This is a genomic window from Clostridium fessum (genome assembly GCF_027698965.1).
Taxonomy (GTDB): Bacteria; Bacillota; Clostridia; order Lachnospirales; family Lachnospiraceae; genus Otoolea; species Otoolea fessa.
This window is the reverse complement of record NZ_JAQEQF010000004.1, coordinates 1-230,686: the sequence shown is the minus strand read 5'-3', so window position 1 is coordinate 230,686 and position 230,686 is coordinate 1. Positions and strand designations below refer to the sequence as shown.

Genomic DNA, 230,686 nt, shown 5'->3' with positions numbered 1-230,686 from the left:
ATCTCTGCGCCGCCTCCGGATATTTTACCCGATCTACCTCTTCCATAAACATAGAAAGCGGTCTAACCCAGACGCCATATTCTCCATAGAGCGCCTGATAGACAACCATCTTTTCCCCCGTTTCCGAGTGGGTTGCCACCGCCAGAATCTGATATTCTTTATTTTTAAAATGCCGGTACCGCTCGCCCGGCTTTGGAATTTCCCGCATGAATGCTGATACCTCCTTAAAACATCTCGCTAAGTATTCACATTATATCATAAGAACGTATTCTCACCCGTCCACTCACGAACCCGCGCTATCGCGCTCCACCGCCCTGCTTCGCATGGCTGTTCGTTCGTTAATGGCGCAAGAAAAGAATATGTCTGCTTCGCAGCCGCATTCTTTTCTTCTGCGCTCATTATATCACATTTTGTATGCCCTTTTCTGTTTTTTATCAATTTACATCCAGATTTTCTTTCCTCCATCCCCATCGCCTGTACACAAAAATTTTCGCCAGAAAATATTACATTTTCGAAAACCAAATCCGTCATTTTTCCGATTTTAAATTTTTTTTATTTTCCCTCTACTCAAATAGACTTTTTTGTAGGATAATAGAATTAATTGTGATTCTTTGCGGTCTGCTGTGCTGCGTTCATTTCACACAAAGAGCATCGACATAAACAACTGCGAATGGCAGTCTGTGCCGGACATGGACTGTGACCTGGCGGCGCAATCATCCATACAAACATATGATTTTCATCCCACCAGATGGAAACCGGCATCTGCCCCCACCGCGATACCGGTATTCTGTGCGGGACGAAACTAAGAACGGAGGATTAGATGAAAATCGGTTTTGACAACAACAAATACCTGAAAATGCAGTCGGAACATATCCGTGAGCGTATCAACCAGTTCGGTGATAAGCTCTACCTCGAATTTGGCGGAAAACTGTTCGATGACTACCACGCATCCCGGGTTCTTCCGGGCTTTGCACCTGACAGCAAGCTGCGGATGCTTCTGCAGTTAGCGGATCAGGCGGAGATCGTCATCGTCATCAGTGCTGCGGATATCGAGAAAAACAAAGTACGTTCCGACCTCGGCATTACTTACGACGTAGACGTACTCCGTCTGATTCAGTCCTTTACCGACAAGGGACTCTATGTTGGAAGCGTTGTAATCACCCACTATTCCGGGCAGAACACTGCGGATGTCTTCAAACACAAGCTCGAATCCATGGGCATCAAGGTTTACCGCCACTACACCATCGACGGTTATCCGGGCAATGTTCCGCTGATCGTCAGCGATGAAGGTTATGGTAAAAATGATTACATTGAAACCAAACGTCCACTCGTTGTTGTCACCGCGCCGGGACCGGGAAGCGGAAAAATGGCAACCTGCCTTTCCCAGCTCTACCACGAGAACAAACGCGGCGTCAAGGCTGGATATGCCAAATTTGAGACCTTCCCGATCTGGAATATCCCGTTAAAGCACCCGGTCAACCTGGCATACGAGGCAGCAACCGCTGACTTAAACGATGTCAACATGATCGATCCGTTCCATCTGGAGGCTTATGGTGTGACAACGGTCAACTACAACCGTGATATTGAGATCTTCCCGGTTCTGAGCGCTATTTTTGAGGGAATCTACGGCGAGAATCCGTACAAATCCCCGACTGATATGGGCGTCAACATGGCAGGAAACTGCATCATTGACGACGAAGCCTGCTGCGAGGCATCCCGTCAGGAAATCCTGCGCCGCTACTATCAGGCATTAAACCGCGTTGTCAAAGAGGATGCCGGCAAAGAGGAAGTTTATAAGATCGAACTTCTGATGAAGCAGGCAAAACTGACCACCGATATGCGTAAGGTTGTTCCGGCTGCCCTGAAACGCGCCGAAGAAACCGGTGCTCCGGCTGCTGCCATCGAACTTCCGGACGGAATCATCGCCACTGGAAAGACAACCAACCTGCTCGGTGCTTCCGCTGCCCTGCTTCTGAATGCTGTCAAGGTACTCGGCAATATTCCGCACGATGAGCACCTGATCTCCCCGATCGCGATCGAGCCGATCCAGAAGCTGAAAGTCGAGTATCTCGGAAGCCGCAACCCGCGTCTCCACACCGATGAAGTTCTGATCGCGCTGTCCATGTGCGCCGCTACCAACAAACACGCACAGATCGCCCTGGAACAGCTTGAAAAGCTGCGTGGCTGCCAGGTTCACACTTCCGTCATGCTGTCGGAGGTTGATATCAAGACCTTCAAACGTCTCGGCATTGAACTGACCTCCGAGCCGGTATATGAGCATAACCGCCTGTACCAATAATTGAATAATCCTATATAAAAAGAATGTGCCGCGGAGCGCTTTTTTGTCATAAAACGAAGTTTCCTACGGCAAAATAAATAACGGCTGTATCTCAGCAAAACAGAACTCATAGATTTTTCGTAACTGTTCAGTGCCTTCACAGTCACGCGCAGACCTACTGAACAGTTACGATTTTTCAATATATGAATTCACATTGCTGAAATACAGCCGTTCTATTTACTGTATAAATATTTCTTTTATGCTATACATCACTTTTATTTCCGGTCGAACGAGCTTCCACCGCGCATCTCATCCTCATTTGGACTCTCTGCTGCTACAGCTTCTGCCGATTTCGGTGCTTCATCCGCCAGTTTTGCTTCCAGATTCTGCTGGTTCTGTGGGTCTTCCGCGTTCGTTTCTTCCGCAGTCTTTATCGGCTGAACCTCATCGCCTGTCTTCGCAGCCTCCGGCATCTCAATCCGGCTCTCGCCTTCCTGTTTCTTTTCCTCCAGCTCCGGGATTCCCTTTACCTCATGGAAAATCTTCATGAATTCTTTACCGGTGATCGTCTCTTTCTCAATCAGGAACGCCGCAATCTTATCAAGCGCCTCGCGGTTTTCACTCAGCAGGCGTTTCGCCTCCTCATAAGAAACCTTCAAAATATGCATGACTTCCTTGTCAATCTCTGCCGCCGTCATATCACTGCAATTCAGGACAGTTCTCCCGTTCAGATACTGATTTTCCTGGCTTTCCAGACCCATCAGACCGAACTTCTTGGACATACCGTACTGGGTTACCATCGCACGCGCGATCCGGGTTGCTTTTTCAATATCATTTGACGCACCTGTCGTTACCGTATCAAAAACGATCTCCTCAGCCGCACGTCCGCCTAAAAATCCGACCAGCATCGCGCGGATTTCCTTCTCGGTATTTAAGTACTTCTCTTCCTCAGGCACCTGCATGACATAGCCAAGCGCACCCATGGTACGCGGCACAATCGTGATCTTCTGTACCGGCTCCGAGTCCTTCTGCAGGGCGCTGACCAGCGCATGACCCACCTCATGATACGAAACAATCTGGCGCTCTTCCTGGCTCAGGATGCGGTCTTTCTTCTCTTTGCCAACCAGAACCAGCTCAACTGCCTCAAATAAATCCTTCTGGGAAACGGCTTTCCTGCCATTCTTAACGGCTGTGATCGCCGCCTCGTTCATCATATTGGCAAGATCCGCACCTACAGCGCCAGATGTCGCCAGCGCGATCTCCTCGAAATCAACCGTCTCATCCAGTTTTACATCCTTGGAATGTACCTTTAAAATCTGCACACGCCCCTTTAAATCCGGCTTATCCACGATAATCCGGCGGTCAAAACGTCCCGGGCGAAGCAGCGCCGGATCCAGAATCTCCGGACGGTTCGTCGCCGCCATGACTAAAAGACCCTTGGAGGAATCAAATCCATCCATCTCCGAAAGGAGCTGGTTTAACGTCTGCTCACGTTCATCGTTGCCGCCCAGACGGGAATCACGGCTTTTACCGATCGCATCCACCTCATCGATGAAAATGATACACGGAGCCGACTGCTGCGCCTGCTTGAACAGGTCACGCACACGGGATGCGCCGACGCCGACAAACATTTCCACAAAATCTGAACCGGACAGAGAGAAAAACGGAACCTTCGCCTCTCCAGCTACTGCCTTGGCAAGAAGTGTTTTACCGGTTCCTGGCGGTCCGACTAACAACGCACCCTTCGGCAGTTTCGCACCAATCTTCGTATATTTTCCCGGGTTATGCAGGAAATCAACAATCTCCGTCAGAGACTCCTTCGCCTCATCCTCGCCTGCCACATCCTTGAATGTAACACCGGTCTCTTTCTGTACATATACTTTGGCATTGCTCTTGCCGACACCCATTATGCCGCCTCCGCCGCCCATGCGCTTCATCATCATATTGAAAATGACGAACATCGCTGCAATCGGAAGCACCCACTCAAGCAGAAGCATGATAATACTGCCTGTCGCGTCCACTTCTGCCTGTTCATAGGTCGTAACACCAGCTTCATCCAGCTTCTTCTCCAAATCTGGATCGTTAATCGGAATCGTGTAGTACTCCATTCCTACCAGATTTCCGTATTTGCCCTGGCTGCCGCCATATTTCTTCGAATCTTCCTTCGGCGTGATCTGAATCTTTCCATTGCCAATCACAACCGATTCTACCTCGTGATCCTTAAGCATCTGATTAAACTCGCTGTACGGCATCTTGTGCGTGCGGCTGCCCTGCCAGAGGTTGTGCATCATCGCCACGCAGAGAAGCGTAAACAGCATCGTCATGATCAGCACTGCATAATTCTGACCGCGGGGATTTTTTCCATTTTTATTCTGGTTTCCCTTATTATCCATACACTTTCTCCATTCTGTGTCACTGTACATCAGGAATCTGTCACATCAGGTTACTCAAAAGCCCTATAAATCTGCCGCATCTGCTTCTCATCCGGCTTCATGCCCGCTTTTCTTCCCCGTCAGCGCGCAAATTTCTGCGTACTCTTATCCATTATAGTGGCAGATTGCCTATAAATCAAGAAGTGAAAATATTAAAAACTTGTGAACTCCTTATAAAATATAGGTGTTTTCTCTGCATATATGAAATGCCATCAAAACTATCCGCTGTGTATCTCTTCCCGATACAGTTACCTCGTCACAGTTATTCGAAAAATTGCTTTTTCAAAAGTCCCTATTTACATTTGTGTGTCTGATGTATCAACAGTATAATGATACGTTTCACGAATTGCGTATGCAATTAGAAAATCAAGTAGTCCAAATTCCATAAAATGAAATTTTAGGGCAAATTACAGACATTGGCTTGGCTGTAGTATTTTTAAACAACGTGTGTTAGACTACTGTTATACAAATCGGAATTTGTGGAGAGATTTCCTGAACTTTCCTTATTTTACAGGCTTTTCAGCCCATTAAATAGTGAAATGATATGTATTTTCCCTTATTTTTGCCCTTATGCGGAATCCGCAAGGGAAATAAGGGAAATTTTTAGTTAAGCATTGCTCGCTACTTTATCAAGAAGTCTTGCGGAATCCCGTTTTGCTTTTCTTGTTGAGTGAGCGTAAATATTCATTGTGGTACTGACATCAGAGTGTCCTAACAGTTCCTGTACATCTTTCGGTGCAGCTCCATTGGAAAGCAGATTGCTGGTATAAGTGTGACGCAACTGGTGAAAATGGAAATCTTCAAATCCTTCCAGCTTCTTTGCCACTGATCTGCATACAATGCTGAGTGTACTCGGCAGTTCCAAAGAGCCATCTGGTCGCAGGCAGACAAAGGAGATTTCTTTGTAATCTGTCGGGACTTCCTGTGTTCCGTCAAGATGATAGTATTCATAATATACCCTGTTTTTCACATGCACTTCTTTGTAGTAATTGCGGTGATATAATTCGCCATACTGCATCCGGTTTTTGAGCTGTTCTTTTCTGGCAGCTTTCAGTATTTCAGTCAGCGTATCTCCAAAATCAACAATCCTTACTTTTTTCCGTTTCGTTGGTCCGATAATATTTTTGTGTTTCATGCCGTCGTAGCGGATACTGCGTTTTATGGTCAGGCATTGTTCCTCAAGGTTGATGTCCTGCCATGTAAGACCACAGGTTTCACCGATGCGAAGTCCTGCATAATATGCAATCTGAATCGGCAGGATCGCAGGTGGATTTTTCTTTTCCAGATACTTGATAAGTCGCTCATAATCCTCATGTGAAATCGGCTGTGTGCCATCTTCGACTTCATCATCGGAAAAGAGGTCAACTTCCTCTGCCTGTTTTTTCAGCTTAATATACTGCATCGGATTGAAACTGATTAACTGTTTTGGAAATACTGCAAAACGGAATGACTGCTGCAACACTGCGGAAAAAGAATGGATATAATCTTTACTGTATCCTTTTCTCACTTTTCCGTCTGGAAATTCGCCACCGAATGTAAGCAGATCAAGAAATGCCTGTAAATGTTCGGCAGTAACTGTTTTCAGTTTACGGTCTGCAATCGGGTGTTTCTTAGTGCAACGGATTGCACTGAGATAATTTTCCACTGTGCCATTACTGAGTGTTCCGGTTTTCAGTTCTTCTTCTGCCCACATGTCCAGAAGTTCACCTACGGTAAGGTTATCTGCTTTTGCAACAAATTTCTTATCTTCGTAATCTTCCAGTGCCTTGCGGAGAAGTTTTTCTGTCTCACTTTTGCTTTCGGTTCCGGCATATTCTTTCTGAACCATTTTGCCGCTTGCGTCCTCTACATAGAAGCGGTAGTACCATTTCTTTCCTTTCTTTCTAACAGATCCTTTTGCCATAATCGTATGTCTCCTTTCGATATCAGACAATCGGAACTGCTGAAATGCTTCTTGCGTGTAAGTATATCATAACTCCGATTATCTTACTATACCGATTCAGAATCCTCGTACATAACTTCGGATAAAAGATTTGCAAGCCGTTGTTCTGCTGTTTCCGGTTTCTTGGAATAGAGCCTTACAATATCTGCCATGTCATTCAATGCGTTGACAGTATGGGTGATCTCCCTGAGAAACATGATCTCGTTATATTCATCATTCGATTCAAACCCCATTACTTTTGCAATGTCCGCTTCTTTGGTATTGCCTTTGTAATTCTTGCAGGCGAACTGGAACGAATCCAAAAACAGTTCATATTGTTTCAACATTAACAGCAGTAGGTCTTTGGAAAAAGCATCTTCTGTTTTCGTAAGGTCAAGAGGTAACTGTTTGAGAATATCCGTCATGGCATCACGAATCTGTAATTCTCTTTTATCTGTAATGTCGGTTTCATATTCGTCCGTTTCCCCTCTGAGCCATTCCACAGATACATGGAGAGCTTCTGAAAGACCTTCCAGCACCATTTTCTTTGTATTGTCAATCGTTCCGGCTTCATATCTCTGAATCGTAGATGCAGTCACACCCATCTTTTCAGCGATATAAGGCTGTGTCAGATTCAATTCTGTACGGCGCTGTTTTGCCCTGCTACCGATCAGCTTGCGTAATTCTTTATCTTTCATGCTGATGTGCCTCCTTTTTCGGTATGTCATTACTATACCACATAACAAACAATATTGCAATATGCAATTAAACAATAAACAATATAATTTCGTAATGCTTGACAAGATGATATAAACACGCTATACTGACAGCACAAAAGAAATTGCATAATGCAATTTATAAGGAGGTGGTCACATGACGCAAAGAAAGATTGCCTTATCTATTGAGGAAGCTGCGGATTATACGGGAATCGGCAGGAACACCCTGAGAAAACTGGTGGAGTGGAAGAAACTTCCGGTATTAAAGGTCGGGAGGAAAGTCCTGATTAAAACGGATATGCTGGAACTTTTCATGGAAGCCAATGAGGGCAGGGACTTAAGGGATAAAGGAAATGTGAAAGCCGTCACAAGAAACGGTTCCACTTAAAAAGGCGGTTCCCGAAGAAACCGCCAAAGGTTTTATCAGACCGAAGCCATGATATACCTACACGCAAGCAGATTATACCATGTACTTCGTCTGACAGACAACAGGAAACTTATGTTTGGTAGAAAAAAGAAAGGACGATGATATTTATGGCAAGATCAACAAAGAGTTATGAGGAGCGTCTGCTCCAGTTGGAAAAAAGAGAACAGGAAAGCCTTGAAAAAGCGAAACAGTACGCAGCACAGAAACGGGAACTGAAGAAACGTCAGAAAGATGCGGAAACAAAAAAACGAACCCACAGGCTCTGTCAGATTGGCGGTGCGGTGGAATCAGTGATTGGTTCTGCGATTGAGGAAGAAGATATTCCGAAGCTGGTCGGCTTCTTAAAAAGGCAGGAAGCAAATGGGAAATTCTTCTCAAAGGCAATGCAAAAAGAGCCAGTTGCGAATACGGAGGAAGTGTAATGCCGGAGGGAGTGGAGTTTCCATTCCCTTCATTGCTTTTTTATGAAGGGCGCACTTATGGACAACCAGAGGTCGTCCGTATAAGTTTGCCACAGGTGGCAACCGGTCTGCGCTTACGCTTGCCGGGCTCGTTCCGTCGGCGGGGCTTTCAGCCAGACCTGCTCATGCCGCAGGAGGCACTCTTCGCCAGAGGGGCACATTCCATGCAGGCTGTTATGCACAGGGCACTCTTACGCAGAGGGTGCTCCGGCAGATACCATTTTCTTTTAGGAAAAACGTTACCTGCCGGAAATCAAAGCCGGATACGGCAGAATGGGGGGAAACGGAGCATGGCGATTTTTCATTATACAGTAAAGATTGTTGGACGCAGCAAAGGAAAATCCATCATATCGGCGTCTGCTTATCTCAATGGCGATGTGATGAAAAATGAAGAAACAGGCAGGATCAGCTACTATACTTCAAAAAAAGAAGTCGTTTATACCAGCCTGCTGATGTGTGAAAATGCACCACAGGAATGGCAGAATGTACCTGCTGAAAATATCAGACGGTTCCAGAAATCTGTCCGATATAAAAGGGCAGATAACCAAAATGCTGCACTGGAAAAATTCAAACTTACTTTTCAGAAGCAGCGTTTATGGAATGAAGTCTTGAGGATAGAAAAAAGTTCAGATGCACAACTCGGCAGGTCATTTGAGTTCTCACTTCCGAAAGAATGGAGCCGACAGGAACAGATTGATTATACAACTGAATATATTCAAAAGACCTTTGTAGATAAGGGAATGTGTGCGGATTGGAGTATCCACGATAAAGGAGATGGTAATCCCCATGTGCATTTACTGGTGACGATGCGACCATTCAATTCAGACCACTCATGGGGTAACAAAGAAATCAAGGATTGGGAGTTTGTCAGAGATGAAAATGGAAATATTGTGGTGGATGAATCCCATCCGGACTGGTGGCAGGATAAAAAGAACCCTGACCGTCATGGAATCCGAATCCCCGTACTTGATGAAAATGGAGTCCAGAAAGTCGGGACAAGGAACCGCAAACAGTGGAAACGTGTATTAACCGATGCTACCGGGTGGAACAATCCGAAAAATTGTGAGCTATGGCGGAGCGAATGGGCAAACGTCTGTAATGCACATTTGAAAACGGAAAATCACATTGACCATCGTTCTTATGCAAGGCAGGGAAAATTAGAGATACCGACGATCCATGAGGGCGCAGATGCCAGAAAAATTGACGAGAAATTTCAAAACGGACAGACATCCTCTACTTCATGGAAAGTAGAGGAAAACCAGATCATAAAAAGACAAAATGCACTGCTGGATAAAATACAGATTTCTTTTGGAAAAGTATCCAGTGCATTAACACAATGGAAGGAGCGATTGCGTGACATTAGAAGAAAGCCGGGAAGTCATTCCCATGATGGAGACAATGATAAACCAGATCGAGGAACAGCAGAATCTTATGGCAGAGATGGTACAGGAATTGCAGGAACGGGACAGGCAGCTCCTGTCTTTTCAGGAGCAGAACCAGAGTTTAAAAAGCTTAAACAGCGAATTATCCAGGCTGCTAAATCTTTTGCCAGATACAGAAGAACTGCTCTCACAGATCGAGCAACAGAAAACCAGAATCGAACAGTTGGAAAACGAGAATCAGCAATGGCAGGAATTAACGCAGAAGCTGAACAACGAGAACAGCTTATTGCAGAAACAGAACAGCGAATTGCTGACCTTAAACAGCAGATAGAGAAAGCGAGGGAGATCGATGAGCGAATGCAGAAACTTAGAGAACGTCGGGCAGGTGGAAGAACTTCTGCTGATGACCGAACAGATGCAGGACGAACTGGATCAGAAAGACCAGACAATCCAGGAACTAAACAGGCAGCTAAGCGAATCGCTGACCTTGAACGAGAAATTGAACAGCGAAAACAGAGCCGAGAATATCGAAGCATTGCGGACAAGATTAAGGCAAACAGAGGAACGATTGACCAGCGAGACAGACAGCAGGAAAAGAGCCGACGCAGAAGCCGTGGCATGGAAATTTAAGTATGAAAAAGCAGAGCAGGAAAAACTTTATGCACAGACACACCAAAAGACGGTAGAGGTAGCTGTTGAGAAAAAAGTGCCTTATGAGAAATGTGAAAAATGTGACCGTACTGCTTACCGGAAAGCAAAAGAAAAATGCGATAGCCGTAAAAGCCAGTTAGAAAAGAAATATAAAAATATGACGATTGGTTATGAAAGTATCTTGTTTCTACTGGCATGGTACAGCATAACAACAACACTGTTTACTGCGATTCTTTCGCCGGTTTTCCTTAACGACTGTATCGTCTTTTTCGGTGCGTTAGGAAAAGGAATGGGAAGTTTATTTCGGGAGTTTGTGACAGGTGCAGACTCTTTCGGACAGTTAAGCAGTGGAATACCTAACAGTATTCTTTCCGGGATTGCGTACTGGCTGATTGCCGGTACTGTCATGGCAATTTTATTCGTAATAACCGGGTGGCTGATAATCGGGATTGGTTATCAGGTAGGAAAAATCTACCGGAAATATTGTTGGGATATCATCAGTATCGTGGTAGCGATAACGAGTACAGCTGTTGTAATTTACTTTGGAGAATGGATTAAAAACGCTAATCCGATAAATCTTATTGTATTGCTATTACTGTCGCATATTATTTATATTGGAATCAGATGTTATGTGAAAGACTGGATGGAAGAACGAGGATATTATTAAAAGAGGACAGGGAAATTTCATAATCTTCCTGTCCTTAGTAAGGGACTATTGATTGTTTATATAAAGAAAAAGTATATAAATAAATCTTGACAATTAGTACAAACTCGGACTATAATACAAAGGTCCGGATTCGTACTAATTTAAGGAGGAAAAAGATGAGAAAAGATAATAATATGATAATACAGTTGCAACGATATTATGCTTTATGGAAAGAATGTACAGCAATGTATGAGGAATGGTCAAAGGATCAGGGACTGTCTTCAAATGGAGTTTTTGCTTTGCATTCATTTTATGAAAGTAATGGAAGATGCACGCAGAAAATGATAAGTGAAAAATGGAATATACCTAAGCAAACGGTAAATACGATACTAAAAGATTTTCAGAAAAAAGGATACATCAATATGGTATCTGATGATTCAGACAAGAGAAATAAGCTGATATGCCTCACAGAATCAGGAATGGAATATACGAAAGATATCATAGAAAAACTGCACTCAAAAGAAATATATGTAATCGAAAAAATGGGATTAGAGAATATAGAAAGTCTTAATGATAATACAGAGCTGTTTATCAGACTTTTCAAGGAAGGAGATTGTAAGAAAAATGAATCATAAATCATTATTTTTTAAATATGTTATTCCATCTATTATAGCATTTGCATTATCAGGAATATATGCGATAGTGGATGGATATTTTGTAGGCAATACCATAGGAGATGCTGGACTTTCGGCTATTAATATTGCATATCCGATTGAGGCTTTGATTCAGGCTCTTGGAACAGGAATTGGTATGGGAGGAGCTGTTTATTACTCAATTAATGCAGCAGAAAAGAAAGGAAAACGGGCAGAAGAATTTATTGCTACAAGCTGGTGGCTTCTTGTAATAGTAAGTGTTATCAGTACCATAATTATTTACTCCTTTTCGTCTAAAATTTTAGGATTGCTTGGAGCAGATGGAATTATATTAACAAATGCGACAGATTATATCAAAATTATAGCACTTGGAGCAATATTGCAGATTCTTGGAACTGGAATGATGCCATTCATTAGAAATTATGGAAACTCTTTCTGGTCAATGTTTGCGATGGTTGGTGGATTCATAACCAATATTGTTCTGGATTTTATCTTTGTATGGATATATGAAATGGGCATGAAAGGTGCAGCCACAGCTACAATAGCCGGACAGGGTGTGACTGCAGCAATTGCAATCATATACGCATTATATAATAAAAAGTTTTATGTGTATGTATCCTTAAAAAATGTAAAAGAAATGTGTGGCGCTATATTCAGAGTAGGTCTTGCACCATTTGGGCTAGCATTGACTCCTAATATTTCATTGGTGTTTATAAACCGATTCTCCGCTTCTTATGGGGGAGAAAAAGCTATTGCAACTTATGCATGTGTATCCTATATTATCTGTATCATATATCTCATATTGCAGGGCGTAGGTGATGGAAGTCAACCTTTAATGAGCCGTTTTTATGGTGAGAAGGATCAAGAAAGCCTGAGAGGAGTTCAGAGAATGGCATACATTTTTGCAATAATTCTTGCTGTTTGTGGTGGAATTATCATGTATGTAAACAGAGCAAATATTGGAGGGGATTTCGGAGCTTCTTATGAAGTAAGTATTGAGATTTCTAAAATTGTACCTATATTTTTAGTGTCATTACCATTTGTTGCGATTACCAGAATAGCGATAGCTGGATTTTATGCTACTGAAAAAAGTGGATTGTCATACATTCTTACATTCATTGAACCAGTATTGATGCTGATATTTATGCTTGTTTTACCACCTTTATTTGGTGGACAGATTATGATATGGTGGAGTACGGTATTGGCACGTGTTTTTTCAGCGATTCTGGCATTCATACTAATAAAATATTGCGAAAAGGGAGATTTGCAATATGGAATACAGAAAATTTAACAATCAGATAGTAGCAAGAATAATCTAGGTTTATCTATTGTATTTTTAAGGACAGCCTCATAGCAATAGGGCTGTCCTTTTAAAATTATGAAGCTAATTTTTAATAAATTCTAGTAGATTTTGATTGGAATAATCATAACTCTAATGAATCTTCAGCATCTACCCACATCTGTAAATTCCCATCAAGATATAACCTTGCATATTCTAATGGCTCATCGATTGCAAGCGATGTCAAAGCACAATCAGATCCAGGTGTGGTTCTTAAATTTTTTTCTGCTTCCCAACAATCAATACGGAGTATATAGCCCGTATTAGTATATACATCAATGCTGTTGCACTGTGGATTGTATTCTGCAAATATTGTTCTCATCGTATCCCATCTCCTTATCATTTAATCAATCAGTAGTAGCAAAAATTAAGAAGCATTTCAATCAGTTCACCATGTCACTTTTATTTTGTGTTATACTGTCTTATAGATTTTTCTTGCCCTTGTATTTGCCCTTATCAGAGTGCATAAACACTGATGGGACGATATAACACAAGGGAAATAATAAGGGAAAGCTCACCTGCGACAAATCCAGTGTTTTCAAGGGGTTGCGAAGAATTTAATAATAAAATATAACAGTTATTAAATTTCTTAAAACAGGTGAAATCTCAATCGGGATTGACCGAACTCTTTGAGAAAAATAGGAGGAAGCAGCTTTTTATGTTGTACTTAAAATCAGCTAATTTGGAAGATATTGAAAAGGAATACGAATTTATTACTAATACCCCTTCCAATGAAAATGGATTTACGAATTTTGCGTCTGGATGTTCAAGAAAGGAATTTGAAATAAAAATATTACCTGGTTATATTAATGCTGAAAAGGGAATTGATCTGGCTGATGGATGGGTTCCAGAAACGGATTTTTTCTTATGGGATGATGAGAAAATAGTAGGATTATTTCGCGTGCGTCATTACCTTACTCCTGCACTTGCAAACGGAGGAGGCCATATAGGATATGGAATAAAGAAAGAATTCAGAGGCAAGGGATACGCCTCGGAAGGGTTGAGATTGACAATCGAAAAAGCCTGGCACATTATTAAAGAAGACGAAATATATATGTCTGTTCATAGGGATAATATGGCATCTTTGCGTGTGCAGATTAAAAATGGGGCCTATATTCATCACCAAGATGAAAAAGAGTTTTATACCAGAATAAAACGATAAATTCCCGTTTATTGGGAAGTCACAGAGAACGAAAAATCGGAATTTGGAGGTGATTTAAATGGAAAACAAAATTGTAGGTGCTATTTTCTGTTTCATGTCAGCAGTTTTAATTTCTGCACGATATATTTCTGCTGCGATATTTATGAGTGGAGTAGCTTCGTGGAATGCCACTTTATTTGCAGCAGGTCTTGAATATGTAGGTCCTTTTTTAGCAATAGCGGCTGGTATTGCGTTTATTATTGGAATCCTGTTTCTGGGATATGGGCTGTATCAGGATATTAAAAAGATAAAGAAGTAGAACAATTCCAGTTTGTCAATTACAGGTGACATTGAAAGAGTCAGCCCATTCAAGGTGCTGGCTCTTTCAAAAATTCCATTCTAATAAATTGCATGATAACTTAGAGTAAAAATGAATACCCATTAGCCGGAAATGAATAGAAAACGAATAAAAGTGTGGTGTTTCGTATAATTATGAGTTAGTATGCATCAGACACACTTTTGTAAAAAGGGAGTTTCAAAAAAACATTCTATCATTTTTGATCTATGATATAATGTGAACACTTGACGAGGTATTTTCGAGTCTAGTGAGAACATATGCCTGACCACTTAATGAGGTGTTTCACGAATTTAGTGGTCATGGTATAATGAGCCCAGAAGAAAAGAATGCGGCTGCGAAGCAGACATATTCTTTTCTTGCGCCATTACCGAACAAACAGCCATGCGAAGCAGGGCGGTAGCGCGCGATAGCGCGGGTTCGTGAGTATCATGTCCATGCACCAAATGAAGCCAGATCAAAGTCGAAAATTGATTTCGTATTTATTATAATTGACAACAATAATCCGCAAAAAGGAGGTTCCACCATGCCATCCCACATCATCCACCCAATCCCGCCTGTTTTTGACGCCGACTCCCGCATCCTGATCCTCGGTTCCTTTCCGTCGGTCAAATCCCGAGAAAGCTGTTTTTTCTACGGGCACCCACAGAATCGTTTCTGGAAGCTCTTAGCGCGCCTGCGAAAGGAAGACGTTCCATCCTCCATCGAGGAAAAGAAGGAATTTCTGCTGCGGAACCACATCGCCGTCTGGGACACCATCCATAGCTGTTCCATCGAAGGATCCAGCGACAGTTCCATCCGCGATGTTGTTCCAAACGACCTCGCCTCTATCCTGGATCACGCTTCCATCCAGGCGATTTACACAAACGGCGGGCTGTCCGGAAAAATGTACGACCGCTTCTGCCGTAAACAGACTGGCATTGAGGCAATCAAACTGCCGTCCACCAGCCCTGCCAACGCTGCCTGGAACCTCGACCGGCTGACAGATGCCTGGAAATGTATCAACCAGATCCTGGGGAAACCCGGATCTGAAACAAAAAACACTGCTTCCGATGGCAACGCACGCGAGGCAAAAACACGCATCATCTAAACAAACACCATCTGCACCAGAATCATATAAAATACAGTCCCTGCCGGCCAATGGCGCTTCTGTCCGATCCACTGTTCCGTAAAAATCATTACAAACAGTGCCGTCAGTGCAAAGTCCAGCCCTTTCGTATTAAATGTAATCACATTTGACACTGCTTATCTTTCTTAGTAGAATAAATACATTATAACGATCGATTTTTCAGATTCAACACAGATTTGAACTATGTAAAAAAGCTTTGAAGGAATTACCTTTACAAAAAATCTTATAAAAAAAGGAAGCAAAACCTATGAACACATATATTCCCCTCCCTAATTCAAGTGCCGGCTCGCCTGTCCAGTTCTCTGAACCAGCCGCCTATTCCTACGAAAGCTGCCATTGCTGTCCGCGAAATTGTCAGATCAACCGCACCAAAAAACAGGGCTGGTGTCACAGCCCTGCCGGTATCCGGGCGGCACGCGCGGCGCTTCATCCGTGGGAGGAACCGTGTATCAGCGGTCTGCACGGAAGCGGTACCATCTTTTTTTCCGGCTGCACGCTGCGCTGCTGTTTCTGCCAGAACTACCAGATCAGCAGCGAAGGCTTTGGAAAAGATATTTCTGAAACGCGCCTGGAGGAAATTTTTCTGGAACTGCAGGCACAGGGCGCGCATAATATCAATCTGGTGACACCGACACAGTACCTTCCGTCGCTACTGCCTGTCTTAAAACGGGTCAAACCGCAGCTTTCCATCCCGATCGTCTACAACTGCGGCGGTTATGAGACGCTGGAAGCGGTTGATGCGCTGGCTCCCTATATCGATATCTGGCTGCCGGATTTAAAATATTACTCTTCCGAACTGTCCGCCCGCTATTCCGCCGCCCCGGACTATTTTCCGGTTGCCTCCGCAGCAGTCAAACGGATGATCGAGCACACCGGTCCGCTGGTATTGGAAGATTTCTCTGAAAATGGTCAGGCCTGCCAGCTCATGAAGCGCGGCGTGATCCTGCGGCATATGGTTCTTCCGAAACACAAAGACGATTCCATCCGCCTGCTCCACTGGATTCACGACAACCTCCCGGAGGGGCATTTTCTGGTAAGCCTTATGAGCCAGTACACCCCCTTCTACCAGAGCAACAAATATCCGGAAATCAACCGTCGCATCACAAGCTACGAATACCAGAAAGTCGTCGATGCCGCGATTGAGCTGGGACTCACACAGGGCTTTATGCAGGAAAAAAGCAGCGCGAAAGAAGAATACACGCCGCCGTTTGAGTTGCAGGGGATTTGATATTTATATAAGAAAAAATCCTTCTTGATACTTTTCCATGAACCAGAAAAAAGGGTATCGATAAATTGACATTTTATCGATACCCTTTAAACTATCTCGTCCATTGGATGATACCTCTTTCTTTGAACTTTTCCTTTATTCAATTTTGATTCCTTTTTCAACAATTTCTGAATCGTTCAATCTTATTTTTTTCTTTTTTCACTTATCTATCTCTCTTTTAAAAAACGCTTCTTTTTAATGATACTTTCTCGTCATATCACTAAACCGAATCCTGTTTCTAAATATGTATGATAGATGATTGACTGATTTTTACTTGTTGATTTTGGTTTTCCTTTGTTCAATTTTTTTATTAAAAAATTGAACCAGTTTTATGTTTTCGGTGGAATCAGCTCCCTTCTTTTTTTGTTTTATTTCTTGTTTCTTTTGATGGTTTTATTCTAATACATATGTCGCATTTTGTCAATACTAATTTTGTATTTTCTTGTTATTTTTCAGTTTTATTTCCACCATGAATGCCAGCTATTAGTTTTCATCTCGCAGCTGCGCCATCTTATCTCTTTATTTACCATCGTTCACACATTATGAGCGTCATGCAAACTGTTACTGGGAACGTATGCGTGAACAGCAACAAATCCGCAGTTACTGTACACGCATACGTGTCCAGTAACGGAATTTGCCGTGGCTTCGCATTTAAATACGGCAAATTCCTGCTGCCACCACGTTTTCTTACGGCACTTTCGGTTCCAAAAGTGCCTACCCGTGTACAGTAACAATCCGCAACCAGAACTTCACTTTTTTCCCTGTTATTTTTCTTGCCAATCTTCCCATTTTCCAGTATAATCATGATATCGGTGCATTTGGCACCTGCTTCTTTATATGCAGGCAATTTTTTCACATCTTACTGGTTCCTGCGATTCTCATGTTCAGTTTTTTCGATGATTTCCATGACTATTTTCATACTTACGCACTCAAAAGGTAAACGCTAAATCTCTGAACTTTTTATTTATTTTTTAATCACTAAGCAATCTTTCTTCACATCTCAAACTTCATGACTGCTTCTTGATTTGATTCCTTAAAACTTATTCACACGGGGAAACTGTTTCTCATTTTGCTGAAATTCTAACCTACATGAGCAAGCGGGCATCCCCTATCTGCAATTTTATTTCAGGAGGTACTCTATGGTCTATGAAACTTTTTTGAAAACAATCCAGTCGATGGTGCAGACGCGCCTCGATAAAAAAGCCAACGTCTCCCTGCGGCGGGTTCTGAAAAATAATGGACTGATGCTCGACGGGCTGAGCTTTACGAAACCCGGCTCACGGTTATCACCGACTGTCTATCTGAACGCCTACTATAATGAAGCGGAGGAAGGGATGCCGCTCTCCATTATTACCGATCAGATCCTGATGGTGTATGAGACAAATCCAGGATTTTCGGAGGATATCTGCGAGGAACTGCGTGATTTTGATGCCGTACGCGGCCGGATTGCCTACAAATTGATCCACGCCGCTAAAAATAAGGTGCTTCTCTCCCACATCCCACATATTCCGTATCTCGATCTGGCGATCGTTTTCTATCTGATCCTCACTGACAATGAGGAGGGACAGATGACGACCCTGGTACACAGCGACCATCTTGCCCTGTGGGATATTTCTCTGGAAGAGATCGGCATACTGGCGGAAGAAAATACACCTCGCATACTGCCGTACCACATCAGCTCCATCGAATCCACCCTCAATCAGCTCGAAATGGAGGACATCGTTGAAACGGAAGCTCTTCCATCGGTCGCTCTCTACGTTCTGACAAATTCGCGCGGCATCAACGGCGCTGCCTGCATGCTCTATCCCCGCGTCTTAAAAGAGTTTGCCGAAAGCCTGGGCGAAGATCTGATTATCCTTCCGTCCAGCATCCATGAAGTGCTTCTCACTCCCAGCAACGTCTCTCTTCCGCCGGAAGAACTCAATGAAATGGTTCAGGCGATCAATCAGTCGGATGTGCCCGCTGAAGACCGCCTGTCAGATCATATTTATTATTTTAGCAGGATTCAGGGCTGTCTCTACCTGCCGCCCAGTTCCACTACGACGCTTTATTCCGGAGCAGACGGAACAGTGAATCCACAATAAAGATGGCAACCGCCATCGCCCCCGCTATCTGGATCGTCTGGATCAGATAAAAATTGTACCATTTTGTCTGTCCCTGTATCAGAAAATAGACGCTCCGGTAGATCGATGCGCCCGGCACCGTCGGCAGGATTCCTGCCACCAGAAAGATCGTGACGGGCGCTTTTAACACGCGTGCAAATACCTGGCTCAGCAGAGCCGCTGCCAGACTGGAAAAAAATGCCGCCGCCACCTGCGAGGTTCCCACCTGCATCGATACCAGGTACGCCAGCCATCCGGCACCTCCGGTAATGCCCGCATAAACCAGATATTTCCGCGGCATATCGACCAGCAGGGAAAAACCAAAAACCGCCAGAAATGCCCCCACGCTCTGGATCATCAATTCTCTTATCATCTCTGTCATACCGATCCTCCCGCCAGCCGGACTGCCACGATCGCCAGACCGACGCCCGACGCAACCGCCAGCGCCACCACGACTGCCTCCGCCATCCGCGCGACTCCCGAACTGTAATCCCCATTCAGCGTATCGCGGATTGCCGCCGTAAATGTGACCCCAGGCACCAGCGGCATGATTGCGCTGATAATCACTACATCCAGGCTCATTCCCAGAAATGCCCCACGGCGCAGCAGATACGCCGCAACCGCCAGTGCAAACGAGCCAAGTGCATTTTGACAGAAATCATTCAGCATAAGGTTGGACGCCGCCCGCAGGACAAACGCAAGAACGACTCCCACGACAGCCGCCACCAGGCATTCGCCCGGACCGCCTCCAAACATCACCGCAAAAAATCCCGTCGTTGCCGCATAGCCAATGCATTTCTTCCAGAATCCGTATAATGTCGTATTAGCAATCCGATCCAGTCGTTCCTGCGCCTCCCCGACGGACAATTTTCCGCTGCAAAATTCCCTTGAAACATTGTTTACCTGATAGATGCGGTTCAAATTCGTTGCCCGGTTTTCCACCCTTTTTACCAAGGTAAGCGGCGGAAGTGATGCATCCGCAATCGTCGCCACGATCCCCGTCGTCACGACAAACACATCTGCCCGTGCAATCCCTGAATGCTTTAAAATACGGTGAATCGTGTCCTCCACACGGTAGACCTCCGCTCCGCTCGCCAGCATGATCTCCCCCGCCCGGACCGCCATCTCCATCAGCGCGCCATATTCCATACCAACCACCCTCTGATTTATGAATTTTCGTAACTGTGAAAGTATTGAACAGTTACGAATTTTCCAAATCCAGCAACATTTTCTTGACCTCTACCATACGGTCACGCAACACGACCGCTTCCTCGAAATTCAGCTCGGCTGCCGCCTGATTCATCTTCTTCGTCAGTTCCTTTACAAGTTTTTCTAATTCCTGGCGATCCATCGATTCCAGATCCTTCGTTACCTTATTCGTAACCGGTTCGGCTGCCTGCGAGATCGTGATCAGATCCCGGACAGCTTTCTTGATCGTCGTCGGCGTAATGTGATGTTCCTCATTGTACGCCTGCTGAATCGCGCGTCTTCGCTCCGTCTCCTCGATCGCCGCCCGCATCGAATCCGTGATCGAATCTGCATACATGATAACATGCCCCTCAGAATTTCGCGCTGCTCGGCCGATCGTCTGAATCAGGGACGTTTCCGAACGCAGGAATCCCTCTTTATCCGCATCCAGAATCGCCACCAGCGCAATCTCCGGGATATCCAGACCCTCACGAAGCAGGTTGATGCCGACCAGCACATCGAAGACATTCAGACGCATATCCCGGATAATCTGGGCGCGTTCCAACGTGTCAATATCCGAATGCAGATATTTGACGCGGATTCCCGCATCGCGCATATAGTCGGTCAGGTCTTCTGCCATCCGCTTTGTCAGCGTCGTAACAAGCACCTTAAACCCTCGATCCACCTCCCGGTTGACCTCCGAAATCAGATCGTCGATCTGTCCCTCGACCGGTCTCACCTCAATCGGCGGATCAAGAAGTCCCGTTGGACGGATCACCTGCTCTGCCCGCAGAAGCTCATGATCTGCCTCATACTCGCCCGGTGTTGCTGAAACGCAGAGAATCTGATCCAGTTTGCTCTCAAATTCTTCAAAATTTAACGGTCGGTTATCCAGCGCCGACGGCAGGCGGAATCCATATTCCACCAGCGTTTTCTTGCGCGACTGGTCGCCCGCGTACATACCGCGCACCTGCGGCAGCGTGATGTGCGACTCGTCCACAATCACCAGAAATTCATCCGGGAAATAATCCATCAGCGTACACGGCGGTTCTCCCGGTTTCGAACCAATCAGATGACGCGAATAATTCTCGATACCGGAACAGAAGCCTGTTTCCCGCATCATTTCCACATCAAAATTCGTCCGCTCCGCGATTCTCTGTGCCTCCAGAAGCTTATCCTCACTCTTAAAGTAAGCGACCTGCTCCTTCATTTCCTCTAAAATATTGTTTGCCGCAATCTCCATCCGCTCTTTCGGGATGACATAATGCGATGCCGGGAAAATCGCGATATGTCCTAACTGCGCCTTGATCTCGCCCGTCAGCGTGTCAATCTCTGTGATCCGGTCTACCTCATCCCCGAAAAACTCAATCCGGTACGCATCGCCGCCCGAATACGCCGGGTATACCTCCAGTACATCGCCGCGCACCCGGAACGAACCTCGCTTGAAATCCATGTCATTCCGGCTGTACTGAATGTCGATCAGCTTGTGAATGACCTCGTCGCGGTCCTTCTCCATGCCCGGGCGTAGGGAAATAACCATGTTTTTATAATCGATCGGGCTTCCCAGACCATAGATACAGGAAACCGATGCCACAATAATCACATCCTGCCGCTCCGACAGCGCCGCCGTTGCTGAATGCCGCAGCTTATCGATCTCGTCATTGATAGAGGAATCCTTCTCGATGTATGTGTCCGTGGACGGGACGTAAGCCTCCGGCTGGTAGTAGTCATAGTAGCTGACAAAGTATTCCACCGCATTATTGGGAAAAAATTCCTTCATTTCCGAATAAAGCTGGGCTGCCAGCGTCTTATTATGTGCAATAATTAACGTCGGCTTATTCAGCTTCTGAATCACATTTGCCATCGTAAACGTCTTGCCAGAGCCCGTTACCCCCAGTAATGTCTGGAACTGATTTCCTTCCTTGAAGCCCTCCACCAGCTTTTCAATCGCCTGCGGCTGGTCGCCGGTCGGGCTGTATTCTGATACCAACTCAAAATGATCCATTGCTTTCTCCTGATTTGATATAATTCACAAATAAAGAATGTGCCTTTTTGTGTAATAGGGGATTCCAAGGAATTTCCTAGTACACAAAAAATCCCATTAAGTATTTCTATTATACCAAATCCACCCATGAATGTATACATAAAAGCAAAACAAATCAGTACAAACGTTCGATTTCAGATAACTGTTCACAGGTAGGAATTTTCTGAATTTTCTAAACTGAAGATTCCGTACGATACAGTTCTGGTTGCAGATTTTGCCGTCATTCCTATTATTGGTTTACTGTATTATTTCTTTCTTCCCGTGACTACTATCAGAACGATTCCTAATACTCCCATCATCCCCGCATACCCCACAAACGGCACGCTCACGCCCTCACTGAATCTTCCCATCCATTTCAGCACAAACGGCGAACACGCCGCTCCCAGATTGCAGCCGACCAGCACGATTGATGTGGCTGTATTGATAGAAGACTGCGGAATCTGCTCGGAAATCTGGTGGAAGGAATAGGTAACCAGAACGGTATAGAAAAATCCAACGATACTAATGCCAATTCCAATCAGCGGCAGATTGCCCGCATATGCGGTCAGAAGCATCCCCGCTCCAAGCATCAGGCATCCAACCCCCGGCAATTTTTCCTTCCACCACATCGTCAGTTTTCCAAAATAAACACCGGCAGCTATTCCCATCAGCATCATGAGCGTGAGAATGATGCTGGCTTCCGACTCCGTTCCAAGTTTCTTCTCCAAAATCAGCATCGGGACACGCAGGGAATTGGAACAGTAGATGCAGATGACAAATCCCGCAAACAGTGCATAAGCAATGGGCAGGACTTCTTTTTTCCAGCATTCTCTTTTTCCATCTGCCTCCGCTTCCAGACTTTCTTTCTCTGCCCCTGCACTCTGTGAGCCCGCACTCTGTCCCATCTCCATATTCCCCGGAACCCATACAAGATACAGAAGTACAATCACAAATCCGAGCGCGTACACCCAAAATGCCAGATTCCACCGGATCAACACCAATTTTCCAGCAACCAGCGTCATAACCGCGCTTCCCAGCACCTCCGCCGATCCGCGGTATCCGAGCAGCGCCGCTTTTTCCCTGCCTTCATAATATTCACTGAAAATGCTGATTGCTTTCGCATTAATGAGCCCAATCCCGATCCCCAGGAAAATCCTGGACGCGAACATCACCGGATATTCCTGTACAAACACCGGTACCATGCCGCTGACCGATAAAAGAAGCAGACCGCCCACAATCATTGGACGGTCTTTCATATAACGCGACAGCCATGCATTCAGCACGATCATGACAGTGATCGCAAACGACGGTGCTGAGATCAACATCTCCACCTGTGCGGTTGTATATTCACTGAAATGCTGCAGCAGCGATGGCAGCACGATCGAAACAGAATACGCCGATGTCAATATCAATGACAGCGATAGCAGCGCTATTTTCTTCATTTGTTCTTTCATATTAATTTCTCCCCGAATGTAAGTTTTATACTAGAATTCTGATTGCTTCTGTCCTATCCATTCACAATCGCAGGCAACACAATCCATGTATCGTTTCTTAAAACAATACTCCATTCCTTTTATCATAAATGAAATTCATTCAGAAAGAAATACTTAAATTTTTTTTATTCTAAGATTTTTATTCTAAGGTAGATGTTTCACTGTTCACACATGTGTTCCCAGTAACGGGATTTTCAGTTCAGAAAATTCCTGCCTGTGAACGGTTACGTTTCTTCGTTACCTATCCCCGCGCAAACCAGTCTTTCATGCACTGAAGCACCTGCACCAGCTCTTCTTCCTTGATAATATACGGAACCATCGCGTACAGATAATTTAAGAACGGACGGCTGAACACGCCGCGTTTGTACGCATATTCCTGATACCCTTTCAGGACTGCCGGATCATATACCTCGACACAGACACATCCGCCCATCATGCGGACCTCCCTGATTCTTGGATCGGCAAATCCTTCCATCTCCCGACGGGTGATAGCTTCGATCTTCTGAATCTTTTCCATATAGTTCTGCGTCTCAAACAGCTCAATCGAGGCAAGCGCCGCGCTGCACGCGAGGGCATTTCCCATAAAGGTCGGTCCGTGCATCAGCGCATGTTCCGGGTTATCATCGAAAAATCCATCAAATACCTTTTTATTTGCTACAGTCGCCGCATGACCAATGTAACCGCCGGTCAATGCCTTTCCGAGGACCAGAATATCCGGAAGCACCCGATCTGCCACAAAGCGGTTTCCGGTTCTGCCAAATCCGGTTGCCACCTCATCAAAAACCAGCAGCACGCCGTACTTATCACAGAGTTCCCTTGCCTTCTCCAAAAATGAAATGTCGTACATCCGCATTCCGCCAGCACCCTGTAAAAGCGGTTCCACCAGCACGCAGTTCAACTTGTCATGATACTGTTCAAATGCTTTCTCCAGCGCCGGGATCTCAGTCGGAATGTGAACCACATACGGGCTTGCACCATAGGCTTTCAGCACAAAATGGTAGTCCTCATCATCGCCTGCCTCCATCGTCTTAAAGGTATCGCCGTGGTACGCGTGTTCCAGCGCCAGAATCATCGTCCGCTTCTCATCGCCGCGGTTCATATAATACTGCAGCGCCATTTTCAGCGCTACCTCAACCGCCACGCTGCCGGAATCTGAAAAAAAGCAGTAGTCCAGATCGCCCGGCAGCCAGGACGCCAGTTTCTCTGAAAGTCTGTGCGCCGGCTCATGCGTCAGCCCGCCCAGCATCACATGAGAAAATTTTTCCACCTGTGAAATAATTGCCTGATTGATCACCGGATGTTTATATCCATGAATCACACTCCACCAGGACGAAACCGAATCAATCAGCTTCTGATCCTTCGTGTAAAGATATACCCCGTTCGCATCCACGATCTCATAAGGTGCTTTCATTGTTTTTAACTGTTCATATGGATACCAGATCATTTTTCTTCTCCTTTTTATCTTCTTTCTTACGCATACAGCCCTTTCAGCGTCTCCACATCCATGGAAAGCTCCATATCTCCATCCGCCACACAGGCAACCACCGGAACGCCCGTGTAATATTCACACATTTTCCGGTTATCCTCATGAAGCAGATTTCCCGCCTCATAATGGTTGAAAATAATTCCCTTCAGGGCAATTCCCTGTTGTTTCAGATAATAGGCAGTAAGCCCCACGCCATTGATCGTCCCAAGCCCCGCATCCGCAATCAGCAGGCATCCAAGCCCGCACGCTTTTACTACTTCTGGAAGACGGATATCCGCCTCGTCTATGCAGAGTGGACAGAGAATTCCGCCGCTTCCTTCCATCGTCACATACTCATATTTTTCACAGACTTTGTGAAAATCTTCCAGCACCCGTTCCATCTGGACCGGGTTGCCCTCGAGGCGGGATGCCAGATGCGGCGATACCGCCGTCTCGTACACATACGGACACATTTCCTCAAGCGGCTGCCCGATTCCCGACATTGTTTTTACCTGCAGGGCATCTCCTGGAATCAGGCTTCCATCCGCACGCCGCTCATTGCCGCTCATTGCCGCTTTATAATACGCCGCATTCACGCCGCTCTCCCGCAGTTTTTTCACAATCAAGCCTGTCACATACGTTTTTCCAATATCCGTTCCCGTACCTGTTATAAAAATCCCCTTGCTCATCTTTTATCCAAGTCTCCCTCCCTGAATCAGCGGAATCATCCGTTTTCCTATGATGGCAGCTACAATACAGAGCACGATATCGCCCGGAACTGCCAGAACAAAGCAATATAAAAACAGCGCTCCTACGCCGATCGGCGAATTCAGATAGAAATTACTGATCACGTAGTAATAAATCATTCCAAATGCATAGACAATAAAAAGTCCCAGAAAATTAGCTCCCAGCAGGCGCCGGTAACTCGGATGCGTCTTGGCATTGGCAATCTTACCATTCACATACGCCGCAACCGCAAATCCGATGATATATCCAAAACTCGGCTGGAAAATATATCCCGGTCCGCCGCCCTGAGTGAAAATCGGAAGTCCAATTAAACCTAATACAATATAAACCACAACCGCCAGCGCCCCGTTGACCGGACCTAAAAGCAGACCTGCCAGCATCGTAAATAAAAACTGCAATGTAAATGGAACCACCGGAACCGGTATCTTGATAAATGCTCCCACTGCAATCAGTGCGACAAACATCGCGCACAAAACTAAATCCTTTGTCTTCATGTGTTTCAAACCTTTTTCCTCCTTGGGTATCTGAATGATTTCAGGCATCCGAAGCCATTCTATTCTCGCACATGTACATAAATTTCTCTCCGCAAACCCTGTTCCAACCATCTAAAACAGCAGCGGCCGTCCCAGATCCCGGGTAGTCGAAACAGATGCAGAACTGATTGCAAGCATAACATAGCCTTTTTCTATTGTCAACCTATTATTTTTATATGGTTAACAATTAGTTTTTTATCTGTTTTTTATCTCTTTCCTTCCCATAATTTTGTTTCTTATATCCCTTGATATACATACGTTTCCCATCCGTCCACACATTCACTGCCCCCGAATCCGCCGTTCTCCAGATCTCCGTTCCCGTCTGTTCCAGACGTTCCACCGCCTCCGGTGCCGGATGCCCGTAAGTATTTCCCTCTCCATAAGAGAGCACCGTGAAAGCTGGGGAAAAGCACTCCAAAAACTCCTCTGAGGAGGAACCGTTCGAACCATGGTGTGCAGCTTTTAACAGTGTCACTTTTTCCCTCTTTTTGTCCTCTTCCACCGCCAGAATCTTCCTTTCGTCCTCCACTCCAATATCTCCTGTCAGAAGCATACGAAACTTTCCATACGTAACATCAAACACCAGTGAATGACTATTTCGCTCCTCGGCTGGCGTTTCCCCCGCCTCCGGGTACAGGCACCGAAGCGCCAGGCTTTTCGCCCGCACAGTTTCTCCCCGATGCAGATAATAGACTTCCGCACCCCGTTTTCTCGCAAGAGTTTCCAGTTTTTTATATGCCTCCTGCCCTTTTCCCGCCGCCGGAAGTGCCAGATTCCGCACCCGGATATCTGCCTCCTCCTTCAAAAGCCACTCGATCCCGTTCGTGTGATCCGCATCCGCATGGCTGACCAGAATCCAGTCCAGCGTGCGGATTCCCTGACTTTTCAAAAATGGTCCCAGCACATTTTTCCCGATTTTCTTATCCTGGCTGCTGCCACAGTCCGAAAGAATTGCCTCATCCCGCGTCCGCAGAAAGACGCCGTCGCCCTGTCCTACATCGAGAAACCAGCTCTGAAAGCCATGAACAGGCTGAACCACTAAAAAGACTACCGCCACAGCAATAAATACACTATTCTTTCCCGGTGCATTCCATTCTTTTGGAAACAGAAAAATCCCTTTTCTCCCTAAATTATCTCTTGCTTCTCCCACACTCCACACATATCGAATCCCCAGTGCCACATAAAACACCCCTATTTTCCACATTTCCGGGCGTCCTGCCACAATGGAATGAAACGGCACACGTTCCACCTGGATACAAAGCCATTCATACAACTGAAAAATATAATGCCCCGGACCCGTACATGCACTTGCCGCTATTCTGAATATTTCTGGTATTTCTGATATTCCTGATGCTGCACCCCCAAAAGCCGAAAGCACTCCCGCAATGCTGCTGCCTCCGCCCATTTCCCCCATTTTTCCTCCCACAAACGCTATACTGTAAATTCCAAGCGCCAGCAGACCGCTTCCGGCTGCATACGTGAGAAGCGGTATCACGATCAGATTCAGAAAAATTCCCCACATTGGAAATGTAAAATAGTGATACAGCTGAATCGGCATCGTATAAAGCTGAATTGCCAAGCTGAGCATGAGTGTTTCATATCCTTTCTTTTTTTCTTTCTCTTGTTCCTCCTCTTTCCGCTCTTTTCTCTTTTTTCCCACTTTCCGTAGCTCCTCCGTCTCCAGCCCAATCGCGGCAACCGCGCCATAGGAAAGCTGCAATCCCGCCGAAAAGAGCAGATACGGCGATTGCCACGCCTGCAAAATCAAAGACAGCGACAGCGCACTCAGCAGATCGTAACTCCGCCCCAGATATGCCGCCAGACAGGACACCTCTACCATAAATACCGCCCGGAATACCGATGCTCCAAATCCGGTTACTAAACCATAAAAGGTAAGAAGCGCTGAAGCTCCCAGCCCCGCCCATCCATACGATATGCCCCAAAAACGCAGTGCGCTGTAAACGCTCATTCCAATCAAAGAGACATGAAGCCCGCTGACTGCCAGAATATGTGCAATCCCATTATCCTGAAACCGTTCGCGCAGCTCTTCCGATAACCCGGATTTATCCCCCAGCAAAATTGCCTGGAAAATCCCTGCATCTTCTGGAACACAGATTTCCTGAAAAACAGCCGTCGCATACGCCCGGAAGCATTCTGCCTGACTTCGGAGAGGGGAACTTTTTCCTTCTGAAATAAAAATCCGATCCGCCGTCACCCGGTTTCTGATTCCTAGTCCCCGATAATACATCCGATACGAAAACTGCCCCGGATTGCGCGCTTCTTCCAGAAACTCAGCAGTTCCCGTCAGATGAATCTGACTTCCGCAGGGTGGCAGAATTTTCTCTTCACACATATCCAGTAAATCGCTTTTACACGATATCAGTACCTTTTTTACACTTTCATCCTCTACCTCCACCCCCGTCAAAATCATCGTACACCACCCATTTTTTTCCGAAACAGAATCCAGTGTTCCAGATACCGCCACCTCTGTCGAACCGCCCTTCTGCGTTACCATCCGTTCCAGCGCATCCGGGCGCATTTCCACCGTCATCCGTCCCCATCCTGCCAAGAAACAGAAAAACAGCAGAAAGACACGGCACATCATCGGATCTTTCCAATTCCAGACGCGTTCTGCGTCTGTCTGAAAGTCCGAATCTCCCCGTCCTTCTGCTGTTTTTATGACTGCAGGTGAAAAAGAATGTGCCTTGTGTTTCATAGGACACAATTTCCTATGAAACACAAAAAGCGCTGCTGCAATTATAAACCACACCGTCATGCCCATCTGGTACGCTGCGACCTCTCCAAGTACGAAAGCCACCATCATCCACATTACCGGTCGTTTGATATTCAATTCCTCTTTTCTTGTATTCTGCAAAACATCAACAAAATCCCATTGCTGCTCTCTTCCAAACACGGAATATACATTCTGTCTGACAGTTACTTCACAATATACTTCTCCTCTCTCTCCAGAGGCTGCACCAGCGAAATCACATTCCGGTACGTCACATCTGCCGAGCCATTGACCGTGATCTGTACTTTATTCACCGTCTGAAGCTCTGTCAGCGAATCGACGATCGCGTAAATCGAAATATACTCCGCCACATCGATATCCCCGGAAATAAAACCGCTATCCAGGTTGACATAGCAGGTATTATCTGTCAGTGATACGTTTAATACCTTTGTATTTTTCGGCATCACTGAAAGCCCGCCATTCTGGGAACCTGCCAGCAGCTGTTCCACTACCAGGCGTTCCAGCGACGTGTTCATACTGTGAAATACTTCCCGTTTTTCTGCCACCAGACCATCTTTTTCTTCATTGGCAAAATACAGGGTCAGCTCTACTTTTTCATACGAATTGACATCCGAAATACTGTCTACAAAATCACTTCCTGCGATCGCGCCCACCGGGTTCCCATGTGTGTCCAGGAGCGGCTGTCCCTCGCAATTAATGCTGATATAATCGACTCCCTTAACCTGTGTAAAGGTCTTTGCCAGCGCCGCCCGGCACAGAATCTCCCGCGACGCTTTCGTATTCATATATTCCTGATTAAAATTCAACGTCAGCACGTTATTGTCCCGGTTAATATCCAGGAATTCAACCTTATCGCTTAAAACTGCCTGATACTCCGGGTTTTCCGGCGCCGCAAGGATCTGCCCCGCCAGCTCCCCGATCAGGATCTCAGCGTCCGCCGTCTCCGTCTGATAGGAAACACTCGCCAGCCCCGTGCGCGTCGAATTGAGATAATAAATCTGATAGACGCCGTCCTCACCCGCCGTCGGATGCACCTCTTCTTTTTTTCGGCATCCGCTCAGAAGAAGCAGACATGCCAGGCAAAGGATCAGCCACGAACTTACGCTTCCTGCCCGTTTTCCAGAGCTTTTTTTTCTTATTTTCTCCATTTATTATTTCCTGTTGTTATTTTGCAATCTATCTCACAATAGACATTTCCCTGACCTCACATTCGAACACTGCAACACTCAAATACCGCAACATTCAAACACTGAAACATCCGAACACGACAGCATTCAAACACCGAAATATTCGAACACTACAGCACCAGCAACCATCTCGAACCTCTAAACCGCCCAGAACCACGCTGTCTACGGAATATAATTCAACGGAATCCGCACCGTAAAGGTTGCTCCCTTGCCTTCTTCACTCTTCAGGCGGATCGCGCCCTGATGAAGAAGAATAATATTCTTCGTGATCGCAAGCCCCAGCCCGGTACCGCCTGTCTCGCGTGAGCGCGCCTTATCTACACGGTAAAAACGCTCAAATACGCGCTCCTGGAATTCTTTCGGGATTCCCACGCCATTATCCTCTACCTTCACATAAAAGAACTTGTGGTCAGCATCCAGCGTCACCCAGACTTTTCCCTCTTCGCGGTTATACTTGATCGCATTTTCCACCAGGTTCGAAAGTGCCAGGCTCAATTTTACCTCGTCCACATCCGCCGATACTTCCCGCTTGCTCTCATACGTGATCTCAATGTTCCGCCGCTTCGCGATCGGGGTCAGACGTTTTAAAATCTGTTCCAGAAGACCATTGATCGAAGTCTGGGCAATATTCAGATCCGGCGATGATTTATCCATTTTGACTAACGTCAGCAGATCATCGATAATCTTGCCCTCGCGGTCAATCTCCGCCGAAATATCCTGCATAAACTCCTGATATAACTCCGCCGGGGCGTTCTCCATCCCCATCAGAGAATCCGCCAGCACCCTTATCGAAGTCAGCGGTGTTTTCAGCTCATGCGACACGTTGGAAACAAACTCCTGACGCGACTGATCCAGGTTTTTTAGTTTCCGGATGGTCTGCATGACTGCCTCCGAAATGTCCCGCGTCTCCCGATATGTTTTTACATCAATATCCTGATCCAGATTTCCCTCTGCCACCATATCGAGCTGCTGCTGCAGGCGGCGGAATGGTTTCAGCAGGCAAGCCGCCGCCAATAAATCTGCGATCAGAATAAAACAGAACATAACGAGCTGCAAAAATCCCGTCTTCTGCACAATTTTCTCCTGCAAAAGCGCCGAATTTTCCGTGGACGCCATCAGAAGAAGGACTCCCTGCACGCCTGCCGTATTTTTCCCATTTCCGGCTGCCACATCCGAATCGATCGGCGCTGCATCCGTGCTTTTTGCCTGAATCGGCTGCGCTACATAGAAATACTTTTTCTTCTGGTTCAGATAGCTGGAAGTTTCCCCGTCAAATGCCTTTAACACATCCGATACAACCAGCGTTTTCCCTCTGGAAAGACCAAATGTGTCTTTCAAAATCTTAAAGCTGTCGTCCACCAGCACGATTCTTCCGTTCATCAGATCCGCCGTTGTACTAAGTTCCGCATCCAGCGCCGGATTTGGATTTCCCGACAGCAGTACATTGATATAATCACTGCTGCGTATCTTGTTTGCTAAAATCAGACACCGGTTCTGCGCTTCCGCCATCCGTTCTTCCACGTGGCTCTGGTAAAAATACCCCGATGTAAAACGAACCTGTACCAGAAGCGGAACCAGCGTCAGGATCAGAAAGGCGAGGAACAGCGGGATTCGCATCCCAATCGTGTGCTCCATCGCTTTCCATATCTTTCTTTTATGTTCTGCTATTCTTCTCATGTTCCTGTCCTGAACGATTACAGTTCACACGCTCTTTGCGTTGCTTAACTTACTGACATTGGCTGTGAACTTTAACCCCGAAATGCTGCTCCGTAACTGCGTTTCTCACAACAACGATCCGATTTCAAGCTTCTTCGTTGCCGCAATCGCCAGCGCTCCCGGTCCGATATGGCAGGCTACACTTAAGGACAGCGGCTCTACACGGACTTCCGTCTCCGGGAAAAGTTCCCGAAGCTCGGCTGCCAGCTCCTGCGCCATCTCATCATTGTCGGTATGCGCTACATCAATATACGTTTTTTCTCCCGTCACATCATCAAACCGATTTTCCAGATCGCGGGTGATCGCCGTGATCATCATGGAACGCGCCTGTTTCATCGTCCGCGCCTTCGCAAATGCGTCCAGCTTCTCGCCCTGTATCGTCAGAACCGGTTTTAAACGGAGAAGTGTTCCGAGCGCTGCTGCCGCTGGTGTGATTCTACCGCCCTTTTTCAGATATTTTAATGTGTCAACCGTGATATAAATAGTTGAATCCAAACCTGTCTCTTCCAGCTTTTTGCAAATCGCCTCCGCGTCCATGCCGGCTGCCGCCATGTCAAGCGCATCCTGCACCGAACGGCGCTGGGTCACGGAAATCCTGTGATTATCCGCCACCTGTACTTTTCCGTCGAAATCCTCTGCCAGCATCTTTGCCGTCTGGCAGGAGCTCGAAAGCCCGCTGGACATCGGGATGTGCACAACTGCATCGTATTCCTCCAAAAGTTTTTCCCAGAGATTTAAGATCGTCTCCGGAGACGGCTGGGATGTGCTCACATCGTGATCCCCGCTCAGATGCTCATAAAATTCCTTCTGTGTCAAATTTATATCTTCCAGATACTCGGTTCCATCAATCATAAACGGCATCGGCAGGACATATACGCCCATCTCTTTCGCCTGTGCCTGTGTAATTCCGCTGTTGCTGTCTGTAACAACCGCTACCTTCATGCTTGTTTCCTCCTGTTTTCCCTGTGAATCTGCTGCCATCCTATTTTCCTTTCCGCATAACACTTTCTTTTCTAAAAATGTCTGCCCTGGAACAGCCTCCGAGCGGTTCACATAGATGATTTTATTTTATCCTATTTTCTTATGAAATGGAAGAGAGAAGTAACGGGATTTTCACGGGATTTTCAGTTCAGATAATTCCTACCTGTGAACAAAAAACTGCCACAAAACAAGCCCCGACCATTTCTCTGTTCATGATCTTTTCTTGCTTTATGGCAGTTTTCCCGATTCTTATTGACGGTTATATTTATACTTTCCTAATATATTCGAAAATTCTCCCTATTTCACCAACAGCGACTCTCCCGTCATCTCCTTCGGCTTCTCAAGTCCCATCAGTTCAATCAGCGTCGGCACAATATCGCAGAGGCGTCCGCCCTCGCGCAGCTTGTACGCCGGGTCAGCGCCGACCAGGACAAACGGCACCTGATTGGTCGTGTGAGCGGTCCACGGCTCGCCGGTTGCCTCATCAACCATCACCTCTGCATTACCGTGATCGGCGCAGATAAAGAGAACGCCTCCGGCTGCCTTGATGGCTTCAACTGCACGTCCTACGCAGGCATCGACGGTCTCAATCGCCTTGATTGCAGCCGACTCCACACCCGTGTGGCCTACCATATCCGGGTTTGCAAAATTGATGATGATAACATCATATTTGCCGGACTCAATCGCCTCCACCAGCTTATCGCACACGATCGGTGCGCTCATCTCCGGTTTCAGGTCGTAGGTCGGAACCTCCTTCGGAGACGGAACCAGAATGCGGTCCTCGCCCTCGTTCGGCTCTTCCACGCCGCCGTTGAAGAAAAATGTTACGTGTGCATATTTCTCGGTCTCGGCGATACGTGCCTGCGTCATATGGTGCGCCGCCAGGAACTCTCCAAACGTGTTCTTAATCTCTTCCTTCTTGAACGCAATCAGCTTGTTCCCGATCGTCTCATCGTAATCGGTAAAGCATACAAACGTCAGGTCAAGCTTCTTCTCTCTCGCAAATCCGGTAAATCCCTCATCGCAGAATGCGCGGGTGATCTCTCTTGCACGGTCCGGACGGAAGTTGAAGAAAATGACGGAATCGCCATCCTGAATCGTGGCAACCGGCTTTCCGTCCTTCTCTACATAGAACGGTACGACGAACTCATCGTTTACCTCTTTATCATAGGATGCCTGAATGCCTGCACACGCACTTTCTGCCTTCTCGCCCTCTGCCTTTGTCAGCACATTGTAAGCCTTCTGGACACGATCCCAGTTTTTATCACGGTCCATCGCATAGTAGCGTCCCATCACGGAAGCCACCTCGCCGACGCCAAGCTGCTGCATCTTCTTCTCTAATTCTGCTACAAACTCCTTGCCGGAGGTCGGCGGTGTATCACGTCCGTCCAGGAAGCAGTGCACATACACTTTTTTTAGTCCCTGACGTTTTGCAAACTCCAGAAGTCCGAATAAATGAGTCAGATGGCTGTGAACGCCGCCGTCTGATACCAGTCCGAACAGATGCAGGGCGGAATCATTTTTCTTGCAGGTGTCTGCGGCTGCCAGAAATTCCGGATTTTCAAAGAAATCGCCATCCTCGATTGATTTCGTGATACGGGTCAGCTCCTGGTATACGATACGTCCGGCGCCCATATTTAAATGACCAACCTCCGAGTTACCCATCTGTCCGTCCGGCAGACCGACCGCCAGACCGCTGGCATTGCCGCGCACAAACGGGCACTGGCTCATCAGCTGATCCATGATCGGTGTCTTTGCCTCACACACGGCATTGTGCTCACAGGTATCTCTCATGCCGTATCCATCGAGAATCATTAATACGGTTGGCTTTTTTTTCATCTCTTTCTTCTTCCTTTCCTTCCATGAAATGAACCGTTTTTTCTGAAACAACCGGATGAACCAACAATTTTGATTGTTTCAGGTCAAAACCTTCACCTTCTTTTTTTACTGGCAAAAAGGGGACTGCCACGCCTCACACGTGCGACAGCCCCCTTTTACCCATCTCTTATTTATAATTTACAATCTTTCCAAAATCTGCCTTTAAGGATGCGCCGCCTACCAGACCGCCATCGATATCCGGCTGTGCAAACAGCTCCGGAGCCGATGCTGCAGATACGGAACCGCCGTACTGAATGCGGATCGCCTCTGCGGTCGCCTCATCGTACACTTCCTTGATGCACGCACGGATCGCGCCGCACACTTCCTCAGCCTGCTCGGTGGTCGCTACCTTGCCGGTACCGATCGCCCAGATTGGCTCGTATGCAATCACAGCTGTCTTTGCCTGCTCTGCGGTCACATTCTGGAATGCGATCTTGATCTGCTGGCGGATCCAGTCAAGCGTGATGCCCTGCTCTCTCTGGGTCAGAGTCTCGCCGCAGCAAATGATCGGGGTCAGACCGTGCTCAAATGCTTTCAGTACCTTCTTATTGACCGTCTCATCGGTCTCTGCAAAATATTCTCTGCGCTCGGAATGTCCGATAATCACGTATTTAACGCCTGCATCGGTCAGCATATTCGGGGAAATCTCACCGGTGTAAGCACCTTTCTCCTCGAAATACATATTTTCAGCGCCAACTGCGATGTTGGTTCCCTCGCACGCTTTTACAACCGGGATAATATCAATCGCCGGTACGCAGAATACAACGTCTACATCTTCCGAAACAACGAGCGGCTTCAGAAGCTCTACCAGAGCTACTGCCTCCGACGGCGTCATGTTCATTTTCCAGTTGCCTGCTACGATCTTTCTTCTAGCCATGACTATTCTATTCCTCTTTTCTATTTATTTATCATTCGCTGCCGCTACGCCCGGAAGCTCCTTTCCCTCTAAGAATTCCAGGGAAGCGCCGCCGCCGGTGGAAATATGGGTCATCTTGTCGCCAAATCCAAGCTGGTTGACCGCTGCTGCAGAATCGCCGCCACCGATGATCGTGGTCGCTTCGGTGTCTGCCAGTGCTTTTGCAACTGCGATTGTACCCTGTGCCAGAGTCGGGTTCTCAAATACACCCATCGGTCCGTTCCATACAACTGTCTTAGCAGATTTTACGGTGTCTGCATACAGCTTTGCAGTTTCCGGTCCTATGTCAAGTCCCATCGTGTCAGCCGGGATAACGTCAACCGATACATTCTGTACCTCGATCGGTGCATCGATCGGATCCGGGAAGGATGCTGCTACAGCTGCATCAACCGGAAGAAGCAGTTTCTTGCCAAGCTTCGCCGCCTTCTCTACCATCTCACGGCAATAATCTAACTTTGTATCATCGACTAAGGATTTACCAATCTCCTTGCCCTGTGCTTTTAAGAAGGTAAATGCCATGCCGCCGCCGATGATCAGCGTGTCGCACTTCTCCAGCAGGTTGGAGATAACGTTTAATTTATCGGCTACCTTCGCGCCGCCTAAAATGGCAACGAACGGGCGGACCGGGTTATCTACTGCATTTCCAAGGAAATCGATCTCTTTCTGCATCAGGTAACCAACTACTGCGGTGTCCACATACTGGGTCACGCCTACGTTTGAGCAGTGTGCGCGGTGTGCAGTACCAAATGCATCGTCCACATAGACATCACACAGGGATGCCAGATCCTTGCTGAACGCCTCACCGTTCTTGGTTTCCTCGGCACGGTAACGGGTGTTCTCAAGCAGAACAACCTCGCCATCCTTCATCGCCTCAACGGCTGCCCTTGCGTTCGCTCCAACCACTTCCGGATCGGCTGCAAATTTCACTTCCTGTCCCAGAAGTTCAGACAGACGAACGGCTACCGGTGCCAGAGACAGCTCCGGCTTCGGCTCTCCCTTCGGTTTGCCAAGGTGGGAGCAGAGAATTACCTTTCCGCCGTCCGCAATCAGTTTTTTGATCGTCGGAAGCGCTGCCACCAGACGGTTTTCATCGGTGATCTTTCCTTCTTTTAACGGTACGTTGAAATCACAGCGTACCAGAACGCGTTTGCCCTTTACATTGATATCATCCACGGATTTTTTATTCAGCATATCCTGTCTCCTTTACATTATAAAAGAATAAAAAACAGGTCCGGTCCCGACCGAGGACCGGACCCATCTTGAATCCTTATGATTTTCTATCGAATCGATAAAATTATGCCAGCTCTGCGAAGTATTTGATTGTACGAACCATCTGGCTTGTGTAGGAGTTCTCGTTGTCATACCAGGAAACAACCTGTACCTGATATAAGTCATCACCGATCGGAGATACCATAGTCTGTGTAGAATCAAACAGGGAACCATAGCGGATACCTACGATATCGGAAGAAACGATCTCATCCTCGTTGTAGCCGAAGGACTCAGTCTGAGCTGCCTTCATAGCCTCGTTGATAGCTTCCTTGGTAACGTCAGCTTTCTTAACAACGGCTGTCAGAATAGTAGTGGAACCAGTCGGAACCGGAACACGCTGTGCGGAACCGATGAGCTTGCCGTTTAATTCCGGAATAACCAGACCAATCGCTTTTGCAGCACCGGTGGAGTTCGGAACGATGTTGACAGCGCCTGCTCTTGCTCTTCTTAAATCGCCTTTTCTGTGCGGTCCGTCCAGAATCATCTGATCGCCTGTGTAAGCGTGGATGGTGGACATGATACCGGACTGAATCGGAGCATAATCGTTTAATGCCTTAGCCATCGGAGCCAGGCAGTTAGTTGTACAGGATGCTGCGGAGATAATCTTATCTTCTGGTTTCAGTGTCTTGTGGTTTACATTGTATACGATAGTCGGAAGGTCATTGCCTGCCGGTGCGGAGATAACGACTTTCTTAGCGCCTGCATCGATATGTGCCTGTGCTTTTGCCTTGGATGTATAGAATCCGGTACACTCCAGAACTACGTCTACACCAATCTCGCCCCACGGAAGTTCAGCAGCGTTTGCCTTTGCGTAGATAGTAATCTTCTTACCATCTACTACAATATAATCTTCGCCAGCTTCTACCGTATGTCCATCGTATCTGCCCTGAGCAGAATCATACTTTAACAGGTGAGCTAACATTTTCGGATTTGTCAGATCGTTGATAGCTACGACTTCGTAACCCTCAGCGCCAAACATCTGTCTGAAAGCCAGACGACCAATACGACCAAAACCATTAATTGCAACTTTTACTGCCATGATCTCATTCCTCCTAGAAATTCATCTTCATGATTGTTAAATATTAATCAACCCTGCTTGTATTGTACCCAACTTTTCCTAAAATAGCAAGTGGTTTTTTGTAAATTTTACAGCAAATATTCAGTATTTTCTCTCTTGCTGCGCACAACTTCGACGGATTGTCATATCTTAAATGGAATTTTGTGCTGACAGCCTTAATTTTGCATAATTTTTTAACCAAATGCTCTAATTCGAACTATTTTCATTTTAATCGATCTCTTCTTGTTTTTCAACCTTTTTCCGTGGCTTCGCATTTGAATACGGCAAATTCCTGCTGCCACCACGTTTTCTTACGGCACTTTCGGTTCCAAAAGTGCCTACCCGTGAACAATAACCCGGCCACTTTGCAATTCGCCATCCAGCGCCTTGTAAACTTTCACACTTTCTTGCAGATCGTTTCTTTTTTTACTATAATAACTTTAATCATCGTTTTGGTTTACACATTTTGCAGACCGGATCAACTCATTTCCTACATCAAATAAATTCCGGAGGTTTTATATATGAAGATAAAGGAAGGAAAATCAGCGCTGGAACAGAATCTGTACCGATCCTTTCTGCTCCTTTCCGCTACCCTGGTGCTCATCTCACTTGGTTTTACTCTGTTTTTTGATATTTCCAGACAGCGAAAGGATATGGACAAGCTGATCAGCGGTACTGCTTCTTATATTGCTGCAATTCCGGATGTCGCCGCCATGCTGGAAAACGGCTATCCTGATTCCACCGTGACCCGCGACCTGGATTCTCTTTCTTTGAATATACCAGATATCAATGTCATCCTCATCAGTGATAAAAACGGACTGCGCTTTTACCACACGAACCGTCTGAAAACCGGCGATTCCTACGTGGCAGGTGACGAGGACGCTATTCTGTCAGGAAGCGATCCATATATCACAACCGGCTACGGCACGCACGGCATGCAGCGGCGCGCCTTTCACGCAGTAAAAAACAGCGGCGGAGAGATCGTCGGTTTTGTGATGGTTTCCCTGTTCACCGCTACCCTGTCCGCCCAGCACCGCAGTCTGCTGTTCTTTTATATAATTATATTCCTGATCATGATGATCGTCAGCATTTCCCTGACGCACACAATGTTCTCCCTGCTGCGCGACTCCCTGTTGGGATATGACCCGGAAGAACTCGTCAATATTTATACCCGCCAGGACGAGGTCATGAATATGATCGACGAGGGACTTGCCGCAACCGATCTGGACGGCAGAATTCTCTTTGCCAACCAGAAAGTTTCCACGATACTCGGTCGTCCTGCAAACGAACCTCCGCTCACCCACTTAACGATTCAGGAATTGTTTCCACAGACCGCTTTCGATCAGGTCATAAAAACCGGCGAAAGTGTAACGCACGAGAGCATCAGCTTCGCCGGACGCCAGCTCATCGTCAAGGAGGTGCCAATCCATGGACGCGGCAAACAGGCGCGCCGGGGTGTCCTGATCGTTTTATTTGACCGCACCGACCTCCTGCGTCTTTCCGACGAGCTTTCCGGCGCCCACAATATGTTGGACACGCTGCGCGCGTTCAATCATGAATTTTTAAATAAGCTGCACATCATTCTCGGCTACCTACAGACCGGGGAGATTCAGCAGGCGATGAATTTTATCACCAACAGCAGCCTTGTCTCCAGCCAGTCCGTCCGTGAGACAGCCAACTGCATCCGCGTTCCGAAAATCTGTGCGCTTGTGATCGGGAAAATGATGCACGCCGCTGAGCTTGGCATCCGCCTGCAGGTCAGCGCCGACAGCACCTGCCGCGACCATGATCTGCTGATCCCGGTGGAAGGATTTGTCACCATTCTCGGCAATCTGATGGAAAATGCCATTGAAGAGCTAAGCCACGATCACACCGCCAGTCCGGATGTCATTAACGCATCTGAAAGCCCGCGCGAAATCCACATCGGCATCTACTGCCGCCCAGACGTCAACATCATCACCTGCGAGGACACCGGGCACGGCATACAGCCGGAGCTGCTCGATCATATTTTCGAAAAAGGAGTTTCCTCCAAGGGCGAGAACCGCGGAACCGGGCTTTTCCTGGTTCATGAGCTGATGGAGGAGTACGGCGGAACCATTGATATCGACACAGAGCCTGGCGAGGGCACCTGCTTCACCCTGACATTTACCCGAAAGGAGACAGAATCTAATGTATAAAGTCATTATTATAGAAGATGATCCGATGGTTGCATCCATCAATAAACAGTATGTCGAGCTGACCTCCTCTTTTCACGTGGAGGCAACTTTCAAAAACGGCATCCTTGCCCTGCAGTATCTGCAGAACTGCACGGTTGACCTGATTATTCTCGACTACTACACGCCTCAGATGAACGGTGACGAATTTATCGACCAGCTCCACGCGGCTGGCATGACCCCTGCGATCATCATGGTAACCTCTGCCAACGACGCAGAGACCGTCCGCCGGCTTATTTCCCGCGGCGTCACCGATTATCTCGTCAAACCATTTGAATATGACCGCTTCAAAGCTGCCCTGGAACGATTTGCGAAACGTCAGGAGGAATTGAAAACATCGGCGTCCGCTTCTGACCTGGGACAGGCGGAGATCGATCGCCTCTTCTCCGTCCCGGATGTCTCCTCCCAGAGCGCTCCGCTGACAAAGGGCCTAAATGAACGCACCCTTGGACTGATCCGTCTCTTTCTCTCCGAACATCCGGAGGAGGTCTGGTCCAGCGAACAGATTTCGGAACAGGTTCATTTGTCCCGTATTACAGTCCGGCGGTACTTAAATTACTTAGTCGAAACCAACGAACTGGTCAGCATGATCGATTACCAGACCGGTGGACGCCCTTCTATTAAATATAGATATTCCGGAAAATAAGAGCCACTTCGTTTTCCAGCAATCTTCAGGTTTTTCCTGCCTTTTCGCGGCTGCAGCTGTACAGATTCATCATAGAACCGTATCTATACTGCAGTCGCTTTCTTATAGTCATTTTTATTTACAATACTTACAAAACTGTATTTAAAATTACATAAATTGACTTCCCTTTTTCAATCTTATAAACTGCTTATAAAAGAAATAAACAAATTCTTAAAAAAGAATGGAGGGAAGTTCTATGTTAGAACACATTATGGGATACTTTGGAACTTACACACCGGCAGCGGACGGTGCCATCGCAACATTCCAGTTCGAGTATCTGACCACACTTGGTTTCGCAGCCATCGTTATCTTCTTAGGACGCGCGATTGTCGCTCACAGCGCCCTGCTCAGAAAATATGCTATACCGGCTCCGGTTATCTCCGGTATCATCTTTTCTGTTGTTGTATCTATCATCAAGGGTTCCGGAATCATCGGTTTTTCCTTTGATGCAAAAATCGTGAAAGACTTATGCCAGAACTTATTCTTCCTGTGCGTAGGTTTCGGCTTCAGCTACAAGATGTTAAAGCATGCAGGCGGAAAGCTTTGTATCGCAATCGCAGTTGCAGCCTGTGTCCTGATTACCTTACAGGATGTCGTTGGTTACCTGGTAGGCAGCGCCATCGGTCTTCATCCGCTTCTGGCTCTGCAGTGTTCTTCATCCGCTATGTCCGGCGGTGTTGGTACTGCTTCTGCATTTGGTCCTATCTTCGAGAACATGGGTGCTCCGGATGCAACCACAGTCGGTGTAGCAGCCGGTACTATGGGCAACATCATGGGTTCCTTAATCGGTGGTCCGGTTGCAGCTTTCCTGATTTCCCGTCACGGTCTGAAATCTGACCCGAACGACAGACCGGAATCTGCAAAAGCAGGTTCAGCAGCTGTTCTTAACAACACCCGTATGATCAAAGCATTTGCCCTGTCTCTGCTTGTAGCAGCACTTGGTATGCCGATCTACTGCCTGTTAGACAACATCCCGATGATCGAGATGCCGAAATTCATCGGCTGTCTGTTCGCAGGTGCTATCGCAAGAAACATCATGGATGCAGCTGGTATCGAATTCCCGGTTCCGGAGATCGACGCTATCGAGCATATGTTCCTGGAACTCTACCTGGCACTGGTTCTGATGACCATCGATATCACAAAGCTGGCTCCGGTAGCTGGTCAGATGGGTATCATCCTCCTTGCACAGGCTATCCTGATGGCACTCTTTGCAATCTTCGTATCCTTCAACGTATTTGGCCGCGATTACGGTGCAGCTGTTATGGCAGCTGGTAACTGTGGATGGGGCTGTGGTTCAGGTCCGAACGCAGTAGCAAACGAGAAAGCCGTTATGGATCAGTATGGATGGCACACCGTTGCTTGGGTTCTGTATCCGTCCTTCGCAGTTATCATCGACGATATTTACAACCCGATTTTCCTTTCCATCTTCTCCAGCCTGATTACAAAATAATCACTGAGACGAGATAGGAACACTTCATATAAGACATCTTTTATATAACAACATACCTAAAGCTCAATTGAAAATGTAACCTGAAAGAAGAGCGTCCGGTTCCCCCACATAAACCGGACGCTCTTTTTTGTTACTGTTCACGCATACGTGCCCAGTAACGGAATTTGCCGTGGCTTCGCATTTAAATACGGCAAATTCCTGCTGCCACTACGTTTTCTTACGGCACTTTCGGTTCCAAAAGTGCCTACCTGTGAACAGTTACATTTATATTTTCCTCTTCCTTGGTCTTGTCTTATCACTGTTTTTTATGTTATACTTTTATAGAGTTTTAATATTCTTTTAATCGCTAAGGCAGCATTCGACAGAACCGCTGCGTTTTTTTATATACTGATAAACTACGAAAAGGTGAGATCTATGAAAATAAAAAAACTAGTAAAATTGGCACCAATGATGCTTCTTACCTTCCTGCTCGGACTTTCCGGCTGTTCCGGCAGCACCGCCGCAGATGCGCGGGTCAACGACCATCCCAGCGAAGAAGATGAAGAGCTGCACGTTCTGACCATCGGAACTGCCGACAGCGGCGGAACCATGTACCCGATTGGCAGTGCCATCGCCTCTGTTTTAAGCGGACATGATGAACAGCTCAAGGTCAATTTAAGCGCCTCCAACGGTTCCTACACGAACGTGGAAAATATCAAAAACGGACAATTTGATATGGGACTGGTCAGCGGCGATGTGGCATTTTCCGCCTATCAGGGAACGGACGAATTTTCCGGTCATCCGGTCGAATCCCTGCGGGCGATCGGGGCCGTCTATTCAAGCCTGTCCACCTGGATGGCGCCGGAGTCCGAGCATATCTCCTACGTTCATGAACTCGCCGGACACCACATTGCCGTCGGACCAGAAGGATCCACCACGGAGCTTTCCGCCCGCACCGCTCTCAAGGCAGCCGGGCTCAATATTGCCAACACTGCCCTTGAAAACTACAGCTTCTCCGCCAGCGTGGACTCTGTCTTAAACGGTAAACTCGACGCCGTCCACAGCTTCGCCGGAATCCCGGTCCACAGCCTGACCGACCTGGCCAGCCAGACGCCCTGCCGCCTGCTGGAGTACACTGACGAAGAACTGCAAAAAATTCTTGCAGCCAGCCCCTTCTATGTCCGCGCCACCGTCCCAGCCGGTACCTATCCGGGACAAACCGAGACACTGAAAACCTTCGGAATCAAATGCCTTCTCTGCGTGGACGCATCCATGGACGAACAGCTGGTCTACACCATCACCAAGATTCTCGACGAATCCCGTGAAGAACTGATCAGCGCCCACCCCTCCTTAAGTAACTTATCTGATCCGGAATATATATGCAGCCAGCTTCCTATTCCGCTGCATCCGGGAGCTGAGAAATATTATACGGAACAGGGGCTGTTGAAAACAGAGTAACATGATAGCAAACAAAAACAGGTAACACCAAAACCTGGCGCATGGACGAATTTTCCTAAGACAAAAAAGCCAGGGCTGCATCATTCCGCAGTCCTGGCTTTTTCGATGCCCGATTACCTGATTATTTTTACTTCCGGATCTCCCGCAGCAAATTCACCATCTCGATTGCTCCCGTCGCGCAGTCAAATCCCTTATTTCCGCTCTTTGTTCCCGCTCTCTCGATCGCCTGCTCGATCGTATCCGTCGTCAGCACACCGAACATAACCGGCACGCTGCTTGCCAGAGAAACCTGTGCGATTCCTTTCGAAACCTCGCTGCACACATAATCATAATGGCTTGTGCTTCCACGGATAACCGCACCCACGCAGATCACCGCATCATACTTTCCGCACTTCGCCATCTCCGACGCAATCAGCGGAATCTCAAAAGCACCTGGAACCCACGCAACATCTACGTCCTCCTCCGAGACATTGTGACGGCGCAGCGCATCCTGCGCGCCTGCAACCAGTTTCGAGGTGATAAACTCATTGAATCGTGCCGCCACAATTCCGATCCTCATATTATTTTCCGCTACTACGTTTCCTTCAAATGTACGCATAAGTACCATCCTTTCCGACGATCTATTTTCGCCTGTCACTTTTTCTATTTAAAATTCAAAATATGTCCCATCCGCGCCTGCTTCGTTTTCAGGTAAAATCCATCATACGGCGTCGCCTCCATCTGAATCGGCACGCGCTCCTTGATTTCCATGCCAAAATCCGAAAGCTGATATACCTTATCCGGGTTATTGGTCAGAAGACGCAGCGTCTTGATTCCCAGATCCTTTAAAATCTGCGCCCCAATGTAGTATTCCCGCAGATCGCCCTTAAATCCCAGCGCCAGGTTCGCATCCAGCGTATCCATGCCGCCATCCTGCAGCTTGTAGGCGCGCAACTTATTTAAAAGCCCGATGCCGCGTCCCTCCTGCCGCATATAAAGGAGAACGCCTCGTCCCTCTTTCTCAATCTGGGTCATCGCCGACGCAAGCTGCTGTCCGCAGTCGCACCGCAGAGAACCAAATGCATCGCCGGTCAGGCACTCCGAATGCACGCGGCAGAGTACATCTTTCCCATCTCCGATATCGCCCTTGACGAGTGCCACATGGTGTTCTCCATTTAAGAGATTCAGGTAGCCATACGCACGGAATTCGCCGTATTTCGTCGGCATCCGCGTCTCTGCCACACACTCGACCAGCTTTTCATGTCTCTTGCGGTACTCCTGCAGCTGTTTAATGGAAATCATCGCCAGACCCCATTGTTCTGCCATCGCAAATAATTCTTCCGACCGCATCATCGTTCCATCCTCGCGCATGATCTCGCAGCACAGACCGCATTCCGGCAGTCCTGCAAGCCGCATCAGGTCTACCGTCGCCTCTGTGTGACCGTTGCGCTCCAGAATGCCGTTTTTCTTCGCCATCAGCGGAAACATATGTCCCGGGCGGCGGAAATCCTCCGGCTTTGTGTCCGGATCCACGCACGCGCGCGCCGTAATACCGCGCTCCTCGGCAGAAATACCGGTGGTCGTCGTTTTATGGTCGATCGATACGGTAAACGCCGTCTCATGGTTATCCGTGTTATCCATCACCATCTGTGGGAATTGCAGCTTCCGGCAGATTTCTGCGCTCATCGGCATACAGATTAAGCCCTTCGCATGCGTCGCCATGAAATTGACATTTTCTGTCGTGGCAAAACTTGCCGCGCAGATAAGATCGCCTTCGTTTTCGCGATCCTCGTCATCCGTAACCAGGATTAAATGTCCCTGTTTCAGCTCGTCCAGAGCCTTTTCAACTGTATCAAACTGCTTCATTGTTCTCCTCCTCTATTAAAATCCATACCGCTGCAGAAATTCTCTTGTCATGCCCTTTCCTGCCTTATCCTCTTCTTCTACTCCCATCAGCTTCGCCACATACTTTCCAATGCAGTCATTTTCCAGATTGACGATATCGCCTGCCCGCTTAAACGCTAGCGCTGTCTCCTGCAGCGTATGCGGGATGATGGAAACGGAAAATGATACGTGATCCACCCGTGCGACCGTCAGGCTGATTCCATCGATCGCGATCGATCCTTTTTCCACAATCAGCCGCAGAATCGGTTCTGGGGCCTGAATCGTATACCAGACGGCATTTCCGTCCCGGCGCACATCCCGGATGGTTCCGGTTCCGTCGATGTGACCGGAGACGATATGTCCGCCAAACCGTCCGCCCGCCAGCATCGCCCGCTCCAGGTTGACCGGGCTTTTGACACCCAGCGCCCCCAGGGACGAACGGTTCAGCGTCTCATGCATTACATCCGCACAGAAATAATCTCTCCCAAATGACGTGACCGTCAGACACACACCGTTGACCGCAATGCTGTCGCCCAGATGAACATCCGAGAGCACCTTAGACGCAGCAACCGTCAGCCGTGCCGAGACTGCCTGGCGCTCAATCGCACGGATCCTTCCCACTTCCTCTATGATTCCTGTGAACATCTTTTCTCCTTTTCAAATCAGCGATTTTTTCCCGTTCTAACACCGCCTCATGCATCTTGACCGGACACCTCATATTCCAGCAGCAGATCCTCTCCCAGCCACACTGCCTCCGGCTTTTTAAGAAGAAATGCCTCCGGCGGCGCATCCACGCCGGTTCCCCTCACCGGGGTCGGGGCGCCTGCACCTCCGAAAATCTTCGGAGCAATGTAGGCCTGCACCCGGTTCACAAGCCCTGCCTTTAAAAACGACCATGCCAGCGTCCCGCCGCTCTCGACCATCACGCTGTCCACTTTCTCCTCGCCCAGCCGCTGCATCATCGCCTGCAAATCCAGTTCTCCCTCTTTTGCCGGGACACTTAAAACACGACAGCCGGCGTCCTCATATGCTTTCTTTCTTCCGGCATCCGATACCGCCGTCACAATCCAGGTCGGTGTCTCCCGCGCGGTCTGTACCACGGTCGATGAAAGCGGCGTCCGAAGCTTCGTATCTGCAATCACCCGGATCGGATTTTTCCCTCCCGGAATCCGGCAGGTCAGCTGCGGATTATCCGCCAGCACCGTCGAAACGCCAGTCAGAATCGCCATATAACGCCCGCGGTCCTCATGCACCCGCTTCCGCGCCGCCTCGCCGGTGATCCACTGGGATTTACCCGACACCGTCGCTGTCTTTCCGTCGAGTGTCATCGCATATTTCAGCACCGTAAACGGAAGTTTCGTCCGCATGAAATGGAAGAACACCTCATTCTGCCGTTCACACTCTCCGCGTAAAACTCCGGCCACCACTTCCAGCCCTTTTTCCCTCAGAAGCCGGATGCCGCGCCCTGCCACCACCGGATTCGGATCCGTGCAGCCGACAATCACGCGCTTCACCCCGGATGCCAGCACCGCTTCCGTACACGGCGGCTGTTTTCCGGTGTGACAGCAGGGTTCCAGCGTCACATACAAATCTGCTCCCGCCGTCTCTTCGCCCCGCTCTGCCGCATTCTTAAATGCCTCCCGTTCTGCATGAAGCTGTCCATATCGTGTATGATATCCCTCGCCGATGATGTGTCCATCCTTTACCAGCACCGCGCCGACCATCGGATTCGGATTGACCCATCCGTGCCCTTTTTCTGCCAGTGCTAACGCCTGCTTCATATATTCCCGATCCTGTAGCTGCTCACCGGGAACCTTTACATGGATTCGTTCCATCTTTTTCCCCACCTTTCTATCAAAAGAATGTGCCAAGGCACATTCTCGCACCGAACGCGGTCGCCTGCGACATATTTCTGCTTCGCGCAAGTGTGCATCCTCACGGAGCGTTTTTTGTTTCATATGATACAATTTTCTATTGAAACAAAAAAGCCCTGAAATGTGAAATACTTTTATTTTCACATCTCAGGGCTTATAATTTCTATTTTATAATATCTTTCATGATATTAATTATCGTAAATATTTTTTTACATCCATTCTCGATGACTTTTCTCTCTCTTTTGCCATAGCGATATATATCCGCCATATCCATCATCCGGGGGAGTGTATCTGGAAGCTTCCCGGCACCGCCGTTTTTATTTACGTTTTCTCTTCTTTCATCCAGACTATACAGTCGGTTTTGGAATTGCACCAAATCATGCGCCATGCGCTCGCGGACTTTACCGCCGGTCGGGAATTACACCCTGCCCTGAAGATATCGTTATTTTGTTGTCATTCATTATCTGTATTGCATTATAGATCCAGAGAATCCGTTTGTCAATCCATTATTTTTTTCATTTATTGATTGATGACAACGTTATCTGACACACATTTTCAGCCATTTTAAGCGCCGCTTCAAGTGTCTGCTTCCACTGCTTTCCCGTTCAATTTCGCGCGCTCTACACAGCGCCCCATAATGCGCCCAATCAAAAGAAGATACACGATCACCGACACCGTCGTTCCGCCGAAATCCGATACCACTTCTGCGTAGAAAACATTTTCAACTCCCGCAAACACCGGAATCAGGAACACGCTGACCAGGTACAGCAGCTTCCGGAACATTGACAGCGAGATCGCCACCGACGGCACACCCATTCCGGTAAATCCATCCACGACCTCATACTGGACTGCCAGTGGAATAATCCCCATCGTGCAGACCCGGATCGCCCAGACAGTCAGTTCCACATAGGACTCATTGCGCGTAAAGAGATACACAAAATACTGCGCCAGCGTCCGGGAAAACAGGAACATGATGCTGCACTGCACCACCGCCAGCAATGTGATATACTTCTGTGCGCTCCGGATCCGATCCGGGCGTCCCGCGCCGAAATTGAAGCCCAGGATCGCCCCCGTTCCCGATGTAATGCCTCCGAGCGGCATCGTCACGATCAGCATAAAACTCTGCACGATTGTCGTACAGGTCAAAAGCATGTCCGCCTCCGCGCCGCCATACATCTGAATTACCGTATTGAGCGAAATGATCAGCACATTGTCAAATGCGATAATCAAAAATGGCGACAGTCCCATCAGCGCAATCTTACAGACTGTCTTCACCTGCGGACATTCAAATTCAAGCCGCAGAAGCACGCGATTTCCTCGCAGGAAACGAAGGACAAAGACCGCCGACGCAAACTGTGACAGAACCGTGGCAAACGCCGCCCCCGCCACGCCCATGTCAAACACAAAAATAAACACTGGATCCAGCACAATATTCGTTACCGCACCGAGCGCCACCGAAATCATTCCGATCCGCGCAAATCCCTGGCAGATAATAAACTGGTTCATTCCGATGGAAAGCAGCGCAAAGACCGTTCCCAGCAGATAGATCGTAAAGTACGATTCCGCATACGGCAGAATCGCTTCACTCGCACCAAACCGCGTCAAAATTTCTCGTTTAAATACAAACAGAACCAACGTCAGAACCGACGACAGCCCGGCAATCATCCAGAAGCTGTTTGCCAGAATCTTTTTCGCTTTCTCATCCTGCCCCTCGCCCATACGGATGCTCATGAGCGGCGAGCCGCCCAGACCGACCAGATAGGCAAACGCGGAGATCAGCGTCACAATCGGTCCGCTGACGCCGACGCCCGCAAGCGCCGTCTCCCCGATCACCGGGATATTTCCAATATAGATTCGATCGACCACGCTGTAGAGCACATTGATAAACTGCGCCAGCATCGAAGGAATCGCCAGACGGATCACCAGCCGCCGGATATCGTCCCGCCCCAAATCATTTTCTATCTTCATATGTATCCCACCTCCGTATGAAACCCGCCCTGCTGTTTTGTTTTCATGTTTTCTTAACTTCTCCTCCCAGAACTGGTTCCATGCGTGTTTCTATCGCCAGAGTCTACTCCCTCTTCTGTCGTTACTGTTCACACACGTGTGCCCAGCAACGGGATTTTGCCGATGTTGCGCATTCCAAATCGGCAAAATCTGCTGCCAGAACTGTATCGTACGGAATTTTCAGTTCAGAAAATTCCTACCTGTGAACAGTTACCCTCTGTCCTTTATACCGTCTGCCCGCCAAAATGTCAATGAGATATTCCTGATAAAAATTACCCCTTTTTTGTACAGTAAAAAGCGCCGGCACTGCAAGCAGGTCCGGCGCTTTTTACCCAATATCGGTTGCTGGTTGTCAACCGATACCGAAAAGATCCCAGCAGAAAATCTTGGACAGTTCGTAACGGAGTGTAATGCATCAAGGAATTTCGAGTAACTTGATTTGTTTTTGTTCGTCTCTGTCCGCGTTCTTCCGCGCGGGAATGATTTTCATCCGTTCAATAAGTTAATGCGCTGCATACGCATTTTATTGCACGTTAATCAAAAAAATTTTAAAAACTTTTTTTGATATAGACTATTTTATTATGAAAACCTGTTTTCGTCAAGTTTTCAGGGGTTAAATTATTACAAGTTGTTACAGGAAAATGTATTTGAGAACGAAGAGTACCGCCAGCACATACATCAGCGGAGTGATCTTCTTTGCTTTTCCTGCTGCCACATTCAAAAGCACATAAGAGATAATTCCCATGGAAATACCCTCGGAAATGCTGTAGAACAACGGCATGGCGATGATTGCCAGATATGCCGGGATTGCCTCGGTGATATTGTCCTCATCGAAACGAATTTCGGTTACAGTTCCCACCATCAGGAAGCCAACCATGATTAATGCCGGAGCCGTCGCAAAGGACGGGATCGCCGTAAAAATCGGTGCAAACAGGGTGGAAAGCAGGAACAGGAGTGCCGATACCAGGGCAGTCAGACCGGTACGTCCTCCGACTGCAACACCCGATGCAGACTCAACGAAGGTAGTCGTTGTGGAAGTACCTAATACCGCACCAAAGGAAGTTGCGATCGCATCTGCCATCAGCGCCGGACGGATACCCGGAAGACGGCCTTCCTCGTCCAGCATGTCTGCCTTGGTTGCTACACCAATTAATGTACCAAGTGTATCAAAAATATCTACAAACAGGAATGAGAAAATAACTACGATAAAATTGATAATTCCAACTGCATCGAAGTCAACGGTAAAGCATTTACCAAATGTCTCTCCCAGTTTGGAGAAATCGGTGATTCCCAGGGTCGGGAACAGGGTGTAGAAACCATTCTCTACGTCCGGTGTGTAAATGCCGGTTACCTGGCACAGCATACCGAGAATCCAGGTTCCCAGAATGCCGTACAGAATCGCGCCCTTCACACGATAGGTGTATAAAACCGCCATGATAAACAGACCGATCAGCGCCAGCAGCGCACAGATACCTGCGGTATGGAAATTTTCCGGGAAGCTGATGATCGTTACCAGTGTGGAAGAGTCTACTGAAAGTCCCGCATTCTGAAGACCGATAAATGCGATGAACAGACCGATACCGACAGACACACCGCGCTTTAAAGTCAACGGAATCGCATTGAAGATCGCCTCGCGCACGTTTGTCAGAGACAGCACGATGAAGATCAGACCCTCTGCAAATACAGCCAGCAGTGCAACATGCCAGCTATAGCCATAGCCCGCGCACACCGTATACGCCATATACGCGTTGAGCCCCATGCCTGCGGACAGAACGAACGGCAGGTTCGCCATAAATGCCATGCAGGCAGTACCGATGAATGATGCCAGAGCCGTAGCCAGAAGCACCGCAGTCGGGTCCATGCCGGTCGATCCGAGGATGCTCGGATTAACTGCCAGAATGTACGCCATCGTCATAAAGGTCGTAATTCCAGCCATAACTTCCGTCTTTACGGTCGTCTGATGCTCGGATAGCTTAAATACTTTTTCAAACATCTTTTCTTCTCCTTGTGTTTTTCATTCTATGATTCAACCGCTACAAAATCTCATGAAGCGGACGGCGCACCTTCTTGCGGGTGATCTCCACCAGCCCAAGCCGCGTCATATCCACCAGAATGGTCTTGACGGGATCTCTGGAAAGTTCCTCTCCCAGAACCCGCATCAGGCTCTCCTGATCTTCTTTTGATTCCATATCGATAAAATCTACAATAATAATTCCCGAAAGATTGCGAAGGGAAAGCTGGCGCGCCACCTCATGCGCCGCCTCCAGGTTGATCTTTAAGATCGTCTCGGCAGGCGTCTTTTTCCCTGTATATTTTCCTGTATTGACATCGATCACCGTCAATGCCTCGGTTGGCTCGATGACCAGATAGCCGCCGGATTTCATCCAGACACGGCGATCCGATGCACTTTTAAGCACCGATTCCAGGCGGTACAGCTTCATTAATGGAAGGTTCTCATCTGTATATAGGGACAAGTTCGGAACCGCCTGTTTTATGCTTTCATTTTTATCTGCCTGGGTCTGATTTTCTTTTTGTTCCTTGTCCTCTTCCTTCTCTTCCGCCAGCCATGCCTCAATCTTCTTCGCATACTCCGGCACATCTGTGATGATCTCCGAAAGGGTTCCTTTCTTCGCATCCCTAAGACTCTGGATATAGGGCGGCGTACCCTGCTCTAAAAGGCTGTAACAGGTGCGGCAGGCTGCCCGGGCAAAAAGTTCTTCCATCTGCTGTTTCAGCTTCTCTGTTTCTGCACAGAGTGTTTCGATGGAAGCCGACGCCCCGTTCGTCCGGACAATCAGTCCAAAACGCTCATCCTTATGTGTCAGAAGTTCCTCCCGCACCTTCTCTTTCCAGGCATTATCCTTGATTTTTGCCGAAAATCCGATCTGCGGTTTTCCAACCGTCAGAACCATATAGGTACCCGGAAAATTCAGACAGCAGGTCACGGACGGATCCTTGGTTTTCAGGGCGTCGCGGGACACCTGGACGAGAAGCTCGTCTCCAGCTTTTAGTTTCCGTGGACTTACTTTCTTCTCAGAATTTCCAGAATATCCGAATGAACATAGCTGGTTCAGCTCGTCTGTATAAAGCAGAACCGGGTTCTCCGCCAGGCTGAAATATCCGGTTTTTCCACCGCCGAGGTCAATAAACGCGGCGTTGATGTTTTTTACCATATTTTTCACCTTGCCGATGTAAATATTCCCCAGCAGGCTTTCATCGCCAGATTCCAGCGTCAGCGACCGGCAGTGCCCGTCCGAGAGGAGCGCCGTCAGGCTTCGATCCTTCCATTTTGTCACTATTAACTGATCCAAACTCTTCGTCTCCTCTCATTTTTTGCTGCCATTCACACTTCGTGCTACCTGCAGCCGGATTTTGCTGGCGCTTCGCATTTCATCTCTTAATGAACATTGAAGCATTTACACAATCTCGCTTCCATACGCCTCAAGCGGCACATACTCCGGTGCACCCTCGGCGCCCTCGTCCGCATACAGCTCCTCGCGCTCGACCTGAATAGCAAACGGGCGGTAGGTCAGCCCCAGGCTCTCATAGAATGCCTGCAATACCTGCTCCGGCTTTCCGTTTGCCGCACTGCCCGATAAGAGGCGCAGGAAGACACAGATTCCTTCTGCCTGTTTTTCCTCCTCAACCGTCTCATTTTCCAGATCCGGATACCAGTCTGCGACCATCGCCGGAACATACTCTTTCCGCTCCGCGATTCGCGCCTCACAGATCAGCGGACGCAGATCCACGGTTCTCTCGCCCTTTTTCGTCTGCTTCACAAACGGAATTGTCTCGCTTTTGCAGAATGTCAGGAATTTCCCGAAAAATTCTTCTACACTGCTGCCGTCCTCCGGTGCAAATCCCTCTTTAAACCAGAATGTGTAATCAGCAGCTGCCACCAGCGACATCGCATTCTTTGCCGTCTCCGGAAGCTCGCGGTAGCTGATCACCTCCAGCCCCTCGGCGCTGACCTCATTTAAGCGGCGCACCATCCCGGTCGAATTTCCGCTGGAATTGACATCAATATCCACATACTCCGCATGGCTGATAAGCCCCACGCTGAGCGGAGACGCAAACGACATGATCTGGTGCGGGCTGAATCCTTCGCTATAACGGATATCCACTTCCGCCCGGCGCATCACCTTCTGGAAGTAACGCATCACGTCCAGATGACCGATAAAACGCACCGTTCCCTGTTTTTGAAATTTAATTCGTATCTTCATGACCGCTCCTTCCTCATGCCCGTTCTTCGAAACAGACTCCGCCGCCGTACTTACGGACACCACATCCCGAACAGCGCATCCGGCAGTTCGGCGTTACCGTTTCCGCCTGTGCGTTCGCCCACTCACGTTTTAAGAAATCCTTCGTCACACCCGCGTCGATGAAATCCCACGGGAACACTTCATCAAGGCTTCGCTCACGCGTCGTATAGAAATCAATGTCCACGCCGCAGGTCTCAAACGCCTTCATCCAGATATCATTGTTGAAATACTCGGACCAGGAATCGTAGATTGCACCTTTGCGGTATGCCTCCTCAATCACAGCTGCCACCTTGCGGTCGCCGCGCGCCAGAACACCTTCCAGCACGGTCACATCCGCCTCATGCCAGTTATAGCGGAGACTCTTCTTATTTAACATCTCTTTCATGCGGTGGTTGACGATGCTCGCGCGCTCCAAGAACTGCTCTTTCGTGCACATCGGCGCCCACTGGAACGGGGTAAACGGCTTCGGCACAAAGAACGAGGTGCTGGCGGTTACCTGCACCTTGCCATGGCGCTGTTCCTTCGGAACCGTGTCATAGTACACTTCCGCCACCTTCTCCGAAAGCTCGGCAATGCCCTGCATATCTTCCACCGTCTCGGTCGGAAGTCCCAGCATGAAGTAGAGCTTTACGCGGTTCCAGCCGCCCTTGAACGCCTCGGCGGAACCATTTAAAATATTTTCCTCGGTCAGACCCTTGTTGATAACGTTACGCAGACGCTGGGATCCCGCCTCCGGTGCAAAGGTCAGGCTGCTCTTCTTCACGTCCTGCACCTTGCTCATGACGTCGAGGGAAAATGCGTCAATACGCAGGGACGGCAGGGACACATTGACGCCCTTTCCGTCAAACTCGTCAATCAGAAAATTGACGATTCCCTCCAGCTTCGTGTAATCACTGGAGCTCAACGAACTCAGCGAAATTTCCTCATGTCCGGTGCTCTTTAACATCGTCCGCGCCAGACGTTTCAGTTCCTCCAGGCTGCGCTCGCGCACCGGGCGGTATACCATGCCCGCCTGGCAGAAACGGCATCCGCGAATACAGCCGCGCATGATCTCAAGAACCACACGATCCTGCGTCGCGCGCAGATACGGAACCACCGGCTTCTCCGGATACCAGGTATCGCTCATATCCATGACAAGCTGCTTGGAAACGGTCTGCGGCGCATGCGGGTTGTTCGGCATCATCGCCTCGATCGTGCCGTCCTCTTTGTATGTCACATCATAAAATCTCGGCACATAGATACCCGGAATCTGTGCCGCCTGCTCCAGAAATTCCTTCCGGCTGCCGCCGCGCGCCTTGATCTCCTTATAGCGATCGATCAGGTCAAAATAAACCACCTCGCCCTCGCCCATATAGAAGAGATCAAAAAACGGCGCGATCGGCTCCGGATTGTAGGTACACGGACCGCCGCCGATAACGATCGGATCCTCCTCGGTACGATCTTCTGCATGAAGCGGAATCTGTGATAATTCCAGCACCTGTAAAATATTGGTGTAGCACATTTCGTACTGGATTGTAATTCCAAGGAAGTCAAATTTTTTGATCGGATCCTGGCTTTCAACAGCAAACAGCGGGATCTTCTGCTCCCGCATGATCGGATCTAAGTCCATCCACGGGGAATAAACGCGCTCACAGTAAACGTCATCCCGGCGGTTGAACATATCATAAAGAATCTGGATGCCCAGATGGGACATACCGATCTCATACACATCCGGAAAGCACATGGCAAACCGGACTGCTACCTTCGACGGATCCTTCTTCACCATATTCACCTCGCCGCCAATATAACGCGCCGGCTGGGAGATCTTGAGAAGGATTTCATCACTTAATGCTAATTTTCTCATAAAATTATTTTTACCTACATTTCTCATTTTTTGCGATGTGTTCATCGCTGTTTTTTAGTTCTTTTTTTGTTCTTCTCCGTAAACGTAAAAATACAAATTCTTGTCAAGTATTTTTTTGCAGACAGTTTACATAACTTTTTTCACTCTTACAGCAAAAAATTGTTTCTGAAATACGCACAATTCTGATTTTTCATTTTTTTACGGACAAATCTGTTGCATATGTGCAGATCAGACCGCATTATTATACGGTATTTCCCGCGTTTCCGCAACAGATTCTTTCCCGAAAGAAATTTTTCGAACTCCTATCATCGAACTTTTTATCAAGTTTTCCGAATATTCATCAAATTCAGGAATCTCAAATAACATCGGCTCGATGAGCTTTGCCGTTCCCATGACCAGTACGCTTTTCAGCGCACCAAAGTCCGGGGGCTTTTCAAAGACAGCAAGACTGACATTTTTATTCCTCTCAAGTCCTATGAACTTCTCGCCGCCTTCTGTAAAAATCCAAAACTGGCCATCGTGATAGCTATATTCCAAGAGAGTACATCGCACATAGTCACCGATTCCGGCAGCTAATGCACATACTACATTGCCGTGAAGGGACCCAGAACCTCCATTTCATTAGTTCGCTTAGCGCGAACTTCTGTATTGTCTGATTCAGAACAAAAAATACCCCGTTGGTTTTGAGGTAAATTGTTATCAGCTTACCACATATATTGTTCTTTTCAAATATTCCGCAAGCATATATAACGGAACATTTGTCAGCCAGTCTTCCTGCTTATAATTTGACATACTGCTACGAATCGCCATGCCCGGCTTATATTTATCGCAAAATGCCCTCAAACTCCTGGCACGGAGATTCTGTTCTGCCTTCACCTCAATCGGAACGCAGTCTAAATCTCCCTGCAACATAAAATCTATCTCTCCAGTTGATCGTGCTGTTGCAAAATAATAAAGCGGATATCCTGCAGCGTGTAACTCCTGTGCAACATACTGTTCCGTAAGTGCCCCCTTGAATTCTTCAAAGATCCGGCTTCCCTCCAATAGAAGTCTTGCTGATAGTCCGGTCTTTGCTGTTAACAATCCCACATCGAACATGAACATTTTAAAACTGTTCATTTCCATGTACGCAATCAGTGGAATATCTGGCTTTGATACTCTATAGCTTTTCAGGATTAACCCTGCATCTTCCAACCACTGAATTGCAAGTTCAAAATCTTTTGCCCGTGCACCCTCTCGTAGTGCTCCATACATAAACTTACGATTTTCCTTAGCCAATTGGGAAGGAATCGAATTCCAGACCATCATGATGCGCGGAACAACTTCCTTTGGCGCATGTTTGCTAAAATCCTCTTCATAGTACTGCAGAAGATTGTTTTGGATCTCACGTACCTCAAATAGATCATCGGAATCAATATATGTCTGGACTACTTCTGGCATTCCGCCCACATAATAATACTTTTTTAACAAATCCGTATATTTCCCGGCATATGCATTGATCAGTTCATAATCTTGGGACCTCAACGCTTCATGCAACCCCTTTTCACCAACTGCCAAAATGAATTCATTGAAGCTCATAGGGCATAATTTTAAAAAATCAACTTTCCCAACAGGAAAGGATGTTCCCTGATGTAATGCAACACCGAGCAGGGAACCAGCTGCAATGATAGAATACTGCGGTGCATTCTCATAGAAATATTTTAAAGATGCCAGCGCCTTTGGTGCTTCCTGGATCTCATCAAAAATAATCAATGTATTTTCAGCCTGAAAACTCTTTCCGTACTCAATTTTGATTGCAGAAAGGATCCGCTTTAAGTCAAAGTCTAGGTCAAACACATCCTTCATTGCTTTATTATTATCAAAATTGATATAGACTGTATTTTCATAGAACCTGGCTCCAAATTCCTTCATAATCCAGGTTTTTCCGACCTGGCGCGCTCCTTGTATGATCAGCGGCTTTCTGTTCTTTTTATTCATCCATCGTTCCAGTTTCGTAAACAGCTCTCTTTCCATTAAGAAACCTCCTGCGCAACATATACATCCAAAAGCATCTGTATTCTATCTTAACACTTTTCAGGGCATATTTCCATTGCTAAACAGCATTTTTGCGGACATTATTTTATTATAAATCACATTTTTTCGGTTAATATTATTATAATTCCAACATTTTTTCGGACATATTCATTCTTCCAGAAGCGCCCATTTGACGGCCTCCAGATAGACCGAAAGCGTTTCTTCTTTTTCGTGTTCCAGAAAATGGGGGAAGGTTCCGCTTGGAATACAGTTGATTTTTATAGCCATATGTAAAGTCTTTTTGTATTGCAAAAGCTATATCATAGATATAAGGATTCCAATCAGTAATGCTTCCCGCACCGTCCAAAGACATCAAAAATGAGGTGTCCTATACAGCCTGATTGGGTAAAAAAATACCCCGTTGGCTTCCCAACGAGGCATCGAAGATTATAATGTTTTAATTTGATTTCTGATTTCAGAATGTAGATGCATTCTTGGATTTTTATTCACTTTACAGTCCAATCATATAAAATTATCCCTGGTATCACTTCAGGAATCACTGAATCAGAAACAGGCAGAATACACAGAAGATGAATTATTCTTCCATACAGAAAATAAAAATGGTCGTATTTTTCTCGAGACGACACCGGAAGAATATCTGATTCTCAGCGATCCGATTCATACAGATGACCATCAGAAAATCATCCAGGCTCTTTGCCGCCACATCGGTTACTGCAATGCCCACGCTCTAAATGCCGGTCATCCTTATGGTGCCATGCTTGATGTGGCAGATTTACGAAAAAATCATCTGGATACCTATGCTTATTTTTTCACAAAAGTTATAACAAAACCGGAAAATCACCCCTATCACTTAAAACCAGCCGGAACCTACGCAGTTGCTTACTTAATGGGAAATTACTATGACTCGAAAGACACCTACGAAAAACTCTTTGATTGGATCGATGAACACAAGTTTAAAACCGGCAAATACTCTTATAAAGAGGCTGTGATCGACGAATTGGCCACAGCCTCTCCCAGTGAATATCCGACGAAAATATCGATACAAGTGTTTTAACCCTGCCGCTTCATCGCGTTTCCTCCGCACTGCCTTTACACTTCTCATAAGCAAATAGCGCCGCTCCCAGCGCACCGCAGAGCTGCGCCTCATCACAGATATAAAGTTTAGCACCAAGCTTCTCTTCCAATGCCTGGATGATACCCTGGTTCTTCGCCACACCGCCGGTCATCATATATTCGCCTGGATGATCCTTTCCAAGGCGGGCTGCCAACGCGCCGACTTTTGAGGCAACTGACACATTTAAACCGTGGATAATATCTGCCACATCCTTATTCTGTGCCACCAGCGACACGACCTCCGACTCTGCAAACACCGTACACATGCTGGAAATCACGATATTATGCTTCCATTCCAGCCCTTTCACACTCATTTCCTCCAGGGAAAGTCCCAGCGTTTTCGCCATCATTTCCAGAAAACGTCCCGTTCCGGCGGCACATTTGTCATTCATCAGGAAATTTTTCACGGCTCCCTGTCCGTCGATGCTGATCGCCTTGATATCCTGCCCGCCAATGTCGATGATAGTGCGGACATTCGGATTCAGATAATTTGCGCCCTTGGCATGGCAGGTAATCTCCGTGATGCTGTCATCCCCGCTGTCAATGTAGGATCGTCCATATCCGGTCGTATCGATCCGCACGATCTCCTCTTTCTTAATTCCCGCTTTCTCAATCGCCAGATCCAGACTCTTCTCGGCGCTCATCATCGCACCGCCGCCGGTCGGAATAATCATCGTCGATTTAATTTTTCCATCCTGATCCAGTATGACCACATCCGTACTTGTCGAACCGCTGTCGATTCCCGCTACATAAAAAATGCCCGACTCCATCTTCTTTCTTGCCTCCTCACTGATACCTTTTCCCGGATCCATATCCTCTGATCCCTCGATCGTCTCCTCAAATGCCTGAATGCGCGTCAAAAGCTGCCCCGCGCTCTGGCTCGTAAAATCAGTCTCAATCTTAAGGAGCGGAACCTTGATATCCCGCTTGATACTCGCATACTCAAATCCATAATAATCACAGAACTTGATCGTGTGATAAATAATTCCCTTTAAATTCGGATCCAGATACAGACGGTTTCTGCGGATCGAACGGTTCATGCGGAAACACGGCATCTGTCCCATCAGGACGTCCGCGTAAGAAAGAAACAGCTCCTCTTCCTCCATATTCCACATTTCATCCTGTACGACCGACAGTTTCCGACCACCCGTACAGGTCAGATTTTCCACATCCATCTGGATATTGTCCCGGATCATATCCTCCAGAATGCCGCTGACCCGCACGCCCAGCACACCAATGTACGGCTCCGTGTTCATTTCCGGCGTAATAAAGGACTTGATAAAAGCGCGTTTATCAAACACTTTCCCGGAATATGCCTCATATGCCTTTTTAAGCCTCCGGATCGTGCCCGCAAATTTCACTTTTTCACATTCATTATCATCATGCGGCAGATCCAGCATATATAAAAACTTACATTTTCCCGTGCTCTCCACGATATCGTAAACGCGTCGCATCGAATCGCAGCAGTTTACCAGCACCAGCTGTTCAACCTTTCCTTCCAGCACTGCCTGAATGACCGATTTTCCAAAGCCGCACAGATTTGCATGTGCAATCTGATCCGACTGTTCGAAATTTTCCGGCATTTCCTCCAAAACAGAACATTCTTCTCCAAACCCCCGGAACAGCTCGATCGGGGTGTACTTACAGACGTAATAAATCATGCGTGTTTCTCCTCCTTGCCCTTTTCCAGCATTTCCACAAACGCCTGAAGCCGCGTCGATACCTGACCGTCGCTGGTATTGGCGGGGTTGCAGCCGTCACCGTCGAGAATCATCGTCGGAAGTCCTGTCTTTTCTAAGGACTGCTTAATCAGGCTGGATGCACCGATCGTTCCCTTACAGCCCCAGTGGGCAAATAAAACAGCACCATCCGCTTCCGTGATTCTGGCAAGCCGTTCCGCTTCCTCAACTCTCTGTTTCACACTGCCATTGTAAATGCAATAGACCATTTTCTCTGCCATCGCCTCATACGGGTCTTCCGCATGCATCTCCTGAAAACCATCTGCGATGAAATCACAAGCGCGGATGTGCATTTTCTTACTATAATTAAAAATATCCTTAACCGGCTCCTGTAAAAATGGCATGATGTGCATCCAGATTACCGAAAGACCATCTCCCCTCGGTGACATCCGCACATCGCGCAGAAGTTTTTCCGTATAGGTAACCGCCGTCTCTGAGCCAGCCATCAGATGGCACATAAAAAGCGCATACAATTCATTCGTCAGAGAGGTCACCGGGTCATGCGCACACCGCAGGGCAAGCTGTTTTTTATAATTCGCTGCCGCTTTCCGGCTGTTATCTACCGCACTCCGCACTGTTTCCTCCGAAATCCGTCTGTCCGTCGTCTCCTCCAGAAACCGTTTCAATTTCCGCAGCTGATCCGCCACATACAGAACCGATTCCCGGTTTTTCTCATACGGAACATCAATATAAAAGCCTGGACATTCAAATTTATCCTTTAAATAAGGAAACGTCATCATATTTCCATCACACGCAAGGTTCGTATAAATCATGCAGTTCGGTTTTGGCAGAATCCCCGTCAGCGCTGCCCCCAGAAACACCCTGTGGTACGAACACATCGTCTCCGGAAATCCTTCCTCCTCCGTTTTCCGAAGAAACGTCTGCTCACACTTCGTTCCCGCCATAAAACAGGACATCGCCTCCACTGAGTACGGCGTCAGCCCTGCCGCCATCACCAGCTCTCCCGGCACAAATATGCTGACCATCGCCGCATTCTCCGGTTCCGACAGCGACTGAATGATATTTTTCATAACCACCCGCGCCACATACTGTCCCGACGACGGCAGCCCCCGATCCGGCAAAAACTGAAGCTTCTTTTCCTGCAGGCGGTATCCCGCAAGAAGCAGCCGACGCGCTTTTTCCGGATCCTTAAGCGCCTGGCTGCTCACCCTATTTCCAAATTTTTCAATTACATCCATTATTCTTTCTTCCATTCTTTTAAGTTCATTTTTCTGTCATATCGCCCTGATGCAGATGGATATGGTTCCGCGCCTTTGCAGGCAAACGGACATTCTTTATTATAGTCAGTTGGATGGGAATTGTAAATATATCGGATATGAAACGCGAAACAGAGGGGAGAAGAGCTTTACACCTGTGACAAAATCATCTATATTCCAAAAAACTGAGCAAACAACCACCGTAAACGATGAATAATCCACCGTATTGCCCACTGCCCCCTTGGTATCCTTCTCCTTAAATAGGCAGTGGTTCATGGTGTTCTGGTGTTTGATTTTCAACATCAATCAATCTGCTGCAGCGTTCCTTTATAAAGTTGCTCCACGGTAACAGCTTTTCTATACCTGCGGGCTCATTTTTGTAGTCCGGCATATAAAGTAGTACTGTGTAGAGATACTGGAACACATTCAGATTGTTGGCTTTTGCGGTTTCTACGATACTGTACATGACAGCACTCAAAGGTGCATTGACTAAAAGAAAAAGATCGTATAGAAAAGCCTTTTACTTCAGCAACATACCTTCTGAAGATCGTAAGTCCGTCTCGGTAGGTTTTCACTGTTTTGGAACTGGCACTGTCCTGAGGAATATATACTATCAGGAAATCATGACATACCCTTGTATACACAAAATAATCAGTGAAAAAAGGTATGATGGGTCAGTTGCTTCTTTAAGAATGTTTATTCAAAAAGAAAGAATTCGTTGCGTGACCGCTCAAAAAGAAGATGCTTGTTCTGATTATCAGCCGAAAGAATACGTACAACGCCGATCACTAACGCAATTAATATATAAAGGGTTGGACGATGTGAAAACAATCAGTCAAGAACAATATGAGCAAGTTTTAAAATCATACCCAGTGATTGCCGACCTTTATGTGACCATAAAGGAATTTTATGAAATTATATATTCAAAGCATGAAGAAAAGCTAGACGCATGGCTTGTTAAACTGGAAAAATTTAATATTCCTGAGTTGCAAACATATGTGAATGGTATAAGACAGGATATTGTTGCTGTGAAAAATGGAATTGCCATGCAATATAATAATGGTTTGGCAGAGGGAAGCTTTAATAAACTCAAAGTAATAAAACGTATTATGTATGGCAGAAATGGTTTTGAATTATTGAAGGCAAAAGTACTGCTTCATGAACAATTTCGCTGTGAAATCAACTAAGTGTGGAAAGAGCCTATGGAGCGTTTACGAGGGACTTGCATTTCCATCCACGCCTCCGCGAGGGAGGCGACTGAAACAGATAAAATTCTTTATTCAGTATTAAATTTCAATCCACGCCTCCGCGAGGGAGGTGACGCAGATCCCGTGTGATATTCCGTGTGATATTCGCACTATTTCAATCCACGCCTCCGCGAGGGAGGCGACGCTCATTCTTCTCTTCTACTACTCTCACATCGTGATTTCAATCCACGCCTCCGCGAGGGAGGCGACGTGTACGCTTCGCGCCCCTTGACAGCCGCCACGCTATTTCAATCCACGCCTCCGCGAGGGAGGCGACACATCAAGGTTTCCCGGAATAAGGATGACGATGTATTTCAATCCACGCCTCCGCGAGGGAGGCGACGTGTAAACAACTGCTTTTCGAGGTCGTCCCAGAATATTTCAATCCACGCCTCCGCGAGGGAGGCGACTATAAGGACGGAGAACGACTTCCTAGAGCATATATATTTCAATCCACGCCTCCGCGAGGGAGGCGACTTCCTGCTGCCGCGCCGGTCTTCCCGTACCAGTCATTTCAATCCACGCCTCCGCGAGGGAGGCGACATTCCATATCACGGAGCAATTCAGCAACCGAATTATTTCAATCCACGCCTCCGCGAGGGAGGCGACATTCCATATCACGGAGCAATTCAGCAACCGAATTATTTCAATCCACGCCTCCGCGAGGGAGGCGACGCCTGGTTGATTGCCTGCCTGGTGAGTACCTGATATTTCAATCCACGCCTCCGCGAGGGAGGCGACGATAATGTAGTGGACAATGCTTGCGAAGAGTTACATATTTCAATCCACGCCTCCGCGAGGGAGGCGACGTGTGAGATTTGGAGATCTGTGCCTGAACATTTAAAATTTCAATCCACGCCTCCGCGAGGGAGGCGACCCAAAACAATGATTCATTCGGGCGGAACAACAGATTTCAATCCACGCCTCCGCGAGGGAGGCGACTGTTTACAAGCAGCACTTGATTGTTTCAGAAGTATTTCAATCCACGCCTCCGCGAGGGAGGCGACCCACTTTTGCCGTGCTCATAGATCTTTATAGGACATTTCAATCCACGCCTCCGCGAGGGAGGCGACCTATTTCCGAGTGACTTTTAAAACAAAATAATATTATTTCAATCCACGCCTCCGCGAGGGAGGCGACGGAGAGTATCTTTCTACAACGTCACCAGTTCACGCATTTCAATCCACGCCTCCGCGAGGGAGGCGACATTCACGGAGATATGGATACGATTAGTCGCGACGATTTCAATCCACGCCTCCGCGAGGGAGGCGACGTCTGCACTGGTGGAATACAGCCAGAAGCATTTTATTTCAATCCACGCCTCCGCGAGGGAGGCGACCAATATTTACATAAATTTATTTTTAATTAAAAGGAATTTCAATCCACGCCTCCGCGAGGGAGGCGACAAATTTAACCCCATACCAGGAAGTCTTTACAGCATTTCAATCCACGCCTCCGCGAGGGAGGCGACTGACGATATCGCGGTAATAACGCATTTCCATTGCAATTTCAATCCACGCCTCCGCGAGGGAGGCGACTCATACCGACTGGAGCTATCCACCGCTTTTTGCCGATTTCAATCCACGCCTCCGCGAGGGAGGCGACTGCATTAATTACCAATTTTTACATCTGATCCAAAGTATTCCTTGTATAGATCATCCATCTGGCACTTCAAATTAATGTATATACCATCTAGCAATTAATCATTTTATTTGTTTTTGTTTACTTTTTCAGGTGCGAACCTATCAGGCTTTTTATGTCTGCTTTAGGTTCGCACAGACTTGTTACAAGATAAGAACATCATCCGCCGCTATTCCTTTGTCCACGCCTACATGCTCAACTTTCGTCTGATACTTATTTCCCAGATAGTAGAACCGAAGACTGTCCACATTAACGTCGATAATGTCTGTAAGAAGTGATCTAAGCATCACACACTGTGCGTTATCTACTATACATTCGAATACCGAATTTTGTACTCTTCTGCCATAATTCATACATTGCTTTGCCACTTTTCTAAGACGAGTACGGCCTGCCGCTGTTTCTGTATTAACATCGTACGTAATTAATACTAACATGTTCCACACCTCATTTCCACAAAAAAACCGGATATGAATCCAGATCACCACGCAGATATCTTGCTAAAAGCATTGACTGCACATATGGAATCATTCCCCACTCAATTTTTTCATTCAAATACGGATGTGTAATGGTTTCTTTTTTCTTTTTCTGCCACTCTGTTAAAAACTTTTTCCGAATCTCATCATCCATCAGAACTGCTCCGTTTTCCTTTTTGGTAAAGTTTTTACCAGTCACAATCTTTTTATTGATCAGTGACAAAACAAAACGATCTGCCAATACAGGGCGCAATTCTTCAATCAAATCTAATGCCAAAGAAGCTCTTCCCGGACGCTCCGTATGCAAATATCCTACGCACGAATCAAGGCCCACACATTCCAATGCCGATACAATATTATTGGTCAGAAGGGTATACGTAAAGGACAACATTGCATTCACATTATCCATTGGAGGTCTTTTACTCCGCCCATGGAAGAAAAATTCCTTTTTTTGCTGCAAAATCAATTCATCAAATACACCAAAATATACACTTGCAGCCTCTCCCTCATAGCCACGAAGCTGTTCTTTTGATTCGCTGCTTTGTATTTGTATCAGTGAATTTTTCAGCTGCTGCGATGCATTTTTCATTTTCTCAACATCAACCTGAAGTGGGTGATCACGTACTGCTCTTTCCAGCACCCATCGCGCATTATAAACCTTTCCAACAATGCAATTTTTAGCGATCTCCAAACTAATTGCATTATCCTGACTGCTTTCATACTGCTGTTTACGCAACAATACATTTCCTCTGACTTTGCCTGTTACGCGCGCTAAAAAACGCCCCTGCGGAGTCACATAGCATAAAGAAATATTTCTGTCTGCACAAGCGCCCATCAACGCGGGACTTGTCCCTCTATATCCAAAAGAAACGATTCCTTCTAAATTATGAAGCGGCAATCTCCCGCGCTCTTCTTGTTCTTCATAAATTACTATATTTTCTCCATCTAATGCCAGATAACTATTTTCCGATGTTACATATAAGGTATTCAACAATTTTTTCATAGTTCATCCTCCGCCAGTTTTTGGGAAATATACTTTTTCACCTCATCTGAACGACTCAATTTAGGAAGACAAATTCCCTTTAAAGAACAAGATTGACATACTTTGCTGTATTTTACCTTAGGAGTATATCCCCTTTGATAATATTGATGCATTTCCTTGAACATATTTTCAACTTCTGTCCGAAGTTCCTGCGTTATCAGAATTCTTTCGCGACGACGTGTTTCACCATAAAAAAGGGCACCTTCATAAATTTGTGTTGAAAACATTTCTTCCAGACACATCGTCTGTGCTGTAAGCTGTAAAATATCTTCTTCTGTATATTTTGGCCTTCCTTTTTTATATTCCACCGGGTAAATTGCATATAATCCCCTATGTCCATGCAGTTTGACACCCTCTTCACTTTTATGGAATTCTACCACATCACATTCCCCACTCACTCCCAGTATCTTAGAGTGCACAGGAAGTGCCCTCACAATCAATATATCTTTGCGTTTCTCTGTCAGATACGGATCGTGAACCTTTTTATGCATCAGTTCACCAATTATGGTATGTTCATTTTCGGCCCACTGCTGTTCAATATGAATTAACGCCCACTGCCTTCGGCAAAACTTAAAGTGCTGAATTCCAGATATCATCAAATAGTCATCTTCTGCATAGATCATTTTATCATTCTCTTCACCTCGACACTATCCGGGATCTGCTCACCATGAATCTGAACCTCATAATCACGATAATTTCTCGGATATACAACATCGGCTTTTCTGGAAACTTCTACTGCATCAAATAATTTATATGCCGGACAATCTCCCAGTTCCTTGCTGTGTTTAAATACAATCAATTCCCGTACAGCCATTTTTCCTCGTGCCGCTGAATGATCATGCTCAAACATGTTAATAATAGCTTCCCATAACAGGTCCAGATCCTCTTCTGTAAATCCTGTTACTTTTCTTGCCAGATTGGCTGACACATAACCTTCTGCGCGATAAAGTCCGTATGGAACAATACTCTTTCTTCCCATCTCTGTCTTTTTATCTTCCGCATCCTTTTCGGTTGTAATAGCCACTCGTGTAATAGTGACTTCCTGGCTTACAATCGGATCAATACTTCTTGCAAATCCAATCTGAACCGGTCCCCTTACCTGACCACAATTTAATGATGCCTTTACAAAAGTCGTCATTACAGCACCAAAAGTACGAATATCAAAGAAATTCTGGCACATATAATCTCTGATTTTCAAATCTGCATCCGGATCATTCTTTTTTAATTTTTTTAATCCTTCCGTTACCTTTTTATCATCTGTTTCTGTAATTCCCAGATTTTCGCATGCTTTCCGATCACTTCTGTTTAAAGGCACATCTTCTCTGATATAAATCTGATAACCGGCTTCTCCCTCTTTTACAGTTTCCACATAATTACGAATTTTTCGTTTCAGGCAAACATCCGTTACCAATCCTAGTCCGCTTTCCGGATCAATACGCGGCATATTTCCAGCATCCGGATCTCCATTTGGATTACCATTTTCTACATCAAATAAAATCACAAACTCATATCTGTTTTTAATCGCTTCTCTCATTTTCTATCCTCCCGTTTAGTATATTTATCCTGCACCTGATGATAATACCCTAAATCAAATTTTCCCTGCTCTTCCAAAGTCAATCTTCTCGGAAACTCATCTAATTTACCCATAATTTCTGTCAGCTGGTTTTCATAACTGATTTTTGCACCTAGATTATCCCGCTCCAATTTTTTGATATGACTATTCATAAGCTTAATCAAAATCGGAAATACGGATGCTGGCGTAGCACAAGCCGAATTAAAATAGCGATCTCGAATCGTTGCCTTGATTCCCGGATTTGTGTCTTTTTGAATAAATTCTAACACTGCAAACAAACGTCCCAATAAATAAGGCTGTTCACTGTTTTCCTTATTTAATCCCATGTAGTTAACTCCTTCTTTCCAATTTGTATTTCTAATCAAATATGCTTTTAAAATTGCCGTGCGCCCCCAACTGAGCTTCCGTTCTCCTTGGTCTGCCCGAATTCGAATCAATGTATCTGTGTATAAGCTTGCCGGATAACGTCCGCCCGATAATACAGCCTGCATCACCATCGCAGCCATATTGGGAATCGGACTCTTATCTCGAGAATTCTGATTAACTGTTTCCATCAGCATATCACGTATACTCATATATTCCCTGGTTTCCCAAGACGGTTGTACAATTTTCATGCGTTCATAATGCTCTGAGATATGTTCCAGTATCTTTCCAAATGAATCTTGGTAAAAGAATCGAACCGAAAGCCTTGCCGCATTAGGTGCCAATCCCAGAATGTAAAAACGCTGTTCCGAATCCATCTCTATATCTTCTACCTTAATCGGCTGATCCTTTTTGATGCAGTCAAATATTTCACGAATCGTCTCCCGATTATCTACTGTAGGAACTAACGCAAACGAAAATACATCCTGATATGCCTTCTGTCCATTTTCAGCCCAATAAACAACCATTGTGTCTCCAAGCTGAAACGTATAATTTCTCTGCGACAACAAATAATTTAGCGCTGTTGTATAAGCAAATTCCGCATATTTTCCAACCGGTGCATTATAACTTTGTTCTTTTCCATAAGATTCAAAAGCCGGAGCATTAAATGATACCAATGCTGCACCGCTGGACTGAGCACCTGGAACGCCTTTGATGGTTCGATGTATACGAGATATCTCTGCTTTCTTACCGGTTACCAGACAAATTCCTGTATTTCCACCTTCTTCCCCGTCACATGAATTCTGTTTTTCATTCCACAGTTCTTTTATTTCTTCATCCTCTTGTGCTTCACATCCATTCATGTAAAATATTAAATTACCGCCATCTGTAAGAGCTTCCCAAATTTCAGATTCCTTTAACTTCTCTTCCTCTTTTTCCGGATTCCACGTTTCAAAGAATGCTTTGATAGATGCTGCCATCTCTCCTTCTGCCTGTTCAAGCAATTCCAGGTGTTTTTCCTTTGCTGCCTGAAAGCACTCTAACACTCTTTTAGAACTTCCGTCTTTATCGAATCCAAGCATATATTTCGAATTATCGCAAAGAAAATTGGATGACACACCGGAGGAACGTGTTACCATCTGCGGAACCATTCTAGTCGTTGAAACCCAAACTTTCTTTTTTCCACGCTCTTCCTCTGTTTTTAAACTGATAAATCCTTTCACTTTTCCATCTGGCATTAATTCAATTGCATAGGAAACCTTCGCTTCACACCATCCTTCTTTTGATACCTTTCCCTCTGCTGCCAGATTTTCATAATGCTTTGCAAGTGCCTGCAATATCACCTTATCACCTCGCAGTCTCCTAAATCGATTGTTCCATGCTTCATAACTGCCCTAAAAAACATAGGCTGTATATGTTCTGGATCTGTATAATCCATATCATACAACATATATCCCAAATCTTTTTCCGGAACAACTTCATAGCAAGAATGAATCTCATCCTCTTCCCACAACATAAACTGTGCTGGGAATTCTCGGCATCCAAAGTATGGCATATGGTAGCACTCCCCTCTTTTGAGCCGGCGTTTTATTATATCTTGGAATTTCCCCGGATTGTCTGTATTATTCGCCTTCTCTGTCATTTCAAAATGGGCTTCCACAATATACTCAACATCACAAAGGAGCAATGATGCACGCTGGACAATATCTTCCTTCGTACTGATATACAACTGCTTATCACCACCGTTATAGACCTGCAGCACATTACTGGCCGAAACTTTGCTCTTTACTTCATTTCTCCTTACACTTGTAAAGCGTATTGGATTAATAACATGAATCTTATCTACCACCCAACGCAGTCCCGGATGCCAGTAGATCGCATCTAAAATTCCTCTTGCTGCAGATGGAGTAATCACATCATAGCTGCAGCGCTCCACCTTCATTTCAGGTCGGGAAAATAGAGCATACGGACCCCAGACTTTAATTTTAACACTCATTAAAACCATCACCCCTTTTGTCAGAAAAACATATTATTTCTCGTGTCATTTTGATATAATATCAACATAAAGCTTTACAATTGTCAGTCCTTTCTTATAAAACCAACTATACCACACTTCATTCCAAAGATCAATATTTACTACAAATACCAATGAAAATTTATTTTAATAGTTGCACCAAAAACATTTTTATCATACACAAATCCGTAATTCTATATTATAATTTATCTGTCAGGTGAACTATACAACAACCTGTGGATTGAAATATTGGCATTTGCAGTAATGCACCACAAGTCCAGCAAGAATTAACTTCCTGCTGGACTTTATTCTTACTACATAAATACCCCCATTCCCATCTCTATGTCCAACCGAAGTCCATACTCTTCTGTATACCCGTCACCCGAACAAAGTTCATATAAATCTTCTATATCCTCTGACACTGGTCTCAACATTCCTGAAGCTGCCAATTTATCATAATTTCCTGTATAAACACTAACGCAATACTGACCTGCCTTTCTCATCAAAGATTTTGTATATCCCTTATATCGTATTTCTTTCAGCAGTTGTTTTGCATCTTCCTCCTGAGGAATAAAAATTGTTACCGTATGTTCCTCAATTAATTTAAAATTCTTCGAAGCTGTTGAAAAATTATAAACTCCTCTTTGGAATTCATCCATTATCTTCTTTTTGTCTAACTCATTCCTTCGAAGATAATACAATTTCTTAAAATAATCTCTCGCCGTCTCCGGTGCTGAAAAATCCACTTGTTCATCCATCAAGCTAGAGGCAACATCCATCTGTTGTCTCTGTCCCGGCATATATTCTTTTTCTGAAAATGTAAAGATATACACCTTACTATCTTCCACCGATCGCTTTCCCTCACGATTACATCGTCCTGCTGCCTGAACGATTGAATCGATTCCGGCAAGCTGACGATATACAGACCGAAAATCCACATCCACTCCAGCCTCTATCAAACTGGTTGCAATCAGAATACACTCATCACTCCCTTTTAATCTCTGCCGAACTTCCTCTAACACTTCTTTTCGATGCTTCGGATACATAGCAGTAGAAAGATGATATACATGTTCTGCTCCTCTTTCTTTTAATCGCTGGTACAAAGACTGAGCTCTTGCTTTTGTATTAACAATACAGAGCGCCTGTGTTTCCTCTATTAAACGATCTTCCAACTCCTCCGTACTAACCTTTCCCATCGAGATAAACTCTGTTCGTTTAAAAAAAGCGAACTGTTCTTCCTTTTGCGGACATAATTCGCGAATGTTCCACTTCTTTTGAAATAATCCTTCCAAGGCAGGTTGAGTCGCAGTGCAAAGAACCAGACTAGAATGATAATTCTGAACCAATTCCTCCATCTGTGCCAGACATGGTAGCATGTAATCTGTTGGAAGCATCTGTACCTCATCAAATATAATTACACTATTTGCGATGCGATGCAATTTACGGCATTTAGATGATCTATTGGAAAATAATGATTCAAAAAACTGTACATTCGTCGTCACAATCACGGGTTTATCCCAATTTTCTGCTGCCAGCTGCATTGGCTTTAATTCTTCCGATGATTCATAATCTACATTATAGTAATTTTCCAGTACATTCCGTTCCCCCAGAATTTCACGAAATACAGATGCATTCTGCTCAATAATACTCGTATATGGAATGACGTAAATAATTCGTTCCATCCCATATCGGACTGCATGTTTCAAGGCAAACGCAAGGGAAGCCAACGTCTTTCCTCCGCCGGTCGGGACGGTTAACTGAAACATTCCCGGTTCTTCTTCCCCTCTTTGAATACAACTTCTCAAGATTTCGCTGCGATGACCGTTGACGGTTGTCAAATCTTTATTTTCAAGCCATCCTTTTATATACTCAGAAAGTCTCTGTTCTAATACCTCTAAAGATTCTCCTGAATCTCTCCCTACCTTTCCATTGAGCATGAACTGCTCGGTATCCAAAAAATCTGCATCTACCAAACAAGAGTACAGCATACGAATAAATACACTCAATGAAAAATCCGGATTTATCACCACATTCGGATCAAAGGGAATCTCCTGTAATGCCGGAATCTCAATTTCATCTAGGTAAGAACTATAATCCTCCACATTTTTCTTCAATCTTCCATACATAGTTGATTTATCAAGTCCCGTTCCTGCTCCTGTATTAGGAAGTCCTGCATGATGACCGGCAATACAATACCCCAGAAGAGAGTAGAAACCACCTTTTTCCATACAAATCTTTGCCCCGGCTGTAGAATGATCTACTTGATTAGTATTATTTCCACGTATCCTCTCTTGAAATGCGTCTGAATATTTTCCTATATCATGCAGCATTCCAGCACAATAACCCCACTGCTCTTTTTTGAAGGACTTTGCAAACTCTGCTGCCAGTACAGCAGTCCCCTCCAGATGTTCTTTTATTGATTGTTCACGTTTACCATCAATATGTGCCAGATATTTCATCTTGTCTTTTTTCATCACTCCCACCCCTCTCACTTATCACGCTCCTATCCATTTTGTCATCTACAGATTATCAATCTTCGCAGTGAAATTTATTCCTGCAAATTCATCTGAATTTCCATAAATCAATCATATCACACATTTCCATATATAGTAACCTCTACCTAATAGGTGTCGTATATACATCCCATCTAAAATCATCCATATATTGACACAATTTTCCTCAAAAGAAAAGCGGCTGATCAATACCATAATCAACCGCCTAAAACAATTCTTGTAATCAACCCACAGTGCTTCTTATTATACTTCCCACTCCAATTTACTAACCATTCAACGCTCACAGCAATTCGTCAATTTTTGCAAAATCGATATTCAAATCATCATAAATCCCTGCCGGAACCTGATCGGAAAATGTATATTCGTTCATATCATTCTTTTCAAAATTATACACAATAATCCTGTTTTTCGTTTTATCCACGATCCAATATTCACGGACACCGGCTGTACGATATTTAAAAAGCTTTATCATATAGTCAATTCGCTGACTTCCCGGTGAAACCACCTCAATAATCCAATCTGGTGCTCCCGCACATCCTTTATCATTTAATTTAGATGGATCGCAGATCACGCTTACATCCGGCTCTACGTAAGTATGATCATCCTCATTTAAAAATACTGCAAACGGAGCGACATAAGGCCTGCATATCCCGCCTTTCTCCTTAATATAGTCCCGAATAGCTGCAAATAATTCGCCTACAATTTCCTGATGAGCCCGGCTTGGAGGTGCCATCATATACATGGTACCATCTATCAATTCTGCACGGGTTCCTTCCGGAAGATCATATATATCTTGTACTGTATACGTTTTGTATTTAGGTAATGGCATAGCTCCTCCTTTCTCGGCTAAAATATACTTTCCTCTATAATAAATAGTTTATCGTATCTCCGTTCTTTTATCAATCGATTCATTGATACGTTTTCAATTTTTAAAGCCAAAATGTTGTCAAAAAAGCGGCTGACCTCCCGATCAACCGCTTTAAATAACTCTTTTACCTATTATCTTCTCACTTCTTCATCCCAGCTGCCGTCTTCTTTCACATACCAGCCGTCCGGTGTCCGGCGTTTTGAATACATAATGCCGGCACTGCCGTCGTGATTCGAATTCAGATAATACCATTTTCCATTGATGAACTGCCATCCTGTAAGCATACCCTGGTTTTCGTCCATATAGAACCATCCCTGGTACAGGGTGTCATAGATCCAGCCGGTACTCAGATATCCCTCAGCGCCAAATGCCCACCATCTGCCGTTGACTTTTTCCCAATGAAATGCACCGGTATTGCCCATAGGCCAGGTGCCGTCACTGTAGCGGAGCCATCAGCCTCTGGCATCCTTTATCCAATGGCTGTAACCGTCATTCACTGCCTGATTCGATGCACCGGTGATAACCCCCTGCTCCTCGCTGCGGTAGCCTTTCTGGCTATCTTTGGTTACTGTGCCGGAACTTACGCTGCTGCTTTTTCCACTGCTGCTTTTTCCACTGCTGCCTTTTCCGCCGCTGCCTTTTCCGCCGCTGTCTTTTCCGCCGCCTGAATGACTGCCTGAGCTTGAAGGCGCTTGCTGAACCGTCACATTGACTGTTTTTACAGCATCATTGAAATTGGCCATCGAAGCTTTCACATATACCTGATAAGTTCCCGCATCTGTAAAGCCTGGGATCTCACTCTGGTAATCCACTCCATTCTTAGAATAAGTAAATACCACTGCATCCGGACTCACATTTGAAAGACCGGTTTCCACAGATGCATGGATCTGCGGCTTCTGCTCGGTACCATTGTAGGTAAGCGGATCTGCCGACACAATCATGGATGCGAAATCACGTGCTATGATACTGCCTTTGATGGATGCGCTACTTTCTGTCAGCTCATAATTCTTTGCATTGTCACCTGCTAACGTAATATTTGCCGCCTCAATATTGTGCTCTCCAACATCCGCACTCTGATATGCCAAATTCACCTGGTCAGCACGAACATCCTGAGAATCAGGAGTACCGGAATCACTGTAAAGCTGAACGGATAAATTCTGCTCCTCCCTAATATCTGTCGTTCCATCATAGACTTTATCGAAAGAGCCTCCGGTTATCCGCGCATTTAATTTACACTTGTCGATTGTAAATATAGCTGTATTCGATTCATTCTTATAATTTCCCTGTCCCAACAGATGGACAGTGTATGTTCCAGCATCTTTTCGCTCTGTAACTTCCCTATTATCAGTTCCTGTCCAATATGTCCAATATTTGATTGTATAATCCGCCTTATTCACTTCATCTCTGGAAGCTCCCTGCCAGTTCTCAACCACTTTGATCTCCGGGTTCCGGGATTGACCATTATAAATGACGTTCTCTGGTTCAAGTGTTACTTTTGTATCTGTAAAACTCCGTTGGGTAATATTTGTTTGGTTGCGAGAGCAAAATATCTTCGACTTGTAATTATCTACTGTCACTCTTACAAATACAAACTGATCAGACTCTGCAACCTTCACAATCCTCGGACACTCCGACTTCCACTGAGCTTCTTGTAAATCACCCGTACTATTTGTACTCTTCAGCTGATATTCATATCCTGCACCATTAGGAATACCACTTACGCTAATGGCAGCTGCCGGATATCCTTGGCCTCCCCTATATTCACCGCTGGCAGCCGTTACGCTCAAGTTCCAGGAATCAGGAAACTTTGCTTTATTAACCGTCAATGTTATATAAACCGGTTTTTTTCCGGCTTCATATAATCCACTTTCCTGTGTATTCACCTTGATTTTAAATACACCAGCCTTGGTCACCGTCAACTGACCCGTTTTCTCGTTAATCGTTCCTTCTCCTTTATCACTTCCTGTATATTCAGCAAGTTCATATTGCAGGTTTCCGGCTCTATCCGGTTGATGAATACCCGCAAGGCTTGGAACATCGATCGACATATTTTCGCTATAATCTCTACTAATTTCCGCTGTATAACCTGTAATTTGATCCGGTTTCTGCTTTAAATCATCGGGCAGACTTCCGTTTCCGCTGATTGTGCCTTTATTGATAAATGTTCCGTCTTTTTCTTTTACAAATGGACCGTTTGAAACAAATTCTCCTTCATTGGTAAGTGTGCCACTATTAATTGTCGTACTTCCGGAGGTTACCTTTCCGCCACTTGCAACAGTGAAGGAACTATCCTTAGTAATATATAATCGATCCGTAATCAGTTCGTTGGCTCTGATCATTGCAGGTTTACCCCTCTGCACAAATCCTGTTCCACCATTATCAGCACTTGTTGAAATTGTTCCACCTGAAAGTTCAAAACTACCCTCATTCTCAATTCCGGGTTTCCCACTTCCAGTTGCCGTTAATGATCCACCCGTCATCCGGAAATTTCCACGGACAAGCACGCCATTCTTGCCTGTTCCCGCAGCAGTAACAGCGCCTCCGTTAATATTTAAAATTCCATCGCTTCCCACAACAATGCCTCCTGAGAATGGATCGCTATTGTTTCCCGCATCGGCAGTTGCTTCTATCGTTCCACTTTTTATCGTCAAGATGCCTGCGACCACTATTCCGCTGGATCCATCCCTACTTGTTCCTGTCGTTGGAGAATTCTTAGCTGTCAAAGAAGCGGGTGCTGTTCCTTCCTTAATCGTCGCGCTTACATTTTCCTTAATTTTGAGGCCAACTCCTCCAACACCTTTTCCTTTTCCCTCTAATACATTGCTTCCATTTAATACTATCTCCCATGTTCCCCGGCTTAACTCAAGGTTCTGTATGGTAGTAGCATTCGTCATTCTTAATTGAAAGCTATTTTCTCCTGAATTAGTAACCTCTATACCGCGAGCGTTCAATAAATTCATTACGTCGTCGTTAAGACTAGAAAACCCACTCTCATCATAGGCAAGACCTTTACAAGTTTTCCCTTCTTCAAAATTTACATTTAACACAACATTATTAGGATTATATACCGTCAATGCCGCCTGGTCTCCCGTCACAGACACTTCCACCACCAGCGCCTCTGCATCTTCCGCCAGTTCATATACCTCCGGCAGCTCTGCTGCAAACTCATAGGTGCCTTCCAGCGGCCAGCGGCCTTCTTCATCCTGCACATACTCGTTACAGCTCCAGCCAGTGATCGGAAGTTTTTCCTCTTTACCAGCTTCGCTTTCCGCTCCGACCTGGGCAATAATAGCCTCTGGTAAGTACTCCGTGACTTCTTCGAAGGATGGCTGGGCTTCCTCGGTAACTCCGCTAAGCTCTAATTTGCCATCCAGCAGATTCTCTTCCGGATCATACCAGGATCAGGAGAAGATCTGGGACTTCACAGCCGGTATCACTGTTCCGCCTGGAACTGTCGTATCTTCCATATCCGATGGTGTACTGACGGAAGGTGCATCCTCCTGTTTCTCGTCATTCTCCGCTTTGTCAGCAGAATCCTTCTGATCGTTGGTTTCTTCATCATCCGGCCCGGTTTCAGAATCGTCCTCGTTCGTACCGGAAGACACGGCTGTATTCCGTATGCATCCGCTTTCTACAGTGCAGACGTGGGTACATTCCGTCGGCTCTTCTCCTATCTGGGACGAGGTCGCTTCCTCATCCGGCTCGCCGTAGCACTCCTCGGAATGCACATGGACACATTTTTTCTTCTCTGTCTTCTGCGGCATATCCGCCCATGCTGTATTTCCAAATAATGTCGATACTGCCAATGTCATTGTCAGACACATCGCTGCCGCCCTTCGTATACTTTTCATTCTCCCATCTCCTCTCTGTTTACCTTTCATCTCTTTTGACGCCCATGAAGTTTAATTCTCATACTGTTATTATTGAACAATTTTCAAAAAATGTCAATAAACCATACACAATATATGCTTGGTACCGTTATTGTTACTGTTCACGGGTAGGCACTTTTGGAACCGAACGACATTTCTCCTTTGTCCTCAACTTTTTTTACCTGATTTCCCGATTTTCATTGTGAATTTCGTTACCTGCTATCTCCATCCCGCCCCAGATACTCCCACACAAACCGCGATACTTCCGCCTTTTTATGGTACCTCTCCCGCACCGCATATACATGCAGCCGGGTCTTTGCACGCGTCATTGCCACATAGAACAGACGTCGTTCTTCCTCCATATCCTCGTCCAGCATCGCGCGGCTGTGCGGTGTGATGCCTTCATTGGCATCGAGAATATAGACAATGGGAAATTCCAGCCCCTTGGCGCTGTGCATCGTCGCCAGCGTGATCGCATCCGTCTCCGTCCGCCGCTGCGCCGCCTGCCGGAGCAGTTCCTCCTTGTACGCCTCGATGTGTGCAAACCACTCGTCAAAGGTCTTGAAACCCGCCGCACTTTCTTTTAACTCATCGGCAGTCTCTAAAAGTTCCTCCGGCCGCATCCGCCGGAATGCCGCATACTCGATCAGATATTCATCGTATCCCATGCCCTGGCGGATATAATTGACGGCTGCCAGAGGTGACATCCGGGCGATGGCCCGCAGATCGCCTTCCAGACTCTCGATCCGCTCGGCAATCCAGTCTTTCTCCGCATAGAATACCTTCATCCTCTCGAACGAAACTGTCTCATCCGGCATCGCGTCCCGGCTGATATAACGCTTCGGACGGTTGATGACCTGCAAAATATCTTCCCGCGCCCGGCTTCCCATGGCGATCCGGATATAGGTCAGGATATTTCGCGAAATCCAGTGTTCATAGAGGTTCGGCACCGTATCCCTTGTCCGGAAGGGAAGGTTGTATTCCATCAGCTTTTCCATCAGAAAACGAGGACCAGCATTGGTCCGGTATAAAACTGCGATATCCCCCGGCCGCACTCCCGACTGCAGATACAGCTGTATCTCCCTGGCAATGGCCAGATTTTCTTCCCCCGGATCCTGCCAGAGCTTCGTGATCACGTTCTTCCCATGCCGTCCCGTTGTATGGATGGCCTTTGAAAAACGTTTCTGGTTTTCTCCGATCAGCCGCAATGCCGGTGCCACGATCTCCTCGGTGCTTCGGTAATTCACATCCAGAAGAATCCGTCCGGCACCCGGATAATCCCGCTCAAACCCCAGCATAATCTCCGGTTTGGCCCCACGAAACCGGTAAATCGACTGATCATCATCGCCCACGATAAAAAGATTATCTTCCGGCTTGGCTAACATCCGCACGATCTCATATTGAAGTCGGTTGATGTCCTGAAACTCATCAATCAGGATGTACCGATACCTCCTCTGCCAGGCAGACAGGATATCTTTTCTTTCCGTAAAAAGTTCCAGACACAGCACCATCATGTCATCGAAATCGATGAGTCCGGCCCGGCGCATTTTCTCTTCATAGCCCGCATAGAGCTGACGGAAAACTGCATCCGGACAGTTTTTGGAATAGTAATGTTCCAGTGCAATCCTCTCTCCCTTGACAGAGCTTATCTCACTTAAAATGGAGGCTGCAAACTCATTTTCATCCTCCGGCTCCAGACCTCCGGCCTGAGCCAGCTCCCGAACAAACTGCATCTGCTGCTCTTCCCGGACAATATTGTCAGCGGTATATCGGTATGCCAGCTTTAAGATCCTGAAAAAGATCGAATGAAACGTGCCGAAGGTGACTCTGGAGCCGCCGCCGGTCAATGCTTCATACCGCTCCCGCATCTCCTCGGCTGCTGCCCGGGTAAAGGTAATCACAAGAATATCCCCCGGATCGATTCCGTACTCCTTCGTCAGATACTGGACCCGATGGGTGATCACCGTTGTTTTCCCTGATCCCGGTCCCGCCAGAACCATCATGGGACCATCTTTATGCATGATTGCCTGTGTCTGTGCTTTACTGAATGCCATTTCCTGTTTCCTTACTCCACAATTCAAGAATATCTCGGCATATTTGCTTCGAAATTCGCATTTTGATGTGCAAGACATCCTTCTGCCGCGCATCTGAAGCAAATCTGTCAAGTACAAATGTAAGAAAAGTGCGCCTTGGAATGTATTTCTCACAAAGCGCACCTTTTCACTGCTTTTCATGCATCTACGATACATGAAAAAGCAGTTGTTTATTTACTACCTACTGATTTAATCTGCGAAGCCAAACTTGCTTCAAGTCGAACATCGACGGTTACGACAGCCTACTGCTGTGCCTCCAGAAGCTCAATTCCCTTCTTGATACGGCTGATCGACTCTTCCTTGCCAAGCACTTCCATAATCTCGGTCGCGCCTGCCGGTGTCATCTGCTTGCCGGATACAGCGGTACGGATCGGCCACATTACGAAGCCGGTCTTAACGCCCTCTTTGGATACATACTCGGACAACGCCGCGTACAGAGCGTCGTTGGAGTAATCCTCCTGTGCTTCCAGAATCGGCAGAACATCTTTTAATACCTTTAAGGATGTCTCCAGATTGGTCTTCATCTTCTTGTGAACATACATCTGCGGATCGTACTCCGGCAGTGTCTCGAAGAAATCGATGTGTCCCTCAATATCCGGGAAAATCTCGATTCTCGTCTTAACCATCGCCGCGATCTTCTTCAGATCCAGATCCTTGGTGATTACTTTCTTGATGTACGGCTCTGCCATCTCATAGAACTTATCAAAATCCATCGCCTTGATGTACTCGCCGTTCATCCATTTCAGTTTTACCATATCGAAAACCGCCGGAGATTTGCTGATATTCTTGTAGTTGAACTCTTTTACCAGCTCGTCTAAGGAGAAAATCTCCTGATTATTTTCCGGTGACCAGCCAAGCAGGGCAACGAAGTTGACAACTGCCTCGGAAACGAAGCCCTGATCGATCAGATCCTGATAGGAAGAATGACCGCTTCGCTTGCTCAGCTTCTTGTGCTCCTCGTTCGTGATGGTCGGGCAGTGCACATAAACCGGAACCTCCCATCCGAATGCGTCGTACAGACGGTTGTACTTCGGTGAAGAAGACAGGTACTCGTTACCGCGGACTACATGGGTGATCTGCTGTAAATGATCGTCCACCACATTTGCGAAGTTGTAGGTCGGGAATCCATCCGATTTGATTAAAACCATATCGTCCAGCTCGGAGTTATCTACGGAAATATCCCCGTAAATCTCATCGTGGAAGGTAGTCTTTCCCTCGGTCGGGTTGTTCTGACGGATGACAAACGGCTTTCCTGCCTTTAAGTTTGCCTCTACCTCTTCCTTGGAAAGGTGCAGGCAGTGCTTATCATAGGTCATGATCTCTTCGCCGTTTACTTCTCTCTTTAAGCTGTTTAAGCGTTCCTGATCGCAGAAACAGTAATAAGCTTCGCCTTTATCAATCAGCTTCTTCGCATATTCCATGTAGATGCCCTGTTTCTGACGGTCGCTCTGTACATACGGGCCAACCGGACCTCCGATGTCCGGACCTTCGTCATGCTTCAGTCCGGTATCGCGCATCGTATTGTAAATGATCTCGGTCGCGCCTTCAACGAAACGCTCCTGATCGGTATCCTCGATTCGCAGGATAAAATCGCCGCCCTCATGTTTTGCAATCAGGTATGCGTATAATGCAGTTCTTAAGTTTCCTACATGCATTTTGCCTGTCGGGCTCGGTGCGTATCTGGTTCTGATCTTTGTCATACTTTTCACACGGCTGTCTGGAAGCTTATGTTCCAAACAGTTTTTCCTTTCCTAGAAATAATTAAAATATTGGAATTATTAAATAAAGTAACTGTTCCGTAAGTCTGCGCATTTACTGCGCTGACCATACGAAAACATGGGCCAGCAGGCAGGTAATTTATATCACGCCTTCATATTCAGCAGATGGCACGCCAGCTGGAAATAAATCATCAGGCTGCACGCATCCACGATCGTCGTGATCATCGGCGACGCCATGATCGCCGGGTCGAGATGGATCGTCTTCGCCGCAATCGGAAGCACACATCCGATCGTCTTCGCGATGATAACCGTGCAGAACAGGCTGATAACTACCGTCAGGCAGATGAGTACCTGCCCCGGATACTGGATCATCAGGCGCACGAAATTGACAAGCGCCAGAGAAAGTCCACAGAGCATTCCCACGCGGATTTCTTTCCACATAACTTTCAGAATATCCGCCGGTTCTACCTCGCCGACCGCCATACCACGGATGATCATCGTGCTCGCCTGGCTGCCGGAGTTTCCGCCCGTATCCATCAGCATCGGAATAAACGTAACCAAAAGCGGAATTACCGAAAAGGCATTCTCATATTTTAACAAAATACCGCCGGTCACCATACTGCTCAACATCAGGATCATCAGCCACGGAATACGGTTTCTCGCAAGCTGGAACACGCCCGTCTTCAGGTACGGCTTCTCACTCGGCAGCATCGCCGCCATCTTCTCGAAGTCCTCCGTCGCCTCCTGCTCCATGACATCCATGACATCATCGACCGTGATGATGCCGACCAGACGGTCTTCGCCGTCCACAACCGGTAAACTCAAGAGGTTGTACTCATTGAACGTCTCCACGACCTTTTCCTGGTCTTCCGTCGTATACGCCTTGATCACATGCGGATCCATGATATCGCCCATGAGCGCCGCATAATCATTCATCAGAAGATCCTTGACCGTCACAACGCCCTCTAAGCGGCGTTTTTCATCCATGACGTAGCAGGTGTAAATCGTCTCCTTGTCCACACCATATTTCCGGATATAATCAAATGCCTGCTCCACCGTCATATTTTTCTTGAGTCCCACGTACTCCGCCGTCATGACGCTTCCGGCGCTGTTTTCCGGGTAATTGAGGAACTGGTTGATCAGTTTTCTCGTATCCGGGCTGGAGTTCTGAAGTACGCGCCGCACGATCGTCGCCGGCAGCTCCTCCAGCATATCGACCGCATCATCGACATACAAATCGTCAATGATGGCACGCAGCTCATTATCCGTAATACTGGTAATGATGTGCTGCTGCTGTTCGACTTCCAGACAGGCAAATACCTCCGATGCCAGCTCTTTCGGCAGCATACGGAATACAACGACCGTCTTTTCTGAATCCAATTCTTCGATAAATGAGGCAATATCCACCTCATTCATCTCGACCAGCTGGCTTTTCAGCTCCCGGTACTTCTTCCCGGTCAGCAGAGCCAGCAGCTCTTCTTTCTTCTCTTCTTCTAACATTCCCGTCTCCTTCCAAAATATTGTCATTTTGGAAATCGGACAGGCTGCTCCCTTCCTGCTCCTGCACACAGGCAGAATGCCGGAAACTTATCCACAGATGCGGCAGTGTACACAAGGAATCCGCTGTTTGCAGCTGTCATTCCTGCAAATGCATGTGTACGCTGCCTTCGGTTCTGGGTAGCTGCCGTCTGATTCCGCCTTATGACTCCGGCTTTCCATTGTGTTCACTCCTCTCCTGATTTTCTCGCATGAAAACATCCGGCAGATTGATGCTCGATACCGGATGTCTCTTTTTATTATAATAATTGAATGAAAAAATAGCAATCTTTTTATCGAAGTTATCCAAAAAAACGTTGTTAAAAAGTAATTATTCACGGGTAGGCACTTTTGGAACCGAAAATGCCGCTCAGATACCACCACGGCGGCAGCAGCTTTCGCATACCCGCGGCTCCCGGCAAAAAGACTGAAGCGTCAAAAAAGATCGGGCAGAGCAGGAGGCTCGCAAGGATAAACACCGGAATCAGCGCCGCCAGAAATCCCGGCTTCCGGCAGACTGCCAGGCATCCAAAGGCATACATGGTCACGAAGAAGAGATAAAAAAGCAGCTTTCCCGCCTCTAAAAGCGGCTCTGCCCCATTTCCCGACGCCAGAAGCGCCGCATAGGCCGAAATGGATGCTAAAAATACAAACGCCGCGATCTCCGCCGTCTGCAGCAACCACCGCTCCCGGCTCCGGACCGCCGCATAAAGCCCGCGCTCTGCATCCTCGCCCGCCATGACAGCTGCCGCCAGCCCCATGATAAAAAGGAATACCGCCGTCAGCCCGCGCACCGGAAAGACCACCTTCATCGCCCCTGTCTGCAGTGCCGTTCCTCCCTGTAAAGTCTGATAATCAAAGGTAAAGGTGCTTCCGTTGCTGCGGTATTTTTCATAGAGTTCCATCAGCACGCCGCACGCCTTTTCCCGCGCCTCCGTCGTCTGGCAGCGCGCCATCACCGTCTGGAATGCCGCTCCATTTTTCCCATAGTCCGCCAGCAGTTCCCGCCCGTACACCTCGAACAGTTCAGAAAATATCTTTTCTGATATAATTTTCTCTGCCACTGTGGACGGCGACACCAGCACGCGGACCGCACGGGTATAATGCCCCTCGTCCAGCCGTTCTTTTAATCTCTCTGGAAACAGGTAGGCGCACTCCGCCCGTCCGGTCATAACCTCCTTCTTTGCCTCTTCCTCCGTCCCGCACGGATAAAAGAAAAATGAACTGCTCTCTTCCGATTCCAGTCTTTCTGCAAGCGCCTGATTCCACGCATCCGTTCCCGGACAGAGCGCCACCGCGATCCGCCCGGAATCCCGTTTTTCCACCTGATGGAGCACGCCCATTCCCAATGGAAAGATCAGAAGAAACAGGAGGAACACCGGGCGGTAAAGAGCCCGCCGCAGCGTCATTCCAAACATACAGAACCACCACGCCAGCTTCCGCATCCGTCAATCCCTCCTTTTTCCGGCGGCAAGCGCCAGTGCAAAGCATGCCAATGCAGCCGCTGCCAGTTTCCACAGCACCGAAACCGCCCCTGTCTCCTCGCCCGAAGCGATAAAGCGGATTCCATCCATCCAGAGAGCCGTCACCGTCATATTTCCGACTTTCTGAACCAGTTCCGGCAGAAAGACGGACGGGATGATGCCGCCCGCCAGAAAGAGAAATACCACATTGACCGCAAACAACGTCAAAATCGCCGCTGCCGAACTTCTGCACACCTCATAAAACAGCAGAATCCACGCCGAAACTGCCGTGCAGGTCAGCCCCCACGCCGCCAGTTCTTCCCGCCCCGCCAGCGCATATCCCTTCTGCACCGCCCAGCCATAGCCGCCCGCCGTGACTGCCATCAGAAGAAGCGTCATGCACAAGCATTTGCAGAAAAGCGGATACCACCGCCGGATCCCGATGCGCCGAAGCCCCTGTTCCAGCGCCTCCGTCTGGGGAGCCAGAAACGGCGCTGCCGGGATTCCGGTAAGAATCATCAGAAATACAATCCCCGAAATTCCATAAAAGACCGCCGTCGATACATTCCCTGCAGCGCTGACCGTTTTCTTCCGGAAAAGTGCCTCCCGGTTCATCGCATATTTTAAAAAGATACGGTTCAAATCCTGTTCAGACACCGAAATCTGTTCCGGCACTCCCTGGATATTTAAACATTCATTTGCCGCGTAGATCGCCGCCTGCGAAGTGCCAAGCATCGAACTGCCCGACTCCGCCAGCTCCCTGAAAACGGTGCCTTCCAGCCCGCTCTCATCCGGAAACCAGATCATGGCGGGCTGGTTCGTACCGTCCAAAATGCCGCGCGCCATGCCGGACGGCACCTCGAAAACCGCCTGAAGCTCCCCGCTTTTCATCTTTTGGAACGCTTCATCGTGTTCCAGATATGAAAAGTCGCAGAGACTTTCCACGCTGTCCAGTGAGGCAATCATTTTGGTTATCTTTTCCGAAAGCGCATCGTCCTCCGGAAGCACCACGCCCACCTCGATTTTCTTTAAAGATGTTTCCCCATATAAAACCTTAGACGCCGAAAATGCCGCCATGCCGACGAGCAGCACCATCACCGCCAGCCCTGCCAGAAAATACGGCAGCTGGCGGAGCAGGCGCTTTCCGGTCAGCAGCAGATACATCATATATGTTCGCATTTTTCGCCGCCTATGACATGACTTTCAGGAGAATTGCGAACAGGTTGCCTGTTATCTCCGTTGTGACCTGGTTATAATCCTCCTCGGAGGAAGCCAGCACATCAAATGGAACGCCGTCCGGCTGCATGATCTCATCCTCCAGCGGGTTGACATAATAGGAACCGGCAAATTCAACATAAGAACTGCTTCCATTTAACAATGTAGTTTCCAGACGCAGGGAATCCATATCGATATGGACGCTCTCGCCCTTTGAAAGGTCGCTGACCGCGCCATTCGTCGTGAGCGACGCCTGAGACGCACCGTTACTCTGCAGATCCAGCTTTACCTCATAGCTGCCGTCCGCGATCTGATAGTCGCCATCCAGAATAAACTGGTATTTTTCTTCGTCGCCTTGCAGGGTCGCAATTACCTGACCACTCCAGCTCTTTCCAGCCTCGTAAGCGCCTGTTTTATCCAGGGAAACCGTGATAATCTGACCGTCCGAATCCTCAATATTTAACGCCCCATTCACATTCGACAGCATGTTGTAACCGCCGCCAAAGGAAACATCGCCGTAAAAACGGACATTTTCTTCCTCAACCGTTGCATTCGTCTCATAGGAAAATCCAGCCATTTTGCCGTCTTTTCTCACATAGACATCCATCGTCACATCCCCGATGGTATTTTCCATTTCCTCTACCAGATTGTCCAGCACCGCTTCCGCCTGGGCCCAGAGTTCCTTCTGCTGTTCCTCCGGATCCACGCTCTCTCCGTCCCCGTCCGCTGCATAGATGCCGCTTGCGCCGCCTGCCAGTTCCAGATAGCGCACCACATCCTGCTTGAGCGTCTCATCGTTCAGGAAAAATTCTCTCGTCGTCTTTGCAAAGCTGATCAGCGCATCCTTCGGCAGAGTCACATGGTAACCGCGGCAGTTCTCGCTCTGTCCGTCGATCGTAAACTCTTTTTTGTCATTCTTAGTGACGGTCATAGCCGCTTTGAGGTCATCAATCGCCTTGCTTCCCTCTTTGTAGCGGTTCCAGAGTGCTTTCAGATCCAGCATCGGCTCCTCGTCCGAAAGCGCTTCCTTGTACTGTCCCAGATAATTTGCCAGCCCCTCAATATCAATCCCCTGCTCTTCGAGCTTCTGCGCCGCATACGGAGAATTAATGAGCTGTCCTTCCAGATCATTGGCATAGTCAAGGGTAAACATACGGCTGGAAAGTACCGGAATCGCCGCCATGATCTGTGTATCATCCATGTAAAGCTGTGCGTCCGCCAATTCTCCTCCGCCATACTGCAAGGAAAGATTTAGCAGCTGCCGTCCGCTGTCCACATCGCGCTTCACATCCAGACCGATGCCCGCACCGCTCATCTGGTTCAGGGATTCATCGGAAATACCTGTCATACTTAACTCCATCCCCGTCTGCGCGGATCCCTTCTGTAAAAGGTCTTCCAGCTCTTTCGTCCCAAAGATCTCCTCAGACGGATTTAACTGCCCTTCCGCCGTGATGCTCTTGAACGCATCGATCACTGTGTCCTTCGGATCTGCCTGATGGCTGAGCATCACACCGCCGCCGATCACGGCCACCGCTGCGGCTGCTCCGGCTGGAATGAGCCATTTCTTCCTGCTGGAACCATTTCCGCCCGTTCTGCCACCTGCAGCATTTCCACCGATTTCAGCGCCAGCTGTTCCGCCTGCACCGGTTCCATCCGCTGTGTTAGATGCGGCCGTAAGCGCCTGCGCCGCTGCCTCTGCCGGGTTTAGTGGGGTTGAATTGTTTGACATGTTTGTATTGTTTGCATTGTTTGTGTTGTTTGTGTTGTTTCCCTCTTTCACCTTGTACCTCCTCCTGTTTTCTCACTCTTAAAACGTTACTGTTCACGCATACGTGCCCAGTAACCTTAAAACCTCTGTATCAGCTCCCGCGCCGAAAGCCCTGCCTCCGTCGGAACCAGCACACCGTCCTTTAATACATAAAGGGTTGTACACGCCCCTATCTCTCCCATCTCATGGGATGTTAAAAGAACTGTCCCCCCTGCTTTCACATAGCTCCTGATATAAGTCAGGATCTGCTCCTTTGCCTCCAGGTCAAGCGCTGCCCCCGGTTCATCGAGAATCAGGATATCCTCGCGCCCGGAGAGTGCTGCCGCGATGCTCAGCCTCTTTTTCTCTCCGCCTGAAAGCCGTCCCGCCTGCGTTTTCAAGAATCGGTCCACGCCCAGCACACGACCGACGCCACATTCCAGATCCCGCTCCATCTCCCGCCGTTTTCCCCGGAACCAGAGACGGTAATTATCAAATGCCGTCAGCTCCGGGATCAATGGGTTTTCCTGAGGCACATAGGCGATTTTTTCTTCTAATAGACGATGTCTTCCAAGCGCCTCCTGCCCGTCAATCCGAATACTCCCCCGATCCGGCTTGCGGATCCCCGCGAGGATCGAGAGCAGCGTTGTCTTGCCGCATCCATTTCCGCCGACAATCCCGATGCATGCCCCTGGATTTGCCCGAAAAGAGACATTTTTTAGGATCGTCCTTCCGCGGTACCGTTTTTCTATCCCTGTTACCTCTAACATATTTTTCCTCTTTGTAAAGTAAAAAGGAACACCGCAAAGCAGAAGCGAACCGCTTCTCTGCCTTGCAGCATTCCTTACTTTATCTGGTCTGCGCCGCAGTGATGCAGGCACATTGATTTTATGATGGATGATTGCAGCACATCGTGTGCATTTGCAATCTATTTATTATTTATTTTCAGCCAGATCGCCTGGTTTCATGCTCAGGTTGATACGCCCCATCTTATCGACCTCGATTACCTTTACAGTAACTTCATCGCCGATGTTGACAACATCCTCTACCTTCGCTACGCGCTTGTCCGAAAGCTTGGAAATATGAACCATACCATCCTTGTTCGGAGCCAGCTCTACGAATGCACCAAAATTCATGATACGGACAACGGTACCTGTCAGAATCTGACCCGGCTCGATGTCGGTCACGATGCCCTTGATGATGGAAACTGCCTTGTCGATCATTGCCTGATCGGTGCCGCATACAGATACGCTGCCATCGTCCTCGATATCGATCTTAACGCCGGTCTGCTCGATGATCTTGTTGATTACCTTGCCCTGTTTGCCGACTACATCGCCGATCTTCTGCGGATCGATGGAGATCTGAACGATCTTCGGAGCATACTGGCTGACGGTCTTTCTCGGCTCGGAGATAACCGGAGCCATAACTTCATCCAGAATGTAGAGTCTTGCCTCTCTCGTCTTAGCGATTGCCTCCTCGATGATCGGGCGGGTCAGACCGTGGATCTTGATATCCATCTGGATGGAAGTAATACCCTTGTGAGTGCCGCCTACCTTGAAGTCCATATCGCCGAAGAAGTCTTCCAGACCCTGGATATCGGTCAGAACGATGTAATCATCATCGGTGTCGCCTGTTACCAGACCGCAGGAAATACCAGCTACCGGAGCTTTGATCGGTACACCTGCTGCCATCAGGGACAGAGTGGATGCACAGATACTTGCCTGGGAGGTAGAACCATTGGATTCCATCGTCTCAGATACGGTACGGATTGCATACGGGAACTCTTCCGCAGTCGGAAGTACCGGCACAAGCGCACGCTCCGCCAACGCACCATGACCGATCTCACGGCGTCCCGGTCCTCTGGACGGTTTGGTTTCGCCTACGGAGTAGGACGGGAAGTTGTAATGGTGCATATATCTCTTGGATGTCTCGTTCTCATCCAGTCCGTCGATCTTCTGTGCCTCGGACAGCGGAGCCAGTGTACAGATATTTAAAATCTGTGTCTGTCCACGGGTGAACATACCGGAACCGTGTACACGCGGCAGAATGTCGATCTCTGCTGCCAGCGGACGGATCTCGGTAATACCGCGGCCATCCGGACGCTTGTGATCTTTGAGGATCATCTTGCGGACAGTCTTCTTCTGGTACTGATATACAGCCTCACCCAGAACAGCCAGCCACTCCTCGTTATCAGCGAATGCCTCTTCCAGGCGCTCGGTGATTGCGCGGATATTCTCTTCTCTCTTCTGTTTCTCGTCTGTAAATACAGCCTCTTCCATCTCTTCCTGCGGAACCAGCTCACGAATCGCTGCAAACAGCTCTTCCGGAACTGCACAGCTCTCGTAGGAATGTTTCGGCTTGCCGCACTCTGCTACGATGGTGTCGATGAATTTGATGATCTCCTGGTTTACTTCGTGTGCCTTGAAGATCGCATCGATCATGATGTTCTCCGGAACTTCCTTTGCGCCAGCCTCGATCATGATAACCTTCTCGCGGGTGGAAGCAACGGTCAGAGCCATATCAGATACTTTCTTCTGTGCGTTAGTCGGGTTTACGATAAACTCGCCGTCGATCATGCCGATCTGGGTGGTCGCACACGGACCATCAAACGGGATATCGGAAATGCAGGTTGCGATTGCAGAACCTAACATCGCGGTATACTCCGGGCTGCAGTCCTGGTCAACGGATAATACGAGGTTATTTAAGGTAACATCGTTGCGGTAATCCTTCGGGAACAGCGGACGCATCGGACGGTCGATAACACGTGCCGTCAGAACTGCGTTCTCAGATGCCTTTCCCTCTCTCTTGTTAAATCCGCCCGGAATCTTTCCGACCGAATACATCTTCTCCTCAAACTCAACGCTTAACGGGAAGAAATCAATACCGTCACGCGGCTTGTCAGAAGCTGTCGCGGTTGATAATACGGTTGTATCTCCATAATGCATAAATGCAGCACCATTTGCCTGAGCTGCTACACGGCCAACATCCACTGTTAAAGTTCTGCCAGCCAGTTCCATCGAAAAACTCTTGTACATCTCATATCTCCTTTCATCTTGTTTTGCAGAAGAACCTTCACATTCTCATACGCCGCTTTCGGTTCCAAAAGTGCCTTTCTGTGAAAAGTAATACCGAAACTACTGCTCTGCCCGCAAATATGTTTTTCTGCTTTACGGGTACAGCAGCGGTCTCGGACTTTTCTTCTACATAAACAACTAGGGTGGATTGCTCCACCCTATACGTTTTAATCTTAATTACTTTCTGATGCCTAACTTCTCGATCAGTGCACGGTATCCTTCCAGATCGGATTTCTTTAAGTAATCCAGAAGACCACGTCTCTGTCCTACCATCTTCAGAAGTCCGCGGCGGGAATGATGATCCTTCTGATTGGATTTTAAATGCTCTGTAAGCTCAGCGATTCTAGCGGTCAGAATTGCGATCTGAACCTCCGGTGAACCTGTATCGCCTGCTTTTCTTCCGTACTGTTCGATAATAGCTGCTTTCTTTTCCTTTGAAATCATTGTGATTTCCTCCTTAAAATAATTATTCTTACCGTATGCTAAGTTTATGTCGGAGTCGTCAAAAAACTGAGCACCGGCGGACTTATACCTAGTTAGTATAACACAATATGTTTTCGGTGTAAATCATTTTATGCAGGTTTTTTCTCGATTTTATTCCCGTTTCTTCCTATGCTCCTGGTCCCACTGCAATATTTCCACCATTATCCCCCGAAGGACCTCCCGGTCCTGCCTGGGTCGGTGCCGCAGTCTCCGGCGCTTTCGTCTCCGCCTGCGTCGGCGCTGTGGTCGGTGCCGGACCCGGTGCCTGTGTTTCTGCCGGTGCTGGCGCCTGCGTCTCTGGCGGAGCTGCTGTTTCTGCTGGCGCCTGCGTCTCTGCCGGCTTCGTCTCCGCCGGTTTTGCCGTACCGCTCGTCGTACTCTTCTCCGTACCAGGCAGATTGTAGCAGATCACCGGAGTTCCTGCCGAAATATTGTCAAAGATCGTCTTTGCAACACTCGGCGGCAGGTTGATACAGCCGTGGGAACCGCCCGTCTTGTAAATCGTACCGCCAAAACTGCTTCTCCACTTCGCATCATGCATACCGATACCATTATTGAACGGCATCCAGTAATTAACCGGCGTCCGGTAATTTTCACCCTTCAGGACCGCATTTTTCTGCTTATATGCCAGCGGATACGAGCCTGCCGGGGTTCCCCAGCCTTTCGCCAGGTTTCCAGATACGAAATCCGACTCTACCACCAGCTTTCCTTCTTTATAGAAGAAAAGGTGCTGTCCGGTCAGGTTGATCTCCACGTAAGTATCGCCGTAGTCATTTGCCCCATGGCTCGCCGCCTTCTGGGAATACTCCGGCTCACGCGTCGTACTCTCGCCGGAGGCAATTATCGCTGCCAGCGCTTCCGTCTCTGCCGCCTGGTTGATCTTCCAGCCATAGGTTCCGCCGCTTACCTGAATCGTGGAACCATACGATGTTTTCAATGTTTTCGCTTTGTTTGAAGTATTGTGTGCTTTCGCCATCTCAGACACGTACTCCGACACCTTGGAGGAATCTACCGAAACACTTCCGTCTGCATTGGCAATCAGCCACGCATGAATCTGATCTCCATTTAAGGTCTCCGTCGAATCGCCAAACTGGTATGTCACGCTCATTTTCGCGTATTTATTCATCTTATCCAGCTGTTCTGCCAGAGATGCATCGTCTTTCAATACCGTCGGCTTCTTATAGACATCTGCTTCCTCCAGCGATAAATGATCCTGCAGATTCTCGATCGCACCCGTTACCGCCTGTGTCAGCTTCTCCGCCTCGACTGCCGTTCCTTCCTGTTCGGGCTCAATCGAATATCCCTGTCCGGACACATACTCAGAAATCTTTGCATTGACCGGTTCTACCGCTTTCTCCGGGTCTAAACACGATAAATTCCGGATCTGGCTTTCCAGCGCCGCATCGTCATACGCCACCATGGTTCCGATCGTATATTCTTCCTGTTTCATATGCCACAGCCATGCGAACGGGTTCTGCGCCGCTACCATCTTTTCCAGGCTGCCGTCAAACTCCGCATGCAGTTTGATATCGGTTCCGGCGATGGTTTCTGTCTGATTATTTCTCTCATCGATCGTCAGTGTATAACCATTCACACCTTCCGCAATCAGTTCCTGCACCTCTGCCGCTGTCTTTCCGGACGCGTCAACACCGTTGATCTGCGTATTCGGAAAGAAACGGGTCTTATATTTCTGGGACATTCCCACATAGACGCCTCCGGCTGCCACGAGCAGAATGCCCGCCGTACAGGCAGCGATCCACGCCGCCTTTTTACCGTTTTTTCTATGCTCAGCTTTCAGAGCTGCCTTTTCCGGGGTGGCTTCCGTCCAGGATGCCGTCTTTCCGGAATCCTGTCCCCGCTGCGGCGCCGCATGGGCTGCCTCCCGCCCTGTACCCGCGCTCTGATTTCCACGGGCGCGGCTGCGCTTTCGACTGGCTGTCTCCTCCGGCTCTTTCTCCGGCAGGCGTTCCGGCTCTTCCCACCGGTTCTGATCCTGACGCTCTGGCTGGTGTATGTTTTCCATGTCCAGCTCTGCTTCCCTTAGGATCCGTTCTTCCATATCCCGGTCGAAATAATCATCATCCAAATAGCCCTCATCCGGCTCATCCAGATAATCTTCATCTTCCAGCATAATCTCCCGGCTGTTCATCGCCGTATTTCGTCTCACCGGCTCCCGCCCATCTTCGCGGCTGCCGGAACGTGAATTTTTATTCAAATTCCCGTTTCTATCTGTCATCTTCCTATTCTCCCTTTAAAAATCCAATACGGGTTCCTATTCCCGGAAGGACCTGCCATTCAAGTAATGGTTTTATCATTTGGCATATTTTTCTGACAAAAATCCATGCTATCTGTGTTGCTGGTCCTCCATCGTCCTATTGTATATAAGTTTTAAACGGAAGTCAACTTACAAAACTCTGTCATTTTCTGGTATATTCTGTTACGTTTCTGTTCACGGGTAGGCACTTTTGGAACCGAAAGTGCCGTAAGAAAACGTGGTGGCAGCAGGAATTTGCCGTATTTAAATGCGAAGCCACGGCAAATTCCGTTACTGGTCACGTATGCGTGAACAGTAACTATATTCTGTTACAGAACGCGTAATGGGACGTAATTTTCTATGAAACAGAAACAAAGAGCTGCCGCGCCGCATTTTTATGTCAGCCCGACAGCTCTTTTCTATTTTTGTCCTGTCCGTATTCTATTTCTCCAGCTTTCCGAACAGTCCTTTCTTCTTATGTTTCTCGCCCTCCGGTGCAATTCCGTTCATGGCATCGTCAAACTTGCGAAGCGCTTCCTTCTGTGCCTCGGTCATGCGCTCCGGAACCTGTACCACCAGCGTCACGAAATGGTCGCCGCGCACGTTGCGGTTACGCAGGGACGGAACACCTTTTCCTTTCAGACGGACTCTCGTATCTGTCTGGGTTCCCGGTTTGACCTCATACTCTACCTCGCCGTCCACCGTCTTGATGCGGATCGGACCACCGAGTGCTGCTTTCACGAAGGAGATCGGCACGGTTGAGTAGATCGTTGTATCCTGACGCTTGAAGATCGGGTGCTGGGATACCACTACTTCTACCAGCAGATCTCCGCGCGGACCGCCGTTGGTACCCGGTTCGCCATTGCCGCGGTCACGCAGCATCTGACCGTTGTCGATACCTGCCGGGATCGTCACTTTGATCTTCTTTCTCTTCGCTACATAGCCGGTTCCGTAGCAATCCGGGCATTTATCCTTGATGATCTTTCCGGTTCCGTTACAATCCGGACAGGTCTGTACATTCTGAATCTGACCAAAGAACGACTGCTGCGTGTACATGATCTTGCCTTTACCGTTACATTTCGGACAGGTCTGCGGCTGGGTTCCCGGTTTTGCACCCGTTCCATGACATTTCTCACAGGTTTCCTTTAAGTTTAACTCCAGCTCTTTTTCACAGCCGAAGATCGCTTCTTCAAAAGTAATCCGCACACTGGTACGCACATCTGCGCCGCGCATCGGTCCGTTGCTTCTGCCGCCGCGGCTGCGTCCGCCGCCAAAAATATCTCCGAAGATATCTCCGAAAATGTCTCCCATATCGCCGCCGTTGAAATCAAAACCACCGAATCCGCCAGCGCCGCCTGCACCGCCGTCAAAAGCCGCATGACCGAACTGATCATACTGACGTCTCTTCTCCGGATCACTCAGTACGCTGTACGCCTCCGATGCTTCCTTAAATTTATCGGCTGCCGCCTGATCGCCCGGATTTGCATCCGGATGATACTTTTTGGCCAGGGTTCTGTATGCTTTTTTGAGTGTCGCATCGTCCGCATCCTTCGGGACGCCTAAGACCTCATAGTAATCTCTCTTACTCTCTGCCATTTCAGCTCTTCCTTCCCAAAATCCGCCGGTACATTTGACCGCATCCGGCAGAGTTTCTATCGTATCTATTTATCTTCCCACAACGTAACTGTTCAGTACCTTCACAGTCACGCGCAAAAATCCATTAAAAATTGCCTACGGCAATGGGATTTTTGCCTGCTGGCCCATGTTTTCGTACGGTCAGCGCAGTAAATGCGCAGACCTACTGAACAGTTACCCCAAAACCTACAAATGGGGGTCTGCCGCAGATTCCTGCGACAGCCCCTCACTGCGTTTTTCTATTGATACCCCGATGCCCCGGATTGCTCCGCACTACCTGCTCCCGCAATCCTCAAAAGCATTCGTAATCCGCTCATTTTTCTTTGAAAAATGGCTGCCTATTATATTATACCTCTTTAAAGTCGCCGTCAACTACATTATCGTCGTGCGGTGCACTTCCTGCATCAGCTGCACCCTGAGCACCGCCCTGTGCTCCTGCTGCGCCAGCTGCCTGTGCCTGCTCGTAAACCTTGCTGAAGAGTGCCTGTGCACTGTTCATCAGTTTCTCCTTGCCAGCCTTGATTTCATCAATCTGTGCATCGGTCATCTGGTCGATCGGAGCTTTGTTGATAGCTTCTTTCAGTGCATTTAAGTCAGCTTCTACGGCTGCTTTATCGTTTGCATCGATCTTATCGCCTACATCCTGCAGAGCCTTCTCGGTCTGGAATACCATGGAGTCAGCTTCATTTCTTGCATCGATGCCCTCTTTTCTCTTCTTATCCTGTGCCTCGTACTCAGCTGCCTCTTTGACTGCCTTGTCGATATCGGAATCGGACATATTGGAACCAGAGGTAATCGTGATGTGCTGCTCTTTACCTGTACCAAGGTCTTTTGCAGATACATTTACGATACCGTTTGCATCAATATCGAAGGTAACCTCAATCTGCGGAACACCTCTTCTTGCCGGAAGAATGCCATCCAGACGGAAGGTTCCCAGTGTCTTGTTGTCCTTTGCGAACTGTCTCTCGCCCTGTACAACGTGGATATCAACAGCGGTCTGGTTATCAGCTGCGGTAGAGAAGATCTGGCTCTTCTTGGTCGGGATTGTGGTATTTCTCTCAATCAGTCTGGTTGCTACACCACCCATAGTCTCGATGGACAGGGACAGCGGAGTTACATCCAGAAGAAGGATATCACCGGCACCGGCATCGCCAGCCAGCTTACCACCCTGGATAGCTGCACCGATTGCTACGCACTCATCCGGGTTTAAGGATTTGCTCGGCTCTTTACCAGTCAGACGTTTTACTTCTTCCTGTGCTGCCAGCATACGTGTGGAACCACCTACCAGAAGTACTTTGCTTAACTCAGAAGCAGTGATACCAGCATCTTTCAGTGCGTTCTGTACCGGAATTGCGGTTCTCTCGATTAAGTCTCTGGTCAGTTCATCAAATTTAGCTCTGGTCAGGTTCATATCCAGATGCTTCGGTCCCTCGCTGGTTGCAGTGATGAACGGAAGGTTGATATTGGTTGTAGTTGCGGAAGAAAGCTCTTTTTTCGCTTTCTCAGCTGCTTCTTTCAGTCTCTGAAGCGCCATCTTATCAGCGGAAAGGTCTACACCCTCTGCTTTCTTGAACTCGTCGATCATCCACTGGGTAATACGGTTATCGAAATCATCGCCGCCCAGATGTGTATCGCCGTTGGTTGCCAGAACCTCGATAACGCCGTCACCGATCTCGATGATGGAAACATCGAATGTACCGCCACCTAAGTCATATACCATGATCTTCTGCTCTTTCTCATTATCAAGGCCATACGCAAGCGCTGCTGCCGTCGGCTCGTTGATAATTCTCTTTACATCCAGACCAGCGATCTTACCTGCATCCTTGGTTGCCTGACGCTGTGCGTCGTTGAAGTAAGCCGGAACAGTAATAACTGCCTCGTTTACCTTCTCGCCCAAGTAGCTCTCTGCATCTGCTTTCAGCTTCTGCAGAATCATCGCGGAAATCTCCTGCGGCGTATATTTCTTGTCATCAATGGTTACTTTGTAGTCGCTGCCCATGTGTCTCTTGATAGAAGAAATGGTCTTCTCAGCGTTGGTAACTGCCTGACGCTTTGCCGGCTCGCCGACCAGTCTCTCGCCTGTCTTTGTAAATGCCACAACGGACGGTGTGGTACGGATACCTTCTGTATTTGCGATAACAACCGGTTTACCACCTTCCATAACGGCTACACAACTGTTTGTTGTACCTAAGTCAATACCGATAATCTTGCTCATAGTTATTTCCTCCTGAAATTATCTTTTTCTGGCAGTTCTCTTTCTCCCCATGGGAGTTAAATTCTGCCGCCTGTCTGTCTATATTATATCAAATCAACCACCAGCACCGAATTCTGGGTGCCAGCTGTTTACGTGTTACCTATTTTAATTTGCCACTTTTACCATGCTGTGGCGAACCACGCTGTCGCGGTATACATAGCCTTTCTGGAACTCCTCGGCTACCACATTCTCACCCAGGTTTTCATCCTCAATATGCATCACTGCATTGTGGAAGTTCGGATCAAATGGCTGACCAACCGCTTCGATTGGCTTTACACCTGCATCACCCAGTGTTTTTACGAGCTGCTTGTAAACCTTATCCATGCCCTCGGCGAAAGCACTTTTTTCTTCGCCCTCCGGGATGGTCGCCAGACCACGCTCGAAATTGTCCACCACCGGGAGAATCTTCTCGATGATGTCCTTTGCGCCAATCTCATACATCGCTGATTTTTCTTTCTCCGTTCGTTTTCGGAAATTGTCAAATTCAGCCATCGTGCGCTTCAGGCGATCCGTCAGCTCCTCGATCTGCTCATCTTTCTTATCCTTCTTTTTGGAGAAAAATCCTTTTTTCTCTTTTTCTCCCTCCGGCGCTTGTGCGTCTTCCGAAGAAGCTTCCTTTTCCTTCACTGCCTCAGCTTCTGCCTGGGTTTCTGTTTCTTTTACCTGCTCCTCATTTGCTGCCTCGGCTGCTTTGGAATCTATCTCTGTCTTTGCCATGTCTCTCACCTCTTTATTTTGCACATCCGTGCTACTCGGTATCTTTATGATTGAATGTCTGATCGAGCTGGCTCTTTAATGAGCGCAGGGTCGATACAACTTTGTCATAATCCATTCGTTTCGGTCCAACGATTCCTATCGTTCCCCGAAGTCCGTCCCCCAATTCATAATTGGCAGTAACGATACTGCAGTCCTTCATCGACTGCACCTGTGTCTCACTTCCGATGTAGACCTGAATCTCATTTTTCTTATCGCTGTCCGCATCGTCCTCGGTAAGAATCTCTCTCCAGAGGTCTTTCTGCTCCAGTGTCCCGATGAGCTGGCTGGCTTTCGCACCATCGCTCAGTTCCGGATATTTGAAAATGTTCGTCGTACCTTCTGTGTAAATCTGTAAATCTTCCTCGCCGGAACGAATCGCCTCGGCCACCTCGCTTAGTACCACATCCACGATGTGGCTGCGCTCACCTGCCTGCCCTTTCATCCGGGTAATGACATCCAGATTAATCTGCTCCATCGTCAATCCGTTGAGACCGCTATTTAAAAGAATATTCAGATTCAGGATGTCCTCATCGGTCAGTTCCGCATCAAGTGTCACAATCGAGTTCTTGATAATGTTGCCTTCTAAAACAGTGACAATCAGGAGTTTCCCGGTTTCCACTCTGGAAAGCTGTATAAACTTGATCTTCGTCTGGTGATACTGCGGTCCGCTGATCAGCGTCGCATAATTCGTATTGCTTGCCAAAAGCTTTGCCATCTGCTTTAACAGAAGCTCCACCCGATCCACTCTCTGGATGACCATATCACGCACCTGCGTGACCTCCGTCTCTTTCTCATGAATCAACTGATCTACATAGAAACGATATCCTTTATCCGAAGGAATCCGGCCTGCCGATGTGTGCGGCTGAATGATATATCCCAGTTCTTCCAGATCCGACATCTCATTTCGAATCGTCGCCGAACTGAGTTTCAAATCGGAATACTTGGAGATCGTTCTGGAACCAACCGGCTCTCCGGTCTCCAGATAGTTCTGGATAATCGCTTTCAAAATCTTTTCTTTTCTCTCATCCAGTTCCATCCAATCTCTCCTTCCGTGCATCCGCTTCCGCCGGTCTCTTAAACCCGCTCTGGAAGTTTTCTGTTAGCACTCAATCTATCAGAGTGCTAATATCTACAGTTCATACTATATTACTTACGCAAGTATTTGTCAATGATTTTTTTCGGTTTTTAAAAAAATTTTTTTCTTCTTTTTTCGAATAAAATTTTTCATTCTGCATACCCTGTTTTTAGGCACGCTGATTTTCACACTTTCTATAGGTAGAAACTCACTCACCCGCTTTCCTGTTTGCGTCCGAACAAGCTTTCGGCTTGTCGAACCTCCGACCGCTCCCAGAGCCCTATTTCCGGCTCTCCGGCTTGACATTTAACATTTTTGTAATATAATAGTAACAAATTATAACATTTGTAAACGCATTGCAATATTTGTGAGATACACAATCGTTGCGGTGAGACAAATGAATCTAAATTGAAATGAGAGGTTTTTATTTGATGAATATGATGAACACCATGCGGCGCGGACTTGCCACAACGGCAATGAGCCTGGTCTGTCTCATGGCAGGCACCATGAATACACTGGCAGCCACAGATGCCGGAACCGAGCTTGTCTCCCAAATAGATGCGGCAGCCGGTGAAGAAACAAACGGCACTTCCACCGAAGCAGCCCAGACACCATCTGGTCCGGCTTCCGATCCGGAGCTGATTAGAAAGCAGACAAACGCTGCTGCGGAAGAAGCAGCTGATACGAACTCTTCCGAGGCAGAAGTCGCTGCATTTTCAAATGAGTCTGCACAAGTGGAGGCAGAGAACGCTGACGAAGCTGCAACGACTGAAAATACTGACACAAATGCTGCTGCCGAGGCACAGGAAGCAGAGGCACCTGCTGAAATCTACGCCGGACGATTTACGACAACTGCTTACTGCAGCTGCCGCAGATGCTGCCGTGGCGGAAAGAACCGCACTAAATCCGGCACCATTCCACAGGCAGGACATACCATTTCCGCCGACTTGCGCGTATTCCCACTCGGAACTAAACTCCGCATCAACGGCGTTGTCTATACCGTTGAGGACAGCGGCAGCGGCATCCGCGGAAACAAACTGGACATCTTCTTCAATTCCCACAGTCAGGCACTGCAGTATGGAAAGAGAAGCGCCGATGTCTATATTGTCCGATAATTACATTAATTTTAAGCAAAAAAGGGTCTTGCAGATAGAAAATCTTTTACCTGCAAGACCCTTTTTTTATAATTCTTATTTGTAACTGTTCAGTACCTTCACAGTCACGCGCAAAAATCCATTAAAAATTGCCTACGGCAATGGGATTTTTGCCTGCTAGCCCATGTTTTCGTACGGTCAGCGCAGTAAATGCACAGACCTACTGAACAGTTACCCTTATTTTACTTAATCCGTCAGCGCCTTATGATATTTCGTTTTCCGGTAAATTTTCCAAATAATGATACCCGGAATGCTTACGGTACATACGACGGTACTCACGCCTCCGATCACTCCATATATTCCAAATAAGATGGCTGCGATGATGTTCATACTTAATTCCTCCTGACTCATTCATTTTTCAATGCAAGCTCACTATGCTTTGTTCCCCATTTTATTCTTTTTATCCAAAATGAAAAGAGTTTCGGCGCATCCTTAGCAAGACTTTAATCATCCTTTCGCTTTCTTACGTTATTCATAATAATTTCGAAATATAAGTTAAAAGCGTGAAAATATTGATTTTAAAGGGTTTTTTCAATTTTTTAAAACTTTTTCAATTTTTTTCAAAAAAACGCTTGCATTTTTTTTGAAGGCGTGATAGTATATAGGAGTCGCTGATGAGCACCGCTTCAAAAGCGAGAAAATCATATCGAGGCGTGGCTCAGTTTGGTAGAGCGCTGCGTTCGGGACGCAGAGGTCGCGTGTTCGAATCACGTCGCCTCGATTGAATAAAATTAAATATGGCCTGTTGGTCAAGCGGTCAAGACGACGCCCTCTCACGGCGTAAACCCGGGTTCGATTCCCGGACAGGTCACTGGAAAGAGATTCGAGATTCGAGTCTCTTTTTTATTTTCTTCATTCTTGACCTTTCACCAAATCATGTAAACTATAACTGAATTTTGCCGATGCTCCGCATTCCAGATCGGCAAAATACACTTTTCTACAGTATCGAACAGGATTTTCAGTCCAGAAAATTCCTGCCTGCAAATAGTAACTCTCCTTTTTTCTTCTTCATATACTGCAATATAGCCAATATGAAAAGAGGTATCTTTTTATGGAAACATACAACTACGATGCAGCAGCAGTGCCTGAGGGGGATGCTGACACGACTCCGGCGGCGGCACCGGAGACGGATGCGGCAGCAGCTGGAACCAGTGATACGGCACAGTCTGGATTTAGTTCTCAGCCTCCTGTTATCTTAACATATCCGGACAGCTCATCCAATGATCTTCAGGTATCTCCGGGCTTCGGACCATACGGGGATGTGATGCCCACCCTGCCGTCCAATAATCATGGCAGCCCGAACACCGGTGGCTGCATAAACTGCGGCGGTTCCAACTGGAAGCCATCTCCAAATGGCGCGCTCTGGACCTGGGGCATTCTCTCGCCGTTCTTTTCCACCTCATCAGAGATCGCGCACCTGCGTTTTTACAATGCCGCCTCCATCCGCGAACCGATCGATATATACCTGAACGGACGTCTGGTCGTATCCGATCTGGATTACATGAATTATACGCGCTACATGCACATCATCCCCGGCATCTACCAGCTGACCGTCTACCGCCGGAGCAATCCGGGCTTCGCCATCGTCAACACGAATATCCGGCTTCGCAGCGGTTACAGCTACACGCTGGCGGTTCTGGGTACTTTTAATGATTTTTCGGTGCAGATGCTCAACGCCTGATCGCTTTTATTTGAGAAAAGTGTAAATGCGCAGACCTACTGAACAGTTACAGAAAAGCTTCTTCGCGCGAGTACACATCCTCGCGGAGCGTTTTTTGTTTCATAGGACGCAATTTCCTAGGACGCAATTTCCTATGAAAAAAGAGACCGCCACGTTCACGCGTGCGGTCTCTCTTCCGTGTCCTCTGCAATTATAAATTTATGATGAGAATATAACTGTCCGAACCTTAAACAGCCATCTATTTTTCCGGCTCATCTGTCCGGTTTGCTTCCTCGATCTTTGCCAGATGCGCGGCTGCAAATTCTTTGATTGCCTCAAAACTCTGCGGGCTGATCACATGTTCAATGCGGCAGGCATCTTCCACTGCCACCTCTCTCGGCACATCCAACGCTACCAAAAGCTTTGTCAGCAATGTATGACGCTCATAAATCATCTCCGCGATCTTCCGCCCCGACGGCTCCAGAGTGATATATCCCTCATGATCCATCGAAATATAACCATTTTCGCGGAGATTCTTCATCGCAACGCTGACACTTGGTTTTGAATACCCCAGCTCATTGACTACATCGATCGAACGGATCATCGGCTTGCGATAGCTTAACATAAGAATCGTTTCCAGATAATCCTCTGCTGACTGCTGTATTTTCAAAGTGATTCCCTCCAAACTTCTAACACATAACCGGTCTGGCTTCGTGCCTCCCCGTCTCCCGCAGAATCATCTGCCCAAGCTTCCGACCAGTTACCATAATATTATATATTAGAATACCATACTTGGAAGAATATTTCAAACCATATTGAACAATATATCGGTTCCAAAAGTGCCTACCCGTGAACAGTTCCCCGGCGGATGCCCCTATACTATACAATCTGTTTTTTCATATTTTTCATCTAATACTTAGCAAGCTGCACAGTGTTCCTGCAAAATTTCTTCCAACGCGGTTTTGCTGCTGGTGTGGCAGCGGACAACTTCTGTCCGGCTTCCCTTTGCACCATCAACCGCCGTCCGAATCATTTTATGGGAAACGGTGCTTGTAAAGAGTACAAGCAGATCCGGCGCTCCGATCTGTTTGCCGAAATCCGCCGTCATCTGTGTAAATACCTTTGCCTTACAGTTAAATGATTTGCAGATTTTCACGTACTGGCTGACCATGCGGTCATGACCACCTACAATTACAACACTCATATTTTATCCTCCGAAAGTTAGCTCTGTCTAACTGCTGATGAAGTTAGTATACACTAACTCATCTTGTTTGTCCAGAGGAAAATTGAAATTCATAGAAAATTCATAGAAATAAACGTACCGTGCAAGACTATTTTTCACCAACCAACCTTATCTTACACGGTACGCATTTTCCCATTATCCATTTTTATCCAATACTAATTTTTATCGTATTTTACGCTTTTAACACCTCCTCTGTTACTCCCGTTTTTCCTATTCCAGCTTTATACACCTCCAATCCCGATATCGCTATATCAAATGTCCAATCCGTTTCGCACAGACATTCCATTTTCTGATACACATCCCAACGACTCATCGACGTATGTTCTTCTAACTGATATTTTCTCCCCAGCTGCCGGTATGCATGAAGCCCCAGTCTATGATATGGCAGAAATTCCAATTCCTGACAATTTTTAAGTTCCTGGCATAACTGCGCCGTTTTCCGAATATTTTCCACATCATCATTGACTCCTTCTACCAGCGGCACACGGACATGAATCGAATGCGGCGCGCAGATCGCATCGGATTTGCGGATATTTTCCAGAATACAGGCATTGTCCTGCCCCGTCCATTTCTTATGCTTTTCCGGATCCATGGTTTTCACATCCACATAAAACATCTGCAGATGCGGCACGATCCGTTTGACATTTTCAAACGAAGTAAACATATCTAACTCTGCCGCCGCATTGATACAGGCATCATCACAGGCCTCCAGCAGTGCTTCCGCAAAATCCGTCTGACAGAACAGATCACCTCCTGAAAGTGTCACGCCACCACCAGAATAGAAGAAAAACATCTCATCCTTCTGGATCTCGCGCATTACCTCTTTTACGGTCATCTCCTTGCCATAGATCTGCTGTGCCCGGTAATTGCAGGCATCCACACACTGAAAGCACTGTTTACAGCGGCTGTAATCCCTCACGATCTCTCCCGTTTTTTCGCTCCGGCGAAGTGCCTGTTCCGGACAGACCTGGATGCAGGCACCGCATCCGGTGCAGCGCTCTTTCATATAGTAGACTTCCCGCTGCCCCGACTGTGACTCCGGTGTCGAACACCAGGCACAGCGCAGGGGACAGCCCTTAAAAAATACAACCGTCCGCATTCCCTTCCCATCGGAGAGGGATAACCGCTCAATCCGAAGAATATTTGCTTTTAATTCCATACGCTGTTCCTCCTGTCAAGTACACCTTGCCTGCTGCCCGCCACCGCGCATGATGCACATCCCCGGTAGCTGATTTGCCGTATTTTTTATGAAACACGGCAGATTTCACTCTTTTTCCTAGCAGATATTGGAATGTGAAGTTCTGGAAATGATATCGTCCTGTACTTCTTTTCCAAGCTCTGTAAAATATGCTGTATAACCAGCTACACGTACCAGCAGTCCGTTGTAATCCTCCGGATGCTTCTGTGCTTCTTTTAAGGTCTCCGTATCGATGACATTGAACTGTGTGTGGAATACGCCCAGGGAGCAGAGACTCCGCAGGTAGTTCATCAGTTCTTTTGTCGAGTTCGGGCTGTCGCGGAATACCGTATCCATCTTTACATTCAGCAGGGTTCCCTGATTGAAACGGCCATGCGGAATGTGGGAAATGGATTTCAATACAGCGCCCATGCCCTCGGTATCGGTTCCCTGGTTCGGAGATACGCCGTCTGCTAACGGTTTCCAAGCCAGACGTCCGGACGGAAGTGCACCGACCTCCAGACCAAACGGAGTATTTCCAGATACCGGAAGAATACCTGGCGTCATCTTGCCGAATTTGCTGTGGAACGACTCAATATAGTCCGCGATAAAACAGAACATATCACCGGTCAGCTCGTTTACTTCGTCGTCATCATTGCCGTACTTCGGAGCTTCATCACACATCTTCTTGACATCCTCATAACCCACAAAGTTTGCATCCAGTGCATCCAGAAGACGCTGCATCGTTACTTTTTTCTCATCAAATACAAGTTTCTTTACTGCAATCAGGCTGTTGATCAGGTCTGCTACGCCGATCGCATCAATACCATTTCCAAGGTTATATTTCGCACCGCCCCATGCGTAATCTTTCGCATTCTCTACGCACTCATAGAAAGAAAGGGAAAGTGCCGGAACGACCCTCTGGAAGCCAATGTCATCGCATACATGGCTGGAAGCCACGGTTCCGCGAAGTTCATAGCGGATCTGCTCTTTGACTGCCTCTTCAAACTCTTCGTAGGTATTAAAGGCAGTCGGATCGCCGGTCGCCTCAGATGCCTGAATGCCATATTTACGGCTCTTGCCGTTTAACAGGGCAAATTCAACCGCAGAACCTAAGTTGAAGTCTGCATATGCGGTGTAGCATCTCTGTTTTCCTTCCAGGTTCGTCTCTACACAGCCGCATGGATTCCAGTTATATGCTTCTTTTAACGGGATTCCCTTGTTCAGGAGCATCTCGATACCAACTTCATCGTTGTGGAATGCCGGGAAACCGGTTCCAAGCTTGATAACCTCTGCAATCTTCTTTAAGAAGCTGCTCGGATTCTTCGCCATATTGTAGCGGACAGACAGGGACGGCTGATATAACTGTACTTCTGCGGTTGCCTGCAGAATCAGGTACGACACGTCATTGACTGCGTCCATGCCGCGCTCATCCACACCGCCGCAGCATACGTTCTGGAACATTGGGTAACCGGCGGAAAACTGTGCAGTTACCTGATCCTGGAACAGGCACTGCTCAGAGAATTTAACCCATAAGCAGTCCAAAAGTTCCTGCGCCTCTTCCTCTGTCAAACGGCCAGCCTCGATATCTGCCTTATAAAATGGGTAAAGATACTGATCCATACGTCCCGGGTTGTAGCTTGCTGCATTCTGCTCCATGAAAATACAGGTCTGGTAAATATACATCGACTGAATCGCCTCGCGGAAGGTACGCGCCGGTTTTTCCGGAACCTGATCGCAGGTCCCTGCAATCTGTAACAGTTCTTTTCTGCGCTTCTCATCCGGCTCTGCCTCTGCCAGCTTTCTCGCCTCTGCCGCATAGCGGTGTCCCAATGCGGAGATACCGTCAGCTGCCAGCTCCATCGCTTTCAGGTATTCAATCTTCTCATAGTCACCCGGACGGGTAATATCAAGTGTATCAAGCACTTTATGGATATGCGCCTTGATTCCCTCCATGCCTTCTTTAATGACTCTGGAATAACCCGCAGTCGTCTCGCCCCAGCCACGAACCGATTTACGGTTGATGTAAAGAGCGCCGCAGTCACGTAAGGTTGCCGCAAAATCTGGGCATTGTACCAGCCACTGCTCATACGTGGAACGTCCCTTCCAGTACGGGCGGATGATCTCCTCAAATGCCTTCCGATCCTCTGGGCGCAGATAGAATGGGTCATATGGACGGGTACTGATGGTATCCAGCTCCTCATCCAGAACCGACCAGCAGGTATCGACACTTAAAATACCGCCGCGCTGCTTGCTTCCGGCATTGCCGACAATCAGCTCATCCCCCCAGATTTTTACAGTTTTCTCCAGGCACTGTTTCTTAAATGCATATGCTTTCCGGATGCACAGCGGCTGTCCCTCTGATTCCTGGAAGCCCTTTGTCAGGATAATTGCATTTTCCAGATCCATCTCTGGCTTGGTCTTTAATACTCTCTGTTTTAATCGGTCAATCCGATCCATGTATGGTTTTCTTTCGATTGCTGCCATCTGATTTCCTCCTATTTTTTACTCACATTCCCATTCTGTGGGATTTATTTTTTTAGCACCTGATATAAATCTCTTTTCGTTTAAAAGTATAGCAATTCTTATGTGGAAATGGTACAATATCAATAACTAAAAATACCAAAATCTTAACATATTGAATTTTTATAGAAAGAAGGGATCCTTTGAAATCTACTTCCCAGTTACAGGAAATCAACCACTATCAAGATCAAGATTTTCCGGTCAATGTCTACTATTCTGATATTCATTCCATGCAGCCGCCGGGACGCTGGCTGCGCGACTTCCACTGGCATGATGAGCTGCAGTTTACCCTCGTACTAAGCGGAACATTGACAATGCAGGCAGATAATCTTTCTCTGCCCGGACAGGCTGGAGATCTGATTTTCGTCAACACCTCCCTGATTCATGCCGTCACACAGATGTCGGAAGACGGCTCCTATGCGAGCCTCAATTTTCCTTACCGCCTTCTTGCCTTTTTTCCTGGAAGCCGCATGGATCAGGACTACGTCCTGCCCTATACCGCCGGCGGGAAATTCTCCGCTTTCTCTATTCACCCGGAATCCGAATGGCAGAAAGAGTTGATCGGACTGCACAAAAAAATAACCGATTTATTTCTTTCCAATCAGGTTAAAGGCAATGAATATTCTATCTGCATTAAGATTGCCTCGATGTGGAATCTGCTGATTTCCAATTTTCACAGCAGTGGGAATTCTACCTCTATTAACCTCCTGCGCCAGCAGCGCCTGCAATCCATTCTCCTGTTCATCTATGCACATTACGCAGATGATTTACAGCTCTCAGACCTGGCTGCATCAGCCAATATCAGCGTCGGAGAATGCTGCCGGATTTTTCAAAATATTCTTCACACAACTCCCTATGGATATTTAACTAATTACCGCATCCAGACCAGTGTTTCCCTCCTTCACCGCGATCTGCCCATCTCACAGATTGCCGGACTGGTCGGATACAACCAGGTCAGCAATTACATCGCCACATTCAAACGGATCATTGGCTGCACACCGGCACAGTACCGGAAACAGCACTTATCAAAACCAGATATCCCAAGCAGTTAATGGAAAACCGGTCGGCTTCTCTTTATCAGAGAAACCGACCGGCTGCTAAGGTGGTATAAAAATATAAAGGGGGGCTTTTTCAGGATGATGCAACGATTATTTTAATTTTCCAATTTCATCAAATCGTTTATAAGCATCGACAACTGCATTGATCACGCTGCTGCGGAATCCACGGTCTTCCAGTGTCTTCACACCGATCATCGCCGGACCAGCCGGAGAACACACATCATCTTTTAAATTCTCAAGATGCTTTTCGCTCTGTAAAAACAGCTGCACGGTTCCAAGGATTCCTTCCAGTGCATATCTTCTCGCCTGATAACGTAGAAGACCATTGTAAACGCCGCCGTCTGCCAGAGAATTAGCAAACATTGCGATAAACGCCGGGGATGTAGATGTTAATACTGTGCCTGCCACAAACTGGGAGGCCGGAAGGCTGTCAAATCCACCGGCTTCACGTAGAATATACCGGAATTCGTCCTCCTGTTCCTTCGTGTAGCTGTCGCCCTGTTCGATCAGGATAAAACCTTTTCCAATCAAGCAGGCTGTATTCGGGAGAATACGGATAACCGGAACATTCTTTCCTTCTAACTCTAATTCTTTCATATAGGTTGAAACCTCAACACCCGCTACAATCGAAACGATAATTTTTTCCTGCCCTTCTTCTGCACATGCCGCAAAGACCGGTTTCACCTCTTCCAGAACACTCTTTAAAAACTGCGGTTTTACACAGAACACAACATAATGAGCTGCCTTGATCGCTTCTCCATTGGTCTCAACAAAGTTGCATCCCAGCTCGTCCGCTAATTTCTGTCCTTTTTCTGTAACCACATCTGTAATCACAACTTCCGATGGATCAATTCCCTTGCAGGCTGCCGTTGCAAGAGCTGTACCCATAGTTCCACTTCCAATAAAAGCAATTTTTTTCATAGCTGGTCTCCTTTCAACTTAAAGTCCGAGTTAGTAATATACTTCAAATATATCTTATGTGGCTTATATTTCCCTTCGCCTTTCAGCGAAGGGAAGTTCCCGCTCTCAGCGGATAAATTTTTCTTTAAATGCCTGAACATGCGCTTTCTGAACCGATATCAATTTATCTACATCTCTCTCCTGAAGACAACGATAAATTTCCTCATGATGTCCAATATCCATATCATCAATCGAAGATAAATTAATCCGGTTTAAAAACAGAAGACGAATACTCAAATCCTGGTAATTATTCATCTCCCGCTCAAGAAACGGATTCCTAGTCATAGAAGAAATAATTCTATGAAATGCTCGATCCAAAAGAACTCTTTCTTCCGCATCTGTCTCCTCTCTCAGGACTTCCAGGCTGTCTTTCAGCCGCTTTAAATCTTCTTCCGTCCGATTCATAGCAGCAAGCTCTGATTCAAGTGGAGACAGAGCAAATCTCATCTGATAAATCGATTCCACTTCATATAAGGAAATCTCATTTACCATAATACATTGTCTCGGGACAATTTTCACAAAGTTTTCCCATGCCAGTCGATTCAGTGCCTCACGGATGGGAGTTCGTCCCATCCCCAGCTCTTCCATCAATTCAGCCTCTACTAATGTCTGTCCGGGGCGAAGTCTGGCTGTAATAATCATCATCTTAATCTTCTCGTATGCCACATCACTAACTCGCATTGTTTCCCTCATCTTTCTTGTAGAACAAATCTGTGATTTGCATCCAACTTCTTTTAGTCTACAGGAATGCTTATTTTTATAATAGCGCAAATAAGGATCAAATTCAATTAGACTTTTGTATATACCCCGTTTCTGATATAGTTACTGTTCACGCATACATGCCCAGTAACCTGATATGCCCTATTTTTTTTATAATTTTTCGACGCATCGCTTGTAATTTTCTTCCGCGTTGCCGCCCTTATGCCAGATATCCGCGATCGCTTCCGCGATTGGAAGCGGATCCGATTCATTGTACATAACATTTCGTCCCAGCAAGATTCCGCGGATATTGCTGCTGATTCCGATCTCTTTCGTGTACTCTTCTACAACCTCAATCGGCTCACTCTTTACCTCGTCTGGAACTACCAGCACCGGACAGGTGGTCGCCGCCGTCGGAACTGCATATTCATGATTCAGCGGAACTTCAATCCATTTGCCGGATGCACGGCAGCCAAGAGCGCCTACCACGCCGACTACCTTACACAGACTCTCTGAATCCGTCTTCATCGTAAACCCCGTTTCCGTTGTTTCTACATACAGCGCCTCGATAAAAATTGGAAGACCAGCTGACTCTGCTGCATTGACAGCTTCTGCACAGTACCGAACCGTATATTTGCTTCGCTCATCCATCGGATTCAGACGGATCATAAACTTTACACCGTCCATTCGAAGTTTCACTAGGCGATCGACTGTATAACAGGACGGCATATCGTCCATCTCCCATACTGTATTTTTCAGACCGCCCCGGTTCACAGTGCCAACCAGCATCTTCCCATCCAGAAACGCCTTTTCTCCACGTTCCCGCTGCAATTTATTGAGGATAAATAAATCTTCAATAATATCCGGTGTCGCCTCGATTCCATCAATCTGATCACTCTGCAGCATCCGCACCAGGCGGGATAAATACTCCCGCCTATTACTTAAACCAATCGGATTTCCTTTGTACTCATTGATCATTCTGGCATTGTGATCCGCTGCCGCAAATACCAGCTTATCATGCGGAAATCCCGGTTTTTTTCGCGCCGCCGCTTCCTGCTCAACAACCTCCGGAGAAAAGGCTTTTATCTTGTTTAATTCTTCAAAAATCTTGTCGTTCAAAAAACTTTGATAATCAAATCCCATATACACCTTTGCCTTTCTCTGTCACTGAACACATTTTATTTTCCAAAATTAACGATTGCGTCAATTTTATCTCTTCCGCCTACTTTATCGCCCCACTGATCATATACGCTCTGTGCTGCCTCGATAAATGGTTCGCGATCCGGCTCTGTGATTTCGATGCCCTCTCCCTTTAACAGTTCCAGGCACTCATCCTCAGATGCTGTATAAAGTTCTCTCTCTTTATCGATCATTTCTTTGGTGCACTCATCGATAATCTGTTTGTGCTCGTCCGAAAGAGAATCATAGAAATTCTTAGCAACTACGCAGATACCTAAGTCGTTGGTCCATCCAACCATTGCCCAGTGCGGCGCTGCCTCATAAAACTTCTTGGAATAATAGTTTGTATTGGCCGCTTCTGCACCGTCAATGATGTTCTGCTGCAGCGCTGTGTATAATTCGCCGTATGCCATCGGCAGCGGGCTTGCGCCGAATGCGGTAAAGGAATCCAGCTGTACCTGATTTTCCATGGTACGGATCTTGAGGTTCTTTAAATCTTCGATGCTGTTGATCGTCTTCTGCGTTGTCATGATATGTCTGGTTCCCAAATCCAGGAAGCCCATCAGATGGAAGCCTTTCTCCTCACAGTCACCGCTATAGGACATTCCAATCTCGTCAGAGTCCAGAACGGAATACATATGTTCCTTATCTCTCCAGAGGAACGGAAGGCAGAATATATTAACAGATGGAACAAAGCTGGAGAACGGCGCTACCGACGTCATCGCCATCTCTACAGTGCCAAGCTGCATACCCTCAATGACATCTCGCTCGTTGCCAAGCTGGTTATCCGGATATACTTCTACTTTAATTTCGCCATTGGAGCGCTCTTCCACAATCTCTTTAAAATACTCCGCTGCTTTTACCGGAGGTTCGGTTGCTGCCTGTGATAAGGAAACCTTTACGGTCACCGCACCACCGGATGAACCGCCTGTATTAGCCGCTGCCTTTGCGGACTCTCCTGTGGAAGCGCTGCCGCCTCCTCCACATCCTGCCAGAGAACCAGCTGCCACCAGCATCGCCATCGTCATGCTTACAAACCGTTTCACATTTTTCTTCATAACAATAAATCCTCCTTTCATTTCATCTTTTTATCCCATTAACTGCGGCAGCCATAAATAGGTCTGCGGGAAATATGTAACAATAATCAGTACAACTAACATTGCAAGAATCGTAGGAATTACAAACGGGAATACCTCTCTTACACTTTTGCCGGTCAATCCACAGGCAACGAATAAAGTTGCTCCATAAGGCGGTGTTACGTATCCAATCGCCAGGTTGATGCAGACAATAACACCAAAGTGAATCGGGTCGATTCCATAAGCGGTTGCTACCGGGAATAAGATCGGCATTAAAACGATAATTGCAGAGAAACTTTCCATAAACATTCCAACTAAGAACAGCGCAATATTTAAGAAAATAAGGAATGCAGTCTTACTTGTGATGAATGTATTCATAACCTGGATTAAGAGCTGCGGCAGCTGTTTTGCTGTGATAAACCATGCAAAGATATAAGCGCAGCCTGTGATAATCATGATGCCAGCCGCTGTCTGCGCGGACTTAACAAAAATACCAGGTAAATCTTTCAATGTAATTTCTTTGTAAATAAACATACCTACCAGGAAGCCATAGACAACCGCCACAGCCGCTGCTTCAGTTGCAGAAAAGATACCGCTGATGATACCACCGATAATGATAATCGGAAGTCCTAAACCAGGAAGTGCAGAAAACATCGTTCTCCGTACTTCTTTCGGATCAAACTTGGTTGTCTGGATATATGCATCTCCGCCCCTGGAAGCGTGAATATAGGAGTAGACCATCAGTGCCACACCAATCATAACTCCAGGAATAGCGCCTCCGAGGAATAACTGACCAACAGATGCACCTGTGGAATATCCAATCAGAACCATTAAGATACTTGGCGGAATAATCGGTCCGATACTTCCTGCTGCTGAGAGCAGAACCGTTACGAAACTCATGTTATAGCCTTTTTCTTTAAATGCAGGCGTCATGATCGAACCGATTGCTGCTGTTCCAGCCGTTGCTGAACCGGAAATTGCCGCGAAAATCATGGATGCCAGTACGGCTACCATCGCCAGACTTCCTTTTACAAAGCCGATCGACGCACTTGCAAAATCTACAATCCGTTTGGACATACCGCCCTGATCCATCAGATTTCCTGCCAGCATGAACATCGGAATCGCCATGATCGGCCAGCTGTCAAGACCCGCAAACATTCTCTGCGGTACCAGAACCAATGGGAAATTTCCCTCAAGCATAATCGAAAGTGTCGTTCCCATTCCGAGTGCAACAAAAATAGGGGCTCCGATTAGAAACAGACACAAAATACAGATAAATAAAAATCCTAACATATCGCAGCCTCCTTTACTAATCTATAAATTCTCTCGGTTCTTCCGGTGCATTCTTGTTTTTTAAGCGTTCGATAAAGGTAAGGAGCTGTTCCATAATCATCAAAACTCCACCGGTTGGGAATGCCGCGTAAATCAAAGCCATCGGAATCTGCATCGCCGGAGACGTCTGAGCCGTCGTAGACTGTACTACTTTGAACCCGAAATATGTCATAATACATAAGAAAACAATCGTTAAAAGATCTACAATCGCGGTCAAAATGCGTTTCGGCTTTTGCGGAAGTGCAGATGTCAGAACATCTACCTGAAGGTGAGAACGATTTCTCATCGCAATCGCCGATGCCATCAATACCAGCCATATCATCAGATATCTCGCTAATTCTTCGGTCCATCTAAGAGGACTCTGTATTACAAAACGAAAAAAAACCTGAATAATAACTGTAATTGTCATCGCAAGGAAAAGAACAACTACTACCGCATCATTTACATTTCGAATTATCTGGAGAAGTGGGTTCCCCTTTTCTTTCATAATGTATCCCCCTTTCCTGGATAGTTTTTACAAAGGCGGCAGCCGGTGAAACTGCCGCCGGTTTTTTATTAGATCTTTCTCTCTAAGCCGCGTTTCTCATAGTAAGAATCCGGGATATCTTTCGGATCTTTGTACATAACCATCACGCACTTACCGTCACTGCCGATAGTCGGCACATCCATAATGAATAATGGCCATCCAAACCATTTGTACCAACCAAACTCCCACATGGTTGTACAGTTCAGGCAGTAGCACTGGAATCCTTCCTTATTATAAGCTCTTGGATCCGGTTTATCTAAAGTCTGTACCTTGTCTTGACATTCGGTTACCAGCCAGCCGCCGCTGTTACAACGCGGAAGTGTAAAGGTAATCTTCTCCTCATCCTCTTCCCAAATCTGATCGCCGTTATCATGAAGAGCAGACCATAATACTGCACGGTTCTCCAGGAAATCTTCCATTGGGAAATCTTTATATGTAGCCTGACCCGCTTTATATTTCTCCATCCAGTCCTGCAGACATGGCGGATAGCACCATAATGCATAGTCTTCCATACATTCAAAGATCGCCTCATCCGGTGCCCATTTCTTGAAATTGCGTAATGTCTGATTTACCCAGCGGACTGCGAAATGGTGAAATCCTGTCTTTTTCTCTACATTTAATTTGTGCAGCTCCAGCGCTTTTTCCATATCACCGGCTTTGATCGCTGCCTCTAATTTATCAATATTGCGAACCGCATAATCATTGCGAACCTTTTCCAACGTCTCTGTATACATCTTCTTTTCCATAATCTATACCTCCTTATTACCAAGCTGTCTTCTTTCCGTATTTTTCATCTTCCTGGATCGGGAAATGCACTTCTTTACCAAGGTCGCTCGACTGATAAATCGCACGGATAAATTCAAGTGTTCTTCTTCCCTCTACGCCGTCTACCATCGGCTCACGATCTTCTTTGATCGCATGGATGAAATCAGTAAGCTGTCTTCTGTGATTTTCGGTTGCCACATAGCCAGCACCCGTTGCTGTATCACCAGAGTCAACTTTTACCTTGGTCAGGTAATCATCCTCGTTCATGCCTTCTACTTTCCATTCTACGATCTCTTCTTCCACAATCTTGATCGTACCTTTTTCACCATGGATTTCGATGTGACGCGGATAACCCGGACGGACTGCACTACTACTTACCAGGCTTCCCAACGCCCCATTCTTAAATTTGAATATTGCGTTGGCTACGTCATCTACTTCAATATCCGGATGCAGGGTTGTCATATAATTACCAGTCAGTCTCTCTACATCGCCGACTAAATAAAGCATTAAGTCAATAAAATGAACGGTCTGGCTAATCAGGGAACCGCCGCCCTCACCTTTCCATGTACCTCTCCATGCACCGGAAGCATAGTATTCATCGCTTCGGAAGCATTTTCCAGAACAATCAACCGAAAGAAGTTTACCAAGCTTGCCTTCATCCAGCGCTTTCTTGATCAGCTGAGCCTGATCCATGAAACGGTACATAAAGATAACACCAAATTTAACGCCCGCTTCTTTACATGCTGCAATCATCCTGTCAGCTGCATTACAATCGACAGAAATTGGTTTCTCACACATTACGTGTTTGCCAGCCTTCGCACAGTCCACAACCATCTGCTCATGCAGGAATGGAGGTGTTACTACACAGACAGCATCGATATCATCTCGTTTCAGCATCTCTTTATAATCCGTGTAATAAGACGGAATATTGTACTCTTTGCTGAATTCCTTTGCCACATCCTCTTTCACGTCACAGAATGCAACAACCTCTGCTTCCGGGATATCCCGAAGTGCTCCTGCATTTAACGGACCTGCCATACCGCCGCCGATAATACCAAATCTGATTTTGTCGCCCATACTCTTTTTCCTTCCTTTCTTTTTTAATCTTTTATTAGTACATGCACTTTGTTTTCTTTAATATATCTCAGATATCTTACTGATATATTAGCACTTTATTTTTTCATTTTCAAGTCATTTTCTGATTTTATTTGACGAACTTTAAATCGTATTGATCTTTTATCATGTTTTATTTCATTGTATTGTACATTTCCAATCCATTTTCCCCCATATTTCCCTTATTGCATAAACAATCGGTCAATTTTATTCTCATTCAAATATTCTTCCGCCATTGATTCCACATAAATCTTGAACAGATTTCATAGAACAATTCTTTTCTACAAAACAAAGAAGAGCCATTTAATGTCTCTGCATCAAATGACTCTTCTCATTTTCAATTCTTTACTGCCCAATCTCCGCCGCCGGACCCACTGCCGGTTCCTGCGCCGGACCGTGTCCTGGTCCGATGTCGCTGCCCGGTCCTGCCGGCACGATCGTCGTGCTAGATTCTGCCGGATCTTCAACTGTCTCGGCAGGTGTTTCCGGCACCACCGCCGGGGCTGAATACCGTTTTCCTGCCGTACCCGTCTTGTGGATCCGCTGCATCCGCTCTTTGATGGATTCGCTCTTGATCTGCTCGATCTTGGCGCTGGCGTCTTCTTTTAACTCCTTGCTGCTGCGGCCGGAATCGCCGCTCTTTGCAGACTCCAGAAGCTTCGCCGCCTCATCCGAGAGCAAATGATCCCTTCTGAAATTCGCCGCGGTATATCCGCTGGTTGTGATTTCAAATGCATCCGGATGACCTGCCAGATAGGTTCCTTCTCCGCGTCCATTGTCCGTCTCCGGGGTATCAAAGGACGCCGCCGGAAGCCCCTCTACCATCTTTTCCATCGCATTTTTCCAGATCTTCGCCGGATACGTGCCGCCGTACAGGCTGGAAAGTGTCTTCTGCTGGTCGTAGCCAACCCAGACCGTCATCGTATAATATGGCGTCATGCCGCAGAACCAGCCGTCACGGCTGCCGTTGGTCGTACCGGTCTTTCCGGCCGCCTCTATATTGCCGCTCCACCCCATCGATGCCGCCGTACCTTTTGTGACAACTCCCTTTAAAATATCGGTCATCATCACGGCGCTGCTCTCCTGGTAAACCTGAACCGATTCATAATCTTCAAAAATATCTTCGCCCTGGTTATTGATCATCTTGATAATACAGGTCGGTTCGCGGTACTGTCCCCGGTCTGACAGCGCTGCATAAGCGCCCGCCATCTCCTCGGTCGTCATACCGGTGGTAAAGCCGCCCAGGGAGGTCGCCGGATAATAGTCCGCCGCCTGCACGCTCGCGAAGCGCATCTGGGTTAAATATGCCATGCCGACATCCGGTGTGATATCATCATAGATATACCATGCCACACCATTTTTACTTCGCTCGACCGCATTTCGAAGCTCCAGCCTCTCGCCGGAAAGGGACTTCACATCCACGCCCTTCTGCTTCGCCGCGTCAATATCGATATTCGGAATCTTTGTTTCCGATGTGTAACCATTTTCCAGTGCCGGTGTATACACGATCAACGGTTTGATAGAACTTCCCGGCTGTCTCGGGCTCTGGAACGCACGGTTTAATGTGTAGGTATCCGTCTCTTGACTACGTCCACCCACAATCGCCACGACGCGGTTCGTCTTGTTGTCAATAACGGTGGACGCGCCTTGCAGCTTGTAAACGCCGTTTTCGGATGTATTGCCATCAAAGGACAAAACTCCATCTAATGCATCCTGCAGGATCGTCTGCTTGTCCGGATCCAACGAGGTATAAAGGTTATAGCCGCCCGTGTAGAGCGCATCGCGCTCCTGGTTGTACACCTCGTTGTAATTGGCATTGTACTCTTTGTAAGCCTCGTCGCTGCGGAATCCATACTGGAATTCAAAGCCGTCACGGCGCATCAGATAGCGAATCGCACAGTCGATCGCATACGTCGTCTCATAGTTGTGCAGCGGCACTCTCTGGCGGTTGACCGTGATCTCCTCCGCCTTTGCCTCTTTGCACGCTTTCTCCGTAATAAATCCCATACTCAGCATATCTTCTAGAATCTTATCGCGGCGTGTCAGCGCATTTTCCGGATGACGGTACGGGTTGTAATACGTCGGCGAGTTCGGAATCGCACACAAATATGCCGTCTGGCTCAAGGACAGTTCATCCGCATCCTTGCCAAAATAACCTCTTGCAGCCGCCTGAAGCCCGTAGTACGTGTTCGCGAAGCTGATATCATTGATATAGAACTCCATAATCTGCTCTTTGGTGTATTTCTTCGTCAGATCTAAGGAAATCAGCATCTCCTTGATCTTCCGCTCCATCGACACCTCGCGGGTCAGAAAACGGTTTCTCGCTAACTGCTGGGTGATCGTACTCGCGCCGTGCTTTTCTGCTCCCTCAGTCAAAAAGTAATTGATTGCGACACGGAAAATACCTTTTATATCAATGCCTGGATTTTCCCAGAACGTCCGATCCTCGATCGCCACAAATGCGTTGACTGCATTCTGCGGTATCTGGTCATACGTCAAATAACTGGAATCCTCGTCTCCCGTCAGCTTCGCCAGCACATTACCGTTGGAATCATAAATATAACTTGCCTCCTGCAAACGGAACGTATCCAGCGTACTGTTTTCCACCACTCCCTCTATCTGGCTTTTATAGTCCTCATAGAGCGGAATCAGCTTATATGCGCCAAATCCGGCACCGCCAATCACCAGCAGTACCAGACACACCAGAAGCGTCTTGAACATGGTTCCAAAGATCCTTGCCATCGCATGGAACACGATCTGCCCACCGCTCCGGCTGTTATTTTTGCCCGCTTTCTTTTGCTTGCCGACATCAATTTTCCCGCTTTTCTTTGCAGTGCCCCGCCTGCCCGAAGATCGTGCGGATGAAGCTGCCGGCTTCTTTCGAACGCCGGAGGCGTCCTCTCTCGTCTGTTTCTCCCTCATCTCTTCCCTCATCTTCCTATGTATCTATGGTTGCTTCCATTCTATTTTCATGCGGCACCTTAGACTTCAAAAATGCCTGTCTGCGGACAGCAACTTTTTATACTTTTCTGACAAAATCAGCTTGGACTCCCTTTTATTATAAGTTTTTTTGTCCAAAAGAACAAGCCTGTTTTCGAAATCTGCTCAATCTCCTGCCGCGTGTTACTGTTCGCGCATACGTGCCCAGTAACGGAATTTGCCGGGGCTTCAAAAATACCTATCTGTAAACTGCATTTTCGCTGTATCAACGCCGTTTCCGAAAAAGAAATGCTAAAAGTTCATGCACTAACAGCGGCGTGGCGGATAACAGGAGAAGCGCCAGCCACTCTGCCGGGTGCAGCCGCACCGTGTGAAGGAGTTTCATCAAAAAAGGAATCTCCGTCACCGCAACCTGCATCAGAATCCCCACAAGGAATGCCGCAAGCATCAGCGGATTTTTCCCAAGACTGCGCGAAAATGCCGAGCCCGTGAGCGAGCGCATGCCGACCGCGTGAAAGAGCTCCGACAGTCCCAGAACGGTAAATGCATACGTCTGCGCCCGCAAAAGCTCCTGTCTGCTGAAAAATGCCCCCAGCGTGACCGCTGCAATCAGACACCCGTAAAATGCCATGCAAAACCATCCGCCTCCGGCAAACAGCGACTCGCCCGTCCGGCGCGGCGGCTGACGCATCAAGTTTTCCCGGTCGTTTCCATCCATGCCGAGTGCCAACGCCGGAAGCGAGTCCGTAATCAGATTGATCCAAAGGATGTGCCCGGCTCCCAGCGGCGCCGGTATTCCGATAGCAACGGCGGCAAACATGGTTAAAATCTCCCCCAGATTGGAGGAAAGCAGAAACAGTATAGATTTTCGTATATTTTCATAGATGCCGCGCCCTTCCTCAATTGCCCTCTCGATCGTCGCAAAATTATCATCCGTCAAAATCATATCCGCCGCCTGCCGCGCCACATCGGTGCCGCCTTTTCCCATCGCGATCCCGATATCGGCTGATTTAAGCGCCGGCGCATCATTTACGCCGTCCCCGGTCATCGCCGTCACGCACCCGGCGCGTTTTAAAGCCCGCACAATCCGGACTTTATGTTCGGGCGACACCCGTGCAAAGACTGATACAGAACCGATTCGTTCCTCCAGAGCTCCCTCATCCAGCGTTTCCAGCTGCGCCCCCGTCATGCATTCTTCCCGCCGTTTGGCAATCCCCAGCTGCCTGGCGATCGCAAGCGCCGTGTCTGCATGATCTCCAGTGATCATGACCGTCCGCACAGATGCCCTGCGAAATGCCTCAACTGCCCCGGCTGCTGCCTCCCTCGGCGGATCCATCATGCCTGCCAGCCCCAGAAATATCAGGTTCTGTTCCAGCTGTCCCATCTGTTTCTCCCACTTTCCATCCGGCATTTTTCCTGTTTGAAGCTCCCTATACGCCCCCGCGAGTACTCGCAGGGCACGCGCGGACATACGCGTGATCTCCGCCTCAATCTCTGTCCGCCTCTCCCTGGTCAGCGGCACAATTTTGTCCTCTTCCATCTCATAACGACACCTTTTAAGAATCACATCCGGCGCCCCTTTTACACAAGAAATCCAGTTTTCTCCCTGCTCATGCACCGTCGTCATTCTCTTCCGATCCGAATCAAAGGGAATCTCCCCTTTCCGCGGATATCTCCGACGCAGATGCTCCGGAGAAACACCACAATTTTCACAAAATCCGTACAGCGCCCGCTCGGTGGCATCCCCCACCGTCTCCCCGGCATCGCTGCACAGCGCAAATACCTCCAGAAGCCGTTTTCCCACTTCTCTTTCCTTAGAGCGCGCCAATTCCTGTTCCGTATACTCCTGTCGATTTACATAACATGTCGTCACCGTCATCTCATTTTTCGTCAGCGTCCCCGTTTTATCTGAGCAGACCACGCTGACTGCCCCCAGTGTTTCCACGGACGGAAGACGGCGCACGATCGTGCCAGCCCGCGCCATTTTCGTCACTCCCAGCGCCAGCACAATCGTCACCGTCGTCGGAAGCCCCTCCGGCACGGCAGCTACCGCCAGGGAAATCGCAGTGAGCAGCATTTCCATCACGTCGCGCTTCTGCCAGACGGCGAGGGCAAATAATAAAACGCACAGCCCGATCGTAAGAATACTCAATAGTTTCCCCAGATCCGACAGCCTTTTTTGCAACGGTGTCTCCTCCTCCGGCGCCTCGCGGATCAGAGAGGCAATCCGCCCTACCTCCGTATTCATGCCGGTGGCGATGACAATTCCCTTTCCCCGCCCTGCCGTCACATAAGAAGTCATAAATGTCTCATTTTTACGCTCTGCCACCGGAAGCGCACCGGCGGCTAAAAAATGGCTGTTTTTCTCAACCGCCCGCGATTCGCCGGTCAGCGCTGATTCTTCTGCCCGCATTTCAGCTGTCTCGGTAAGACGCAGGTCGGCTGGAACCTGCCGCCCGGCATCGAGCACGACCAGATCCCCCGGCACCAGCTCCCGCGCGGCAATCTCCCGCTCTTTTCCTTCCCGGATCACAACCGCCTCCAGCTGCGTCATCCGTTTTAAGGATTCGAGCGCTTTCTCCGCCTTCCCCTCCTGAATCACGCCCACCGTGGCATTTAATACGACAACCGCCAGAATTACCCCCGCATCGCCGTACTCGCCCAAAAGCAGGGAGATCCCGGCTGCCGCAAACAACACAAAAATCAGGGAGTCGCAAAGCTGTGCCCCGATGCGCACAATCAGACTCCGCGGTGGTGCTTCCCGCAGCTCATTTTCCCCATAATGGCGCTGCCGCACCTCCACTTCCGCTGCCGATAAGCCTGTCCGCAAATCGACCGAAAACTCCCTGCACACCTCTTCCACCGTCCGGTTCTCATACATGCGCATTTCCCCCTTTTTCTGTCCCTGTTCTGTACTTTTCACAGACTGCATTTATTCATATGCGGAAAATAGGGGGGATTAGAACTGAATGGTTAGAATAAAGAAATGGAAAGCATAGTCCTGTTTGATGCTCAAATGGCATCGGAACTCTTATTGTTTCGATGCCATTCTATAAATTCTGTGATTTAATTTTATCGTTCTGTTTCTGTCACATACCTTACACCTGTGGTTCCGGCTCCTGCGTCTGCGCGGCCGGTTTGCGCTCCATCGGCATATAACCTTCTTTCTTCCGCTGTATCGGCTGTACAGTCACCGTTGCTGCCGTATCCCGGAACGCCGGGAGGCTGCCTGTCTCCATGTAAGCGCGGAACGGAAGTTCGCCCTGCACTGGGTCTTTCACGGCCTCATTTTTCTCCACTTCTGGCCGTTCTCCTCTGCGCGGTGGACGGCGCTCAAACCGCTCCCGCCTTCCAGAAGCCGGGCGGTCTTCCCGTTTCTCATTTTCCGGCACCGCGCGGTTTCCGCTACGTCTGTCCGCTGCTCTCTCGGCTCCCGAAACACGCGCTGCCCTCTCTCTCTCTGAGCAAGCTCTTTCTCTGCCCTGCGTGCGCTCAGTATTCCCCTCAGCAGCACGATCCGCTGTACGGTTCCGATAGCTTCTCTCCGATCGTTCCGGTCTGTCACTGCCAGACGGACGTTCTTGTGCGCTGCGCTCCTGTTCCGGCTTTTCGGCTTTTTCCGGTGTTTCCAGACGTGTTCCCCTATTCGGACCACTTACGCCTCTTGGCGCCTGTGTCCGCTCCGAAAGAGGTCGAACCTGCATCTTATTTTTCTTTTCCTTCTCCCGGAAGCTTTTAAGTACGATCGCCGCCGAATACTGGTACGCATAGATACAGCTTTTCATCAGTTCCTGCTCTTCCTCCGTCTTGCAGGAACTCAAGAGCATCTCTTCCTCTTCTTTTTCCAGATATGCCTCTCCGTTCGTATCGCGTTCCTTTACCGGCTTGTAGATCCGGTATTTCTTGTAATACGGCGGACATGGAAACTGCTTATTCTTAACCGGTTCCGGTACAATCCGCAGTTTGTAGGTATCGGACATGCGCGCCAGAACATTATGTATTTTCTCACAATTCTCTCTCGTATTTGTCTCCCGCGCCGGGATACAAAGTAAATAATCCATCTATTTTCCCTCACATCTATCAAACGATCCTTTTCAAAATCGTTTTCTTCTCAAATTTTCTACATTTACGCCAATCTTTATTGTATCATGTCAGAGAAAAACGGGCAAGTGAAAAAGAATGTGCCTCACGACAATTTCCTGTTACACAAAAAAGGCTGCCACACGAATGCCAAACGAACGTTTTCCGTCCGGGGCCTTCTGTTTGTGACAGCCTGTTTTCCTTTATCTAACGCAGCCATATTTACCTGCGTGTTACTGTGAACAGTAACACCTGCGTTCCTCAGTCTCTTACACCATCCAGTCTTTCAGCACGCCGTGATCGCGCAGCAGCTTTCCAATCACCGTCTTGTCAATCTTCCGGAGAATCGGCTTTTTGAGTGCTTCAAACGGCATCGGCAGCTTCATTTCCAGCGGCGATCTGCCGTCCATCAGCTTGACCGTGCTGTCCAGAAGCTCGCGGATATCGTAGACACTTCCCCATACCTCCGGTACGCCGCGGTCTACGCCGCACAAGCCATACACCGCTTCCATCGCGGTGCGGACGGAATACTCGGTCGTGAAAATAGTATCACGCGGGGTCTCCGCAAACTGCCCCAGAAATGCCGCATTGACACATCCATCCGGGATAACGTCCGGGCGGTCTCCGGCACGCCGCGGCATAAAGAATGCTGTAATATACGGCATCATCGTCGGCGTACAGTTCGCATGGTTCTCAGCCAGTTCCTCGATCTGATCCTCCGGGATTCCGAGATGGTACAGCCATTCTTCTGTGATCTCCTTGCCCGTGCAGGCGCGCATCGGCTTCTTCACATAATCGCCCGGTACATCCGTAAATAAACTGTATACCCAGACGCAGATCTCGTCCTTATCCTGCGCTTTGAACTGTCCCTGACGGTTGATCGTCCAGCTGAGCAGCCAGCTTGAATCACGGCAGCTCACGATACCGCCTGTTACGACGCGTCCACTTCTCGGATCCCTGCGGCAAATCTTGCGGATCTGGGAAATGATTGTCTCATCCGAAGTCGTGACCGTCGCAGACTCCCAGTTCGTCTTCTGGATATCCGAGCAGAATTTCTCCGGATGTCCAAATGCCGGATCCTGCGCAGCAATCTGACGCCACAGACTCCAGCAGCCGCTGGTACGCACTTCCGCACCTTCTACCGGTGCCTGATTCTGGTCACCGTAGATCGTTCCCTCAGTACAGCTTCCGTTCGTAATAAAGACAAAATCATCCTCAGTCAACGCGATTTCCTTCTTCTCGCCGCCCTTCACGTACTCGATCGCCTTCGCAACCTTTTTCTCACCCTGGATGTCAAACCGCACATTCGTAACCTCGGTGCCAAACTGGATCTGGACGCCTGCCGTCTCCAGATATTTCTGCATCGGCAGAATCAGCGACTCATACTGGTTGTAACGCGTAAATTTAAGTGCCGAGAAATCCGGAAGTCCGCCAATGTGGTGGATAAAACGCTGGAAATACCGTTTCATCTCCAATGCACTGTGCCAATTTTCAAACGCAAACATTGTTCTCCAGTACAGCCAGAAATCCGAATCAAACACCTCATTATCAAACACATCCTCAATGGATTTGTCATACAGATCCTCATCTTTCGTGAAGAACAGCTTCATGATCTCCATGCTGCCTTTCTGGCTCAAGCGGAATTTGCCGTCCGTGTATGCGTCCTCGCCTCGGTTGACCGTCGCACGACAGAGCGAGTAGTTCGGATCGTGTTTATTCAGCCAGTAATATTCATCGAGAACTGATGCCCCCGGCACCTCCAGGGACGGGATGCTACGGAACAGATCCCACAGGCACTCAAAATGATCCTCCATCTCGCGGCCGCCGCGCATCACATATCCACGGGTCGGATCCTGAATACCGTCGCATGCACCGCCTGCTACCTCCATCGCCTCCAGAATATGGATATTTTCTCCCGGCATCTGTGCGTCTCTCACAAGAAAACACGCCGCCGCCAGAGAAGCCAATCCACTTCCGACGATATAAGCCGATTTGCCCTCGATTCCCGCCGGTTTCTCCGGACGTGCAAATGCCTCATAATTTCCCTTTGAATAATAAATTCCCTTGCTGTTTTTCTCCTGGCTGCCGCGTTCCGTATTCCGGTAATCCGAAGCCGACTTAACCACTTTTCCTGCCTTTTTCCGCTTCGACGCCGCTGCCGCCAGCCCCGCTCCAACTGCCAGTGCCGATACCGCACCCGCTTTCCATGCTTTCTTATTCATGTCCTGATCGCCCCTGCCTTTCTTCAACTTTCAAACCATTTCTTTTTTACGTTACCCCGATATCTAGTTTTTGATACTATCTAATAATGATTTGATAGTAAAACTTTTTTGAAGAAAAGTCAAGAGCATCGCTTCTCTCTCATCATCTTCTGTCACTTCCCGTTTGCCTTTGGTCAGGACAAGTGGAAGGTGCTGATCCTGCGTGACCTGCTGCCGGGAACGAAGCGGTTCAGGGAGCTGAAAAAGTCCGTAGGCAATGTGTCTCAGAAGGTTTTGACCGCCCAGCTCCGGGCGATGGAGGAAAACGGGCTTCTCCACCGTGAGGTCTACGCCGAATTAGCAAATATTTTTGCTGGGCGGCAGCTCTACTTTCTGCCAAAAATGGCATCGAATGGCACTGGCATACTGAATTGGAGTTTATTTATATTGAATCCGGAACTGTTACTTTGTGGATTGGAGAAGACCAATTTCATTTAACCGAAGGAAATGGCATATTCATTAATACAAAGGTACTCCATCGCCTTTATTCTCCCTCAAAAGCCCTCATTCCCAATTTTGTATTTATGCCTTCTTTTATTGCCCCTTGCGACAGCCTGATTTATCAGAAATATATTCTGCCGATCATTTCTTACCCATTGCCATTTCTCATATTTCATATTAACCCCAACGGAATACCGGAAACATAAAAGCCGCTGATTGGGACGGCGCTGCATTTCCGGCTGCCATCCGCGGGATTCTGGTCAATGCCTTGCCGAAACTCATGCATCCGACACACAGCTTGGAGATTTGAATATCCTCTGCACCAAAAATGTCGATTTCCATACTTATATTTGAGATTCTGATAAGCATTACAGCGGCTTTTAAAAAATCTGTATTGATTTTTCTGCGTGAGATGTTATAATCGGTATATACCGAAAACAAAAGGAGGAACGCGTCCATGCCAAGACCGCCACGGTGCCGCCGGATTTGTGGCGCACCACAAATTGATACCTTCTGCCCCAATGGGTGCGAGAATACCAAGCCGATCCTGCTGACGCTGGACGAATACGAGGTCATTCGTCTGGTTGACTTGGAGCAGCAAACCCACGAACAGTGTGCCGCGCAAATGGACATTTCACGCTCTACCGTGCAGGAGATTTACGAAGTCGCACGGCGCAAGATCGCAGCGTGTCTTGTCCACGGGAAACCGCTGCACATCACCGGGGGAAACTACCGCATCTGTGGAGGACAGGAGGCAGCCTACTGCGGCCGTTGGTGCCGGATGCAGAGAGCCAACACAGAAAAATCCAACAAAAAATGCAAAGGAGATTCCATTATGAAAATTGCAGTTACCTATGAAAACGGTCAAATTTTTCAGCATTTCGGCCATACCGAACAGTTCAAGCTTTATGAAGCTGCAGACGGCAAAATCACTCATGCGGAAGTTGTTAATACCAACGGCAGCGGTCACGGCGCACTGGCAGGCTTCCTGATGCAGAACGGCGTGGACACTTTGATTTGCGGGGGCATCGGCGGCGGTGCCCAGGCAGCTCTGGCCGAAGCGGGCATCAAGCTCTACGGCGGTGTCAGTGGGGACGCTGACGCAGCAGTGAGCGCATTGCTGAGCGGAAATCTGGGCTACGATCCCAATGTTCACTGTGACCACCATGACCATGAGCACGGCGAGGCTGGTCACACCTGTGGTAATCACGGCTGCGGTAAGCATAGCTGCCATTGATATGGAACGCACACTGACACAGCTTCCGTTCTGGTCATCCTTGACCGAACACGAAATGGAAACGCTTTTCTGATGTGATGTGGGCGATGCAGCAGATTATGTTCAAGGGATTGGATCGGCGGCTGGCAGAATTTCTCCTTACCGAAGCGGAGCGTACCGGCTCCGACACGATACGCATGACCCATGAGCAGATCGCCCAGCACATCAGCTCGGCACGGGAGGCAGTGGCACGGATGCTCAAAAGCTTCTCGGAGGACGGGCTGGTGGAGCTGAAGCGTGGTGCAATCACGCTGCGGGATAAGGACAGACTAAATCGTCTAAAATAAGAAGAAATGTGACTTCGTCACAGCAGAAAGTCATAGATTTGCTACAATAAAAGCAGAAAAACAGGAAGGAGTATCCACCATGAAAGAAACGAAATACGCAGGAACTCAAACCGAAAAAAACCTGATGGCTGCCTTTGCCGGTGAGTCCGAGGCACGCAACAAGTACACCTATTTTGCATCCAAGGCCAAGAAGGAAGGCTTCGAGCAGATCGCGGCGCTGTTCCTCAAAACCGCTGATAATGAGAAGGAACACGCCAAGCTGTGGTTCAAAGAACTGAACGGCATTGGCGATACCTCTGAAAATCTTCTCTCTGCCGCTGAGGGCGAGAACTACGAGTGGACGGATATGTACGACGGCTTTGCCAAAACCGCCGATGAAGAAGGCTTTCATGAACTGGCGCAGCGCTTCCGTCTGGTTGCCGCTATTGAAAAGCACCATGAGGAGCGCTACCGTGCCCTGCTGCACAATGTGGAGATGGCGGAGGTCTTTGCAAAGAGTGAGGTCAAGGTATGGGAGTGCCGCAACTGCGGCCACATTGTGATCGGTGAGAAAGCGCCGGAAGTCTGCCCTGCCTGCAATCATCCCCAGAGCTATTTTGAGATCCACGCGGAAAATTATTAAAGAAAGAAAAGGAGAATCATCATGGAGCAGAAGTTTTACATTTGCAAGCATTGCGGTAACATCATTGCCAAGGTCAAGGACACGGGCGTTCCCGTCATCTGCTGCGGCGAGCCGATGAGCGAGATCGTTCCCGGCACCACCGACGCCGCCGTGGAGAAGCATGTTCCCGTCTGGACGGTAGAAAACGGCATCGTCCATGTCAAGGTCGGCTCCTTGGAGCATCCTATGCTGCCGGAGCACTACATCGAATGGGTATCTCTCCAGACCAAGCAAGGCAATCAGCGCAAGGAACTGCATCCCGGCGAAAAGCCGGAGGTCTGCTTCGCTCTCTGCGAGGGCGATGAAGTCGAAGCGGTCTACGCTTATTGCAACCTCCATAGTCTGTGGAAAGCGTGATTCATCTTTCAAAAATCTGTTGCCATTTCTCAACCCCTATCGCGGCAAGTGTGTATTCGTCCTACTTGTCACGCTGGCGAATGCGGCAGGCGCTTTGCTGATCCCTACCATCACCGCCGACAAGATCAACATTGCCGTGGAGGGCAGACACATGGATTGCGATCCTCGGCGGTGGGATGCTTATGAAAGGCAGCCTGACCCCCGGCACGTTCCAGGCCTTTTTCCAGTACATGAACATGTCCAGCGAACCGATCACAGAGCTTTCCTATATGACAAACTCTCTGCAATCGGCGCTGGCCTCCATGGAGCGGGTATATGAGCTACTGGATGAGCCGGAGATGGAAGCAGAGCCGGAAGCACCGAAGCGAATCGGCCATGCGCTGGGAGCGGTGGAGTTTTCCCACGTTCGCTTTGGCCAATTATTGGTGAATCGACATTTTGTTTCCTTTATCCACTCATTTTTATGATGTTCCAAGCACTTGATTCAAGGCAGAAAGTCATGTCGCATTACTTAATACTACAGCCCCTTCTTTATTTCTTCAATTGTCATCTCATATACTTCTGTTACTTTTTCCATTGCTTCCGATATCCCCGGCTGCTCTCCGGTTCCATCTCTCAAAAGTTCTGTCAACTCATGACTAACCTCATACAGACGGTCAAAAGAAAGATTCTGACACACCCCTTTCAGTGTGTGTGCACCGCGGAAAGCATCTTCATAATTTTTATTTTCCAATGCCTGTTTTAACTGTATATAACTCTGATCTTCAAGGAACTTTAATGCAAATCTCCGAATCAGTGCTTCGCTGTGAAGGCGTCCCAAGACAGCTTCATAGTTTCCTCCAATAGCTTCGTAACACTCTTGCATTGTCATATTTTAGTCCTCCTGTCAATTGTATTCCACTAATTCATGAACCTCTGCGAATCAATTATATACATACCTTAAAATCGTTTTTATAACTTCATCAATCACAATCGGCTTTGACAAATGTGCGTTCATTCCTGCATCCAGTGATGCCTGAACATCTTCTGCAAATGAATTAGCTGTCATTGCTATAATAGGAATGTTTTTTCCATCCGGTCTGTCATTCATTGCCCTGATTGCTTTTGCTGCTTCATAACCATTCATTTCATGCATCATGATATCCATCAGGATTACATCAAATGTGCCTTCCGGATGATTTCTGAAAATCTCAACAGCATTCTTTCCATCCACAGCTCTTTCTACATTCATCCCGAACTCTTCCAACTGCACGGTAGCAATCTCTGCATTCAGTTCATTATCCTCTACAAGAAGGACATTCACACCTGTAAGATTTACCTTTTCAGAAAAACCTGTGTCTGACTTATTACATTCCTTATCTGTAATTTCCAAAGGAATATCCACAGTAAATGTGGTTCCCTCATGCTTTTTACTCTGCACGGAAATAGTTCCACCCATCATATCTACATACTTCTTTACGATAGCCATCCCCAGTCCAACTCCATGGTACTGCGTTCTCACATCGGAATCTTCCTGCGCAAATTCCTCAAAAACTTCTTTTGTAAATTCCTCACTCATGCCAATACCAGTATCCGAAATGCGATAACGCATATTTATATATCCATCCCCGCCCTTTTCCTGACACCGGGCTTCAAATGTAATCGTCCCTCCATCCGGAGTGAATTTTACGGCATTGCTCAGAATATTGACCAGCACATCACGCAGGCGTGCAGGATCCGCAAGCACATTTGGAATCTTTGCTTCTTCACGCCGAATCTTAAAGTTGATATCCCTGTTCGTAAGAAAACCTTTTGTAATATCCAATGCAGAATCTGTAATGTTTTTCACATCCGCCGGTACCGGATTGTAATTCACTTTTCCACTTTCGATGCGGGTCAGATCTAATACATCATTGATCAGCGACAGTAAATGCTCTGAGCTTTCGTCAATCTTTTCCAGACAATTTTTCACTTCGTCTGACGGATTATTTTTCATTGCAATACCGGTAAATCCTATGATTGCATTCATCGGTGTCCTCATATCATGGGACATATGTGACAGAAATGCTGTTTTTGCCTTGTTTGCAGCCTGTGCCTGCTCTGCCAGTTCCGCCATTTCCTCAGCTTTCTCCTGGGCCGCCTTCTGAGCTTTTTTTCTTGCACTGAGACGCACCATTGTCACAGCCATAGCAGTCAGCAGCCATCCAAAAATAAGAAGAACCAAAACAGTAACAACAGGATGCAGACGGATCCAGTCAACAAATGTCAGCTCTGTTGCTTTGTATGTGGTATACTGTGCTGCAAGATCTTCAACAAGATTTTGGGGCATGGCATACATTGCTTTCGTCAGAATACCAGCCAGCGCATGGTTCTCAGTTGATGAAATTACCATGCGGTAGGTGAATGTAGGCTGTTCCAGCAGAGTATATGTCATGGTGCCTGTAGTGTCACTGTTCACAAACGCCTGTGCCATGTAATAGTAGACGAAGGCAGCATCTGCTTTACCCTTACGGACAGCTTCCATCATTTCCTGTCGGGTACTGCACATCAGTTTTTCTGCACCGGGTGCCATTGCATCTTCAATTGAATTTGATACTGTCTGGTCAACAGTAGTAACAACATTAATTTTCCCATCAAAGTCACGCCGTGTCACCCTTGCCAGCTGCATCGTAATGAAAGGTGCAGTAATCCCCCATTTTTTCGTCTCAGCATAGTTATCTGTTTCCAGGCGTGCATCGATGCTCATATCTGTGGTTTCCTTATTTTTCTGATAGGCAATATACTCATCTCTGGTGACAGGTGTAAGAAACTCATAGGAAATCCCGGCATAGTCTGCAATTTTCCGGAAGTAATCCGGGATAATACCCTTCATCTCACCATTTTCATTATAAGAATATGGATAACGGGTCGGATCACACAGAACATGAAGCGGGTTGTCCTTGGAATACTGTGAAATAATACTTTTTTCTTTCTCCGTATATTCCAGATTCTTAGTTTCTATGCTTTCATAATTTTTATTATAAAGTGTCGTTTTCCAGTCACCCTCAACTGCATTCATCTGGTCGATTGCATAATTGATCTCATTCAGCAATTCTGTATTACCTTTTTTAACAATGACATAGAAATCGCTGCTGTCAAATTTATCCACGATACGCTCATTGTTTGTTTTTCTCATAGAAGTGGCAGCAATCGCATCGACATTTCCGCTCAGAAGAGCTTCCTCCATCTCTTCTGTCGTATCAAAATAAAATGGATCATATGTAAATCCTTTATTGCCTGCAAAATCCGCAAGCTCTTTATCTCGTGAGCTTCCGTTCAAAAGTGCCACACGCATACCGTTGTAAGTACTGTAATTGCCATCCACAATCGTACTGTTGTCACTGCGGACGGTCAGAATCCCATTATTGGTTCCGATCGGACGTGAAAAATCAAACTTTTCTTCTCTTTCCGGTGTTTTGCGGGGAGATGTTACCATATCAATCTCGCCATCTTCAAGCATCTGCTGCATATCATCCCAGCTCTTATCATATCCGACATATTCGTAAGCAACGGTGTACAAGGGGTACAAACAAGATTAAAAAGAAAAGATAGATTTGAAAGTAAGTAGAGTGGGATAATCCAGAAGTTAGAGCTTAGATTTTCCACTCTACTTGAACGTGGTCGCTAGTTGCGCTGATTGAAATAATCAGGCCGTCAACGGCTTTCCTTTTGTCGTCAAATTCAATGCTGTCCCAATGGTCGAGGTAATAAGAGAGTTCCTGCTCCTTTTGGGGTGACATTGTTTCAATGGACATTTCCGCAATCTCCTTTGAAATGGTCTGGCGGCGAGTGTCCAGTTCTTCAATTTTTTTGTTAGCATAGGCAAGAAGTGTTGCGTTGGCTCCGGTTAGCGTATCAAGTAGTTTTTCAATCTCGGCTTCAACTTGCGCCAGTTCAATTTGATGGGCGGTCAGTTTGGGATTGACTTTTTCCTCCCGGCTATGGCGGACTTGAAAATTTTTAAATCTCGCCCGCATAGCACTGAAAATAAATTCCTCAAATTCAGATTTACGGATTTTACCACAGCCCGGGCAGCCTTTATTTTCAGTCCGTTTACTACAGCGAAAATAGCCTTCGCTGTTCGGAACGTGTGTTGCCTTTAAGGCATATCCGCAACACCCGCATTTAACTTTTCCGGCAAGCCATGTATTTTTCGGCTTACGTCCTTGTTGAAAACTCTTATTTGTCATTAGCTTCTTCCTGCATTTCAGCCATACATCAGACGGTATGAGCGCTTCATGTGGAGCGATTACAAGTATCTGGTCTTTCAGGCTCCTGTCTTTATCCTCCTTCACGTCCCGGCCCTGATAGAGATAACAGCCATTGGTTCCGGCAAAATCGGAAGCGTCATTGACAATAGCCGCCCCCTGGCTTTTAAAAAATTCGTAGAGTTCTAAATCTGCTTGTGCGTAAACAGGATTTCTTAAAAGCTGTGAAATAAAGGTACGGAATAGCGATTTACCGTAAACTTTGATGTTCTGTTCCTCAAAGTACCGTGTAATGTCACCAAAAGACGTTTCCGGCTCGGAATACATTTCAAACATGAGCTTTACATATTGGGAAGTTTCGGGGTCTGCCACCATCTTTTTTGTGCGGATACCTTCAACCACTGTCGGCTCCAACTGATAACCATAGGGGGCCTGTCCGCTCATGTGAAAACCTTTCAGGCACCGGGAGTAGTAAGCGTCCGTGACGCGTTTCTGGATTGTCTCACGTTCAAGCTGTGCGAATACGATACAAATATTCAGCATGGCCCGCCCCATTGGGGTTGAGGTGTCGAACTTTTCTGTGGACGAAACAAACTCCACGTCATATTCCTGGAACAGCTCCATCATGTTTGCAAAGTCCAGAATGGAACGGCTGATTCTGTCCAGCTTATAAACGATTACCCGCCGCACCCGGCCCTTTCGGATTTCTCCTAACAGCTTTTGAAACTCCGGCCTGTCCGTATTCTTCCCGGAATAGCCTTTATCCTTGAATACTTTACAGCTTCCGCCTTTCAGCTCATACTTACAAAAATCAATCTGGCTTTCAATGCTGATACTGTCCTTACGGTCTACCGACTGTCTCGCGTATATACAATCTTCTCTGATAATGTCCATATTGGGCTCCTTCCGTATGGAATGGAGCTACCAACCTTACAATTATATTATACCATAGGCAGCCCCGGACAACAATGTTGCGGTTGATTAGTAAAATCTGTCCGTGTATTTACTGAACACATCATATAAGTGATTTTCGATTTCTCTTTTTCGCTTGTTCTTTTCATCCGGGGATAGTACCGGAATTAGATTTTCCAATACGATAAGTTTCCCTTGAAAATATACGGATTGTTTTTCGCTTTGGTATGTAACAGATTGAACCATCGAAAACCTCCACTTTTCAGTACGGATGAACAGCGGCCAGCTTCCCTCTTGTCTGCTGGGGAAACCTAAAAAAGCGGCTCCCTGGAAGGAACTGCCCTTTGAGCTTTCCCCAGCCTCGGGCCACGTTGGCCCGAAGCTAATAATCGCCGTTATAATATTTCTGTTCAGCCTCGTTGAGTGTGTATAAGTCAAACACTCCATAAAGCTGATTTACTACACGGCTAATATCTTTATGGGTGAATCCACAGTCCTGCATGGCCATAATCACATAGCCCCGGCAGGCGTCATTACTCCATATATTCAGCGTTAATTCTGGACTAGATATATTTTCCTTCATAAAATTCTCCTGTTCATAGAAAAATATGGGGCCCAGCCAGAACGGTTGCCCTATCATCAGACAGTAATAGAGGAAGGGCCCCACAGGTTAGAAAGTTTTTTCAGATAGACCGGACGGACAGTTGGCTTTTTGTCCCATAGCATTTCAGCTCTCCCCATTCTGATGGCAAGGCGATCTCATTACCTGCGACGGCTCACGGTTCGCAACACCGCTGCACGCTCGGATTGTGACTAATCGCAAGTATCCGGGTTTTGTGTTTTGTCCGGCAGACCTGCCACAGTCTGCCTACGGCATGGGCCTGGTCGCTCTCTCTAGTGTAAAAATAGAGGTCATGGCGGGCCTGTCACTGGACACAAGCACCCTTCGTATCCGTCTATCTTTTATTCAGTTTTCAATCTGCGTGAGGCGTGTCCCGCTTCGGGCCAATGTGGCCCGAGGCTTTGACTGCCTCTCATAAGCCATTTCATTTTTGAGGCGAAATCGGTACACCTTATAAAAATTTTTTTAAAATTTTTTCCAAGTTCCGAAGGCCGCGCTCAATGGCGAGCCGCACGACCTTTTCATCCACACCCTCGGCCCGGGCAATGTCTTGTTTCGTCAAGCCGAGAATGAAATGAGCGTAAATGCGCTTTGCCTGTTTGTCGGGCAGTCGTGAGATGGCGGTATAGAGTTCTTGTATCGTCACTTTACGCTCATACAGTTCATAGGGAGAGAACGCAACGAAAAGCGCCTCATGCTCAATTCCATCATTCCGATCCAGGGAGTAATAGGCTTTGTGCCGGTATGTACGCAGACGGTAAGCGGCTTCCTTCCGGTCAAACTCCTTGAACATTTCAACAACATCTTCTGGTACTTCCATAAAGTAGTCTGACGTATAAAAAGGGTAATAGTCCCGTAAATTTATAATAGCCATATTGAACCTCCGCTTTGTTTTGTGATGGATGGACAACAAAACAGAAGCGGCGGGGAGCGTATATGTAGGCTGAAATTTCTGAAATTTTCAAAAAATAACAGTGAAAAATCTATAAAATAGTAAAGATGGCTACTCGTTCTAAAAAAGCCTCGACAGCTTATCTCAAGACTGGCTCTGTTTCGATAGCAAATCCTGAAATAAGGTGTCGAACATAAAAAAAGCTCAAACAAATAACAGCTTGTTTGAGCCTTAAAAAAGTTTAAATTGGAATAAAACTCCTCCCATCTAGGAGGAGGTAAAGCAAAAGGGGCGTTGCTTCATCTATTTTTTCTCAATAATCTAACTCATGTTATTAGCAACCTCCGCGTAAAAATCTCGTAGTTCTTTTATTATCATATAATGTATTTTTTGCAAAATTTGTCGTAGATAGGAGGCAAAAATAAAAAAATAGAGTAGAGGATATGTTAATGGTTAACGTACCTCTACTCTATCTAATTGTTACTAAAAATTTTCTTTTAAAAAGGTTGTTACAAAACAGACTCAATTTACTATATATAGTATATGTCAATTATTAAATCTACCATATACAGAACATTACTTTTCTCTTTGCAACAACCCTTTTAAATTGTATAATTGCTTTCACTTAATCAGCATTATTTTTTATCTGATTGAATAGCCATCCTATAATTCGAGCTATACAGTATAAAACACCAAGTCCAAGGACGGAGCATACAACTAGAAAAAATATAGACATTGCCGACATATTTACATCAACACCTTTTTGAATAGGACTCTACTTATATTATTCTTAATTTAATACGGTAGAAACTTCTCCATTAAAAACTTCCGTTCTTAAAGCGAAAGAAAGTGTTCCTACTCCGCCGACTACATTTGCTCTCATAGAGCCAGTCACTTCGGCCGCTTTGCTTGAGGTAGATGTTGCACGGCCAATGGCTAAACTTTCATCTTCAACCGTTCCGCCAACACAGTAGGTATTTAAATCACGTGCATTAGAAATTTTCCACTGGCTACCACTCTTTGATAAGTCAAATCTGTAATCCATACCTGCGACACCCCAAAATGCATCCGATTTCCACGTTCCTTCAGTAGCAGGATCACGAGTTAAAGGAGGCGTATAGCTAAGTGTCACTGTTACCGGCTGACCGTCCTTCTCGAAATGTAATGTTTCCGAATAGGGCTGGCTTTCGTCAAAATTATTCAGATCGACACTGAATGTTTGTCTCTGTTCTGGAGAATCAGCAGCAAGAGCACTAAATGCGCTACCAACTACCATGAGACTCAGCGCTACCAACAGACCCAATGCCTTTTTCAAACCTTTCTTCATAAATGACCTCCTTGAGACTTTACCATAGTAACAAACTCAGATTTTTTAGCGCCCACCATTATGTAAGGCACTATTCTCTCAAATTCTCCTCCTCTATAGCCCCAATGGTATCCCTCCCTTTACTAATCGGTTATGAGCTTTTTATAACTAACTGTAGTATACCACAGAATCCCTATATATGCAATATAATCTAAAAATGGTAAATAAAACTTAATAAATTGTTAATTATCAACATATATCGTATATTTTTCTGATATAAAAACCGGGTATTCAAGTTTTGTGTTTTGATGTTTGAGTTAAAACGATAAAAAGAAAGAGAACTTGTTGATATAAAAAAAATATCATTCTTTTTGCATAAACATATAAAAACTCGAAAAGCGATTGATAAATCACCGAAAATTTGTGGCGAATTTTCTTAATATAGATATTTTAAGGAGGTATTGCGTAAAACAATAGATGTTGTATAAACTCAATAATCTTTTTTGCAGTATATTGCTAAATAGCTAAATGGCAAGCAATGCCTCTGTGGCCACAAGTGGCACAAAGGCTGCTTGTTGGGGCTCGCCCCAAACCCATATCTTCGGGCCAACATGGCCCGAAGTGTCAGCGTCGCTTTGCTCCTTATTTTCATAACCTTAACGCTCCTTTTCCTGCTTTCTTCCCGGCTCGGTGTAGCCCATCAGAGTGTCAATGTTCGCCTTGATTGTGACGATCTCCTGCATATCCCGTCGTGCCTTCTGGTATTCTCCATAGAGCTGTTTTTTCTTTGCTGTGAGCTTACGGCCTTCTTCCTTCAGCACATCCATTTTGGGGAGCTTTGCCCCGCCCAGCAGAGAGCGCATTTCCGCTTGTGCAACCCGGTACAGTTCAAGGTCGGCCTCATGCTCCGCAAGGAATTTCCTGCTGTACTTCGTCGCCTTATACTGCTCAAAGACTGGGCGGGTTTTGGCATACTGAACCGTTGCAGCCTTTAGCCCGGCATTGGTTTTCATAGCCTGTTCCGTCTGCTTGACCTGCTCGGAAATAGCATGGAAACGGTCTGCCGCCTCGGTGGCTTTCTGCGCCAACTGCTCATAATCGGTCAGGTTATTGTCCTGTATATAGGCAAGAGCGGCGGCCATCTGCTTAATGTTAAATACCTTCGCCCAGCGTTCATATCCAGGCCCCTTACCGGCAGCCAGCTTTGCTTGAATATCCACCGCCAGACTGATTTTCCGTTCCGAGCGCCCGGGGCGTTTTTCTTTGCCCTCAATGGCAGACAGAACATCTTGCAAGTCGTAGCCGTCTCCCAGCGTGGAAGCCCGCAGACGGGTAAAGCGTTCCTGTCCCTGCCCGGTCAGCCGGAAACTGATACCGCCGCCCCGAACCGTCTTGACCTCATATCCGGCCCGCTTCATCAGATTGAGAAATTCGTCCAGATCAGCGGGGCGTTCCGCCAGCGCAGTATCAATGGCAAGGCGCAGTCTGTCCTGATAGGAAAGCGGCCCTTTTCGTTCTTTCTGCCATTCTCCATAATTCCGATACTTGCCCTTGCTCCGGGGCTTCGGGTTCTCTACAATGGACAGCCCGTTTTCAAGGCACAGCCTGTCAGAGAGCCGCCGGAGGGCGAAGCTGGAGCCCCAAAAGTTTCGGAATTTCCGGGTGCAGTCAAGGGTGGTGGAGTTGTAATAAATGTGACAATGGATGTGCTGCTTATCGGTGTGCGTGGTAACGATAAAAGCGTGCCGCCCCTTTGTCCAGCGCATAGCCAGCTCATAGCCGATACGGTTCGCCTCCTTCGGGGTGATCTCGCCCGGATAGAAGGATTGTCGTATCTGATAGCACAGCACATCATTTTCTTTTTTCTGTTCCCGGCCCGTCATAGCGGCATAGCTGGCTTTTGCCAAAAGGAACTCGTCCGCCACGGTGGCCGGATCACATTCATAAGCGGAGATATACTTTCCTCTTTCTGTTTTCTCCGGGTCCTTGCCATAGTCCAGACAATCCCGGATTGCCTCGGCAATCGTTTCGCCTTCGCCCGCATGGCGCTGCAACAAAGTTGTGGTAGCCAGAAATCATCCCTCCTTTCCATGAGAAAAGGGCGGCCCATCCAGACCGCCCCGACTTCGGGCCAACATGGCCCGAGGCTGTTTAACTTGCCAGAAACCGGTACAGAGCGGATTTGCCTCCGTCCAGCGCCCAAAGAAGGGAGCCCGCCGCCGCTTGCAGTCCATACGGCGAAAGAAGGAAAGCGAGAAACAGAAATACAATCCCGCCTATGGGCGTCGGCGTGAAAAAGAGAGCGACACCCAGCACCACCAGAATCACAGAGGCAATCGTCAGCAGGACGGCACAAATATCAAACAGGAATACCAGCAGAGCCGCCAGAAGGGACAACGCTAAAGCAAAGGGAGCAACCAATATTTTCAGCAGTATCTTCATCTCCAAAACCTCCTTTATCTATCCTTCCTACCTCTATTTTATCATGCCTGCCCGGGGACATAAATGTTGCGAAAGATTAGTGAATCCTGTCCCAAACCTTCGGGCCATGATGGCCCGAAAACAGAAAAAGCAGGACACATTCATGTCCTGCCAAATTTCTGCTATTCTGTTTCCTGCTGCGGGCAATCGGGAACTGTCAGCAGCGAAGTGTCGATAACAATATCCTCTGCTGGTTTCAAGAGCTCTGTCAAATCGTGCTGCCGTCCCACGTTGGTCACATCAATTTTATTCACGCATATTCCAATCCACGGAAACTGTCTGCTTAATTCATCCATCAAGTCGTATATATCAGCAGTTGCCAGCTTATCATCCGATATGTAGCCGGAGCCTTGACGGTGAGAAAAACGATGCCGTTTGAAGAACCGGCGCAAGTCGTCATACGCCTGCCGGTAATTGGCTCCGGGGTAATGCTCTTTTAATTGATGGGTGTCCAGATCAAAATTTAAGGCTTTGAAATATTTTCTCTCCAAAACTCAAGCCCTCATTGCTGTTTTTTCCTGATAGTGGGTCAACAGATCTTCTTCATTGAAATCATCTGGACTGTCAGAATCGTCACTGTCACAAAGACGCCACACAGAAACATTATCCATGAACCATGTCTGCCGCTTCAAGGTATTGACGATCCGGCCGAACAGACTAAAATCCCTCGCTCTGCCGCAGTCACGGAATACCAAAGCGCCGGAACCATCCTCCATACGGGGAAGGCCCACGGTTTGGAATGTATGATTGATTGTGTTGTAAATGCCATCCAGCCGGTACTTATTTTCGGCTGTGATTTTATCATCATTCATGCGAATAACCATTTTCAGCATGGTATCAGCCTCCCTTCTTGAATTATTATATCATTATAGAGCTGGTTCTACAATCTTGAAAATCTGAATTTTTTATGACGGGCTTCGGGTCATGCTGGCCCGAAGTGGTAAAAAAAGAGCAGGGCGGCAAGCCCCACAACGGAAGCCTGCCGCCCTCGTCTTACTTTGCCACCAGCTCGGAAAGCTCCCGCAGCACTTTTGACACCTCGCCCCACAGCTTTTCATAGTCCCGCTTCAATCCGTCGATTTCCTCCGGGTACACGCCATAGGTGTGTGCGTGTACGGCGACCTGATTGAGATTGTTGGAACAGCGCCGTTGCAGAGAGATCAATTCTTTTACGGGCGCAAGGTCGATGTGCAGGATATACCCGTTCAGAGCCATTTTCCGTACATAGGCCCCGGCGTTGGAAATGCCCGCCTCGGCCATCCGTTCATGGATGGCTGCCAGCTCGTCCGGCGTTACCATGACGTGCAGATGGACATTCCGCTTGCGGTTCTCCATCATCGTTCCAGCTCCCGGCCTTTCCGGCGCTTTTTGGGTTCCTTTACCTTATCCAGCGGTTTTGCGTCCAGCTCCGGGGGCGTGGGTTGGATGGGCGTGTTGTTGGGTACGCCGTCAATCATGTTGCAGTTCTGCTCCGTGGAGAGCTCGGCGGTTTTCAGATAGTTGTCTTTTTCGTGCATGGCGATCCTCCTTTATCGTTCCTCATGGTTTTTATGGCTCCGCTTCTGGCCGGGCTCCTTCGGGGGTTCCTGCCCTCTGGTTCCTTCTTTGAGCCGGGCGGTAATGGATGAGCGCACCCGGTCAGGATTGCCCGGTGCTGGTTTCAGTTCATAATCCTCCATTTGCTTTTCGGTCAGCGGCTTTGTGTAGGTCAGTTCGCCCCATGCCATCAGCCTGCCGTCTGCCACAGGACGCCGCCTGTCATCGTCGTAGTTGACAATGGAAAGAGGCTGGTTATCCGGCGGCTTCGGGTAAGTTCCTATGTCCACGGGCCGCTGGGTGGAATAATAGCGGTAAACGCCTTCCGGTCCCAGCTCGGTATGCTTGACCGCCGCATGGTAAAGCTGCTGATAATCGTCCACCCGGCGGTCAAAATCCCGCTGCGCCCATGCCTGGCTGTTTCCATAGCGGCCCCAGTAGTAATCCCGATGGCCGTTTTCCCCCTCGGTAAACTGCCAGGTCACAAAGGGGCTCGGCGCTCCCGGATTATGCCCAAGCGCAAAGCCGTGTCCAGTTTCAAAGGTGGCAGCTTTCAAAATCACATATCCTTGTACTGTCTCCAAGAGATCCCTCCTTTCTGTGCCTCGGGCCAACATGACCCGAAGTGCTGGATGTTACGAAATAAGAGGGCAGACCGGGGAGGAATGTAATAAGATATTCCCACCCCGGAAACACCCTCAAAAAAGCCCGGAATGTCAAGCCTTTGGAGGCGGCAAATCGTAACAGCCGCCCGGCCTTTTCTCCCGCATTTTCCTCATGCGTTCCCGGCTTTTCCGGCGGTTCCCTTCGGCCTTGCAGGCGTCGGAACAGTAGGCTTGACGCCCCTCGGGCAAAAACGCCTTTCCGCAGACCGCACAGGCCCGCAGCTCCGGGGAGATGCCTTCCGTTGTCAGCGACGCTTGAAGCTCCGGGTTAAGAGGCAGGACAGCCTCACGGAAATAACGGCAGTACGCCCCTGTCCAGCACTTGTGCAGCATATAGCAGGCACAGTCAAGAGGAAGGCACAGGCCGCTTTCCCGGTCATAGTTGGCGCACATCCCCGTGACCAGAGTGCGGATTTTCTTCTTCTCGTCACGGGTCAGCTCCCGGGCGTCCATTTATGACTTCGGGCCACGATGGCCCGAAGGGCGGGGCTCCACGATCAGCGCCCGGAACTTCTTCCGGCACTGTTTTTTCTTTCCTTTGCACTCCTTGTAGTAACGGCATCCCTTACAAGGATCGTCATTGTCCCAGCCGGGGTGCGGTACTTCCTTCATCATTCGTTCAAAAGGGCTGCTTGTAAAATTCATTCTCATTCCTCCGTATCTTCCTCCCACGGCGGGGTATCTTCGTCCTCGGGTTCCTCTGCGATCTCCTCCAGCTCCCCGTCCTCATATTCGCAGTAATCATCCTCCAAATCCGGGGCCTCATGCTTCGGCTTGTAAATCTTGAAATAGTAACCAATCCCACCGCCGGCCAGCACCACCGCACCGATCAGGAGCAGAGAGAGAAGGGGGCTGTCCTTTTTCTCCGGCTCGGGTTCCGGTACTTCCTCCACAGGTTCGGTGGGCTTTGGCTCTGGCTCCGGGGTCACTTCTTGGGGCGGTTCCTTACCCTGTTCGGCAAGAGGCAGAAGGTCGTCTGTGGTAACGGTATTGAGGAAATAGACGTTCTCGCTGGTTTTCTGTTTGTCGATCACCAGATAAAACACGCTCTCGTCTGCGGTGGTGATGGTGTAGAACTCTTTACCGTCCTCGTCGGTGGCGTTGTCCACCACGGTTCCCGTCCCGTCCGGGGTAAAGGGGTTCTGGGTTTCCGGCTCCGCTTCGGTTTCCACCGGGGCGGGAGCTGTCTCCGGCTGCGGCTCGCTGCTCTGGGCGTAGGCCGGGACCGTAAAGATCAGGCAACACAAAAGGCTGGCAGCCATCGCCGCCAGCCTGCGGTATTTAGTTTTCTTCATGGGCTGTGTCCTCCTTTTCGGGTGCCTCCGGCTTCGGGTCAGTATGGCCCGAAGCGGTAAGGCTGTTTTTGGGGTCATTCAAAAAAGCCATAAGCTGGGCGGGGGTCAGTTTGAGCGAGCGCACCGCCTGCACGATCTGGCTGTTTTCTTCCTCCTGTTTCTGCTTTTCCAGCTCCCGGATTTTGGCCTGCCACTCGGCTGCCTTCTCCCGGGCTTTTTCCAGTTCCTTATCGAGCTTGTCGATCTTGTTCATGCAAGGACTCCTTTCCTCTGGCTCACAAACGCCCGAAGGCATAGAAATGTGTCTGCCAGTAGCTTGAATTGATGTTTGCGTATTGGATGGGCGAACCACAATGAAGCATCATCCCGTCGCCCACATAAATCCCCACATGGGACACAGGGCCGGGGCTGTCATAGGTTCCCGTGAAAAAGATAATGTCGCCGGGCTTTGCCTCGGAGGGAGAAATGATAGCGCACTGGTTGTAAATGCCCTGCGCCGTGGTACGGGGCAGGTTGTGGACGCCGCTGGCCGTGTACACCCAGCAGACAAAGCCCGAACAGTCAAAGGAGGTGGACGGGCTGGAGCCGCCCCACACATAGGGCCAGCCGATATACTTTGTGGCTTCTTCCATGAGCGCCGCAAAAGCCGGGTCATCCAGCGCCTCGCCGGGTATCTCATAGCTGGGGCCGGTATCTTCGCCGCCGTTGTAAATCCCTTCCCACAGATAGGGCTTGTTGCCTTTGAGCTGCTGCATAACGGTGTAGATTTCCCGCTGCTGTTCGTTAAGCCTCGGCAGGATCACGGCAGGCAGCGTCTTGTTTGTGAGGGTCACATTTAAGATGTAATACTCATAGGGGACTTCCTCGGTGGTGGTTTCCCCTGTCTCCGGGTCGGTGCTGGTTTCGGTGCGGTAGCGTATCTCGACTTCCTCCGTCAAGGTCAGTTCATACTGTGCCTCAAAGATCTCCCGCAGCTCGTCCTGCACCTGTTCCCGGAAATACACATGGTACTTTGCCGAGAGATAGGACGCCAGCTCATAGGGGTTATGGCCGATCTCGTCCACGGAATAGCGGTACTCGTCATAGCCGGGATGGGTGCTTTCGATGTTTGCCACCGTCTGCGCCAGCTCGTTTTCCAGCGCCGTGTAGTCCTCGTCTACGCCCAGCAGGTCCGTATCCTCCGAGGCGTAGGAGGTGCCGGATAACGCATTGGCAAGGCCGCTGCCAAGCGTGGGGAAGATGGAGCTTACCGCCGACACAAGAAAACAGAGCAGCAACAGCAGGAGCAGGACCAGCACCGCCACGGGATGACGGGTCACAAACTGCGCCGCCCGCCGGGTCGCAGTTCCCGAAGCGGCAGCGGTTTTCTTTGCGGCCTTTGCGCCCTGTTTTGCAGCCGCCTTTGCTTCTTTGGAATACCGGCGTTTCAGTTTCCATTTCTGCTGCACACGGGAAAGCGGATTGCTGGCAAGCTCCGGGTGCTCGGAGGCCATCTTCTGAAAATCCATATTGGCCCGGGCTTTTATGTCCTTCCGTTCCCACTTTGCCACCTTCCGGGCCGGGTGTTCCTGCCAGCGGCGTTTGGCATACCGGGTCAGTTTCCGGGCTCCGGCCTCGGCCACAAGTTCCGACTTATGGGCTCCTTCCACACCCACATTTTCATGCTCGACTTCGTGGATCTTGTTGTGGACATAGAACCATGCTTCTGTACGGGCTCCCCGGACTGCCTTTTTTGCAAGCCCCGGCGGTTTCTTCGCTGCCCGTTTTGCCTCGGTCTTGTCCAGTTTCTCCCGAGCCTTTCCCAGCTTTTTCCCGGCGTGTTCCGCTTTTGCCTGTGCTTTCTGGTACTTGTCCTTTTTGCTCCCGGCATTCTCTGCGGAGCCCTCCGGCTCCTGTGCCTTGCTGGTATCCTGCGGCCCGCCCGCTTCATCCTCCTGCCTCATGCGGTCAGAGGGACGGCTTTTGCGGCTGTCCTCTTGAAACTTGCCGCTTTTGGACTTCGGGCCATCGTGGCCCGAAGGGCTGTCCTGCCCGGTATCCTCGTCCTCAAACCGCAGGCGTCGGGATGGTGCAGGGGAAGGCCCTTCCCGTTCCGCCGGTCCGGGGCGATTGCCCCCGGTATCCTCCGTCGGCCCCGGCCTTTGAAAACTCCGTTTGTCCGGTTTCTTTCCGATGATGTATCCCTCCTTTCCAAACCTCGGGCCAGCATGGCCCGAAGTGTGTTATGCCCGGTTCATTTCCTGTTTTTTGTCCTCCGGGCGGGTGGTCATAATGGCGTACAGCTCGGTGTTCTGCGGGAAGCGGTCAACAAACGGGATGGTGGTGTTCCCGAAGAACAGCAGCCCTTCGCCGGAATTGGTATGGGTCACATAGGAAAGCTGGTGGGGGCTGATCCCAAGCTGTTTGGCTAAAATCTGCCGGTCCCCCTGTGCCTGCGAGAGCAGCACAAGGAAGTCCGAGTTTTCAAAGATGTTCTCGATCTCCGGGCTTGCCAGAAAATCCTTTACGTTCTGCGTTAAAGCACTCGGAACGCACCCTTTTTTCCGCAGCATTTTCCAGATCGCTACACAATAGCTTGCCGTCAGACGGTCACGGAGCAGCACATGAAATTCGTCAAAGTAGCACCATGTAGCGATACCGCGGAGGAAATTCATGGACACCTGCGAGTTTACCAAGTCCTGCATAATGAGCATGGCAATCGTCCGAAGCCCGGCTCCCAGCTTTTTTAAGTCAAGGCATACCAGACGGCGGTTTAAGTCCACGTTGGTTTCATGGTTGAACACGTTAAGGGAACCGGACACATAGATTTCAAGAGCCGTCGCCAGCCGCACCGCCTCGCCCTCCGGCTGGGAACAGAGCAGGTCATACAGGGTTTGGAGGGTCGGCATTTTGCTTGTTTCCGGGTCCTGCAAGTGTTCCCGGTACATCTGGCGCACACAGCGGTCAATGACGGTACGCTCCACCGGCTGCAAGCCGTCCTTGCCGCCAACGATCAGCTCCATCAGCGACAGGATAAAGTCGGCTTTCAGCGCCATCGGGTTTTCCTCGTCGAAGCTCAAATCAATGTCCATCGGATTGATGTGGTGGGGGCTGTCCGGGGCGATCTCGATGACCTGTCCGCCCAGCCGCCTGATAAGGGGCGAATATTCGCCCATCGGGTCCACCACGATAATGCGGTCTTTTGTGGCAAGGAACACATTCACAAGCTCCCGCTTTGCGGCAAAGGATTTGCCGGAGCCAGGCACGCCGAGGAACAGGCCGTTGGGGTTTTTGAGCTTTTTCCGGTTCGCCATGATGACGTTATGGGAAAGTGCGTTGAGCCCGTAATAGACGGCTTCGCCATCCATGCGGAGCTCCTGCGTCATAAAGGGAACGAAAATGGCCGTGGAGCTGGTCGTCATGCCGCGCTTGATCTCAATGCCGTTATGGCCCAGCGGAAGGCTGGAAAGAAAACCGTCCTCCTGCTGGAAGTCCAGCCGCTTCAAGGTGCAGTTGTATTTCTGGACGATACCGGACACCGTGAACAGGTCATTGTCCAGCTCCCGGCGGGTCGGAGCCATGTTTACCACAAGGAAGGTCAGCAGGAACATTCTTTCATTCCGGCTCTGTAAATCTTCCAGAAGGGTCTTTGCGTCGTTGCTGTATGTTACGAGGTCGGGCGGAAGTATGTCCATGTCGTACCCTGACCGGGCTGCCTTCTTTTGTTCCTCCACCTTCATCTTGTCAATGTCGGAGACTTTGGCCTTGATGGATTTTACGGCGGCGGCCTGATCAACGGTCTGGATATGGAGGGTGATGGTCATTTCCGCATCCATTTCCAAAAGCTCCGCCAGCAGCTTGTCCGAGAGCTCCGAGGCCAAAATCTGCAAGTAGGAGGCAGCGCCCCAAGTCGTCCCCACCCGGAACAGTCGGCTGAAACGAAAATCGAAACTGTCCGGGGCGATAAAGTCTTTGGTGGAAAGCCCGGTTTTGGGGATCATATCCCATGAAAACCGGAAGGGGGAGCCGCTGCCGGGGTGGAGCTGCCCGTGAAGAAGCTCCAGCCGTTCCAGCCCTGAAAGGGAGCGGCACTTGACGCCCAGCTTTTTGAAGTTCCCGCAAATGTCCGCCTCTACACGTTCCAGCCTTGCCCTGGCGGTGGAAAGGTCGTCCACGTTCACGCCGAAGGTCAGGAGCTTTGTGCGGACAATGCCGTTGTTGCTTTTGGCGATCTGGTTTTCCAGCATTTCCACATACTCACACCGGACGCTGTTGTAATCGTCATCCTGCATGGGGATGTTCACGCTGTACCGGCTGCCCGGGCGGCTTCGGTGGTTGAGGAAGGAAAGCTGGAACGGAAGGCTGCTGTCAAAGTAGTTGAGGCAGGCGCTCCACCCGTCAAAGATGGCCGCCTGATCTTCGGACTGTGCGAGCTGGTAGTTGATGTCCTCGTATTCAATGGTTTTGGTGTAATAGCGGTCCGTTACCCGGCACACCCCATCCCGGTACATTTCCCGGTAAGGGAGGGTCTGCTGGGCGGTGGTGGGAATGTTCTTTCCCTTTGTGAACAGGCCGGTAAGGCCCTGCTTTTCAGGCTTTCTGCCTGCGGGCTTTCCGGCCCTTCTGCTGTTTTGCAATCGGCTGCGCCTCCTTTCTGGCGCTAAGCAGCGCATAGAAGTTTTCGGTTTTGTAAGGCCGCACCCGGGGATAGAGGAACCGGGTGCGGATGATGTTTTTCAGCACTTTTTCCAATGGCAGGCCGTCCCGCTCATACATAGCCAGAAAGAAGAACGGGAGCATGAGGCCGATCATTAGGAACATGGCGGCGCTGTTCCCGATACTGTCACGGGAAAGCAGGTAGGCCGGGAGCCCCACCGCCGCTGCGCCGGAAAAACAAACAAGCTGGCGCTTCGTCAGATTGAAGGCCAGCTTTGTCTTAATTTTGGAAAGGTCTTTTGGTACTGGCACATAGGCCATTTGGGTACACCTCCTTTACTGCTTCGGGCCAGCATGGCCCGAGGTCATCTTGCGGCCTCTTTGGCCGGGGCTGTACTGCGGGCGGCTTCGGCGGCCTTACGTCCGCTCTGCCTTGCCCGCCAGTATTCGGGATTATACTGCCGGATGGACTGGTTGAGGTTTTCTTCAAACTGCCCTTTGTCCTTAATGCGGTCAGGTATGTTCCACAGCTTTTTGTCCAACAGTTCCCGGAGCACCACACTTTCCTGCGCGTCCTCCTCATAGCAGATATAGCCCTTATCCTTGAAGCCGCACTTTTTCGCTGCTGGGGAGAGGACGGCGGCTACCTCGTTTGCCACCATCGTTCCGCCGTGGCTGGCGGTAGATACCAGAAACACCCCTGGACAGAGGGTTTCACAGCTCTGCACATCACCCCACGGGGAACTTTTCGGCGCATGGAACATTCCGCCCGTCCGGCTCCGGTCCGCCTGCATGAGCGCCGCCTTTTCCAATATGGCGCGAAGTTCCGGGGAAAAGTAGGCGTATTCCCGCAGGACACGGGCGGCCTCCCCGCCGCAGGCGTTCATCAACAGGGTATAGGCATCGCTGTCCGCTTTGGTACAGCGGCCCAGCAGTTTTCCGTCGTAATAGCAGGCCGCGTCATAGCCCGTCCGTTTGCGTGGCATGGTTCCCGCCTCCTTTCTGCTTCGGGCCAGCATGGCCCGAGGTCAACGCTCTGCGCTGCGGCTGGGCTTTTCCTTCGGAGGCCGTTCTGCCTTTGCCTGTTCGGCAGCCGCTTTTCCGGCTTTGAGCTGGTCGCTGATGGATGCACGCCCCACAGAGCCACGCTCCGGCCATCTGTTCCAGCTTTGCCTCATAGGCTTGCAGAACAGCGGTGTTGAGCTGTTCCCGGAACTCCTTTGTGACAGGGTAGGCCATATCCCGGTAGCCGCCTTTGCCGTCTGGCTGGCTGGGCATCCCAAGAAAGAGCCCCTTGCTGCCCTGTACGATTTTCAGATTTTCCACCACAAAGCAGTCATTGAATTTCACGCTGGCAAAGCCCATGAGGTTTTTCACAGGTTCGATGACCCGCACGCTTACATCCAGCTTTATAGGGGCAGCTGGTGTTCCGCCCGCATTTTTTTCCTGCATGGATTTCTCCTTTCCGCTTCGGGTCAGCATGACCCGAAGCTGTTACAAGTTTACAGTGCTTTCAACTTCGTTTCCCCACACGTCCCATCCGGGCTTTTTTTCTCTGGCGAACAATTCCACTCGTGGTATATCGCCCATCAGTTCTACAATTTTCCGCCTGGCCTCGTCCGGCTTTTTACTGTGGCGCTCTATCGGGGAAACAATAAGCTGGTGAACACCGGTAGACTTACGCTTCGGATGTCCTTTTACTGCTAAAAGACAAATTTCTGCATTGCCTCTGGTCCAATACCCCAGACCGTAAAACCATGAGTAGGAGCGCCGGTTCCTCTTTATCCATACAAAAGCCACAGAACGATAAGAAAAGCCCCATGCTTTAATGACCTTTAAGGCTTCCGGCAGTTGTGGGAATGTTGCCCACAGAAACAAAACGCTGTCTTTTGCAGCCAAGTCGGCCACTGGAAGGGAACAAATTTCTTCAATACTCATAGTGGGATAATGAAGCTCTGCTGATCCCTGCCTGTTTTTCTGCTCATACCGCCACGGTGGATCTGCATAGATTATCGAAAATTTTTCTTTCGGCATGATCCTCCTTTCCGCTTCGGGTCAGCATGGCCCGAAGTCTCTTAATGGCAGCCGAAGATGGATTTTGCAAGACTGCCTGTTTTGAATAAGGTAAAACACAGCAGCACCGTATATCCCACGCAGCCCCAGATCGCCCCGATGGGGTCGCCGTCGGTGGCGATACTCTGGATCAGCACCGCATAGATTGCGACACAGACTAAGATCAACAGACCTTGAAAGCCCACCGCAAAGAGGGAGCGGAAATAGTTCTGCCCCATGTGTCCGGTTTCCCTGTTGGGGACTGTGGCAAACGGGATAGGCGCTAAACTTGTGAGTAAATAGATTTCAGTCATACGGCCATATACGATGACGAAGATCACGATATTTAAGGCAATCATGGTAAGCTGGATCAGGAAGGATTGTAGCCAGAGTCCGAACAGAGGACCCAACTCCATCGCTTCAAGTTCTGTCCGTAGACTGTCCAGCACATCCGGCGTGATCTCTGTCCCGTTCTGGATAATGCCCGCTGACTGCTGTATCACATGCTGGCTCACATCAAAGACCGCCAGCACGATATTGAAGGTATTCGTCAGGATCATCACAGCCACAAAGGTTTTGAACACCCACTTAAAAAACATCCATGTGTCAACTTCATGGAGGTTGTTGCGTTCTATGAGCATCTGTATCAGCTCATAGGTCATTACAAAAGTGAGGATGACCCCGGCGATTGGCAGGATGGCAGTTTCAGAGATCTGTCGTATCATGGAAAAGACCCCGGCGTTCCAGTCCGCCGGGGTCGTGCCGACCTGTGTGGCGATCTCGCCAACGCTCTGATTGACGTTATCGAAAAGGCCGTCCAGATTTCCCATGATACCATCGACGAGCAGACCTTTCAGCCATTCAACGATTGCGTCGATGATAAAGTCCATACATCAGCTCCTTCTGGAAAAAGGGACAACGGGTGACACTTAGCTGAACAGACCGGACAGCAGAGGGATAAGCTGAAGGCCGATCAGAACGACACCGCCGCCAGCCATGAGCTGCTTAATGCCCTGTGATTTTGCCGCAGGGTTGTCCGACCCGTAACCTTCCAGAAGGTTGATGACACCCCACACCGCCAGACCGGCGCCAAGAGCCATGACCAGAATTTTAAGAATGTCGATTGCCTGATTGAAAAATTCCATATACGTTCCTCCATTTTGTTTGTTTGATGGTTTTGGGTACAAAAAAAGCCGCCCACATCGGCGGCGCTTCGGGTCATCATGGCCCGAAGTTACACGAACTCGTCGCTGTCCAGATCATCGAAGTTCAACAGGTCAGCTTCTTCGTCCGTGTCGGAGCCGTCCACTTCGTACACCGTGTATTCGTCCTCCGGCTTTAGTCTCAATGGCCGGTGGCGGAACAGGCTTTCCAAGCGGAAGGCGTTTTTCTTTTTATCAAATTCGGCTGTGTACTTGTAATTCGGGTGCTTTTTCAAGTCATACTTCGGGGACAGGAAGGGCGGGAGCCCCCGAAGCTGCAAGATACATTTATCCCCGGGCATGGTGGTGATCTCGCTGGTAGTCATCAGCTCCCGGCCAAGCCGCTGCATATTCTGGCTGTAACTTTCAGACTGCCCCCGGCTCCGGCCTTCGGTCTGCATGGAGATGGTGGCCTTGCCCAGCCAGTTTTCCGAAATATCCTTTAGGGTGGAAGCCTCCCGGCCTCCGAGGAACACGATACTGTCCATGTTGCCCATGATGGTTTCAGAATGGTCCTTGTACAATGCCTTGCACTGGCTCATAGCCTGATAAAAGAGTGTCAGGCTGATCTCACGGGAACGGATGACAGCCACAATTTTCTCCAGCCCCGGCACCTGCCCGGTGTTGGCAGCCTCGTCCCACAGCACCCGCACATGGTAGGGCAGACGCCCGCCATAGGTATTGTCAGCCCGTTCACACAGAAGGTTGAACATCTGCGAAAAAGCGAGGGCAACCAAAAAGTTGTAGGTGGTGTCCGTGTCGCTGATAAGGAAGAACAGCGCTGATTTTTCATCCCCCAGCTTATCAAGCTCCAGTTCGTCATAGGACATGATCTCCCGAAGCTGGGGAATGTCAAAGGGGGCAAGTCTGGCTCCGCAGCTAATCAGTATGCTTTTAGCTGTCTTGCCGCTGGCCAGCTTGTATTTCTTATACTGTCTCACAGCGAAGTGCTGGGGACTGCGGCGTTCCAGCCCATCGAACATATAGTCAACCGCATTTTTGAAGGTTTCGTCATCTTCCCGGACTTCCATGCTGTTTATCATTTCCACCAGCGTATTCATGTTGCGTTCTTCCTCCGGCCCCTCAAAGACGATATAGGCCACAAGGGCGCAGTACAAAAGGGTTTCGGCTTTTGTCCAGAACTCGTCGCCCTCCTTGCCATCGCCTTTGGTATTGGCAATCAGGGCGGTAACGAATTTCAAAACATCGCTTTCCGTCTTGATATAGGCCAGCGGATTGTAGTGCATGGATTTGGAGAAGTCGATACTGTTGAACACCCGCACCCTGTATTTTTCCCTTTGCAGGAACCGCCCGCACTGGTCGAGGGTGCCGCCCTTCGGGTCTACCACCACATACGAGGAATGGGCTTGAAGGAGCTGCGGGGTCAGCCAGAACCTTGTCTTTCCCGAGCCGGACGAGCCGATGACACAGGCGTTTAGGTTCCGGGCATTGGCAGGTACCTTCGGACGGGTGTTCATGGTAAGGAACTCCGTCCCGGTTAAAATGACATTGTTCTGAAATTTAGGGTCTACAAACGGCTTTATATCCTCCTTTGTTCCAAAGCGGGCGGTGCCGTACTCCGCATCCCGCCGGAATTTTTTTGCCTTCCTGATCTTTGACTGTATCAGCAGATACATCCCAGCCGCACCGGCAAGGCCCACCAGCAGGTCAATACCGCCCAGCCCCGGCCAGTAGGTTTCAAAGGCTTTCGGGAAGGTGTCGAGCATCCCCATGAGCTTTGTCCCGAAGTCTGTGCCGGGTGCAGTCCGGTAGGCCGTCCCGATTTTGGAAAAAAACCAGAACACAAAGAGGTACGGCAGGTTGGGGAGCACATATTTTCTGATCTTGTCACTCAACGTCCGTCCTTCACCGCCTCTCTGGTCCGCTGCTTCTCCTTTGCCTGCGTCCTGATCTGCTCCGTGAATTTCCGAAGCTGGCCGAGGATAGAAGGCTTGTCCTGCTCTTTGTCCAGCACCTTTGCACTGTACTTCTGGAAGGCCGCCGTGATAGCGTCCGCCTGATTGGCTTTGAAAAACAGCAGGTAATGGCCGGGGCTCACTTTATGGAAAGCGTAGTCCACATGGAACTCCTTCGCGATCCGGTCAAAATCCTTCGGGGCTCCCACATAGGGCATGGCGCTTTTGCCGCCATAGTGGTTCATCAGCTTTTTCACACTCTGGCGTCCCTGTGGGGTCAGCGCCTTCCGGTGGTGCTTTTGCAGCGTCCGCACCACCTTCCCAAGAGCGGCAGCCAGCACTTTTCCCGTGAGCTTCGTTGTCCTGATCGAAAGGGCAACCGTTTTTTGGTTTACTTCTTCCTGCATAAAACCTCCTTTCCGTCGGGGTTCCCGCTATCCGGGAGGCCCCCGTACAATCTCGGCGAACAGAAAGCCTCGGGCCAATGTGGCCCGAGGCTTACCGCTCGGCATCCCTGCCGGACGGAGCTTTCTTTTCCGGCTCCGTCTGGACTTTTTCGCCCTGTTCCCGCATGGTCTGCAAGATAGAGGGCTTCTTTTGAAGCTGGGAGGGCTTTTCGCCGGACAGCGGCTTGATACATTCCAGCCGGTCAGCCGCCCGGATGGCGTTGTCCGTGAGCTGCCTCTGCCATGCACCCACGCTGGGAGCCCAACGAAAGCCGCTGCTTTTCAGCTCGGCCCGGGTGTCCGCGTCAGGCTTTCCGTCAAAGAACACCTGCAAGCGGTTGTCCTCCCGGTTCATTTCCACACGACCCCCATCGAACTCCCAGCCGGAAAATTCCTGCTGTGCCTGTTTGGAAAGCTGTTCGATACGGGCCTTTACCCGGCGGATCTCCGCGTTGTTGTTGGTAAGCTGGTAGCTTTCAAAGGGCCTCGGGTCGCTCCGCCAGCTTGACGCCATGCTTGCTTTCAGCTTTTCGATCTGGTCCGGCGACAGCAGCGCACAGCCATCCAGTTTGCCATGCTTGCGGTAATAGGCGTTGACCTCCTTCATAATGAGCTGGGAGCGTTCCAGCCCGTCCAGCTTCTTCTGGAGCTTTTCAATCGCTGCCGGGTCATCGGCGCTGATCCCGCCCATGCCGGTACTGCGTATCTTATCCAGCAGCCCTTGAATATACTGCCATTCCTCCATGTTGCTGTCCCGGGCCCGGTTCTGTTTTTCCTTCTTCCCCACCGGGAAATTGGCAGGTCCGGCGATCATCACAGAGGGAACCCTTGCGTCAATGGCAAAGCCCTGGTTCATGTTTTCAGCCAGCTTTCGGGCATAGGTGTCTAACAAATGGTCGATCTTCTCATGGTACATGGGGGCCACCCGGGATTTCTGCTTTTCCGCTATGGCGGCGGCCTTGTCCACCATTGCCCGGTATTCCGCCGTTGCGCTCCCTTCCTTGTAGTCGGAAAAGCTGTTCATTTCCTTTGCCCGGCGGGCGGCTCCTTCATTGATAGGGTAATAGTTGATGGTATGCACCTCCTTCATGCTTCGGGCCATGCTGGCCCGAAGTCCTACCGTTCTTCATGGGAAGGCCCCGCCTTGTCCTTTTTCGGAGCGGGCGGGGCTTCTTGAAACCGTTTGAGTGCAACGAGAATGGAGTGGACAGGTTCGGCCTTTTCAGGATAGGCAAATATCCGGTGTTCCGGCGGAATGTCCTGCGGCCCGTGGTAATACTCCTTGAAGCCCTCCGGGACTGCCGACACATATCCACCGGGAGCGAATACGCCGCCCTCGTTGATACGCACATCCCGCCCGTATGCTTCATAATCGAAGTAGTTCTGAATGTGCTCCGGTATGTCGATGGTCCCAAGCTCGTCGGCGTAAAGGCGGCCCAGCCCTTCATCATCGGAAATATCCGGGTAAAAGCGGTAAAGGTCAAGGTTCTGCGTCAGGTTTATCAAATCCTTCACGCTCCGTGTGTGGTTTCCCAAGACAAGAGCGGCTTCAAAGGTTTCCAGTCCGCCCTTATCCCGTACTTCCAGCAGGGCGTGGCCCAGCTCGTTCAGCTCGTCGATGTTCTCACATTCGTAGAGATGATCGTAGAGCCCCAGCACATCGCTGTCAAAGCTGGTAAAGAACACTTCGCTGTACCGTTTCCCGTCTATCCCGATTTTGGCAAGGGCGGCCTGCAACTCCTGTGTCGTCGTGGGGAAATGTACCGTTGTCCCTACCTCAATCCCCATCAAGGGGTACAGGGCGGTGTTGGTTATATAGGCTTCAAACATGGGCTCATTCCTCCTTTCCGGCCCGGTCAGCCAGCACCTCATAGATCCCGGCCATAATGTAATCGGCGCAAGGGAGGGCAATCGCGTTCCCCAGCGCCTTGTAGCGTTGCAGAGGCCGGATCTCCACGCCGTCCGCCCCGTACTTTGTCCAGCCCTCTGGCAGCCCCATCAGCCGTTCGCTTTCCGTTTCCGTCAGAAAACGGATACAGCCGCCCTCCGGGTCGCCCTCATACCAGAAGGCGAAGGGCGTCACGTCACTGGCTAAAAGAGTGGGAAAAGGGTCAGTTGGTAATCCGAAGCTGTTTCGGAAGGCCGTTTCTTCCTGCCTTTTTGCCGCTCCCCGCATACGGAAGCACTGAAAGGGGTGGATGACTGGTATCTGCCGCCCTGTTTCAAAAGAAGCTGTTCGATCTCCTTCGGCGGCGGCCCGCCCGCCCTCTCCGCAAGGCGGAGGAAGTGGGAGCATTGGACGGGGCTTAAATAGTATGTCTGCGGCACGTCTGCCTCCAAAATCCGCCACGACGAAAATCCGCTGCCTTCGTGCCAGCCTTCGGGTGCCTGCCCAATACTGGGCGTCCATGAGCCGCCAGCACACATCAGGCGTTCCCCCTCGCACCATTCCGGCATTTCCCCATCTTCCCGAAGGAGGCATTGGAACTTCGGTGTCCGAGAAGGCGGATAGGACGGCTCTAAAGTCCATCCGGTCATTTGTAGAAAACGCTCCCATGACGTTTTCCCAAACAGCGATAGCTGGATATAGGTTATCAGTAGCATCCCTCATTTCCTGTATGATACGAAACGCCTGATAGAACAGGCTTGATTTTGCCCCGGCAAGGCCGGAGCGGTTGCCGATCAGAGAAAGGTTCTGACAGGGGGAACCGAAGGTTATCACATGGACCGGCGGGATTTTCCCGCCGTCCACCTTCGTAATATCTCCCAAATGCGCCATATCGGGAAAGTGCCTTTTGGTTATGGAGATGGGCGCTTTTTCAATCTCGCTGGCCCAGACCGGACGGATACCGCACCGGGAAGCAGCCAGAGGGAACACGCCGATCCCGTCGAAAAGGCTCCCCAGCTTAATGTCCGGCATGGCCCGGGGTGCCGTGTCCCTTCACGGCAAGCACCCCTTCCAGCGTTGTCGCCGCAATGCCCAGCCGTCCGGCAACCGCAATATCGTTTTTCACATCCTCGTCCACAACGCTGCCGCAGACGATCAGGGTATGAGAACGCCGCAGCATATCCCGGCGCATATCAATCCCGGCCTTATGTTCCTCGGGAACGCTGTCATTCAAAAACAGCGGCAGGTACAAGAGCGGGCAGATCGGGGAAAAGCCCGCCTCATAAGCAAGGCGGCAGTAGTGAGCCGCCAGCTCCATATCAACATCCGGCTCGCCGCTCCATGCGGCGGTCAGGTACGCTAAAGGTCGTTTCATTGGTTGAGCCTCCATTTCTGTTTTGGTTTAGGGAAAAGCAAGAGTTCGCCCAATCCCTCCGCCCCTTCCCCCGGGAAGGGGAACGGCTCTGGAGAATTTATATCCCCGTCGCTTGACCGGGAAAAAGCATAACCGGGAGAAATCCGTCAAGGGTGCCTCTGGCACCGCCTGCGGCGGCGCTGCCCTTGACTGATTTTCCCGGCTATGCTACGGAATAACTGGCGACGGGGAATCATTTATATCTCCAGAGCTTCGGGGCGCGGGGCAGAGCCCCGCAATCCTCGGGCCATGCTGACCCGAAGTTTTAGCTTACTTTTCCTGTTCGGTTTTCTTCTCCGGTTTTTCGTGTTCCTTCTGCTGACCCTTCCAGTCGTCCAGCAGCTTGATGATCTGGTCCTTCATTTCCCTCGGCGTAGTTTCCTTGCCGAAATACTTGCTCAGTTCCGCACCTGTCAAAATCACTTTGTCTACCTCCTTTTTGTCCTCCATCATAATGCCGTCGATCACATCCCCGTTGAGCAGCTTCTTTTCGTCCAGTTCCCGCATACGCTTTGCCTGCGCCTGTGAAGGCGAGGACTGCTGGCTGTCAATGGCAACGGCGATATAGTTCTGGTTCTTCTTGCCGATATAGGAAAGCTCCACCGCCGTAGTAAAGCCCAGTTTTTTTTCATCCATCAGCTTCATCAAGTCGGGAACCAGCTCATTGAGCCGGATATACCGCTGCACCTGTTTGACCGCCATCTTATTACGCTCGGCCACAATTTCGTTGGAGCGTTTTCCTGCGTCCTTCGGGTCAATCTGGCCCGAAGTGCGGGAGCCCTGGTGCTTGATAGCCTCAAGCTGCATTTTCAAGGCTTTGGCCCGCTCACTGGGGAGGATTTCTTCACGCTGGTTGAGATTATCCTCGACCATCTGCGTGATGGCTTCATCGTCTGTCAGGTTTCGGACGATACAGGGCATATCCGCATATCCGGCAAGCTCGCTGGCTTTCTGGCGGCGGTGGCCGGACACGATCTCATAGCCGCCATCCTCACGGGGACGGACGATAGCGGGCTGGGTCACGCCCTTGTCCTTAACGCTGGACACCATAGCCCGCATTTCTTCATCGTCCCGGACTTCAAAGGGATGGTTCTTGAAGGCGTGGAGTTCGTTCAGCTTGATATAGACGATCTGCTCCTTGCCCCGGCGTGGAGCATCCTTCGGTTTTTCGGGTTCCTTCGGAGCGGGAGCGGCCTGTACCGTTGGAGCCGTTTTTTTCTCCGGTTCCTTTTTGACCGCCTTTTCCGTTTTCTGTGCGGGAGCTTTGGATTTCGAGGCTGCGTCCTTGTCCTTATCTGCTTTCGGGGGACGGCCCCGGCGCTTCGGCTGTTCCGGCTCTTTGGGTTTTTCCTCTGCTTTTTTCGGAGCCTCCGGCTGCTTTTCCGGTTTCTCCGCTTTTGCCGGGTCAGGCTTTTCCACGCCGGGAGCTGCCGCTCGTTCCTCGGCTTTCTTTTCCTTCATAATTTCAGCGAAGTTATAGACAGAAACCTGTGGGGTCTTTACCTCTGGTTCCGTCTTTTTTTCCGGCTCCGGGGAAACGGAAACCTTCTCCGACTCTTTTGGGGGATTAGGCGGTGTTTCCTTGCCCGGCCCGCTATCCGTTACCGGCTGTTCCGGCGTTTTTGTGGTTTTATCATCTGCCATAAGCATTTACCTCCTGTTTTTTGGCATGAAAAAAGGGGCTCAACTTTTCAGTCAAGCCCCCGTGGGAAGTTCCTCCTTTCTCCGCCATGATACAAAAATACCGCCCGTAGTCTCGTTTGGGCGGTACTTTGTGTAAGATTGGCAGTCCATTATTAAGTTTTTTATTATGTTCCCTTTGTACACCGTTGCAATCTACATCCCAATAACGGGCCATCAGCCGAAGAAAATCATAGCCATACCCGCTGCGGTTGCCTTCTTCATCCATCACATGATAACCATCCATGGCAAAGAAACCGACTTTGACAGTTTCATGCTGCGAACTGTCCTCGGCTGCATATGCGGTCTGGGGAGAAAATAGCATACACACGCATACAAAAGCCAGTAACACTGCCACATATTTCTTTGCTCTCGAAATCATATTAAATCTCCTTGTCAACCTCCTGGTTTAATAAAATTGCACTGCCGCATCAAATCCATTTGTTACTGTTCAGTGACCTGCGGTTCGGTACCCCCCCCCCACCAGATTTTATGCTTCTGATCGTCTTTTCCAGCACCTTCATCTCAACCGGTTTTGAAATATGTGCATTCATACCGGCTGCCAGAGAATGCTGAACGTCCTCCGAGAATGCATTGGCAGACATTGCAATGATTGGAATTTTCTTTGCTACTTCATGGGAGCTTCTGCGGATTGCCTTCGTTGCATCATAACCATTCATAACAGGCATCTGCACATCCATCAGAATCATGTCATAATCACCTGGAGCAGACTGTTCAAATGCTTCCAAAATCTCTTCGCCATTTTCACAAATGGTACATTCCGCACCTTCAATCTTTAACAGTTCTATCAGGATCTCCGCGTTCAACTCATTATCCTCTGCACACAGGAATTTCATTCCCTGCAGAATATTTCCATCCTGCTCATCTGTTTCTTCTTGTGCCGCCAGAGCAACCGTTCTATCCTCTGCAATTTTCAGATCCAAGAGAACCTCAAAACAGCTTCCCTGTCCCAATTCACTCTCCACATCAATGGTACCTCCCATTGCCTCAACCAGATTCTTAGTAATCGCCATTCCAAGTCCGGTTCCCTGTATTTTATTTGTAAGGGAACTTTCCGCACGGGTAAACGCATCAAAAATTGTATCCTTGAAATCTGCCGACATTCCCATACCATTATCGCTAACTAAGAAACGGTACTTTGCATAGACAGATGACTTTGTCTCACATTCTTCTACAAAGAACTGAATTCCCCCACCTTCCTGGGTATACTTCACTGCATTGGAAAGCAGGTTGCTGAAAATCTGCATCAGGTGAACCTGATCCGCATTCACCCACTCATGCTGAATATTTTCTTTTATGATTGTAAGGGTCTGCTGCTTTTCATATATTTGAGTATGAAATATAGTGTCAAGTTCCTGTACAAGATCCAGAATAGAAAAGTCAGAATACTTGAAGACTGTTTTTCCTGCCTCAATCTTGCTCATATCCAGAACATCATTGATAATTCCTAACAGGTGCTGTGATGAAATGTCTATTTTTTCTGCATACTCTATAACTTTTGCTTTATTACCTGCATCATGTCTGATCAAAGATGTGATACCAATGATTGCATTCATAGGTGTACGAATATCATGTGACATATTAGACAGGAAATCCGTTTTCGCCTTATTTGCATTTTCAGCTGTCTGCAAAGCCTCTGTTGCAACGTTCTTTGCCTTTTTCAGTTTTTGATTGACTACTTCCATTTCCTTCATTGTTTGTAAATGAAGTTCATTATTTCTTTTTTCATATTCTGCTTTTTGATCTGCAAGACTAAGTCTGGAAATACTGTAGAATAATCCGGCAAAAAGTAAAAATATATAACCTGCCATGAGTATTGTTGTAAACAACACCGTTTTCTGGTAATCCCTCAGCACATTGTCAACAACTCCCCTTTCCACAATACATACCAAAATGGTGTTGTTGCTTTCTATCGGGCAATACCCCAGATAATAGGGGTTCTGTTTTCCCAAAAGTGCAACTCCGGATTCTCTGTTATTAAACTTCTTTTTGAACAAATCAGCCTCTTCTTCTGTAATAGCCTGTTCTCCTTTTAAATGTTTTAACAGGGAATAATTACGCAGGTATTTATCACCACTCTGGTTCGTATACGTAATATTTCCGTCATTATCCAGAATGAACAAATATGCTTTCCCGTCATAACCTTTCAGTTTTAACATGGAATCCAGTTTCGAATGATCATACACGCTTCCAATTGCCGTATAAGTTTCCCCATTGATAGTATATTCCTGACATGGAATCGCAACCAGATAACCGTCTTTTTTCTTCTGATCATAATCAACACGCACCAGTTTTCCAATATTGTATCCATTCTTTAAGTCCAGCAGAAATTTACTTGGCATATCAATCCGCATTTTTGTTCCACCTGCTGATATTGCCTGACCATTTTCCCGAAGGAATATAAGTGTACTTTCCGATTCTTTTTCCCATGCTTCAAAGAAACTTTTGTTCATATCCGTTTCAAGAGACAGCTCCCTCTCATGAAGTAAAAATTCCTTAACCAACTGCAGCTGGCTGTAGTACCCACTCACTTGAAGATCATAGGTCTGCTGCATCTGCTCAACAACAGCTCCCATACTGCTTTTTCCATTTTCACTGATATACTTGCTAGACTTACTTATAAGATACTTTATACAAACTACGCTTAAAAGAATAATAAGTAGTATAAGCAACAGCCTTGTTATTTTTTTTCTTTTATTTACCGTTTGTTCTATCTCCACTTTTACTGTTCAACCTCTATATAATCTTCCGGTGCTGACGGCTGCTGTCCTTTTGACATTGCTTCGATCCATGCACTTGATAATGTTGTATCTTTAAGCTGCTCAATCTCACATTTCGGATTTATTTTTTTCAAAACAGACATTGTGGTGTCTGTAAGAAGAATAGAGTATTCCTTTTCTTTGTCTATTTTCTTATCATTAACTGTCAAGTCCTTTAATGAAAATCCACTTTCCGCTTGATTGACGATAATTTTCATACCGGATGCAATTGGTAATTCGTATTTATTGGTTACATAAAAATTCTCATCCGCATCGGCGAAATAATTTTCCACGAGTTCACAAACCTGTTTACCACTAATTTTTGTAAAATATAATGCTGTATCTGAACTCTTTGCTGTCATCATGCCAACCCGGCTATTGGTGCATTCTCCTTTATACATAGAAGAAGTGAAATAATAATATGGTGCCAGAGCCAGCTGTGCATCATTTTCTTCTCTGATCGTAGTTAAAATGGAAGATGCTGAATCACGGCCATTTCTATCGTTCAGTGAAATGGAATATTCATTTTCAAAATTCACCGTTGCTTTTTCTTCCGGAACTTTACGATTCATTACACTGCGCAAAGTATCATAAGCCTGTGTTTCATCCATTTCCCCTGACAGTAATCCGTGAACAGCCTCAAGACTTGCATCAAATGATTTTTGAGCGGAATATCGGATATAAACAGCATTATTTTTAATTTCCTCTTCCAGTCCAGGTACATCCTGCATCATGGTTGGAACATCTGTATTCAATGAAATAACACCGCTTCCATCCGCAATCAGCTTTTGCCCCTCTTCTGAAATCATACAATCCAGCACATCCAGTGCAGTATCCAGTTTCTCCCGGTCTTTTTCCAGGTTTTTGTTAAATGCAATGTTTAATGACGGAGTCATATACACATAGGATTCATCCGATGTCTGTGAAAAGTAAGGAATACGGATCAGCTCCGCATCCATCTGTTTCTGCAGCTGCTGCATAACCGTCGGATGTCCATGAAACATTGCTGATTTTCCCTCGACAAACATCTGGGTTCCTGTATTGATGTCAATATTGATATCTTCTTTGCCAAAATGCGAGTCCTTAAGAAACTGACTGGTTTCTGAAAAAATACGTTTCCATAATGTATCATCAAACTTTACTTCATCCGCTGCAGTCTCTGCACCGTTTCGCCATTCAATACCATCCAGGCTTGTAAACTCACCGATTGCCGCTGCCTGGATGATTTCATTATTAGACCAGTCTTCACCAAGATCCATGGAATACGGTTTTATGCCATTATCATAAAACTGCTGACAGGCCTGTACATATTCCTCATAATTTTCTGGAATCTTTATGCCATACTGATCAAACAGTGTTTTGTTGGCAATGATCGTCTGCGGAATACCACAGATTGGCAGCCACTGGATTTCATCCTCCTCATTCTTATAATATTGCACCGCATAGGAATAATACTTAGAAACAACATCATAAGAAGCAAAATCCATAAGATAAGGCTGTAAGTCCTGTGCATCTGTTCCAGAAAATCGACGTACTGTTATGATATCCGGTAATTCATCATGTTCTTTAAAATAACTGTATAAATCGGTATCATTGTTACCAATAATAAATTCGATATCCTGATCAGGAAACTGTTCATGGATATAGGGTGCAATATTTTTCATCAAACGATTTTCCCACAGATAAACGGTAAGATGCTCATCATTTTTAGATACTTCTTTCTTTGACTGTCCACATCCAGACAAGACAGCAGTTGCTACAAGTACACCTGACACCACCGCTATCAGACAACGTTTTGCCTTTTTCATACTTTCATTTTCCTCATTCTTTCCTATATAAAGTCATTATTGTTACGTCTATGAAATAACACCACAAAAAAGCACTGTCAGACAGACAGTGCACCTCATTTTATGCAACTGGCTGCCATTTTACAGGCCCTGTAGTTTTGCGTCCCAGACTTTCATCTGGTTTGCCGATTTCCTTATTATAGCTTTTAAACTTATGCAAAAAACTGGTTTTATTATACTATAGCGCTCTACTGTACACAAGAAAAACATTACCGTTTTAACGCCTGAAAACAAAAAAAGAACAGTCGATATATATACTCGAACTGTTCTTCTACTTCCGAAGTCCACGAAGCATTGACATTACTGTTTCCTGCTCATTTGCATTCAGATCGTTCCATATCCCTAGAACTTCTTTCTGTTTTTCTGTCAGATTCTCTGAATTACCTTCCTGAAAAAACTGCGATAATGTCACGCCCAAAGCTGCACATATTTTTTCAAGTGTGATCAGCGACGGCAGGTTTTCCTGCGCCATGATCCTTCCCAGTGACGACTGGGAAATTCCCGACAGCTGCGATAATCTGTATTTACTGATATCACGCTTTTCACATAAAGATGTTATTTTATCCGCAATATACTTCTCTACCTGCAAGTAACTATACCTCATTTCCGCTATTACATGTTCTTATTGTACCTGTAATAATGAAAAAATATTAGTAATCAACTTTGCAAGTATTTATCCCCATCATAGGAAGTATACGGATAAAAAAATATAAAGATACTTTCGTTTCCGCAAAAGTCATTTTCGCTTATATCATTTTTATAATAACACAGACAGTTATGTTTGTCACATAAAAGTTTGAAACCCCAAACAAAAAAATAAACCTTCTCATACCGCAAAGCCGCATATCCACGGATAAATCCCCATCCCAGAGGGATCACCCTTCTGATGAATATAAAGGCTATTCGCAGATGGCTACGCAATCTGACATGGATGCCTTTTAACAGAAAGTTCACAGCTCATATAATGACACTATATTGACGTAACATGAGTATGTAAGTATACTGTAAACCATGTGGAAGTTGTGCGTATGTCAGCAACAAATCTGAACATCCGAACGGATAAGGAAACAATTAAAGGATAAATCTGAAAAGCGAATCAGCTGATGGAAAAATGCACGCTCTGCAGATGCGGTATTTACATCAGCCCCTTCCACATATTTCTATGAAATAAAAAGTGGAGTCAAATTGAATGAAAACACAAGCAGACAAGAAGTCAGTCAAAGACATTCAGGAGTTAAAGCAGCGATTTACTAAGTTTTCCATAGGTTTATTTGCAATTTTGACGCTTTCAATCACATTGTTGGCATCAGCATATACATATATTCTGCAAAAATCGTATACAGATATCGCCCTTGAAACGGAACTCAAACGTGATATGGAAAATGCAGATGCAATCCATAAATTGGCAAACAAAAAAATCGGAAGAGAAGAATTTGCCACGCTCCGCCATCAATCTGATGAAAATACAGAAATGTATCACAAGGTTTCCTCGTTTCTAAATGAAATTCGAACGCTGAATTCAACCAGATATTTATACACCGCCACCCGAAATGAAGAAAACAGGCTGATCTATGTGGTGGACGGTCTGGATCCCAACGCAGGAGATGTCAGACATCCGGGAGACTATATTGAGGATGAAATGATTCCGTATATTAACAAGGCTCTTTCAGGAGAAACGGTGTATTCGCAGAACATTGTTGATACGACATGGGGTCCTATTTTCACAGCCTGTTATCCTATAACGGGCGATTCGGATGAAATAGTTGGTGCTTTATGCATTGAAATGGATATGCAGTCTGTGAATGGGCTTGTAGAGCGAACAAGAAGAGCATCCGTTTATGTTGGAACTATGGCAGGATGTGTGCTGTTTTTGCTTTGTGCTGTCTGCTTTATCGGCTACAAAAGAAAAAGAGAAGATGAAATTGAACAGACGATTTTGTTGCGCGAGGCTGCGGAAAAAGCAGAGACCGCAAACAGAGCAAAATCATCCTTCTTACTTAATATGTCACATGATATTCGATCACCTATGAATGCTATTATCGGATTTACGGACATTGCACTGAACCAGACAAATGTATCTGAAATTCACGATAGTCTGCAAAAGGTAAAAATAAGTTCAGAGCATCTGCTGTTGTTATTGAATAATGTACTGGATCTTAGCCGTATCGAGAACGGAAAGGTAAGCTTCTCACCTGAGCCGGAGAATTTGCCTGTCCTAATAGATAATGTGATTGCTATCGTGGATGGACTCCTACTGAATCGTGATTTAACATTTGAGATACATCGCAACATCCCCAAAGAACTTTATGTTCTGACGGATGCAACAAAAATTCGTGAGATATTGACGAATCTTCTGAGCAATTCGGTCAAGTTTACAAAAGATGGCGGAACGATTACTTTTGAAATTAGTATCAAACCGGGCATAGACGAACGGCATATTGTAAGCAGTTATGCGGTAAAAGACAATGGCATTGGTATGAGTGAAGAATTTCAGAAAAGGCTGTTTGAACCCTTTTCACAGGAGGATAACGGCGCACGAACACATTATGCCGGAACGGGGCTTGGAATGGCAATTTCCAAGCAATATGTAGAACTGATGGGCGGTACAATTACGGTTCACAGCAAGAAAGGGTGTGGTTCGTCTTTTACAGTAGAAATTCCTATGGAACTTGCAGACCCAAAACAGATACCTGAGCTGAATCTGATACAGGATGTCAGCCTTAATGGAGTAAAGGTTCTTCTCGCAGAAGATAATGAGCTGAATGCGGAATTGGCAATCACGCTGCTCGAAGAAGCAGGTATGCATGTAACTCGTGCAGTAGACGGACAGGACGCAGTTGCTTGTTTTGCCAACAATCCAGCAGACACATATGATGTGATTCTAATGGATGTCCTGATGCCTAAAATGAATGGGCATCAGGCGGCAAGGGCAATTCGTGCAATGAGCAAGGAGCGCCCAGACGCTGCGAAAATTCCAATCATCGCACAATCTGCAAATGCTTTCAAGGAAGATGTACAGGCATCCTTGGATTCTGGAATGAACGGACACATTTCAAAGCCATTCAATATAGATGCAGTGACCACTGCAATAAAACAAAATATAAAGAGATAGAAGATTGAGCAACAATCCGCTAACTATCAGAGCATCGTTCAAGGTTTATTTGGACGGTGCTTTTTCTATACCCATTTTGCAGAGAGGTGGTGCGCTATTTCATAAAGCAGCAGCCCGCACACCTGGAAGCTTTCGACGAAGCCCTGGTAAAGCGCTGGCTTGAGCGGATCATTGTCTGGGAGGACCACTTCACTGTGGAGCTTAAGTCCGGACTGAACTCTGATAAGGGAAAATACAAGGGCACAGAATCTTTTGACGTATACTCGCAAACCAAGCTATCACTCATTGTCCGAGTGACAGCCTGGTTACTTGCTATCCCTGATACCTTATTCTTTCAACCAACGTTTCCTTTTTCAGATTACTGCTTAAAACGCAGGAAAGCACAATCTGCAAAAGGCTGACCAGCAAAATCATAGCAAGAATTGGTGTAATTGGAACATGATAGACATTCATTCCAAATATCCCATTATGCTTTGCATAGGCAAAGAGCACGTAGCCAAGTGGCAGACCAACGACAAGTGCTACACATATGGTGCCAACCGTAAAAATCAGTCCCTGTAACTGCAGACATAAATTTAATTGTTTATTTGTCATACCCACAGCCTGTAATATACCATATTCCTGCTTTTTTGTCGTAATATTCATGATCATGGTATTCGCCATATTCATAAACCCGATGAGTCCTACAATAGCCATAAACAGATAACAGCCAAGCTTCATCATGCTGCTTGCAAATTCGGCAGATTGTAACTGTGCATGATAGGTATCCATTTTTATATGCGAAGTATTAGAAATCAAAGTATTCAGACTTTGTTCTACAGATGCCACATCTTTTTTATCACAGTCCACCCACAGATAGCCATAGGCTGTTCCTCTCGGATTCATGGAACGATATACACCTTCCGGAATGACAAGATAAGTGTCCGCGCTTACAAAAGATCCTGCAATCTTTCCCTGATAGGTATAGGTTCCACTTCCATTCTCAAAGTCAAATGCAATGGATTCACCCGGAGCATATCCATCTTGTTCCATCCACATCGACCAACCAAAGAAAATTTCACCATTCTTTACCGCCTGATCATAGTCCATAGAGCCAATATCTCCGTCCTGGCGCATAAAATCAAAATCATTTTTACTCACAATATCAGCCGGAAATCTTGTTCCGTTCAGATTTACAGAGACTATCTCTCTCGTCATGACATCTGTCACTCCCGGAATGCTTTTGATTTCTTCAATCAGCGAATCATTCAATGGATTATCCGTCAGAATCGTATCCAGATTATTCTCCGGATATCTTTCATCATACTCAGCAGAATAGTCAAGCTGCAGTTCAAATTGTCCATGATTAACGGAAAGACGTGCTTCATGCTCCGTGTCAATATTTCCCACATAATTAGAGATAATCACAAACAATACGCAAGAAAAACCCATTGTGAGGATAGTACCAATAGTTCTTTTGGGATTACCCGTTACATTTGCCATTGCCATAGAAAACACGGTGACATTTTTTCTGCCATTTCGTTTTCCTTTTTTTTGTGTTTCTGTATTTTCTAAATACCGTGTTGCTTCGATAGGTGAAATCCGTGAAACAATTTTCATTGGTTTACGCAGTGCCAAAGCAACGGTAAGAAATGATACGAAAATACAGAGAAACATAACAGGCAGGGAAAACAGAGGCACCTGCTGATTTTGAACTCCCATAGAGCCAGTTCCGGTTGATACAAGGTTCCCCTGTTCTACCAGCCAGTTAAAACCGCATTTTGCAATCAGAAAGCCAAACAACAGCCCCAGCGGTATCGAAGGAACCGCCAGAAGAATGCCCTCACGAAAGATCAACTGCTTCATCTGCTTTCTGGTTGCACCCAGTGCCTTGATTTTTCCGTACTCCTGAACCTTGTGGACGATCCCGACCTGGAAGATATTATAAATGACCGCAACGGAAAACAGCACGATTCCGAGGATCAGGGTTCCACAAACCACAATCATTTCATAACTCGGCTGCAAGACCCATTGCAAATAGAGATCATTGACTATAACGTTTTTTTCTTCGATCCCACAGGCTGCTGCAATCTGCTTTATAACCGAATCAATATTATTCATAGATACATTTGCAGAATCATTTAAAGTAAAATAAATATTATACTGTCTGTCATTCTCTGCGACGTGCTCATCATAAAACTCCTGTGACCCGAAAGCAACATAAGATGCCTCGATGGTATACTCATCCCGATCATATAGGATTCCACTGACAACAAATTCTTCCGGCTTATATTCTGACTGCATCCCTGCGCGGTAATCCAATGTCACCGTATCCCCGACTTTTACATCACCATACCCCATTGCACGGAAAAATGCTCTTCCTGCGGCAATTTCCTGCATTTTTTCCGGATACTTTCCTTCCTTTAACTCATATTCTTTATTATAGGGAAGCATTTTTTTTACAGTCTCATCCATGCAGACAAACCCGCCTTTTTCATTGCCTTTTATGATACCTTCGGTGCACATAGTGCCTGTAGCATCTATTTCCGCACGGCGGTTTACTTCTTTTAACTGCGATCCGTCTGCGGAAACAAACAGACCATAATTGCTTCCATATGAGCCTGCCGCCTGACTTTTCTGTAAATGAATTACCCCATTTCCCACAGTACTGATGATAACAAGCAGCATCGTAGTCAGACATATGGACATCATGATCAGTATACTTCTTGTCTTGTTCTTTTTGCCATTGCTATGTGCAATCCTGCTTATTGTCTTCATCTGAAATCCACCACCTGTCCATCCTCAATCACCAGAATGTGATCAGCGACCTGTGCGATTTCGTCATCATGGGTAATCATTACAATCGTCTGACCATATTTTTTTGCTGTCATTTTAAGCAGTGCAATCACCTCATCACCGGTCTTAGAATCAAGATTGCCTGTGGGCAGTGTTAAGTTAGTACAAATATAAAAAGGCTACACACTGACTGTGTACCCCTCTGCAACGAACCCCAGCAAGCCTGCTGCCTGCCGGGGTTTTGTTATTCTCCCATATTGTCTGGCACGTCTTCTTCCGTGACCGTTCTTTCTCTTGCAATCAGCTTCAACGGCAAAAACGGACATTTTCTGTATGTTTCGTACTTGTCACCCTCTCTGCACATGAAGCAATTTGACCGCACGCAGTTTTTATTTGCAAATTCTGCCGCCGCTTCTTTGTTTATCATTCAATGCCCCATTCCTCCCGGCAAGCCTACCACCTGCCGGGAATGTCTTTTTACATTCTGCCTACAAATTCCAGTGTCTTTGTCTGGCGGTCAGCATAGAACAGCTTTTCTGCTGTTGCTGCTTCTGTGAAGCCGTCCTGCTGTAAAGTGTTCGTGTTAATCTGCGTGTCATACTGTGTAATCACAATCTTGCTTTTTGTTCCCTCTGTAATTCTCCACGCTGTCACTACGTTCTTGCCGCCTGCGAACAGGTTTCTAAATTCTTCCTCTGAAAAACCCTGCTTAAATTCTGTGAACGCTGCTGCCTTGATTTTGTTTAATGCTTTCTTTGTCATTTCTGCCATTTTGATTTCCTCCGTATTGAATTGTATTGACTTTTTGTGTTAAGCACTATTGCTTTAACTGCCTTTATTATATACTTACGGAAGTATATTGTCAATAGTTTTTTTAATTATTTTCCATTTATTGTCATTCTAACAGTTTTATTGCACTTCCTGCATTTCTGTATTGGTCTTGTTTTCACCTCTCCAAACGGTTTGCAGTACCCCGTTTTGCATACCGGGCATACATAGTAATTATGAATTATGCAGCACCGCTTTTCTTCCACGCTACTTCCTCCCCAGTTCTGAATTTATAATGTCAATCACATTATTATACATGAGGTCCATTCCATTTCTGAAATGCTTTTCTTCTTTGTATAGTCCACACCCTTTTAAATCTGTGTAGGCGTTTTCAACCTGTCTTTTCACGTTTTCCAGTGTTCCCGGCTTCCATTCTTCGCCCAGCACCTCTGCTCCTGCTGCCATTGCCGCTTCTCTGGCTTCTTTCTTCTGCTCCTCCAATGTCTTTGGTGGTTCCATAATATCTTTCATTCTATATTCCATAGACTATTCCCCCTTTCTGTTGTGTCTTCCTTGTGTAGTGGTGGCAATGGTGGCACGGTGCTTCTGCGTCATTATAATATAGGCACTTTTCGTCTGTATAATATATACAGTCCGAGCCGTCCCAGCCATGCAAAAAGCCCGTTTCAAATTCCTGTTCTTTTACTCTTTCTGCCACGTCAATTCCTCCCCGGTGTCCCGCTTGTATTTCTCTTTCACCGCTTCCACAACATAGTTGTTCTGGGAAGAATAGCCCTGCGCCTTTGCTATTTCTTTGATACGGGCTTTCATACCCTTTGGCACCGCAAGTTCCATGCGGTCATAATTGCTATCACGGTATTTATTCTTTGCTACCGTCGCCGCAGGTCCTCTTGGTATATATTTCTTTTCTGTTGTATCTGGCATTGTCTGCACCTCCTGTTGTTTTATTCAGTATATCACACTTTGTTTTCTTACGGAAGTATACATTTTATACAATCTTACGGAAGTATATTTGTTTATTCTGCCCATTGCTTTTATACTTCCGTAAGTATATAATAAAGACAGTTAAAGAAATCAAGCACATGGAGGGCAAACGATATGGGAAAAATTATTTACATGGAAGATAGAATAAACGGGCTTCACTGCTACACCCCGGAAATGGGACAGCGCAAGCCGGAAGTCAAAATGGAAGCCAGCCTTGCATATTATGGCAAACACTACTTTGTTGATACCCCGCTTGAATTAAAAGGCAGGGGCATAACGGAAGTTGAAGCCCACTGGGTTGACGGCTGCCAGAAGAAAATTGAGAACTGGCGCAGCTACCGTGTCACAAAGGCAGCTTTTGAAAAGCTGAAAGCGCAATATCCAATTTCAATGGAATGTTATCTTGATTAACAATAGCACGGGCGGCGCTGCTGCCGCCCAGAAAGAATGGTGATGATATGAAAAAGTTAAAATGGACGCTCAATGATATTTCTTTCAACCGCAGCAATTACAGACCTGTTATTGCCCGGTTTGACAACTCTAAACACTGGCTGGGTATTCCCTCCATGACAACTACCTCAAGCGCACGGGCAATGTTCCGGGAACTCGCCAACGCATACGGTGCAACCTCCGTTGAATTAAAATACTTTTATGATGATATGGACCAGCAGACCGAAACCGACGTTGTGGACTTCCTCAAACTCTCTGCCGGGTACAAATTCAGAAATGAATTGCATGTGCCAGCCGGAACCCGCCGCAAATTTGTTGAGTATGAAGAAAAAGAAATTTTTGAAATGAGGTGATTGTATATGGGAAAATCTTATAATAGACGCTTTAGAAAGAATGGTCTTTCATTCATGGTGCAGGACACGCACCCGGCAGACCGTAAAAGTGATAATGATAAATACTATCTGACAGTAAATAAGGACGGTATATACAAAATTGTGTATGATAGTATCACATGGGAAATTCCAAAGTTTCCAACCATACACGCAGCGCAGTTCTGGGCGCTGACCAGTTCCGATTTTATCGGCACAATGTAAATGACGCTGTATTTGCCCCGTAAACGTAAAAAAGACCGCAGGTGGTGTATTTCTCCACTTGCGGTCTTTCTGCTTTATTCTGGCTTATTCTGTGCGACGCTGGCGGTATTATTTGAGGTCTGCCAGTGTGTTTCCTTTTTCATCAACAATCTTTGTGACTGCCGCCGCCATTTTCTCTGCTTCCTCTTTCGGAATACAACCAGTGATATTTCCGGCAGCGTCATAAATGTTCACTGTTCCGTCTGCGTTCACCTCTGTTGCTCCCTCCGGCACGTTGTCTGTTGCAACTGCCACTTTCTCTGTGTTAATCACAACCGTTGCTGCCGGAACTGCTGCGACTGCTGCCAGTGGCTCTGCTGTTGCGCTCTCTTTTTCTCCGGCTTTTATTGCATTGTATGCAGTCTGGGCAATGGCTTTCAGCTGTTCTTCCGTGACATTCAGCCCGGCTTCATCAGCAATCTTTTTCAGCTGCTCTACAACTGCTGCCATTTTTTCTTCCCCGGTCTGACCCTTTTTGAACTCTTTTGCCCATTCCACAAACTGTGTTGCCCATTCAGACAGTGACGCCAGCTTGTCCGTCACGGTCTTTGGAATGTTCGGAAATACATATTTTCCAAGCAGGAACGCACCCAGCGTCACGCCAAAATATACAGCTGCATAAATAACATTATCCATTTTCTTTTCCTCCCGTGATTATGCAGGCAATTTCAATGTCTGCCCAGCGTAAATTGTGTTACTTGAAAGACCGTTCATGGTCTTAATTTCATTGTATCTGCTGCCGTCGCCCAGCTGCTTTGCTGCAATAGCCCAAAGGCTGTCACCAGCTTTCACGGTGTATGTACGCACGCCGCTTCCCGGAATTTTGATTTTCTGACCCACGCTAATGACGTTAGGGTTTGCAATGCCGTTGTAGCTTGCTAACTTCTGGTAGGTTGTACCATACTTTGCAGCAATACCAGAAAGCGTGTCACCACTCTGCACGGTGTAAACCTGTTCCCCGGTTGCTCCCTGTGCTGGCTGCGCTGGTGTCGCAGGCTTTGCAGGTGTGCTGCTGGCTGTCGCTTTCTTTGAGAAGTCCGGCACGCCAAATCCTCTGATATAGCGCCCGTTGACTTCCAGCGTTCTTCTACCAACTGCATTGGACTTGTTGCCCTCGATAACAGTGATAGTGTGACCGTTGCAGCTTTCTACAATGCCCACATGGTCTGCGCTTCCTGTGCAGTCACCAACGCCGTTGTCGTCCCAGTCATAATAGATGTAGTCGCCCAGTTCCGGCACCTTTGCGTCATTCTCACACCAGCGCCCCATATTCTGCCACAATTTAATCTGGGCGTCGCAGCCGCACTCCGTAGGAATAATGTCTGTGTAGCCAGCTTCAATGGCAATCTTTGAACCAAAGGTTGCGCACCATGCGTCCGTATACTTCACCGCATACCCTCTGGCAAGTGGTTTGTGCCTGTTGTAGTCGTCAATGATTGCATGGTGTGCCGCCGTGCCCCCTTTTACTCCCACATAGGCTGCTGCTCTCGCAGCAAATTTCTTTCTTACTTCTGATACATTCATATTGCTTGTACCTCCATTCTCTTTATTGCTAACGGCTCTTGCTGCGTACTGGTCAAAATACTTCTGCCCGTATTCTGCACGCTTTGCCTTTACCGTGTCGCTCTGGTCTGCCGGGCGTTCAAACTGTGTCAAAACTGCATTGGAAGCAGCCGCCACGGTCTGCGCCGTCTTTAATACTGACAATGTGGCTTTGTAGCCCTCTGTCAATTCTTTCATAAGGAACCCCAGTTGCATTTCCATGTCACCAATAGACTTCCCGGCTGCTTTTGCATATTCCAGCAAGGCGGCTTTTCTGGTGTGATATGTCCACTGTGCCAGCCCGTAGCCTGCGGCGTCCTTTGCAAAATTCGTATAGCTGCCGTTGTCCACCGCCGCCGTGTAGCTTGCGTCCGTGTGTCCCAGCTTCTTTTCATAGCTGTTCTGCAAATTCTGCGGGTTCAACCCACTTTCCGCAAACAAGTTCCCCATTAGTCCGGCTGTCCCGCAATCGGACAGCCCATTTGATTTTAAAAAGTTCCAAATCTTTTCAGCTGTTGTGTTTCCTGCAAGTCCCATGTCCTGCACCTCTCTTTCTTTACTGCGTCATGCTTGAAAAATCAGACAGCGTGCCGGACAACTCCGGGTATGCTGCCTTGATTTTCAGCAGGTTTTCTGCCTTTGCTTTCCAGCAGTAGAAAGCTACTGCGGCAGCAGTTACCCCGCCAACAAAGGTCAGTAAAACGGATAGCTGGTAAAAATCTTTTGCCACCACAACCCACACACCCACGCCAAACGCTATGTAGTAGGTTGCCAGAATGGAAAAGATAATGATTTTTGTTGCCCCGGTCTTGCGCTCTGGGTGTTCCTGCAATTCCTCTTTTCTTTTCTTTCGCAAGCGTCTGAAATGCGGTAAATTGCATAAAAAAAGCACTGCAAATGCCAGTGCAAAACCGATAATGAAAAATATTAAACTTTTCATGCTGCTTTTCTTGTACCTCCTGTTATGTTTCTTCCGGCTCTGTCTTTATCAAAGCAAAGTCGTTTGTGCGCATACACTCTTTGTAAATTTCCAGAATATATTCATGCGCAACGTCAACCTGTCCATTGGTCAACTTGTGGTCCTTGATGTACTTGTCATACTTTGCAAGTATATCAATGATGTGGTCGAACTCCTCTTTTGTGTGTCGCCTATGATTTATGCAACTGCTCTGAAATTCCAGAATTTCCATGCGCCAGCTGTCAACCTTATGGTCTGTAAAATCCTTTTGCAGCTGGTCCAGTTGCTCTTTCATGTCGTGGTTCATCAAATTTCCCAGCTGTTTGATTAACCAGCGCACGGGCTGCACTTTAATTCCCGGCGTGAGGTCAATAACAATTCCAATCCCCGCAAGCCACACAATAGCTTTCTGTACCACTTCCCAGACGTCCGCTGGGTTAAGCGTCTGCATTGCTTCCACTGTCCGTCACCTCCTTTTTCTCCGGCTGCTGTCTGATATAATCATCAGTGCTGCCGTAATATCCGCAGAATAGACCGCATTTGCTGGTTGGCTTCTTCTCCGGCTCTGGATATGGCTTGCCCATTTCTTGCAAGTACAGTTCGTTTAGGCTCTGGCGCATACCGTAACTGTTGAAGTGCTGCAATATGCCCCGGTATGAAGCAACGGACCTATCCAGTGTATCTTTGTCAATCTCTCCGGCGTGATATGCTGCAAACATATATTTCAATCTACGTTTTAGCTTCTTTGCCGTCTTCTTGCGCAATTTTACGTGTGTTGACCAAATACGGAAGCCCACAAACTCAATACCCATGCTGGTTGGTCTTATGCAGGTTTTCTTGTTAAGCTGTAAATGCAGCTTGTTTCCCAGAAAGTCCGCAATCTTATTCTTTATCTTTTCCAGATACTTTTTGTCTGGGTGTAAAATTATAATGTCGTCCATATAGCGTATGTAATAATGCAGGTGCAGTTTGTGTTTGCAGAACTGGTCAAGTTCGTTCAAATACAAATTCGCAAACATTTGTGAAGTCAGATTGCCAATAGGCAGCCCAACTTCTCCCAGCAATTCATCAAACGCCACGTCGCCAATGTCGGCACCCAGCGGCAGACCAAAGTTTGTGTCTTCGCAGTTTATTATTACTGACAAGACGTGCAACAAATCTTTATCAGCAATCTTCTTCCGCAAAATGTCCATCAATACTTCATGGTCTATTCTGTAAAAATACTTTGCAATATCCAGTTTCAAATAATAGAAACGCTGCGGTTTCCGGTCAGTCTGTTTCAACCAATCATGCAGGCGGTTGACTGCTTTGTGTGTTCCCCTGCCTACTCTGCAAGCGTAGCTGTCAGAAATGAACTGCTTTTCAAAATATGGGTTCAGCTGGCTATATATAGCGTGCTGCGCCACACGGTCTTTGAATGTTAGTGACATAATCATACGCTTTTTCGGCTCATAAACATAAAATATGTTGTAGCGTCCCACGGTGTATGTCTGCCAGATAAATTCATTCTGTAATTCAATCAGATTTTCTTCTAACTTATCCGTGTACGCCATTACATCTGGTCTGTACCGTTTGCACTTTATCCCGGCTTTGTACGCATTGAAAAGATTTTCAAAGTCGTAAATCATAGGGAAAATGTTTTTGATTTTGTGCAATTTCTTTTCCCTCCTGTTGTTAAAATCTGCCGTACAAATCAAATTGCGGTTCTTACGCAACTCAAACGTGATATATACATTCAGCGCCAGTCTTCCCGGCTCTGACTTTCAGCCCTGCGGCTTACTAACTATCTTTACGGCTATTCAATCTTTTTCCTACGGCTCCCGGCTGGCAGCCTTTGGAATGGAAATAAACCCCTTTAACCCAAGCGCACTGGACGTGTCCACTTGTGGGCACGACTGCTGGCAGAAATGGGGTGAAGCGGAACGCAACGACACATTGTTGTTGACGTTAGAACGGGCGTTGTTCAAGTTCAGCGCACCAGCGCCACCGTTGGAAGTGTTGTTGAAACTCGAACCCCGGATAGGCACGGCAAGTCCTCTATTAACGGCTTATTCCCATAATATAAAAAGCAGGTGTTACCCTGTCTTTTACCAGTCTTATTTTGCAGCACTCCCATTCCCGGAAGTGCTGCCGTTCAGTGATTTATAATAGCCGCCCACCATGCAGCCTATTTCATTGATATATCTTGCCATCATTTCATATTTCTTCATTGGCAGACACGGTTTGCCGCTACGTGTGTATTTTGTACTCGCCGCAAGTCTTATCAAATGCCGCAGCACATCAACTTTCGTGTCCAGTTCTCCAAGTGTCGTTTTCTTATAGTGCTTGTTTTCAAGCATTATGACCAATTCCAAAATATCCAGCATGGTTCCGTCTATCTTCTGTGCAAGCCCTCTTTTTGCTCTGGGAAATTCTTCAAGTTGTGGTCCTGCATATTCCAGCATTTCCCACACTTTATTTTTCATTTTGAAGTCTTCCTGTGTGGCGTTATCTCGCACATTGTCCAGCTGCGGCGGTCTTTCTTCTGTTGTGTTTTCCGGCATTTCTTAAACCACCTTTATTGTATTTTTGTAGTATGGGGCTTACTGCCGTAAGCCCCGCAGTTTATCAGTTCCCAGTTTCCAGTTATTCATATAAAGCGGAACGCAACGACACATTGCTGATGACGATAGAACGGGCGCTGCCCAAGTTCAGCGCACCAGCGCCACCGTGGGAAGTGTTGTGGAAACTCGAACCCCGGACAGGCAGTCTTTCGCCGTTATTTCTTGCCCAAAATCTGCCCGGCGTCGTCTGTCCTGCGTCTGGATATAAGCCCGACGCAATCAAAATTTGCGGAATGGTTACGCCGCTTACTGCCTTTGTGTCTTTGAATGGCACGCTTGTGTCGTTGCTGTCTGTTGTCTGTGTTGTGACACTTGTGTTGATACGCAGTGTTGCGTCACTCGCACTGGTTCTGTCAATCTTTAACGTTCCAACTGTTCCCGGTGCTACCAGTGAACCGTCCGGCTTAATTGCTTTCCATTCGGTACTATTTGCGCCCATGTTGCAGTCAGACTTCATGGCGTTTCCGTATGGGATAATCTGAATTTCACCATCTACAATGCGCATACCAGATACCCACTCCCAGCAGTTGCCGCAAAGGTCGGCAATTCCAGCCGGGCTTCCATCATGGTTCCATGTTACCGGACCAGAACCCGTTGCAGTTCTGCCGCCGCCATGTGAACCGTCAACGTATGTATTTACGCCCTTTTCATACGCTTTTTCATAGCTTCTATCCCAGTTTGTATTGCCCCGTGGTGTAAATCCATTCTTCATGCACCAAAGATTGATAGCGGCAAAAACGCCGTTCTGGTTAAGGTGCCAGCCCTCACCCTTTCTGCGGCACACTGCAAGTGCTGTGTCAAAGTCAATGTATGCTTTAGGGTCTTTCATTGGCAGTGAATATGCACGGTCATTGACTACCACGTTAATATACTTTGATACCCAGATAACTTCTTTTTCTACCCCGTCCACAATCCACCACGGCAATGTTTCCTGTGTTCCTCCGGTGATAATGTCGGAATACTTCATTTTTGGAATACCCACCATAATTGACGGCATACCCAAATCATCAAACTTTACTGCATTGTTGCCCCCAAAGGAAGCAACCGCCATTGCTAAATCATCAAAATTAGACATAATTCTTTATACCTCCAATCCCCAAAGAATAAGCGTGCAAAGTGACATATCAAACGGGATAGGCATTGGAACTTCTTTCGGTTCTCCGTTTTCGTCCTCTCCGTCTTCGATAACATCATAGCGTCTGGCAGGAATAACAATCTGCGCAGCGTACTTCTGCGCACGTCCTCCGGTTCCAATCACCACGCCGTCTTCTTCGTCAATGCAAATGTCCAGTGATACTTCAAAATCTCTTTCACGGCTGGCAAGATTGATTGTTAATTCATCATCACCAAACGTGATTTTTTTACTGCCGGACAGTGCATATTCAATATGTGTGCCCGGTGTTTTTTCAACTACATTGATTTTATTAGTAGCCATAATATTTTCTACCTCCATTCTGGTTCTTTACTACCTCATTGCTTCTGGCTGCGATAACTTCCGCAGCTTCCCTCTGGGCTGCTGTTTCTCTGCCCTGCACGCCAAAAGAACGCAAGACAGCTTCTTCATGCTGTCTGCGTTCCTCTGTCTTAATAATTACGCCTGCCATTAGTAAAACCCGCCTTTCACATAGATTTTCACCGTCACGCTGGTTGCGCTGCCAGTGTGTGCGATTTTGAAACCATTTAACAGTTTTTCAGTAATAACAATGTCACCCGGAAAACCGCCCGTGTACTCCACAACTTCCGTTTCCACGGTGTAGTCCATGTGGTTCCTTTCAGTCTTCAGTGCAACTGCCTGTTTGGAATTGTTGAACGGGTACTGCTGCGTATTTTTCAGTGTCACCGTTTTTGTTTCTCCCTGCAAGTCAGCTGTTGCCTGCTGCTGGTGGATTGTTGCCAGTGCCAGAAGCGCCGCTGTTTCCGTCGCATTTGAAATTCCCTCCTCCATGTGATTGAAGTTGGTTGCGTTCTGCGGCGTTCCCTGCTGAATAATTTCACCCTCAACGGGTGTATGCGTTATTGTCCCGTCGTCATTTCTGCTTTCGGTGTATCTGTCTTCAAATTCTGTTACATGGTCCTGCCACAATTTAGGTTCGTACATCTGTTACACCTCCTTTTCTACAAAGTCAAATGTAAAGCGGTATAACACGCCCTCTTGTACGTTGTTCAAGGGAATGTTTACCGCTTTATCTGCCCACAACTTATTATTCTTGTTGTAAAGCTGCACCCGCTGCACCGTAGCGGTTCCGCTTACCTGCGGGGTAATCTGCACATATACAGCCACCCTGCCGTCTTTCAGACGTTCCCTGCGGTGTATCACCTTTTTTTCGGAAACGCCGTTGACCGTTACTTTCGCATAGGCAATGATATTGTCAATGAAATCTTTAAAATCATTGATTGCGTCCGTTGTCAACATGGTCTTCACCTCCTTTTATAGCTTCCGGGTGCTTCCGCACGGCTTGACGCCGTATGAATACCCCATTGCTTGCGTACTGCTGCCCACGGTGCCGCCCTCTGTCCTCTGCACCGTGCTTCTTTCCGGGACGGTCCCGGCTGCTGGGGTTGTGAAGTGGTATGCTTCCGCTGTGTCGCCCATTGTGACCGCTGCCCCGTCCGTCTGCCCTCTGGTGTTCCTCTGCGGGCTTTCTCCGGCTCTTATGCGTCCGGCTGGTGTATTTGTATACCCAAACGCATTTAACGCCGTTTCTGCGTCAATATGCGTTGTCTGATTGGCAAATATCGTGTTTCTGTACGGTTTTGTACCTGCTGCTGGGGCGTTGAATATGAACCCGGCTGCTTCTGTCCCCACGACAAATGTTCCGGCACCGATACCGCCCCTTGTGTTCCTCTGCGGGTGCGTTCCGGCTTTCAGTCTGCCTGTCAGCGGTGTTTTATATCTGAAATATTCACCGTGGGTGTATATTACCCCGTGGACCTGCCCTTGATATGTCAGTTCGTCCATGTGCGCTGACAGCCTTTTATACATCTTTACCGCCCGGATAATAGCTGCATAGTCTGCCGTGATTTTCTGGTTTGTTACATCTAAAATAATGTGAAAGTGTCCGGGTTCTCCCTCATACTGGAACCATTCTTCCACTTCACTTTCTGGAAATAGGCTGCCCAGTGCTGTTTCAATGGCGTACTTTGTCCCCATTTTTTTGTGAACCTTGACGCTGTTTTTCACTAAGTCCCGTTTTGCTTCCAGTGGGTAGTTATAGTCGTACCAGTCAACGTGCAGGTCATACGCCAGAATGTCCACCAGTTCTTCCGGCAGTTCGTCAAACCGGGAATATATCAAAACGCTGTTCATTATCCCGGAAGTGTCCAGAAGTGCTGCTGCCGTGGCGTTTGCCAGTGCAACCATTTTAGGGTCTTTCTTTAATGCTTCCGGCAAACATTCTGAATAGTCGGCATTGTAAATTGTTTTAGACATTCTCAATACCTCCATTCAGAACCGTTGTGTTTCCCAACTTTGCAACCTTTATGTCTTCAACCACCGTGAAAACAGGCTTGCGAACTTCGACACGTTTCACGCCTGCTTCCATTAGTCGTGCCGTAAGGTATGACGGGTTAATGTCCCGCCCCATTTTGCTTGTTTGCCACGTCTTGTAATCTTCTACCGCCTGCCGTGCTGCCGCTTCAATAATCGTTGCGCTGGCTGCGTCTGGCTGCGGAATATAAAAGGTCACATCAATGTCAAACGGCACTGTTTCCGGCACCGATACGGTCACGGTGTCTGTCAATGGTCGGACGTCAGAAGCGTTCAACGCTGTTTCAATCTCTTTCAGTACCGCTTCCGTTGCCTGCGCTCCATTCTGTAAAAGCACCCGGACGTCTACCACGCAAGGTTCCGGGCTTGTCACCGCCACGTCTGCAACTGCTGGGGACACCGACTTTGTGAAGTAAATATAACCATTTACGGGACCTGCTGTGCTGAAACTCTCCATACTCTCCCGCATACGCTCATAATAACTGTCGTCGTCTTCTTCCTCTGCACCGCCGCTGGTTGCTGTGATATTCTCTGCTTTCTGGTAGTAGTCGTATAGGTCCACAATTTCTTTGACCTGCCCTGCTGCCAGATTGTTTCCAACTGTCCCAGCTGTTGTGCAGACGCCCTCAACGTCCCCGTATGTCTGCCCGGCTTTGATTTCAAGAATTTCTTTCGTTTCGAACAATATTGCGCCGTCAAAGGAAATTCTTGTGCCCGCCGGGATAATTACTGATTGTGTCTGCGCCTGCGATATGTAGAAGCGGAACATTGCAGACGCCGGACTTGCTGGCAGCCTTTCCAAATCCTTGAACAGTTCTGCCAGACTGTCCAAGTATTCACCGTCCGCATAGCGTGGCACGTTCTTTTTTGCAGTTTCGTTGATAATGACACGCTGCTGCACAATGATATTTGCCACCCATGAAATAAACAGCCTTTCTGGTGACGCCGGGTAAACTTTGTAATGCTCACGCCCCGGCACCTGCTGCACCATGTTTTCATATAGTGCAATCAGATTGCTTTCTATCGTTTCTGTGTCTGTTTCCACAAACTCAATGTCTGGGTATTTTCTGTCACTCATTGTCTGTTCTCACCTCCTCCAAATAGATTATAGGAACTGTACGCCCTGTTCCTGCGTCGTGGTCAAATGTAATGTCTGAAACCACCGCCCGTGGTTCAAATTGTTCTATCTGGTCATACAGATAGCCAACCAGTATACTTTCAACTACTGGCTGCGGTCTGCCATATAAGCTGCCCGGCAATCCAAAGTCACGGAACATGGGGCATGACCCTTGCACTGTGTCCAGAATAACTGCAATATTCTGTATTACGGCTTGATGTTCATTTGCTGGCGCAAGGTCAATTTCTTTCAGCAATGAGCCGTCACCTCTTATTACGTCCATGCCTTTTCACCTCTTTGGATATTCTTTCAAGGTCACATCTGCCGTGGCAGCCCAGCAGTTACCTTTATTGTCGTAGCGTTTCAATGTGCTGCTGACTCCCGTTATTACCCACTTATATGACCCGTACTTTTTCCCGCCTAAAATCAAGTAGTTTACTTCACCGTTGCTACACATTTTGTTTAGCTTTTTAATTTCATTCAGCGGGTTTGTTCCGTGAAATACACTGAACGCCATTTTGAAACTGATTGTGTCCGGCTCTGGTCCCAGAAATTCCAGCACATCACGTTTTATATGTCTGTCATGCGTTGCGTACTTTGCAGACACTTTCCAGCTGATTTCATCAAACGTGCGCACCGTCTTTTCTGATACCGAAAAAGCCAGCTTTCCAAAGCTGCCTATCTTCGCCATGCGTTACACCTCCCCCACAATGAAGCCGTCACCGTCACCGTCTGGAAGCATAATACAAAGAACCATGTCGTTGACGTCCGGCACCCATGCAGAAACAAAGGCTTCGTGGTAGTGGCTCACTTTCTTTTTCAGTTCGCCGCCGTAGTCATATTGCAATTCTGTTTTTGCTGTCTGCCCCTCTGTTCCGCTTTCCATTGCTGGTATGACGTACACCGGGCGTTTGATAATGTGCAGGTCGCCGGAAGTTATGCCGCCTTTGTCCTTGAACTTCACACGGGCTGTCATTTTTTCCGCACTCACACTTTGCACCGTGCCAATGCGTATGGCGTTTTTAAGTTCTGTCATGTCTGCCATTTAGTAGCCCTCCAATACCTGTTTTAATTCAATTTGCGTTGTATAACCTCCCGTCAGCTTGTGCGTTGCTTTCGTGATTTTATACTTGCGGTCGAACTTCTGAAACCCTTTCAACCGAACCGTTGCGCCCGCCACCAGCTGCACGTCACCAAGCATGGTGAAACTGGCTGTATACTGCTGTGTATTCTTTTCACGCAGCCGCTTTTTCGCCAGTTCGTGCGCTTCACTGGTGCTGTTCACCTTTTCGTTGATTTCAAGCACCTGCCCGGTTCCCTCTGTACTGTCCGGGGTGTATGTACTTTCTATCGTTTCCTTGCTGTCCGGGTCAGTATACGAAACATGGCAGCTGGTGTATGCTGTATCATGCAGGCTGGTTCCCAGCTTGTATGACAAATAATCACCGCTGCCATATTTTATGGTTTTTATAGGTGGCTTGCTGTCGTATTCTTCGGCGTCATAAATAACCACGTTCATTGTGGTTACTTTCAACGCCAGCCCAGCCGCCTTGCATAGCTTCTGCAAAAATACAATGTCTGACTGCTGCACCTGTTCTTTTCGCTTATATTTCGGGTTTGACCCAGCAAGGTACATCAGTTTTAAACGGCTTTCTTTCGCTATCTGCTCCGCAATCACTTTCAGTGTCGTGTTTTCCCATGCTTTTGACTTTCTCGCAACCCTCATGGTTGAGGTGTACGGAATTGACGTGCCTTTTAATGTGATTTTGGTTGGCGGTCCGCTGGCGTCTACGCTGTCCAGTTCAAAGGTTCCGCAATTCAAATGCACATCTTTTCCGTTGTCATGCCAGTTTTTCTGCACAATAGTTGCCGTTATCAATTTAGGGTCTGACACCTTTTTTGTGGTTTCTTTTGTTTCTGAAACCGTCTGAGTTGCTGTCCCGCCTGTCGTGATTTTAAATACCTGCCCCGGATATATCAAATTGGGGTTCTTGATATTGTTTTCACTGGCAATCTGCGGGTATTTCGTGCCGCTTCCCAGATACTTTTTGGCAATAGCCCAAAGGGTATCACCTTTTTTAACTACATAATTGACGACGCTTGCAGCTTCCACCTGCTTTTGTACCGTCGTTGAAGTCTTAACAAATGTCGGTTTTACTTCCAGCCAGCTTCCCAGCCACTTACTTTCTCTATCATCAAACGCAAGCTGCAAATCGTCTGCGTTGTCTTCTTCTTCATCAGTGAAAGTAAGGCTGCTTAAATATTTGTTGATGTCTGCCGGGACAGAAACATTTTCAAATTTCAGTTTCAATTCCACCCGGCGTGCCAAGTTCTTTGCACTCATTCTATGTCAGCAGCCCCCTTTTCCACGGTGGCAGTTCCAAGTCTTCTTCGTCTTCCACCTCCGGGATTGTTAAAACAACCCCGGCTGGGAAAACGTAGGTGCTGGCATATTTGACATTGGCTTTCATCAGCTTATCTGTATGCAGAACGCTTCCCATTTCGTTGTATGCGATTTTGTCCCACATATCCCCAGATATTGTGGTGTAGCTTTTAGTCATATTTCTGCCGCCTTTCTTTGTCTTCTTTTTCGTCCAGCAATTCTTCAACGTCACGCAGCAGCCGTTTGTTGTTTTCTTCCAGCTTTGCGTCTAAGTCTTCCGGCTTATCTCCGTTTACCACGATTGTTGGATTATTGTTGATAGTTACATTCTTTGCACCGCCGCCGTTGTTGCCTGCTCCTGCTGTCACCTCCGGCGCTGTATTGTAATTATTTACCGTCTGCGCTGTTGTGGTCGGTGCTGTTGTTGGCGCTACCGCTGCCGCTGTTGTGGCTGCCGTATTCTGTGCCGCCATGATACTTCTTGTCTGGCTGGCAGTAAACACCGTGCGCCCCGGTGCGTTTGTGATTAACTCTGGTCCAGCTTCGCCCGCTATGAATGTATCTGGGGTATTGCTTGAACCTTTCGCCAGCATAGGTATTTCAGATATGTTTATACCTTTTCCACCTACGCCCGGCACCCAGTCTGGCACTTTTACTTTGTTCAATCCACGAATAACCGTGTTGACCGCAGATATAATGCCGTTAATTGCACCCGTACACACTGACTTGATAGCCTGCCAAATTCCAGAAAAAATGGACTTTATGCCCTCCCAAGCCTGCCGCCAGTTCCCGGAAAAGACGCCAGTTATAAAAGTGATAATTCCATTCAGCACGGTTACAATTCCAGAAATCACGCCGGAAATTGCTTGAACTCCGCTTTGAACGATAGCTTGAATTGTCGGCATTACAAATTGTACCGCCGCTAAAATTCCTTGAATTATCGGACTGACAATATTCCAGATAGTTGATAAAGCGGTTTGAATGGCTGGAAGCAGTGTTTGCAGTACGTTTTGTACGACTGGTAAAATTGCTTGTATTGCGTCTGAAATTGCCGGAAGAACCGTGCTGCAAATAAAGCTGAACAGTTCTGAAATAATCGGTAAAACGTAAGTTGAAATAAACGTGATTATTTCGCTTATAATTGGCATAAGCCCAGCAATAAAGCTGCCTATCACCGGGATAATTGCCCCGATAAAATCCGCAACGCTTTGTATAATTTGCATGATTGTTGGGGCTGCCGCTTGAATAAAGCTAACAATCCCCGGTATCACTTGTGTTGTGATTACCTGCAATACCTGTTCTGCTACTGGCACAACATTTGCCGTTATGAAGCCCACAACCTCTGAAACTGCGTTCTTTACTGTTCCCAGCACATTTACAAACGTGTCAAAGACTGCTGCCCCTTTATCTCCGAACAGTTCTTGTATTTTGTCACGGGCTGCGCCTATGTTCTCACCAGAAAACACATTTTTTATTGTGTTTCCTACGTTTGTTATAACCGCAACGATTTTGTCAAATACCGCCAGTGCTTCATCACCAAAAGTGCGCTGAATGAAACTGCGTATTTCTTCAAGGTGTGTTTGTACCAGCTTAATGACCGTGATAATTGTTGTGATAACGCCCACAACTGGCAATATCTTTCCTGCGATACCTCCCAGCGGTCCTAGTGCTGTTTTGGCAAGGTTTCCGAGCGGTCCCAGAACTGTTTTGACTGCGTTTCCGAGCGGTGCAATCAGTGTTGTTGCCTTACTGAAAGCCCCGGTAATTCCTCTTGTTATCAGACCGCCTATTTTCCCAAGCGGGCTGTTTGCAATCGCAGTTCCTACGGTTCCAAGTATCGGACCCAGTTTGCCGCCAACCAGTGAAAACGGTTTGAGTAAAAGCCCCAGCAGCTTTGTTCCTGCGCCTGTCAGTGCCCCGCCTGCCTTTGTAGCAAGTCCCATGAAGCCATTGACAACGGACGCTTTCACATTGCCCATGAAGCCCGTAACTGCTCCAATTACTCTGTTTCCGCTGAAAATACTACCTATTGCAGAACCTACGCCGCCCAAAGCACCTTTTACGTTGCCAAAGTAAGAAAGTACACCGCTTCCGGCTGCTTTCAGCTTTGCTGCAAAACCTGCGCTTGTTGCTGCGTTCTCAATAAATCCGGCACGCAAGCCAACCAGCTTCTTTGCCAGTGACAATATGCCGTCTTCCGCTGATAAAGTAACCAGCTTTGTTGTCAACATTCCCACTTTCAGTGCTGCCAGTCCTGCTGCTACCTTTAAGACCGTTTGCACTAACTTTGGGTTTGCTGCTGCAAATTCTGAAACTTTCGTGACCACGGTTGCCACTTTGTCTGCCATGTTTCCTACAATCGGCAGTAGGTTTTGACCAAGAACAATGCTCAAATTCGCAATACTGTTCTTTGCCTTTTCCATTTTGGCTTCTGTGGTGTCTTCCATTTTGGCAAATGCGCTGTCTGTTGCTCCAACGCTATTCACCATATCTTGTACGCTTGCATTGAAGCCGTCAACGCCGTTTGATAACAGCGACATTGCCGCTTTTCCTGCTTCCGAACTGCTGAACATATCGGACAGGGCAAGACCAGACTTGCTGGCTTCGTCTTGTATTCCTCCCAGAATTTCCCCAAGTGATTTTCCACTTTTCATCAATTCTGAAAAGCTACCGCCCATTTTCTCACGCAATAGCTTGTCCGTTGTACTTCCAGACTTCGACAACTCATTCAACATACTGTTCATGTACGTTGTCGTTTCTGCGGCTGCAATACCTTTGCTGGTCATTATCGCATAGCCAGCGCACAACTGTTCCAATGAAACATTGCTTGCGTTTGCAGTTGGGATAATTTTACCCATGCTGCTTGCCAGTTCGCCTACGGTTACTTTACCTTTGTTCTGCGTCTGTACCAGCATATCTGATACAGTACCTACCTTGTCCGCACTCATGCCGTATGCGTTCAATACGGTTGTCAATACGTCCAGCGTTTGCGAACTTTCGGCAAATCCGGCTTTCGCTAACTTCGTACTGTTTGTAACAAAGTTTACTGCGTCTGCCGTTTTCTGCCCGGCAGATATTGCGTTGTATACATCATCAGCAACGGCGCTGGCTGCAATTCCTGTCTGGTTTGACAGCTGCATAATCTGTTGTGACAATGTGCCCAGTGGTACTTCCTGCGTATCCGCAATGGTTCCAACCTTTGCTATTGCCGTTTCATATTTCTGCGCCGCCTGCACCGGTCCCGCATATACCGCCGTTGCTATTGCACCGATAGCGCCAATCGTTCCCAGCAGTTGCCCTTTTGTTTTAGAAATGCTCTGCTGTACCTGCTGTTGCTTTTCATTTATCTTCTGCAACGTCTGCTGTGAACTCTGCAACTTTTCATACGATTTTTGCAACCTGCCGTTGGCTTCTTCCAGATTGTCTGTATTTACCCCGGCTTCCCGCAGTTCTTCTGCGTAACTGTTTAATTGTCTTTCCTGTTCCTGTATTTTGGCAGTGGTCTGTTGTATCTGGCTTTCATTTCTTTCGAGCTTCTTCCGCAGTGCGTCTGTGGGTTCGCCCGTCTGCTGTAACTCCTGCTGCAACCTGTCATGTTCAGCATTAAGCAACGCCAGCCGTTCTTTGTTCTTGTCAATAGCGGCAGACTGCTTTGTGTAGCCGTCAATCTTCGATTGCAAGGAATTTACGTTTTTCATGCTGTCCCGCAACTGGTTATTGGTGTTTATCGCACTTTTGAACGCCCCATTGAAGTTGGGACCCAGCGCCGCTTTCAGCTTGAAAAGCAGTTCAAATTCCTTTTGTGACCCTGCCAAGCTGTTTCACCTCCCTACGCTTTATTCTGCTGCCGTTCTTCCGCTTCTTCTTTTTCCACTTCATTGATTGTTTCAATCCATGCAAAAAGCCTGCGTATGGGCATTTTTAACCAGAATGGGACGGGCGTATGTGAAGCCCTTGACATTTTATATATCTGCTTTCTTATGAACTTTGCGGGTTCTTTAATCTTTAATAGCCCGCAGCAATTAAAAAATCCCTTGCTTTGTTCTTAATTTTCATATAGTCTGGCACTGGAAGCCGTCTGATTTCGTCAGAAGCAACCCCCGCAGCCTTTGCCGCAAGAATACACTGGAACGCAGAAGAAATTTCCGGGGAAAGAACATATTTGTTCATGTCCGCAAGTTCCTGTTCCACTGCTTCTATATCCTCACCAGTCAGATTGTCAAAATAAAAGGTTAATGCGGTGTACTTCTTGCCCTCAATCTCTCTGGGCGCTTTGAAAGTGTGGGTGTAGTTCAGACTGGTGTTTTCTTTCTCTGTCTTCTTTTCCTCAAAACTCACCACGCCGCTTGCCTGTGCTTCCTGCATTTCTTTTGCCTGCTCTGCCGCCTGCTCCATGTTTTCAGTGTTTTTTGTTGTATCTGCCATTTTGTTTTCCTCCATATCTGATTTATTGCAGGAAAAAACCAGCGGTTCCCCGCTGGCTCCTGCTTTTCTGTCTTTACTTTCCTAACGCTTTTCTAACGTCCTTTAAGTAGTCTTTGCCATTGATAATACAAATGAAGTTCAACGGGTCAATCTCCGTTACCTTTGAACCGTCCATATACATTGCGTAGTATGAAACGGCATATTCTCCGCTTACATCAGCAGTGGACGCAGCAGCAACCTTGCCCAGTGCTGTTTTCTTCGGTTTCACTTTCATAATATGCTTTACCCCGGTGACTTCATTTGCACTGGTACGCAGGTTCATTCTCTGCTGTGCCACACGCAAATCAATTCTATGCACACGGGGTTCCATTAACTTGACCGCTGCTGCCGTTACGGTTCGGAAATTGAAAGTTGTTGTCATGGCATTTAAGTGACCAATAATGATTTCTTCAATATTGCCCGCAATGCCTGCGCCGCTTAATTCTTCCGTCATGTACTCTAAATCCGGCAGGGTCACTTCTGTTGTTCCCAGATACTCCGTGGCGTCTTCGTAAATCGCATAGTTAATTACTAATTCATCAACTTTAGACATTTTGTTTCACCTCCCCTTTATGCCGCCACCAGTGCTTCAAGATATGAAAGGTCATATTCAAGCACAAAGTCCATTTTCTGTAATGGTGACGGCGGTGTCATGTAGATATGAAAACGGACAATTCCTGCTGCCAGCTGGCTTGCGCTGTTCTCGCTTGCGTTCAGTTCGACACGCCCGCCAATGATTTTTTCATCAGTCGCAAGGCTTGACAGCCAATCGTTGATGGACTGCACGATTGCGTCCAGAAGACGTCTTTTAATACCTCTGTCAAGGTAGTTCCAGTATGTCAAAATAAGGGTCTTTCCAACCCATTTGAACATACGGTTGATACAGTAGAAATAATTTGTCATGTCAGTATCGGCAGGGTAGCACGCTGTATAATTCCCCCAACTTACAAAACCGTTGTAGAAATTAAGTGCTGTAACCACGCCGTTTTCATTCAGATAGTTTGCCTGCTGTACGTCCAGAATAACTTCTGAACCGTCCGCAACAACCATTCTATCTGCCTGTATGCCCTTGTTTGAAGCACTTTCGCACGGTGTACCGTCGCCGTATGCTGTCGCATTGTCTACGGCAGAAATGCTGGCTGCAAGCTGTGTGGAAAGATTAAAAACCCTATCGCCCAGCGCAACTTTAGGAAAGCAAAGAATTTCCGTTTTCTTTGTGAAATTCTTTTTCTTTTTCCACTCCGGCACCTCTGTATAGTAGATTGCGCCTGTTTCCTCTGTGCAGTCTACGTCCAGAATTGCTTCTGCTTCAAACAGACCGTTGATGTTCTCTGCCTTTGCAGACATGACGGCTGCAACCTCCGGGTCATGTGACCAATTCGGACACAAAATAAGGTCTGGAACTTTCGTGAAGCGTGGGAACACGCTGTTAATCAGTTCAAGCCCTGTGGTCTTGTGTGTGCTTACGCTGTAACCGCCGATAATGTCACTCTTTGTAACCTGTGTAGGGTCCACGGCGTCATATTTTACGTTTGCTTTTCCTGTTGTTTCTTTCAGAAACTCCACAATGCAGGCTGTGTCACCGTAGAACACTTCGTAGTCTTCCCCAGCTGTCTTTCCAGTCACTTCCACGCTTCCTGCGATTGCTTCCAGTGGTAATTCAATCTGGTTATCTGCCACGTCCATTTCCTTTTCTGCTACTGTCTTCTTATGCTTTTTAGGGTCAAGCACATTTACAAAGAATACCTGCGCACTGTTAAAAAGCGTAAACGCTGTGTAGATTTCTTCGCAAAGGCTGTATTTTTTCCAGTCGTCGGAATATCCCAACGCCTGCACCGCTTCTGCGTAGCTGGAAGCCATGATAACTTCATTTACTTTTCCGTTGGTCGCCTGCACGGGTGCTGTACCGACTACAAAATGTACGCCAGTGTCTACGGAAACGGGCGTGATTGCTCCGCTGTCGGTCTTTCCGGCATTTACTCCATGTGATACGTCACTCATTGCTTATACCTCCTGTTCTCGTTCTGCGTATGCAAGGGCGGCAGCTTTTAAGTCGGAATACCACTTGTTGTATACGTTCCCGGCTGTCTTCACCTTGTCTTTCTTCTCCGCAAGTTCCGTTGTCGGAACAAGCATTTTCTTTACAAGTGGGAACTTTTCAAGAATAAAAGACAATTCCTTGTCAATTTCTTCTTCTGTTCCCTCAAAAATTCTGTTGCACTGCAACATTGCTTTTGGCAGGTTCGGTCCAATGTAAATCAGCTTTACCGTTTCCGGCTGCTCATTTGCCGTTTCTGCGGCTTTTTCCGCTTCACTGGTATTTTCTACCGCCTGCACCTTTTCAGCGTCCTTTTCGGCTGCTGTGGCGTTTGCTGTGGTCGCTTTTGCCATGTCTTCTACCTCCTGTTTATAAATTTTGCAGAACTGCTGCCACGTCACGTTGTACGACTGGCAGGCTCCAATTTGTCACCATTTCCCCCATGTAATACGGCGGCGTGGTGTCTTGATACACGATATATTCCAGTGGCATTTCCAGCACAAATTGACCGCCGCCAACTGCTCCGGCTTTCTTCAATTCGCTTCGCACTCTCAACATGAGGTTGAGAAGTGCAAGTGGTCCGTCCTGTCCGTTTTCGGAATACACCGCAAATATAATTCTTACTTTGCAGCTGTCTTCTTCTGGCTCTCCCGCTGCCTTGTCGTCCGTCCCTGTTAGGAACTTAACCAGAATGTATGGCACTTTCTGTTGTGCGTCGTCCGCTTCCGGCAGTCCCATTTTGTAGACCGCCGCCGGGCGCTCTTTCACTTCATTTCTGCCCGTTCTGGTTCTCACTGGTAAAATAATGTCAGCCGTTTTTTCTTCTATGAACCGCTGCAAATTTTCCAGCAAAAAAACTGGTGTCATGCTTTTTATCCTCCATATCCATTCAAAATTCTGTTCATTTCATGGACAATACGTTCATTCACCAGTTCTTGTACCTCGTCTTGCAGTCCGTCTATAACTTCCGGGCTTCCTACCATTTGCGCAGCTGAAAGACCCATAAGCTGTTCTGTCGGTACACGCTTTCTGGTTACTCTCTCATATACGCCCATGCCGTTTTTCATGTTCGCAACAAAGGCGTCTTCAAACGGTGTTGCGCTGCCGCCTTTCTTAACTGCCGCCCGCACCTGTTTTCCTGTTCCAGATTTCGTGGGCGTCACCTTGAATTGATATAACGGCAGTTTTGTTCCTGCAAACGAAACAAAGCCCGCAAGGTTTCCCGTGCTGGCTTTGTTTATCTGCATTGTTGTTCTCGCTGTCAGTGCGCCATTGTTTACCGTGTATACCTGCTTTGTTCTTTTCAAAGCCTGTGTCTTCACTCTGGAAATACCACGGTTCATTGCGTTAGCAAAGACCCGTTCCGCACCCTTTGGGACGTCTGCCAGCAGGGTTCCAACTCTTTCTATTGCGTCAGATGTTATTTCAATCATTCTTCCAACATCTCCAATTCCAGAATTATTTCCCCGTCTTCACAATCTGCCTTTGCGATACGGTACATATTTACCGCCCCGGCTTCGTCAATTTCTATCTGCCGCCCCTGCTTTGGTACGCAACCAAAGTCATACAGCGACATATAGACAAGACATGACGCACGGTGCAACCCCTCTGCATTGTCCCCGCTTCCTCTCTGCCGTTCGTCGGCTGCCGTGTGGTCAATGATAATGGGTATATAGTGTTGTTTTTCTTGATACCATACGTCTGTCATGGTTGCCATTTCGCCGCAGTTATGAAACACTTTCATGTCACTGACAAGCTGTGCTTTGAAGTCCATTAAATAGGCGTTGCAACAAACCAGCTGTCAACGTCATGCGGTACGCATAACGGTGCGGAAGACAGATTGAGAAATCTTCTTGCAGGCTTGCGCTTTGTCCATGTGTCCGGCACATATTTTCCCTCAACGGTCATAAAGTTGCCGTCCGGCTCCTTAATCAGTGTAATTGCGCCGTAGTACATGGAATAGTCACTGCTTGTGCTTAACAGTGCCAGACTGTCCGCAGGTACAAGCGGCTTGTCCTCTGGTGCTGCCGGGTTTGTCCAGTCGTCCAAATACCATTCGTTGTACTTGTAAATATCAAGCCCTAATTCGTGAATGGTTCCCAGATACGTTGTACCGTTCGGAAGCTGTCGTGGCTGGATAACTGCTAAATTGTAGTTCTTTACGTCAAGAACTTTCTGCACCTTTGCATTGCCCACAAACGCATTTGCAACGCCTGTTCCCATAACGCAAATATCGCAGTTCACAAAACCTGTCTTCTGGACGGTTTCATGCCAGCGTTTTAAATCTGCGATAGGGTCGGAAGTGTCGGCAGTCCATTTCTTCTTTGCTTCTGAAATGGTTTCTTTGTTGGTGAAAAAGAAGTCAATTTCTTCATTCACGCCGTCACCGATAATGGGAATTTTACCAGTGAAGATTGTCTGGGCGCACATCAATTCTTCACGGCGCACAATCTGTTCTCTTAATTCCACAAAATCGTCTGCCATTTTCAATACGGCACGTTCCGCAGGTGTTCTGCCGGAATAAATACTTTCACCCGGTCTTCTCTGTAAAAGGTCGTCAACCGTTGTGACCTTTTCCGGGGCTACTAAAGGCGGCGTATAGGTCTTTGTTTCATAGCCAGTGTTCGGCACTACCTTTCCACCAATTAAGCGGCTTACAAACGGCGCAACCTTTCTGCTGCCCTTTCTGAAATCTACATCAACATTTTTTGTTGTGAAAGTTTCCTCATGTTTGAAAAACGTACTTCTGAAAAAGGTACGCACGGGCGGTAATTTCTGAACCACTCTGCCCATTGTCCGTGGCTCATAAATAGATACTTCATTTGCCATGATTTCTTTTTCCTCCTTATCTCAAAAAGATTGATACTTTTCTTAATGCTTCTTTGATTTTCGCCACATCAGTGCCGCTTTCAACGCTTAATGCGTCGGTGAAAAACTCACCTGTCATGTAATATGTCACGGGTTCCCCGTTTCCTGCTGCTGCCGCAGAAATGCCGATTGCGCTTGCTTCGCTTCCTTTGGCTACCGGGATAATTTTGTTGTCACTCGCCGTGTCAACCATTACTGGCGCATACTCTTTAATATCCGCACCCGCAGTCCCCGTTTCCGGCACTGTTGGGAAGTCGCCAGCAAAGAAGTTTTTCGGCGCTGTTTCTCTTTTCTCTACTGCATATTCGCTCATGCCTGCTACCTCCTTACTTCACTTCTGGAAACAGCTTGTCAATAGCTGCTTCAAAAACATTCTTGCCGTTGTCGCCTGCTCCGTCCTCCGGCACTACTCCAATCACTCCATTTGCCCCGCTGTCCTGTGCGTCTTTCTGGCGGTTCTCAATGTATGTGCCCCCAGCTTTGTTCTGCTCTGCAATGATTTTCACTGCCAATTCCTGCGCAGAAGTTGGGTTCGTGAATTTTGCGTCTGCCGCAAGTGCTGCATAGTTACCGTTTGTCAAATCCTCAATGCTTTTAATTCTGGCACGTTCTGTGGCGGCTGCGTCGTTCTGAATTGTCGCTACTAAATCCGGGTAAGCGGCTTTTAGTGCGTCAACCGTTGTGATTTTGTTTTCTGGTGCTGCCATTTGTTGTTCCTCCTTTTCCTGTGGCTTTTTGCTTGCTGCTGCACTATTATTTATCAAACTACCCGGATTTTGATTGTGCGGGCTGTTTAATAACTGTGTTGGAATACTTTTGAACATAGAAACATCAATGGGCACTGAATTAACCACAATTTTTGAAGAATTTTCAACAACTGTGCTGCTTTCTTCAAACATTAGTTCATCACAAAACCCATTTTCAACGGCTGTGTCTCCTGTCCACCATGTTTCATTTGACATAAGCTGTTCTATGTCCTCTGCATTTCTCCCGGTCTTGCTGGCGTATGTGTTGACAATGCTTTGTTTAATCACTTTCAATTCATCAGCCATTTTCAGAAAGTCTTCTGCCTTGAAAGTGTCCCAGACTGTCATTGCTGGGTCATGTATCATAAACACGCCGTTGCGGGCAATCTTGATTGTGTCGCCCGCCATTGCAATGATTGTGGCTGCGGAAGCTGCCCAGCCGTCAATTTTGACCGTCACTTTCGCCGAACAGTCTTTCAACCGTGTAAATATTGCGTTTGCTGCGAACACATCACCGCCGCCGCTGTTAATGCGCACGATAATTTCCGGGACGTCGCCCAGTTCCGCAAGTTCTGCGTTGAATTGCTGCGGTGTTACCCTGTCTTCCCACCATGACTGCTGACTGCTGATTGCTCCATACAGAAGCAGTTCTGGTGGCTTGTCGCCTGCTGCCGGAATGAAATTCCAGAATTTATTTGTTGTGACCCCGTATGGGTTGCCCGGTTGCCTGTTATCCTGTTGCCGGGTCGTCTGCATTTCCATTGGCAATTTTCCTTACCTCCCTTAGTTCTTTTTCTTCATGTTTCAGCTGCTCAACATTGCTGTAATAGCCGCTACCTGTCATTTGCATTGTTTCATCACTTCTGGTGCTGAAACCGTTTTGCACTCTCTTTTCCGCTGCCGTAACCTCTTTTACTGGGTCAAGCATACCTTTTGCCGGACCGTTCCATTTTGCCGTGCAATATGCTTTTCTGATTACTGCGTCAGTAAAGAAACCCGGTGCCTTGATGCGCCCTTTTGCCACCGCTTCTGTCAGCCATTCTTCGTACACTGGCTGGCAAAAGTCTGTTGCCAACCAATCCCGGTACATATTGAACATTTTCCATGCTTCTTCCAGTGCCCCTTTGCTGGCTGTATAACTGGCGTTAAAGCGTTTTACAAGCAATTCATAAGGAATTTCAAGCGAAGCGCCTATTTGCTGGCATATAGCTTCCACAAAGCCATTAAAATTGGCGTTTGGTCTTCCGGGGTTCATGTCATGTGCTTTTTCGCCCTCGTTTAAGTCAAAGACAGCACCCGGCGCAAGTTCAATGGTGGTTTCGTCCTCTGCGTCAACCTGCACTTCCTCTGGTATCATGCTTCCTATTGCGTCCTCGTTGCTGGCGTCTGCCTTTTCAATAAACACCGTAAACATTCCAGACACAACCGCCGCCACCAGTTCTGCGTCTGTATAGCGTCCAAGCTGCTTCAAGCTCTCAATGACCGGGGCAAGGAACGGAACGCCCCTGCGCTGCTCTATCCTCTCACGGTTCATCAAGTGCAGCACATTTCTTCTGCCCGTCTTTATTCCAAATGCTTCTACCCTCTGCCATTTAATGTCTGTGTATGCGTATGACAACGGGTGGTGGTCTGCTATGTGGTACGCTACCACCTCCCCGGACTGGTCAACCTCTACACCTCCAACAATCTTGTTGTCTATTGTGTCGCAGTTGTCCGGGCTGCAAAGCCTGTCCGCTTCAATCAGCTGCACACGCAAATCATACGGCTGGTTTAATCTGGGCTTTACTGGCAGCACTGCCAAGCAGTCACCAGAAATAAGCCAGTTCAGAAACGCCAACTGCTGCAACTCATAAAAATTATCAATGCGTGCCATGTCACAATCTGTGCTTTCTGCCCAGATGTTCCATTCCCTTTCAATCTGCTTTTCCAGACTTCTTCTTTCTTCTGGTGTCAGCCCTAATATTTCAGCGTCTATGTTCGGTTTCAAACGTAGTCCACGCCCAACTACATTGGTGCGCATGGTCTTGACAGCGCCGTTGGCAATCGGTACGCCCATATATAAATCACGGGTGCGCTGCCGCAGGACAGAAACATTGTCTTCTATGTCCTCACGGCTGCTGCCGCCAGCATGAAGCCAGCCCATAAGTGATTTTTTTGTTACGCTTGCCCCATAATTGCTGTAACCGCTGTTTAATATCTGCAATTTCTGTCTTGCAGCAATCCTTTTCAGTGCTGTTTGCGGCGCAATCGCTGCTATTGCCTTATCAATTCCCGCTGCAATCCCCACGTTCTCACCTCCTTTATGGCATGAAAAAAGCACCTTTTCACGGGTGCTTTTTGTCTTTTCTTATTTTTCCACGCTACAATATTACCTCATTTTTGCGGGCAATGGGGGGAAATAAACCCCTAAAACGGGCAATAGCGGGCAATCTTTACAAGTCACGGGGTACAAATCGTTTTACCCGGTTTCTGCCGCCGTGTTTGGCTGCGTTCTCCAGCGCATTGACCTTTCCTTGCCAATATTCAATAGACTTTCTGATTTCCGCTAAATCAGCTTTTGTCATGGTCCTGCTGCCGATTGTGTATGACTGCGCATTTGTCACCGCCAGTTCTGCTTCCAGCCATGCGTCAAGGTGCCTTTTTGCTGTTTCCAGTGTAATTCCTGCCATTTATAATATACCTCCACTGTTTCTTCTTCCCCGCTTCACAACTTTCTTTGTTGTCTGCGGCTTATTCTCTTTCTTTTTCGGTTTCTTTAATGGTACGCCCGTTATTTCAATAGCTGCCGTGGCGTAGTTCCGGCAGTCAAGCGCTTCGTTTCGTTTGTGCTGTCCTTTGTCTTTCAGGTCCCATGCAAAATACGGTCTGCCCATTTTATAGCGCATGACCTTTTTTTCCGACGTTAGCCCCTTGAAATACTTTTCATCATAGCCCCTGCCGTCTTCCTTTGGGAAGTGGCAAAAGCCGGGTCCCTCGTCTTCCAGCTTTAATCTGTCCATTAACAAACTTTTTCCTGTGTCTACTCCCAGCGTGAACAGATATGCGCCCTCACGGTTGCTTTTTGTCGGCTTCTGAATGTATGCCGCTGCACTATCGTTTGAACCTTTGATTGCAAATACCCTGCGATTGAACCGTGCTTTGCAGAACTTATATACTTGATTGCTTCGGTGTCCTCCACTATCTATGCAGGTGCATGACAATTTCAGCTGCGTTTCGTCTGCTTTTTTCCACGACTGCTGCAAAAACGTGTCAAGGTCTTTCCAGCACTGGTCTTCCATGTTCGACGTGTCACCGTATATCACGGCATACTTAATTCCCCAGCTTTCATATTCTGGACCCCAGCCCACAACCTCAATTTCAAATCTATCGTCCTGCGTGTCCACGCCTGCGGTCAAATACAGCACTTCTTCTGGCACTTCGCAGTTGTACTTCTCCCTGCGCTTCATCAGTTCGTCGTCTTCTACGGTTTCGCCGTCTTCCTCCCACGTCTGCCCCATTTCCGTATTGGTCCATACTTTCATCAATTCCACATTGCCTTTTTTCATTTCTGCATTGGCAATCAAGAATTTTTCAACCACTTCTTGCCATGTGGTCAGTGTTGACGCAAGCGTGTTCAAATGGAACCCACGCACGGGGTTTTCCGGGTCCTCATGCACAAAGGTTCCCTCTGTAAAGTGTTCTTTCCACTCTGCTTCACTGGATATGACGCCGCATTTGCTGCAAGCGTATTTGATTTCTGACAAGTCCTCTTTGTCAAAGACTACATTTGACCAGACCAGCGGTTGCAGTTCTCCGCAGCACGGGCAAGGCGTGTTCCACTCTCCCCGGCTGCTGTTTTCGTACTCCACTTCTATTCTTGATACGCCCTTGACCGTCGGTGTGGAAATGTCCACTTGCTTCTTGTTCCAGAACGTCGTCTGTCTTTTTGAAGCCAATAGAAGCGGGTCGCCCTCTTTTCCTGCACTGGCTGGGTATGCGTCTATTTCGTCCGCAAGCAATATTCTGATTGTGTGGCTACGCAATCCCGTTGGGCTATTTGCCCCGGCAATAGTGATAAAACCGCCGGGGAATATCTTCTGCATGATTGTATTACCGCTGTTTCGTGACTTTTCGTTTATTCTGTCCGCAAGTACTGGGGTATCACGCAGCATGGGTGACAGCTTTTCTTTTGAAAACTTCTCTGCCATGTCTATTGTGGGCTGTATAACCATAATCGGTGACGGGTCATAATGCACATAGTAGCCAATAGGGTTCAGCACCATTGCGTCTGTTTTTCCCACCTGCGCCGCTGACATTATCACCACTTTTTTAATTGTGATGTCTGTTATTGCGTCCATGATTTCTTTCTGGTACGGGGCTTTTGCTGTCTTCCAGCGTCCCGGTTCTGCGGAAGACCCGGCAGACAGCCTGCGGAATTTATCTGCCCACTGGGAAAGTGTCATTTCCGGTGGCGGCTGCAATACCTTAAAAATGCGGGCGAACATATCAGCTGTGTGTTTCTTCATCTTCTACACCGTACCCAAACACTGTCTGAAAGTCTGAAAGTTCTTCCAGTACCTCATCAATAGCGCTTTTCAGCAGCTTGAAAATTTCTGTCTGGTCCTTTTTCTTTGATAAAATCGGACTTAACTTTGCAGGTATTGCCATAAGTCTTGTTTTGAACCTAACCAGCGTGTCTGTCATTACCTGTTCCACGTCCTCTGTGGTGTGAACTTCATTTCTGCGCAGCTTCAATTCCAGTTCTTGCGCTTCCCTCTTTGCTCTCACCAGTTTTGCCCGTTCCGCATTGTAATTTATTGTGCTTTCGCTGTCCGGGTTGTTCTTCCGCAGGTAGTTTATGTATTGGTGGTTTACGGTTTTCAAATCGTACAGCCCCGGTCTGATTTCCGTTATCACTTTTTCGTCCCGCAGCTGGCGCACTCTGCGTTCTGATATGTCAAGCCATGCGGCAACCGCTTTTGACGTATACGCTTTCAAAAACCGCACCCCCTTTCTTTTTTTCTGGTTCGGAAGCGGAAGTGAAAATTTTTAATTTATATCTAGGAAACCTTTGGGCGTCGGCGTACCCGCAGTGCTTCTGGGGCGCTGACAGAACCTATCAAACCTCGTCCACAATTCCCGTTATTTCGTCGTTTTCTCCGTCTTCCTCTGGGTCAATCTCAAATTCACCCGTTAGTTTCTGTTTATTCAATTCAAATTGCTTTTCAGCCAGCGTCAAGCGTCTGTCCTCCAACTCATAGGCTTTGATACTGTCCAGCTGCTTAATGATACGCCCATGCAGCTTGTTTAGTTCGGCTTCCACTTTCATTGCCCTGTCGAATGGACTTGACTTGATAATGGATTTCATAGCCGTTTTGTATATCTCCTTGCCGCCCTCTGGGTCTGCTGCCTGCGTCTGCTCCATGCCGCAGTCTTCTTCCTCCCGGCGTTCCTCCGTACTCTTTGGTACAATCATGTGTACTATCTTATCAGTGTAGAAGCCCTCGGCGTCTGCTGCTTCATACTGTTGCAGTAGGCTTTCCAGATAGGCTTTGCGTACATACAACGCCTGCAATTCATTCATCATTTGCGATAGTGCAGACGGCGTGCCCATGTTCTTTATTGCTTCTGCCTGCTCCGGGTCTATATCCTCATAGCCCGCCTGTGCAAAGGCACCATGCGTCACGGCGTTTTTATTCCCCTTTTTTGCTGGGGTTTTTCCTGCTGCATTTTTATTTCCCTTTTGCCCCCCTCTTTTTCTGGGCTTCTTTTTTAACGCTTCTTCCCAGCTGTCTTCTGACTTCCATTTCCTTATACGGCTTTCCGGCACACCTGCCAGCTTCGCCAGTTCTGCTGTTCCAATCTTGCCGTCTGCGTCCAGATAGCGTTGTAGTGACTTGTCCCGTTCTGGGTTGCGTGGTCTTCCCATGTCCTCACCTCTTTTCGTTTGTTTTCATTCTTCCGAACCCTCCCGGTTTACGGAAGTATAAAAAATTATGGGCTTTGTAATTTCAAAAAATCGTCAAAGCCCACTATTGCCAACGTGCAAATATAACGGCGTAAAGCCTGCTTTACTGATATAAATTATATCAGCAAATCGCAGGCAATGGCGGGCAATGATTGCTTTATGCAACCTTATGAAATTGTGAAATAATCTGGTTCTTTCCGAACCTCTGTGAAAGCGTTTCAAGGGCATTATCTCTAATGTTCTTGCACTGCCGTTCACTGTATGCGTTCCGTTCCGCTACTCGCTCCCATTTGAGGTTGTGAATGTAAAAATCAAAAATAATGCGCTTTTCTTTCAGTTTCAACCTTGAAATCTCCTGTAACATCTGCGCTTTGAGGTTCTGCAACTGCTGCACCTTTTCTTCATACTCTCTGATTTCTCCGCTGACATAATCTGGAATGTTCAACGCCATATTTTCTGTTTGTCGTGATATATTATTTTTCCCCTTTGGAAGACCGTCGCACTGTATAGCGCCAATGGGGTTGTAGTATTGGTCCGTTAAATCAGTTATGATTTTTCTGTAAATGCTCACCTCCCCGTCTATGTCCTTGTAGTATTCCAACAATTCAATCACCTTGCTTTTTTCCATTGCCTGCGCCATTTGCTATTCCTCCATTTCTTGCCTTTCTGCCAGTCTTTCCCGGCTGTCAATCATGCACGTCAGTTTCGGTTTCCTCTGCTGCCTGCTGCCGTTCCTCATACCCCATGCATTTCATGTATCTTTCCGGCTTTCCGCAGCGTTCATAATATTTGCAGTCAACGCACACGTTTTCTTTCATTTGTGTTTCCTCCGTGATATGTACCCGGCACATTCTGGCTGCCCTCTCAATAGCTGCATAGAACACGCCCCGCCGCACTCATAAGCCTTTGAAATATGCTTTGCGCATTTTACGTTTGCACACTGATTGCGGCAGAACACGGGCATTTCGTCCGTGTCAACCATTATTACTGGTCTTTCCATTCGCTGTACCTCCGTTTCTCCTTACGAACTGGAAACACCACGCTTCATCACGCATGGTCTTTATTACTCCGTCTTCGTCAATGTATACTGCGTCAATGAATTTCGGCTGTGGCGGGGTCCCGTCCTCTGCGGGTCCCCTGTCAAAATCAAGTATAATTTGCAGTACGTTGTATACTCTTTCATGGACTATCATTTTATAGTCCGTCATGTTTATTGGCACGTCCTCACCTCCTATTCATCAAATGCCGTGACATTGAAACCGATAATGCAGTAATCATCATCAAGCCCCGTCCAGTCTGCCCAGATATAAACAATCTCAACGTCAATCTTGCGTCCTGTCGCTTTTCCGTCCGTGAACTCTCCCAGTTCCAGTTCCTCACCGATTTTGAAGCCGTCTTTTTTCAGCAAAAGGAACGTCAGCTTGCCTGCGGTGATTTCAGCGTACTTCTGCGGCGTCAATCTAATGTCCCTCTGCTTCTGCTGACCGTCAGACGGTAACTGCTGCATTTTTTCTTCCTGTTGCTTCTCACGCAGCTTCTTTCTGGTTTCCCGGTCAATAGCTGCCTGTTCCTCGTTGTATCGTTCTTCGTCCGTCTTCTGGGCTTCTCTGCGGTTCTTGTAAGCATTGCAGCTTGTCACGGTTGCTGTCTTGTCGTGGCAATCCTCATAATGTGTGCATCTGTAACACAATGACGTTATCTGCTCCGGCTGCGGGTCCACATATTCTGGCTGCTGCCCGGCGGCTTCCTCTGCTCCCTCTGTTCCCTCTGCTCCCGTTTCCGTTTCTTCCTCCGGCTTCTGGTCTTCTTCGCCCTCTGCGGTCGTTGTTTCCTCTCCCGCTGCCTGCTGCTGGTCTTCAAACTGGCTCATGTCCATTTGTCCCGGTATCTGCTGCGCCGCTTCATAGTTCTTCTTTAACTGCTTAATATCTGCTATTGTCAGCACCTCATTTTCCCGGAACATTTCTGCCGCCTGCTGCTGATAGTCTGCCGGAAGCCCGGACGCTTCATAAATTACAGATACAACAATTCTGTTTGCCTTAAACTCTGCCATTAACTCTGGAATGAGGTTGTTATATATTGCCTTATATCTTCCAATCTGTGCAGGTGACGTTTCTATGATTTCAGCCAGCAAATCACGGGTTCTACCCGGAAGACTCATGCTTTCTTTCAATTCCAGCACCAGTTTCTCTGTTTCCAATGCTTCTGTCATGCGTTCCCAGTCTGTCTTTTCACGGAAGCGGTTTGCCATAATCAGTGCCAGTCTGTCCAGAATAGCGTTTTTCTTTGGCTTGATTAAGATTGGAACACGTCTGAAACGCTCTTTTCCCTCGTCCACCAGCTGCATGACCGCAAGGCGTCTTCTGTGTCCTGCGATAATGCGGCGCTTGCCGTCTTCTTCTTCATCAGTGACCAGCAGCGGTTGTAATACTCCCAGAAGTTCTATGGACTGTTTCAAGTCCTGCACATCTTCCACGCTGTAAAAATTGCCTTTGGACGGTATAAGGTCGTAAATATCAGCGGTACTGCTCACGCCGTCTTCCGGCGTGGCAATCTCTGCTGTTTTCTCCTCCTTGTTTTCCTGCACTGCTGCTTCTCTGGAACGCTCATTTAATAATCTTGTCAGATTGAATTTCGGTGTTGTTCCTGCCATGCTTTTTCCCTCCTAACGTGTCCGAATTGGTCACATCTTCAACCACTCGTCCACCAATGCTTTATAGTCTGCTGCTGCTCCGCAACGTGGTGAATACAGAATGATTGGCAATCTCTCAAACGTGCTGGGCTTCATTTTCGGTGTCTTTCTGATATGCGTATTGAAAACCGGGTATTCAAGTGTTTTCAGAAATTCTTCCCCCTGTGTGTCCGCTTCATTGGTTCTGTCGTACTGGGTGACAAAGCAACCGCAAAAGCGCAACTGCGGGTTCAAATCCTCACGGGTGTTGTCAATCTGTTCTTTCAGCTCTGCCAACCCGTCAATCGCAAAATCATCAATAGTGATAGGCACCATGACGTCTTGTGAAGCCACCAGCGCATTGATTGTGGAAATGTTAATGTCCGGGGCGTTGTCAATAATGCAGTAGTCATATTCCTGCTGTAACCCGTCAAGAAACTTCACAAAGCGGGTCTGCTGCGGTCTGGACTGGTCCAGCATGACTTCCAAATTGGCTGTCAGCAGGTTCATGTTTGCTGTGATAATGTCCAAGCCGTCATAATCGGTGTGCTGGATAACTGCTGCCGGGTCAATGCCACGCTGGGTCATAACCTCTGCGGTTCCCTTATGGTCGTAACTGTGGCGGTTCAAAATCTTGCTGGCGTTCCCCTGCTTGTCGTTGTCGATTAACAGGACTTTGCAGCCGTGTACTGCTGCCAGAATGTGTGCCATATTAACGCTGGAAATGGTCTTTGCCACTCCACCTTTTAAGTTAATGATTGATAATGTTTTCATGGGGTATTCCTCCTTGTATCTGGTATGTTTATAGTTTCTTTTCCCAGTAATGCACGGGACGGGACTTGAACCCGCACCCGGCAGCTTCGGTGGCTGCTGCGCTATCCATTGCGCCACCCGTGCTTTTTAAATCTCAAAATTATTTGTTGCTAATGCAAGGTTCAGCAACGCTTCTTCCTGTCCGCATATATTGTAATACTCACTTATCAAGTTCATAGCGGTGTATACATAGCCTTTCTTTGTCAGTTCCTCTACCAACTTTTCAATGCAACACCAGCGGTTCCCGTCGCCTTTCTCTGCGCACATTTCCTGCAACTCTTTGAAAATTTCTCTTTTTCTTTCTCCCAGCTTTGTGATTTCTCTATTCCAGTTTGTGTATGCTTCTTTTAACTGCTTCTTTGTCATTGCTTATACCTCCGTTTTCTATGTTGTGTTGTTGTTCCTTTGACTGTCTTTATTATATACTTACGGAAGTATAAAAGCAATCGACATTTTACACAATCTTACGGAAGTATATTTGTGCATTTTATATACTTCCGTAAGTATTTATTTTTATCTGCCACGGCGGTTCAGTTCGTCTGCCGTTTCTCTTACCGGGACTTTCACGTTTAATATTTCATATCTGCCGGACCCGTTCAATTCATATCTGAATACTGTTTTGCCGCTTTTCAGATAATGCGTTGTTGAAATGTCCGTGACCGTGTGTATTGATACCGTACCCGCCACAACTACTTCCATGCCCGCTGGCAGATAATATGCCGTTCTCACTCCTGCTGCGGTCTTTCCTGCTCCGATTGCTACCGTGTCCCCAATCTCTAACGGGCACACCGCTTTAAATACTTCCGTTTCCATTCTCTTTTCCCTCCTGCTCATATTTCCTGCGGTTCTCCTGCTTTACAATCCAACCAACTTCCCTAACAACCACAAACACCAGATACAGCACGCCAAGTCCTACGCATACCGCAATGAATGTCAGAAGTGCTTTTGCTGTTTCAATCAAGAACGCTGCCATTTTCTTTGCCCTCCCTCATTCTCTGTTTTGCCCTCTCAATGACTGGGCGTAACTGGTTGACCTGTTTCAATGTCTTTGTCAGTCTGTTTCCCTGCTGCTGTTCTGCCTGCTGCCGCTCTATCTGGCGGCGTCTTATCAACTCTTTGCCGCTGTAATGCTTCTTACCCTTTGCCATGCCTTATTCCTCCGTAGCTAACACGTTTAAGATTTTCTCAACTGCTTTGTCCCAGAAGACATTTGCAAAATCTTCTACCGTGCATACTTCGTCACCGTCCCAGTCGCACACGCTGGCGTCGTCACACTGGCACAACTCGCAGCCGTTTTCCCTCAACGCTTCGTTTGCAATTTCTGTTACCGTTTCTTGTGTCCCGGCATAATCGCAGCCACGGTCTAAGAACTCCCGCAGACTCTCTATTGTTTTCTTTGAAATCTTCGCCATTGTCATTTCCTCCGTCAAAAGAATTTTCTGTGATACCTGCTGCCCTTGCTGGCTCTCTGCTTGCGGCGCTGTCGCTGTTTTCTCCGTTTCTGGTACTGTGCGTCCTCTGCCGCCGCCACCTGCTTTTTAACTGCTTCATGGTCTATGTTGTCCACTTCCTCTTGCAGGACTTCCAGCACCTCAACTTCACTGTCTTTGAAAGTGAATGTCATACCGGGGTCGTATTCCTCGTTTTTCCAGTCGCTCTGGAACTTCTCAAAATCTCCCTTATATCGGTTGTATGGGTGGTACTGCTCCGCTTCATAAATTCCCAGCATAACTTTTTCGTCGTCTTTATCGTCCCAGCTATAAAGGTGCCAGCTTTCGTGGTTGTCCCAGTTCCACTTTGACAGATACAACACCAGCCCGTCAAAATAGTTACCCTCACGCACCATGCTTTTCATCTGATTGCAGGTGAAGCCCTGCCCCTTTAATTCCTGTTTGATTTTCTCATACTCTCTGCCGCCAGTATGTAACCTTGCTTTTACGATTAACGGCAAATACTGGGGTAATTTGATTTTATCGTCTTTTTTCACCTTTGTTTTTCCTTTCCAGCCTGTCTGCTATCCGCAGTATGCTTTCCATTGACGTTCTAATGTTCGTGTCTGTGGCTTCCGTGATTTTCAGCACTGCTGCCACGTCCCGCAACTCCTGTGCCATTTCCTCTGTTTCCCCGGTCACAATGTCATATTTCTTCTGGCAGGCGGTGCAGACCTGCGAACCCTCCGGGATAATCTCGTTACATATCACGCAGCGTTCAACGTCTGTCATTCTTCCCAGCTTTCATACTTCTTGACACGCCTTGTCAAGTTCTGCACCTGCTCAACAAGGTTTGCTACCTCATGCGGTGAAAGTCCCGTCTGCTCATAATCATACAGTTTCTTTGCTGCTTGATTGACGGTAACGTGCGGCTTCAATACGGCTTTCTGTCCGTTCTGGCTATATTCTGTCAGCGTCGTTCTTTTCTGCCGCTTCTGTGGCTTCTGGGGCTGTCTGAACGCCCCTGCACGCTTCATGGTGCTGTAATACGGCACCGTCTGTTTCAATGTCTTATCCATGTAGCCCATTACCATTCCACCTTTCTTCCTGTCTGCTCCATAACTCCCAGATAACCCGCTATGGTGTCCATTGCGTCTTCCGCAGTCCAGCAGACCGCCGTTTCATATCCCTGCTGCCGCAGCTGGTCAAGCCACCAGTCCTGCTTGTCCGTGGTTTTATTCTTCTGCCACTTCATTTCCACATACAGCCCGTGTTTGCCGTTTCTGGGTACTGGCAAGCATAAGTCCGGCACCCCGGCTTTCACGCCCTGCCGTTTGAGGTTGGCGGCTTCCAGCTGGTTTCTGCTGCCGCCGTTTGGGATATGGTGCAGCAGTGCCAGTTCCGGGAAGTCCTTTGCGTAGAACGTCGCCCAGTTCATAACTCTTTCCTGCTCTGTGGCTTCGCTGCGCTTTCTGTAATATGCTCTACTCATGTTTTTCTTTCCTTTCGTCAAGGTGTGTTGCTTCCATATCCGCAATGTGCAGCATGACTGCAAGCCTGCTGCCCGCAAAAGCGTTGTTCATATCGCAGCTACCACCTTTTGTTGCATAATCAAAAGCGCCCATGTGCCAGCGTATAGCCAGCATTTCTTCTTCGCTCAACTGCATAAAGCGCATAATCTGTATAACCGATTTTTCACCGTGTCCCAGCGGTAAATTGTTTGTGTACGTCCAGTACACCTTTTTCACCACTGTTTTGTATGGGCAGTTAAGGTCCTCTTTTTTAATTTTATATGCGTCTGCCTTGCAAACATCATGCAGAAGCGCCACAACTGCGATTGTGTCCACCGTATATTCTGGATATGTTCTGCCCAGCCTTTTGTCTTCTTCGTCTGCCAGCTTCACCAATCTGCGGTATACATTGTTTGTATGCTCCACCAGACCGCCTGCGTATGCTCCGTGATACTTCGTGCTTGCTGGTGCTGTGAAAAACCCTACTTCTTCCAACCACGCAAGCAGCTTATCTGCTCCCGGTCTGTTTATGTACGCAAAGTAGTTCTTGAACCTCTCAACCTCTGCCATTCTCTGTTCTTCGTTCATTGTCTTTACCTCCTGCGGCTTTTTTCTTCGCTTTCTTGTTTCTGACACCCGGCGTCACCTCCCGTCTGTTCTGGTGTGTCCGTTTCGGTCACGTCGTCAATATCAAAACACTGGTCCCACAATTCTTGCAGGCTTGTTTTCTGTTTCCATGTGAACCCCAGCTTTGCTTCTGCGTCTACCCATTTCCGCATTGCTTCCGGGTGCCGCTTCATGTTCTCCATGACCTGTTCATTTTTCGCAAATATGCACATCATGCAGCTGCAACGGTCAATGTATTCATAACACGGGTGCGGGTCTAGCCCCAAACGTTTTCCAAACTCAAACATCTTGCCTTTTTCGTAGTCCAGCACCGGGCGCAGCCAATGACATTCAAACTTGCCCTTGCGCTCTGTTTTCAACGTCGTGCTGTGATACTCATATTCTGGTAGCTTTGCACGCCCTCTGCTTTCGTCCCGGCGTTCCCCGGATATGAACAAACACTTTTCGCCCAGTATGTCCCGGTGTGTCCTTATCCAGTGGTCAGTCACCGCCGTTTTCAGATACGCCGTACACCAGCGGTTCTTGCTGTCCGGGAACTTCAACCGCTCATTCAAAAGCAGATACAGAAAGTCTTTCGGCGCTTTCAGCAATATTGGTTTCAGTCCCAGAACCTTTGCAGTATTGAAAAACAATGCTTCATTCACGCTGTATTCTGCGCCAGTGTCGCAGTACAGCAGGAATATTTTTTCTGGCGCAAAATTCTGTGTTGCCCAGTAAATAGCGCCCGTGCTGTCAATCCCTGTGCTGTATGAAACGATAACGGAAGTATACCCGCACTGCTTTTCTGGCGGCACCAGTATTTTTGTTCTTGCCATGCCCTATACCTCCATTGCCACTTCTTCAAGTTTCTGCTTCATGGTTTCATACTGTATCTGCAAATCCTTTATGTTCTCGTGCGTGCCGCACCCTGCGCAATCCTCTGTGTGAGTATGTGGACAAATTGTGCATAACTCCATTTCGTCTTGCAGGTTGTTTGCTATCACACCCAGTGCAAACGCAAGCCCCCAGCACTGTTTCAAGTCAATTTCTGTTATATCCACCGTGCCGCCTGCTGCCCGGCTCACTTCTTCGTCTGTTATGCCGTAACGCTTCTTTAAGGTGTCATACATCAGCTGCGCTGTTGCCTGTTCCCCGCCCACGCCACGTTCCGCAAGGGCTTTTATCTTTATCAGCTTTGCAATGATTTTCTTTCTGTCTTCACTCAATCTTCTTCCACCTCCGGTTCTCCAATCAGTGCCCGTGGCGGTCTTCTCTTGTCAAGCACCTGTGAATACCACGCAGCCTTTTTCAACATTCGCTTTTCTTCGTCGGTTCTCTCCGGCGCAGGTCCGTTGTTCTCTTTGTAGCAACGGGCGGTCTTGTCCGGGTAAAGGTTGTTGCCGCTTCTGAAAGCTACCATGAACGCTTCCAGTTCCCGCTTCAATTCCGCTTTGTAGAAATTGAAAAGCAATGTGATTTCCGCTGCTTCAATCTCTGTGCAATCGCAGCCACGCTTCTTCCTGCGGCTGTATTTGCCCGTGTAAATGTGATATGTCGTGCCGCCCGTGACCTTGTAGAAAATCTGGGTCAGCAGTTCTTCTTCCAGTTCCGTTGCATATCCGAACCAGTGAAGCGTTACTGCGTCCAGCATGATTTCTTCGTCTTCCAGTTCGTATCTGGTTTTTAAGTCCTCATACATACGCATTGCGGTTTCTTTCTCGCCGCCTACTCCACGTTCTGCCAATGCTTTAATTTTCTTTAGCTTTTCAGCTATCTTTTCCCGTTGTATCTGGTCCATGTTCTCTACCTCACATACTGCCACGACTGCGGCGCACGCTTCATTCCCAGTTCTTCCAGCGCCACTGCCTGTGGATATTCCTTGACGGCTGTTATCTCCCAGCCATACACCTTGTTTCTACTGCCCGCCGCATAATTGTGAATGTCATGTGCTGGCACCCGGCTTTTCTTTTCTGCTTCTTCAAAGTTCTTGATTTCCAGAACTTCCGGGCAGACAAATTCACCGACTACGCCCACGCCGCCTGTGACATACACCAGCACCCGGAACGGCGCTTTGCATTGCGGCTTTGACTTCCGCAGTTCCAGAACCTTTTCACCTGCTGCCATTTTCTGCCACCATTTCTGGTGCAGTGATAGGACAACAACTGCCATTTCCTGCAATTCTGGCGTCTGCCATGCTTTCTTTTCGTTCTCCATGCCTTATTCCTCCAAAATCACCCGGATAAATAACAGCTGTTGCAGCTGCCCTATGTCATATTGTCCTAGCTGTTCAACTGGTATCTGCTCCGGCAGTTCCCGTATGTTTGCCCAGTCCCACATCTTTTCTGTGCGCTTGTACGTTTCCATACCCAGCCCAAAGCGTTTCACCCGGCGCAATGGGTTTATTGTCCCGTGTGCAAAGTTTGCCGCATAGCCACGGTATATCACCTGCCCGGCAGCGTTGATGATAACCAGACGGTCACTGGTCGTCATTTTCTCTATCAATTCACCTAACTGCACTTTTTATCCTCCTTTCTGCCCTTTTTGGGCTTCTTTTTCCACATTTTCAAGTAAATATGCCACCCGGTTTGTTCATAAAACACGGGTTCGCATGAAACAATGTCATAATCACTGTAAATCTTTTTAAATTCTTCCAGCCCGCCGTCTGGTGACTTCGCCAGCTGCTCTACCTTGCGTTTGCTGTACTTGAAATCATTGCACTTTTCCGTTGGGTCTGACAGATTGCGGCTATACTTCCAGTGGTTCTGGTCACGCTGCTGCTTTTCCCCTCCGTCCTCTCTGGTTGTTTCCGGGCGGTCAAGGTTCCTGCTGCTTGAATAGCGTTTCTTTCCCTGCGGGTCTTTCACAATATACTTGCAAAGCCCCTCTATGCCGTTCTCATTCATTTGCAGGCGGTCTGCATTAACCCAGCCCAGCTGCTTTATACTGGCTCTATACTCTGGGTCGTCTGTCTTCTTCCAGTTGATACGGTCTTTCGTCCACATCAATTCCACGTCGTCACGGTCTAAACCACCGTTCATAATGATATGGTGATGTATTCTTTTAAGATACTGACCATCCTTGCTGTACTTGTATTCTGTTACCAGTATGTATTTAAGGGGTTCTAACCCCAGCTTCTTTCTGCGGTATGCTATTCTCCGCAGGTAGTTTGTCACAATGTTTTCTGCTTCCTCTACCGTTCCCGGCAGGTTCTCTGCGCTATATGTGCAACTTGTATGCAGGTCCCCTATGTGGAAGTTGCCATTTCCCAACTGTACCAGATAGCGTTTAGCGTTCTTGTCGTTCAAGTCCTTTTGCTTTGGGGCATTAACCTTTCTTTTCTTACCCCTCTTTCCTCTGCTTGCCTGCTCTGCTGCTTCTGTTCGTGGTATTATATCCACTTCTCTATACTCTGCGCAGTCTATCTTCTTCTCCCTTATGAACACCACTGCACTTCCTTTTCTGTCCTATACCGTTTTAAGCGTATAAGGGTATACCAGAAGTGGGGTGGAGTTCTTCTTCTCCCTCTTATCCCTCCTGTTCATTATCCATACAGCGTATATATATTTATATATTTCGTAGGAATGTTAATACCCCATACAAGCCCGTTTAACAGGTTTGAAACCCGCTATTTTCAAAGGCTTTCGCCCTCTAAAATGTTTGACTTGTAGCCGCCAATATGGTATAATAAACGTGTATTGAATTATTACATATTGACTTTTGAAAAGCCTTTGATTTTGTGTTTCCGGCACATCTTCAAAGGCTTTTTGCTTGCCCTTTTTCATGGGTCAAATATCAGAACGTCTGTTCTTTATGCGTGCGCTGTCGCACCCGCTTTCAGTAATTCAGTTACCAGTTCCCAGTCTTCCAAGAACAAAGCGGAACGCAACGACACATCGCTGATGACGAGAGAACGGGCGTAGTACAAGTACAGCGCACCAGCGCCACCGCCGGAAGCGTAGCCGAAACTCGAACCCCGGAAAGGCACGCTTTCTTCAAGTTCGCTGTCTGCCCAAAGTCCAGCTGTTTCATGCTTCCAGTCATGCGGTACAATTCCCAGCTTGTACGCAATTTCCGGCACTTCGTCCAGTTCTTCCAGCTGCAAGTCTGCCATGTGGCAGCCCTCCCAGTTTTCTTCGATTTCTTCCGCAACGGACATTACCACATCACCAGCACTGTTGCCGTACAGCTTCAACGGTCTGCCGTTCACCTCTGCAACGGTCCAGTCTGGCTTCTCTGTGTAGCCCTCAACTGCTGCGTCGTTGTTCGGCGTGTATTCCACAACGCCTTTGTGCAGACGCAAGCCCGTGACCCATTCCCAGAAATTACCGCAAAGACCAAACACGCCGTCTGCTGTTCCGTCATGGGACCATGTGAGGGGGTCGCACCCGGTCAGCGTGCGTCCGGCGCTGTCGTATCTCACGCCGCTTTCCTGCTCATTCTTTGAGTTGCTGCCGTAGTTTGTATTACCGCCGATTGTGTGCCCCAGTTCCTCTGCTTCATGCAGTAGATAGACAAACTCTGTATTTGTCATAAGGTGCCAGCCCTTGCCTTTTCTTCCGCAGGCTGCCGCCGCTTCATCATAACTGATAGTGTGTTTTGGCTGCTGGTAAGGTAAGGACGCCGGGACGCCCTTAATCATGGTGTTGGTGAACTGCGACACCAGAACCGCAGGAACAATCTTGTTTCTGATTTTGAACAGTTCCGGCACGTCCTCCGGCTCATAGGTCCCCGGCTCCATATAAAACATGGTCATGTAGTTTGGCAGTCCTGCACTGTCCATGACAATGACTGCTTTTTTCTTCACAAATTCTTTCATTTTGTGGCTTTCCTCCTTGTATCTGGTATGATTTTTATTTGAACAGCCTTGCTGCTATTCACTGCTATTGACTTTTGAAAAACCTTTGTTTCTGCTGCTGCCCGGCGCTCACGCTGACTGCTTTTCTTTCTTCTCCGGCTCTGGCTGTGTCACTGTCACGGTGACTTTCACGCCCTCCCGCTGGGATATAATCAGCGCCAGCGTTTCAAAAAAGCGCTGGGCATTGAATGTCCCTTGTACTTCCATTCCTGCGCCCTCCTTTATACGGACTGCGGCGCAATTTTCTGTGCCATGCCCTTTGCAAATCTTATGCCCTGCATGAACACCAGAAAGTCTTTCTTTTCCTGCGGTTCAAGTTCCCCCAGAAAAGCCATGACCTCTGTTGCTTCCTGCTGGTTTTCAGTTGCAATCATGGTTTCCATGTTTTTAACTTCTGTCATGGTCTGTTCCTCCTTTCATGCTGTGTGGTTTCGCAAGCGGTAAACGCTTCTGTTGTAGCGGTTACTGCTTGTTTAACTATATATTATAGCGGTTACTGCTATTTGTCAACCCTTTTTCCGTTTTTAATATTGACTTTTTTAGCGGTTACTGCTATTCTTTAAACATAAAAGAAAGGCGGTGAAGTCAAATGACTATCAATGAACGTGTGAAGCATTTTAGAAAAGATGTTTTGCACATCAGCCAGACTGAATTTGCAGTAAGTCTGGGAATGAAGCAAACTGGCGTCAGCTACATGGAACGGGACGGCTCAACCGTCACTGACCAGACAATCAAGGCAATCTGTCTTCTTTATAATGTGAATGAAGAATGGTTGCGCACTGGTTCTGGTGAAATGTATATACAGCCGGACACATTCAGCCTTGACGACTTCGTGAAGTCTAAAGGTGCCACGGGTCTTGAATTGGAAATCATAAAGACGTACTTTGAACTTGACCCAGAAATTAGAAGAACTGCCGTGGAATTTTTCAAACGCAGGCTTGTCGCTGCTGTTACTGCGGACCCTGCATTGTTAGTTCCAGACAATCCAGAAGATTTAGAAGCCCAGTGCCCGCCCGTTGACACTGGCAGTGTTTCCGGGACAGACGCCGGGTGATAACGCACCCAGCGTCCCCCGCTATTTACAAATTATAAGTTGCGTTGCTCCATTGAAATCTAAATTATAATAAATAGTGTTTATGCTGCTGTAATAGATTGCGTACACTCTGTAATCATACCAGCGTATATATTTTTTTATCATGTGTGACCACCTTTCCAGCGTGGCAAGGCTGGGCGCACTCACTATTATAATTTCTATGTTTTTGTGGATGTTCGCAAGAAAGGTGGTTTTATATGGGTTTACGTTTCAGAAAAAGCGTGAAAATTGCCCCCGGCGTCCGTCTTAACATCAGCAAGAAAAGCGTTGGTATAAGTGCAGGCGTCAAGGGGTATCGTAAAAGTATAAACAGCAGCGGCAGGGTCACAACCAGCATAGGGGTTCCCGGCACTGGTGTTTCTTACGTTAAGACCGAGAATTTGAAAAGCAAAAAGAAAAAGACAGTCAGCAGCCGTGTTTCTTCCACTGCTGCCGCCGCCAGTTCCTCTGCTTCCTCTCCTGCTGCCGCTCCTGCTCCTGCTAAAGTTCAGAAAGCAGCTGCGCAGCCAAAAGAGAAGCCGCCAAAGACCACGGCAGTTTTGCAGGAAAGACCAGACGCCAGCTTTGTTGTGTTCGGCGTCGTTGCTCTGGCTGGTGCCGTGTTCCTCTTTGCTTCTTCTCATGTTATTTTTTCAGTTGTTGCCGCCCTGTTCGGTATCTTCTGTCTGTATAGCTTTATACACATAAAGCGACACCCGGAAGACCCACGATACATCACGGAAGAACAGCTGACACGCTGGGGGCAGCTGGTACACTCCGACGCAAAGACCGTTTCCCAGCTGCAAAAAGCGTCCGTTCCTGTTCTGGTGGATTTAAAGAAGCGTGCTGCGTGGCATTATGAGCAGGTTTCTTCCGTTGGCTTCGGTCCAGACGTTTCATACTACGGTCAAGCCTTGATTGACGTACAAAATCAGATTGTTGCTTTATCTGAATTTGTCATGCTGCAAGGTGATAACCCTAAACAGGATTTAGAAAACTATTCTTCTTTTGTAAGTCAGAAAATAACAGCCTTTACAGACGACATTCTGAAAGACTAATAAAACAAAATGCCCCGGTCGTGCTGGGAACACTTCCGGGGCGTGCAAAGATATGTCATACCAGATACAACAATACCGTCTGCAATTTTGATTATATCACCAGCAGGCGGGAAATGAAAGGAAATGCAGGTGATACAATAGTGAAAAAGATTGATTTAAGCCCGGAACTTGTCCGGGTTGCTTTATATATAAGGGTTTCCGGGGAAGAACAGAAAATAAAAGGTCTGTCACTGGAAGCCCAGCAAGAACGACTGGAAGCATACGCAAGGGAACGTGGCTGGGTCATTGTTGGAATTTACATTGACGCTGCCAAGACCGCCAGAAAGAACATTCATAAAAGAACCGACTTTCAACGCATGATGGACAGTGTGAAGCGTGATGAAGTGGATATTCTGCTTTTCTGCCGCCTTGACCGCTGGTTTCGTTCCGTGGCAGATTATTATAAAATCATGGAAGTTCTGGAAGCGCACAACTGCGACTGGAAAACCACTGATGAAGAATATGACACCACAACCGCAAACGGGCGTCTGTATATTAACGTGAAGCTGTCCATTGCCCAGAATGAAGCGGACATTGACGGGGAACGAATAGACGTTGTATTTGACAGTAAGATTGCCCACGGCACCGTTGTTTCCGGCTCTGCTCCCTTTGGCTTCCGTGTTAATGAGGAAAAGCGGCTGGAAGTTGTGCCAGAAGACGCAGCCATTGTGCAAGACGCTTTCAACTACTTTGAAACTTCGATTTCCCAGCGTGCTACTGTCCGCTATATCCGGGAAACCTACGGCGTGAACTGGTGTGACGCCACTTTCCGGCGTATGCTGAAAGAAAAGCTGTATACTGGGGTGTATGACCGGGGCGGCAGGTTCAATGACCATTTCTGCCCGGCAATCATCAGCAAGCAGCAGTTTGACCGTGTGCAAGCGCTTCTGGAACGCAACGCACGTTCTGTTCCGTCTGGCAAGGTATATATTTTCACTTCCATTCTGACTTGCGCTGAATGTGGGCATAAACTGGTCGGGTACAAGTCAAGTGATTATTATTATTACCGCTGCAACCAGCATTTCCAGCGTGGGCGCTGCTCTCATAATCATTCAGCCCGTGAAGACGTCGTGGAAAAGTGGCTGTTTGAACATCTGGCAGAGGAACTGGAACGCTGCCAGCTGGAATGGGAAGTTGCCGCAGCCAAAAAGAAAGCGTCCGTTGCCCGCACTGATAAAGCAGCACTGAAACGGAAGCTGACCAAGTTAAAAGAATTATATGTGAATGACTTAATAGACATTGAGGACTACAAAAGGGACTATCAAATATATACTGCTGCACTTAAACAGATACCGGAACCCAGCATTGAACCGCCGCCAGACTTCGCAGCCGTCCGCAGGCTCCTTGATAATGATTTCAAAACAATTTATGAGAATTTGACCCGTGAAGAAAAACGCACGCTTTGGCGTTCTGTCATTAAAGAAATTAGAATTGATAATGACCAGAATATCACGGGTGTTGTTTTTGGGTAGTGTTGTACTAATGTGACACTACCCGTCGGCTCATCCGCAAATATGATTTCCGGACGATTCACCAGTGCTCTTGCAATCGCTACTCTCTGTTGCTGTCCTCCGGATAACTGATTTGGCAGATTGTAAATCCTCTTTTCAATCCCCAGAGTTGCAATAATATCATTTACATACGCTTCATCCACTTTTCTTCCATCCAGCCCCAGTGGCAGTACAATATTTTCCCATACATTAACAGACGAAACCAGATTAAATGCCTGAAAAACAAATCCGATTTTTCTTCTGCGGAAAACAGCAAGGGCATCTTCCTTCATCCTGTATAAATCTTTACCGGCTAAAGTAACACTGCCTTTTGTAGGGGTGTCAAGCCCTCCAAGCATATGAAGTAATGTACTTTTACCGGAACCTGACTTTCCGACAATTGCGACAAATTCTCCCTGCTCAATCTGAATGTCCACCTTATTGACCGCTTTGACCTGATTCTCACCCGCGCCATAAAATTTACAAAGCTGCTTGGTTTCTAATATCACACTCATGTGTTGCCTCCTTTTCATCTTACATCCAAATTGTATCAGGGCAATCTTTCATTTCACTTTCAAAAAACGAGCAGAAGTCTTACAGAATTGTAAGATTTCTGCCCACTTAAAATTTAACCAACATATGGTAATTGAATCACAAACGTGCTTCCTTTTTTCTTTTTGCCGGAGGTTACCATAATTGTACCTCCGTGTTTTTCGATAATTTCTCTCGATAGAAAAAGTCCGATTCCTGTACCACTCTTTTCCATGACCTCCCGGGAACTTCCTCTGTAAAATCGTTGAAAAATTTTGTGATACTCATTCTGCGGAATACCAATTCCCTGATCCTCAATTTCCATTCTTACAAGATCGTTTCTTTTTTGTAACCGGATAAATATTTTTGAACCATCCGGGCTGTACTTGATCGCATTATCCAGAACGTTGATAAAAGCTTCACCAAGCCACCTTTTATCCTGCATAATCGTGCATGTTTCCATCTCTTTTTCATATTCAAAAACAAATTCAATTTCTTTCTCATCCGCTTTGGGATAAATACGGTTCACAGCAGATATGACAGTATCCATAAGCGGAAGTTTTTTCTTATTAATCTGAATCAATCCGGTTTCCATCTTGGATATTTCAAGAAGCGATTGCAATAATGTCTCCAGTCCATCCAGAGCACTCCGACAACGGATACGAAACTCCTCCTGTTCTGTGGCACTTAAGTCATTCTGCATCAGCACACTAAAACATGTATCCAAAGCTGCAACCGGTGTCTTTAACTGATGAGAGATATCAGAAACCATTTCTTTCGTGCTCTCTTTTTCTGCCCGTGCTTCTTCCTTTAGCAACTGAATATGATGTCCGATTGCTTCAAGCTGATCATTCAATTTTTCCAGTTCTGCATGATTTTCCGTTTTCAGTAAATCATCAAATTTATTTTCACGGAATCTGATCAGAATTTCTTCCAACTGGTCTAATATTTTCTGATGACACGCATCTTCTGTCTTCTTCCAATAAAATAAAATAATCAAAAGAAGCACGCATATCACAGTGCTTACAGCACCGGTCACCATAACCTGATGCCGGAATTGCGAATAAAATGCATTCCCTTTATTCCCCCAGTATCCATATTGCTCCAATAATCGCCTTCCCTGTTCGTTGGTTTCAATATCCTTATCCTTAAGCAATTCCGAAACAGCATCCAGCCCGGAAAATTCTTCCTTTGCAACAATGTCTGTCATAAGATTCATTTTATATTTATAATCTTCATAAAACACATACGTGGTAAAGCCATTTAATATTGCAAACAATACTATGACAGGTAATACCAAGGAGAGCACTACTGTAATCTTCTTGCGATATCTCTTTGTCACTGCCTTACCTCCTGATTCCATATATACCCAAGACCTCTGATATTCTTTATATAGACCGGTGCAGCCGGATTGTCTTCGATTTTCTCACGGAGTCTTCTGATATTGACAGCGATTGTATTTTCATCCACAAAATCCCCTTCCAGATCAAACACATTTTCCAATATTTGTGTTTTTGAAAGAATCTGTTTCGGATTCTGAAGAAAAAAAGTCAGCATTTTCAACTCCGTTTTTGTCAGACTGATTTCACGACTCTTTATCAGGACTTTCATTTCTCCTGCGATAAATACGATATCTCCCGAAATCATCTTTCCGGCTTCCGTTTTCTCCTGTCTGCGGCGGAAATGTGCTTCTATTTTCAAAAGAAGTACCGAAAGACTAAACGGCTTTGTAATATAATCATCTGCCCCTGCTTCATATCCCATGACCTGATCCATCTCCTGATCTAGTGCTGTAAGACAAATAATGTATGTATTATAATTGCATCTCATCCACCTTACAAATTCCAGTCCATTCCCATCCGGAAGATTCACATCACAAATGGTAACATCCACATTATTATCACTTGCAATTCTTTTCGCTTTTTTCACTGATTCTGCTGAAAAAACATCATATCCGGATTTTTTCAGTGAAAATGTAATTCCACGATTTAAATTTTCATCATCTTCAACCACGAGTATACCTGGCATAGCATATGCACCTCTCTTTATTAACTATTCATCTTAAAATGCTTCAATGCCTCCACAATTGCACTCTCTTTATCTTCTGGACACTGTGGCTGCCTACTATCTTCATTTTTAGATAAATTATAATTCTTTCCAACCTCAATTCCGCATTTTCTCTTTACCTGTGAAATATACAGATGCTCTGTCTTTTTATTCCTACAAATCTTCGTGCAGTTTTACATCGCTATTATCTGCCATGCATTGTTTTAAGGCAACAATCATTTTTTCCGCATCCAGCGGCTTTGCAAGATGAACATTCATTCCAGCCAGCCGGCTGTTGATAATGTCTTCTGCAAAGGCATTTGCAGACATTGCAATGATCGGAACCCTCCTGACATCCCTTCTTTTCATTTCCCTGATTGTCCTTGCCGCATCCAGACCATTCATCCTCGGCATCATAACATCCATATAAATTACCCCAAAATAATCCGGTACAGATTTCTCGAAGATTTCAACTGCTTCCTGCCCGTCTACTGCACATGTAACTTCCATACCGCTGTCTTCCAGTATACATCTGGAAATTTCCATGTTCAACTCATTGTCTTCCACAACCAATGCCCGCATGCCTTCTACCGAATAATCATCAAGGCTTACTGGCTTATCTGATAAATTACTGTTTTTATCCTGTGTGCCAATTTTGAACGGAATTTTTACAATAACTGTTGTCCCGACATCTGCTTTGCTCTTCAGTTCAATACTTCCATCCATTCTGTCCACGAGCTGCTTCGTAATTGCAAGCCCCAGTCCGGTGCCTTCATACCTGGATCTGCTTGTCTTGCTTTCCTGAGAGAACATATCAAAAACATGTGCAATAAAATCTTCACTCATACCCACACCCTGGTCTTTACAGTAGAAAGTGAAAATTGCTCTGCCATCATCCAGAGTTTCTTCCTCAACCCAGACCGTAATCACACTACCCGCCTGACTGAATTTTATGGCATTGTCCATAATATTCGACAGAATTCTTCCAAGATATACCGGGTTTCCAACCAGAGCGCTGTGACTGTATGTACCATTTTTCCAGTCAATCTCATACCGGATGCCTTTCTTGGCAGCCCGCTCATCATAAATCTGGTTCAATTCCCGTAGTACCATTGTCAGATCAAACAAAAGCTGCTGATCCTTCAAATCTCCGCTCTGTAGTTTATTCATATCCAGCACATCATTTACCAGAGACACCAGATATTTCAGGGATTCCATTACCTTTTCTCTGATCTTCTGCTGTATCTGTGAATCATCTGCGTACTGATTTTCCATATTTACCATACCGATAATACCGTTCAGTGGTGTACGTATATCATGACTCATAGTTGCCAGAAACCTTGTTTTCATTTCGGCTTCCCGCTTTGCTGCTTCTGCAGCACGGTTATAAAAACCAAAACTGCCATGGACTGCGGTTGCTTCGAAAATATATATTTAGTTTCTGTCATAACAAAACCCTCTCTATGTTTCCTAGCTGCTTTTCCCATACATCCAGGAAGACAATTACAGCCAGTTTTCCAGAACATCATTCAGCTTATTCATATCCAGCGGTTTCGCGATATGCCCATTCATGCCTGTATTTTTGGCCAGCTGTACATCTTCTGCAAAAGCATTGGCAGTCATGGCAACAATAGGCAGTTTTCCCTTTTCACCCGGAAGACTCCTGATTGCTGCAGTTGCCTCATAACCATTCATGACAGGCATTTGGATATCCATAAAAACAAGATCATACAATCCTTCCGGAGAAGCTTCCACTTTTTCAACTGCGATTTTCCCATTTTCTGCTATTTCCACTTCTGCCCCTGTCATCTGCAAAATTTCAACACCAATTTCTCTGTTCAACTCATTATCCTCAACCAGCAGAATCCTTTTTCCTGTATAATCTGCTTCGGACAGTTTCTCCAGATAATTTCTCGCTGTATTTTCTTTTCTGCCTGAAGTAAACTGCCGCAGTGTAGCCGTCAGTCGGGAACGGAACAGCGGTTTTGCAATAAAAGCATCTACACCTACAGCCTTTGCTTTTTCTTCAATTTCGCTGAATTCATAGGATGTCAATACAATGATGGTGATCTCTTTTCCTATCCGTTTCCGGATCTGTCTGGCAGTTTCTATACCATCCATCTCCGGCATCTTCCAGTCCAGGATAACAGCAAAATAATCATTTTTTAGCTCATGACGTGCATAACAACGTTCAACAGCTTCCTTGCCAGAAAGAACCCATTCACCTGTAATACCGATTTCTTTCAGTGTGGCAACTGTACTTTCACAGCATGTCTTATCATCATCCACTACCAGAACCGGCAGATTCATCAGATTTTTGTCCTGTTCTTTTTCTTTTTCCTGAAGCTCCAGATAAATTGTTACTGTGATTTTAGTTCCCTTGTGCAAGGTACTGTCCACTTTAATAGTGCCATTCATCAGGTTCACAATAGTTCTGCTGATTGCCATTCCAAGACCGGTTCCCTGAACTCTGGTTGTCCGGTGGTCATCTGCACGGCTGAACGGATCAAACATGATTTTCTGGAATTCCGGTGACATACCGATTCCATTATCCTCAATCGTAAATTCATAGCATCCAAGTTCTGAAAATCCATTGGGTTTTTCCTCTATCGAAAAAGTAATATTTCCACCATCCGGTGTATACTTGATCGCATTACTCATCAGATTCACAAATACCTGCTGAATCCTCAAGCTGTCACCACAGACAGCCTCATGTTCAATATGATTGATGTGTATATCAAAATTATGTTTATGTTCATCAAGCACCGGTTTCGTAAGTGTAATAAGATTATCTACCAGCTCTGACAGATTGAAATCTTCCTGTGCTAGTGTCATTTTTCCACTTTCAATACGTGCCATATCCAATACTTCATTGATCAGCCCCAGCAGATGGCGGCTTGATTCTGTGATCTTGCCGAGGCATTCAATGACTCTGTCCTTGCTCTCAACATTTGCTCCTGCGATTGCCGTCAGACCCACAATCGCATTCATTGGTGTCCGGATATCATGGGACATATTGGAAAGGAATTCTGTTTTCGCACGATTTGCATTTTCTGCGGACCGGTAAGCCTCTTTCAGTGCCTGACGGGATTCAATCTCTGCTTTCTTCTCCTGTGTCACATCCATGGATGTCAGCAATACTTTTTCCAGCTTTCCATTCTTCCATTCCAAGGGAATATAAGAAGCGATTTTATAAGTCTTTTCATCCAGGCTGCAATACTCAAACTTATAAATATCATTTTCACTTTTCAGTTTCTTCCGAATATTATCCGGGGCTATCAGGATATCTATAGCTTCTAATGATTCCAGTGTCTTATATTTTTCAAGAACCTGCATCTGAAAATCATGATAAAATCCCAGAGGTTTATATATCATCTGTCCATTCAGATTGTAGAATTCATATCTGTCATTTTCCAGATCACAGACAACAAAGCGGTCAACCAGACGCACAATACTCTGAATCAACTGCTCCATGGAAGCATTATCCGTTGCCATCTGCAGATGCCGTGCGCTCTCTACCTTTGCCTCTGTGATATCACGCAGAAAAATCATGGCATATTCTGAATCCTCTATTTCGCCACGTATGACCACATTGCGGACCCATCGTTCTTCTCCATTCAGATTGATACGGCACTCTAAAGCCAATTCGGTTTCCAGACCCTTCAGCCTTTCTGCAATATAACCACGGTCGTAAAAAGAGGATACCGCCTTCTTATCTGTCTCCACAACATAGGAATCAACAAAATGCCGAATCAATTCATCCCACGTATAACTCTGTTCAAAGACGGTCATCAGAGACGGTTCAACCTTAAAGGTATCAAAAGTATTCGCTTCCAGATTCACATAATACTCGCACAGATCTGCTTTCGTAAAAGCCCGGTGGAAAGCAGCAGATTTTTGTGCCTGCATGATTTCTTTTTTCTCCCCATCAATGTTAATAAAAATCCCGGCAATCCTGCTGGCAGAACCATCCAGACGGCGTATTACTTCTGCCGATGTCCGAAACCACTGGTATTGATTATCCTTCATTCTCATACGATACTCTACCTGGTATTTTATCTGGTTCGTCTTATCCTTAATTGCCGCCTGAAGCTGCACCATTACTCTTTCTTTATCCTGTGGATGCAGAAGATCTGACCAGGATTCCAGTTTATTCGGAAAGTCCAGAGTGTCATGATAGCCGAGTATTTTTCGGAATTCATGACTCCAGTTTGCATTCACAATCTCACTGTTTTCATCACAGTCAAAATACCAGAAGCCGGAATAGATAGCTTCATTGAGCAGTGCCAAATTTACATGATCCCAGTTGACCTGTACGGACATTACCCAGATCTGTCTGCCCGCCTCATCTATCGCGTCCTCTTTACAAAGCCGTACATTATTCACTGTACCGTTTGCTGCAAGGATTTGTGCTTCCCCTGTTCCGTGAAGCTGCAAAAAACGGTCTCGCTCCAGTATATCTTCCGCGTCATAAAAGAAGTTTCTCAATGAACCTTTTGTCTGTTCCATGAAAGTATCGAATGTATATCCTGTACTATGCAACAGCAGATTATCCACAGACAAAATAGACAGGTTTTGGTCATAAGATCCTGTCATTATACCTACCCCGCCATTATTTTCCAGTGTTTTCTGTACGGCCTGTGACATGGCCTGTGTCTGCCCCGTTACAGTCTCACCTAAGGAATATATTTTGTCTTCATAATTTTTCATTTTATAAAAGTCCTCTCTCCGTCTTATGCCTTCTTCATCCTGCTTTTATCTGTATACAGAAAACCTGTCCCTGCTAGTTTTGTTACCCATTTTTGCATACAAAAAGGACACTTGCCAAGATCTGCCAGTGTCCCTACTATATTTTTTTTAAATCACACATCTATATAGTATAAAAGGTATCGGAATCTCTTCTGTTCAAACATCTTTTCCATATATTATGATGATATGGAAACAGTGACAACCGGCTGACATGGTCAAGCTTTCTGACTTTAGTCCCTTCTGGCTTTGCGACCCTGCCTTTCAATAGGTTTGCCTTTAAAATAATCTCTTTCTTCAAAAAAACATACCACGCGGTTTTCCGCACGTCAATAATTTTTTTTTGAAAAATCTACACATATTTTACTTCTGTTTTTGAACTTCTCTTTATAAAAAATCTAAATCGATGAATCCTAAAAACCTAACATTTTTTTCATATGAAACTCATTCATCATTTATAGTGCTATTCTCTCCATTAACTAAACATAACCTATTGTTCGATAATAAATTTTAGATCCAAAAAGAGGCTTCACACCACGAACCAACTCGCAATGAAAAGCCTCATCACTCACCCATTATATTCTTGTCACAAAATCCAGCGAGCTCCACCTATTCCGCTCTTTCTCATATGCTTTCAGCAGCCCCCTCTTTGATGCTCCAACACCATCAGCCTCAGCAACAATAGTAAAACAGCCAGCACCCGTATATTTTCCAGTCTTCTCCTGATCCGTTCCCAGCTTCTTCCGGCTTCTTATGTTCCTTTGTTGATGATATGATAAATCATTACTGTTTCCCTCTGTCCCTGTCTCCACAGTCTGGCATTGCACTGCATATACAGTTCCAAAGACTGTTCTTGTTCTGTGCGATCATCTTCTGAAGTCCTTTCAGTTTCTGCCGTAATGACGGACGCTGTTGCTTTTTCTCATTAACTTTTACAAATTCCTTGAACGCCTGTGCAATCACATCGGCATCCCTGCCCTTGAAAAATACAAGATACTTGGGTTGTTTCGTGGTCTTATCCCTCTTTACTGCGAAATCGACATTGTATTTCCTTGCGACACGCTCAAAGGATTTTATATTGCTATCCGTAACCTCAATGGACTTTGCACCCTCTCCCTGACCGACCAGCTTCTTTACCGGGATTTTCCCATGGGAAGGCTCCTTATGCTTCTGATGCTCCAGATACATCTTCATTGCTTTCTGTAAAACACTTGCGGTCTATAACTGCCCTTACGCTGTTATGTCTATGTTCTATTTCAAATTTACAAACAGAAATTAATCAAATTCTTAGACTTCTTGAAGTTCAAATTCTGAACTTCTGTGGATTGATCAGTGATCCCTCTCTTTCTTTTTGTACCTGTCTGTGATAAAATCAATCCTGTAGAAATCGAAAAAAGGTCATAAAAATTTAGCAATTACAGGCATTGATTTTTTGCTGTAAATTGCATATAATAAAAACACAGATAGAAATATCTGTGTAGCGGTTAGAGCGTCCAGTTAAAATGCTCGTTTAAAAGCGGTTAGATTGTCCAATTAAAACAATCGGTTAACAGCAGTGGGTGGAGTAATCCACCCACTTTTTTACTTTTCAGGAGGCTTTATGGATTGGTACGTTGTCGATAAAAAATACATCAATTACCTGACACAGTTTGATTCCCGTGTCGGATATGTGGAATATGGGGAACGTTTGAAACTCCATGTGGGAATTCTTCTTACTATCGGAGATTTCCACTACTATGTCCCTATTTCCTCTGCAAAACCAAAACATCAGAAGATGTCCAACAGTCTGGATTTCCATAAACTCCAGGATGAATCCACCGGATATCTTTATGCGGTATTAAATATCAATAATATGATTCCGGTTCCTGATAACTGTCTTACACAGTTAAAATATAATCAGGTAGAAAGCTTCCGTTCTTTCAGTAACGAAAAAGAAAAAACAGACTATGTCTACCTTCTCCAGAAAGAAAAAGCTTTAATCGACAATGTTCAGGACACTCTGCAAAATAAAGCCATGAAATTATATCAGAAATGCATTGCCAAGCCCGATTCTTCCCTTGCTGCAAGATGCTGTGACTTCAAAATGTTGGAAGAAAAATGCAGTTCTTATTCCGATACATAAACTCTTCATCATTTCTCGGTGGAAACACAAGTACAAATGCCGTGATATCTGATGTACTTGAAAGGTCTAAACCGCCATAGCAGGTTCTTCCGATAAGTTCCTCCTCATTTACGAGAAATGCACACGCATCCCATTTATCCATCTGCATCCAACGTGTGGACTGTTTTACCCATTGGTTTAATCGAAGCTGCCGGAAGATATTCTCTTCTGCAACATTTTCCCTTGCACTGATATAGGCATTTCGAACCTTTTCAATATCGATAGTTTCTCCAAGGAAAGGATTGGCTTTATACCATGTAGCTTCGCTCGTCCAATCATCCTCATCGGATACACCATAAATCACGGGATAGAATCTATCTCAAGCAGCATTAGCTGAACAAATAGGTTGTGATGAGCGTACAATACTAAATATTGAAAACGACCGTGGTAATCCCAAGTTCGAAGTATTGTGCCAGATCATCGCTTATTTACACATTCCTGCAGACCATATTTTTCACCCTGACACTGCTACGGACGGGTTGAAAAAACAAAAACTGTTATTGATGCTACAGGAATGTGATGAGCAAGAGGCAGCCGAGATTCTTCCAGCAATTGAATACCTCTTAGCACTTATACATAAAAGAGGTAATTCAAACGAGTAAAGGAACCAGCTAATCCGTTGTGATTCTGGTTCTTTTCTTTTTGTAGCCATCTCTAAATCTTACTCTTGTAATGTTTCAATTATTACAAGAGTAAGATTTCAAGTCAATCTGTTTTTTCTGAAATTGACAACCACATAAATAGCGTCTATAATATATTTATTACATCCGTAAGATTTAAGGAGGGATTTGAAATGAGCGATTTACCACAGATTTCTGAAGCTGAATTTGAAGTTATGAAAATCGTATGGAAACATGCGCCGATCAGTACAAATGAAATAACAGATAAATTATTACAGACCACAAGCTGGAGTCCGAAAACGATACAGACTTTAATCAAACGCCTTGTGACCAAAGGCGCTCTGACTTATGAAAAACAGAGCCGAGTGTTTGTTTACACCCCAGTCGTGAAGGAAAGCGAATACATCGGCCAGGAAAGCAATTCTTTTCTGGAACGATACTATGACGGAGATATCACTGCCATGCTATCTGCCTATATAGAAAATGACAGACTGTCTGAAACAGAAATAGATACCCTCCGCTCCCTTCTTTCAAAGAGGTCAAAAAAAGGAGGCAATTAACGTGGCTGATTTTATGATACGCTTTTTAATATGCAATGTATTTATCAGCGGTATCATCGGAATTCTTTTGATAGCCAAGCGGATATTCAAAGACAACCTTTCCAGCCGTATGCAGTATAATCTGTGGTTCCTGCTTCTTGGGTTGCTGACAGTTCCCTTTATACCGTTCCGTCTCATCGGATTTCCACAAATCTTCTCGTGGCTTGGTAACTTAAGAAGCTCTCCTGCTTCTGGTACCGCAACCGCTATAGGAGAAGCTGTGGGAATTAATCCAGCAGGAAATACAGACTGGATGAATGACTTCGCACTTTCTGTAAATAGCGAGATACCATCCATTTCCGGATACATATTGTTAGGGATATGGATTGTAGGCATTTTTGCAATGATTATATTGGTAATCAAATCCTCTCTCCGTTTACGCAATTTGGAGAAATCTGCACTTCCCCTTCAGAACAAGGAAGTCCGCAGACTGTATCATCACTGCTTAGAAGAGATAGGGATTCACAGAGATATTCCTGTCTACAGTACCGCATTTTTGAAATCCCCGATTATTGTTGGACTTTTGAAACCGTGTATTTATCTTCCGATTCATCTGATCTCTGATTATAACGAATCCGATATGCGGTATATGCTGTTACATGAACTGCAGCATTACAAGCACCATGATGCTATTGCCGGTTATCTGATGAACCTTGCTGGAGTGGTATATTGGTTCAATCCTCTTGTTTGGTACGCTCTGAAAGAAATGCGTAATGACAGAGAGGTTGCCTGTGACACCTCTGTTTTAAAGATGCTTGAAGAGGATGCTTACGAAGATTATGGCAATACATTGATTAACTTTGCAGAGAAGGTTTCACTTACTCCTTTTCCGTTTGCTGCCAGCCTTGGTGGAAACATGGAGCAGATGAAGCGGAGAATTATCAATATCGCATCTTATGAGAAGCCAACATTTATGAAGAGAATAAAAGGTACAACTGCATTCATGTTGACTGCTGTCCTTCTACTTGGATTCGCACCTTTTATTTCTACATACGCAGCAGATGGAAGCTACTACCAATGGGATTCCTCTTCTGAGAATGTTACCTATGTAGACCTCTCCACATACTTCGGAGAATACAAAGGTAGCTTTGTTTTATATGATTTAGAAAATGATGCATGGAGCATACACGACATGGAGCATGCCACCTTACGAGTTGCTCCAAACTCCACCTACAAGATATATGATGCCCTGTTCGGATTGGAAGAAGAGATCATTACACCGGAAAATTCGTTCATTGCATGGAATGGCGAAACCTATCCATTTGAAGCATGGAATGCGGATCAGACTTTACAGTCTGCAATGAATTCCTCCGTGAATTGGTATTTTGAATCTGTGGACGAACAGCTTGGAACCGCTGACATTTCCAACTATATTGAGGAAATTGGGTATGGAAACGAAAATATAAGTGGTGATTTCTCCACTTATTGGATGGAATCTTCCTTGAAGATTTCCCCAATAGAGCAGGTCGAACTTCTAACCAGGTTGCAGAATAACAGCCTTGGCTTCGCCCCTGAAAATATCAATGCAGTAAAAGATGCCATCTGCCTTTCCTCTTCCGATGCCGGAACATTCTACGGAAAGACCGGAACCGGACGTGTGGATGGCCAAGATGTGAACGGATGGTTTATCGGCTATATCGAAACTGTAGATAATACATACTTTTTCGCTACCAACATTGGTGCAGACAGCGATGCTACCGGAGGCAACGCAACTGAAATAACCATGTCTATCTTGTCCGACATGAATATCTGGAAATAAAGAATCGGGTAAAGGTCAATCTCTGACTTTTACCCGATTTTTCTTAATTCGCTATCTGAACAAGCCCTTTGTATTCCCATGTCGCTCCATAATCAGTTGACTGAAATACAATCCCATCTTTCTCCGCTGCATCTGTGGTAACCGTTATCGTCAATGTGTCGTCCTCTTTTTCAGGCATATTCAGGTAATCAAAATCCTCCACCGTAAATCCGCAATCGATAGCGATTTGTGGTAATTCTGAAACAAGATCCATTGGAAGTTTCATTTCTTCAAAGGTCCTTCCGCCATCGCGAGTGACATATAAGCGGGAATAGGACTGGGATGCGCCTGTAATTCCTGCAACCCCAAAGTTCTCATCATAAAATATTAAACCTTCTGCAACTCCCAATTGTCCACTGAACGGATCATCATTTATGCATTCCCAAGTAGAACCACCATCCATTGTCTTTTCCATTACATAAAATCTGCTTCCGGCAGCTGCATCCGTTATCACCAAACGCCATCCATTATTTTCATCTAAAAAGAAATACATAGTTCCATCACTTTGATCCACAGTCCAACTTTCTGTATCTTTAGCATCCTCCACCTGCTGCATCGTATTCTCCTGCTTCAATTCTTGTTGACTGACGTACTCAGGCTCCATAATATATCGAACAGGTGTGACACTATTTAAATCAGGAATATGCAAAGATACCTCAAACCCAACGATTTCTCCACCGCTTCTAAGCTGAGTAAAATTGCCGGTTCCTGTTTCAGTTCCATCACCATCTGCATCTCCCGAAATATATTGTAAGCCTTCCTCTGAACTAAAAGATCTTCGCCCCATATAGAGTATTTCATAAATCTGCTGCTCTTCAAATGTTTCAGCCCACGCCTCTACCTGACTCGTCCAGTCTGAATTGTTCAAAATTTCAATCATTGGAGACAAACGCATATCGTCACTATATTCTCCATTCACATTACCATCTATCCAAACAGTCATATCATTACTGCTGTCTGCGTCATAATCAATAAGATACGTTTTTTTCTCTCCAGCCTCATTTTTTCCATATATGAATGCATAAATCCTTTGAATCGTTCCGTTTTCATCAAATGACACCTGATATTTATTTGCAATATAGAGTTCTTCCGGCAGTTGCAATGCTTCATCCAAATCCATCAGAATCCCTTCTACACCATCCTCAAAAAGATTATTATGCTCCAGTTCTACTTCTTTTTTACGCATCCACTCATCAAGTTTCCAAGACAGTGCCCCGTGATACGGAACTGCAGAATAAACGATACGTCCACCAAAGAATAAAGTTGCTGCTATAAGGAGTATCATTTCCGTATAGAAAAGTTTCTTATTTCCATTATCTCCTGAATTAACTTCTTGATTATGCCTTTTCGAAATCAGCCAGAGAACCACTGTGCCAACCAATCCTATTATACCTAACGCCAACATCGGTATATGCCTTCTCAAGCCACCATATTGACATAGATGCCAGAATTGATACAACATAAATATATATAGTATTAAACTTACTTTTCCCGTGATTTTATAAATATATTTCATGTAAGTCTCCTTTCTTCATATCTGTAAAAATACCATAAAACACCAGTATTATCAAATCATTCTTTAATACGGTATTGGTAATCTGGTATATGCATAATTCCGTCATTTAGGATTTCATTCCCCAAATACTGAAAACTGCCATCCTCTGCAAACCTTACCGTAAGTTCATGGGTTATGACTGCATCATCGCAAATGACCATGTCACAAACCGCCTCAACTGTTAATGTGACTGTTCCATCTTGATTTTCTTTGATGTCGACAACCTCCGGCAGAGAAGTTCCAAAGAAGGTAGGCGCATAATTGAAGCACCCAAGTCTCGCCCAAAGATAGGTCTGGTTCTCCTCATCAAATACTGCGTACTCTCGTATCTGCTCCGCTGTTATGGGAAGATACTCCATAATCAGACTTTCGAACTCTTCTTTAGGAATGCCATTTGGATAATCTTCAGAATTGAACTTTTCTCCATATTTCATTCCATACAGATATTCAAACATTCCGTTATAATCCAACTCACTCATATTTTCTACATTCCAGTTGGAACACAAAAGGTTCTGTCCCTGATATCCAAGCCCCCGAACACAACGTTCAGACATTTCACACTGTTCCTCTGTCATAGGTTTTATTCTGATCAGGCAGCTTCCATCCATAATTTCACTAACCTCTGGCGGCTCTGGCACACACAGCTCATAGCAGAACCATCCTTTTTCCGTGTATTTCCATTCTTTGAGTCTCGTATAAGAAATGTACGAAATTCCCGGCTTGTTGTCAGCATTCCAGATTCCTCTTGTACTCACAACATACATATCCGTTCCATCAAAAATGAATTTCATTCTGCCCAGTCCACCATCATTGTGGATTTCATAAATCACCACAGAGCCTCTTTTCCCTTCCATACATTCTTTCAGAAAACTGTCAACACTTTCATAATTCTCCATGTTAGAATACGTTACCATCGTAGCAATTGGATATCCTGCGTCCTTTACCTTCTTCTGAATTTCAAGAACCGTTTGATCATCCAAAACAACATTAGATGCTATCCCTTTATCTGCTGTTTCATAAATGTCAAGATAAAGTTCCATCAGCTTTTTACAGTCAGTCTCAGCTTCTTCCCTTTCCTGTTCATCTATCGGAAGATCGTAGCCCTTTTCCCATTGTACTGCAGCCTCTTCCTCAGTATTTTTTGTTTCCTCCGTGGAAGATACTTCTTCCGTATCTTCCACAAGAGATTCTCCCGCAACACTATCTTCTTTTCCACAGGCACACACGAAACCCCCAATCAGAAATACCATGATCAGTAGAATGCTCTTTTTCCTTAATACCATAAAATCATCCTTTCGTTCTTGCTATTGGCGGCAGTTCCAATTCAATTTGTTCTATAGAATTGGAAAGATACCTGAAAGTTCCGTCTTCAAATGGCTGGACCACAACCGTATTCCGAAAAGCGAGATCAGAATTATAATCCGGCCATACTCCATCCACGATAAGTGTAATCGTTCCATCCGCATTTTTTGTATAGTCAACTACTTCTCCAAAAGGTGGGTATGGGCTGGCATAAATCATCTCATATTCATAGCAGTTACTCCCTTCATCATACCCACAATACTCTCTTAACTGTTCTATCGATACTGGAAAATAGGTGGTCATTATCCTTTCATATTCCTCTGCCGGAATCTTCCAATCCTCAGTTTTCAGATTTTCACCCGTGGAAATTCGGTAAATATCTTCATACATGCAAGGCATCAAAATATCCTTTACATTGCTACTGTTCCAGTTTGTGACAAGCACATTGTAATTCACATAACTTAGTCCTGATATGTATTTCTCCGTCAGTTCCTGGCAGTCTTCCGGAAGCGGTTCTATTCTCCAATACTGTCTCAAACTTGCATGTGCAATCACATATTCATATGCGTAGATAAAATACCCTTTTTCCGTAAGTTTGATTTCAGCCACATTACTTACCGAAGTTCCCTGTATTTCAGGCACTCCACCTTCCTTCCAACGAACACCTATATAATAAGTCTGCAACTCACCTTTCCGGTAAATAAAAGTAACTGCTCCAATCAGTCCATCTCTATGTACTTCGAATACCGTAACCATTGAGTCCCGTCCATCCAAGTAATCTGCATAAAATGTTTCGACTGCTTCATGGTTTTGCATGGCAGTATCTTCTTCAACACTTACCAGACCGCTTCTGCCCAATTGCTCCACCACAGTTTTCCTCTGCTCGTTGGTAAATTCGCTAATGCCGGAAGAATAACTTGGTGTATCTGCAATTACAATATCCTTATAGATTTCTGCTACCGAATCTGCCGCTGACAAAACCATACTCTGCAATTGTTCCTTTTCCTCATCTGAGATAAGACAATCACTGGCTTGCGGAATAAACCAATATGCTGACTCTGTGGAAGTTTCCGCATTCTCGGCTTCTTCTGTTTCTGCTTCGCTATTTTCGATTTCTACAGGTGGCTCCCATACTTCTTCTGCCACCTTTTGTTCTTCTTCATGCATTTTCCCCCAACAGATTACCCCAACTATCACGAAAATCAACAGCAGTAAAATTAGAAGTCCACATTTTCTAAGCAGCCATTTCACATCCTCCATTATTCTCCTCTGTACAATTCTTCCCATTCTTCTAACGTCAACCGTGGCGTATGCCAAGTTTCTCTGTAGTTGTCTTCGGATGGTATAATTCGATTAGATACATATTGTACCCGTCCATTCTCTAAAGGGCGAACCACAACCTCGTGAGCATATACCTTGGAATCACCCGCATAAGGGAATACTACATTGGCTGTAAGTGTAATTGTCCCATCATTGTTTTCTGTAAAACCTACTACCTCTGAATATGGATATTCGGGGTACTCTACTTCTTCAAAGGTAAACGCTCCATAGCAAGTACCTGTTCCTCCACTCCTTTT

General features: G+C 47.0%; 227 protein-coding genes, 3 tRNA genes, 5 pseudogenes, 1 CRISPR repeat array and 3 riboswitches (1 of these 239 cut by a window edge). Of the genes and pseudogenes, 41 read left to right on the top strand and 194 right to left on the bottom strand.

Annotated features, from left to right (window positions below):
- Positions 1-208, bottom strand: the start of a protein-coding gene (locus tag PG862_RS07330; protein WP_022359296.1) for a DUF1653 domain-containing protein. 386 nt of this gene lie to the left of the window's left edge; only the first 208 of its 594 coding nucleotides appear in the window; its start codon is at positions 206-208; its stop codon lies beyond the left edge, outside the window.
- Positions 209-820: 612 nt separating this feature from the next.
- On the opposite strand from PG862_RS07330, the gene PG862_RS07325 reads away from it, so the two are divergent.
- Positions 821-2,299, top strand: a complete 1,479-nt coding sequence (locus tag PG862_RS07325; protein WP_118570704.1) for a DUF1846 domain-containing protein — start codon at positions 821-823, stop codon at positions 2,297-2,299.
- Positions 2,300-2,553: 254 nt separating this feature from the next.
- On the opposite strand, the gene ftsH is transcribed toward PG862_RS07325, so the two are convergent.
- The 3 genes from ftsH to PG862_RS07310 form a co-directional block, all read right to left on the bottom strand.
- Positions 2,554-4,671 carry an ATP-dependent zinc metalloprotease FtsH gene (gene ftsH, locus PG862_RS07320; protein ID WP_118570703.1) on the bottom strand — a complete coding sequence of 706 codons (2,118 nt, stop codon included), beginning with the start codon at positions 4,669-4,671 and terminating at the stop codon, positions 2,554-2,556.
- A gap of 646 nt (positions 4,672-5,317) precedes the next feature.
- Positions 5,318-6,613 (bottom strand): tyrosine-type recombinase/integrase, encoded by a 1,296-nt coding sequence (locus tag PG862_RS07315; protein WP_270706964.1) that lies wholly within the window; start codon positions 6,611-6,613, stop codon positions 5,318-5,320.
- Between the two features lie 86 nt (positions 6,614-6,699).
- Complete coding sequence (locus PG862_RS07310) at positions 6,700-7,329, bottom strand: helix-turn-helix domain-containing protein (protein ID WP_004841162.1); 630 nt, start codon at positions 7,327-7,329, stop codon at positions 6,700-6,702.
- A 175-nt stretch (positions 7,330-7,504) separates the two neighbouring features.
- On the opposite strand from PG862_RS07310, the gene PG862_RS07305 reads away from it, so the two are divergent.
- From PG862_RS07305 to PG862_RS07280, 6 genes are all read left to right on the top strand, one after another.
- Entirely contained in the window at positions 7,505-7,735 is a 231-nt protein-coding gene (locus PG862_RS07305) for a helix-turn-helix domain-containing protein (protein ID WP_002578307.1), read from the top strand.
- A 146-nt stretch (positions 7,736-7,881) separates the two neighbouring features.
- Entirely contained in the window at positions 7,882-8,196 is a 315-nt protein-coding gene (locus PG862_RS07300; RefSeq protein WP_015540600.1) for a hypothetical protein, read from the top strand.
- Complete coding sequence (locus PG862_RS07295) at positions 8,196-10,247, top strand: MobA/MobL family protein (protein WP_456298766.1); 2,052 nt, start codon at positions 8,196-8,198, stop codon at positions 10,245-10,247. The genes PG862_RS07300 and PG862_RS07295 overlap by 1 nt, the downstream gene beginning before the upstream one ends.
- Entirely contained in the window at positions 10,186-10,935 is a 750-nt protein-coding gene (locus tag PG862_RS07290; RefSeq protein WP_270706961.1) for a DUF6040 family protein, read from the top strand. Before PG862_RS07295 ends, PG862_RS07290 begins: the two co-directional genes overlap by 62 nt.
- A gap of 155 nt (positions 10,936-11,090) precedes the next feature.
- Positions 11,091-11,549 carry a MarR family transcriptional regulator gene (locus tag PG862_RS07285; RefSeq protein ID WP_009243743.1) on the top strand — a complete coding sequence of 153 codons (459 nt, stop codon included), beginning with the start codon at positions 11,091-11,093 and terminating at the stop codon, positions 11,547-11,549.
- Positions 11,539-12,858: an MATE family efflux transporter gene (locus PG862_RS07280; RefSeq protein ID WP_270706959.1), complete on the top strand. Its 1,320-nt coding sequence runs from the start codon at positions 11,539-11,541 to the stop codon at positions 12,856-12,858. Before PG862_RS07285 ends, PG862_RS07280 begins: the two co-directional genes overlap by 11 nt.
- A 133-nt stretch (positions 12,859-12,991) precedes the next feature.
- On the opposite strand, the gene PG862_RS07275 is transcribed toward PG862_RS07280, so the two are convergent.
- A complete protein-coding gene (locus PG862_RS07275; protein ID WP_009321643.1) occupies positions 12,992-13,249 on the bottom strand; it encodes a DUF6061 family protein in 258 nt (85 codons plus the stop codon).
- A gap of 315 nt (positions 13,250-13,564) precedes the next feature.
- Here PG862_RS07275 and PG862_RS07270 point away from each other — a divergent pair, with 315 nt between their 5' ends.
- From PG862_RS07270 to PG862_RS07260, 3 genes are all read left to right on the top strand, one after another.
- Positions 13,565-14,068 (top strand): GNAT family N-acetyltransferase, encoded by a 504-nt coding sequence (locus PG862_RS07270; protein ID WP_107001054.1) that lies wholly within the window; start codon positions 13,565-13,567, stop codon positions 14,066-14,068.
- 58 nt (positions 14,069-14,126) lie between these two features.
- Entirely contained in the window at positions 14,127-14,366 is a 240-nt protein-coding gene (locus PG862_RS07265; RefSeq protein WP_107001055.1) for a hypothetical protein, read from the top strand.
- A 562-nt stretch (positions 14,367-14,928) separates the two neighbouring features.
- Positions 14,929-15,492 carry a DNA-deoxyinosine glycosylase gene (locus PG862_RS07260; protein WP_118467285.1) on the top strand — a complete coding sequence of 188 codons (564 nt, stop codon included), beginning with the start codon at positions 14,929-14,931 and terminating at the stop codon, positions 15,490-15,492.
- Here PG862_RS07260 and PG862_RS07255 read toward each other — a convergent pair.
- Positions 15,489-15,635: a hypothetical protein gene (locus PG862_RS07255; RefSeq protein ID WP_243017769.1), complete on the bottom strand. Its 147-nt coding sequence runs from the start codon at positions 15,633-15,635 to the stop codon at positions 15,489-15,491. The two genes, PG862_RS07260 and PG862_RS07255, sit on opposite strands and share 4 nt — an antisense overlap.
- Positions 15,636-15,778: 143 nt before the next feature.
- Between PG862_RS07255 and PG862_RS07250 the strand changes: the two genes are divergently transcribed.
- The gene (locus PG862_RS07250) at positions 15,779-16,759 is read left to right on the top strand and encodes a radical SAM protein (protein ID WP_118524417.1); all 981 of its coding nucleotides are present in this window, start codon (positions 15,779-15,781) and stop codon (positions 16,757-16,759) included.
- A gap of 1,178 nt (positions 16,760-17,937) precedes the next feature.
- Entirely contained in the window at positions 17,938-18,882 is a 945-nt protein-coding gene (locus PG862_RS07245) for a DUF5688 family protein (protein ID WP_270706956.1), read from the top strand.
- On the opposite strand, the gene PG862_RS07240 is transcribed toward PG862_RS07245, so the two are convergent.
- From PG862_RS07240 to gap, 15 genes are all read right to left on the bottom strand, one after another.
- A complete protein-coding gene (locus tag PG862_RS07240; RefSeq protein WP_227589434.1) occupies positions 18,836-19,282 on the bottom strand; it encodes a threonine/serine exporter family protein in 447 nt (148 codons plus the stop codon). The two genes, PG862_RS07245 and PG862_RS07240, sit on opposite strands and share 47 nt — an antisense overlap.
- A complete protein-coding gene (locus tag PG862_RS07235) occupies positions 19,279-20,049 on the bottom strand; it encodes a threonine/serine exporter family protein (protein WP_107001060.1) in 771 nt (256 codons plus the stop codon). Before PG862_RS07235 ends, PG862_RS07240 begins: the two co-directional genes overlap by 4 nt.
- 52 nt (positions 20,050-20,101) lie before the next feature.
- Entirely contained in the window at positions 20,102-22,093 is a 1,992-nt protein-coding gene (uvrB, locus tag PG862_RS07230; RefSeq protein WP_118467275.1) for an excinuclease ABC subunit UvrB, read from the bottom strand.
- A 284-nt stretch (positions 22,094-22,377) separates the two neighbouring features.
- A complete protein-coding gene (locus PG862_RS07225; RefSeq protein ID WP_118467273.1) occupies positions 22,378-23,565 on the bottom strand; it encodes an MFS transporter in 1,188 nt (395 codons plus the stop codon).
- Between the two features lie 280 nt (positions 23,566-23,845).
- Complete coding sequence (gene bioA, locus PG862_RS07220; RefSeq protein ID WP_270487979.1) at positions 23,846-25,048, bottom strand: adenosylmethionine--8-amino-7-oxononanoate transaminase; 1,203 nt, start codon at positions 25,046-25,048, stop codon at positions 23,846-23,848.
- Between the two features lie 26 nt (positions 25,049-25,074).
- On the bottom strand, positions 25,075-25,758 hold the full coding sequence (gene bioD / locus PG862_RS07215; protein ID WP_118471986.1) for a dethiobiotin synthase: 684 nt from the start codon (positions 25,756-25,758) through the stop codon (positions 25,075-25,077).
- A 3-nt stretch (positions 25,759-25,761) separates the two neighbouring features.
- Positions 25,762-26,310 carry a biotin transporter BioY gene (locus PG862_RS07210; RefSeq protein ID WP_233430256.1) on the bottom strand — a complete coding sequence of 183 codons (549 nt, stop codon included), beginning with the start codon at positions 26,308-26,310 and terminating at the stop codon, positions 25,762-25,764.
- Positions 26,311-26,536: 226 nt separating this feature from the next.
- Positions 26,537-29,065: a ComEC/Rec2 family competence protein gene (locus tag PG862_RS07205; RefSeq protein ID WP_333563195.1), complete on the bottom strand. Its 2,529-nt coding sequence runs from the start codon at positions 29,063-29,065 to the stop codon at positions 26,537-26,539.
- A gap of 221 nt (positions 29,066-29,286) precedes the next feature.
- Positions 29,287-30,249: a GerMN domain-containing protein gene (locus PG862_RS07200; protein ID WP_270706953.1), complete on the bottom strand. Its 963-nt coding sequence runs from the start codon at positions 30,247-30,249 to the stop codon at positions 29,287-29,289.
- A gap of 201 nt (positions 30,250-30,450) precedes the next feature.
- Positions 30,451-31,965: a sensor histidine kinase gene (locus PG862_RS07195; RefSeq protein ID WP_118673325.1), complete on the bottom strand. Its 1,515-nt coding sequence runs from the start codon at positions 31,963-31,965 to the stop codon at positions 30,451-30,453.
- Between the two features lie 105 nt (positions 31,966-32,070).
- A complete protein-coding gene (locus PG862_RS07190; RefSeq protein WP_408639997.1) occupies positions 32,071-32,985 on the bottom strand; it encodes a DegV family protein in 915 nt (304 codons plus the stop codon).
- 297 nt (positions 32,986-33,282) lie between these two features.
- Positions 33,283-34,824, bottom strand: a complete 1,542-nt coding sequence (gene gpmI / locus PG862_RS07185; protein WP_270706952.1) for a 2,3-bisphosphoglycerate-independent phosphoglycerate mutase — start codon at positions 34,822-34,824, stop codon at positions 33,283-33,285.
- A gap of 166 nt (positions 34,825-34,990) precedes the next feature.
- Entirely contained in the window at positions 34,991-35,740 is a 750-nt protein-coding gene (tpiA, locus tag PG862_RS07180) for a triose-phosphate isomerase (RefSeq protein ID WP_022359187.1), read from the bottom strand.
- Positions 35,741-35,764: 24 nt separating this feature from the next.
- Positions 35,765-36,970, bottom strand: a complete 1,206-nt coding sequence (locus PG862_RS07175; RefSeq protein WP_270706950.1) for a phosphoglycerate kinase — start codon at positions 36,968-36,970, stop codon at positions 35,765-35,767.
- Between the two features lie 103 nt (positions 36,971-37,073).
- Entirely contained in the window at positions 37,074-38,087 is a 1,014-nt protein-coding gene (gene gap / locus PG862_RS07170; protein ID WP_022359484.1) for a type I glyceraldehyde-3-phosphate dehydrogenase, read from the bottom strand.
- Positions 38,088-38,626: 539 nt separating this feature from the next.
- On the opposite strand from gap, the gene PG862_RS07165 reads away from it, so the two are divergent.
- From PG862_RS07165 to PG862_RS07150, 4 genes are all read left to right on the top strand, one after another.
- The gene (locus PG862_RS07165) at positions 38,627-40,282 is read left to right on the top strand and encodes a sensor histidine kinase (protein ID WP_270706949.1); all 1,656 of its coding nucleotides are present in this window, start codon (positions 38,627-38,629) and stop codon (positions 40,280-40,282) included.
- Complete coding sequence (locus PG862_RS07160; protein ID WP_117795944.1) at positions 40,275-40,964, top strand: response regulator; 690 nt, start codon at positions 40,275-40,277, stop codon at positions 40,962-40,964. The genes PG862_RS07165 and PG862_RS07160 overlap by 8 nt, the downstream gene beginning before the upstream one ends.
- Positions 40,965-41,199: 235 nt before the next feature.
- Positions 41,200-42,453, top strand: coding sequence for a sodium/glutamate symporter (locus tag PG862_RS07155; RefSeq protein WP_107001073.1), 1,254 nt, complete (start codon positions 41,200-41,202; stop codon positions 42,451-42,453).
- Positions 42,454-42,867: 414 nt separating this feature from the next.
- Positions 42,868-43,890: a TAXI family TRAP transporter solute-binding subunit gene (locus PG862_RS07150; protein WP_270252441.1), complete on the top strand. Its 1,023-nt coding sequence runs from the start codon at positions 42,868-42,870 to the stop codon at positions 43,888-43,890.
- Positions 43,891-44,017: 127 nt separating this feature from the next.
- Here PG862_RS07150 and ribH read toward each other — a convergent pair whose 3' ends face one another.
- The 11 genes from ribH to PG862_RS07095 all read right to left on the bottom strand — a co-directional run bounded on the left by ribH (position 44,018) and on the right by PG862_RS07095 (position 57,752).
- Positions 44,018-44,488: a 6,7-dimethyl-8-ribityllumazine synthase gene (ribH, locus tag PG862_RS07145; protein WP_107001075.1), complete on the bottom strand. Its 471-nt coding sequence runs from the start codon at positions 44,486-44,488 to the stop codon at positions 44,018-44,020.
- A 44-nt stretch (positions 44,489-44,532) separates the two neighbouring features.
- Positions 44,533-45,735: a bifunctional 3,4-dihydroxy-2-butanone-4-phosphate synthase/GTP cyclohydrolase II gene (locus PG862_RS07140; RefSeq protein WP_107001076.1), complete on the bottom strand. Its 1,203-nt coding sequence runs from the start codon at positions 45,733-45,735 to the stop codon at positions 44,533-44,535.
- A gap of 15 nt (positions 45,736-45,750) precedes the next feature.
- Positions 45,751-46,398, bottom strand: coding sequence for a riboflavin synthase (locus PG862_RS07135; protein WP_118471970.1), 648 nt, complete (start codon positions 46,396-46,398; stop codon positions 45,751-45,753).
- 47 nt (positions 46,399-46,445) lie between these two features.
- Positions 46,446-47,588: a bifunctional diaminohydroxyphosphoribosylaminopyrimidine deaminase/5-amino-6-(5-phosphoribosylamino)uracil reductase RibD gene (gene ribD, locus PG862_RS07130; RefSeq protein ID WP_270706948.1), complete on the bottom strand. Its 1,143-nt coding sequence runs from the start codon at positions 47,586-47,588 to the stop codon at positions 46,446-46,448.
- Between the two features lie 365 nt (positions 47,589-47,953).
- A riboswitch (FMN riboswitch) is annotated at positions 47,954-48,069 on the bottom strand.
- A gap of 134 nt (positions 48,070-48,203) precedes the next feature.
- Positions 48,204-49,595 (bottom strand): MATE family efflux transporter, encoded by a 1,392-nt coding sequence (locus tag PG862_RS07125; protein WP_270706947.1) that lies wholly within the window; start codon positions 49,593-49,595, stop codon positions 48,204-48,206.
- 670 nt (positions 49,596-50,265) lie between these two features.
- Positions 50,266-51,627 (bottom strand): NCS2 family permease, encoded by a 1,362-nt coding sequence (locus PG862_RS07120; RefSeq protein WP_022359656.1) that lies wholly within the window; start codon positions 51,625-51,627, stop codon positions 50,266-50,268.
- Positions 51,628-51,667: 40 nt separating this feature from the next.
- Complete coding sequence (locus PG862_RS07115; protein WP_270706946.1) at positions 51,668-52,945, bottom strand: ribonuclease E/G; 1,278 nt, start codon at positions 52,943-52,945, stop codon at positions 51,668-51,670.
- 105 nt (positions 52,946-53,050) lie between these two features.
- Positions 53,051-53,857: a TIGR03936 family radical SAM-associated protein gene (locus PG862_RS07110; protein WP_118684655.1), complete on the bottom strand. Its 807-nt coding sequence runs from the start codon at positions 53,855-53,857 to the stop codon at positions 53,051-53,053.
- Positions 53,858-53,870: 13 nt separating this feature from the next.
- Entirely contained in the window at positions 53,871-55,739 is a 1,869-nt protein-coding gene (locus tag PG862_RS07105; RefSeq protein WP_118684721.1) for a TIGR03960 family B12-binding radical SAM protein, read from the bottom strand.
- 228 nt (positions 55,740-55,967) lie between these two features.
- Positions 55,968-56,276, bottom strand: coding sequence for a pyridoxamine 5'-phosphate oxidase family protein (locus PG862_RS07100; protein WP_243023778.1), 309 nt, complete (start codon positions 56,274-56,276; stop codon positions 55,968-55,970).
- Positions 56,277-56,438: 162 nt separating this feature from the next.
- Positions 56,439-57,752 carry an ATP-binding protein gene (locus tag PG862_RS07095; RefSeq protein WP_118471960.1) on the bottom strand — a complete coding sequence of 438 codons (1,314 nt, stop codon included), beginning with the start codon at positions 57,750-57,752 and terminating at the stop codon, positions 56,439-56,441.
- 469 nt (positions 57,753-58,221) lie between these two features.
- Here PG862_RS07095 and PG862_RS14375 point away from each other — a divergent pair, with 469 nt between their 5' ends.
- The gene (locus tag PG862_RS14375) at positions 58,222-58,827 is read left to right on the top strand and encodes a GyrI-like domain-containing protein (RefSeq protein ID WP_333563198.1); all 606 of its coding nucleotides are present in this window, start codon (positions 58,222-58,224) and stop codon (positions 58,825-58,827) included.
- 10 nt (positions 58,828-58,837) lie between these two features.
- Here the strand turns inward: PG862_RS14375 and PG862_RS07085 are convergent, their stop codons facing one another.
- From PG862_RS07085 to PG862_RS14440, 3 genes are all read right to left on the bottom strand, one after another.
- Positions 58,838-60,547 carry an acyl-CoA dehydratase activase gene (locus tag PG862_RS07085; protein WP_118684661.1) on the bottom strand — a complete coding sequence of 570 codons (1,710 nt, stop codon included), beginning with the start codon at positions 60,545-60,547 and terminating at the stop codon, positions 58,838-58,840.
- A complete protein-coding gene (locus PG862_RS07080; RefSeq protein WP_118684663.1) occupies positions 60,544-61,824 on the bottom strand; it encodes a 2-hydroxyacyl-CoA dehydratase family protein in 1,281 nt (426 codons plus the stop codon). The genes PG862_RS07085 and PG862_RS07080 overlap by 4 nt, the downstream gene beginning before the upstream one ends.
- 274 nt (positions 61,825-62,098) lie before the next feature.
- Positions 62,099-62,308: a transposase domain-containing protein gene (locus tag PG862_RS14440; protein ID WP_243022573.1), complete on the bottom strand. Its 210-nt coding sequence runs from the start codon at positions 62,306-62,308 to the stop codon at positions 62,099-62,101.
- On the opposite strand from PG862_RS14440, the gene PG862_RS07070 reads away from it, so the two are divergent.
- The gene (locus PG862_RS07070; RefSeq protein WP_270706945.1) at positions 62,307-63,029 is read left to right on the top strand and encodes a transposase; all 723 of its coding nucleotides are present in this window, start codon (positions 62,307-62,309) and stop codon (positions 63,027-63,029) included. The two genes, PG862_RS14440 and PG862_RS07070, sit on opposite strands and share 2 nt — an antisense overlap.
- A 39-nt stretch (positions 63,030-63,068) precedes the next feature.
- A CRISPR array of direct repeats spans positions 63,069-64,694; the repeat unit is 32 nt; unit sequence ATTTCAATCCACGCCTCCGCGAGGGAGGCGAC.
- A gap of 179 nt (positions 64,695-64,873) precedes the next feature.
- Here the strand turns inward: PG862_RS07070 and cas2 are convergent.
- The 25 genes from cas2 to hrcA form a co-directional block, all read right to left on the bottom strand.
- Positions 64,874-65,164: a CRISPR-associated endonuclease Cas2 gene (cas2, locus tag PG862_RS07065; RefSeq protein WP_118570338.1), complete on the bottom strand. Its 291-nt coding sequence runs from the start codon at positions 65,162-65,164 to the stop codon at positions 64,874-64,876.
- Between the two features lie 10 nt (positions 65,165-65,174).
- A complete protein-coding gene (cas1c, locus tag PG862_RS07060) occupies positions 65,175-66,206 on the bottom strand; it encodes a type I-C CRISPR-associated endonuclease Cas1c (RefSeq protein ID WP_270234410.1) in 1,032 nt (343 codons plus the stop codon).
- Positions 66,203-66,868, bottom strand: a complete 666-nt coding sequence (gene cas4 / locus PG862_RS07055) for a CRISPR-associated protein Cas4 (protein ID WP_270706943.1) — start codon at positions 66,866-66,868, stop codon at positions 66,203-66,205. Before cas4 ends, cas1c begins: the two co-directional genes overlap by 4 nt.
- Complete coding sequence (gene cas7c, locus PG862_RS07050; protein ID WP_270234406.1) at positions 66,865-67,779, bottom strand: type I-C CRISPR-associated protein Cas7/Csd2; 915 nt, start codon at positions 67,777-67,779, stop codon at positions 66,865-66,867. The genes cas4 and cas7c overlap by 4 nt, the downstream gene beginning before the upstream one ends.
- The gene (cas8c, locus tag PG862_RS07045) at positions 67,776-69,524 is read right to left on the bottom strand and encodes a type I-C CRISPR-associated protein Cas8c/Csd1 (protein WP_270234404.1); all 1,749 of its coding nucleotides are present in this window, start codon (positions 69,522-69,524) and stop codon (positions 67,776-67,778) included. The genes cas7c and cas8c overlap by 4 nt, the downstream gene beginning before the upstream one ends.
- Positions 69,521-70,177, bottom strand: a complete 657-nt coding sequence (cas5c, locus tag PG862_RS07040) for a type I-C CRISPR-associated protein Cas5c (protein ID WP_118570333.1) — start codon at positions 70,175-70,177, stop codon at positions 69,521-69,523. Before cas5c ends, cas8c begins: the two co-directional genes overlap by 4 nt.
- 332 nt (positions 70,178-70,509) lie before the next feature.
- A complete protein-coding gene (cas3, locus tag PG862_RS07035; protein ID WP_333563194.1) occupies positions 70,510-72,669 on the bottom strand; it encodes a CRISPR-associated helicase Cas3' in 2,160 nt (719 codons plus the stop codon).
- Between the two features lie 319 nt (positions 72,670-72,988).
- The gene (locus PG862_RS07030; RefSeq protein WP_270487962.1) at positions 72,989-73,537 is read right to left on the bottom strand and encodes a Uma2 family endonuclease; all 549 of its coding nucleotides are present in this window, start codon (positions 73,535-73,537) and stop codon (positions 72,989-72,991) included.
- Between the two features lie 170 nt (positions 73,538-73,707).
- On the bottom strand, positions 73,708-73,998 hold the full coding sequence (locus PG862_RS07025) for a hypothetical protein (RefSeq protein WP_270706940.1): 291 nt from the start codon (positions 73,996-73,998) through the stop codon (positions 73,708-73,710).
- A 30-nt stretch (positions 73,999-74,028) separates the two neighbouring features.
- The gene (locus PG862_RS07020; RefSeq protein ID WP_270706938.1) at positions 74,029-76,785 is read right to left on the bottom strand and encodes a YDG domain-containing protein; all 2,757 of its coding nucleotides are present in this window, start codon (positions 76,783-76,785) and stop codon (positions 74,029-74,031) included.
- 192 nt (positions 76,786-76,977) lie between these two features.
- On the bottom strand, positions 76,978-77,427 hold the full coding sequence (locus PG862_RS07015; RefSeq protein ID WP_270706936.1) for a hypothetical protein: 450 nt from the start codon (positions 77,425-77,427) through the stop codon (positions 76,978-76,980).
- Between the two features lie 230 nt (positions 77,428-77,657).
- Entirely contained in the window at positions 77,658-79,499 is a 1,842-nt protein-coding gene (locus PG862_RS07010) for an ATP-dependent helicase (protein WP_270234386.1), read from the bottom strand.
- 281 nt (positions 79,500-79,780) lie between these two features.
- Positions 79,781-81,238: a glutamate--tRNA ligase gene (gltX, locus tag PG862_RS07005; protein ID WP_118743178.1), complete on the bottom strand. Its 1,458-nt coding sequence runs from the start codon at positions 81,236-81,238 to the stop codon at positions 79,781-79,783.
- 162 nt (positions 81,239-81,400) lie between these two features.
- Positions 81,401-82,756: a magnesium transporter gene (gene mgtE / locus PG862_RS07000; RefSeq protein ID WP_022360674.1), complete on the bottom strand. Its 1,356-nt coding sequence runs from the start codon at positions 82,754-82,756 to the stop codon at positions 81,401-81,403.
- Between the two features lie 371 nt (positions 82,757-83,127).
- Positions 83,128-84,237, bottom strand: coding sequence for a hypothetical protein (locus PG862_RS06995; protein WP_270706934.1), 1,110 nt, complete (start codon positions 84,235-84,237; stop codon positions 83,128-83,130).
- A 3-nt stretch (positions 84,238-84,240) separates the two neighbouring features.
- Positions 84,241-85,434, bottom strand: a complete 1,194-nt coding sequence (locus tag PG862_RS06990) for an ABC transporter permease (protein WP_270706933.1) — start codon at positions 85,432-85,434, stop codon at positions 84,241-84,243.
- A 10-nt stretch (positions 85,435-85,444) separates the two neighbouring features.
- Positions 85,445-87,250, bottom strand: coding sequence for a zinc ribbon domain-containing protein (locus tag PG862_RS06985; protein WP_270706932.1), 1,806 nt, complete (start codon positions 87,248-87,250; stop codon positions 85,445-85,447).
- A gap of 65 nt (positions 87,251-87,315) precedes the next feature.
- Complete coding sequence (locus PG862_RS06980) at positions 87,316-87,987, bottom strand: ABC transporter ATP-binding protein (RefSeq protein WP_118673342.1); 672 nt, start codon at positions 87,985-87,987, stop codon at positions 87,316-87,318.
- A gap of 165 nt (positions 87,988-88,152) precedes the next feature.
- A complete protein-coding gene (locus tag PG862_RS06975; RefSeq protein ID WP_107001095.1) occupies positions 88,153-90,252 on the bottom strand; it encodes a polyribonucleotide nucleotidyltransferase in 2,100 nt (699 codons plus the stop codon).
- A 216-nt stretch (positions 90,253-90,468) separates the two neighbouring features.
- Positions 90,469-90,735 (bottom strand): 30S ribosomal protein S15, encoded by a 267-nt coding sequence (rpsO, locus tag PG862_RS06970; RefSeq protein WP_022358577.1) that lies wholly within the window; start codon positions 90,733-90,735, stop codon positions 90,469-90,471.
- A 166-nt stretch (positions 90,736-90,901) separates the two neighbouring features.
- Positions 90,902-93,010, bottom strand: coding sequence for a L,D-transpeptidase family protein (locus PG862_RS06965; RefSeq protein ID WP_118467198.1), 2,109 nt, complete (start codon positions 93,008-93,010; stop codon positions 90,902-90,904).
- A 459-nt stretch (positions 93,011-93,469) separates the two neighbouring features.
- Positions 93,470-94,624 carry a molecular chaperone DnaJ gene (gene dnaJ, locus PG862_RS06960; RefSeq protein ID WP_107001096.1) on the bottom strand — a complete coding sequence of 385 codons (1,155 nt, stop codon included), beginning with the start codon at positions 94,622-94,624 and terminating at the stop codon, positions 93,470-93,472.
- Between the two features lie 385 nt (positions 94,625-95,009).
- Complete coding sequence (dnaK, locus tag PG862_RS06955; protein ID WP_022359496.1) at positions 95,010-96,878, bottom strand: molecular chaperone DnaK; 1,869 nt, start codon at positions 96,876-96,878, stop codon at positions 95,010-95,012.
- Positions 96,879-97,022: 144 nt separating this feature from the next.
- Entirely contained in the window at positions 97,023-97,634 is a 612-nt protein-coding gene (gene grpE, locus PG862_RS06950) for a nucleotide exchange factor GrpE (RefSeq protein WP_118471934.1), read from the bottom strand.
- Between the two features lie 31 nt (positions 97,635-97,665).
- Positions 97,666-98,709 (bottom strand): heat-inducible transcriptional repressor HrcA, encoded by a 1,044-nt coding sequence (hrcA, locus tag PG862_RS06945; RefSeq protein ID WP_118471932.1) that lies wholly within the window; start codon positions 98,707-98,709, stop codon positions 97,666-97,668.
- Positions 98,710-99,179: 470 nt separating this feature from the next.
- On the opposite strand from hrcA, the gene PG862_RS06940 reads away from it, so the two are divergent.
- Positions 99,180-99,863 carry a 3D domain-containing protein gene (locus tag PG862_RS06940; RefSeq protein ID WP_270706930.1) on the top strand — a complete coding sequence of 228 codons (684 nt, stop codon included), beginning with the start codon at positions 99,180-99,182 and terminating at the stop codon, positions 99,861-99,863.
- A 225-nt stretch (positions 99,864-100,088) separates the two neighbouring features.
- Here the strand turns inward: PG862_RS06940 and PG862_RS06935 are convergent, their stop codons facing one another.
- Positions 100,089-100,232: a hypothetical protein gene (locus PG862_RS06935; RefSeq protein WP_022358601.1), complete on the bottom strand. Its 144-nt coding sequence runs from the start codon at positions 100,230-100,232 to the stop codon at positions 100,089-100,091.
- A 317-nt stretch (positions 100,233-100,549) separates the two neighbouring features.
- On the opposite strand from PG862_RS06935, the gene PG862_RS06930 reads away from it, so the two are divergent.
- From PG862_RS06930 to PG862_RS06920, 3 genes are all read left to right on the top strand, one after another.
- Positions 100,550-100,623, top strand: a tRNA-Pro gene (locus PG862_RS06930).
- Between the two features lie 18 nt (positions 100,624-100,641).
- Positions 100,642-100,713, top strand: a tRNA-Glu gene (locus PG862_RS06925).
- Between the two features lie 240 nt (positions 100,714-100,953).
- Complete coding sequence (locus tag PG862_RS06920) at positions 100,954-101,583, top strand: DUF4397 domain-containing protein (RefSeq protein WP_270706929.1); 630 nt, start codon at positions 100,954-100,956, stop codon at positions 101,581-101,583.
- A gap of 238 nt (positions 101,584-101,821) precedes the next feature.
- Here the strand turns inward: PG862_RS06920 and PG862_RS06915 are convergent, their stop codons facing one another.
- The 4 genes from PG862_RS06915 to PG862_RS06900 form a co-directional block, all read right to left on the bottom strand.
- Positions 101,822-102,232 (bottom strand): metal-dependent transcriptional regulator, encoded by a 411-nt coding sequence (locus PG862_RS06915; protein WP_118743142.1) that lies wholly within the window; start codon positions 102,230-102,232, stop codon positions 101,822-101,824.
- A 246-nt stretch (positions 102,233-102,478) separates the two neighbouring features.
- Positions 102,479-102,766 (bottom strand): DUF2325 domain-containing protein, encoded by a 288-nt coding sequence (locus PG862_RS06910; protein ID WP_022358490.1) that lies wholly within the window; start codon positions 102,764-102,766, stop codon positions 102,479-102,481.
- 211 nt (positions 102,767-102,977) lie between these two features.
- On the bottom strand, positions 102,978-103,964 hold the full coding sequence (locus PG862_RS06905) for a glycyl-radical enzyme activating protein (protein WP_270706927.1): 987 nt from the start codon (positions 103,962-103,964) through the stop codon (positions 102,978-102,980).
- Positions 103,965-104,081: 117 nt separating this feature from the next.
- Entirely contained in the window at positions 104,082-106,469 is a 2,388-nt protein-coding gene (locus tag PG862_RS06900) for a glycyl radical protein (RefSeq protein ID WP_107001103.1), read from the bottom strand.
- A gap of 179 nt (positions 106,470-106,648) precedes the next feature.
- On the opposite strand from PG862_RS06900, the gene PG862_RS06895 reads away from it, so the two are divergent.
- Positions 106,649-107,557, top strand: coding sequence for an AraC family transcriptional regulator (locus tag PG862_RS06895; protein ID WP_118467187.1), 909 nt, complete (start codon positions 106,649-106,651; stop codon positions 107,555-107,557).
- A gap of 96 nt (positions 107,558-107,653) precedes the next feature.
- Here the strand turns inward: PG862_RS06895 and proC are convergent, their stop codons facing one another.
- The 12 genes from proC to PG862_RS06835 form a co-directional block, all read right to left on the bottom strand.
- On the bottom strand, positions 107,654-108,484 hold the full coding sequence (proC, locus tag PG862_RS06890; protein WP_107001105.1) for a pyrroline-5-carboxylate reductase: 831 nt from the start codon (positions 108,482-108,484) through the stop codon (positions 107,654-107,656).
- Between the two features lie 105 nt (positions 108,485-108,589).
- Positions 108,590-109,204: a GntR family transcriptional regulator gene (locus PG862_RS06885; protein WP_181357223.1), complete on the bottom strand. Its 615-nt coding sequence runs from the start codon at positions 109,202-109,204 to the stop codon at positions 108,590-108,592.
- Positions 109,205-109,393: 189 nt separating this feature from the next.
- Entirely contained in the window at positions 109,394-110,365 is a 972-nt protein-coding gene (locus PG862_RS06880; RefSeq protein ID WP_118522759.1) for a Cgl0159 family (beta/alpha)8-fold protein, read from the bottom strand.
- A gap of 35 nt (positions 110,366-110,400) precedes the next feature.
- Positions 110,401-111,459: a TRAP transporter substrate-binding protein gene (locus PG862_RS06875; RefSeq protein WP_182426606.1), complete on the bottom strand. Its 1,059-nt coding sequence runs from the start codon at positions 111,457-111,459 to the stop codon at positions 110,401-110,403.
- A gap of 30 nt (positions 111,460-111,489) precedes the next feature.
- Positions 111,490-112,770, bottom strand: coding sequence for a TRAP transporter large permease (locus tag PG862_RS06870; RefSeq protein ID WP_118467183.1), 1,281 nt, complete (start codon positions 112,768-112,770; stop codon positions 111,490-111,492).
- Between the two features lie 16 nt (positions 112,771-112,786).
- The gene (locus PG862_RS06865; RefSeq protein WP_107001110.1) at positions 112,787-113,296 is read right to left on the bottom strand and encodes a TRAP transporter small permease; all 510 of its coding nucleotides are present in this window, start codon (positions 113,294-113,296) and stop codon (positions 112,787-112,789) included.
- Between the two features lie 68 nt (positions 113,297-113,364).
- Positions 113,365-114,081 carry a hypothetical protein gene (locus tag PG862_RS06860; protein ID WP_107001111.1) on the bottom strand — a complete coding sequence of 239 codons (717 nt, stop codon included), beginning with the start codon at positions 114,079-114,081 and terminating at the stop codon, positions 113,365-113,367.
- A 16-nt stretch (positions 114,082-114,097) separates the two neighbouring features.
- Complete coding sequence (locus tag PG862_RS06855; protein ID WP_107001112.1) at positions 114,098-115,177, bottom strand: Gfo/Idh/MocA family protein; 1,080 nt, start codon at positions 115,175-115,177, stop codon at positions 114,098-114,100.
- A 381-nt stretch (positions 115,178-115,558) separates the two neighbouring features.
- On the bottom strand, positions 115,559-118,135 hold the full coding sequence (locus PG862_RS06850; RefSeq protein ID WP_270706924.1) for a transglycosylase domain-containing protein: 2,577 nt from the start codon (positions 118,133-118,135) through the stop codon (positions 115,559-115,561).
- A 283-nt stretch (positions 118,136-118,418) separates the two neighbouring features.
- Entirely contained in the window at positions 118,419-121,034 is a 2,616-nt protein-coding gene (locus PG862_RS06845; protein WP_270706922.1) for a cation-translocating P-type ATPase, read from the bottom strand.
- A gap of 217 nt (positions 121,035-121,251) precedes the next feature.
- Complete coding sequence (locus PG862_RS06840) at positions 121,252-122,214, bottom strand: hypothetical protein (protein WP_270706921.1); 963 nt, start codon at positions 122,212-122,214, stop codon at positions 121,252-121,254.
- 288 nt (positions 122,215-122,502) lie between these two features.
- Positions 122,503-124,455, bottom strand: a complete 1,953-nt coding sequence (locus PG862_RS06835) for an oleate hydratase (RefSeq protein ID WP_270706919.1) — start codon at positions 124,453-124,455, stop codon at positions 122,503-122,505.
- A 141-nt stretch (positions 124,456-124,596) separates the two neighbouring features.
- Between PG862_RS06835 and PG862_RS06830 the strand changes: the two genes are divergently transcribed.
- Positions 124,597-124,932 (top strand): winged helix-turn-helix transcriptional regulator, encoded by a 336-nt coding sequence (locus PG862_RS06830; protein WP_243027720.1) that lies wholly within the window; start codon positions 124,597-124,599, stop codon positions 124,930-124,932.
- Positions 124,866-125,141 carry a cupin domain-containing protein gene (locus PG862_RS06825; protein ID WP_243027704.1) on the top strand — a complete coding sequence of 92 codons (276 nt, stop codon included), beginning with the start codon at positions 124,866-124,868 and terminating at the stop codon, positions 125,139-125,141. Before PG862_RS06830 ends, PG862_RS06825 begins: the two co-directional genes overlap by 67 nt.
- Here the strand turns inward: PG862_RS06825 and PG862_RS06820 are convergent.
- Complete coding sequence (locus PG862_RS06820) at positions 125,113-125,277, bottom strand: hypothetical protein (protein WP_182432175.1); 165 nt, start codon at positions 125,275-125,277, stop codon at positions 125,113-125,115. The genes PG862_RS06825 and PG862_RS06820 overlap by 29 nt on opposite strands.
- 115 nt (positions 125,278-125,392) lie before the next feature.
- Between PG862_RS06820 and PG862_RS06815 the strand changes: the two genes are divergently transcribed.
- The 5 genes from PG862_RS06815 to PG862_RS06795 all read left to right on the top strand — a co-directional run bounded on the left by PG862_RS06815 (position 125,393) and on the right by PG862_RS06795 (position 127,983).
- Positions 125,393-126,172: a DUF134 domain-containing protein gene (locus PG862_RS06815; protein ID WP_270706917.1), complete on the top strand. Its 780-nt coding sequence runs from the start codon at positions 125,393-125,395 to the stop codon at positions 126,170-126,172.
- Positions 126,173-126,258: 86 nt separating this feature from the next.
- Positions 126,259-126,498 carry a Crp/Fnr family transcriptional regulator gene (locus tag PG862_RS06810; RefSeq protein WP_270252457.1) on the top strand — a complete coding sequence of 80 codons (240 nt, stop codon included), beginning with the start codon at positions 126,259-126,261 and terminating at the stop codon, positions 126,496-126,498.
- A gap of 79 nt (positions 126,499-126,577) precedes the next feature.
- Positions 126,578-127,120, top strand: coding sequence for a rubrerythrin (gene rbr / locus PG862_RS06805; protein WP_270252458.1), 543 nt, complete (start codon positions 126,578-126,580; stop codon positions 127,118-127,120).
- Positions 127,121-127,141: 21 nt separating this feature from the next.
- Positions 127,142-127,516, top strand: a complete 375-nt coding sequence (locus tag PG862_RS06800; protein ID WP_107001121.1) for a desulfoferrodoxin family protein — start codon at positions 127,142-127,144, stop codon at positions 127,514-127,516.
- Between the two features lie 182 nt (positions 127,517-127,698).
- Positions 127,699-127,983 (top strand): ABC transporter ATP-binding protein, encoded by a 285-nt coding sequence (locus PG862_RS06795; RefSeq protein WP_147352785.1) that lies wholly within the window; start codon positions 127,699-127,701, stop codon positions 127,981-127,983.
- Between the two features lie 50 nt (positions 127,984-128,033).
- Here the strand turns inward: PG862_RS06795 and PG862_RS06790 are convergent, their stop codons facing one another.
- From PG862_RS06790 to PG862_RS06615, 37 genes and pseudogenes are all read right to left on the bottom strand, one after another.
- A complete protein-coding gene (locus PG862_RS06790; RefSeq protein ID WP_270706915.1) occupies positions 128,034-128,387 on the bottom strand; it encodes an Hpt domain-containing protein in 354 nt (117 codons plus the stop codon).
- Positions 128,388-128,438: 51 nt separating this feature from the next.
- Complete coding sequence (locus PG862_RS06785) at positions 128,439-131,054, bottom strand: ATP-binding protein (RefSeq protein ID WP_270706914.1); 2,616 nt, start codon at positions 131,052-131,054, stop codon at positions 128,439-128,441.
- A 73-nt stretch (positions 131,055-131,127) separates the two neighbouring features.
- The gene (locus PG862_RS06780; protein WP_107001168.1) at positions 131,128-132,636 is read right to left on the bottom strand and encodes a recombinase family protein; all 1,509 of its coding nucleotides are present in this window, start codon (positions 132,634-132,636) and stop codon (positions 131,128-131,130) included.
- A 400-nt stretch (positions 132,637-133,036) separates the two neighbouring features.
- Entirely contained in the window at positions 133,037-133,237 is a 201-nt protein-coding gene (locus tag PG862_RS06775) for a hypothetical protein (RefSeq protein ID WP_107001169.1), read from the bottom strand.
- 490 nt (positions 133,238-133,727) lie between these two features.
- On the bottom strand, positions 133,728-134,150 hold the full coding sequence (locus tag PG862_RS06770) for an RNA polymerase sigma factor (protein ID WP_107001170.1): 423 nt from the start codon (positions 134,148-134,150) through the stop codon (positions 133,728-133,730).
- A gap of 808 nt (positions 134,151-134,958) precedes the next feature.
- A complete protein-coding gene (locus PG862_RS06765) occupies positions 134,959-135,495 on the bottom strand; it encodes a hypothetical protein (protein WP_107001171.1) in 537 nt (178 codons plus the stop codon).
- 635 nt (positions 135,496-136,130) lie between these two features.
- Complete coding sequence (locus tag PG862_RS06760) at positions 136,131-137,531, bottom strand: relaxase/mobilization nuclease domain-containing protein (RefSeq protein ID WP_431833070.1); 1,401 nt, start codon at positions 137,529-137,531, stop codon at positions 136,131-136,133.
- 94 nt (positions 137,532-137,625) lie between these two features.
- Positions 137,626-137,916: a CD1845 family protein gene (locus PG862_RS06755; protein ID WP_023042378.1), complete on the bottom strand. Its 291-nt coding sequence runs from the start codon at positions 137,914-137,916 to the stop codon at positions 137,626-137,628.
- Between the two features lie 161 nt (positions 137,917-138,077).
- Complete coding sequence (gene vapD, locus PG862_RS06750; protein WP_016306491.1) at positions 138,078-138,446, bottom strand: VapD family protein; 369 nt, start codon at positions 138,444-138,446, stop codon at positions 138,078-138,080.
- 3 nt (positions 138,447-138,449) lie between these two features.
- Positions 138,450-138,788, bottom strand: coding sequence for a hypothetical protein (locus PG862_RS06745; RefSeq protein ID WP_016306492.1), 339 nt, complete (start codon positions 138,786-138,788; stop codon positions 138,450-138,452).
- A gap of 160 nt (positions 138,789-138,948) precedes the next feature.
- Positions 138,949-139,290, bottom strand: a complete 342-nt coding sequence (locus PG862_RS06740) for a plasmid mobilization protein (RefSeq protein WP_015553878.1) — start codon at positions 139,288-139,290, stop codon at positions 138,949-138,951.
- Positions 139,290-139,472, bottom strand: coding sequence for a DUF4316 domain-containing protein (locus tag PG862_RS06735; protein ID WP_107001173.1), 183 nt, complete (start codon positions 139,470-139,472; stop codon positions 139,290-139,292). Before PG862_RS06735 ends, PG862_RS06740 begins: the two co-directional genes overlap by 1 nt.
- A gap of 12 nt (positions 139,473-139,484) precedes the next feature.
- On the bottom strand, positions 139,485-140,075 hold the full coding sequence (locus PG862_RS06730) for a defense against restriction DarA-related protein (RefSeq protein ID WP_227589686.1): 591 nt from the start codon (positions 140,073-140,075) through the stop codon (positions 139,485-139,487).
- Positions 140,076-140,207: 132 nt separating this feature from the next.
- Positions 140,208-140,609 carry a cysteine-rich VLP protein gene (locus tag PG862_RS06725; protein ID WP_050005650.1) on the bottom strand — a complete coding sequence of 134 codons (402 nt, stop codon included), beginning with the start codon at positions 140,607-140,609 and terminating at the stop codon, positions 140,208-140,210.
- Positions 140,610-140,801 (bottom strand): hypothetical protein, encoded by a 192-nt coding sequence (locus PG862_RS06720; protein ID WP_003500082.1) that lies wholly within the window; start codon positions 140,799-140,801, stop codon positions 140,610-140,612.
- A gap of 2 nt (positions 140,802-140,803) precedes the next feature.
- Positions 140,804-141,451 (bottom strand): DUF4366 domain-containing protein, encoded by a 648-nt coding sequence (locus PG862_RS06715; RefSeq protein ID WP_107001175.1) that lies wholly within the window; start codon positions 141,449-141,451, stop codon positions 140,804-140,806.
- Complete coding sequence (locus PG862_RS06710) at positions 141,438-141,704, bottom strand: DUF4315 family protein (protein ID WP_005927622.1); 267 nt, start codon at positions 141,702-141,704, stop codon at positions 141,438-141,440. Before PG862_RS06710 ends, PG862_RS06715 begins: the two co-directional genes overlap by 14 nt.
- A 22-nt stretch (positions 141,705-141,726) precedes the next feature.
- The gene (locus PG862_RS06705) at positions 141,727-143,394 is read right to left on the bottom strand and encodes a C40 family peptidase (RefSeq protein ID WP_107001176.1); all 1,668 of its coding nucleotides are present in this window, start codon (positions 143,392-143,394) and stop codon (positions 141,727-141,729) included.
- A gap of 279 nt (positions 143,395-143,673) precedes the next feature.
- Entirely contained in the window at positions 143,674-146,103 is a 2,430-nt protein-coding gene (locus PG862_RS06700) for a VirB4-like conjugal transfer ATPase, CD1110 family (RefSeq protein WP_370823662.1), read from the bottom strand.
- Positions 146,021-146,407 (bottom strand): PrgI family protein, encoded by a 387-nt coding sequence (locus tag PG862_RS06695; RefSeq protein WP_016306500.1) that lies wholly within the window; start codon positions 146,405-146,407, stop codon positions 146,021-146,023. Before PG862_RS06695 ends, PG862_RS06700 begins: the two co-directional genes overlap by 83 nt.
- A 44-nt stretch (positions 146,408-146,451) precedes the next feature.
- Complete coding sequence (locus PG862_RS06690) at positions 146,452-147,072, bottom strand: DUF7007 domain-containing protein (RefSeq protein ID WP_182435827.1); 621 nt, start codon at positions 147,070-147,072, stop codon at positions 146,452-146,454.
- Entirely contained in the window at positions 147,047-147,538 is a 492-nt protein-coding gene (locus PG862_RS06685; RefSeq protein WP_270706912.1) for a SpoVG family protein, read from the bottom strand. Before PG862_RS06685 ends, PG862_RS06690 begins: the two co-directional genes overlap by 26 nt.
- 42 nt (positions 147,539-147,580) lie before the next feature.
- Positions 147,581-148,120, bottom strand: coding sequence for an MT-A70 family methyltransferase (locus PG862_RS06680; protein ID WP_107001180.1), 540 nt, complete (start codon positions 148,118-148,120; stop codon positions 147,581-147,583).
- A gap of 41 nt (positions 148,121-148,161) precedes the next feature.
- Positions 148,162-149,028: a VirB6/TrbL-like conjugal transfer protein, CD1112 family gene (locus PG862_RS06675; RefSeq protein ID WP_009901636.1), complete on the bottom strand. Its 867-nt coding sequence runs from the start codon at positions 149,026-149,028 to the stop codon at positions 148,162-148,164.
- 39 nt (positions 149,029-149,067) lie between these two features.
- Entirely contained in the window at positions 149,068-149,283 is a 216-nt protein-coding gene (locus tag PG862_RS06670; RefSeq protein WP_016306504.1) for a Maff2 family mobile element protein, read from the bottom strand.
- An 89-nt stretch (positions 149,284-149,372) separates the two neighbouring features.
- Complete coding sequence (locus tag PG862_RS06665; protein ID WP_107001181.1) at positions 149,373-151,196, bottom strand: VirD4-like conjugal transfer protein, CD1115 family; 1,824 nt, start codon at positions 151,194-151,196, stop codon at positions 149,373-149,375.
- Positions 151,193-151,663 carry a PcfB family protein gene (locus PG862_RS06660; RefSeq protein WP_107001182.1) on the bottom strand — a complete coding sequence of 157 codons (471 nt, stop codon included), beginning with the start codon at positions 151,661-151,663 and terminating at the stop codon, positions 151,193-151,195. The genes PG862_RS06665 and PG862_RS06660 overlap by 4 nt, the downstream gene beginning before the upstream one ends.
- Before the next feature lie 91 nt (positions 151,664-151,754).
- Positions 151,755-152,792: a hypothetical protein gene (locus tag PG862_RS06655; protein WP_227589682.1), complete on the bottom strand. Its 1,038-nt coding sequence runs from the start codon at positions 152,790-152,792 to the stop codon at positions 151,755-151,757.
- A 26-nt stretch (positions 152,793-152,818) separates the two neighbouring features.
- Positions 152,819-153,532 carry an antirestriction protein ArdA gene (locus PG862_RS06650; RefSeq protein WP_107001184.1) on the bottom strand — a complete coding sequence of 238 codons (714 nt, stop codon included), beginning with the start codon at positions 153,530-153,532 and terminating at the stop codon, positions 152,819-152,821.
- Between the two features lie 4 nt (positions 153,533-153,536).
- The gene (locus tag PG862_RS14435; RefSeq protein WP_408639999.1) at positions 153,537-154,127 is read right to left on the bottom strand and encodes a class I SAM-dependent methyltransferase; all 591 of its coding nucleotides are present in this window, start codon (positions 154,125-154,127) and stop codon (positions 153,537-153,539) included.
- 81 nt (positions 154,128-154,208) lie between these two features.
- Positions 154,209-154,622 (bottom strand): annotated as a pseudogene (locus tag PG862_RS14430) (DNA cytosine methyltransferase); the annotation flags it as partial.
- Positions 154,609-154,965 (bottom strand): DUF7768 domain-containing protein, encoded by a 357-nt coding sequence (locus tag PG862_RS06640; protein ID WP_009901612.1) that lies wholly within the window; start codon positions 154,963-154,965, stop codon positions 154,609-154,611. The gene PG862_RS06640 and the pseudogene PG862_RS14430, both read right to left, overlap by 14 nt.
- A 309-nt stretch (positions 154,966-155,274) precedes the next feature.
- Positions 155,275-156,654, bottom strand: coding sequence for a ParB/RepB/Spo0J family partition protein (locus PG862_RS06635; protein WP_107001186.1), 1,380 nt, complete (start codon positions 156,652-156,654; stop codon positions 155,275-155,277).
- Positions 156,638-157,066 (bottom strand): hypothetical protein, encoded by a 429-nt coding sequence (locus PG862_RS06630; RefSeq protein WP_270706911.1) that lies wholly within the window; start codon positions 157,064-157,066, stop codon positions 156,638-156,640. Before PG862_RS06630 ends, PG862_RS06635 begins: the two co-directional genes overlap by 17 nt.
- Positions 157,067-157,115: 49 nt before the next feature.
- Positions 157,116-159,281, bottom strand: a complete 2,166-nt coding sequence (locus PG862_RS06625; RefSeq protein ID WP_270706910.1) for an ATP-binding protein — start codon at positions 159,279-159,281, stop codon at positions 157,116-157,118.
- 146 nt (positions 159,282-159,427) lie between these two features.
- Positions 159,428-161,272 (bottom strand): ABC transporter substrate-binding protein, encoded by a 1,845-nt coding sequence (locus tag PG862_RS06620; protein WP_270706908.1) that lies wholly within the window; start codon positions 161,270-161,272, stop codon positions 159,428-159,430.
- A gap of 100 nt (positions 161,273-161,372) precedes the next feature.
- Positions 161,373-161,448: riboswitch (cyclic di-GMP riboswitch) on the bottom strand.
- 134 nt (positions 161,449-161,582) lie between these two features.
- A complete protein-coding gene (locus PG862_RS06615; RefSeq protein WP_181986209.1) occupies positions 161,583-161,915 on the bottom strand; it encodes a helix-turn-helix domain-containing protein in 333 nt (110 codons plus the stop codon).
- A gap of 585 nt (positions 161,916-162,500) precedes the next feature.
- Between PG862_RS06615 and PG862_RS06610 the strand changes: the two genes are divergently transcribed.
- Positions 162,501-164,423: an ATP-binding protein gene (locus tag PG862_RS06610; protein ID WP_270706906.1), complete on the top strand. Its 1,923-nt coding sequence runs from the start codon at positions 162,501-162,503 to the stop codon at positions 164,421-164,423.
- Between the two features lie 312 nt (positions 164,424-164,735).
- On the opposite strand, the gene PG862_RS06605 is transcribed toward PG862_RS06610, so the two are convergent.
- The 7 genes and pseudogenes from PG862_RS06605 to PG862_RS06575 form a co-directional block, all read right to left on the bottom strand.
- On the bottom strand, positions 164,736-167,180 hold the full coding sequence (locus tag PG862_RS06605; RefSeq protein WP_270706905.1) for an ABC transporter permease: 2,445 nt from the start codon (positions 167,178-167,180) through the stop codon (positions 164,736-164,738).
- Positions 167,177-167,347 (bottom strand): annotated as a pseudogene (locus PG862_RS06600) (ABC transporter ATP-binding protein); the annotation flags it as partial. The gene PG862_RS06605 and the pseudogene PG862_RS06600, both read right to left, overlap by 4 nt.
- Before the next feature lie 95 nt (positions 167,348-167,442).
- On the bottom strand, positions 167,443-167,625 hold the full coding sequence (locus tag PG862_RS06595; RefSeq protein WP_117469266.1) for a hypothetical protein: 183 nt from the start codon (positions 167,623-167,625) through the stop codon (positions 167,443-167,445).
- A 50-nt stretch (positions 167,626-167,675) separates the two neighbouring features.
- A complete protein-coding gene (locus PG862_RS06590; RefSeq protein ID WP_117469265.1) occupies positions 167,676-167,969 on the bottom strand; it encodes a hypothetical protein in 294 nt (97 codons plus the stop codon).
- 264 nt (positions 167,970-168,233) lie between these two features.
- On the bottom strand, positions 168,234-168,509 hold the full coding sequence (locus tag PG862_RS06585) for a hypothetical protein (RefSeq protein ID WP_117471710.1): 276 nt from the start codon (positions 168,507-168,509) through the stop codon (positions 168,234-168,236).
- On the bottom strand, positions 168,499-168,684 hold the full coding sequence (locus PG862_RS06580; RefSeq protein WP_147354021.1) for a hypothetical protein: 186 nt from the start codon (positions 168,682-168,684) through the stop codon (positions 168,499-168,501). The genes PG862_RS06585 and PG862_RS06580 overlap by 11 nt, the downstream gene beginning before the upstream one ends.
- Positions 168,669-168,911, bottom strand: a complete 243-nt coding sequence (locus PG862_RS06575; RefSeq protein ID WP_173860706.1) for a hypothetical protein — start codon at positions 168,909-168,911, stop codon at positions 168,669-168,671. The genes PG862_RS06580 and PG862_RS06575 overlap by 16 nt, the downstream gene beginning before the upstream one ends.
- A gap of 174 nt (positions 168,912-169,085) precedes the next feature.
- Here PG862_RS06575 and PG862_RS06570 point away from each other — a divergent pair, with 174 nt between their 5' ends.
- From PG862_RS06570 to PG862_RS06560, 3 genes are read left to right on the top strand one after another with little or no spacing between them, the layout of a single operon-like run.
- Entirely contained in the window at positions 169,086-169,382 is a 297-nt protein-coding gene (locus PG862_RS06570; RefSeq protein ID WP_118638172.1) for a hypothetical protein, read from the top strand.
- Between the two features lie 47 nt (positions 169,383-169,429).
- Positions 169,430-169,774, top strand: a complete 345-nt coding sequence (locus tag PG862_RS06565; protein ID WP_270706904.1) for a hypothetical protein — start codon at positions 169,430-169,432, stop codon at positions 169,772-169,774.
- A 6-nt stretch (positions 169,775-169,780) separates the two neighbouring features.
- Positions 169,781-170,014, top strand: coding sequence for a hypothetical protein (locus tag PG862_RS06560; protein WP_118638176.1), 234 nt, complete (start codon positions 169,781-169,783; stop codon positions 170,012-170,014).
- 108 nt (positions 170,015-170,122) lie between these two features.
- Here the strand turns inward: PG862_RS06560 and PG862_RS06555 are convergent, their stop codons facing one another.
- From PG862_RS06555 to PG862_RS06260, 60 genes are all read right to left on the bottom strand, one after another.
- Entirely contained in the window at positions 170,123-170,689 is a 567-nt protein-coding gene (locus tag PG862_RS06555) for a phage holin, LLH family (protein WP_118638178.1), read from the bottom strand.
- Positions 170,690-170,707: 18 nt separating this feature from the next.
- Positions 170,708-172,132: a phage tail tip lysozyme gene (locus PG862_RS06550; protein ID WP_270706903.1), complete on the bottom strand. Its 1,425-nt coding sequence runs from the start codon at positions 172,130-172,132 to the stop codon at positions 170,708-170,710.
- A 19-nt stretch (positions 172,133-172,151) separates the two neighbouring features.
- Positions 172,152-172,535 (bottom strand): hypothetical protein, encoded by a 384-nt coding sequence (locus PG862_RS06545; RefSeq protein WP_118638180.1) that lies wholly within the window; start codon positions 172,533-172,535, stop codon positions 172,152-172,154.
- 22 nt (positions 172,536-172,557) lie between these two features.
- Positions 172,558-173,013 carry a hypothetical protein gene (locus PG862_RS06540; RefSeq protein ID WP_173860704.1) on the bottom strand — a complete coding sequence of 152 codons (456 nt, stop codon included), beginning with the start codon at positions 173,011-173,013 and terminating at the stop codon, positions 172,558-172,560.
- Positions 172,991-174,208, bottom strand: coding sequence for a reverse transcriptase/maturase family protein (locus PG862_RS06535; protein ID WP_270706901.1), 1,218 nt, complete (start codon positions 174,206-174,208; stop codon positions 172,991-172,993). Before PG862_RS06535 ends, PG862_RS06540 begins: the two co-directional genes overlap by 23 nt.
- A gap of 441 nt (positions 174,209-174,649) precedes the next feature.
- Positions 174,650-175,096, bottom strand: coding sequence for a four helix bundle protein (locus tag PG862_RS06530; protein WP_081338262.1), 447 nt, complete (start codon positions 175,094-175,096; stop codon positions 174,650-174,652).
- 82 nt (positions 175,097-175,178) lie between these two features.
- Entirely contained in the window at positions 175,179-176,231 is a 1,053-nt protein-coding gene (locus PG862_RS06525) for a hypothetical protein (RefSeq protein ID WP_270706900.1), read from the bottom strand.
- Between the two features lie 6 nt (positions 176,232-176,237).
- Entirely contained in the window at positions 176,238-176,591 is a 354-nt protein-coding gene (locus PG862_RS06520; protein ID WP_117469253.1) for a hypothetical protein, read from the bottom strand.
- Complete coding sequence (locus PG862_RS06515) at positions 176,581-176,760, bottom strand: hypothetical protein (protein WP_270706898.1); 180 nt, start codon at positions 176,758-176,760, stop codon at positions 176,581-176,583. Before PG862_RS06515 ends, PG862_RS06520 begins: the two co-directional genes overlap by 11 nt.
- Positions 176,760-177,254: a hypothetical protein gene (locus tag PG862_RS06510; protein ID WP_118638190.1), complete on the bottom strand. Its 495-nt coding sequence runs from the start codon at positions 177,252-177,254 to the stop codon at positions 176,760-176,762. The genes PG862_RS06515 and PG862_RS06510 overlap by 1 nt, the downstream gene beginning before the upstream one ends.
- A 3-nt stretch (positions 177,255-177,257) precedes the next feature.
- Positions 177,258-177,569, bottom strand: a complete 312-nt coding sequence (locus PG862_RS06505) for a hypothetical protein (protein WP_118638191.1) — start codon at positions 177,567-177,569, stop codon at positions 177,258-177,260.
- 15 nt (positions 177,570-177,584) lie between these two features.
- Positions 177,585-178,586, bottom strand: coding sequence for a phage tail protein I (locus PG862_RS06500; protein ID WP_173860699.1), 1,002 nt, complete (start codon positions 178,584-178,586; stop codon positions 177,585-177,587).
- Positions 178,579-179,721 (bottom strand): baseplate assembly protein, encoded by a 1,143-nt coding sequence (locus PG862_RS06495; protein ID WP_118638193.1) that lies wholly within the window; start codon positions 179,719-179,721, stop codon positions 178,579-178,581. Before PG862_RS06495 ends, PG862_RS06500 begins: the two co-directional genes overlap by 8 nt.
- Positions 179,714-180,043, bottom strand: a complete 330-nt coding sequence (locus PG862_RS06490; protein WP_118638194.1) for a GPW/gp25 family protein — start codon at positions 180,041-180,043, stop codon at positions 179,714-179,716. Before PG862_RS06490 ends, PG862_RS06495 begins: the two co-directional genes overlap by 8 nt.
- 6 nt (positions 180,044-180,049) lie before the next feature.
- Complete coding sequence (locus tag PG862_RS06485; RefSeq protein ID WP_118638195.1) at positions 180,050-180,451, bottom strand: phage tail protein; 402 nt, start codon at positions 180,449-180,451, stop codon at positions 180,050-180,052.
- 3 nt (positions 180,452-180,454) lie between these two features.
- Positions 180,455-180,805 (bottom strand): hypothetical protein, encoded by a 351-nt coding sequence (locus PG862_RS06480; RefSeq protein WP_118638196.1) that lies wholly within the window; start codon positions 180,803-180,805, stop codon positions 180,455-180,457.
- Entirely contained in the window at positions 180,806-182,104 is a 1,299-nt protein-coding gene (locus tag PG862_RS14425) for a LysM peptidoglycan-binding domain-containing protein (protein ID WP_118638197.1), read from the bottom strand. It abuts the gene before it with no gap.
- A 1-nt stretch (position 182,105) separates the two neighbouring features.
- Positions 182,106-182,321, bottom strand: coding sequence for a tail protein X (locus PG862_RS06470; RefSeq protein ID WP_118638198.1), 216 nt, complete (start codon positions 182,319-182,321; stop codon positions 182,106-182,108).
- Positions 182,314-185,958, bottom strand: a complete 3,645-nt coding sequence (locus PG862_RS06465) for a phage tail tape measure protein (protein ID WP_270706895.1) — start codon at positions 185,956-185,958, stop codon at positions 182,314-182,316. Before PG862_RS06465 ends, PG862_RS06470 begins: the two co-directional genes overlap by 8 nt.
- Before the next feature lie 14 nt (positions 185,959-185,972).
- Entirely contained in the window at positions 185,973-186,104 is a 132-nt protein-coding gene (locus PG862_RS06460; RefSeq protein ID WP_270706893.1) for a hypothetical protein, read from the bottom strand.
- A 44-nt stretch (positions 186,105-186,148) separates the two neighbouring features.
- A complete protein-coding gene (locus PG862_RS06455) occupies positions 186,149-186,568 on the bottom strand; it encodes a phage tail assembly protein (protein ID WP_243105370.1) in 420 nt (139 codons plus the stop codon).
- A 73-nt stretch (positions 186,569-186,641) separates the two neighbouring features.
- Positions 186,642-187,160 carry a phage major tail tube protein gene (locus PG862_RS06450; protein WP_118638200.1) on the bottom strand — a complete coding sequence of 173 codons (519 nt, stop codon included), beginning with the start codon at positions 187,158-187,160 and terminating at the stop codon, positions 186,642-186,644.
- A gap of 17 nt (positions 187,161-187,177) precedes the next feature.
- Positions 187,178-188,608: a phage tail sheath family protein gene (locus PG862_RS06445; protein WP_270706890.1), complete on the bottom strand. Its 1,431-nt coding sequence runs from the start codon at positions 188,606-188,608 to the stop codon at positions 187,178-187,180.
- Between the two features lie 3 nt (positions 188,609-188,611).
- Positions 188,612-188,998: a hypothetical protein gene (locus PG862_RS06440; protein ID WP_118638202.1), complete on the bottom strand. Its 387-nt coding sequence runs from the start codon at positions 188,996-188,998 to the stop codon at positions 188,612-188,614.
- 16 nt (positions 188,999-189,014) lie between these two features.
- Entirely contained in the window at positions 189,015-189,512 is a 498-nt protein-coding gene (locus PG862_RS06435) for a hypothetical protein (RefSeq protein ID WP_118638203.1), read from the bottom strand.
- A gap of 5 nt (positions 189,513-189,517) precedes the next feature.
- Entirely contained in the window at positions 189,518-190,078 is a 561-nt protein-coding gene (locus PG862_RS06430) for a phage tail protein (RefSeq protein WP_118638204.1), read from the bottom strand.
- Positions 190,075-190,389, bottom strand: coding sequence for a hypothetical protein (locus tag PG862_RS06425; RefSeq protein ID WP_243105371.1), 315 nt, complete (start codon positions 190,387-190,389; stop codon positions 190,075-190,077). The genes PG862_RS06430 and PG862_RS06425 overlap by 4 nt, the downstream gene beginning before the upstream one ends.
- Before the next feature lie 29 nt (positions 190,390-190,418).
- The gene (locus PG862_RS06420) at positions 190,419-191,474 is read right to left on the bottom strand and encodes a major capsid protein (protein WP_173860694.1); all 1,056 of its coding nucleotides are present in this window, start codon (positions 191,472-191,474) and stop codon (positions 190,419-190,421) included.
- Between the two features lie 16 nt (positions 191,475-191,490).
- Positions 191,491-191,826 (bottom strand): hypothetical protein, encoded by a 336-nt coding sequence (locus PG862_RS06415; RefSeq protein WP_173860693.1) that lies wholly within the window; start codon positions 191,824-191,826, stop codon positions 191,491-191,493.
- Positions 191,827-191,839: 13 nt separating this feature from the next.
- On the bottom strand, positions 191,840-193,021 hold the full coding sequence (locus PG862_RS06410; protein ID WP_270706885.1) for a head maturation protease, ClpP-related: 1,182 nt from the start codon (positions 193,019-193,021) through the stop codon (positions 191,840-191,842).
- Positions 192,990-194,546 carry a phage portal protein gene (locus tag PG862_RS06405; RefSeq protein ID WP_207665265.1) on the bottom strand — a complete coding sequence of 519 codons (1,557 nt, stop codon included), beginning with the start codon at positions 194,544-194,546 and terminating at the stop codon, positions 192,990-192,992. Before PG862_RS06405 ends, PG862_RS06410 begins: the two co-directional genes overlap by 32 nt.
- 145 nt (positions 194,547-194,691) lie before the next feature.
- On the bottom strand, positions 194,692-194,928 hold the full coding sequence (locus PG862_RS06400; protein ID WP_118638209.1) for a DUF6148 family protein: 237 nt from the start codon (positions 194,926-194,928) through the stop codon (positions 194,692-194,694).
- Positions 194,929-196,764: a phage terminase large subunit family protein gene (locus PG862_RS06395; RefSeq protein WP_118638210.1), complete on the bottom strand. Its 1,836-nt coding sequence runs from the start codon at positions 196,762-196,764 to the stop codon at positions 194,929-194,931.
- Positions 196,745-197,155, bottom strand: a complete 411-nt coding sequence (locus PG862_RS06390; RefSeq protein WP_270706883.1) for a hypothetical protein — start codon at positions 197,153-197,155, stop codon at positions 196,745-196,747. The genes PG862_RS06395 and PG862_RS06390 overlap by 20 nt, the downstream gene beginning before the upstream one ends.
- Before the next feature lie 202 nt (positions 197,156-197,357).
- On the bottom strand, positions 197,358-198,167 hold the full coding sequence (locus PG862_RS06385; protein WP_270706882.1) for a phage terminase small subunit-related protein: 810 nt from the start codon (positions 198,165-198,167) through the stop codon (positions 197,358-197,360).
- A gap of 196 nt (positions 198,168-198,363) precedes the next feature.
- Entirely contained in the window at positions 198,364-198,846 is a 483-nt protein-coding gene (locus tag PG862_RS06380; protein ID WP_118638213.1) for a sigma-70 family RNA polymerase sigma factor, read from the bottom strand.
- A 46-nt stretch (positions 198,847-198,892) separates the two neighbouring features.
- Positions 198,893-199,024 carry a hypothetical protein gene (locus PG862_RS06375; protein WP_270706880.1) on the bottom strand — a complete coding sequence of 44 codons (132 nt, stop codon included), beginning with the start codon at positions 199,022-199,024 and terminating at the stop codon, positions 198,893-198,895.
- Positions 199,025-199,180: 156 nt separating this feature from the next.
- On the bottom strand, positions 199,181-199,426 hold the full coding sequence (locus PG862_RS06370; protein ID WP_243105373.1) for a hypothetical protein: 246 nt from the start codon (positions 199,424-199,426) through the stop codon (positions 199,181-199,183).
- Positions 199,427-199,437: 11 nt separating this feature from the next.
- Positions 199,438-200,859: a ParB/RepB/Spo0J family partition protein gene (locus PG862_RS06365; RefSeq protein WP_270706878.1), complete on the bottom strand. Its 1,422-nt coding sequence runs from the start codon at positions 200,857-200,859 to the stop codon at positions 199,438-199,440.
- 30 nt (positions 200,860-200,889) lie between these two features.
- Positions 200,890-201,651 carry a ParA family protein gene (locus tag PG862_RS06360; protein ID WP_118638215.1) on the bottom strand — a complete coding sequence of 254 codons (762 nt, stop codon included), beginning with the start codon at positions 201,649-201,651 and terminating at the stop codon, positions 200,890-200,892.
- Positions 201,652-201,701: 50 nt separating this feature from the next.
- Positions 201,702-201,774 (bottom strand) — tRNA-Arg (locus PG862_RS06355).
- Positions 201,775-201,777: 3 nt separating this feature from the next.
- Positions 201,778-202,056, bottom strand: a complete 279-nt coding sequence (locus PG862_RS06350) for a hypothetical protein (protein ID WP_118638216.1) — start codon at positions 202,054-202,056, stop codon at positions 201,778-201,780.
- 147 nt (positions 202,057-202,203) lie between these two features.
- Positions 202,204-202,503 (bottom strand): hypothetical protein, encoded by a 300-nt coding sequence (locus PG862_RS06345; RefSeq protein ID WP_270706876.1) that lies wholly within the window; start codon positions 202,501-202,503, stop codon positions 202,204-202,206.
- Positions 202,484-202,663, bottom strand: coding sequence for a hypothetical protein (locus PG862_RS06340; RefSeq protein WP_118638217.1), 180 nt, complete (start codon positions 202,661-202,663; stop codon positions 202,484-202,486). The genes PG862_RS06345 and PG862_RS06340 overlap by 20 nt, the downstream gene beginning before the upstream one ends.
- The gene (locus tag PG862_RS06335; RefSeq protein ID WP_118638218.1) at positions 202,644-202,838 is read right to left on the bottom strand and encodes a hypothetical protein; all 195 of its coding nucleotides are present in this window, start codon (positions 202,836-202,838) and stop codon (positions 202,644-202,646) included. Before PG862_RS06335 ends, PG862_RS06340 begins: the two co-directional genes overlap by 20 nt.
- A gap of 3 nt (positions 202,839-202,841) precedes the next feature.
- Entirely contained in the window at positions 202,842-203,102 is a 261-nt protein-coding gene (locus PG862_RS06330) for a hypothetical protein (RefSeq protein ID WP_118638219.1), read from the bottom strand.
- Between the two features lie 14 nt (positions 203,103-203,116).
- The gene (locus tag PG862_RS06325) at positions 203,117-203,677 is read right to left on the bottom strand and encodes a hypothetical protein (protein WP_173860680.1); all 561 of its coding nucleotides are present in this window, start codon (positions 203,675-203,677) and stop codon (positions 203,117-203,119) included.
- Positions 203,661-203,912 (bottom strand): hypothetical protein, encoded by a 252-nt coding sequence (locus tag PG862_RS06320; RefSeq protein ID WP_118638221.1) that lies wholly within the window; start codon positions 203,910-203,912, stop codon positions 203,661-203,663. The genes PG862_RS06325 and PG862_RS06320 overlap by 17 nt, the downstream gene beginning before the upstream one ends.
- Complete coding sequence (locus tag PG862_RS06315; protein WP_118638222.1) at positions 203,909-204,214, bottom strand: hypothetical protein; 306 nt, start codon at positions 204,212-204,214, stop codon at positions 203,909-203,911. Before PG862_RS06315 ends, PG862_RS06320 begins: the two co-directional genes overlap by 4 nt.
- Complete coding sequence (locus tag PG862_RS06310; RefSeq protein WP_118638223.1) at positions 204,208-204,612, bottom strand: VRR-NUC domain-containing protein; 405 nt, start codon at positions 204,610-204,612, stop codon at positions 204,208-204,210. Before PG862_RS06310 ends, PG862_RS06315 begins: the two co-directional genes overlap by 7 nt.
- Entirely contained in the window at positions 204,605-205,219 is a 615-nt protein-coding gene (locus PG862_RS06305) for a hypothetical protein (RefSeq protein ID WP_270706874.1), read from the bottom strand. Before PG862_RS06305 ends, PG862_RS06310 begins: the two co-directional genes overlap by 8 nt.
- A 5-nt stretch (positions 205,220-205,224) precedes the next feature.
- The gene (locus tag PG862_RS06300) at positions 205,225-206,073 is read right to left on the bottom strand and encodes a phosphoadenosine phosphosulfate reductase domain-containing protein (protein ID WP_270706873.1); all 849 of its coding nucleotides are present in this window, start codon (positions 206,071-206,073) and stop codon (positions 205,225-205,227) included.
- A 3-nt stretch (positions 206,074-206,076) separates the two neighbouring features.
- Positions 206,077-206,463: a hypothetical protein gene (locus PG862_RS06295; protein ID WP_270706872.1), complete on the bottom strand. Its 387-nt coding sequence runs from the start codon at positions 206,461-206,463 to the stop codon at positions 206,077-206,079.
- Positions 206,460-207,035 (bottom strand): hypothetical protein, encoded by a 576-nt coding sequence (locus tag PG862_RS06290; RefSeq protein ID WP_270706871.1) that lies wholly within the window; start codon positions 207,033-207,035, stop codon positions 206,460-206,462. Before PG862_RS06290 ends, PG862_RS06295 begins: the two co-directional genes overlap by 4 nt.
- Before the next feature lie 5 nt (positions 207,036-207,040).
- The gene (locus PG862_RS06285) at positions 207,041-207,451 is read right to left on the bottom strand and encodes a hypothetical protein (protein ID WP_173860675.1); all 411 of its coding nucleotides are present in this window, start codon (positions 207,449-207,451) and stop codon (positions 207,041-207,043) included.
- A 3-nt stretch (positions 207,452-207,454) separates the two neighbouring features.
- Complete coding sequence (locus PG862_RS06280) at positions 207,455-207,754, bottom strand: hypothetical protein (protein ID WP_173860674.1); 300 nt, start codon at positions 207,752-207,754, stop codon at positions 207,455-207,457.
- Positions 207,745-208,680 (bottom strand): rolling circle replication-associated protein, encoded by a 936-nt coding sequence (locus PG862_RS06275; RefSeq protein ID WP_270706870.1) that lies wholly within the window; start codon positions 208,678-208,680, stop codon positions 207,745-207,747. The genes PG862_RS06280 and PG862_RS06275 overlap by 10 nt, the downstream gene beginning before the upstream one ends.
- 365 nt (positions 208,681-209,045) lie before the next feature.
- The gene (locus PG862_RS06270; protein WP_270706869.1) at positions 209,046-210,053 is read right to left on the bottom strand and encodes a hypothetical protein; all 1,008 of its coding nucleotides are present in this window, start codon (positions 210,051-210,053) and stop codon (positions 209,046-209,048) included.
- A gap of 108 nt (positions 210,054-210,161) precedes the next feature.
- Positions 210,162-210,299 (bottom strand): hypothetical protein, encoded by a 138-nt coding sequence (locus PG862_RS06265; protein WP_171905518.1) that lies wholly within the window; start codon positions 210,297-210,299, stop codon positions 210,162-210,164.
- 14 nt (positions 210,300-210,313) lie between these two features.
- Positions 210,314-210,493, bottom strand: a complete 180-nt coding sequence (locus PG862_RS06260; RefSeq protein WP_055285960.1) for a hypothetical protein — start codon at positions 210,491-210,493, stop codon at positions 210,314-210,316.
- A gap of 188 nt (positions 210,494-210,681) precedes the next feature.
- Between PG862_RS06260 and PG862_RS06255 the strand changes: the two genes are divergently transcribed.
- The 3 genes from PG862_RS06255 (at position 210,682) to PG862_RS06245 (ending at position 213,733) form a co-directional block, all read left to right on the top strand.
- Complete coding sequence (locus PG862_RS06255; protein ID WP_055285962.1) at positions 210,682-211,146, top strand: helix-turn-helix domain-containing protein; 465 nt, start codon at positions 210,682-210,684, stop codon at positions 211,144-211,146.
- Positions 211,147-211,382: 236 nt separating this feature from the next.
- The gene (locus PG862_RS06250) at positions 211,383-212,222 is read left to right on the top strand and encodes a DUF4236 domain-containing protein (protein WP_154300097.1); all 840 of its coding nucleotides are present in this window, start codon (positions 211,383-211,385) and stop codon (positions 212,220-212,222) included.
- A 113-nt stretch (positions 212,223-212,335) separates the two neighbouring features.
- The gene (locus PG862_RS06245; protein WP_243105374.1) at positions 212,336-213,733 is read left to right on the top strand and encodes a recombinase family protein; all 1,398 of its coding nucleotides are present in this window, start codon (positions 212,336-212,338) and stop codon (positions 213,731-213,733) included.
- On the opposite strand, the gene PG862_RS06240 is transcribed toward PG862_RS06245, so the two are convergent.
- From PG862_RS06240 to PG862_RS06205, 7 genes and pseudogenes are all read right to left on the bottom strand, one after another.
- Entirely contained in the window at positions 213,628-214,266 is a 639-nt protein-coding gene (locus PG862_RS06240; protein ID WP_333563193.1) for an ABC transporter ATP-binding protein, read from the bottom strand. The two genes, PG862_RS06245 and PG862_RS06240, sit on opposite strands and share 106 nt — an antisense overlap.
- A 113-nt stretch (positions 214,267-214,379) precedes the next feature.
- Complete coding sequence (locus tag PG862_RS06235; RefSeq protein WP_270487306.1) at positions 214,380-215,645, bottom strand: sensor histidine kinase; 1,266 nt, start codon at positions 215,643-215,645, stop codon at positions 214,380-214,382.
- Complete coding sequence (locus tag PG862_RS06230) at positions 215,621-216,310, bottom strand: response regulator transcription factor (protein WP_118629397.1); 690 nt, start codon at positions 216,308-216,310, stop codon at positions 215,621-215,623. The genes PG862_RS06235 and PG862_RS06230 overlap by 25 nt, the downstream gene beginning before the upstream one ends.
- Before the next feature lie 20 nt (positions 216,311-216,330).
- Positions 216,331-216,495: pseudogene (locus tag PG862_RS06225) on the bottom strand (23S rRNA (uracil(1939)-C(5))-methyltransferase RlmD); the annotation flags it as partial.
- 7 nt (positions 216,496-216,502) lie between these two features.
- A complete protein-coding gene (locus PG862_RS06220; RefSeq protein ID WP_270706868.1) occupies positions 216,503-217,678 on the bottom strand; it encodes an ATP-binding response regulator in 1,176 nt (391 codons plus the stop codon).
- A 153-nt stretch (positions 217,679-217,831) separates the two neighbouring features.
- A complete protein-coding gene (locus PG862_RS06215; RefSeq protein WP_333563192.1) occupies positions 217,832-220,837 on the bottom strand; it encodes a hybrid sensor histidine kinase/response regulator in 3,006 nt (1,001 codons plus the stop codon).
- A 434-nt stretch (positions 220,838-221,271) separates the two neighbouring features.
- Positions 221,272-221,362: riboswitch (cyclic di-GMP riboswitch) on the bottom strand.
- A gap of 576 nt (positions 221,363-221,938) precedes the next feature.
- Positions 221,939-222,277: pseudogene (locus PG862_RS06205) on the bottom strand (PcfB family protein); the annotation flags it as partial.
- A gap of 397 nt (positions 222,278-222,674) precedes the next feature.
- Here PG862_RS06205 and PG862_RS06200 point away from each other — a divergent pair.
- A complete protein-coding gene (locus PG862_RS06200) occupies positions 222,675-223,196 on the top strand; it encodes a type III toxin-antitoxin system ToxN/AbiQ family toxin (protein WP_118638240.1) in 522 nt (173 codons plus the stop codon).
- A 1-nt stretch (position 223,197) separates the two neighbouring features.
- Here the strand turns inward: PG862_RS06200 and PG862_RS06195 are convergent.
- A pseudogene (locus PG862_RS06195) lies at positions 223,198-223,548 on the bottom strand (terminase TerL endonuclease subunit); the annotation flags it as partial.
- Positions 223,549-223,576: 28 nt separating this feature from the next.
- Here PG862_RS06195 and PG862_RS06190 point away from each other — a divergent pair.
- The 3 genes from PG862_RS06190 to PG862_RS06180 all read left to right on the top strand — a co-directional run bounded on the left by PG862_RS06190 (position 223,577) and on the right by PG862_RS06180 (position 226,213).
- Entirely contained in the window at positions 223,577-223,837 is a 261-nt protein-coding gene (locus tag PG862_RS06190; RefSeq protein ID WP_118492192.1) for a helix-turn-helix transcriptional regulator, read from the top strand.
- Between the two features lie 191 nt (positions 223,838-224,028).
- Positions 224,029-224,415, top strand: coding sequence for a BlaI/MecI/CopY family transcriptional regulator (locus tag PG862_RS06185; RefSeq protein WP_107001152.1), 387 nt, complete (start codon positions 224,029-224,031; stop codon positions 224,413-224,415).
- Between the two features lies 1 nt (position 224,416).
- The gene (locus PG862_RS06180) at positions 224,417-226,213 is read left to right on the top strand and encodes a BlaR1 family beta-lactam sensor/signal transducer (protein WP_270706866.1); all 1,797 of its coding nucleotides are present in this window, start codon (positions 224,417-224,419) and stop codon (positions 226,211-226,213) included.
- 43 nt (positions 226,214-226,256) lie between these two features.
- Here the strand turns inward: PG862_RS06180 and PG862_RS06175 are convergent, their stop codons facing one another.
- The 4 genes from PG862_RS06175 to PG862_RS06160 form a co-directional block, all read right to left on the bottom strand.
- Complete coding sequence (locus tag PG862_RS06175) at positions 226,257-227,768, bottom strand: WD40/YVTN/BNR-like repeat-containing protein (protein ID WP_117514080.1); 1,512 nt, start codon at positions 227,766-227,768, stop codon at positions 226,257-226,259.
- Between the two features lie 56 nt (positions 227,769-227,824).
- The gene (locus tag PG862_RS06170; RefSeq protein ID WP_270706863.1) at positions 227,825-229,090 is read right to left on the bottom strand and encodes a DUF6070 family protein; all 1,266 of its coding nucleotides are present in this window, start codon (positions 229,088-229,090) and stop codon (positions 227,825-227,827) included.
- Between the two features lie 4 nt (positions 229,091-229,094).
- Positions 229,095-230,369 carry a DUF6070 family protein gene (locus PG862_RS06165; protein ID WP_270706862.1) on the bottom strand — a complete coding sequence of 425 codons (1,275 nt, stop codon included), beginning with the start codon at positions 230,367-230,369 and terminating at the stop codon, positions 229,095-229,097.
- Positions 230,369-230,686 (bottom strand): DUF6070 family protein (locus PG862_RS06160; protein WP_270706861.1); only part of this gene is annotated, 318 nt, incomplete at its 5' end. The genes PG862_RS06165 and PG862_RS06160, both read right to left, overlap by 1 nt.

What these genes read in the sequence shown, in the direction of transcription:
- PG862_RS07325 (WP_118570704.1), top strand. Translation starts at nt 821, where the DNA reads ATGAAAATCGGTTTTGACAACAACAAATACCTGAAAATGCAGTCGGAA.
- ftsH (WP_118570703.1), bottom strand. Translation starts at nt 4,671, where the DNA reads ATGGATAATAAGGGAAACCAGAATAAAAATGGAAAAAATCCCCGCGGT.
- PG862_RS07315 (WP_270706964.1), bottom strand. Translation starts at nt 6,613, where the DNA reads ATGGCAAAAGGATCTGTTAGAAAGAAAGGAAAGAAATGGTACTACCGC.
- PG862_RS07310 (WP_004841162.1), bottom strand. Translation starts at nt 7,329, where the DNA reads ATGAAAGATAAAGAATTACGCAAGCTGATCGGTAGCAGGGCAAAACAG.
- PG862_RS07305 (WP_002578307.1), top strand. Translation starts at nt 7,505, where the DNA reads ATGACGCAAAGAAAGATTGCCTTATCTATTGAGGAAGCTGCGGATTAT.
- PG862_RS07300 (WP_015540600.1), top strand. Translation starts at nt 7,882, where the DNA reads ATGGCAAGATCAACAAAGAGTTATGAGGAGCGTCTGCTCCAGTTGGAA.
- PG862_RS07295 (WP_456298766.1), top strand. Translation starts at nt 8,196, where the DNA reads ATGCCGGAGGGAGTGGAGTTTCCATTCCCTTCATTGCTTTTTTATGAA.
- PG862_RS07285 (WP_009243743.1), top strand. Translation starts at nt 11,091, where the DNA reads ATGAGAAAAGATAATAATATGATAATACAGTTGCAACGATATTATGCT.
- PG862_RS07280 (WP_270706959.1), top strand. Translation starts at nt 11,539, where the DNA reads ATGAATCATAAATCATTATTTTTTAAATATGTTATTCCATCTATTATA.
- PG862_RS07275 (WP_009321643.1), bottom strand. Translation starts at nt 13,249, where the DNA reads ATGATAAGGAGATGGGATACGATGAGAACAATATTTGCAGAATACAAT.
- PG862_RS07270 (WP_107001054.1), top strand. Translation starts at nt 13,565, where the DNA reads ATGTTGTACTTAAAATCAGCTAATTTGGAAGATATTGAAAAGGAATAC.
- PG862_RS07265 (WP_107001055.1), top strand. Translation starts at nt 14,127, where the DNA reads ATGGAAAACAAAATTGTAGGTGCTATTTTCTGTTTCATGTCAGCAGTT.
- PG862_RS07260 (WP_118467285.1), top strand. Translation starts at nt 14,929, where the DNA reads ATGCCATCCCACATCATCCACCCAATCCCGCCTGTTTTTGACGCCGAC.
- PG862_RS07250 (WP_118524417.1), top strand. Translation starts at nt 15,779, where the DNA reads ATGAACACATATATTCCCCTCCCTAATTCAAGTGCCGGCTCGCCTGTC.
- PG862_RS07245 (WP_270706956.1), top strand. Translation starts at nt 17,938, where the DNA reads ATGGTCTATGAAACTTTTTTGAAAACAATCCAGTCGATGGTGCAGACG.
- PG862_RS07240 (WP_227589434.1), bottom strand. Translation starts at nt 19,282, where the DNA reads ATGACAGAGATGATAAGAGAATTGATGATCCAGAGCGTGGGGGCATTT.
- PG862_RS07235 (WP_107001060.1), bottom strand. Translation starts at nt 20,049, where the DNA reads ATGGAATATGGCGCGCTGATGGAGATGGCGGTCCGGGCGGGGGAGATC.
- uvrB (WP_118467275.1), bottom strand. Translation starts at nt 22,093, where the DNA reads ATGGATCATTTTGAGTTGGTATCAGAATACAGCCCGACCGGCGACCAG.
- PG862_RS07225 (WP_118467273.1), bottom strand. Translation starts at nt 23,565, where the DNA reads ATGAAAGAACAAATGAAGAAAATAGCGCTGCTATCGCTGTCATTGATA.
- bioA (WP_270487979.1), bottom strand. Translation starts at nt 25,048, where the DNA reads ATGATCTGGTATCCATATGAACAGTTAAAAACAATGAAAGCACCTTAT.
- bioD (WP_118471986.1), bottom strand. Translation starts at nt 25,758, where the DNA reads ATGAGCAAGGGGATTTTTATAACAGGTACGGGAACGGATATTGGAAAA.
- PG862_RS07210 (WP_233430256.1), bottom strand. Translation starts at nt 26,310, where the DNA reads ATGAAGACAAAGGATTTAGTTTTGTGCGCGATGTTTGTCGCACTGATT.
- PG862_RS07205 (WP_333563195.1), bottom strand. Translation starts at nt 29,065, where the DNA reads ATGAAACACAAGGCACATTCTTTTTCACCTGCAGTCATAAAAACAGCA.
- PG862_RS07200 (WP_270706953.1), bottom strand. Translation starts at nt 30,249, where the DNA reads ATGGAGAAAATAAGAAAAAAAAGCTCTGGAAAACGGGCAGGAAGCGTA.
- PG862_RS07195 (WP_118673325.1), bottom strand. Translation starts at nt 31,965, where the DNA reads ATGAGAAGAATAGCAGAACATAAAAGAAAGATATGGAAAGCGATGGAG.
- PG862_RS07190 (WP_408639997.1), bottom strand. Translation starts at nt 32,985, where the DNA reads ATGGCAGCAGATTCACAGGGAAAACAGGAGGAAACAAGCATGAAGGTA.
- gpmI (WP_270706952.1), bottom strand. Translation starts at nt 34,824, where the DNA reads ATGAAAAAAAAGCCAACCGTATTAATGATTCTCGATGGATACGGCATG.
- tpiA (WP_022359187.1), bottom strand. Translation starts at nt 35,740, where the DNA reads ATGGCTAGAAGAAAGATCGTAGCAGGCAACTGGAAAATGAACATGACG.
- PG862_RS07175 (WP_270706950.1), bottom strand. Translation starts at nt 36,970, where the DNA reads ATGCTGAATAAAAAATCCGTGGATGATATCAATGTAAAGGGCAAACGC.
- gap (WP_022359484.1), bottom strand. Translation starts at nt 38,087, where the DNA reads ATGGCAGTAAAAGTTGCAATTAATGGTTTTGGTCGTATTGGTCGTCTG.
- PG862_RS07165 (WP_270706949.1), top strand. Translation starts at nt 38,627, where the DNA reads ATGAAGATAAAGGAAGGAAAATCAGCGCTGGAACAGAATCTGTACCGA.
- PG862_RS07160 (WP_117795944.1), top strand. Translation starts at nt 40,275, where the DNA reads ATGTATAAAGTCATTATTATAGAAGATGATCCGATGGTTGCATCCATC.
- PG862_RS07155 (WP_107001073.1), top strand. Translation starts at nt 41,200, where the DNA reads ATGTTAGAACACATTATGGGATACTTTGGAACTTACACACCGGCAGCG.
- PG862_RS07150 (WP_270252441.1), top strand. Translation starts at nt 42,868, where the DNA reads ATGAAAATAAAAAAACTAGTAAAATTGGCACCAATGATGCTTCTTACC.
- ribH (WP_107001075.1), bottom strand. Translation starts at nt 44,488, where the DNA reads ATGCGTACATTTGAAGGAAACGTAGTAGCGGAAAATAATATGAGGATC.
- PG862_RS07140 (WP_107001076.1), bottom strand. Translation starts at nt 45,735, where the DNA reads ATGAAGCAGTTTGATACAGTTGAAAAGGCTCTGGACGAGCTGAAACAG.
- PG862_RS07135 (WP_118471970.1), bottom strand. Translation starts at nt 46,398, where the DNA reads ATGTTCACAGGAATCATAGAGGAAGTGGGAAGGATCCGTGCGATTGAG.
- ribD (WP_270706948.1), bottom strand. Translation starts at nt 47,588, where the DNA reads ATGGAACGAATCCATGTAAAGGTTCCCGGTGAGCAGCTACAGGATCGG.
- PG862_RS07125 (WP_270706947.1), bottom strand. Translation starts at nt 49,595, where the DNA reads ATGAAGATAGAAAATGATTTGGGGCGGGACGATATCCGGCGGCTGGTG.
- PG862_RS07120 (WP_022359656.1), bottom strand. Translation starts at nt 51,627, where the DNA reads ATGTTTGAAAAAGTATTTAAGCTATCCGAGCATCAGACGACCGTAAAG.
- PG862_RS07110 (WP_118684655.1), bottom strand. Translation starts at nt 53,857, where the DNA reads ATGAAGATACGAATTAAATTTCAAAAACAGGGAACGGTGCGTTTTATC.
- PG862_RS07105 (WP_118684721.1), bottom strand. Translation starts at nt 55,739, where the DNA reads ATGAGAAAATTAGCATTAAGTGATGAAATCCTTCTCAAGATCTCCCAG.
- PG862_RS07095 (WP_118471960.1), bottom strand. Translation starts at nt 57,752, where the DNA reads ATGGAAAGAGAGCTGTTTACGAAACTGGAACGATGGATGAATAAAAAG.
- PG862_RS07085 (WP_118684661.1), bottom strand. Translation starts at nt 60,547, where the DNA reads ATGATTTATTACGTCTGTAAGTACACCCCGATCGAGCTGTTCCGGGGG.
- PG862_RS07080 (WP_118684663.1), bottom strand. Translation starts at nt 61,824, where the DNA reads ATGGATGTAATTGAAAAATTTGGAAATAGGGTGAGCAGCCAGGCGCTT.
- PG862_RS07070 (WP_270706945.1), top strand. Translation starts at nt 62,307, where the DNA reads ATGACAGCACTCAAAGGTGCATTGACTAAAAGAAAAAGATCGTATAGA.
- PG862_RS14440 (WP_243022573.1), bottom strand. Translation starts at nt 62,308, where the DNA reads ATGTACAGTATCGTAGAAACCGCAAAAGCCAACAATCTGAATGTGTTC.
- cas2 (WP_118570338.1), bottom strand. Translation starts at nt 65,164, where the DNA reads ATGTTAGTATTAATTACGTACGATGTTAATACAGAAACAGCGGCAGGC.
- cas1c (WP_270234410.1), bottom strand. Translation starts at nt 66,206, where the DNA reads ATGAAAAAATTGTTGAATACCTTATATGTAACATCGGAAAATAGTTAT.
- cas4 (WP_270706943.1), bottom strand. Translation starts at nt 66,868, where the DNA reads ATGATCTATGCAGAAGATGACTATTTGATGATATCTGGAATTCAGCAC.
- cas7c (WP_270234406.1), bottom strand. Translation starts at nt 67,779, where the DNA reads ATGAGAGAAGCGATTAAAAACAGATATGAGTTTGTGATTTTATTTGAT.
- cas5c (WP_118570333.1), bottom strand. Translation starts at nt 70,177, where the DNA reads ATGAGTGTTAAAATTAAAGTCTGGGGTCCGTATGCTCTATTTTCCCGA.
- cas3 (WP_333563194.1), bottom strand. Translation starts at nt 72,669, where the DNA reads ATGAAAAAAGACAAGATGAAATATCTGGCACATATTGATGGTAAACGT.
- PG862_RS07030 (WP_270487962.1), bottom strand. Translation starts at nt 73,537, where the DNA reads ATGCCATTACCTAAATACAAAACGTATACAGTACAAGATATATATGAT.
- PG862_RS07025 (WP_270706940.1), bottom strand. Translation starts at nt 73,998, where the DNA reads ATGGGCAATACCGGTGCATTTCATTGGGAAAAAGTCAACGGCAGATGG.
- PG862_RS07015 (WP_270706936.1), bottom strand. Translation starts at nt 77,427, where the DNA reads ATGAAAAGTATACGAAGGGCGGCAGCGATGTGTCTGACAATGACATTG.
- PG862_RS07010 (WP_270234386.1), bottom strand. Translation starts at nt 79,499, where the DNA reads ATGGCATTCAGTAAAGCACAGACACAGGCAATCATGCATAAAGATGGT.
- gltX (WP_118743178.1), bottom strand. Translation starts at nt 81,238, where the DNA reads ATGACAAAGATCAGAACCAGATACGCACCGAGCCCGACAGGCAAAATG.
- mgtE (WP_022360674.1), bottom strand. Translation starts at nt 82,756, where the DNA reads ATGTTAGAAGAAGAGAAGAAAGAAGAGCTGCTGGCTCTGCTGACCGGG.
- PG862_RS06995 (WP_270706934.1), bottom strand. Translation starts at nt 84,237, where the DNA reads ATGCGGAAGCTGGCGTGGTGGTTCTGTATGTTTGGAATGACGCTGCGG.
- PG862_RS06990 (WP_270706933.1), bottom strand. Translation starts at nt 85,434, where the DNA reads ATGCGAACATATATGATGTATCTGCTGCTGACCGGAAAGCGCCTGCTC.
- PG862_RS06980 (WP_118673342.1), bottom strand. Translation starts at nt 87,987, where the DNA reads ATGTTAGAGGTAACAGGGATAGAAAAACGGTACCGCGGAAGGACGATC.
- PG862_RS06975 (WP_107001095.1), bottom strand. Translation starts at nt 90,252, where the DNA reads ATGTACAAGAGTTTTTCGATGGAACTGGCTGGCAGAACTTTAACAGTG.
- rpsO (WP_022358577.1), bottom strand. Translation starts at nt 90,735, where the DNA reads ATGATTTCAAAGGAAAAGAAAGCAGCTATTATCGAACAGTACGGAAGA.
- PG862_RS06965 (WP_118467198.1), bottom strand. Translation starts at nt 93,010, where the DNA reads ATGACAGATAGAAACGGGAATTTGAATAAAAATTCACGTTCCGGCAGC.
- dnaJ (WP_107001096.1), bottom strand. Translation starts at nt 94,624, where the DNA reads ATGGCAGAGAGTAAGAGAGATTACTATGAGGTCTTAGGCGTCCCGAAG.
- dnaK (WP_022359496.1), bottom strand. Translation starts at nt 96,878, where the DNA reads ATGAGCAAGATTATCGGTATTGACTTAGGTACAACAAACAGTTGTGTA.
- grpE (WP_118471934.1), bottom strand. Translation starts at nt 97,634, where the DNA reads ATGGCAAAGACAGAGATAGATTCCAAAGCAGCCGAGGCAGCAAATGAG.
- hrcA (WP_118471932.1), bottom strand. Translation starts at nt 98,709, where the DNA reads ATGGAACTGGATGAGAGAAAAGAAAAGATTTTGAAAGCGATTATCCAG.
- PG862_RS06940 (WP_270706930.1), top strand. Translation starts at nt 99,180, where the DNA reads ATGAATATGATGAACACCATGCGGCGCGGACTTGCCACAACGGCAATG.
- PG862_RS06935 (WP_022358601.1), bottom strand. Translation starts at nt 100,232, where the DNA reads ATGAACATCATCGCAGCCATCTTATTTGGAATATATGGAGTGATCGGA.
- PG862_RS06920 (WP_270706929.1), top strand. Translation starts at nt 100,954, where the DNA reads ATGGAAACATACAACTACGATGCAGCAGCAGTGCCTGAGGGGGATGCT.
- PG862_RS06910 (WP_022358490.1), bottom strand. Translation starts at nt 102,766, where the DNA reads ATGAGTGTTGTAATTGTAGGTGGTCATGACCGCATGGTCAGCCAGTAC.
- PG862_RS06905 (WP_270706927.1), bottom strand. Translation starts at nt 103,964, where the DNA reads ATGGAATTAAAAGCAAATATTCTTCGGATTGAGCGGTTATCCCTCTCC.
- PG862_RS06900 (WP_107001103.1), bottom strand. Translation starts at nt 106,469, where the DNA reads ATGGCAGCAATCGAAAGAAAACCATACATGGATCGGATTGACCGATTA.
- proC (WP_107001105.1), bottom strand. Translation starts at nt 108,484, where the DNA reads ATGAAAAAAATTGCTTTTATTGGAAGTGGAACTATGGGTACAGCTCTT.
- PG862_RS06885 (WP_181357223.1), bottom strand. Translation starts at nt 109,204, where the DNA reads ATGCGAGTTAGTGATGTGGCATACGAGAAGATTAAGATGATGATTATT.
- PG862_RS06880 (WP_118522759.1), bottom strand. Translation starts at nt 110,365, where the DNA reads ATGGGATTTGATTATCAAAGTTTTTTGAACGACAAGATTTTTGAAGAA.
- PG862_RS06875 (WP_182426606.1), bottom strand. Translation starts at nt 111,459, where the DNA reads ATGAAGAAAAATGTGAAACGGTTTGTAAGCATGACGATGGCGATGCTG.
- PG862_RS06870 (WP_118467183.1), bottom strand. Translation starts at nt 112,770, where the DNA reads ATGTTAGGATTTTTATTTATCTGTATTTTGTGTCTGTTTCTAATCGGA.
- PG862_RS06865 (WP_107001110.1), bottom strand. Translation starts at nt 113,296, where the DNA reads ATGAAAGAAAAGGGGAACCCACTTCTCCAGATAATTCGAAATGTAAAT.
- PG862_RS06860 (WP_107001111.1), bottom strand. Translation starts at nt 114,081, where the DNA reads ATGGAAAAGAAGATGTATACAGAGACGTTGGAAAAGGTTCGCAATGAT.
- PG862_RS06855 (WP_107001112.1), bottom strand. Translation starts at nt 115,177, where the DNA reads ATGGGCGACAAAATCAGATTTGGTATTATCGGCGGCGGTATGGCAGGT.
- PG862_RS06850 (WP_270706924.1), bottom strand. Translation starts at nt 118,135, where the DNA reads ATGAGGGAGAAACAGACGAGAGAGGACGCCTCCGGCGTTCGAAAGAAG.
- PG862_RS06845 (WP_270706922.1), bottom strand. Translation starts at nt 121,034, where the DNA reads ATGTATGAGAACCGGACGGTGGAAGAGGTGTGCAGGGAGTTTTCGGTC.
- PG862_RS06840 (WP_270706921.1), bottom strand. Translation starts at nt 122,214, where the DNA reads ATGGATTATTTACTTTGTATCCCGGCGCGGGAGACAAATACGAGAGAG.
- PG862_RS06835 (WP_270706919.1), bottom strand. Translation starts at nt 124,455, where the DNA reads ATGAATAAGAAAGCATGGAAAGCGGGTGCGGTATCGGCACTGGCAGTT.
- PG862_RS06820 (WP_182432175.1), bottom strand. Translation starts at nt 125,277, where the DNA reads ATGGAAATCGACATTTTTGGTGCAGAGGATATTCAAATCTCCAAGCTG.
- PG862_RS06815 (WP_270706917.1), top strand. Translation starts at nt 125,393, where the DNA reads ATGCCAAGACCGCCACGGTGCCGCCGGATTTGTGGCGCACCACAAATT.
- PG862_RS06810 (WP_270252457.1), top strand. Translation starts at nt 126,259, where the DNA reads ATGCAGCAGATTATGTTCAAGGGATTGGATCGGCGGCTGGCAGAATTT.
- rbr (WP_270252458.1), top strand. Translation starts at nt 126,578, where the DNA reads ATGAAAGAAACGAAATACGCAGGAACTCAAACCGAAAAAAACCTGATG.
- PG862_RS06800 (WP_107001121.1), top strand. Translation starts at nt 127,142, where the DNA reads ATGGAGCAGAAGTTTTACATTTGCAAGCATTGCGGTAACATCATTGCC.
- PG862_RS06795 (WP_147352785.1), top strand. Translation starts at nt 127,699, where the DNA reads ATGAAAGGCAGCCTGACCCCCGGCACGTTCCAGGCCTTTTTCCAGTAC.
- PG862_RS06790 (WP_270706915.1), bottom strand. Translation starts at nt 128,387, where the DNA reads ATGACAATGCAAGAGTGTTACGAAGCTATTGGAGGAAACTATGAAGCT.
- PG862_RS06780 (WP_107001168.1), bottom strand. Translation starts at nt 132,636, where the DNA reads ATGGACATTATCAGAGAAGATTGTATATACGCGAGACAGTCGGTAGAC.
- PG862_RS06775 (WP_107001169.1), bottom strand. Translation starts at nt 133,237, where the DNA reads ATGAAGGAAAATATATCTAGTCCAGAATTAACGCTGAATATATGGAGT.
- PG862_RS06770 (WP_107001170.1), bottom strand. Translation starts at nt 134,150, where the DNA reads ATGGCTATTATAAATTTACGGGACTATTACCCTTTTTATACGTCAGAC.
- PG862_RS06765 (WP_107001171.1), bottom strand. Translation starts at nt 135,495, where the DNA reads ATGAAGAAAGGTTTGAAAAAGGCATTGGGTCTGTTGGTAGCGCTGAGT.
- PG862_RS06755 (WP_023042378.1), bottom strand. Translation starts at nt 137,916, where the DNA reads ATGAAGATACTGCTGAAAATATTGGTTGCTCCCTTTGCTTTAGCGTTG.
- PG862_RS06745 (WP_016306492.1), bottom strand. Translation starts at nt 138,788, where the DNA reads ATGCTGAAAATGGTTATTCGCATGAATGATGATAAAATCACAGCCGAA.
- PG862_RS06740 (WP_015553878.1), bottom strand. Translation starts at nt 139,290, where the DNA reads ATGGAGAACCGCAAGCGGAATGTCCATCTGCACGTCATGGTAACGCCG.
- PG862_RS06735 (WP_107001173.1), bottom strand. Translation starts at nt 139,472, where the DNA reads ATGCACGAAAAAGACAACTATCTGAAAACCGCCGAGCTCTCCACGGAG.
- PG862_RS06725 (WP_050005650.1), bottom strand. Translation starts at nt 140,609, where the DNA reads ATGGACGCCCGGGAGCTGACCCGTGACGAGAAGAAGAAAATCCGCACT.
- PG862_RS06720 (WP_003500082.1), bottom strand. Translation starts at nt 140,801, where the DNA reads ATGAATTTTACAAGCAGCCCTTTTGAACGAATGATGAAGGAAGTACCG.
- PG862_RS06715 (WP_107001175.1), bottom strand. Translation starts at nt 141,451, where the DNA reads ATGAAGAAAACTAAATACCGCAGGCTGGCGGCGATGGCTGCCAGCCTT.
- PG862_RS06710 (WP_005927622.1), bottom strand. Translation starts at nt 141,704, where the DNA reads ATGAACAAGATCGACAAGCTCGATAAGGAACTGGAAAAAGCCCGGGAG.
- PG862_RS06705 (WP_107001176.1), bottom strand. Translation starts at nt 143,394, where the DNA reads ATGAGGCAGGAGGATGAAGCGGGCGGGCCGCAGGATACCAGCAAGGCA.
- PG862_RS06700 (WP_370823662.1), bottom strand. Translation starts at nt 146,103, where the DNA reads ATGCGCTGCTTAGCGCCAGAAAGGAGGCGCAGCCGATTGCAAAACAGC.
- PG862_RS06695 (WP_016306500.1), bottom strand. Translation starts at nt 146,407, where the DNA reads ATGGCCTATGTGCCAGTACCAAAAGACCTTTCCAAAATTAAGACAAAG.
- PG862_RS06690 (WP_182435827.1), bottom strand. Translation starts at nt 147,072, where the DNA reads ATGCCACGCAAACGGACGGGCTATGACGCGGCCTGCTATTACGACGGA.
- PG862_RS06685 (WP_270706912.1), bottom strand. Translation starts at nt 147,538, where the DNA reads ATGCAGGAAAAAAATGCGGGCGGAACACCAGCTGCCCCTATAAAGCTG.
- PG862_RS06680 (WP_107001180.1), bottom strand. Translation starts at nt 148,120, where the DNA reads ATGCCGAAAGAAAAATTTTCGATAATCTATGCAGATCCACCGTGGCGG.
- PG862_RS06675 (WP_009901636.1), bottom strand. Translation starts at nt 149,028, where the DNA reads ATGGACTTTATCATCGACGCAATCGTTGAATGGCTGAAAGGTCTGCTC.
- PG862_RS06670 (WP_016306504.1), bottom strand. Translation starts at nt 149,283, where the DNA reads ATGGAATTTTTCAATCAGGCAATCGACATTCTTAAAATTCTGGTCATG.
- PG862_RS06660 (WP_107001182.1), bottom strand. Translation starts at nt 151,663, where the DNA reads ATGCAGGAAGAAGTAAACCAAAAAACGGTTGCCCTTTCGATCAGGACA.
- PG862_RS06655 (WP_227589682.1), bottom strand. Translation starts at nt 152,792, where the DNA reads ATGAAGGAGGTGCATACCATCAACTATTACCCTATCAATGAAGGAGCC.
- PG862_RS06650 (WP_107001184.1), bottom strand. Translation starts at nt 153,532, where the DNA reads ATGTTTGAAGCCTATATAACCAACACCGCCCTGTACCCCTTGATGGGG.
- PG862_RS06640 (WP_009901612.1), bottom strand. Translation starts at nt 154,965, where the DNA reads ATGAAACGACCTTTAGCGTACCTGACCGCCGCATGGAGCGGCGAGCCG.
- PG862_RS06635 (WP_107001186.1), bottom strand. Translation starts at nt 156,654, where the DNA reads ATGCTTATGGCAGATGATAAAACCACAAAAACGCCGGAACAGCCGGTA.
- PG862_RS06630 (WP_270706911.1), bottom strand. Translation starts at nt 157,066, where the DNA reads ATGATTTCGAGAGCAAAGAAATATGTGGCAGTGTTACTGGCTTTTGTA.
- PG862_RS06625 (WP_270706910.1), bottom strand. Translation starts at nt 159,281, where the DNA reads ATGGGAGCTGTTGTTGAGCAGATGCAGCAGACCTATGATCTTCAAGTG.
- PG862_RS06620 (WP_270706908.1), bottom strand. Translation starts at nt 161,272, where the DNA reads ATGAAAAAGGCAAAACGTTGTCTGATAGCGGTGGTGTCAGGTGTACTT.
- PG862_RS06615 (WP_181986209.1), bottom strand. Translation starts at nt 161,915, where the DNA reads ATGAGGTATAGTTACTTGCAGGTAGAGAAGTATATTGCGGATAAAATA.
- PG862_RS06610 (WP_270706906.1), top strand. Translation starts at nt 162,501, where the DNA reads ATGAAAACACAAGCAGACAAGAAGTCAGTCAAAGACATTCAGGAGTTA.
- PG862_RS06605 (WP_270706905.1), bottom strand. Translation starts at nt 167,180, where the DNA reads ATGAAGACAATAAGCAGGATTGCACATAGCAATGGCAAAAAGAACAAG.
- PG862_RS06595 (WP_117469266.1), bottom strand. Translation starts at nt 167,625, where the DNA reads ATGATAAACAAAGAAGCGGCGGCAGAATTTGCAAATAAAAACTGCGTG.
- PG862_RS06590 (WP_117469265.1), bottom strand. Translation starts at nt 167,969, where the DNA reads ATGGCAGAAATGACAAAGAAAGCATTAAACAAAATCAAGGCAGCAGCG.
- PG862_RS06585 (WP_117471710.1), bottom strand. Translation starts at nt 168,509, where the DNA reads ATGGAATATAGAATGAAAGATATTATGGAACCACCAAAGACATTGGAG.
- PG862_RS06575 (WP_173860706.1), bottom strand. Translation starts at nt 168,911, where the DNA reads ATGCCAGATACAACAGAAAAGAAATATATACCAAGAGGACCTGCGGCG.
- PG862_RS06570 (WP_118638172.1), top strand. Translation starts at nt 169,086, where the DNA reads ATGGGAAAAATTATTTACATGGAAGATAGAATAAACGGGCTTCACTGC.
- PG862_RS06565 (WP_270706904.1), top strand. Translation starts at nt 169,430, where the DNA reads ATGAAAAAGTTAAAATGGACGCTCAATGATATTTCTTTCAACCGCAGC.
- PG862_RS06560 (WP_118638176.1), top strand. Translation starts at nt 169,781, where the DNA reads ATGGGAAAATCTTATAATAGACGCTTTAGAAAGAATGGTCTTTCATTC.
- PG862_RS06555 (WP_118638178.1), bottom strand. Translation starts at nt 170,689, where the DNA reads ATGGATAATGTTATTTATGCAGCTGTATATTTTGGCGTGACGCTGGGT.
- PG862_RS06550 (WP_270706903.1), bottom strand. Translation starts at nt 172,132, where the DNA reads ATGGGACTTGCAGGAAACACAACAGCTGAAAAGATTTGGAACTTTTTA.
- PG862_RS06545 (WP_118638180.1), bottom strand. Translation starts at nt 172,535, where the DNA reads ATGAAAAGTTTAATATTTTTCATTATCGGTTTTGCACTGGCATTTGCA.
- PG862_RS06530 (WP_081338262.1), bottom strand. Translation starts at nt 175,096, where the DNA reads ATGCCGGAAAACACAACAGAAGAAAGACCGCCGCAGCTGGACAATGTG.
- PG862_RS06525 (WP_270706900.1), bottom strand. Translation starts at nt 176,231, where the DNA reads ATGTCTAATTTTGATGATTTAGCAATGGCGGTTGCTTCCTTTGGGGGC.
- PG862_RS06520 (WP_117469253.1), bottom strand. Translation starts at nt 176,591, where the DNA reads ATGGCTACTAATAAAATCAATGTAGTTGAAAAAACACCGGGCACACAT.
- PG862_RS06515 (WP_270706898.1), bottom strand. Translation starts at nt 176,760, where the DNA reads ATGGCAGGCGTAATTATTAAGACAGAGGAACGCAGACAGCATGAAGAA.
- PG862_RS06510 (WP_118638190.1), bottom strand. Translation starts at nt 177,254, where the DNA reads ATGTACGAACCTAAATTGTGGCAGGACCATGTAACAGAATTTGAAGAC.
- PG862_RS06505 (WP_118638191.1), bottom strand. Translation starts at nt 177,569, where the DNA reads ATGTTGACAACGGACGCAATCAATGATTTTAAAGATTTCATTGACAAT.
- PG862_RS06500 (WP_173860699.1), bottom strand. Translation starts at nt 178,586, where the DNA reads ATGTCTAAAACAATTTACAATGCCGACTATTCAGAATGTTTGCCGGAA.
- PG862_RS06495 (WP_118638193.1), bottom strand. Translation starts at nt 179,721, where the DNA reads ATGAGTGACAGAAAATACCCAGACATTGAGTTTGTGGAAACAGACACA.
- PG862_RS06490 (WP_118638194.1), bottom strand. Translation starts at nt 180,043, where the DNA reads ATGGACGTAATAAGAGGTGACGGCTCATTGCTGAAAGAAATTGACCTT.
- PG862_RS06485 (WP_118638195.1), bottom strand. Translation starts at nt 180,451, where the DNA reads ATGGCGAAGATAGGCAGCTTTGGAAAGCTGGCTTTTTCGGTATCAGAA.
- PG862_RS06480 (WP_118638196.1), bottom strand. Translation starts at nt 180,805, where the DNA reads ATGGCAGACATGACAGAACTTAAAAACGCCATACGCATTGGCACGGTG.
- PG862_RS14425 (WP_118638197.1), bottom strand. Translation starts at nt 182,104, where the DNA reads ATGAGTGCAAAGAACTTGGCACGCCGGGTGGAATTGAAACTGAAATTT.
- PG862_RS06470 (WP_118638198.1), bottom strand. Translation starts at nt 182,321, where the DNA reads ATGACTAAAAGCTACACCACAATATCTGGGGATATGTGGGACAAAATC.
- PG862_RS06460 (WP_270706893.1), bottom strand. Translation starts at nt 186,104, where the DNA reads ATGTCAAGGGCTTCACATACGCCCGTCCCATTCTGGTTAAAAATGCCC.
- PG862_RS06455 (WP_243105370.1), bottom strand. Translation starts at nt 186,568, where the DNA reads ATGGCAGATACAACAAAAAACACTGAAAACATGGAGCAGGCGGCAGAG.
- PG862_RS06450 (WP_118638200.1), bottom strand. Translation starts at nt 187,160, where the DNA reads ATGTCTAAAGTTGATGAATTAGTAATTAACTATGCGATTTACGAAGAC.
- PG862_RS06445 (WP_270706890.1), bottom strand. Translation starts at nt 188,608, where the DNA reads ATGAGTGACGTATCACATGGAGTAAATGCCGGAAAGACCGACAGCGGA.
- PG862_RS06440 (WP_118638202.1), bottom strand. Translation starts at nt 188,998, where the DNA reads ATGGCAAAAGCGACCACAGCAAACGCCACAGCAGCCGAAAAGGACGCT.
- PG862_RS06435 (WP_118638203.1), bottom strand. Translation starts at nt 189,512, where the DNA reads ATGACACCAGTTTTTTTGCTGGAAAATTTGCAGCGGTTCATAGAAGAA.
- PG862_RS06430 (WP_118638204.1), bottom strand. Translation starts at nt 190,078, where the DNA reads ATGATTGAAATAACATCTGACGCAATAGAAAGAGTTGGAACCCTGCTG.
- PG862_RS06425 (WP_243105371.1), bottom strand. Translation starts at nt 190,389, where the DNA reads ATGAAAGTGTTTCATAACTGCGGCGAAATGGCAACCATGACAGACGTA.
- PG862_RS06420 (WP_173860694.1), bottom strand. Translation starts at nt 191,474, where the DNA reads ATGGCAAATGAAGTATCTATTTATGAGCCACGGACAATGGGCAGAGTG.
- PG862_RS06415 (WP_173860693.1), bottom strand. Translation starts at nt 191,826, where the DNA reads ATGAGCGAATATGCAGTAGAGAAAAGAGAAACAGCGCCGAAAAACTTC.
- PG862_RS06410 (WP_270706885.1), bottom strand. Translation starts at nt 193,021, where the DNA reads ATGGAAATGCAGACGACCCGGCAACAGGATAACAGGCAACCGGGCAAC.
- PG862_RS06400 (WP_118638209.1), bottom strand. Translation starts at nt 194,928, where the DNA reads ATGGCAGGAATTACACTGGAAACAGCAAAAAGGCACCTTGACGCATGG.
- PG862_RS06395 (WP_118638210.1), bottom strand. Translation starts at nt 196,764, where the DNA reads ATGAAGAAACACACAGCTGATATGTTCGCCCGCATTTTTAAGGTATTG.
- PG862_RS06385 (WP_270706882.1), bottom strand. Translation starts at nt 198,167, where the DNA reads ATGGGAAGACCACGCAACCCAGAACGGGACAAGTCACTACAACGCTAT.
- PG862_RS06380 (WP_118638213.1), bottom strand. Translation starts at nt 198,846, where the DNA reads ATGGCGCAGGCAATGGAAAAAAGCAAGGTGATTGAATTGTTGGAATAC.
- PG862_RS06375 (WP_270706880.1), bottom strand. Translation starts at nt 199,024, where the DNA reads ATGAAAGAAAACGTGTGCGTTGACTGCAAATATTATGAACGCTGCGGA.
- PG862_RS06365 (WP_270706878.1), bottom strand. Translation starts at nt 200,859, where the DNA reads ATGGCAGGAACAACACCGAAATTCAATCTGACAAGATTATTAAATGAG.
- PG862_RS06360 (WP_118638215.1), bottom strand. Translation starts at nt 201,651, where the DNA reads ATGAAAACATTATCAATCATTAACTTAAAAGGTGGAGTGGCAAAGACC.
- PG862_RS06350 (WP_118638216.1), bottom strand. Translation starts at nt 202,056, where the DNA reads ATGACAAAGAAGCAGTTAAAAGAAGCATACACAAACTGGAATAGAGAA.
- PG862_RS06345 (WP_270706876.1), bottom strand. Translation starts at nt 202,503, where the DNA reads ATGGAAACGGAAGTATTTAAAGCGGTGTGCCCGTTAGAGATTGGGGAC.
- PG862_RS06340 (WP_118638217.1), bottom strand. Translation starts at nt 202,663, where the DNA reads ATGGCAGCGTTCTTGATTGAAACAGCAAAAGCACTTCTGACATTCATT.
- PG862_RS06335 (WP_118638218.1), bottom strand. Translation starts at nt 202,838, where the DNA reads ATGGCAAAGGGTAAGAAGCATTACAGCGGCAAAGAGTTGATAAGACGC.
- PG862_RS06330 (WP_118638219.1), bottom strand. Translation starts at nt 203,102, where the DNA reads ATGGCGAAGATTTCAAAGAAAACAATAGAGAGTCTGCGGGAGTTCTTA.
- PG862_RS06320 (WP_118638221.1), bottom strand. Translation starts at nt 203,912, where the DNA reads ATGACAGACGTTGAACGCTGCGTGATATGTAACGAGATTATCCCGGAG.
- PG862_RS06315 (WP_118638222.1), bottom strand. Translation starts at nt 204,214, where the DNA reads ATGGTAATGGGCTACATGGATAAGACATTGAAACAGACGGTGCCGTAT.
- PG862_RS06310 (WP_118638223.1), bottom strand. Translation starts at nt 204,612, where the DNA reads ATGAGTAGAGCATATTACAGAAAGCGCAGCGAAGCCACAGAGCAGGAA.
- PG862_RS06305 (WP_270706874.1), bottom strand. Translation starts at nt 205,219, where the DNA reads ATGAACGAAGAACAGAGAATGGCAGAGGTTGAGAGGTTCAAGAACTAC.
- PG862_RS06300 (WP_270706873.1), bottom strand. Translation starts at nt 206,073, where the DNA reads ATGGCAAGAACAAAAATACTGGTGCCGCCAGAAAAGCAGTGCGGGTAT.
- PG862_RS06290 (WP_270706871.1), bottom strand. Translation starts at nt 207,035, where the DNA reads ATGGACCAGATACAACGGGAAAAGATAGCTGAAAAGCTAAAGAAAATT.
- PG862_RS06285 (WP_173860675.1), bottom strand. Translation starts at nt 207,451, where the DNA reads ATGGAGAACGAAAAGAAAGCATGGCAGACGCCAGAATTGCAGGAAATG.
- PG862_RS06270 (WP_270706869.1), bottom strand. Translation starts at nt 210,053, where the DNA reads ATGAAAGAATTTGTGAAGAAAAAAGCAGTCATTGTCATGGACAGTGCA.
- PG862_RS06265 (WP_171905518.1), bottom strand. Translation starts at nt 210,299, where the DNA reads ATGGAAGTACAAGGGACATTCAATGCCCAGCGCTTTTTTGAAACGCTG.
- PG862_RS06260 (WP_055285960.1), bottom strand. Translation starts at nt 210,493, where the DNA reads ATGACAGAAGTTAAAAACATGGAAACCATGATTGCAACTGAAAACCAG.
- PG862_RS06255 (WP_055285962.1), top strand. Translation starts at nt 210,682, where the DNA reads ATGACTATCAATGAACGTGTGAAGCATTTTAGAAAAGATGTTTTGCAC.
- PG862_RS06250 (WP_154300097.1), top strand. Translation starts at nt 211,383, where the DNA reads ATGGGTTTACGTTTCAGAAAAAGCGTGAAAATTGCCCCCGGCGTCCGT.
- PG862_RS06245 (WP_243105374.1), top strand. Translation starts at nt 212,336, where the DNA reads ATGAAAGGAAATGCAGGTGATACAATAGTGAAAAAGATTGATTTAAGC.
- PG862_RS06240 (WP_333563193.1), bottom strand. Translation starts at nt 214,266, where the DNA reads ATGAGTGTGATATTAGAAACCAAGCAGCTTTGTAAATTTTATGGCGCG.
- PG862_RS06235 (WP_270487306.1), bottom strand. Translation starts at nt 215,645, where the DNA reads ATGGAATCAGGAGGTAAGGCAGTGACAAAGAGATATCGCAAGAAGATT.
- PG862_RS06230 (WP_118629397.1), bottom strand. Translation starts at nt 216,310, where the DNA reads ATGCCAGGTATACTCGTGGTTGAAGATGATGAAAATTTAAATCGTGGA.
- PG862_RS06220 (WP_270706868.1), bottom strand. Translation starts at nt 217,678, where the DNA reads ATGAAAACAAGGTTTCTGGCAACTATGAGTCATGATATACGTACACCA.
- PG862_RS06215 (WP_333563192.1), bottom strand. Translation starts at nt 220,837, where the DNA reads ATGGAACAGACAAAAGGTTCATTGAGAAACTTCTTTTATGACGCGGAA.
- PG862_RS06200 (WP_118638240.1), top strand. Translation starts at nt 222,675, where the DNA reads ATGGATTGGTACGTTGTCGATAAAAAATACATCAATTACCTGACACAG.
- PG862_RS06185 (WP_107001152.1), top strand. Translation starts at nt 224,029, where the DNA reads ATGAGCGATTTACCACAGATTTCTGAAGCTGAATTTGAAGTTATGAAA.
- PG862_RS06175 (WP_117514080.1), bottom strand. Translation starts at nt 227,768, where the DNA reads ATGAAATATATTTATAAAATCACGGGAAAAGTAAGTTTAATACTATAT.
- PG862_RS06170 (WP_270706863.1), bottom strand. Translation starts at nt 229,090, where the DNA reads ATGGTATTAAGGAAAAAGAGCATTCTACTGATCATGGTATTTCTGATT.
- PG862_RS06165 (WP_270706862.1), bottom strand. Translation starts at nt 230,369, where the DNA reads ATGGAGGATGTGAAATGGCTGCTTAGAAAATGTGGACTTCTAATTTTA.